This is a genomic window from Notoacmeibacter sp. MSK16QG-6, assembly GCF_024158145.1.
In the GTDB taxonomy this organism is placed as follows: Bacteria; Pseudomonadota; Alphaproteobacteria; order Rhizobiales; family Rhizobiaceae; genus Notoacmeibacter.
This window is the reverse complement of record NZ_JAMYXM010000001.1, coordinates 285,887-512,664: the sequence shown is the minus strand read 5'-3', so window position 1 is coordinate 512,664 and position 226,778 is coordinate 285,887. Positions and strand designations below refer to the sequence as shown.

The 226,778-nt window shown below is 59.3% G+C and carries 218 protein-coding genes, 2 tRNA genes, 2 pseudogenes and 1 riboswitch (2 of these 223 running past the window's edge); of the genes and pseudogenes, 151 read left to right on the top strand and 71 right to left on the bottom strand.

Going from position 1 to position 226,778, the window contains the following annotated elements; genetic code table 11:
- Positions 1–293 carry the 3' end of an MmgE/PrpD family protein gene (locus tag NIM86_RS02500; protein ID WP_253378827.1) on the top strand. 1,027 nt of this gene lie to the left of the window's left edge, so only the last 293 of its 1,320 coding nucleotides appear in the window; its start codon lies off the left edge, out of view; the stop codon is at positions 291–293.
- A gap of 39 nt (positions 294–332) precedes the next feature.
- On the opposite strand, the gene NIM86_RS02495 is transcribed toward NIM86_RS02500, so the two are convergent.
- The gene (locus NIM86_RS02495) at positions 333–1,235 is read right to left on the bottom strand and encodes a LysR family transcriptional regulator (RefSeq protein WP_253378826.1); all 903 of its coding nucleotides are present in this window, start codon (positions 1,233–1,235) and stop codon (positions 333–335) included.
- 97 nt (positions 1,236–1,332) lie between these two features.
- On the opposite strand from NIM86_RS02495, the gene NIM86_RS02490 reads away from it, so the two are divergent.
- The 15 genes and pseudogenes from NIM86_RS02490 to NIM86_RS02420 all read left to right on the top strand — a co-directional run bounded on the left by NIM86_RS02490 (position 1,333) and on the right by NIM86_RS02420 (position 15,842).
- Positions 1,333–2,832 carry a CoA-acylating methylmalonate-semialdehyde dehydrogenase gene (locus NIM86_RS02490; RefSeq protein ID WP_253378824.1) on the top strand — a complete coding sequence of 500 codons (1,500 nt, stop codon included), beginning with the start codon at positions 1,333–1,335 and terminating at the stop codon, positions 2,830–2,832.
- A gap of 25 nt (positions 2,833–2,857) precedes the next feature.
- Complete coding sequence (locus NIM86_RS02485; RefSeq protein ID WP_253378823.1) at positions 2,858–4,000, top strand: acyl-CoA dehydrogenase family protein; 1,143 nt, start codon at positions 2,858–2,860, stop codon at positions 3,998–4,000.
- A gap of 10 nt (positions 4,001–4,010) precedes the next feature.
- The gene (locus tag NIM86_RS02480; protein WP_253380674.1) at positions 4,011–5,060 is read left to right on the top strand and encodes a 3-hydroxyisobutyryl-CoA hydrolase; all 1,050 of its coding nucleotides are present in this window, start codon (positions 4,011–4,013) and stop codon (positions 5,058–5,060) included.
- Complete coding sequence (mmsB, locus tag NIM86_RS02475; protein ID WP_253378822.1) at positions 5,057–5,944, top strand: 3-hydroxyisobutyrate dehydrogenase; 888 nt, start codon at positions 5,057–5,059, stop codon at positions 5,942–5,944. Before NIM86_RS02480 ends, mmsB begins: the two co-directional genes overlap by 4 nt.
- A gap of 121 nt (positions 5,945–6,065) precedes the next feature.
- Entirely contained in the window at positions 6,066–7,286 is a 1,221-nt protein-coding gene (locus NIM86_RS02470; protein WP_253378821.1) for an acyl-CoA dehydrogenase, read from the top strand.
- Between the two features lie 3 nt (positions 7,287–7,289).
- A complete protein-coding gene (locus NIM86_RS02465) occupies positions 7,290–8,441 on the top strand; it encodes a CaiB/BaiF CoA-transferase family protein (RefSeq protein ID WP_253378820.1) in 1,152 nt (383 codons plus the stop codon).
- Positions 8,442–8,552: 111 nt separating this feature from the next.
- Positions 8,553–9,260 (top strand): NnrU family protein, encoded by a 708-nt coding sequence (locus tag NIM86_RS02460; RefSeq protein ID WP_253378819.1) that lies wholly within the window; start codon positions 8,553–8,555, stop codon positions 9,258–9,260.
- A 100-nt stretch (positions 9,261–9,360) separates the two neighbouring features.
- Positions 9,361–10,029, top strand: a pseudogene (locus tag NIM86_RS02455) (tetratricopeptide repeat protein); the annotation flags it as partial.
- 221 nt (positions 10,030–10,250) lie between these two features.
- Entirely contained in the window at positions 10,251–11,678 is a 1,428-nt protein-coding gene (der, locus tag NIM86_RS02450; protein ID WP_253378818.1) for a ribosome biogenesis GTPase Der, read from the top strand.
- Between the two features lie 80 nt (positions 11,679–11,758).
- Complete coding sequence (locus tag NIM86_RS17235; protein WP_253378816.1) at positions 11,759–12,904, top strand: cell wall hydrolase; 1,146 nt, start codon at positions 11,759–11,761, stop codon at positions 12,902–12,904.
- Between the two features lie 203 nt (positions 12,905–13,107).
- Positions 13,108–13,533 carry an AtpZ/AtpI family protein gene (locus tag NIM86_RS02440; protein ID WP_253378814.1) on the top strand — a complete coding sequence of 142 codons (426 nt, stop codon included), beginning with the start codon at positions 13,108–13,110 and terminating at the stop codon, positions 13,531–13,533.
- Between the two features lie 26 nt (positions 13,534–13,559).
- Complete coding sequence (locus NIM86_RS02435; RefSeq protein WP_253378813.1) at positions 13,560–14,324, top strand: F0F1 ATP synthase subunit A; 765 nt, start codon at positions 13,560–13,562, stop codon at positions 14,322–14,324.
- A 92-nt stretch (positions 14,325–14,416) separates the two neighbouring features.
- Positions 14,417–14,641: a F0F1 ATP synthase subunit C gene (locus NIM86_RS02430; protein WP_121644381.1), complete on the top strand. Its 225-nt coding sequence runs from the start codon at positions 14,417–14,419 to the stop codon at positions 14,639–14,641.
- A 113-nt stretch (positions 14,642–14,754) separates the two neighbouring features.
- On the top strand, positions 14,755–15,351 hold the full coding sequence (locus NIM86_RS02425) for a F0F1 ATP synthase subunit B (protein WP_253378811.1): 597 nt from the start codon (positions 14,755–14,757) through the stop codon (positions 15,349–15,351).
- Positions 15,351–15,842 (top strand): ATP F0F1 synthase subunit B, encoded by a 492-nt coding sequence (locus NIM86_RS02420; protein WP_253378809.1) that lies wholly within the window; start codon positions 15,351–15,353, stop codon positions 15,840–15,842. The genes NIM86_RS02425 and NIM86_RS02420 overlap by 1 nt, the downstream gene beginning before the upstream one ends.
- Before the next feature lie 63 nt (positions 15,843–15,905).
- Here NIM86_RS02420 and NIM86_RS02415 read toward each other — a convergent pair whose 3' ends face one another.
- Both NIM86_RS02415 and NIM86_RS02410 read right to left on the bottom strand, forming a co-directional pair.
- On the bottom strand, positions 15,906–16,601 hold the full coding sequence (locus tag NIM86_RS02415; protein ID WP_371872845.1) for a ribonuclease HII: 696 nt from the start codon (positions 16,599–16,601) through the stop codon (positions 15,906–15,908).
- A gap of 158 nt (positions 16,602–16,759) precedes the next feature.
- On the bottom strand, positions 16,760–17,914 hold the full coding sequence (locus tag NIM86_RS02410) for a PA0069 family radical SAM protein (RefSeq protein ID WP_253378806.1): 1,155 nt from the start codon (positions 17,912–17,914) through the stop codon (positions 16,760–16,762).
- Between the two features lie 136 nt (positions 17,915–18,050).
- Between NIM86_RS02410 and NIM86_RS02405 the strand changes: the two genes are divergently transcribed.
- Positions 18,051–18,560, top strand: a complete 510-nt coding sequence (locus NIM86_RS02405; protein WP_253378804.1) for a glycosyltransferase — start codon at positions 18,051–18,053, stop codon at positions 18,558–18,560.
- A gap of 13 nt (positions 18,561–18,573) precedes the next feature.
- On the opposite strand, the gene moaB is transcribed toward NIM86_RS02405, so the two are convergent.
- The 6 genes from moaB to NIM86_RS02375 are packed head-to-tail and all read right to left on the bottom strand — an operon-like array spanning position 18,574 to position 22,223.
- Positions 18,574–19,140 carry a molybdenum cofactor biosynthesis protein B gene (moaB, locus tag NIM86_RS02400; RefSeq protein ID WP_253378802.1) on the bottom strand — a complete coding sequence of 189 codons (567 nt, stop codon included), beginning with the start codon at positions 19,138–19,140 and terminating at the stop codon, positions 18,574–18,576.
- Positions 19,137–20,054, bottom strand: coding sequence for a 4-(cytidine 5'-diphospho)-2-C-methyl-D-erythritol kinase (locus tag NIM86_RS02395; protein WP_253378800.1), 918 nt, complete (start codon positions 20,052–20,054; stop codon positions 19,137–19,139). The genes moaB and NIM86_RS02395 overlap by 4 nt, the downstream gene beginning before the upstream one ends.
- 2 nt (positions 20,055–20,056) lie before the next feature.
- A complete protein-coding gene (locus NIM86_RS02390; protein WP_253378798.1) occupies positions 20,057–20,236 on the bottom strand; it encodes a hypothetical protein in 180 nt (59 codons plus the stop codon).
- Between the two features lie 57 nt (positions 20,237–20,293).
- A complete protein-coding gene (locus tag NIM86_RS02385; protein WP_253378796.1) occupies positions 20,294–21,154 on the bottom strand; it encodes a S49 family peptidase in 861 nt (286 codons plus the stop codon).
- Positions 21,155–21,208: 54 nt separating this feature from the next.
- On the bottom strand, positions 21,209–22,009 hold the full coding sequence (locus NIM86_RS02380) for a tRNA1(Val) (adenine(37)-N6)-methyltransferase (protein ID WP_253378794.1): 801 nt from the start codon (positions 22,007–22,009) through the stop codon (positions 21,209–21,211).
- Entirely contained in the window at positions 21,999–22,223 is a 225-nt protein-coding gene (locus tag NIM86_RS02375) for a DUF2007 domain-containing protein (protein ID WP_253378792.1), read from the bottom strand. The genes NIM86_RS02380 and NIM86_RS02375 overlap by 11 nt, the downstream gene beginning before the upstream one ends.
- A gap of 131 nt (positions 22,224–22,354) precedes the next feature.
- Between NIM86_RS02375 and NIM86_RS02370 the strand changes: the two genes are divergently transcribed.
- From NIM86_RS02370 to glyS, 5 genes are all read left to right on the top strand, one after another.
- A complete protein-coding gene (locus NIM86_RS02370; RefSeq protein WP_371872844.1) occupies positions 22,355–23,365 on the top strand; it encodes a polyprenyl synthetase family protein in 1,011 nt (336 codons plus the stop codon).
- 102 nt (positions 23,366–23,467) lie between these two features.
- Positions 23,468–25,288 (top strand): tetratricopeptide repeat protein, encoded by a 1,821-nt coding sequence (locus NIM86_RS02365; RefSeq protein ID WP_253378789.1) that lies wholly within the window; start codon positions 23,468–23,470, stop codon positions 25,286–25,288.
- A gap of 126 nt (positions 25,289–25,414) precedes the next feature.
- Complete coding sequence (locus NIM86_RS02360) at positions 25,415–26,353, top strand: glycine--tRNA ligase subunit alpha (protein WP_253378788.1); 939 nt, start codon at positions 25,415–25,417, stop codon at positions 26,351–26,353.
- Complete coding sequence (locus NIM86_RS02355) at positions 26,328–26,987, top strand: VOC family protein (protein ID WP_253378787.1); 660 nt, start codon at positions 26,328–26,330, stop codon at positions 26,985–26,987. Before NIM86_RS02360 ends, NIM86_RS02355 begins: the two co-directional genes overlap by 26 nt.
- 96 nt (positions 26,988–27,083) lie before the next feature.
- Positions 27,084–29,594 (top strand): glycine--tRNA ligase subunit beta, encoded by a 2,511-nt coding sequence (glyS, locus tag NIM86_RS02350; protein WP_253378786.1) that lies wholly within the window; start codon positions 27,084–27,086, stop codon positions 29,592–29,594.
- A gap of 9 nt (positions 29,595–29,603) precedes the next feature.
- Here the strand turns inward: glyS and NIM86_RS02345 are convergent, their stop codons facing one another.
- On the bottom strand, positions 29,604–30,263 hold the full coding sequence (locus NIM86_RS02345; protein WP_253378785.1) for a hypothetical protein: 660 nt from the start codon (positions 30,261–30,263) through the stop codon (positions 29,604–29,606).
- Between the two features lie 133 nt (positions 30,264–30,396).
- Between NIM86_RS02345 and NIM86_RS02340 the strand changes: the two genes are divergently transcribed.
- From NIM86_RS02340 to NIM86_RS02330, 3 genes are all read left to right on the top strand, one after another.
- The gene (locus NIM86_RS02340; RefSeq protein ID WP_253380671.1) at positions 30,397–31,395 is read left to right on the top strand and encodes an L-threonylcarbamoyladenylate synthase; all 999 of its coding nucleotides are present in this window, start codon (positions 30,397–30,399) and stop codon (positions 31,393–31,395) included.
- A complete protein-coding gene (locus NIM86_RS02335; RefSeq protein ID WP_253378783.1) occupies positions 31,392–32,804 on the top strand; it encodes an FAD-binding oxidoreductase in 1,413 nt (470 codons plus the stop codon). Before NIM86_RS02340 ends, NIM86_RS02335 begins: the two co-directional genes overlap by 4 nt.
- Before the next feature lie 219 nt (positions 32,805–33,023).
- A complete protein-coding gene (locus NIM86_RS02330; RefSeq protein ID WP_253378781.1) occupies positions 33,024–33,599 on the top strand; it encodes a DUF6101 family protein in 576 nt (191 codons plus the stop codon).
- A 66-nt stretch (positions 33,600–33,665) separates the two neighbouring features.
- Here the strand turns inward: NIM86_RS02330 and ubiA are convergent, their stop codons facing one another.
- Entirely contained in the window at positions 33,666–34,745 is a 1,080-nt protein-coding gene (gene ubiA / locus NIM86_RS02325; RefSeq protein ID WP_253378779.1) for a 4-hydroxybenzoate octaprenyltransferase, read from the bottom strand.
- Between the two features lie 142 nt (positions 34,746–34,887).
- Between ubiA and purD the strand changes: the two genes are divergently transcribed.
- Positions 34,888–36,162, top strand: a complete 1,275-nt coding sequence (purD, locus tag NIM86_RS02320) for a phosphoribosylamine--glycine ligase (RefSeq protein ID WP_253380669.1) — start codon at positions 34,888–34,890, stop codon at positions 36,160–36,162.
- A 41-nt stretch (positions 36,163–36,203) separates the two neighbouring features.
- Here purD and NIM86_RS02315 read toward each other — a convergent pair whose 3' ends face one another.
- A complete protein-coding gene (locus NIM86_RS02315) occupies positions 36,204–37,748 on the bottom strand; it encodes a glycoside hydrolase family 25 protein (RefSeq protein WP_253378777.1) in 1,545 nt (514 codons plus the stop codon).
- A 290-nt stretch (positions 37,749–38,038) separates the two neighbouring features.
- Here NIM86_RS02315 and NIM86_RS02310 point away from each other — a divergent pair, with 290 nt between their 5' ends.
- Both NIM86_RS02310 and NIM86_RS02305 read left to right on the top strand, forming a co-directional pair.
- The gene (locus tag NIM86_RS02310) at positions 38,039–39,862 is read left to right on the top strand and encodes an acyl-CoA dehydrogenase (protein WP_253380667.1); all 1,824 of its coding nucleotides are present in this window, start codon (positions 38,039–38,041) and stop codon (positions 39,860–39,862) included.
- Positions 39,863–39,873: 11 nt separating this feature from the next.
- A complete protein-coding gene (locus tag NIM86_RS02305; protein WP_253378775.1) occupies positions 39,874–40,638 on the top strand; it encodes a crotonase/enoyl-CoA hydratase family protein in 765 nt (254 codons plus the stop codon).
- Here NIM86_RS02305 and pdxH read toward each other — a convergent pair.
- On the bottom strand, positions 40,635–41,249 hold the full coding sequence (pdxH, locus tag NIM86_RS02300) for a pyridoxamine 5'-phosphate oxidase (protein WP_253378773.1): 615 nt from the start codon (positions 41,247–41,249) through the stop codon (positions 40,635–40,637). The genes NIM86_RS02305 and pdxH overlap by 4 nt on opposite strands.
- A 97-nt stretch (positions 41,250–41,346) precedes the next feature.
- On the opposite strand from pdxH, the gene NIM86_RS02295 reads away from it, so the two are divergent.
- The 11 genes from NIM86_RS02295 to NIM86_RS02245 all read left to right on the top strand — a co-directional run bounded on the left by NIM86_RS02295 (position 41,347) and on the right by NIM86_RS02245 (position 50,405).
- Complete coding sequence (locus tag NIM86_RS02295) at positions 41,347–41,772, top strand: RT0821/Lpp0805 family surface protein (RefSeq protein WP_253378771.1); 426 nt, start codon at positions 41,347–41,349, stop codon at positions 41,770–41,772.
- Between the two features lie 95 nt (positions 41,773–41,867).
- Positions 41,868–42,827 carry a DnaJ C-terminal domain-containing protein gene (locus tag NIM86_RS02290; RefSeq protein ID WP_253378769.1) on the top strand — a complete coding sequence of 320 codons (960 nt, stop codon included), beginning with the start codon at positions 41,868–41,870 and terminating at the stop codon, positions 42,825–42,827.
- Between the two features lie 86 nt (positions 42,828–42,913).
- On the top strand, positions 42,914–43,738 hold the full coding sequence (fabI, locus tag NIM86_RS02285; RefSeq protein ID WP_253378768.1) for an enoyl-ACP reductase FabI: 825 nt from the start codon (positions 42,914–42,916) through the stop codon (positions 43,736–43,738).
- A 35-nt stretch (positions 43,739–43,773) separates the two neighbouring features.
- On the top strand, positions 43,774–44,379 hold the full coding sequence (locus NIM86_RS02280) for a histidine phosphatase family protein (RefSeq protein WP_253378767.1): 606 nt from the start codon (positions 43,774–43,776) through the stop codon (positions 44,377–44,379).
- Between the two features lie 80 nt (positions 44,380–44,459).
- A complete protein-coding gene (gene aroC, locus NIM86_RS02275; protein ID WP_253378766.1) occupies positions 44,460–45,566 on the top strand; it encodes a chorismate synthase in 1,107 nt (368 codons plus the stop codon).
- A 64-nt stretch (positions 45,567–45,630) separates the two neighbouring features.
- Positions 45,631–46,062 carry a pyridoxamine 5'-phosphate oxidase family protein gene (locus tag NIM86_RS02270; protein ID WP_253378765.1) on the top strand — a complete coding sequence of 144 codons (432 nt, stop codon included), beginning with the start codon at positions 45,631–45,633 and terminating at the stop codon, positions 46,060–46,062.
- On the top strand, positions 46,059–47,051 hold the full coding sequence (locus NIM86_RS02265; protein WP_253378764.1) for a PliI family lysozyme inhibitor of I-type lysozyme: 993 nt from the start codon (positions 46,059–46,061) through the stop codon (positions 47,049–47,051). Before NIM86_RS02270 ends, NIM86_RS02265 begins: the two co-directional genes overlap by 4 nt.
- A gap of 42 nt (positions 47,052–47,093) precedes the next feature.
- Positions 47,094–48,032 (top strand): histone deacetylase family protein, encoded by a 939-nt coding sequence (locus NIM86_RS02260; protein ID WP_253378763.1) that lies wholly within the window; start codon positions 47,094–47,096, stop codon positions 48,030–48,032.
- A gap of 4 nt (positions 48,033–48,036) precedes the next feature.
- On the top strand, positions 48,037–48,288 hold the full coding sequence (locus tag NIM86_RS02255) for an exodeoxyribonuclease VII small subunit (protein ID WP_253378762.1): 252 nt from the start codon (positions 48,037–48,039) through the stop codon (positions 48,286–48,288).
- 93 nt (positions 48,289–48,381) lie between these two features.
- Positions 48,382–49,137: a TlyA family RNA methyltransferase gene (locus NIM86_RS02250; RefSeq protein ID WP_253380665.1), complete on the top strand. Its 756-nt coding sequence runs from the start codon at positions 48,382–48,384 to the stop codon at positions 49,135–49,137.
- Between the two features lie 35 nt (positions 49,138–49,172).
- Positions 49,173–50,405, top strand: a complete 1,233-nt coding sequence (locus tag NIM86_RS02245) for a class I SAM-dependent RNA methyltransferase (RefSeq protein ID WP_253380663.1) — start codon at positions 49,173–49,175, stop codon at positions 50,403–50,405.
- On the opposite strand, the gene NIM86_RS02240 is transcribed toward NIM86_RS02245, so the two are convergent.
- The 3 genes from NIM86_RS02240 to NIM86_RS02230 all read right to left on the bottom strand — a co-directional run bounded on the left by NIM86_RS02240 (position 50,402) and on the right by NIM86_RS02230 (position 53,251).
- On the bottom strand, positions 50,402–51,118 hold the full coding sequence (locus NIM86_RS02240; protein WP_253378760.1) for an NAD-dependent deacylase: 717 nt from the start codon (positions 51,116–51,118) through the stop codon (positions 50,402–50,404). The genes NIM86_RS02245 and NIM86_RS02240 overlap by 4 nt on opposite strands.
- 91 nt (positions 51,119–51,209) lie before the next feature.
- Positions 51,210–52,634: a metalloprotease TldD gene (gene tldD / locus NIM86_RS02235; protein WP_253378759.1), complete on the bottom strand. Its 1,425-nt coding sequence runs from the start codon at positions 52,632–52,634 to the stop codon at positions 51,210–51,212.
- Between the two features lie 92 nt (positions 52,635–52,726).
- A complete protein-coding gene (locus NIM86_RS02230) occupies positions 52,727–53,251 on the bottom strand; it encodes an invasion associated locus B family protein (RefSeq protein WP_253378757.1) in 525 nt (174 codons plus the stop codon).
- A 320-nt stretch (positions 53,252–53,571) separates the two neighbouring features.
- Here NIM86_RS02230 and coxB point away from each other — a divergent pair, with 320 nt between their 5' ends.
- The 10 genes from coxB to rnhA all read left to right on the top strand — a co-directional run bounded on the left by coxB (position 53,572) and on the right by rnhA (position 62,199).
- Positions 53,572–54,483, top strand: coding sequence for a cytochrome c oxidase subunit II (gene coxB, locus NIM86_RS02225; RefSeq protein WP_253378755.1), 912 nt, complete (start codon positions 53,572–53,574; stop codon positions 54,481–54,483).
- A gap of 6 nt (positions 54,484–54,489) precedes the next feature.
- Positions 54,490–56,142 (top strand): cytochrome c oxidase subunit I, encoded by a 1,653-nt coding sequence (gene ctaD / locus NIM86_RS02220; RefSeq protein WP_253378753.1) that lies wholly within the window; start codon positions 54,490–54,492, stop codon positions 56,140–56,142.
- A 128-nt stretch (positions 56,143–56,270) separates the two neighbouring features.
- Positions 56,271–57,212, top strand: coding sequence for a heme o synthase (cyoE, locus tag NIM86_RS02215; RefSeq protein WP_253378751.1), 942 nt, complete (start codon positions 56,271–56,273; stop codon positions 57,210–57,212).
- Between the two features lie 2 nt (positions 57,213–57,214).
- Complete coding sequence (locus NIM86_RS02210; RefSeq protein WP_253378750.1) at positions 57,215–57,373, top strand: CoxF protein; 159 nt, start codon at positions 57,215–57,217, stop codon at positions 57,371–57,373.
- The gene (locus tag NIM86_RS02205) at positions 57,370–57,993 is read left to right on the top strand and encodes a cytochrome c oxidase assembly protein (RefSeq protein WP_253378749.1); all 624 of its coding nucleotides are present in this window, start codon (positions 57,370–57,372) and stop codon (positions 57,991–57,993) included. The genes NIM86_RS02210 and NIM86_RS02205 overlap by 4 nt, the downstream gene beginning before the upstream one ends.
- Before the next feature lies 1 nt (position 57,994).
- The gene (locus NIM86_RS02200) at positions 57,995–58,873 is read left to right on the top strand and encodes a cytochrome c oxidase subunit 3 (RefSeq protein ID WP_253378748.1); all 879 of its coding nucleotides are present in this window, start codon (positions 57,995–57,997) and stop codon (positions 58,871–58,873) included.
- Positions 58,874–58,952: 79 nt separating this feature from the next.
- Positions 58,953–59,717 carry an SURF1 family protein gene (locus NIM86_RS02195; RefSeq protein ID WP_253378746.1) on the top strand — a complete coding sequence of 255 codons (765 nt, stop codon included), beginning with the start codon at positions 58,953–58,955 and terminating at the stop codon, positions 59,715–59,717.
- Positions 59,718–59,778: 61 nt separating this feature from the next.
- Entirely contained in the window at positions 59,779–60,783 is a 1,005-nt protein-coding gene (ispH, locus tag NIM86_RS02190) for a 4-hydroxy-3-methylbut-2-enyl diphosphate reductase (protein ID WP_253378744.1), read from the top strand.
- A gap of 7 nt (positions 60,784–60,790) precedes the next feature.
- Positions 60,791–61,756, top strand: a complete 966-nt coding sequence (locus NIM86_RS02185; protein ID WP_253378743.1) for a homoserine kinase — start codon at positions 60,791–60,793, stop codon at positions 61,754–61,756.
- Complete coding sequence (gene rnhA, locus NIM86_RS02180; protein WP_253378742.1) at positions 61,753–62,199, top strand: ribonuclease HI; 447 nt, start codon at positions 61,753–61,755, stop codon at positions 62,197–62,199. The genes NIM86_RS02185 and rnhA overlap by 4 nt, the downstream gene beginning before the upstream one ends.
- Positions 62,200–62,211: 12 nt before the next feature.
- Here rnhA and NIM86_RS02175 read toward each other — a convergent pair whose 3' ends face one another.
- Positions 62,212–62,694 carry a peroxiredoxin gene (locus NIM86_RS02175; protein ID WP_253378741.1) on the bottom strand — a complete coding sequence of 161 codons (483 nt, stop codon included), beginning with the start codon at positions 62,692–62,694 and terminating at the stop codon, positions 62,212–62,214.
- 77 nt (positions 62,695–62,771) lie between these two features.
- Positions 62,772–63,596 carry a protein-disulfide reductase DsbD domain-containing protein gene (locus NIM86_RS02170; RefSeq protein WP_253378739.1) on the bottom strand — a complete coding sequence of 275 codons (825 nt, stop codon included), beginning with the start codon at positions 63,594–63,596 and terminating at the stop codon, positions 62,772–62,774.
- A 143-nt stretch (positions 63,597–63,739) separates the two neighbouring features.
- Here NIM86_RS02170 and NIM86_RS02165 point away from each other — a divergent pair, with 143 nt between their 5' ends.
- Positions 63,740–64,315 (top strand): YqgE/AlgH family protein, encoded by a 576-nt coding sequence (locus tag NIM86_RS02165; RefSeq protein ID WP_253378737.1) that lies wholly within the window; start codon positions 63,740–63,742, stop codon positions 64,313–64,315.
- 17 nt (positions 64,316–64,332) lie between these two features.
- Here NIM86_RS02165 and NIM86_RS02160 read toward each other — a convergent pair whose 3' ends face one another.
- The 4 genes from NIM86_RS02160 to thrC are packed head-to-tail and all read right to left on the bottom strand — an operon-like array spanning position 64,333 to position 70,596.
- Complete coding sequence (locus NIM86_RS02160) at positions 64,333–67,239, bottom strand: putative bifunctional diguanylate cyclase/phosphodiesterase (RefSeq protein WP_371872824.1); 2,907 nt, start codon at positions 67,237–67,239, stop codon at positions 64,333–64,335.
- 11 nt (positions 67,240–67,250) lie between these two features.
- A complete protein-coding gene (locus NIM86_RS02155) occupies positions 67,251–67,835 on the bottom strand; it encodes a GNAT family N-acetyltransferase (protein WP_253378735.1) in 585 nt (194 codons plus the stop codon).
- Between the two features lie 15 nt (positions 67,836–67,850).
- The gene (locus NIM86_RS02150; RefSeq protein WP_253378733.1) at positions 67,851–69,146 is read right to left on the bottom strand and encodes a pitrilysin family protein; all 1,296 of its coding nucleotides are present in this window, start codon (positions 69,144–69,146) and stop codon (positions 67,851–67,853) included.
- A gap of 55 nt (positions 69,147–69,201) precedes the next feature.
- Positions 69,202–70,596 (bottom strand): threonine synthase, encoded by a 1,395-nt coding sequence (thrC, locus tag NIM86_RS02145; RefSeq protein WP_253380661.1) that lies wholly within the window; start codon positions 70,594–70,596, stop codon positions 69,202–69,204.
- Positions 70,597–70,779: 183 nt separating this feature from the next.
- Between thrC and NIM86_RS02140 the strand changes: the two genes are divergently transcribed.
- Positions 70,780–71,382, top strand: coding sequence for a hypothetical protein (locus NIM86_RS02140; RefSeq protein ID WP_253378732.1), 603 nt, complete (start codon positions 70,780–70,782; stop codon positions 71,380–71,382).
- Between the two features lie 4 nt (positions 71,383–71,386).
- On the opposite strand, the gene NIM86_RS02135 is transcribed toward NIM86_RS02140, so the two are convergent.
- Positions 71,387–71,719, bottom strand: a complete 333-nt coding sequence (locus NIM86_RS02135; RefSeq protein ID WP_253378730.1) for a DUF1801 domain-containing protein — start codon at positions 71,717–71,719, stop codon at positions 71,387–71,389.
- 70 nt (positions 71,720–71,789) lie between these two features.
- Complete coding sequence (locus tag NIM86_RS02130) at positions 71,790–72,476, bottom strand: HAD family phosphatase (RefSeq protein WP_253378729.1); 687 nt, start codon at positions 72,474–72,476, stop codon at positions 71,790–71,792.
- Between the two features lie 161 nt (positions 72,477–72,637).
- Here NIM86_RS02130 and NIM86_RS02125 point away from each other — a divergent pair, with 161 nt between their 5' ends.
- Positions 72,638–73,795 carry a site-specific DNA-methyltransferase gene (locus NIM86_RS02125; protein ID WP_253378728.1) on the top strand — a complete coding sequence of 386 codons (1,158 nt, stop codon included), beginning with the start codon at positions 72,638–72,640 and terminating at the stop codon, positions 73,793–73,795.
- A 9-nt stretch (positions 73,796–73,804) separates the two neighbouring features.
- On the opposite strand, the gene NIM86_RS02120 is transcribed toward NIM86_RS02125, so the two are convergent.
- A complete protein-coding gene (locus NIM86_RS02120; RefSeq protein ID WP_253378727.1) occupies positions 73,805–74,413 on the bottom strand; it encodes an HAD family phosphatase in 609 nt (202 codons plus the stop codon).
- A 16-nt stretch (positions 74,414–74,429) separates the two neighbouring features.
- Positions 74,430–75,539 carry an A/G-specific adenine glycosylase gene (mutY, locus tag NIM86_RS02115; protein ID WP_253378726.1) on the bottom strand — a complete coding sequence of 370 codons (1,110 nt, stop codon included), beginning with the start codon at positions 75,537–75,539 and terminating at the stop codon, positions 74,430–74,432.
- Positions 75,540–75,609: 70 nt separating this feature from the next.
- Between mutY and NIM86_RS02110 the strand changes: the two genes are divergently transcribed.
- From NIM86_RS02110 to NIM86_RS02090, 5 genes are all read left to right on the top strand, one after another.
- Positions 75,610–76,113, top strand: a complete 504-nt coding sequence (locus tag NIM86_RS02110; RefSeq protein WP_253378725.1) for a DUF721 domain-containing protein — start codon at positions 75,610–75,612, stop codon at positions 76,111–76,113.
- Positions 76,114–76,259: 146 nt separating this feature from the next.
- Complete coding sequence (locus NIM86_RS02105) at positions 76,260–77,186, top strand: thioredoxin domain-containing protein (protein ID WP_253378723.1); 927 nt, start codon at positions 76,260–76,262, stop codon at positions 77,184–77,186.
- A gap of 107 nt (positions 77,187–77,293) precedes the next feature.
- On the top strand, positions 77,294–80,005 hold the full coding sequence (gene ppdK, locus NIM86_RS02100; RefSeq protein WP_256478315.1) for a pyruvate, phosphate dikinase: 2,712 nt from the start codon (positions 77,294–77,296) through the stop codon (positions 80,003–80,005).
- Positions 80,006–80,152: 147 nt separating this feature from the next.
- Positions 80,153–81,781, top strand: a complete 1,629-nt coding sequence (locus tag NIM86_RS02095) for a 3-(methylthio)propionyl-CoA ligase (protein ID WP_253378719.1) — start codon at positions 80,153–80,155, stop codon at positions 81,779–81,781.
- Positions 81,782–81,823: 42 nt separating this feature from the next.
- On the top strand, positions 81,824–82,594 hold the full coding sequence (locus NIM86_RS02090; protein WP_253378717.1) for a DUF1499 domain-containing protein: 771 nt from the start codon (positions 81,824–81,826) through the stop codon (positions 82,592–82,594).
- A 12-nt stretch (positions 82,595–82,606) separates the two neighbouring features.
- Here the strand turns inward: NIM86_RS02090 and NIM86_RS02085 are convergent, their stop codons facing one another.
- Complete coding sequence (locus NIM86_RS02085; protein ID WP_253378715.1) at positions 82,607–83,512, bottom strand: MBL fold metallo-hydrolase; 906 nt, start codon at positions 83,510–83,512, stop codon at positions 82,607–82,609.
- Between the two features lie 150 nt (positions 83,513–83,662).
- Between NIM86_RS02085 and NIM86_RS02080 the strand changes: the two genes are divergently transcribed.
- The 4 genes from NIM86_RS02080 (at position 83,663) to upp (ending at position 88,175) form a co-directional block, all read left to right on the top strand.
- A tRNA-Gln gene (locus tag NIM86_RS02080) sits at positions 83,663–83,737 on the top strand.
- 252 nt (positions 83,738–83,989) lie between these two features.
- Positions 83,990–86,407 carry a bifunctional diguanylate cyclase/phosphodiesterase gene (locus NIM86_RS02075; RefSeq protein ID WP_253378713.1) on the top strand — a complete coding sequence of 806 codons (2,418 nt, stop codon included), beginning with the start codon at positions 83,990–83,992 and terminating at the stop codon, positions 86,405–86,407.
- 119 nt (positions 86,408–86,526) lie between these two features.
- Positions 86,527–87,498: an adenosine deaminase gene (gene add / locus NIM86_RS02070; protein WP_253378712.1), complete on the top strand. Its 972-nt coding sequence runs from the start codon at positions 86,527–86,529 to the stop codon at positions 87,496–87,498.
- Between the two features lie 53 nt (positions 87,499–87,551).
- On the top strand, positions 87,552–88,175 hold the full coding sequence (gene upp / locus NIM86_RS02065) for a uracil phosphoribosyltransferase (protein ID WP_253380659.1): 624 nt from the start codon (positions 87,552–87,554) through the stop codon (positions 88,173–88,175).
- 137 nt (positions 88,176–88,312) lie between these two features.
- Here upp and deoA read toward each other — a convergent pair whose 3' ends face one another.
- From deoA to NIM86_RS02030, 7 genes and pseudogenes are all read right to left on the bottom strand, one after another.
- Positions 88,313–89,623 carry a thymidine phosphorylase gene (gene deoA / locus NIM86_RS02060; protein ID WP_253378711.1) on the bottom strand — a complete coding sequence of 437 codons (1,311 nt, stop codon included), beginning with the start codon at positions 89,621–89,623 and terminating at the stop codon, positions 88,313–88,315.
- Between the two features lie 2 nt (positions 89,624–89,625).
- Complete coding sequence (gene deoC / locus NIM86_RS02055) at positions 89,626–90,390, bottom strand: deoxyribose-phosphate aldolase (RefSeq protein WP_253378710.1); 765 nt, start codon at positions 90,388–90,390, stop codon at positions 89,626–89,628.
- A gap of 27 nt (positions 90,391–90,417) precedes the next feature.
- Positions 90,418–90,825, bottom strand: coding sequence for a cytidine deaminase (gene cdd, locus NIM86_RS02050; RefSeq protein WP_253378709.1), 408 nt, complete (start codon positions 90,823–90,825; stop codon positions 90,418–90,420).
- A 1-nt stretch (position 90,826) separates the two neighbouring features.
- Complete coding sequence (locus NIM86_RS02045; protein WP_253378708.1) at positions 90,827–91,795, bottom strand: ABC transporter permease; 969 nt, start codon at positions 91,793–91,795, stop codon at positions 90,827–90,829.
- Complete coding sequence (locus tag NIM86_RS02040; RefSeq protein WP_253378707.1) at positions 91,795–92,919, bottom strand: ABC transporter permease; 1,125 nt, start codon at positions 92,917–92,919, stop codon at positions 91,795–91,797. The genes NIM86_RS02045 and NIM86_RS02040 overlap by 1 nt, the downstream gene beginning before the upstream one ends.
- A 98-nt stretch (positions 92,920–93,017) precedes the next feature.
- Positions 93,018–94,550 (bottom strand): annotated as a pseudogene (locus tag NIM86_RS02035) (ABC transporter ATP-binding protein); the annotation flags it as partial.
- An 87-nt stretch (positions 94,551–94,637) separates the two neighbouring features.
- Positions 94,638–95,630, bottom strand: a complete 993-nt coding sequence (locus NIM86_RS02030) for a BMP family protein (protein ID WP_253378705.1) — start codon at positions 95,628–95,630, stop codon at positions 94,638–94,640.
- Between the two features lie 340 nt (positions 95,631–95,970).
- Between NIM86_RS02030 and NIM86_RS02025 the strand changes: the two genes are divergently transcribed.
- Together NIM86_RS02025 and NIM86_RS02020 are read left to right on the top strand one after the other, a co-directional pair.
- Positions 95,971–97,098 carry a DegT/DnrJ/EryC1/StrS aminotransferase family protein gene (locus NIM86_RS02025; protein ID WP_253378702.1) on the top strand — a complete coding sequence of 376 codons (1,128 nt, stop codon included), beginning with the start codon at positions 95,971–95,973 and terminating at the stop codon, positions 97,096–97,098.
- Positions 97,095–97,952: a methyltransferase domain-containing protein gene (locus NIM86_RS02020; RefSeq protein ID WP_253378701.1), complete on the top strand. Its 858-nt coding sequence runs from the start codon at positions 97,095–97,097 to the stop codon at positions 97,950–97,952. Before NIM86_RS02025 ends, NIM86_RS02020 begins: the two co-directional genes overlap by 4 nt.
- 63 nt (positions 97,953–98,015) lie before the next feature.
- Here the strand turns inward: NIM86_RS02020 and NIM86_RS02015 are convergent, their stop codons facing one another.
- Positions 98,016–98,996, bottom strand: coding sequence for a nitronate monooxygenase family protein (locus NIM86_RS02015; RefSeq protein WP_253378700.1), 981 nt, complete (start codon positions 98,994–98,996; stop codon positions 98,016–98,018).
- A gap of 174 nt (positions 98,997–99,170) precedes the next feature.
- Between NIM86_RS02015 and NIM86_RS02010 the strand changes: the two genes are divergently transcribed.
- Both NIM86_RS02010 and NIM86_RS02005 read left to right on the top strand, forming a co-directional pair.
- Positions 99,171–100,142 (top strand): D-2-hydroxyacid dehydrogenase, encoded by a 972-nt coding sequence (locus NIM86_RS02010; protein WP_253378699.1) that lies wholly within the window; start codon positions 99,171–99,173, stop codon positions 100,140–100,142.
- Between the two features lie 38 nt (positions 100,143–100,180).
- The gene (locus NIM86_RS02005) at positions 100,181–101,284 is read left to right on the top strand and encodes a cobalt-precorrin-5B (C(1))-methyltransferase (protein WP_253380656.1); all 1,104 of its coding nucleotides are present in this window, start codon (positions 100,181–100,183) and stop codon (positions 101,282–101,284) included.
- A 5-nt stretch (positions 101,285–101,289) separates the two neighbouring features.
- Here the strand turns inward: NIM86_RS02005 and NIM86_RS02000 are convergent, their stop codons facing one another.
- Both NIM86_RS02000 and NIM86_RS01995 read right to left on the bottom strand, forming a co-directional pair.
- Complete coding sequence (locus tag NIM86_RS02000; RefSeq protein WP_253378698.1) at positions 101,290–101,982, bottom strand: CbtA family protein; 693 nt, start codon at positions 101,980–101,982, stop codon at positions 101,290–101,292.
- Between the two features lie 15 nt (positions 101,983–101,997).
- Positions 101,998–102,180, bottom strand: coding sequence for a CbtB-domain containing protein (locus NIM86_RS01995; RefSeq protein ID WP_253378696.1), 183 nt, complete (start codon positions 102,178–102,180; stop codon positions 101,998–102,000).
- 32 nt (positions 102,181–102,212) lie between these two features.
- A riboswitch (cobalamin riboswitch) is annotated at positions 102,213–102,426 on the bottom strand.
- Between the two features lie 92 nt (positions 102,427–102,518).
- Here NIM86_RS01995 and NIM86_RS01990 point away from each other — a divergent pair.
- Entirely contained in the window at positions 102,519–103,799 is a 1,281-nt protein-coding gene (locus NIM86_RS01990) for an amidohydrolase family protein (protein WP_253378695.1), read from the top strand.
- A gap of 6 nt (positions 103,800–103,805) precedes the next feature.
- Here NIM86_RS01990 and NIM86_RS01985 read toward each other — a convergent pair whose 3' ends face one another.
- The 3 genes from NIM86_RS01985 to NIM86_RS01975 all read right to left on the bottom strand — a co-directional run bounded on the left by NIM86_RS01985 (position 103,806) and on the right by NIM86_RS01975 (position 106,867).
- Positions 103,806–104,567 (bottom strand): ABC transporter permease, encoded by a 762-nt coding sequence (locus NIM86_RS01985; protein WP_253378694.1) that lies wholly within the window; start codon positions 104,565–104,567, stop codon positions 103,806–103,808.
- Complete coding sequence (locus NIM86_RS01980; RefSeq protein ID WP_253380654.1) at positions 104,564–105,496, bottom strand: ABC transporter ATP-binding protein; 933 nt, start codon at positions 105,494–105,496, stop codon at positions 104,564–104,566. Before NIM86_RS01980 ends, NIM86_RS01985 begins: the two co-directional genes overlap by 4 nt.
- A gap of 150 nt (positions 105,497–105,646) precedes the next feature.
- On the bottom strand, positions 105,647–106,867 hold the full coding sequence (locus NIM86_RS01975) for an MFS transporter (protein WP_253378693.1): 1,221 nt from the start codon (positions 106,865–106,867) through the stop codon (positions 105,647–105,649).
- Between the two features lie 68 nt (positions 106,868–106,935).
- Here NIM86_RS01975 and NIM86_RS01970 point away from each other — a divergent pair, with 68 nt between their 5' ends.
- Complete coding sequence (locus NIM86_RS01970; RefSeq protein ID WP_253378692.1) at positions 106,936–107,349, top strand: helix-turn-helix domain-containing protein; 414 nt, start codon at positions 106,936–106,938, stop codon at positions 107,347–107,349.
- A gap of 68 nt (positions 107,350–107,417) precedes the next feature.
- Here NIM86_RS01970 and NIM86_RS01965 read toward each other — a convergent pair.
- Positions 107,418–107,494: transfer RNA gene (locus NIM86_RS01965), tRNA-Pro, on the bottom strand.
- 101 nt (positions 107,495–107,595) lie between these two features.
- A complete protein-coding gene (locus NIM86_RS01960) occupies positions 107,596–108,345 on the bottom strand; it encodes a DUF3750 domain-containing protein (protein WP_253380653.1) in 750 nt (249 codons plus the stop codon).
- Between the two features lie 102 nt (positions 108,346–108,447).
- Here NIM86_RS01960 and NIM86_RS01955 point away from each other — a divergent pair, with 102 nt between their 5' ends.
- Positions 108,448–109,452, top strand: a complete 1,005-nt coding sequence (locus tag NIM86_RS01955) for an asparaginase (RefSeq protein WP_253378691.1) — start codon at positions 108,448–108,450, stop codon at positions 109,450–109,452.
- Between the two features lie 14 nt (positions 109,453–109,466).
- On the opposite strand, the gene NIM86_RS01950 is transcribed toward NIM86_RS01955, so the two are convergent.
- The 5 genes from NIM86_RS01950 to NIM86_RS01930 form a co-directional block, all read right to left on the bottom strand.
- A complete protein-coding gene (locus NIM86_RS01950; RefSeq protein ID WP_253378689.1) occupies positions 109,467–110,861 on the bottom strand; it encodes a TIGR03808 family TAT-translocated repetitive protein in 1,395 nt (464 codons plus the stop codon).
- Positions 110,862–110,936: 75 nt separating this feature from the next.
- Positions 110,937–111,329: a type II toxin-antitoxin system death-on-curing family toxin gene (locus NIM86_RS01945; protein ID WP_253378688.1), complete on the bottom strand. Its 393-nt coding sequence runs from the start codon at positions 111,327–111,329 to the stop codon at positions 110,937–110,939.
- Positions 111,326–111,547, bottom strand: coding sequence for an AbrB/MazE/SpoVT family DNA-binding domain-containing protein (locus NIM86_RS01940; protein ID WP_253378687.1), 222 nt, complete (start codon positions 111,545–111,547; stop codon positions 111,326–111,328). The genes NIM86_RS01945 and NIM86_RS01940 overlap by 4 nt, the downstream gene beginning before the upstream one ends.
- Before the next feature lie 99 nt (positions 111,548–111,646).
- On the bottom strand, positions 111,647–113,782 hold the full coding sequence (gene scpA / locus NIM86_RS01935) for a methylmalonyl-CoA mutase (RefSeq protein WP_253378686.1): 2,136 nt from the start codon (positions 113,780–113,782) through the stop codon (positions 111,647–111,649).
- Positions 113,779–115,218 (bottom strand): methylmalonyl-CoA mutase family protein, encoded by a 1,440-nt coding sequence (locus NIM86_RS01930; RefSeq protein ID WP_253378685.1) that lies wholly within the window; start codon positions 115,216–115,218, stop codon positions 113,779–113,781. Before NIM86_RS01930 ends, scpA begins: the two co-directional genes overlap by 4 nt.
- Positions 115,219–115,470: 252 nt before the next feature.
- Here NIM86_RS01930 and NIM86_RS01925 point away from each other — a divergent pair, with 252 nt between their 5' ends.
- Complete coding sequence (locus NIM86_RS01925) at positions 115,471–117,048, top strand: helicase HerA-like C-terminal domain-containing protein (RefSeq protein ID WP_253378684.1); 1,578 nt, start codon at positions 115,471–115,473, stop codon at positions 117,046–117,048.
- Positions 117,049–117,143: 95 nt separating this feature from the next.
- Positions 117,144–117,386: an NINE protein gene (locus NIM86_RS01920; protein ID WP_253378682.1), complete on the top strand. Its 243-nt coding sequence runs from the start codon at positions 117,144–117,146 to the stop codon at positions 117,384–117,386.
- Between the two features lie 98 nt (positions 117,387–117,484).
- Here the strand turns inward: NIM86_RS01920 and NIM86_RS01915 are convergent, their stop codons facing one another.
- The gene (locus NIM86_RS01915; RefSeq protein ID WP_253378680.1) at positions 117,485–118,246 is read right to left on the bottom strand and encodes a L,D-transpeptidase; all 762 of its coding nucleotides are present in this window, start codon (positions 118,244–118,246) and stop codon (positions 117,485–117,487) included.
- A 276-nt stretch (positions 118,247–118,522) separates the two neighbouring features.
- Here NIM86_RS01915 and NIM86_RS01910 point away from each other — a divergent pair, with 276 nt between their 5' ends.
- Complete coding sequence (locus tag NIM86_RS01910) at positions 118,523–119,125, top strand: superoxide dismutase (protein WP_253378678.1); 603 nt, start codon at positions 118,523–118,525, stop codon at positions 119,123–119,125.
- A 57-nt stretch (positions 119,126–119,182) separates the two neighbouring features.
- Here the strand turns inward: NIM86_RS01910 and NIM86_RS01905 are convergent, their stop codons facing one another.
- Positions 119,183–120,304, bottom strand: coding sequence for a DUF1176 domain-containing protein (locus NIM86_RS01905; RefSeq protein WP_253378676.1), 1,122 nt, complete (start codon positions 120,302–120,304; stop codon positions 119,183–119,185).
- Between the two features lie 162 nt (positions 120,305–120,466).
- Here NIM86_RS01905 and NIM86_RS01900 point away from each other — a divergent pair, with 162 nt between their 5' ends.
- On the top strand, positions 120,467–121,786 hold the full coding sequence (locus tag NIM86_RS01900) for a cytochrome b/b6 domain-containing protein (protein ID WP_253378674.1): 1,320 nt from the start codon (positions 120,467–120,469) through the stop codon (positions 121,784–121,786).
- Positions 121,787–121,866: 80 nt separating this feature from the next.
- Here the strand turns inward: NIM86_RS01900 and NIM86_RS01895 are convergent, their stop codons facing one another.
- Positions 121,867–122,448 carry a YceI family protein gene (locus tag NIM86_RS01895; RefSeq protein ID WP_253378673.1) on the bottom strand — a complete coding sequence of 194 codons (582 nt, stop codon included), beginning with the start codon at positions 122,446–122,448 and terminating at the stop codon, positions 121,867–121,869.
- A gap of 276 nt (positions 122,449–122,724) precedes the next feature.
- Here NIM86_RS01895 and NIM86_RS01890 point away from each other — a divergent pair, with 276 nt between their 5' ends.
- Together NIM86_RS01890 and NIM86_RS01885 are read left to right on the top strand one after the other, a co-directional pair.
- Positions 122,725–123,480: a sulfite exporter TauE/SafE family protein gene (locus NIM86_RS01890; RefSeq protein ID WP_253378672.1), complete on the top strand. Its 756-nt coding sequence runs from the start codon at positions 122,725–122,727 to the stop codon at positions 123,478–123,480.
- Between the two features lie 5 nt (positions 123,481–123,485).
- Positions 123,486–123,956, top strand: coding sequence for a hypothetical protein (locus NIM86_RS01885; RefSeq protein ID WP_253378671.1), 471 nt, complete (start codon positions 123,486–123,488; stop codon positions 123,954–123,956).
- Here the strand turns inward: NIM86_RS01885 and NIM86_RS01880 are convergent.
- Entirely contained in the window at positions 123,953–126,073 is a 2,121-nt protein-coding gene (locus NIM86_RS01880) for a S9 family peptidase (protein WP_253378670.1), read from the bottom strand. The two genes, NIM86_RS01885 and NIM86_RS01880, sit on opposite strands and share 4 nt — an antisense overlap.
- Positions 126,074–126,284: 211 nt before the next feature.
- On the opposite strand from NIM86_RS01880, the gene NIM86_RS01875 reads away from it, so the two are divergent.
- Positions 126,285–126,890: a glutathione S-transferase family protein gene (locus NIM86_RS01875; protein ID WP_253378669.1), complete on the top strand. Its 606-nt coding sequence runs from the start codon at positions 126,285–126,287 to the stop codon at positions 126,888–126,890.
- 30 nt (positions 126,891–126,920) lie between these two features.
- Here NIM86_RS01875 and msrB read toward each other — a convergent pair whose 3' ends face one another.
- Complete coding sequence (gene msrB, locus NIM86_RS01870) at positions 126,921–127,331, bottom strand: peptide-methionine (R)-S-oxide reductase MsrB (protein WP_253378667.1); 411 nt, start codon at positions 127,329–127,331, stop codon at positions 126,921–126,923.
- A gap of 173 nt (positions 127,332–127,504) precedes the next feature.
- Here msrB and NIM86_RS01865 point away from each other — a divergent pair, with 173 nt between their 5' ends.
- From NIM86_RS01865 to NIM86_RS01825, 9 genes are all read left to right on the top strand, one after another.
- Positions 127,505–129,841 (top strand): putative monovalent cation/H+ antiporter subunit A, encoded by a 2,337-nt coding sequence (locus NIM86_RS01865; RefSeq protein WP_253378665.1) that lies wholly within the window; start codon positions 127,505–127,507, stop codon positions 129,839–129,841.
- Positions 129,841–130,260: a Na+/H+ antiporter subunit B gene (locus NIM86_RS01860; protein ID WP_253378664.1), complete on the top strand. Its 420-nt coding sequence runs from the start codon at positions 129,841–129,843 to the stop codon at positions 130,258–130,260. The genes NIM86_RS01865 and NIM86_RS01860 overlap by 1 nt, the downstream gene beginning before the upstream one ends.
- Complete coding sequence (locus NIM86_RS01855; RefSeq protein ID WP_253378663.1) at positions 130,260–130,637, top strand: Na+/H+ antiporter subunit C; 378 nt, start codon at positions 130,260–130,262, stop codon at positions 130,635–130,637. Before NIM86_RS01860 ends, NIM86_RS01855 begins: the two co-directional genes overlap by 1 nt.
- Before the next feature lie 3 nt (positions 130,638–130,640).
- Entirely contained in the window at positions 130,641–132,200 is a 1,560-nt protein-coding gene (locus NIM86_RS01850; RefSeq protein WP_253378662.1) for a Na+/H+ antiporter subunit D, read from the top strand.
- A 3-nt stretch (positions 132,201–132,203) separates the two neighbouring features.
- Entirely contained in the window at positions 132,204–132,677 is a 474-nt protein-coding gene (locus tag NIM86_RS01845) for a Na+/H+ antiporter subunit E (RefSeq protein WP_253378661.1), read from the top strand.
- Positions 132,674–133,006 (top strand): cation:proton antiporter, encoded by a 333-nt coding sequence (locus NIM86_RS01840; RefSeq protein WP_253378660.1) that lies wholly within the window; start codon positions 132,674–132,676, stop codon positions 133,004–133,006. The genes NIM86_RS01845 and NIM86_RS01840 overlap by 4 nt, the downstream gene beginning before the upstream one ends.
- Positions 133,003–133,365: a monovalent cation/H(+) antiporter subunit G gene (mnhG, locus tag NIM86_RS01835; RefSeq protein ID WP_253378659.1), complete on the top strand. Its 363-nt coding sequence runs from the start codon at positions 133,003–133,005 to the stop codon at positions 133,363–133,365. Before NIM86_RS01840 ends, mnhG begins: the two co-directional genes overlap by 4 nt.
- A 190-nt stretch (positions 133,366–133,555) precedes the next feature.
- On the top strand, positions 133,556–133,981 hold the full coding sequence (locus NIM86_RS01830) for a MucR family transcriptional regulator (RefSeq protein WP_253378658.1): 426 nt from the start codon (positions 133,556–133,558) through the stop codon (positions 133,979–133,981).
- A 159-nt stretch (positions 133,982–134,140) separates the two neighbouring features.
- Positions 134,141–134,563, top strand: a complete 423-nt coding sequence (locus NIM86_RS01825; RefSeq protein ID WP_253378656.1) for a helix-turn-helix domain-containing protein — start codon at positions 134,141–134,143, stop codon at positions 134,561–134,563.
- An 11-nt stretch (positions 134,564–134,574) separates the two neighbouring features.
- Here NIM86_RS01825 and NIM86_RS01820 read toward each other — a convergent pair whose 3' ends face one another.
- A complete protein-coding gene (locus NIM86_RS01820) occupies positions 134,575–135,006 on the bottom strand; it encodes a SufE family protein (protein WP_253378655.1) in 432 nt (143 codons plus the stop codon).
- A 409-nt stretch (positions 135,007–135,415) separates the two neighbouring features.
- Here NIM86_RS01820 and NIM86_RS01815 point away from each other — a divergent pair, with 409 nt between their 5' ends.
- The 3 genes from NIM86_RS01815 to NIM86_RS01805 are packed head-to-tail and all read left to right on the top strand — an operon-like array spanning position 135,416 to position 138,348.
- Positions 135,416–137,191 (top strand): HAMP domain-containing sensor histidine kinase, encoded by a 1,776-nt coding sequence (locus tag NIM86_RS01815; RefSeq protein WP_253378653.1) that lies wholly within the window; start codon positions 135,416–135,418, stop codon positions 137,189–137,191.
- A 22-nt stretch (positions 137,192–137,213) separates the two neighbouring features.
- Positions 137,214–137,948 carry a peptidoglycan-binding protein gene (locus NIM86_RS01810; protein WP_253378651.1) on the top strand — a complete coding sequence of 245 codons (735 nt, stop codon included), beginning with the start codon at positions 137,214–137,216 and terminating at the stop codon, positions 137,946–137,948.
- A 25-nt stretch (positions 137,949–137,973) separates the two neighbouring features.
- Positions 137,974–138,348: a DUF1491 family protein gene (locus tag NIM86_RS01805; RefSeq protein WP_253378650.1), complete on the top strand. Its 375-nt coding sequence runs from the start codon at positions 137,974–137,976 to the stop codon at positions 138,346–138,348.
- On the opposite strand, the gene NIM86_RS01800 is transcribed toward NIM86_RS01805, so the two are convergent.
- The 4 genes from NIM86_RS01800 to NIM86_RS01785 all read right to left on the bottom strand — a co-directional run bounded on the left by NIM86_RS01800 (position 138,345) and on the right by NIM86_RS01785 (position 143,124).
- Positions 138,345–139,403, bottom strand: coding sequence for a hypothetical protein (locus NIM86_RS01800; RefSeq protein WP_253378649.1), 1,059 nt, complete (start codon positions 139,401–139,403; stop codon positions 138,345–138,347). The genes NIM86_RS01805 and NIM86_RS01800 overlap by 4 nt on opposite strands.
- Before the next feature lie 358 nt (positions 139,404–139,761).
- A complete protein-coding gene (locus tag NIM86_RS01795; RefSeq protein ID WP_253378648.1) occupies positions 139,762–140,292 on the bottom strand; it encodes a DUF1254 domain-containing protein in 531 nt (176 codons plus the stop codon).
- Positions 140,285–140,872 (bottom strand): DUF1214 domain-containing protein, encoded by a 588-nt coding sequence (locus NIM86_RS01790; protein ID WP_253378647.1) that lies wholly within the window; start codon positions 140,870–140,872, stop codon positions 140,285–140,287. The genes NIM86_RS01795 and NIM86_RS01790 overlap by 8 nt, the downstream gene beginning before the upstream one ends.
- 101 nt (positions 140,873–140,973) lie before the next feature.
- Positions 140,974–143,124 (bottom strand): transglycosylase domain-containing protein, encoded by a 2,151-nt coding sequence (locus tag NIM86_RS01785; RefSeq protein WP_253378646.1) that lies wholly within the window; start codon positions 143,122–143,124, stop codon positions 140,974–140,976.
- Positions 143,125–143,211: 87 nt separating this feature from the next.
- On the opposite strand from NIM86_RS01785, the gene NIM86_RS01780 reads away from it, so the two are divergent.
- From NIM86_RS01780 to NIM86_RS01630, 31 genes are all read left to right on the top strand, one after another.
- Positions 143,212–143,823, top strand: a complete 612-nt coding sequence (locus NIM86_RS01780; protein WP_253378645.1) for a hypothetical protein — start codon at positions 143,212–143,214, stop codon at positions 143,821–143,823.
- A gap of 101 nt (positions 143,824–143,924) precedes the next feature.
- Entirely contained in the window at positions 143,925–145,145 is a 1,221-nt protein-coding gene (locus NIM86_RS01775) for a DNA-packaging protein (RefSeq protein ID WP_253380652.1), read from the top strand.
- Between the two features lie 158 nt (positions 145,146–145,303).
- Entirely contained in the window at positions 145,304–146,533 is a 1,230-nt protein-coding gene (locus NIM86_RS01770; RefSeq protein ID WP_371872823.1) for a phage portal protein, read from the top strand.
- A complete protein-coding gene (locus NIM86_RS01765) occupies positions 146,533–146,880 on the top strand; it encodes a DUF6107 family protein (RefSeq protein WP_253378644.1) in 348 nt (115 codons plus the stop codon). The genes NIM86_RS01770 and NIM86_RS01765 overlap by 1 nt, the downstream gene beginning before the upstream one ends.
- Positions 146,877–147,542: an HK97 family phage prohead protease gene (locus NIM86_RS01760; RefSeq protein ID WP_253378643.1), complete on the top strand. Its 666-nt coding sequence runs from the start codon at positions 146,877–146,879 to the stop codon at positions 147,540–147,542. Before NIM86_RS01765 ends, NIM86_RS01760 begins: the two co-directional genes overlap by 4 nt.
- Positions 147,543–147,555: 13 nt before the next feature.
- Positions 147,556–148,803, top strand: a complete 1,248-nt coding sequence (locus NIM86_RS01755; RefSeq protein ID WP_253378642.1) for a phage major capsid protein — start codon at positions 147,556–147,558, stop codon at positions 148,801–148,803.
- Between the two features lie 110 nt (positions 148,804–148,913).
- Positions 148,914–149,477, top strand: coding sequence for a head-tail connector protein (locus NIM86_RS01750; RefSeq protein ID WP_253378641.1), 564 nt, complete (start codon positions 148,914–148,916; stop codon positions 149,475–149,477).
- A gap of 5 nt (positions 149,478–149,482) precedes the next feature.
- Positions 149,483–149,824: a phage head closure protein gene (locus tag NIM86_RS01745; protein ID WP_253378640.1), complete on the top strand. Its 342-nt coding sequence runs from the start codon at positions 149,483–149,485 to the stop codon at positions 149,822–149,824.
- 169 nt (positions 149,825–149,993) lie between these two features.
- The gene (locus tag NIM86_RS01740) at positions 149,994–150,410 is read left to right on the top strand and encodes a DUF3168 domain-containing protein (RefSeq protein ID WP_253378639.1); all 417 of its coding nucleotides are present in this window, start codon (positions 149,994–149,996) and stop codon (positions 150,408–150,410) included.
- 89 nt (positions 150,411–150,499) lie between these two features.
- Positions 150,500–150,910: a phage major tail protein, TP901-1 family gene (locus NIM86_RS01735; protein WP_253378638.1), complete on the top strand. Its 411-nt coding sequence runs from the start codon at positions 150,500–150,502 to the stop codon at positions 150,908–150,910.
- Positions 150,910–151,281 carry a gene transfer agent family protein gene (locus tag NIM86_RS01730; protein WP_253380648.1) on the top strand — a complete coding sequence of 124 codons (372 nt, stop codon included), beginning with the start codon at positions 150,910–150,912 and terminating at the stop codon, positions 151,279–151,281. Before NIM86_RS01735 ends, NIM86_RS01730 begins: the two co-directional genes overlap by 1 nt.
- Before the next feature lie 59 nt (positions 151,282–151,340).
- Positions 151,341–151,544 (top strand): phage tail assembly chaperone, encoded by a 204-nt coding sequence (locus NIM86_RS01725; RefSeq protein WP_256478361.1) that lies wholly within the window; start codon positions 151,341–151,343, stop codon positions 151,542–151,544.
- Complete coding sequence (locus tag NIM86_RS01720; RefSeq protein ID WP_253378636.1) at positions 151,541–152,086, top strand: phage tail tape measure protein; 546 nt, start codon at positions 151,541–151,543, stop codon at positions 152,084–152,086. The genes NIM86_RS01725 and NIM86_RS01720 overlap by 4 nt, the downstream gene beginning before the upstream one ends.
- Positions 152,079–152,732, top strand: coding sequence for a DUF2460 domain-containing protein (locus NIM86_RS01715; protein WP_253378635.1), 654 nt, complete (start codon positions 152,079–152,081; stop codon positions 152,730–152,732). Before NIM86_RS01720 ends, NIM86_RS01715 begins: the two co-directional genes overlap by 8 nt.
- Positions 152,729–153,613, top strand: a complete 885-nt coding sequence (locus NIM86_RS01710; protein WP_253378633.1) for a DUF2163 domain-containing protein — start codon at positions 152,729–152,731, stop codon at positions 153,611–153,613. The genes NIM86_RS01715 and NIM86_RS01710 overlap by 4 nt, the downstream gene beginning before the upstream one ends.
- Positions 153,610–154,074 carry a peptidase P60 gene (locus NIM86_RS01705; RefSeq protein WP_253378632.1) on the top strand — a complete coding sequence of 155 codons (465 nt, stop codon included), beginning with the start codon at positions 153,610–153,612 and terminating at the stop codon, positions 154,072–154,074. The genes NIM86_RS01710 and NIM86_RS01705 overlap by 4 nt, the downstream gene beginning before the upstream one ends.
- A 15-nt stretch (positions 154,075–154,089) precedes the next feature.
- Positions 154,090–157,887: a glycoside hydrolase/phage tail family protein gene (locus NIM86_RS01700; protein ID WP_253378630.1), complete on the top strand. Its 3,798-nt coding sequence runs from the start codon at positions 154,090–154,092 to the stop codon at positions 157,885–157,887.
- A 2-nt stretch (positions 157,888–157,889) separates the two neighbouring features.
- Positions 157,890–158,096: a hypothetical protein gene (locus NIM86_RS01695; protein WP_253378628.1), complete on the top strand. Its 207-nt coding sequence runs from the start codon at positions 157,890–157,892 to the stop codon at positions 158,094–158,096.
- A gap of 105 nt (positions 158,097–158,201) precedes the next feature.
- On the top strand, positions 158,202–158,486 hold the full coding sequence (locus NIM86_RS01690; RefSeq protein ID WP_253378626.1) for a hypothetical protein: 285 nt from the start codon (positions 158,202–158,204) through the stop codon (positions 158,484–158,486).
- Between the two features lie 110 nt (positions 158,487–158,596).
- Entirely contained in the window at positions 158,597–159,265 is a 669-nt protein-coding gene (locus tag NIM86_RS01685; RefSeq protein WP_253378625.1) for a response regulator transcription factor, read from the top strand.
- A gap of 11 nt (positions 159,266–159,276) precedes the next feature.
- Positions 159,277–160,695, top strand: coding sequence for a sensor histidine kinase (locus NIM86_RS01680; RefSeq protein WP_253378624.1), 1,419 nt, complete (start codon positions 159,277–159,279; stop codon positions 160,693–160,695).
- A 31-nt stretch (positions 160,696–160,726) separates the two neighbouring features.
- Positions 160,727–161,185: an RT0821/Lpp0805 family surface protein gene (locus tag NIM86_RS01675; RefSeq protein ID WP_253378623.1), complete on the top strand. Its 459-nt coding sequence runs from the start codon at positions 160,727–160,729 to the stop codon at positions 161,183–161,185.
- Between the two features lie 19 nt (positions 161,186–161,204).
- Complete coding sequence (ccmI, locus tag NIM86_RS01670; RefSeq protein WP_253378622.1) at positions 161,205–162,359, top strand: c-type cytochrome biogenesis protein CcmI; 1,155 nt, start codon at positions 161,205–161,207, stop codon at positions 162,357–162,359.
- Complete coding sequence (gene ccmE / locus NIM86_RS01665) at positions 162,356–162,871, top strand: cytochrome c maturation protein CcmE (RefSeq protein WP_253378621.1); 516 nt, start codon at positions 162,356–162,358, stop codon at positions 162,869–162,871. The genes ccmI and ccmE overlap by 4 nt, the downstream gene beginning before the upstream one ends.
- A 21-nt stretch (positions 162,872–162,892) precedes the next feature.
- Complete coding sequence (locus NIM86_RS01660; RefSeq protein ID WP_253378620.1) at positions 162,893–164,887, top strand: heme lyase CcmF/NrfE family subunit; 1,995 nt, start codon at positions 162,893–162,895, stop codon at positions 164,885–164,887.
- Positions 164,884–165,375: a cytochrome c-type biogenesis protein CcmH gene (locus tag NIM86_RS01655; RefSeq protein WP_253378619.1), complete on the top strand. Its 492-nt coding sequence runs from the start codon at positions 164,884–164,886 to the stop codon at positions 165,373–165,375. The genes NIM86_RS01660 and NIM86_RS01655 overlap by 4 nt, the downstream gene beginning before the upstream one ends.
- A 129-nt stretch (positions 165,376–165,504) precedes the next feature.
- On the top strand, positions 165,505–167,082 hold the full coding sequence (locus tag NIM86_RS01650) for a Do family serine endopeptidase (RefSeq protein WP_253378618.1): 1,578 nt from the start codon (positions 165,505–165,507) through the stop codon (positions 167,080–167,082).
- A gap of 193 nt (positions 167,083–167,275) precedes the next feature.
- Positions 167,276–167,947: a response regulator transcription factor gene (locus tag NIM86_RS01645; RefSeq protein WP_253378617.1), complete on the top strand. Its 672-nt coding sequence runs from the start codon at positions 167,276–167,278 to the stop codon at positions 167,945–167,947.
- A gap of 5 nt (positions 167,948–167,952) precedes the next feature.
- Complete coding sequence (locus tag NIM86_RS01640; RefSeq protein ID WP_253378616.1) at positions 167,953–169,422, top strand: cell wall metabolism sensor histidine kinase WalK; 1,470 nt, start codon at positions 167,953–167,955, stop codon at positions 169,420–169,422.
- A 58-nt stretch (positions 169,423–169,480) separates the two neighbouring features.
- Positions 169,481–172,489: a bifunctional [glutamine synthetase] adenylyltransferase/[glutamine synthetase]-adenylyl-L-tyrosine phosphorylase gene (locus NIM86_RS01635; protein ID WP_253378615.1), complete on the top strand. Its 3,009-nt coding sequence runs from the start codon at positions 169,481–169,483 to the stop codon at positions 172,487–172,489.
- Between the two features lie 31 nt (positions 172,490–172,520).
- On the top strand, positions 172,521–173,120 hold the full coding sequence (locus NIM86_RS01630; protein WP_253378614.1) for an EF-hand domain-containing protein: 600 nt from the start codon (positions 172,521–172,523) through the stop codon (positions 173,118–173,120).
- Between the two features lie 127 nt (positions 173,121–173,247).
- Here the strand turns inward: NIM86_RS01630 and NIM86_RS01625 are convergent, their stop codons facing one another.
- Together NIM86_RS01625 and pepN are read right to left on the bottom strand one after the other, a co-directional pair.
- Entirely contained in the window at positions 173,248–175,572 is a 2,325-nt protein-coding gene (locus NIM86_RS01625) for a PAS domain-containing sensor histidine kinase (RefSeq protein ID WP_371872843.1), read from the bottom strand.
- Between the two features lie 172 nt (positions 175,573–175,744).
- On the bottom strand, positions 175,745–178,375 hold the full coding sequence (gene pepN / locus NIM86_RS01620; RefSeq protein WP_253378612.1) for an aminopeptidase N: 2,631 nt from the start codon (positions 178,373–178,375) through the stop codon (positions 175,745–175,747).
- Positions 178,376–178,540: 165 nt separating this feature from the next.
- Between pepN and NIM86_RS01615 the strand changes: the two genes are divergently transcribed.
- Both NIM86_RS01615 and NIM86_RS01610 read left to right on the top strand, forming a co-directional pair.
- Positions 178,541–180,832, top strand: coding sequence for a xanthine dehydrogenase family protein molybdopterin-binding subunit (locus NIM86_RS01615; RefSeq protein ID WP_253378611.1), 2,292 nt, complete (start codon positions 178,541–178,543; stop codon positions 180,830–180,832).
- 80 nt (positions 180,833–180,912) lie between these two features.
- The gene (locus NIM86_RS01610; protein WP_253380647.1) at positions 180,913–181,845 is read left to right on the top strand and encodes a DMT family transporter; all 933 of its coding nucleotides are present in this window, start codon (positions 180,913–180,915) and stop codon (positions 181,843–181,845) included.
- Positions 181,846–181,854: 9 nt separating this feature from the next.
- Here NIM86_RS01610 and NIM86_RS01605 read toward each other — a convergent pair whose 3' ends face one another.
- Positions 181,855–183,147, bottom strand: a complete 1,293-nt coding sequence (locus NIM86_RS01605; RefSeq protein WP_253378610.1) for an MFS transporter — start codon at positions 183,145–183,147, stop codon at positions 181,855–181,857.
- 51 nt (positions 183,148–183,198) lie between these two features.
- Positions 183,199–184,035, bottom strand: coding sequence for a uracil-DNA glycosylase (locus NIM86_RS01600; RefSeq protein WP_253378609.1), 837 nt, complete (start codon positions 184,033–184,035; stop codon positions 183,199–183,201).
- A 282-nt stretch (positions 184,036–184,317) separates the two neighbouring features.
- Between NIM86_RS01600 and NIM86_RS01595 the strand changes: the two genes are divergently transcribed.
- Positions 184,318–186,006: an electron transfer flavoprotein-ubiquinone oxidoreductase gene (locus NIM86_RS01595; protein ID WP_253378608.1), complete on the top strand. Its 1,689-nt coding sequence runs from the start codon at positions 184,318–184,320 to the stop codon at positions 186,004–186,006.
- Between the two features lie 127 nt (positions 186,007–186,133).
- Positions 186,134–186,736, top strand: coding sequence for a DUF922 domain-containing protein (locus NIM86_RS01590; RefSeq protein WP_253378606.1), 603 nt, complete (start codon positions 186,134–186,136; stop codon positions 186,734–186,736).
- A 396-nt stretch (positions 186,737–187,132) separates the two neighbouring features.
- On the opposite strand, the gene NIM86_RS01585 is transcribed toward NIM86_RS01590, so the two are convergent.
- The gene (locus tag NIM86_RS01585) at positions 187,133–187,972 is read right to left on the bottom strand and encodes a universal stress protein (protein ID WP_253378604.1); all 840 of its coding nucleotides are present in this window, start codon (positions 187,970–187,972) and stop codon (positions 187,133–187,135) included.
- A gap of 193 nt (positions 187,973–188,165) precedes the next feature.
- Positions 188,166–188,516, bottom strand: a complete 351-nt coding sequence (locus NIM86_RS01580) for a DUF2147 domain-containing protein (RefSeq protein WP_253380645.1) — start codon at positions 188,514–188,516, stop codon at positions 188,166–188,168.
- Between the two features lie 297 nt (positions 188,517–188,813).
- Here NIM86_RS01580 and NIM86_RS01575 point away from each other — a divergent pair, with 297 nt between their 5' ends.
- On the top strand, positions 188,814–189,080 hold the full coding sequence (locus tag NIM86_RS01575) for a sel1 repeat family protein (RefSeq protein WP_253378602.1): 267 nt from the start codon (positions 188,814–188,816) through the stop codon (positions 189,078–189,080).
- 6 nt (positions 189,081–189,086) lie between these two features.
- Here NIM86_RS01575 and NIM86_RS01570 read toward each other — a convergent pair whose 3' ends face one another.
- Positions 189,087–189,617 (bottom strand): O-acetyl-ADP-ribose deacetylase, encoded by a 531-nt coding sequence (locus tag NIM86_RS01570; RefSeq protein ID WP_253378601.1) that lies wholly within the window; start codon positions 189,615–189,617, stop codon positions 189,087–189,089.
- Between the two features lie 109 nt (positions 189,618–189,726).
- Positions 189,727–190,854 (bottom strand): porin, encoded by a 1,128-nt coding sequence (locus NIM86_RS01565; protein WP_253378599.1) that lies wholly within the window; start codon positions 190,852–190,854, stop codon positions 189,727–189,729.
- Between the two features lie 672 nt (positions 190,855–191,526).
- On the opposite strand from NIM86_RS01565, the gene NIM86_RS01560 reads away from it, so the two are divergent.
- The 5 genes from NIM86_RS01560 (at position 191,527) to maiA (ending at position 196,977) form a co-directional block, all read left to right on the top strand.
- Positions 191,527–192,579: an amino acid ABC transporter substrate-binding protein gene (locus NIM86_RS01560; RefSeq protein WP_253378597.1), complete on the top strand. Its 1,053-nt coding sequence runs from the start codon at positions 191,527–191,529 to the stop codon at positions 192,577–192,579.
- 96 nt (positions 192,580–192,675) lie between these two features.
- A complete protein-coding gene (locus NIM86_RS01555) occupies positions 192,676–193,875 on the top strand; it encodes an amino acid ABC transporter permease (protein WP_371872822.1) in 1,200 nt (399 codons plus the stop codon).
- A gap of 10 nt (positions 193,876–193,885) precedes the next feature.
- The gene (locus NIM86_RS01550) at positions 193,886–195,376 is read left to right on the top strand and encodes an amino acid ABC transporter permease (RefSeq protein WP_253378595.1); all 1,491 of its coding nucleotides are present in this window, start codon (positions 193,886–193,888) and stop codon (positions 195,374–195,376) included.
- A 28-nt stretch (positions 195,377–195,404) separates the two neighbouring features.
- Positions 195,405–196,220: an amino acid ABC transporter ATP-binding protein gene (locus NIM86_RS01545; RefSeq protein ID WP_305884454.1), complete on the top strand. Its 816-nt coding sequence runs from the start codon at positions 195,405–195,407 to the stop codon at positions 196,218–196,220.
- A gap of 94 nt (positions 196,221–196,314) precedes the next feature.
- Positions 196,315–196,977, top strand: coding sequence for a maleylacetoacetate isomerase (maiA, locus tag NIM86_RS01540; protein WP_253378593.1), 663 nt, complete (start codon positions 196,315–196,317; stop codon positions 196,975–196,977).
- 13 nt (positions 196,978–196,990) lie between these two features.
- On the opposite strand, the gene NIM86_RS01535 is transcribed toward maiA, so the two are convergent.
- Positions 196,991–197,629, bottom strand: a complete 639-nt coding sequence (locus tag NIM86_RS01535; protein ID WP_253378591.1) for an NrsF family protein — start codon at positions 197,627–197,629, stop codon at positions 196,991–196,993.
- Positions 197,626–198,177, bottom strand: coding sequence for a sigma-70 family RNA polymerase sigma factor (locus tag NIM86_RS01530; RefSeq protein ID WP_253378589.1), 552 nt, complete (start codon positions 198,175–198,177; stop codon positions 197,626–197,628). Before NIM86_RS01530 ends, NIM86_RS01535 begins: the two co-directional genes overlap by 4 nt.
- Positions 198,178–198,376: 199 nt before the next feature.
- On the opposite strand from NIM86_RS01530, the gene NIM86_RS01525 reads away from it, so the two are divergent.
- The 5 genes from NIM86_RS01525 to NIM86_RS01505 all read left to right on the top strand — a co-directional run bounded on the left by NIM86_RS01525 (position 198,377) and on the right by NIM86_RS01505 (position 202,254).
- Positions 198,377–198,682, top strand: coding sequence for a DUF2282 domain-containing protein (locus NIM86_RS01525; protein WP_253378587.1), 306 nt, complete (start codon positions 198,377–198,379; stop codon positions 198,680–198,682).
- Between the two features lie 85 nt (positions 198,683–198,767).
- On the top strand, positions 198,768–199,652 hold the full coding sequence (locus tag NIM86_RS01520) for a DUF692 family multinuclear iron-containing protein (protein ID WP_253378585.1): 885 nt from the start codon (positions 198,768–198,770) through the stop codon (positions 199,650–199,652).
- The gene (locus NIM86_RS01515; RefSeq protein ID WP_256478314.1) at positions 199,649–200,419 is read left to right on the top strand and encodes a DNA-binding domain-containing protein; all 771 of its coding nucleotides are present in this window, start codon (positions 199,649–199,651) and stop codon (positions 200,417–200,419) included. Before NIM86_RS01520 ends, NIM86_RS01515 begins: the two co-directional genes overlap by 4 nt.
- A 16-nt stretch (positions 200,420–200,435) precedes the next feature.
- Entirely contained in the window at positions 200,436–200,924 is a 489-nt protein-coding gene (locus tag NIM86_RS01510) for a DoxX family protein (protein WP_253378583.1), read from the top strand.
- Between the two features lie 82 nt (positions 200,925–201,006).
- Positions 201,007–202,254, top strand: a complete 1,248-nt coding sequence (locus tag NIM86_RS01505; RefSeq protein WP_253378581.1) for an NAD(P)/FAD-dependent oxidoreductase — start codon at positions 201,007–201,009, stop codon at positions 202,252–202,254.
- 10 nt (positions 202,255–202,264) lie between these two features.
- Here NIM86_RS01505 and folD read toward each other — a convergent pair whose 3' ends face one another.
- Entirely contained in the window at positions 202,265–203,158 is an 894-nt protein-coding gene (gene folD / locus NIM86_RS01500; protein ID WP_253378579.1) for a bifunctional methylenetetrahydrofolate dehydrogenase/methenyltetrahydrofolate cyclohydrolase FolD, read from the bottom strand.
- A gap of 141 nt (positions 203,159–203,299) precedes the next feature.
- Between folD and NIM86_RS01495 the strand changes: the two genes are divergently transcribed.
- The 3 genes from NIM86_RS01495 to NIM86_RS01485 all read left to right on the top strand — a co-directional run bounded on the left by NIM86_RS01495 (position 203,300) and on the right by NIM86_RS01485 (position 207,748).
- Positions 203,300–204,574, top strand: a complete 1,275-nt coding sequence (locus NIM86_RS01495) for a glycerate kinase (protein ID WP_253378577.1) — start codon at positions 203,300–203,302, stop codon at positions 204,572–204,574.
- A gap of 213 nt (positions 204,575–204,787) precedes the next feature.
- Positions 204,788–205,258 carry a hypothetical protein gene (locus NIM86_RS01490; RefSeq protein WP_253378575.1) on the top strand — a complete coding sequence of 157 codons (471 nt, stop codon included), beginning with the start codon at positions 204,788–204,790 and terminating at the stop codon, positions 205,256–205,258.
- 249 nt (positions 205,259–205,507) lie between these two features.
- Positions 205,508–207,748 (top strand): AGE family epimerase/isomerase, encoded by a 2,241-nt coding sequence (locus tag NIM86_RS01485; RefSeq protein ID WP_253378573.1) that lies wholly within the window; start codon positions 205,508–205,510, stop codon positions 207,746–207,748.
- Positions 207,749–207,759: 11 nt separating this feature from the next.
- Here the strand turns inward: NIM86_RS01485 and NIM86_RS01480 are convergent, their stop codons facing one another.
- Positions 207,760–209,010, bottom strand: a complete 1,251-nt coding sequence (locus NIM86_RS01480; RefSeq protein ID WP_253378572.1) for an O-antigen ligase — start codon at positions 209,008–209,010, stop codon at positions 207,760–207,762.
- Positions 209,011–209,248: 238 nt separating this feature from the next.
- Between NIM86_RS01480 and NIM86_RS01475 the strand changes: the two genes are divergently transcribed.
- The 7 genes from NIM86_RS01475 to NIM86_RS01445 all read left to right on the top strand — a co-directional run bounded on the left by NIM86_RS01475 (position 209,249) and on the right by NIM86_RS01445 (position 216,797).
- Positions 209,249–210,271 carry an NAD-dependent epimerase gene (locus tag NIM86_RS01475; protein WP_256478313.1) on the top strand — a complete coding sequence of 341 codons (1,023 nt, stop codon included), beginning with the start codon at positions 209,249–209,251 and terminating at the stop codon, positions 210,269–210,271.
- 144 nt (positions 210,272–210,415) lie between these two features.
- Positions 210,416–211,720, top strand: coding sequence for a UDP-glucose/GDP-mannose dehydrogenase family protein (locus tag NIM86_RS01470; RefSeq protein ID WP_253378571.1), 1,305 nt, complete (start codon positions 210,416–210,418; stop codon positions 211,718–211,720).
- Between the two features lie 88 nt (positions 211,721–211,808).
- On the top strand, positions 211,809–213,158 hold the full coding sequence (locus NIM86_RS01465) for a DUF2793 domain-containing protein (RefSeq protein WP_253378570.1): 1,350 nt from the start codon (positions 211,809–211,811) through the stop codon (positions 213,156–213,158).
- Positions 213,159–213,548: 390 nt separating this feature from the next.
- The gene (locus tag NIM86_RS01460) at positions 213,549–214,019 is read left to right on the top strand and encodes a hypothetical protein (protein ID WP_253378569.1); all 471 of its coding nucleotides are present in this window, start codon (positions 213,549–213,551) and stop codon (positions 214,017–214,019) included.
- Between the two features lie 84 nt (positions 214,020–214,103).
- Complete coding sequence (locus tag NIM86_RS01455) at positions 214,104–214,919, top strand: tyrosine-protein phosphatase (protein ID WP_253378568.1); 816 nt, start codon at positions 214,104–214,106, stop codon at positions 214,917–214,919.
- Between the two features lie 11 nt (positions 214,920–214,930).
- Positions 214,931–215,692, top strand: a complete 762-nt coding sequence (locus NIM86_RS01450) for a polysaccharide biosynthesis/export family protein (RefSeq protein WP_253378567.1) — start codon at positions 214,931–214,933, stop codon at positions 215,690–215,692.
- 82 nt (positions 215,693–215,774) lie between these two features.
- On the top strand, positions 215,775–216,797 hold the full coding sequence (locus tag NIM86_RS01445) for an SIS domain-containing protein (protein WP_253378565.1): 1,023 nt from the start codon (positions 215,775–215,777) through the stop codon (positions 216,795–216,797).
- Positions 216,798–216,969: 172 nt separating this feature from the next.
- On the opposite strand, the gene NIM86_RS01440 is transcribed toward NIM86_RS01445, so the two are convergent.
- Together NIM86_RS01440 and NIM86_RS01435 are read right to left on the bottom strand one after the other, a co-directional pair.
- The gene (locus tag NIM86_RS01440; protein ID WP_253378563.1) at positions 216,970–217,458 is read right to left on the bottom strand and encodes an NUDIX domain-containing protein; all 489 of its coding nucleotides are present in this window, start codon (positions 217,456–217,458) and stop codon (positions 216,970–216,972) included.
- The gene (locus NIM86_RS01435; RefSeq protein ID WP_253378561.1) at positions 217,455–219,413 is read right to left on the bottom strand and encodes a nucleoside-diphosphate sugar epimerase/dehydratase; all 1,959 of its coding nucleotides are present in this window, start codon (positions 219,411–219,413) and stop codon (positions 217,455–217,457) included. The genes NIM86_RS01440 and NIM86_RS01435 overlap by 4 nt, the downstream gene beginning before the upstream one ends.
- Positions 219,414–219,996: 583 nt before the next feature.
- Between NIM86_RS01435 and NIM86_RS01430 the strand changes: the two genes are divergently transcribed.
- The 8 genes from NIM86_RS01430 to NIM86_RS01395 all read left to right on the top strand — a co-directional run.
- On the top strand, positions 219,997–220,320 hold the full coding sequence (locus NIM86_RS01430) for a hypothetical protein (protein WP_253378559.1): 324 nt from the start codon (positions 219,997–219,999) through the stop codon (positions 220,318–220,320).
- A 53-nt stretch (positions 220,321–220,373) separates the two neighbouring features.
- Complete coding sequence (locus NIM86_RS01425) at positions 220,374–221,408, top strand: NAD-dependent epimerase/dehydratase family protein (protein ID WP_253378557.1); 1,035 nt, start codon at positions 220,374–220,376, stop codon at positions 221,406–221,408.
- Complete coding sequence (gene tviB, locus NIM86_RS01420; RefSeq protein WP_371872821.1) at positions 221,401–222,699, top strand: Vi polysaccharide biosynthesis UDP-N-acetylglucosamine C-6 dehydrogenase TviB; 1,299 nt, start codon at positions 221,401–221,403, stop codon at positions 222,697–222,699. The genes NIM86_RS01425 and tviB overlap by 8 nt, the downstream gene beginning before the upstream one ends.
- Positions 222,700–222,713: 14 nt before the next feature.
- A complete protein-coding gene (locus NIM86_RS01415; protein ID WP_253378555.1) occupies positions 222,714–223,658 on the top strand; it encodes a Gfo/Idh/MocA family protein in 945 nt (314 codons plus the stop codon).
- Entirely contained in the window at positions 223,655–224,242 is a 588-nt protein-coding gene (locus tag NIM86_RS01410) for an acyltransferase (protein WP_253378553.1), read from the top strand. The genes NIM86_RS01415 and NIM86_RS01410 overlap by 4 nt, the downstream gene beginning before the upstream one ends.
- Positions 224,243–224,405: 163 nt before the next feature.
- A complete protein-coding gene (locus NIM86_RS01405) occupies positions 224,406–225,635 on the top strand; it encodes an oligosaccharide flippase family protein (protein ID WP_253378551.1) in 1,230 nt (409 codons plus the stop codon).
- A 192-nt stretch (positions 225,636–225,827) separates the two neighbouring features.
- The gene (locus tag NIM86_RS01400) at positions 225,828–226,367 is read left to right on the top strand and encodes a DapH/DapD/GlmU-related protein (protein WP_253378549.1); all 540 of its coding nucleotides are present in this window, start codon (positions 225,828–225,830) and stop codon (positions 226,365–226,367) included.
- Positions 226,364–226,778, top strand: the start of a protein-coding gene (locus NIM86_RS01395) for a sulfotransferase (RefSeq protein WP_253378547.1). It continues 476 nt past the right edge of the window; the window shows 415 of its 891 coding nt (coding positions 1–415); it begins with the start codon at positions 226,364–226,366; the stop codon falls past the right edge of the window. The genes NIM86_RS01400 and NIM86_RS01395 overlap by 4 nt, the downstream gene beginning before the upstream one ends.

Here is a 226,778-nt window from a genome sequence, read left to right as displayed (position 1 = left end):
CACGCGCCGATCTTGTTGCGTTACGCGATCGCGTGACGGTCATCCCTGACGACGCGCTGTCCGACACCGAAGCGCATTTGACGGTAACAATGAAAGCCGGAGAACAACAAACAGCTCATCACGATATTCTGTCGAAGACGGAACCCGACGCAATCGAGCGGCGACTTAGGCACAAATCCTCGGCGCTGCTTGGCGACAGAGACGCTTCGGATTTATGGGAAACGGTCGCTAAGATTGACGGGCCGAACGGATTGTCAGCGCTTATCGGTCAAATCGGAATGAGCGCCTCGTAGCGCTGACACGCCGGATTTTTCGTCAGGCGGTGCGTTTGCTTATGAACCGGGCCTGAACAGTTCGCGTTGCGCTTTCACCAGATCGGAGATGAAACCGATCACTGTCTGAATCCGAGCGGATTCGCGCGCATCCAGATGGGCGACGATCCAGAAGGTGCGAACGATCTCAATGTCCTCGGCAAGAACGGGCGCGAGGTCAGGCGAGGAACGCGCCATGAAATCTGGCAGGATGCAGAGGCCGGCGCCGCTTCGCGTGGCGGCCAATTGAGCAAAGAGGTTCGAACTGGATAGGCGCGGCGTAAGGCTTTCGCCCACCTCTTTAAGATAGTCCAGATGAGGCGTGAACAGCAATTCGGGGATATAGCCGATGAGCGGATGGGCGCCGAGATCGTCGCGGTCCCGGATTGGCGGGTTTTCGGCCAGATAGGAGCGTGCTGCGTAGATATGCAGCCTGTAATCGGTCAGTTTTCGTGAGAAGAGCCGGCCTTTATCCGGTCGCTCCAGACCGATGGCGATATCGGCCTCGCGCTTGGAGAGGCTGAAGATCCGCGGCATCGCGACAATTTGCAATTCGAGTTGCGGGTGGCGGCGGCTGAGTTCTCCAAGATGCGGCGCCAGAAAAAACGCGCCGAACCCGTCTGGCGCGCCGATACGCACCGCGCCACTGAGAGCGTATTTTTCACCTGACAGATCATTGTGGATCGCCGCGGCGGCGCTTTCCATCGTCTCGGTCTGTGTCAGGAGCCGCTCGCCTGCGTCCGTCAGCGAATAACCGCGCGGGGATCGGTTGAAGAGATCCGCGCCCAATGCTGTTTCCAGTGCCCGCACACGTCGGCTGACCGTGGCGTGGTCGGTACCGATCCTTTGAGCGGCCACCGTTAGCCGCCCCGTGCGCGCCACTGCAAGAAAATAACGTAGATCGTTCCAGTCGAAGCCCTTCATGCATGAGCATTATTGCACAATGGAAGGGTGCTCAAGACCATGGCATTGCGCGATCAATCGCATAAATTTGCCGCGAGGACTTTGAGAGGAGGGTTATATGTACGAGATCGGTCATTTCATCGGTGGCGAGGCCGTCGCGGGAAAAAGCGGCCGGATGGCCGACATCTTCAACCCGGCGACGGGGGAGGTCCAAGGCAAGGTGGCGCTGGCTTCCGCCGATGAGTTGAACGCCGCAGTCGAGAACGCCAAGGCCGCGCAGCCACAGTGGGCGGCGACCAATCCGCAGAAGCGCGCGCGGGTCCTGATGGCATTCGTTCAACTCCTGCATCGCGACATGGACAAGCTTGCCGAGGCGCTGTCGCGCGAGCATGGCAAGACCCTGCCGGACGCCAAGGGCGATGTTATCCGTGGTCTCGAAGTCGCCGAATTCTGCATCGGCGCGCCGCATCTTCTCAAGGGCGAGTTCAGCGAAGGAGCCGGCCCCGGCATCGACATTCATTCGATGCGCCAGCCGCTCGGCGTGGTTGCAGGCATCACCCCGTTCAACTTCCCGGCCATGATACCGATGTGGAAGTTCTGCCCGGCCATCGCGGCAGGCAACGCCTTCATCCTGAAGCCGTCCGAGCGCGACCCGTCCGTGCCGATGATGCTCGCCGAGCTTATGATGGAAGCGGGCCTTCCCGCCGGTATCCTCAACGTCGTCAATGGCGACAAGGGCGCGGTCGACGGTATCCTGGATCACCCGGACATTCAGGCGGTCGGCTTCGTCGGTTCCACACCCATCGCTGAATATGTTTATACGCGTGGCTGCGCCAACGGAAAGCGTGTCCAGTGCTTCGGCGGCGCGAAAAATCATATGCTCATCATGCCGGACGCCGATATGGACCAGGCGGTCGATGCGCTGGTCGGCGCGGGCTATGGGGCTGCCGGCGAGCGCTGCATGGCGGTCTCCGTCGCCGTGCCGGTCGGTGAGGACACCGCGAACCGGCTGATGGAGAAGCTGACGCCGCGGGTCGAAAACCTGAAGATTGCGCCCTACACGGCCGGTGACGATGCCGATTTCGGCCCGCTCGTGACGAAAGAAGCCCATGCGCGCGTCAAGGCCTATGTAGACAAGGGCGTCGAGGAAGGCGCCAAGCTGGTCGTCGATGGCCGCAATTTCTCCATGCAGGGCTATGACGACGGCTACTTCATCGGCGGTTGCCTGTTCGACAATGTCACCAAGGACATGACAATCTACAGGGAAGAGATATTCGGGCCGGTGCTGTCGGTCGTCCGCGCGAAGACCTATGACGAGGCGCTCGATCTGACGATGAGCCATGAATATGGCAATGGCGTCGCGATCTACACCCGCGATGGCGATGCCGCCCGCGATTTCGCTTCGCGCATCAATGTCGGCATGGTCGGCATCAATGTGCCGATCCCTGTGCCGCTCGCCTATTACACCTTTGGCGGCTGGAAGCGCTCCGGCTTCGGCGATCTCAACCAGCATGGGCCGGATGCCTTCCGCTTCTACACCAAGACCAAGACGATCACCTCGCGCTGGCCTTCGGGTATCAAGGACGGTGCGGAGTTTGTCATTCCGACGATGAACTGACGTCATACGGCGGAGGAGAGCGGCCATGGATTTCGAACTGAACGACGAGCAGCGCGCCATTCAGGAGATGGCGTTGTCCTTCGCAGCGGAGCAGCTTGCGCCGAACGCGCTGGAATGGGACCAGACGGGCACCTTTCCCGATGAGGTCGTCAGATCCGTCGGTGAATTGGGGCTCGGCGGCATGTATGTTCGCGAGGATGTAGGCGGGTCCGGCCTTGGCCGGCTCGATGCTGCGCTGGTCTTCGAGGCGCTGGCGACCGGTTGCCCGACCATTGGTTCGTTTATCTCGATCCACAATATGTGCGCCTGGATGATCGACCGGTTCGGCACCGAGGAGCAGCGCCAGACATGGGTGCCGAAGCTCTGTTCAATGGACCTGGTTGCCTCTTACTGCCTCACGGAGCCGGGCTCCGGTTCGGACGCCGCCGCGCTCAAGACGCGCGCGCAGACGAGTGGCAATGGCTGGAAGCTGAATGGCGCGAAATCCTTCATCTCCGGCGGTGATTATTCAGACCTCTACATCGCCATGGTCCGGACCGGCGAAGACGGGCCGAAGGGCATCTCCGCCGTGCTGGTCGAGAAGGGCGCGGAGGGTCTTTCCTTTGGCGCGCAGGAAAAGAAGATGGGCTGGCGGGCGCAGCCCACCTCCGAGGTGCGCTTCGACGATTGCGCCATTCCGGGCGACCATCTGCTCGGCGAGGAGGGCAACGGCTTCCGCTATGCGATGGCCGGCCTCGACGGCGGCCGGATCAATATCGCGGCAGGCGCGCTGGGCGGCGCGCAGTGCGCGCTCGACAAGGCGGTCGCATACGCCAAGGAGCGCAGCGCTTTCGGCCAGCCGATTGCGAACTTCCAGTCACTCCAGTTCAAACTGGCCGATATGGAAACGGAATTGCAGGCTGCGCGCATCTTCCTCTATCAGGCGGCGTCCAAGCTGGATGCCGGCGCGCCGGATGCCAGCAAATATTGCGCCATGGCCAAACGCTTCGTGACCGATGTCTCCTTCCGCGTCGCCAATGAGGCGCTGCAGATTCATGGCGGCTATGGCTACCTCGCCGATTACGGGGTGGAGAAGATCGTTCGCGACTTGCGGGTGCATCAAATCCTCGAAGGCACCAACGAGATCATGCGGATGATCGTCGCGCGTCATCTGTTGGCGGAGCACTGAATTGTCGGACGTGCAGAAGATTTTCATCCGCGAGGCCGGCCGGACTGGACGCATCACGCTGCAGCGGCCGAAAGCGCTGAATGCGCTGACCTACGAGATGGCCATCGCGATAGAGGGTGCCCTTGATCGCTGGGAGGCCGAAGGTAGCGTCGACCGTATTGTGATCGATGCGGAGGGCGAGAAGGCCTTCTGCGCTGGCGGGGACTTGTCCGAACTTTACAGGCGCGGCCTGAGTGGCGATTTCGCCTATGGCCGGCAGTTCTGGTCCGACGAATACCGGCTGAACGCGAAGATCGCCAATGCGCCCGTGCCCTATATCTCCGTGATGGACGGCATCACAATGGGCGGCGGAGTCGGCATTTCGGCCCATGGCTCGCACCGCATCGTCACCGAGCGCTCGATGATCGCGATGCCGGAATGCGGCATCGGCCTCGTTCCTGATGTCGGCGGCAGCCTCCTGCTGGCACGAGCGCCGGGTCATCTCGGCGAATTTCTTGCCATGACCGGATGGCGCATGAATGGTGCGGACGCGATTTTCGCCGGTTTCGCCGACCTCTATTGCGAGGCGTCGGGCGTCCCGGCCCTGATCGGCGAACTGGAAAGCGGTGCAGATATCTCCATTCTTGCCGACCGGACTATCGATCCACCGGACGCGCCGCTGAAGGCGCAACTGAGCACGATAGACAGACATTTCCGTCATGAAACGGCGCTGGAATGCCTTCGCTCGCTCGAAGCGGATTCGTCCGACTTCGCCCAGAAGGCGGCGGCGATGGCAAGGAAGGCCTGCCCGCTATCGGTCGCCTGTGCCTTTTCGATGATCCGGGCCGCGCGTAACTTTTCTACCATCGAGGAAGCGCTCGCCCAGGAGTACCGCTTCACATATCGGTCGCAGTCGGATGGCCAGTTCATCGAGGGTGTACGGGCGCTCATCATCGAAAAGGACCGCAATCCCAGATGGCGGCCGGAACGGTTGGAAGACATCGATCCGGTGCAGGTGGAGCAGATGCTGTCGCCGCTCGGCGACGATGAATGGACGAAAACGGGAGGAGAAGACCGATGAGCAGGATCGCCTTTATCGGCCTGGGCAATATGGGTTTGCCGATGGCCATCAATCTGGTGAAGGCCGGCCACGAGCTGACCGTCTTCGACAGGGTCGAGACCGCCATGCAGAGGGCGGCGGACGAGGGCATGAAGCGCGCCGCCAGCGGTGCCGAAGCGGTGGCCGATGCCGAGTTCATCGTGACGATGCTGCCCAATGGCGACATCGTGCAGAAGGTCTTCGAGGAAATCGTGCCGGCGGCGAAGAAAGGGGCGGTCGTTATCGACTGTTCGACCATCGATGTCGCCAGCGCGCGCAAGGCGCACGATATGGCGTCCGACGCCGGCCTCCTGCCGCTCGACGCACCGGTCTCTGGCGGCACGGGCGGTGCGGCGGCGGGCACGCTCACCTTCATGGTGGGCGGTTCGAAGGAGGCGTTCAAAAAGGCGTCGCCCATTCTCGACATCATGGGGGGCAAGCTTGTGCATTGCGGAGAGGGCGGCGCCGGTCAGGCGGCCAAGATCTGCAACAACATGCTGCTCGGCATTTCGATGATCGGCGCGTGCGAAGCTTTTGCACTGGCCGAGAAGCTGGGTCTTTCGGCGCAATCCGCTTTCGATGTGATTTCGACGTCTTCGGGTTTCTGTTGGTCGGTCAACAATTACTGCCCGGTGCCGGGCATCGGCCCGCAGAGCCCGGCCGATAATGATTACAAGCCCGGTTTCGCGGCGGAACTGATGGCCAAGGACCTCGGCCTTTCCCAGCAGGCAGCGGAAAATGCCGGTCAGGCGACGCCGATGGGCCAGCATGCGCTGAACCTTTACCGGGCCTTCCTCGCGGAAGGTGGAGAGGGAAAGGATTTCTCCGGCATCATCGAGCATCTGAAAGCCGCCGGGCGAAAATGAGCGCTACCATGCGCGAGAGGCATTGAAGGGCATCGCGACGTTATTTCCGTTGCGGCGCTTGCTCGCTTCCGGCTCGCATGGTGAAACATCGCATAACACGCCGGGTGGAGAGGAGAGCGTCATGTCTCAGGAGCAGGTCAGAGCGGAAAAGAACGTCAAGGACGACGGCTCCTTTGTCTGGAACGATCCGTTTCTTCTCGACGACCAACTCACAGAAGAAGAGCGGATGATCCGCGACACGGCGGCCGCCTTCGCCGAGGACAAGCTTCTGCCGCGCGTGAACGACGCCTACCTTCAGGAAACCACCGATCCTGCGATTTTCGCCGAGATGGGCGAAGCGGGTTTGTTGGGCGTTACCGTGCCGGAAGAATATGGCGGAGTCGGCGCCGGCTATGTCTCCTACGGCCTTGTGGCTCGCGAAGTGGAGCGCATCGATTCAGGTTACCGCTCCATGATGAGCGTGCAGTCCTCGCTTGTCATGCATCCGATCCACGCATACGGCTCCGAAGAGCAGCGCAGGAAATATCTGCCGAAGCTGGCTTCCGGCGAATGGATCGGCTGTTTCGGGTTGACCGAACCGGATGCGGGCTCCGATCCCGGCGGCATGAAGACCACGGCGAAGAAGACCGATGGCGGTTACGTGCTGAACGGGTCGAAGATGTGGATATCAAATGCGCCGATCGCCGATGTCTTCGTGGTTTGGGCGAAGTCCGAAGCGCATGGCGGCAAGGTGCGCGGCTTTGTTCTTGAGAAGGGCATGAAGGGGCTTACCGCCCCGAAGATCGAGGGCAAGCTGAGCCTTCGTGCATCCGTGACCGGCGAGATCGCGATGGCCGATGTGGAGGTTGGCGAAGACGCGCTTCTTCCGAACACGCAAGGGATGAGCGGACCGTTCGGATGCCTAAACCGGGCGCGCTACGGTATCTCTTGGGGCGCGATGGGCGCGGCGGAGGATTGCTGGTTCCGGGCGCGCCAATATGGGCTCGACAGGAAGCAGTTCGGCCGGCCGCTCGCCGCCACCCAGCTGTTTCAGAAAAAGCTCGCCGACATGCAGACCGAGATCGCGCTCGGCCTTCAGGCCTCGCTCCGGGTCGGCCGGCTGATGGACGAGAGGGCGTTTGCGCCGGAGATGATCTCCATCGTCAAACGCAACAATTGCGGCAAGGCGCTCGATATCGCACGCATGGCGCGCGACATGCACGGGGGCAACGGTATCCAGGCTGAGTATCATGTCATGCGCCACGCGCAGAACCTGGAGACGGTCAACACCTATGAGGGCACGCACGACGTTCATGCATTGATTTTGGGCCGCGCCCAGACTGACATTCAGGCCTTCTTCTGATCGATGAGCAGCGCGCCGCCGCTTAAAGGGCTGAAGGTTGTCGAACTGGCGCGTATCCTCGCTGGTCCGTGGGTTGGTCAGACGCTCGCCGATCTCGGCGCGGAAGTAATCAAGGTCGAAGCGCCCGGCGGCGACGACACGCGCAACTGGGGTCCGCCCTTTATCGAACGAAAGCGGGCTGACGGCACGACAGAGCGCGTTGCGGCGTATTTTCAGTCCGCCAATCGCGGCAAGTCTTCCGTCATCTGCAATTTTAGCGATGCTGACGATCTCGAAAGGCTTATGGCGCTGATTGCCGAGGCCGATGTTCTGATCGAGAATTTCAAGGTTGGCGGATTGCGCAAATACGGGCTCGACTATGATAGCGTCCGCGCCGTCAATCCACGCCTTGTCTATCTTTCCATTACCGGCTTCGGCCAAAACGGTCCGCGCGCCAGCCAGCCCGGCTACGATTTCTTGATTCAGGGCATGTGCGGCATCATGGATCTGACCGGGGAGCCGGATGGCGAGCCACAGAAGGTCGGCGTCGCTTGGATCGATATTTTCACCGGCCTCTATGGTGTGATCGCGGTGCAGGCGGCGCTGGCTAAGCGTGACCGATCCGGCGAAGGCCAGCATATCGATCTTTCGCTTCTGGATTGCGGGGTCGCTGTCCTCGCCAATCAGGCGGCAAACCATTTGCTTGGCGGCATTGTTCCGCGCCGGCTCGGCAATGCGCATCCCAATATCGTGCCCTATCAAGTCTTTCCCGCCTCGGATGGCCACATCATCGTCGCCTGCGGCAATGACAGGCAATTCGCCGCTCTGTGCCGAGCTCTCGGTCTGGATCGGCTGAGCACTGACCCAGCCTATGAGACCAACCCGGCTCGGGTGGAGAATCGCGATGCGCTGACCGCGATCATCGAAGAGCGGACGGCCGCGCGGTCACGTCACGATCTGATCGAGGCTTTAAAGGCGGCTGGCGTTCCGGCCGGGCCGATCAATACGGTGGCTGATGCGCTGGACGACCCGCAGATCGAAGCGCGTGGCCTGAAGGTCGATCCGGAAGGGATTGCCGGGCTCGGCTCGCCGATCCGCTTCTCGAGCAGCCAAACCGTGAGCGACCGTGCGGCGCCGACCCTCGATGAAGGCAAATGGCGGTTCTCAGCAAGATAAGGGCAAATGCGCATTTGGTTTATCGCGCAACCTCTCGATAAACCCTCGCTAAAGCGGCAAGAATCGGTGGAGCGCGGATGCCTTCGTTTGACTCTATTCAGGATCGGAGCATTGTCAGGGGATGGTCAGGGGCGTGATCGCTCGCTGATCCGCAGCGATTTCGGACGACCAGGCAACGATGAAGCCTATGCCGGCCGGCTGCAACGTTTGAGCAAGGGGGGGGCGATTGGAATGCTGGTTCTGATCTTGGGGCTTATTCTTTTTCTAGGCATTCACTCTGTCCGCATTTTTGCGCCGGCGACCGTCGACCAGCGCGAAAGCCAGATGGGCGAGGGGGTTTATAAAGGCATCTACTCTGTCGTCTCGCTCGTCGGCTTCGTTCTGATCGTCTGGGGTTACGGGATGACCCAAAATGCGCCTGTGCCCGTGTGGGAGCCACCACTGGCGTTCAGGCACATCGCGACAGGCCTGATGCTGTTCTCGTTTCTGGCGCTTGGCATCTATGCCCTGCCGGCAGGCCGGCTGAAACCGATGTTCAAACATCCCATGCTGATTGCGATCAAGATCTGGGCGCTGGCGCATCTGCTCGCCAATGGTGAGTTGGGATCGATCGTCCTGTTCGGTGCTTTTCTCATATGGGCGGTGGCGGATCGCATCTCGGTCAAGCGCCGTGCCGGGACTGGCGGTGGAGCGGGCATCGCCCAATCGGGACCGGTGACCTGGGACATCGCTGCTCTCCTTGTCGGAATCGCGCTTTATATCGTGATGGCGCTATGGTTGCATGAATGGCTGATCGGCGTCGCGCCGATTGCTGTTTGAGCGTAGTTTGGAGCGCCCCCTTACATTGCAGGCGATTTGAGGTAGAAGCGCCCGCGAGACGCGCCGCATGCTGGCGTATTGTCATTGAGGCAGGACGAATATGAGCGACGACAGCTTTATCCGCGAGGTAGACGAGGAACTACGCCAGGACAAAGCCCGCGCGCTCTGGGATCGCTATGGGAAGATTCTGATCGGCGCTATCGTCCTCGCCGTCATCGTGACGGCGGCGGTCGTGTTCTGGCGCGATTATCAGGAAAAGCAGGCGGCCGCATCCGGTGATCGTTTTCTCGCGGCTATCGAAAAAGCCGATGATGGCGACCGCGATGCAGCTCTTGTCGAACTCGAGGCGCTCCAGAAAGATGGCTCCGGCGACTACGGCGAATTGGCCCGCTTCAAACGGGCATCGCTTTTGGCAGGCGAAGGATCGATAAACGAAGCGGTGGAACTGTTCGACGAGATCACCGCTGACGGTGAAGCTCCGCAAACGCTTCGTGATTTTGCAGCTCTTCGGGCCGGCTATCTGCTGGTGGATGGCGATGACTACGACGCCGTGGCGCAGCGGGTCGAACCTTTGGCAACGGAAACCAATGCGCTTCGGTTTTCCGCGCGCGAAGCACTCGGTCTGGCGGCCTGGAAATCCGGGCGCGACGACGAAGCGAAGAAGCAGTTCGATGCCATCGTCAACGATATCGGCACGCCTGCCAATCTGCGTCGGCGCGCAACTCTTATGAATGATCTTCTGGCGTCCGGGGCGACGGCGGAGGGTGGCCCCGCATCTCAGAAAAATGATGCGCAGCAGAACCCGCCTTCGGATGATCCGGTTCCGACCGATGGGCAATCGCAAGCGACGCCCGCTGAGGAAAGCGCCGATGGTCAGTCTGACGCTGAGGCGCCGGATGCGATCACTGCGGCCGACGAGCCTGCCGATCAGCCGCCGGCAGAAACCGAAGCGCCGTCCGATGACGGTTCAGGCTGAGACGGGTTCGCAAGATGCGATTTACGGCAGCTATTATCGGTCGGCCTAATGTCGGCAAATCCACCCTGTTCAACAGGCTGGTCGGGCAGAAGCTGGCGCTGGTCGACGACACGCCCGGCGTGACGCGCGACCGACGGATGCATGACGCCAAGCTTTACGATCTCTATTTTTCTGTCATCGATACAGCCGGTCTGGAAGAAGCGTCGGAAGCCTCGCTCGAAGGACGAATGCGCGGCCAGACCGAGCTTGCTATGGATGAGGCCGATCTCATCCTCTTCCTCTACGATGCCAAGGCGGGGGTGACGCCAACTGATCGCAGCTTCGCCAATCTGGCGCGGCGAACCGGCAAGACTGTGGTTCTCGTGGCCAACAAGGCGGAGTCGCGCCTGGCCGAAGCAGGGATGGCGGAAGCCTGGGAACTTGGAATAGGCGATCCGGTGCCGATTTCGGCCGAGCATGGGCTTGGACTTCCCGATCTGCGCGAGGCGATGATAGCGGCGCTTGGCGAAGATGTGGCTTTTGCCGAGCGCGACGCTCGCGAAACCGTCAGTGACGTCCCCGATCTCTCGGTGACAATAGATGATCCCGACGCCGAAGAGCAGCCGGCCTACGATTCGACGAAGCCGATCCGCATGGCGATTGTCGGGCGTCCCAATGCGGGCAAATCGACACTCATCAATGCCTGGCTCGGCGAGGAGCGGCTTTTGACTGGGCCAGAGGCCGGTATCACCCGCGATTCGATATCGGTGGAATTCGAAGTCGATGGCCGGACCTTACGGGTCTACGACACGGCGGGTATGCGGCGTCGGTCCCGTGTACAGGAAAAACTGGAAAAGCTCTCTGTTTCCGATGGGCTACGTTCAATGCGGTTCGCCGAGGTGGTGGTGATCGTTCTTGACGCCACCATCGCTCTGGAAAAGCAGGATCTGCATATCGTCGATTTGATCGCGCGGGAGGGCCGCGCGCCTGTCATTGCGTTCAACAAATGGGATCTGATCGAGAACAAGCAGGAGAAGCTCGCCGAACTGCGCGAGAAAACCGAACGACTACTGCCCCAACTGCGTGGCATCCGCGCCGTTCCGGTCAGTGCGGAAACCGAGCGAGGACTTGATAAGCTCTTCGATGCGATCTTCCTCACGCACCGCATCTGGAACATGCGCATCTCGACCGGAAGGCTCAATCGCTGGCTGGAAGGCATCATCGCTCACCACCCACCGCCCGCTGTCTCCGGGCGTCGTTTGAAAATCCGTTATATCACTCAGGCCAAAACCCGGCCGCCCGGTTTCGTGCTGTCCGTGTCGCGCCCCGATGCGTTGCCGGAAAGCTATCAGCGGTACCTGATCAACAACCTGCGCGAGACATTCGGTATCGAAGGGGTTCCGATTCGTCTCAATTTGCGGACGAGCGACAATCCCTTTGCCAATCGCGCACGCAAACGTTGAAACCGGGCCGGCGTTAACTCCCGATTTAGGTTAATCGATCATCATTTCCTCAGTTGCTAAAGCGTTGCGGGGAATGAGTTGTGTCGAATGTAAACACCGGGCATCGCCTCAACCCCATCTCATTAACGCTGGTTGGCCTTACGGCAGGCGTGATCTTTTTCTCTTTGGCAGACGAGATCGCGATTCAGGATACGCGTGCCATCATGGCTTCGATGACCGAGCACCGTTGGTCGACGGCGCTGGAACATCGCCAGCCCGATTCTGTCGCACGGGCAAGCTACGCCTTTTCGGGTGATGAAAGCCTGACCACCGGTTCGATCGCTTCGAGCACGGGTTCAACGCGAATCGAATTGCCGGTTAAAAAGACGATCACTGCGGTCACGCCGGATGAAGACCGGATCAACCGCGCCGACAAACGCGGTCGGCTCGTTCACGTCGCGCCGCGTTCGCTGCCTGACCGTTTCAAGGCGGGGTCGCTTTACGGCGAACGTTCCATGATGCTCCGGCCGGCGATAGACGGCACGAATGTCGCCCTTCGTGCGCCAATGGCGGCCAAAGAAGCTATGGAATTGGCCGAAGCGTTCCGTTTCTCTACCGCCGTCGCGCCTGATGGCGGCAATGATCGAACGATGCTCGCTTCCGCTACTCAGAATGGCGTAGGCGCGCAGCCGGTCGCGGCGATGGCTTTCGCTCCGAACGCGGCCAAGGCTTCGCCCTTCGACGCCGTCCTCGGCAAGGCGGGGAAGGGGTTCATCCCTCATCTCGGCAAAAAAGACCATAAATGGGCTGCGCGGCGTCTTCCGGATTCATCTTACGAGGCAACACAGCAGCGCTGCCTGGCCATAGGTATCTACTTCGAGGCAAGAGGCGAGCCGCAAGAGGGACAGGCAGCCGTCGCGCAGGTCATTCTCAACCGCGTAAAGAACCCGACCTTCCCGGACACGATTTGCGGCGTGGTCTATCAGAACAAGAACTGGCGTAACCGCTGCCAATTCTCCTTTGCCTGCGATGGCAAGCGCGACCGCGTACGAAGCAGCAAATCCTGGACAATGGCTCAGAGCGTCGCCCGGAAAGTGACCTATGGCGAAATCTGGCTGCCGCAGGTTGGCTCATCCACTCATTATCACGCAACCTACGTGAAACCGCGCTGGGCGCGCCATATGGATCGGCTTCAGAAGATCGGCCGCCACATCTTCTACCGCACGAAGGACGGTGGTTGGGGCTGAAAGCGCCGACTCTGGCCCGATAGAGGCACTCGACCAATTGATAAGAGTCGCCACTTAAATGCACTTAAATTTCTGATTTATAAGAAAAAATCGACGTCGTTCACACGCAGTTTCTCTGTCTTGACGGGGTAGTGCGCCGAAACTATGGTGCGCGCGAAATCGGGGGCGGGCAGTCTCCGGTCATCCCTTGTCATGGAGACATCATGTCCGACCCGCAGGAAACTGCTGGAAAGGCAGGTTTACCAGACAGGCAAAAGCTGAAAACCGGGGAGGGTGCTCTTGACGATCGCCTTGCCCGGCTGAATGAGAAGCTCGACGCCAAAACGGTGCGCGACACCGCCGACGGCGATAACATTCGCGGTAAATCTGGCATGGGCCAGGCGCTGCGTCTGTCGAGCGAGTTCGTGGCAGCCATTCTGGTTGGCGCGGGACTAGGCTGGGCGTTCGATTACGCGTTCGGCACCGGTCCATTCGGGATGATCGGATTTCTGATGCTGGGCTTTGCAGCCGGCATTTTGAACATTATGCGTGCGACCGGCCGGGTGAGTGATTTCGGCGCGCCTGTGCAAGGCGAGCATGTGAAGTCGGATTTCACCGTCGGCAGCGACGATGAAGGCAAGTCCGCCTGAGGGCGGAAAACGGGAAAGAGAGCAGCGTGGCTACCGAGTCAACGACGGTCGATCCGATCCACCAATTCGCAATTCAGCCGATCATTCCGATTCGTGTCGGCGATTACGATCTTTCTTTCACCAATGCCTCTTTGTTCATGCTGGCCACTGTCGTGGTTGCCAGCGTCTTCCTTTATCTGACGACGGCTTCGCGCGGTCTCTTGCCAAGCCGCATGCAGTCCGTGACCGAGATGACCTACGAATTCGTCGCTTCGATGCTTCGCGACGCTGCGGGGACGGGCGGTATGCGGTTCTTCCCGTTCGTTTTCTCTCTCTTCGTTTTCGTGCTCGTCGCCAATCTGCTCGGCATGATCCCCTTCTTCTTCACGGTCACCGCGCAGATCATCGTGACCTTCGCGCTGTCGATGATGGTGATCCTGACGGTCGTGGTCTACGGCTTCATGAAGCACGGCGCGGGCTTTCTTAAGCTGTTCGTGCCGGAAGGCGTGCCAATGATCCTGGTGCCTCTTGTGGTCGCTATCGAGATCATTTCCTTCCTCTCCCGCCCGGTCAGCCTCTCTGTTCGTCTCTTTGCCAACATGCTGGCCGGACACATCACGCTGAAGGTCTTCGCCGGCTTCATCATCTCGCTCGGCTCGCTTGGCGCAGTCGGCATTGCTGGCGCTGTCCTGCCGCTTCTCATGGTGGTGGCGCTGACGGGCCTGGAATTTCTTGTGGCCTTCCTTCAGGCCTACGTCTTCGCGGTTTTGACCTGCATGTATCTCAACGACGCGCTGCATCCGAGCCATTGATCCGCTAGCGCGACCACACCAAACCGGTGGCGCCATCCGGCGTCTCCAAACTTCCAGTAAGACGCATACGTCCATTTAAGGAGCTAAAGAAAATGGAAGCAGAAGCTGCACGTTACATCGGCGCTGGTATCGCATGTCTCGGCATGGGTGGCGCAGGCATTGGTCTGGGCACGATCTTCGGCCAGTACCTGGCAGGCGCTCTTCGCAATCCGTCGGCAGCCGACGGCCAGTTCGGTCGTCTGATTTTCGGCTTCGCCGTGACCGAAGCGCTCGGCATCTTCTCGCTGCTGATCGCGCTTCTGGCCCTTTTCGGCTAAGCTTGAACGCAGGCTCCTTGCGCCGTATGGCCTAAGCGGCCATACGGCCAGGCGCCCTCCGGTCCGCAGCCCTGCGGATCATCTGAGACCTCCCAACAGGACGGGATGGAGCAATGTTCGTAACACCGGCCTTTGCGCAGTCAGACGGCGAAAGCCATGCGGTGACGGAAGCCGAAACACACTCGGAAGTCGGCCATGATGGCGGTCATTCCGATGTCTTTCCGCCTTTCGATCCGACTTATTACCCGTCGCAGCTTCTCTGGCTGGCAATTACGTTCGGGCTTTTCTACCTGATCCTCAAAAGCGTTATTCTGCCGCGCATTGCCGGTACCCTGGAAACCCGGCGCGACCGAATCGCTCAGGATCTCGACCAGGCGGCTCGTATGCGCGAAGAGGCCAATGAGGCCACCGCTGCCTACGAGCAGGAACTGGCTGAGGCCCGCGCCAAGGCAAATAAACTCTCCAACGATGCGCAGGAGAAAGCCAAGGCGGAAGCCGATTCCGAAAGAGCGCGTGTCGAACAGGAACTCGATGCCAAGCTGGCGGAAGCGGAAACCCGCATCGCGGCCATTCGCGCGGAAGCCATGCAGGATGTTGGCGAGATCGCCAGAGAGACGGCCACTGCAATCGTTGGCGCTATCCTTGGTTCTGCCGATGAGGCCAAGGTCGCCAACGCTGTTGAAAATGTGCGCAAAGAGGAGACCGTCTGATGGATGCGACCACGCAAGCCACATGGTGGGTTTTCGCCGCGCTGATCATGTTTCTGGCGCTGCTTGGTTATCTCGGCGTGCACAAGACGCTGGCTAAAGTTCTCGACGGTCGGGCCGAGCGTATTCGCAACGAACTCGACGAAGCGCGAGAATTGCGTGAAGAGGCTCAGGGCGTGCTGGCCGAATTGCAGCGCAAGCGCCGTGAGGCCGAGGAAGAGGCCGAGCAGATCGTCGCTTCCGCCAAGCGTGAGGCCGAATCGATCCGCAAAGAAGCTGCGGAGAAGTCGCAGGAATATCTGGAGCGTCGCACCGCAAGTGCCGAGCAGAAGATCGCACAGGCCGAAACCGACGCGATCAGCGCCGTCCGCAACCGGGCGATTGAAATCGCTACTGCCGCAGCGCGGCGCGTGATTTCGGATTCCGTTGGACCGGAGAAGCAGCAGCAGATTATCGATGAGAGCCTGTCGACGATCCGCACCAAGCTTCACTAAAACGTTTGCCGGACATGAGATTTTAAAGAAGGCGTCCATATGGGCGCCTTTTTTGTCTGGTGGCTAGAGTTCGCCGCTGGAGATGGCCTCAGACCGGGTCGAGCGGAGCATTCCAAAACTCAACCGGTGTAGACGTCGTACGGGACCGTGTACCGTGATGGCGTCACGATGAACCGCTGTACCGTAGCCCGCATGCTGCGAGAAGCCGTAGTCGGGAAAGCGCTCGCAGCATCGCGCCAGCATACGGTCCCGCGTTACCTTCGCGATAATCGACGCGGCGGCAATGGAAAGGCTTCGCTGATCGCCCTTGATCATGATCCGCGTTTCGCAAGGGGCTTTCGGCGGATGCTTGTCACCGTCGATCAGGGCGACGCACGGCGTCGTGATATGGCCGGCAATCGCCCGGCGCATGGCCGTCAGGCTTGCTTGCAGGATGTTTATACGGTCGATCGTCTCCGCCCCCATCGCGCAGACGGAAACGGAAACGGCACTGTCCATGATCAGCGTATAGAGCGCTTCGCGTTGAACAGCCGTCAACTTCTTGGAGTCGTTCAACCCTGGGGGAACATGCTTTGGGTCGAGAATAACGGAGGCGGCGACAACAGGGCCGGCCAGCGGCCCTCTGCCAGCTTCGTCGACACCTGAAACGAGCCGCGCGCCACTGCGATAACACGCTTTTTCCGTGCCAAAATCCGGAGAGGATCGCGGCATCGTAAGCGGCAGAACCGCCGTTTGAGAATCGGGACGCGGACGAGGCATTAGGCGGGCGACCATCGCACCGGTCCCGATTCTCTGCAAGTCCCGCCTGAAAAGGGCGGCAAGGCGGGACCGGGCGCTCCGGCGGGTGATTCGGGGAACCGCCAGAGAGGCGGGCGACGACGAGGGGAGGCCATCGCAACGCCTGTTGAATACTTCGTTCAAAGCAGCATCAGTTGCTCGTTCTCCAGCGGCGGCGCTTGGAACAGATCGGTCCGCAGCACTTTCTTTTCCGTATTCAGCCCAAGCCGGCGGGCGGCCATCTCGAAGCGGCGTCCGATCTGCCAGGCGTAAGGGCCAGAACCTTTCATTCGCTTGCCCCACTCGGCGTCGTAATCGCGCCCGCCACGCATGGAACGAATAAGCGAAAGAACATGCCGGTAACGATCAGGGTATTCACGCAGCAGCCAATCCTTGAAAATCGGCGCAACTTCGAGCGGAAGCCGCAGAATGATGTAACTCGCCTCCTTCGCCCCCGCAGCCGCGCCGGCGTCGAGAATCCGTTCGATCTCGTGATCGGTCAGCCCAGGCACCACAGGGGCGGCGATGACCGAGGTTGGAATGCCCGCATCGGATAAGGCGCGTATCGCTTCCAGCCGCTTTGTCGGCGTCGATGCGCGAGGCTCCATCGAACGGGCGACTTTTCGATCCAGCGTCGTGACGGAAATGGCGACTTTGGCCAAGCCTTTTTCAGCCATACGCGAAAGGATATCGATGTCTCGCACGACCATGGCGTTTTTCGTCACGATGCCGACCGGATGATTGGCGGCTTCCAGCACTTCGAGGACATGGCGCATGATGCGCCAATCCTTTTCGATGGGCTGATAGGGGTCGGTATTGGTCCCGATAGCGATGGTCCGGGGCTCATAGTTCTTGGCCGCCAGTTCGGCCGCCAGCAGACGCGCTGCGTCCGGTTTGGCAAAGAGTCGGCTTTCGAACTCCAGGCCCGGTGACAGGCCCATATAGGCGTGTGTCGGACGCGCAAAGCAATAAACGCAACCATGCTCGCATCCCCGATAGGGATTGACCGACCTGTCAAAGGCGATGTCTGGCGAACTATTGCGTGCAATAATCTTCTTGGGCTTCTCCACCTGCACATCGGTTCTGAAGGGAGGCAGTTCCTCGATCGACTGCCAGCCATCGTCGAATCCTTCGCGTGTCAGGGGCTCAAACCGGCCGGTCGTATTGAGCGCGGTTCCCCGCCCGCGTCTGCGCGAATGATCGATCCGAAGGCCCGCGCCATCGACAATACTATTAGCGAGCGCAGCTCGCCCGATACCAAATGCGGCTCGGTCTGCCCGTTCAATCTGCTCCATGCGAATCTCCGTTCGCTAACTGTTCTGCGAAATTAGTCCTAGCAGATATTTAGAACATAGCAAGAACAAAACTCTGCTTGGCGCTTAGACGCCTTTGCGCTCTTGCGCTTCTCCTCGGCATTGGTAGAGGATGGGTATGCTCACGGTTATTTTGGAAACGCACAATGACGAGGAAGCGCTGGCGCGCACCCTCGCGTCTCTCGTGTCCGCGGCTGTCGACGGCACGGTTAGAGAGGTGATCGTCTGTGATACCGGCTCGACAGATCACACCCGCAAGGTGGCTGAGATGACGGGATGCATCTTTTTGGCCGGCGGCGACACGCTTGCCGCCATACGCCGCGCGAAAGCCGAGTGGCTCCTTCTTCTGGAACCGGGCAGTCGTCCAACCGGATTCTGGCGCGAGGGATTGGGCGAACATATGGCCGCAAGCACGAAGGCTGCGCGCTTCCGTCTGTCAAAGGCGTCGCGCCCGCCTTTTCTGCGCCGTCTAAGACGCAACGGGGCGCTTTATTACGGTCTCCTGATCACAAAGCGACAGGCGCTTGCGCTCTGCAAACCGCATCGTTCTCTCGAAAGCGTAGGAACCGGCCTTGCGACACGGCCTCTCGACGTTGAGTTGCACCCGGCAACGGCAAGAATGCGCTGACGCCGAAGTTTCGTCAGAGGCTTTTGGCGCCGCCGCCGCGTTTTAAATGCTCGTCAAGGCGCGGCATGATTTCCACAAAATTGCAGGGCATATGCCGATAGTCGAACTGCGGCTGAAAGATGCCGTCCCAGGCGTCCTTGCATGCCCCCGTTGAGCCGGGAATGGAAAAAACGAAGGTTTGGTTGATGAGACCGGCGCTGGCTCGCGACTGAATGGTCGACGTTCCGATTTTTTCAAAAGAGATGCGGTGAAAGATGGCCGAGAATCCGTCCATCGCTTTGTCATAGAGCGGTTCGATCGCATCCGGCGTTACGTCGCGCCCGGTAAAACCTGTCCCACCTGTGAGTATGATGGCGTCGATATCGTCCCGGCGGCTCCATTCACGCACCAGTGTCTGAATGGCGCCAATCTCGTCGCGGACAATATCGCGGACGCGCAATTCGTGGCCGGCTCCGGCGATGCGGCTGGCAAGCACGTCGCCGGATCGATCCTCCTCCAATGTCCGCGTGTCGGAGACGGTGATGACACCGAAACCAACGGCGATAAAGGCGCGGTTTTCGTCGATACGGTTATGGCTCATGTCGCTTCTTCTCTGCTCTCAACGGTGTGCACCGCCTCGACGTACCAGCCGGGCTGACGACCGCGAATGCTCTTCGCGGCGTTGTTGGCATCCGACAGCGACCTGAAAATCCCGAAGCAGGTCGCGCCGGAACCGGTCATCCTCATGAAAAGCGGACGCTCCTGGTCCAACGCCGTCAGCGCATCGGATATGGAAGGGGCAATCGCCATGGCCGGTGGCTGCAAATCGTTCCGGGTCGATCGAAGGAAGGAGACGAGGGTCTCCAAATCCGGTGTTGTCGGCAGCGCGGCGAGAGACGGGTTATGATGATCCTCCAACTCGCTGAACACCGCGGCCGTCGCAACCTTTTCTCCAGTATTCACCAGCACCATCGCCAATGTCGGCCAGTTATCGATCAGCTTGAGGCCTTCACCGACGCCCGAGGCCACAAGCGTGGACGAGGCAAGACACATCGGAACGTCTGCGCCTAGAGAAAGTGCCAGCCGGATCAATTCCGGACTATTGGTGGTCAACGGAAGTTCCCATAGACGGCAAAGCGCCAGAAGCGTCGCAGCCGCGTCCGCCGAGCCGCCTCCAACACCGGCCGCCACGGGCAAATGCTTTTCCAGGCGAATCGCGACGGGCGGACAATTCGGCGTGCCAAATTCCGCGCGCAACAGATCGCGCGCCTTCAGCTCCAGATTGTCGTTATGGGTTGGTAGGCTTCCGCTATTGGGGCCAACGATCTCGTAGCGATCGGCCGTCGCGAGCGATGCTGTGAGACGATCGCCGGCGGATACGAACACCGCCAGCGTTTCAAGTGTGTGATAGCCGTCTTCTCGTCGGCCTGTCACATGTAACGCCAGATTGACTTTAGCCGGCGCGAAAACGCTGACGGTTTCTGTGTTGGCTACGGTTTCCGCAGTATCGCGCAAAATCACTGTTTCAGACGATACTCGCCTGTTTCGGGATCACGCACCAAAGTGCCGCGCGGCGTTTCCGTCTCGTCTTCCGCTTCGCGGACAGTACGGTTCACCCGCTCGCTCTCGGTTTGATACATGCGATAGGCGGCAGCGGCTGCAACACCTGCCAAGGCAGCTATAATGAGTTGCGGCATCCCACATCTCCCGCAAATTGGGTCATGGTCCTATCTTACGGTCGGATCGCGACGAAATCAAAGTCCGAATCGCTGCCATATCAGCCGTTCTTCAATTGTTTGGACCAATCCGCCTGCAACGCCCGCGCCGGCCTCGGCAAGATCGTTCCGAAAGGGGGAAATTCGCCGGCCTAGCAAACCACCGGAGGGGGCAATCGGCTTGAGGCGAACCTTGTCACCGTATTTTTCACGCAGGACGGAGCGGACATCGCCGAGACCGTCGATGAGGCCGCGCGACAAAGCACCCTGACCGGTCCAGAAAGCGCCGGTAAAAAGCTCCGGATCGTCGGAAAGCTTACCCGCCCGCCGCTCTCTGACCATATCCTTGAAAACGTCGTGGATTTCGAGTTGCAACGACTTCAGCCGCTCGACGTCGTCCTCTTTGATCGGCTGGAACGGATCGAGTGTCGCCTTGTTTTCGCCCGCCGTGTAAACCCGCCTTTCGATGCCAAGCTTTTCAATGGCTTCAGTAAAGCCGAATCCGGCATAGAGAACGCCGATGGAGCCGACGATCGAACTGGGGTCGGCATAGATTTCGTCGCCGGCAATGGCGATCATATAACCACCGGACGCTGCCACATCTTCGCAGAATACGAAGACCGCCTTTTCCTTCTCTTCGGCGAGCGCTCTGATCCGCTGAAAGATCTGCCGCGATTGGACCGGGGAGCCCCCTGGTGAGTTGATGGCGATGGCGACAGCCGGCGCGCTCTTGATCGAGAATGCTCTATGAAGAAGTGGGGCGGCCGTGGCGAAGGAAAGTCCCTGACGAAGCGGCGATCCGGCTGCTGCTGAAATCGCGCCCTGCAGTCGAACGACGGGAATGACGGTCTTTTCCGAGCGAAAGCGAGCGGGAACAAGTGATTTAAGAAAATTGGCCAAGGGAACTCCGTGGATTCGGATGATGTTGACCATGTAGGAAGACGATCGGCCCTCTCAAAGCATTCTGTCGGGTTGAGCCGGGAAAAAATCCGCTTCGCCGTTGATTAGCGCGTCGGCTTCTGGGGCGAACGCGCTGCCGGATTCACCATGCAGGACAAGAGGCGGGTGGACTGTAAGCGGAGCGCGATCATTTCGCCTTCCCCGAATTATGAGACGGATGGCAGGCGCCATCGGTCGCGCCTGAACGAACCTCAGTCCAAGGCCGCCAAACCGGCCGCTCATTGCGCTGAGCGCTTCGGTCAGATGGCGTGGCCGGAAGATCATCGCGCACCACGCGCCGGCTTTCGACATGGCGGCAGCTGTTCTGAGCCAGTCTTCCAAAAGCGTCTGGGTCATGACATGGGCTTCGCGCCGCAACGGATCGGTCGTGGAACGGTCACGTGGATCGTTGAAGGGTGGGTTGAGTATCACTGCATGGGCGGAGTGGTCGGCAAGTCCGGCCGCCCGCCGACTTTGGGCGGCGGCGCCTGCATCGGCGGAAACGAGGCTGGCGCGAGACGCCAGTCCGGCATTTTGCGGATGCATAAGCGTTTTCGCCGCACAATCGATCATGACCGGCGCGTTTTCGACGAGTACTGCTTTAGCCTGTGGGCAGCGGGACAAAACTCCGAGACCGGCTGCGCCACTGCCGGCGCCAAGATCGACCACCGTACCGGTGAATGTGCGTGGCAGAGCGCTGGCCAGCAACATCGCATCGAGCCCGGCGCGGTGCCCCTGCTTCTTCGGCTGTACCAGATAGAACCGTCCACGATGGAAGGCGTCGAGCGTGGTATCGCTCTCGGTCTCAGTCGTCATAAACGCCGCGTTCGATATCCGCGTCGGCAAGAAGACGCGCGGCCCTGTCTATGTCCTGCGTTTCGACAAGCACACGACGTGGCAGGATCCCCAGCGATCCTTCCATGATCGACATGTTTTGATCGGCAACAACGTAACGTATTCCGGCATCGCGAAGCAGCGCCTCGACGAAGGACAGCTCAACGGCATTGTTGGATCGATAAAGAATATCCATGGACGCACCTTTCGCAGACCGCAGGGTCGTCGGCAAGCGGCTGTGGATTGCCTTGCGCTCCGAAGGGGCGCTGGCTATGGAACGGGCCGAGGCCAAGTGCGGTTCATTTCAATGGAGTGTCACGTTTGAGGATTGAAAGGGTGCAGGACGGAGAGACAGTGGTGGCCGCGTCCGTGGAACCCCTGCTGAAGCTGACTGCCGACGCAATGGGCGCTGTCAACGAACTGATCCTGTCGAAGGCAGGTTCAGACGTCGAACTCATCCCCGAAATTTCGAACTATCTCGTCAATGCGGGCGGCAAGCGCCTCCGTCCCATGCTCACCATCGCCAGCGCCGAAATGTTCGGCTATCGAGGCGATGCCCACATCAGATTGGCGACCGCGGTCGAGTTCATGCATACCGCTACCCTGCTGCATGACGATGTCGTCGATGAGAGCGACATGCGGCGCGCTCGCGCCACCGCTCGCCGTATCTGGGGCAATCAGGCGTCTGTACTCGTCGGCGATTTCCTTCTGGGACAAGCGTTCCGGCTGATGGTCGATGTCGGCTCGCTGGGTGCGCTCGACGTTTTGTCTACCGCAGCATCCGTTATCGCCGAAGGTGAGGTCTGGCAGCTTTCCGCATCGCGTTCGATGGAGACCACGAAAGCGGACTATGAGGCCGTGATCCGGGCCAAGACGGCCGCGCTCTTCTCCGCCGCTGCGGAAATGGGGCCGATCATCGTCGGCGCGACCGACAGGGAACGGCAGGCTCTTCGCACATATGGCGATACGCTCGGCATGGCTTTCCAGCTCGTCGACGATGCCTTGGACTATGGCGGATCGGCGGCGTCGCTGGGAAAGAATGTCGGTGACGATTTCCGCGAGGGCAAGGTAACATTGCCGGTAATTTTCGCTTATCGCGACGGCGATGAGCAGGATCGGGCCTTCTGGAAATCGGCTATCGAGGACGGACAGAACGATGATGTCGCCCTTGCATCGGCCATCGAACGTCTCGACCGGACTGCGGCCGTGGAGAAGACGGTCAGCGAAGCACGGCGCTATGGAGAGCAGGCAAGGGCCGCTCTTGAGGAATTGCCGTCAGGACCGTGGCGTGACGCGCTGGATCAGGTGGTCGGCTTTTGCATCAGCCGCGTCGTCTGACGCGCTGTGTTGCTAGTCGTACGATTTTCGAACCGACACACCGCAAAATGGCCATGCTTGAACAGCAGGATAGCGCAGGTGATTTGAAAGATGGGACGTTCGATGACACCAAGGAAATTGCTCGGCCGGAAGGCTGTTCCTCTGGCTCTGGCGGCACTGGTCGGCATCGGGTGGCCTGTTATCGATCGAACCCCCGTCCATGCGGCCACTGAAAGCGTTGATGAACGCCCCGTTGAAATCCGCTCGCGCGCCGGCGCTTTTCTGGCGGCGCAACTCGCGACGGAGGAAGGCGATCTCGACAGATCGATTACATATCTTCGCCGTGCGCTGAGCTTCGATCCGACCGAAACCAAGCTGCGCGTCAACCTCATGATGACTCTTCTTGGGCGCGGCAAGTTCAACGAGGCGTTGGAAGAGGCCGAGCGTCTCAAGGCTGTGCCTGAGGCGGAACGTTTTGCCCGGCTGACCCTCTCCGTCGACGCGATGCGGGGCAAGAATTTCAAACGCGTGGCGTCGATGCTGGAGGACCGGCCCGGACAGGACGATCTGCAAAGACTGACCAATGGTGTAATGGCGGCCTGGGCGAAGGCTGGCAATGGCGACGTCAAGGGCGCGATGGCCGATCTCAAGGCGCTCGACAGCCAGCCCTGGTATGCACCGTTCACGGCGCTGCAATCGGCTTTTATGGCCGATCTTTACAATCTTCCCGAAGCAGACGGTCTCTACCGCTCGCTTCTCGATGATGAAGAAGCGTCGGCCGGAGCTCCTGATCTTTGGGTCCAGGGTGTCGCCGCCTATGCAAGCTGGCTTATCCGCGATGGCCGCGCAGATTTCGCCCGATCGGTTCTGTCGAGCGGCGAAGCCGTCGCGCCTCAATTCATCGAATTCGGCGAACTGCGCGATAAACTGAAATCCGGCAAGCGGCCGGAGCGTTTTGTAAAATCCGCCCGTGAAGGCGCGGCTATCTATCTCTATGATCTCGGCCTAGTTTTAAATCGTCCCGGTAGTGAAGCGCTGACGCGGATTTACCTGCAGATGGCTCGGGCGCTGACGCCGCAAAACGGCACGATTCTGGTTCAAATCGGTCTTGCGGAAGAGCGGCTCGGCTTTCCTCTGCGCGCTTTGGAATATTACAAGGATGTGCCCGAAAAATCGCCGCTGCGACGCGTTGCAGACCTGCAATCCGGTCTCGCGCTTGCCGACGCCGAGGACTACGACGCCGCCGAAAAATCCTTGAGGGATGCGATAAAGCGTGATCCTCTTGAAGAACGAGCCTATCTCGCGCTCGGCGATATCTTCGCCCGCAACGAACAATTCTCCGAGGCGGCGGAACTCTACGAAGAGGCGGTCGAGGCGCTGGAGACCGGTGGCAGCAAGCCGGACTGGAATTTTTATTACCGTCGCGGCATGGCCTATGAGCGGCTTAAGCAGTGGGAGAAAGCGGAGCCCGATTTCCGCCGCGCCTTGAGCCTTGAGCCGAACCGGCCAGAGGTTCTCAACTATCTTGGCTATTCCCTTGTCGACCGGAACGAGAAGCTGGATGAAGGGCTGGACCTGATTCGAAAAGCCGTCGATGCGCGACCCGATGCCGGTTTCATCGTCGATTCGCTGGGTTGGGCGTTCTATCGTCTCGGCCGGTATGACGAGGCGGTGCGTGAACTGGAGCGCGCCATCGCCCTGATGCCGGAAGATCCGACGGTTAATGACCATTTGGGTGACGCTTACTGGCAAGTCGGGCGCAAGCTGGAAGCGGAATATCAGTGGAATGCGGCACTGGCTGCGGTGAAGGCGATGAAGAAGCCCGATGCCAAGCTGATGGCGGCGATCATGAGCAAGCAGGCGCGCGGCATTCCGGAAGACGAACCGGCGCGCAATGCCGATGCGGCTTCTGCAGTCGACCCGGCGCCGTCAGCGGCAAACTGACGCCTAAATTGTCCTCTGCCTTGGTGGCATTGGCGTTCGCCATCGTCCTTCCATAGTGGACGCTTGATTCCGAAAGGCGGCCCCACTAGGGTCCGCGGCGATTTTCCGATCTTGACGGACCATCCCGTGACCGCATTACACCTCGATCCAACGCGCTCCTTTCAGGGGCTCATCCTGACGCTGCACGACTATTGGGCGAGACAGGGCTGCGCCATTTTGCAGCCCTATGACATGGAAGTCGGCGCGGGCACGTTTCATCCCGCGACTACGCTTCGTGCGCTCGGCCCGAAGCGTTGGAATGCGGCCTACGTGCAGCCGTCACGTCGCCCTAAGGATGGCCGCTACGGCGAGAACCCTAACCGACTTCAGCACTATTACCAGTATCAGGTGATTCTGAAGCCGAACCCGACCAATCTGCAGGAACTCTATCTCGGTAGCCTGGAGGCCATCGGTATCGATCCGCTGCTGCACGATATCCGTTTCGTCGAAGACGACTGGGAAAGCCCGACGCTCGGCGCCTGGGGACTTGGCTGGGAATGCTGGTGCGACGGCATGGAGGTCAGCCAGTTCACCTATTTCCAACAGGTCTGTGGCATCGAATGCGCGCCGGTCGCCGGCGAGCTGACCTACGGGCTGGAACGCATCGCCATGTATGTTCAGAACGTCGACAATGTCTACGATCTGAACTTCAACGGCGGCGAAGGCGACGACAAGGTGACCTACGGCGACGTCTTTTTGCAGGCCGAGCAGGAATACTCACGCTACAATTTCGAGATTGCCGATACGGACGTGCTGCGCCGTCATTTCGAGGATGCAGAGACCGCATGCGCAGCAATCCTCACGGCTGGCGAACCAGAGGGCGAGGGCGGTCTTCACGCCTGCGTCCTGCCGGCCTATGACCAGTGCATCAAAGCCAGTCACGTTTTCAACTTGCTGGACGCGCGCGGCGTCATATCCGTCACCGACCGGCAGAGCTACATTCTGCGCGTCCGCAACCTCGCCCGCCAATGCGGCGAAGCGTTTCTGAAGACGGAAGCGGGTGGGGCCGGCAAAGTGGCTGCCTGATCGCATGGCGCTGGCTTTCCAACTCGACCATCTCGCCATCGCCGCGCCCGATCTCACATCGGGCGCTGATTTCGTTCGGCAATGCCTCGGCGTCGAAATTCCTGCCGGCGGCAGCCACCCGAAGATGGGCACGCACAACCATTTCATGCGGCTCGGCGAGACCGAGTTTCTCGAAGTCATCGCCATCGATCCCAGCGCGCCGCCACCTTCGCAGCCACGCTGGTACGCGCTCGACCGCCATGGCGAGCGGGCGCCCTTTCTCTCCACCTGGATTCTTCGCACCAACGATCTCGATGCCGCCTGCACTGTCTTGCCGCCCTCGCTCGGCAAGCCTGTCACGGTCAGCCGCGGCGATCTGACATGGCGCATCACCGTGCCGGACGATGGCTCGATGCCGTTTGAAGGCGCGTTCCCGACGATCATGCAATGGCCGGACGGAAAGACACCCGGCGCGACCATGGCCGAGCGCGGCTGCCGCCTGTCGAAGTTGACCGTCAATCACCCGCAGGCCCATGAGATCGAAAAGACGCTGCTTCCACTTTTCACCGATAGACGCGTGGTTTTTCGAAACAGCTCAGTCGTCGGCATAAAAGCCGAAATCGAAACGCCCCACGGCCTGCGTGAGCTTGGCTAATCCCGGATGCAGCCACTCTCGCGGAGATCACTGACGCCTTGCATTTAATCCACGAGCGTGGTGCAAGGCGCGCAACACAACATATTGTAAAAGACAATGCCTGACCTTCTTCTCGAACTGCGCTCCGAAGAGATCCCCGCCCGCATGCAGCGGAAGGCCGCTGGCGATCTGAGGAAGATGGTGACCGACGCGCTGGTCGATGCCGGCCTCACCTATGAAGGCGCTGCCGAGCACTGGACCCCACGCCGCCTGACGCTCGATATTCGCGGCCTGACGTCCCGCTCCGCCGATGTGCGCGAAGAGCGGAAAGGTCCACGCACCGATGCGCCGGAAAAGGCGATCGCCGGCTTTTTGCGCGGCGCGGGCCTCGACAGCATCGAGCAGGCAGAAGTGAAGAGCGATCCGAAGAAGGGCGATTTCTACATCGCCGTCATCGAGAAGCCGGGCCGCGCCGCAGAAGAGATCATCGCCGAGGCGATGCCCGGTATCATCCGTTCGTTTCCCTGGCCGAAATCCATGCGCTGGGGGCCGGCCTCCGGCCCGAAGGGCTCGACTTACAACGGAATCGAGGGGCAGGGTGGCGAAACGATGCGCTGGGTGCGCCCGCTACAATCGGTTCTCTGCACATTCGGCCCGGAAACCGAAGATCCGGTCGTTGTCGATTTCGAGGTCGATGCCATCCGCTCTGGCAACATGACCGTCGGCCATCGCTTCCATGCGGGCGGTGAAATCACCGTGCGTCGTTTCGATGATTATGTCGGCAAGCTGGAAAAGGCCAATGTCGTGCTCTCCGCCGAGCGGCGGAAAGACATCATCCTGCACGATGCGAAAGATCTGGCCTTCGCCAACGGCCTCGAACTGGTCGAGGACGAGGCGCTGCTGGAAGAGGTGTCCGGCCTGGTGGAATGGCCGGTTGTGCTGCTGGGCGAATTCGAGGAAGAGTTTCTCGAAATCCCGGACGAGGTGATCCGCCTGACGATCAAGACGAACCAGAAATGCTTCGTGACGCGGCAGAGAATCTCCTCTCCCCTGGACGGAGAGGGTGGCTCGCATGGCGAGCCGGGTGAGGGGGGAAGCCTTTCCAACAAATTCATCCTCGTTTCGAACATCGAAGCGAAGGATGGCGGCAAGGAGATCGCGCGCGGCAACGGCAAGGTGGTGCGCGCGCGCCTCGCCGATGCGCTCTATTTCTGGCGCACCGACCAGCAGGATCTGCCGGACCTCGACGATTTGAAAGCAAGCGCCGACGAACTTGGCCTGGACCTGTCCAAACCGCTCGATCAGCGCATGGCGCGGCTCGACCATTTGATTGTGACCTTCCATGCGAAATTGGGCACGCAGGGCGAGCGCGTCCGCCGCATCGCGGCGCTCGCGGAAGAATTGGCCCCGATTGTCGGTGCGGACCCGGCAAAGGCCCGCCGCGCGGCGCTGCTCGCCAAGGCCGATCTGCAGACCGAGGTGGTGCAGGAATTTCCGGAAGTGCAGGGCGCGATGGGCAAGACCTATGCGCTGCTGCAGGGCGAGGATGAGAGCGTCGCGACCGCCATCGAGGATCATTACCGCCCGCAGGGGCCGAGTGATGCGGTGCCGACCGATCCGGTCGCGATTGCCGCGGCGCTGGCCGACAAGCTCGACACGCTGACCGGCTTCTGGGCCATCGACGAAAAGCCGACCGGTAGCAAGGACCCCTATGCTCTGCGAAGGGCCGCGCTGGGCGTGATCCGGATTGTAGCGGAGAATGGTGTTCGGTTGGGGCTATTACCCAAGATCCGCTTCTATATGTCGTTTCATCTCATGCGAGATAAAGACATAGAAAACAAACTTCGCAATTGGCACGAGCTGTTTGATATTAATGAAATGCCTGAAGAAGAATGGCTTCAGTCCTATCGCCGGGTATTGGGACCACATGCGAAAGAGATGGAAGAAAGATTTCCTCTTGAGTTGGTAAGCAAATCGGCCGACCTCCTCTCCTTCTTCCATGATCGCCTCAAGGTTTACCTCCGCGATCAGGGTGCGCGGCATGATCTGATCGACGCCGTGCTGGCGAGTGGCGGCGAAGCTTCGCTCTCCCCCCGCGCGGGGGAGATGCCCGGCAGGGCAGAGAGGGGAGAAGACCGCAACGGAGAACCCCTCTCTGTCGGCTCCGCCGACATCTCTCCCGCAAGGGGAGAGAACCAGCAGCAGAACGACGATCTCCTCCTGATCATTCGCCGGGTGCAGGCGCTTGGCAATTTCCTCGACACCGAGGAAGGCCAGAACCTTCTCGCCGGTACGAAGCGCGCAACGAATATTCTCGCCAAAGAGGAACAGCAGGGCTTATCGTTCGACCAGCCGGTCGATCCGGCGCTCTTTGAGCAGGACGAGGAGCGGGCGCTGTTCGAGGCGCTGGAAGCGCAGGAGAAGGCGGCTGCGGAGGCTATCGAAGCGGAGGATTATGGGAAGGCGCTCGCCGCGCTCTCCAAGCTGCGCGGGCCTGTCGATGCGTTTTTCGATGCGGTGATGGTCAATGCGGAGATCGCGTCTGTGCGCGCCAACCGCCTGGCGCTGCTCCACCGCATTCGCAATGCGATTGGGCAGGTGGCCGATTTTTCGAAGATCAGCGGCTAGGAAAAGTGCCTAGAAGCGCATTTCCATCCCGGAGAATTCGGGCTCGGAACGCGCGGCCTGTTCGTCCGGCTCCTCCGTCTTCTCCACCTCGACGATTGCAGGTTCAGCCTGCTTGTCGATGAGCTCGGACATTGATGGCTTTTCGGAAGCCATCGGCGATGCAGCGCTGTCGCCGCGAATGACGTCGACACCGTTCTCAACAGCAACGCCGTCCTGCGCTGCTTCATCTTCATCTGGAAGGGCCGCGGTCGTCTGTCGGTCAACGCCTTCTTCGGGCAAAGGCGTCGTCGTTTCAGCTAGCCGATTGGCGTCATCGCCCGATTGCTGCTGCGAAGCAATTCTGCGCTGGCGCTCCTCGGCGCGCTGCGCCGCCAGAACCGGGCCAAGCGCGTTTTCGTTTGGCCGTCCGATAACATCGTCGAGCGAACCCACCTGCGCCAGATCCTCGTCTTCATATAGATCTGTCGGCATGATCGGCCGCAACAGCGCCGGTTCGGGCACTTCCGCCTCGGGCGGCTGCCAGCCCTCCGGCTTGACCAGCATTATCGATGGCGACTTGTACTCATAAACATAGCCGCCCGGGCCGGTCTCCGTCTGCGCGTGAGATGCGGCGGCACCGAGCGCAAGAGCGGCGGCGCATGTGAAAGCGGCGATAGGGCGATATGTCATGACAGTCTTCCTCATGCTGGCCAAATTGGCATGATGACCTTTCAGCGAGGTTGGCAAACCGGGTTAATGCCGGGTTAATGGCAAGCGCCGGGAGCGGATTGCGCAAGGTTCGTCTTGACGCTAGTCCATGAGCATGAAGACCGTATCCGCTAGCAATGTGCCACTCATCCGATTGGCGGACGAGCCAGACAGCGTCGCATCGGCGGTTGCGGCGCTCGAAAACGGCGAACTCGTCGTTCTGCCGACAGAGACGGTTTACGGTCTTGCAGCCGATGCCGCCAATGGCGAGGCGGTCGCCGCGATCTTTGCGGCGAAGGGACGCCCACGTTTCAATCCGCTGATCGCCCATGTGGATGGAATAGCCATGGCCGAACGGCTCTGCCGTTTCGATCCGCTGTCGCGTGACCTGGCCGCCGCGTTTTGGCCTGGCCCGCTCACCCTCGTATTGACCAAAAGGGATGATGCGCCCGTCCACGATCTTGTGACTGCCGGCCAACCCACACTGGCGATTCGTCATCCTCTCGGTTTTGCGTCCCGCATTATCGCCGAACTTGGCCGACCGCTTGCCGCGCCGAGCGCGAACCGGTCCGGGCGGATCAGCGGAACGGATGCACAGGCCGTGGCGAACGATCTCGGCGGATCGGTTGCGATGATCGTCGATGGCGGCGCCCCGCCGGTCGGTGTCGAGTCTACGATCGCGAAGGTGGAAGACGGTATCATTACCGTCTTGCGACCCGGAGGAGTTACGGCGGAGGAACTGACCAATTTCGGCGAAGTTCGCCGCGCCGGGCACGGAGCAGCCATTGAAGCACCCGGCATGATGACCTCGCACTATGCGCCGAATACGACTCTGCGCCTCGATGTCGAGAAGGTTCGGGAAGGCGAAGCGCTTCTGGCGTTCGGCCCGGATCGCGTTGGCGGTTTCGAACGGGCCGTCGCGGTCGAAAATCTGAGCGAATCCGGCGATCTGCGACAGGCGGCCGCGCGGCTCTTCGCCGCCATGAGAGCGCTGGATGGCTGCGGCGCGGCAGGCATTGCCGTTGAACCCATCCCGACCGAAGGGCTGGGCGAGGCAATACGCGACCGCTTGATCCGTGCCGCTGCTCCCAGAAGCGAGAGCGATAAAAGATGACGATGGCGCCAGATCTGATCGACCGCTTTACCGCCATTGTCGGCGACAAATACGCGCTTCGGGATGATGCTGATACCGCGCCATATCGGCACGAATTGCGCAAACTCTTTCACGGCGAGACGCCTCTGGTGCTGCGCCCGGCATCGACTGACGAAGTGGCGGCAATTTTACGCCTGGCGAGCGAGACCGGCACGGCTATCGTTCCGCAGGGCGGTAACACCGGTCTCGTCGGCGGCCAGACGCCGGATGACACGGGCAGCCAGATTATTCTTTCATTGTCTCGGCTGTGCGCCATACGCGAAATCGATACCGACGCCGGCACGATGACGGTCGAAGCCGGCGTTCCGCTTCAAACTGTCAGGCAGGCCGCAGCGGACCGCGATCTAATGTTTCCGCTATCCATCGCCAGCCAGGGCACGGCGCAGATCGGCGGTATTCTGGCAACGAATGCGGGTGGCGTGAATGTTCTTGCCAATGGCAATGCCCGCGATCTCTGCCTTGGTCTGGAAGTGGTCTTACCTTCCGGTGAGGTACTGGACGATCTTCGCAAGCTGCGGAAGGACAATTCCGGCTACGATCTGAAAAACCTGTTTGTCGGCGCTGAGGGCACGCTCGGTGTCATTACAGCGGCGGTTCTGAAGCTGGCGCCGCAGCCGAAAGGGCGGCAGATCGCTTGGGCGACCGTAGGCAAGCCGGCAGATGCGCTTAAGCTGTTCCGTCATGCTGCCTCCGCCGCCGGAGGCGCTTTGACGGCGTTCGAACTGATGGCCGACCGCGCCGTCCGTCTTGCACAGGATCATATATCCGATGTGCGCGTGCCGATTCAGGACGAGGCTGCATGGCACGTGCTGATCGAAATCTCGTCTGGCCGCAGTGAAGAAGAGGCGCGCGGACTAGCCGAAGAAATATTGAGCGCTGCGCTGGATAAAGGAACCGTGATCGACGCGGTTCTTGCCAGTTCCATCGCGCAAGGCGCCGATTTCTGGAAGGTGCGCGAATCGATCCCGGACGCTCAAAGGGTCGAGGGTGCTTCCATCAAACACGACATTTCCGTGCCGGTTTCTTCTATTCCAGCCTTCATCGCCGAGGCTGGTGCTGCCGTGGAAAAGACGACGCCGGAAGGGCGGCTTGTCTGTTTCGGTCATATGGGCGACGGCAATCTTCACTTTAACGTGCAGGGGCCGTCTGGCGCTGGCGACGAGTTTCTTTCCAAATGGAAACCGCTGAACGCTGCCGTGCACGAGGTCGTTCGACGCTTCGGCGGCTCTTTTGCCGCAGAACACGGTGTTGGCGCACTGAAACGCGACGAATTGATCGCGACGAAGTCTGCCGTGGCTCTCGATCTCATGCGGCGTATCAAGCAGACGCTCGATCCTGCCTGCATCATGAACCCGGGCAAAGTGATCTGACCGCCCCTGCTATCGTTAAGACGGTGTTTCCAGAACCTGTTTCGTTCGCTTTTCCGTAACCCTCGGAATCGCTTAGGTTTCGTTCACCCTGCCTCTTAAGGCGTTTTCGGCTTCCCCTCGCATAATGTGGCTTCATCGACGCCGCAAAAGACGGCGCGGACGAACTTCCGGGCAATTGCCCAGCGATTTGGATCGGAAGTCTTACAGGGAACGCCAGATATGAAGAACATTGCCGATCGGATGATCGCACACAGGGAAGAGATCACCAGCCTCCGGCTCGACCCTTTCAACCTGCCGCAGACCGTCAGCTGCGGCTATGATGAGAACGGAGAGCCGGTCAGCTTCACCGTTCACGAAAAGGGCGTCGTCGCTCGCCGCGTTCTGGAAAAGAGCGGCTTGCCGCTTTCCATGATGCTCGGCCTGACCGCCTATCGCGGCGTCGCAGCCGAAGCCAAGGAACTTGAGGGCGGTCGGATCGACGTGACCCTTTCGCTTCTGCACGAAGACCCCAACCTCACAGTGCCTTTGCTGGTCGCCGACAATCTCGACGATATCGCGGCGGACTGGCACCTCTGGTCGGAAAAGCTGGGCCTTCAAATGCTGCTGATCGAATCTGATGGCGTGGCTCGCACGCTGGAAGAAAGCCTTGGCGCGGTGAAAAAATCGCAGCCGAGCGAGCGCCGCGCGGGACGTCCCACCCGCGCCCGCCGGCCACGTTTCCTCGCTCGTCGCCGGACGGGATCGATGGGAATGCGGCTGATCGTCGATGGCCAGGAAATCATCGCACGTCAGTAAGGCTACCACCTTGAGAAGCAGGAAGAGGCGGTTCGGCGACGAGCCGCCTTTTCTTTCGCAGCCATACTAGATCTGCGGCGAAAGCACGGCCCATCCTGCGCCGCCGACGAGGCCGAGGAAGATGAGCCAGCCTAGTCTTTTATTGCTCTTGAAGAGCGCCAGGCACTGGTCGGCATCGTCGATATCGAGCGAGCGTATCTGGCCGGCCATATGAAGCCCGGCGGCAATCAGCCCGGCAAAGGCGGGCAGCGGAACCTCGGCCAGCGCAAAAGCCAGCGCCATGAAGACCAGCGCGGCGGCATAGATCCAGATCAGCGCCCGCCCGGTTTTTTCACCGAAAAGGCGCGCGGTGGAGCGAACGCCGACAAGCGCATCGTCCTCCTTGTCCTGATGGGCGTAGATCGTGTCATAGCCGATGGTCCAGAGGATCGCGCCGGCATAGAGGGCAAGAGGGGGCCAGCCGAGCGTGCCGAACCAGACCTGCCATCCCATCAGCGCGCCCCATGAAAAGGCAAGGCCGAGAACGCTTTGCGGCCAGTCGGTAAAGCGTTTTGCAAAAGGATAAACCGCGACGATGGCAAGCGATGCGACGCCGAGGCCGAATGTGCCGATCCCGCTTTCGAACGGGTGAACTCCGATCATAACGGGGAGGACCGAAAGCGTAACGAGAACCACAAAACCGATCAGCACTTGCGCGGCCAGAAAACCGGCCGCCTGTTTCGTACTGACCTGTCCGGAGGGTAGCGGCCTGGAACGGGTGCGGGCAACCTGGGCGTCGATCTTTCGGTCGACCACATCGTTCCATGTGCATCCGGCCCCGCGCATGGCGATGGCGCCGATCATGAAGAGGGTCATATCCGCGACGAAAAGAACGAACAGCCAGAGTGGATCGACCGCGGCGGACAATTGGCCGGCCTCGCGTCCGCCCGCCGTACCGCTGCCGGCGATGGACTGCGCCGTCAGGCTCGCCGCCATGGCGAGACTCCACCAGCAAGGCCACAAAAGCAGCCACCATCCGATGGGCCGATCCCAACGGGCCAGTTGCGCGTAAGGCCAGGCAGAGCGCGGTAAAAGCCGATAGACCCAGTGACCCGAGGGGGCATCGGCTACGCGGCCCTGATGGCCGAAATCCTGAACCTTGTCCATGAGCGGCAGATTGCAGCGCGAAGCGGAACGGTCAAGTCATCGGCTAGGGAAAGCGTCCGATCGAACTTGATTCGTCCCCGCTGCCGCCATAGGCAGTCGGCGAAGATCCGCACGAGCGCCGGAAGAGACGATAATGAATGCCATCAACACACTTCTAATAGGGTCGGGCGGGCGCGAGCACGCGTTGGCATGGAAGATCGCTCAATCGGACCGGCTGGGACATCTCTACGCCGCGCCGGGCAATCCCGGTATCGCGACGTGTGCCGAATGTGTCGCTTTGGACCTTTCGGATCACAATTTGATCATCGAGTTCTGTCGCGATAAAGCCATCGATCTAGTGGTGGTCGGGCCTGAAGCGCCGCTCGTTGCCGGCCTTGCCGACGATTTGCGAGACGCGGATATCGCCTGTTTCGGTGCTTCGAGAGAAGCGGCGCAGCTGGAAGGCTCCAAGGCCTTCACGAAAGAAATCTGTGATCTGAAGGATATCCCGACTGCGGGTTGGGCGCGCTTCAACAATGCGCCGAAGGCGAAAGCGTACATACGTCAGGTCGGTGCGCCAATCGTCGTCAAGGCGGATGGTCTCGCGGCGGGCAAGGGCGTCACGGTGGCAGAGACGGTCGAGCAGGCGTCCGCAGCAATTGACGATTGCTTCGAAGGCGTATTCGGCGAAGCGGGCGCGGAAGTCGTCATCGAGGAATTTCTCACAGGCGAGGAGGCGTCCTTCTTCTGCATTTGCGACGGCAAATCTGCCATGCCACTGGCCGGCGCTCAGGACCACAAGCGTGTCGGAGAGGGCGATACCGGGCCGAACACCGGCGGAATGGGAGCATATTCCCCAGCGCCTGTTCTGACCGATGAGCACATTGACGTCGTCATGTCTCGGATAGTGCAGCCGACGCTCGAAGGCATGGCGGAGCGCGGCACACCCTTCATGGGCGTTCTCTATGCCGGTCTGATGATCGGCGACGAAGGACCGAAGCTGATCGAGTACAATGTCCGCTTCGGCGATCCCGAATGCCAGGTGCTGATGATGCGGCTTAAGAGCGACCTGTTGCCGGTTCTTTTAGCAGCGGCGCAGGGCCAGCTGGCCGAGTGTGAGCCGCTGCAATGGTCGGACGACCCGGCATTGACGGTCGTCATGGCGGCAGAGGGCTATCCTGGTGCGCCCAAAAAGGGCGGCGAGATCGCCGGTCTCGAAACCCTCTCTGACGATAGCGTTATGGTTTTCCACGCGGGGACCACTGAAAAGGGAGGCAGAATCCTCGCCAATGGCGGACGGGTTCTGAATGTCACTGCGATAGCGGAAAGTGTCGGCGCCGCGCGCGAAAAAGCTTACTCCGCGATCGATCGGATCGAATGGGATGACGGCTTCTTCCGCAAAGACATTGCCTGGCGCGCGTTAAAACGCGGGGAATGATTCCCGCGTTTTGGTCCGTCTAGCGTTAGCTCACGCCAGATTCACTGCGCGTCGGTGCTCTGGCCCAAAAGCGGTAGCTCATCGGGAGTGTTCTCCACGATGGACTGGATTCGCTCCAGGAAGCTTAGGCCCCTTGTCTCGTCCTTGACGGCTTTTGTTTTGAGAGCAGCCTTTACAATCGGAGTTTTCGGCGCAGCCGGCTTTTTGGCCTTCGCAACCTTCGTGCTCTTCACGATTGTCGCTTTCTCGGTAGGGCTGCTCGTTTTCGATCCGACCTTCTTCAGAGAAGCTTTATGCGACGAACTGCTTTTCGCTTCATCCGTCTTGACGGCGGCAATCGCCTCTTTCTCGGGACGGGCCGCTGATGTTTTGTATTCGGCTCCCTCGACCTTCTTTGCGAAGGCAGGACTAATCGCTTTGCCTGCAGCGAAGTTTGCCAGAGCTTGAGTCGCAGTCCGCTTCGCTATCGGTTGGGCGGCGAAGGCCAGTGCCGGCGAACCGTCCTGTTCGACGGGTGTCGTCACCGTGGCAAGCTCGATAGGGGCAGTCTCACCGGCTTCCGACTCATCGGTAGAAGCGACGGCGACGGCGTCGTCAGCCGGCTTCGGATCGCGGGGCGAACGCATTGGCGTCGGGATAGCGACAAGGTCTTCGTCGACCGATGCCACTTCGATCATCTCGCCAGCATCGTCGGAATTCGTCTCGGCAGCCACGGTTTTCTCGTCTTCCGCATCATCGGTCTTCGCGACCAGAACTTCATCGGGAACGAGTTTCGGCGTCAGTTCGCCGAAGGGCCAGGCCTTCTTCAGAGCGACTTTACTCATCGGCGCAACATTGACGTCGATGTCTTCGGCGGTGCCGAGCGGCCGATAAGGACAGGTTGACTTGCCCTTACAATTAATGTGGCTGGCAAACTGCCAGAGCGCATAATTTTCCCAATTGCCAAGGGGGAAGACACCTTCGATCTCGTTCCGATAACGGGCGTACCAGATCTGAAGACGCGAAAGGATCGGATACTGATTGGCCCGCTGCGCAATGAATTTCGAGGTGCTGCCATTGGTGTAAAGCACCGGCCAGCGGCCCGTCCGCGATTTGATGCGACGTGCAAAAATCTCCGCGTCTTCGAGGCTCATGAATTTTTCGGGATCGTTATCCTCGATGTCGATGGCGATCAGCTCGTCATCCTGCGGATCGGCGAACTGGAGAAAATGGTCCGCCTGCTCTTCGGGATTGCCGGGACGACCGAGGTGGTAGGCGCCCCACACCAAGCCGAGCTCCTTCGCCATCATCTTGCGGGTGTGGTAAAGTTCCTTGGTCACGGAATACCGCTTCCAGGCCAACCGGCAATGATCGTATTCGATGCCATCGCCCTTGCAGCGATATTTCGGCGGCAGGCCATCCGAAGCCTTGTTGATGAAGCCGGCAACCCGCTCATCGGAGGACAGACCCTCCCAATCGATAGGATTGTACTCGTAAGCGTCGATCACCAGAGCGAGCTCATCTCGCTTCCATGGCTCGTTCGCCGTATCGGCTACCGCCGCAGGTATGGAAATAAGGGCAGCCAGCGCAGCGCCCGTGAATCGCACAGTGAGTCTCTTTATGCCGTCCCGCACGCAGTATCCCCTCTTTGTGAATTCGAGTCTTTAACGTTCGCCATCCCGCCGACGAAGCACCCATGTCACGCCTTGTGACTGACCAATGGGGCCGGGTTTTGACGGAAATTGGCCCACAACTGCCACATTTGATCGCGCGCAAGAATCATACGTCCGGTTGTGGATGGCGCAGCGAACTGGACAGGCTGCCCATGGCTGACGCAGTTACGCAGCCCATATGGACAGGCAGACGGCCTGCAAGACAGAAAATGGGAGGCTTCGGCATGTATCGCGCCCCGGTTTCAGATATCGCTCACACGCTCAAGTACACGGTAGGCTTTGGCGCCGCTCTGGAAGACGGTCGGTTCGGCGACGAGATCTCCGACGATCTGGTCGATGCGATCCTCGACGAGGCGGCCCGCTTTGCCAATGAGGAAATGGTGCCGATCGGCTGGCATGGCGATCGCGACGGCGTCACGGTCAAGGATGGCGAAGTCACCACGGCGGAAGGATGGGCCGATCTTTATCGCCGATGGACCGAGGGCGGCTGGAATGCGATCACCGGGCCGGAAGAATTTGGCGGCCAGGGCCTGCCTCTCTCGCTGGGCCTTGCCGTCTCTGAGATGTGGAACAGCGCTTCCATCGGCTTCTCGCTTTGCCCGACACTGACAATGGGCGCGGTCGAAGCGCTTGAAATTCATGGTTCAGACGAACTCAAGGCGACCTATCTGGCAAAGCTCGTTTCCGGCGAGTGGACCGGCACGATGAATCTGACCGAACCGCAGGCCGGCTCCGACCTCGCGGCGCTGAAGGCCAAGGCCGAGCCGGTCGGTGACGGCACTTATCGTATCTTCGGTCAGAAGATATTCATCACTTTCGGCGAGCACGATTTCACGGACAATATCGTTCATCTCGTTCTGGCGCGGCTGCCGGACGCACCGGCTGGCACGCGCGGCATCTCCCTCTTCCTCGTGCCGAAATTCATCCCGAACGAAGACGGCGCGCCCGGCGCGCGCAATGACGTGATCTGCCACAGCGTCGAGCATAAGCTCGGCATTCACGGCTCGCCGACCTGCACGATGATCTATGGCGACGGCAAATTCGGCGACCAGCCGGGCGCTATCGGCTGGCTGATCGGCGAGGAAAATCGTGGCCTCAACTGCATGTTCACGATGATGAACAATGCGCGGCTCCTGGTCGGTCTCGAAGGCGTCGCCGTTGCCGAAGCGGCTTACCAGAAGGCGCTTGAATATGCTGAGGAGCGGCGGCAGGGGAAAGCAGCCGGCTGGCAGGGCGAGGGCATGGCACCGATCGTCTTCCATCCCGATGTCCGGCGCAGCCTGCTCACCATGAAGGCCATGACAGCGGCTGCCCGCGCCATCTGCTACGCCTGCGCCTTCGCTATCGACATGAGCCACGATGCGCATGGTGTATCTGCGCGCGGGGCGGCGTCCGGCGCCGATGGACAGGCTGACGAGACGAGCAAATGGGCCGCACGAGCCAACCTCCTGACGCCTATCGCCAAAGCCTTCTCCACCGATATCGGAGTCGATGTCGCCAATACCGGCATTCAGGTGCACGGCGGTATGGGTTACGTGGAAGAGACAGGCGCCGCCCGGCTTCTGCGCGATGCACGGATAGCGCCGATCTATGAGGGGACGAACGGCATTCAGGCCATCGACCTCGTCATGCGCAAGCTGCCGCTTGCCAATGGTCGGGCAGTGCATGACTACATCGCCGATTTGCGTCAAATGGCCGATGAGGCAGGAAAGTCCAACGCAGAGGCTTTCGGCACGACGGGCGAGCGGCTCGGTCGGGCGCTCGACGATCTGACGGAAGCCACCGAATGGCTGCAGGAACGCTTGCAAGCGGGTGAAACGGAAAGCGCGCTCGCCGCGGCAACGCCTTACCTTCGCCAGTTCGGCCTGACCGCCGGCGGCTGTTACCTCGCGCGCAGCGCTGAAACCGGCGAGAACCAAGGACGTACGGCGCTGGCGCGGTTTTTTGCCGAGAATTTGCTGGGCGAGACATCCGCGCTCAAGGACCGGGTTCTATCCGGAGCGGACAGCTTGAAGGCGGCGGCGGAACACGCTCTGGCAAGCGCGTGAGAGGAACAGCGATGAGCGAGCACGTTAAAGTTAGCCGTGACGGTGCGGTCAATGTCGTTCGCATGCACCGTCTGGAGAAGAAAAATGCTCTGACGCGTGCGATGTATGCCGCCATGGCCGAGGCCATTCGCTCCGCCGACGCCGACGATGCGGTCCGGGTGCATCTTTTGCTGGGCAGCGAAGGCGTTTTCTCTGCCGGCAACGATCTCGGCGACTTCATGACCATCGCGATGGGCGGTGAGCACGGCGGCGAAGTATTCGAATTCATGGATGTGATGATCCGCGCCAGAAAGCCGGTCGTTTCGGGCGTCGACGGCATCGCAGTGGGGATCGGCACGACGATTCACTTCAACTGCGACCTCACGATTGCGACCGCGCGCTCGAGCTTCAGTACGCCGTTTCTCGATCTCGGCCTGACGCCGGAATTTGCTTCCTCTGGCATGGCGCCCACAGTGATGGGGCATCAGCGGGCTTTCGCTCTTTTGGCGCTCGGTGATTCTTTGAATGGCGAAGAAGCCCGTGACGCCGGGCTTGTCTGGAAGATTGTCGAGCCTGAGAACATGGAAAGCGAGGCGATGTCTACGGCGAAGCGTTTGGCGCAGAAGCCGCCCGAGGCTCTTGCCATTGCCCGCGATCTTCTGATGGGGGATCGCGACGCGCGGCTGGCTCTTTGCAAGAAAGAGGGCGAGCTATTCGGTGAACGCCTGAAAAGCGACGAAGCGCGTCAGGCTTTTCAATCCTTCATGAGCCGCAAAGTATCAAAGGCAAGCGCTTAGGGGTAAAGCCGCGTCTTTTTCCAGCCATCGCTTTCTTGATCGAAACGAACCCGGTCATGCAGGCGGAAGGGCCGGTCGTGCCAGAACTCCATCTGCACCGGCGTGACACGAAATCCTGACCAGTGCGGCGGCCGCGGCGGTTCCTCTCCCTCGAATTTCGCTTCAAAATCCGCGACGGCCTTTTCCAGCGTTGCACGGTCGGGCAGCGGCCGGGATTGCTGGCTGGCCCAGGCGCCGATCCTGCTGCCGCGCGGTCGGGTGGCGTAATAGTCGTCTGCCTCGCTATCGGAGACCAGTTCGACCGTGCCGCGAATACGGACCTGACGGCGGAGCGATTTCCAGTGAAAACAGAGCGCCACTCGTGGTTGCCCGAGAAGTTGTCTGCCCTTCTGGCTTTCGAAATTGGTGTAAAAAACGAAGCCGTCGCTATCGAATCCCTTTAGGAGAAGAACCCGCACATCGGGCATTCCGTTAGCGTCGACGCTGGCCACCGACATGGCGTTCGGATCGTTAATTTCGCTGGCTTCCGCATCGGCGAGCCACAGGCCGAACAGTGCGTATGGATCGGAATGCTCGGTAAAGTCACCAGCCGTTAACTCTGTCGGTTTCAAAATGGCACGTCCTATGGTTGCGTTTGGAGACGCGGAATTGGCCGCTAGCCATCAGTTAAGGCAGCACATACGAAAGCGCCAGTCGCCGTTTGTCCCGGTGACAGCGCTTCTTTTTCAGGCCTTTGTGGTGGCTGGGTGCGGCGGCGGCGTCAATCTGGCCGCTATTGACGACGACCCGTCCCTCATCACCGGATCGATTGATGCGGGCCCCGCCAAGTCATCGCCGCCAAGCGCGTTCGGCAACGCCGTCGAAGATGAATTGAAGAGTGACCGCGATACTGTGATCGGCATGGTGATAGCCACCGACCTCCAAGCTTATACTGGCGAAGCGGTTTCTTGGCGAAACGCGACCACCGGCGCATCGGGAACCGTGCAGGGCGTTCGCGAAACGACCGATATCGGCGTAACCTGCCGCCAGTTCACGATCCACCGCCAGACCTATCAGGGTGCCGCACTCTGGACTGCGGAAATATGCCGCAGGATAGACGAGGATTGGAAAGTCACGAGCTTCCAGAAGGTTTGATCGGTTCAGCAACGAAGTCTGGAAATCCAGTGTGTTGCACCCCATATTTCCGGTGACAGATACCGTTTTCTGAGCGATGGACACAGTCGAACACGATGGCACGCGACCCTTACACCGTTCTCGGCGTCAGCAAGACGGCGTCCGAAAAAGAGATCAAAAGTGCTTTTCGCAAACTCGCCAAGAAATATCATCCCGACGCCAATCAGGATGATCCGAAGGCGCGCGACCGCTTTTCTGAGATCAGCCAGGCGTATGACGTGGTTGGCGATGCCGCCAAACGTAAGCAGTACGACGCTGGTGAGATCGATGCAGAGGGCAAGCCGGCCTTCGCTGGCTTTGCTGGCGGAGACGATCCCTTTGGAGGGTTTCGCAGGGGCCAAAGCGATCCGGGTGCAAGTCATTTCGAGTTCCGCAGCGGCGGTCCCGGGGGCATGGGCGGCGGTTTTACCGACGATATTTTTTCCGAATTGTTCGGCCGTGCCGCTCGCAGTGGAGCCGGCGGCCGCGCCGGTGCGCGCCGCCAGTCGGCATCTGGTTTTTCCGGCAAGGGTCCAGACGTAAAGGCGACCCTCGATGTCACGCTCGAACAGGTTATGGGAGCCGATAAGGTAACAGCGGTCTTCTCGGATGGCCGGAAACTGGCCGTCAAGCTGCCCGATAATGTCGAGGATGGCCAGACGATCCGGTTGCGGGGGCAGGGCGGCGCATCCCCCATGGGCGGTGAGCCCGGTGATGCGTTGATCACGATTCGCTTTGCGCATCACTCGAGGTTCCGCGTTGATGGCGCCAATCTGCATGTCGATTTGCCGATCGATCTGCAGCGAGCCGTCTTCGGCGGCAAAGTAGCTGTGGATTTGCCGAAGGGCGGACGTGTGGCGGTCACCGTTCCAAAATGGTCGTCCTCCGACAAGGTGCTTCGCATTCCCGGTAAAGGCCTTCCCCGCAAGAGCGGTGGCGCAGGCGATCTGCTGGTTCATTTGCGCATCATGCTGCCAGAGGGTGGTGATGCGGCTCTGGAACAGTTTCTGCGTCATGAAACCGCCGATCAGGGCTGAGCGCTGAACTTGAACGCCTCCTAGGCATGTGCAATAGCGACTAAAGATTAGTCCCGCGCTGCGCATGCATTTGGAGATTCTGAAAAATGGCCGACACATCCGGGCTGATGGCTGGCAAGAAGGGCCTGATCATGGGCCTCGCCAACAAGAAATCCATTGCCTGGGGCATTGCCAAATCGCTGCGTGACGCCGGCGCGGAAATCGCGCTGACATGGCAGGGCGAGGCGCTGAAAAAGCGTGTCGGACCGCTCGGTGAGGAACTGGACGCGCTTCTTGTCAGCGATTGCGACGTCACCGACCCCGATTCCATCGATGCTGCCTTTGACAAGCTGGAAAAGGAGTGGGGCAAGATCGACTTCGTCGTCCACGCCATCGCCTTTTCCGACAAGAGCGAACTGGACGGAAAATACCTGCAGACCAGCCGCGACAATTTTCTGCGCACCATGGATGTCTCGGTCTATTCATTCACGGCGGTGGCCCGCCGGGCCGAGGCCATCATGAATGATGGCGGCTCCATGCTCACGCTCACCTATTACGGCGCGGAAAAGGTGATGCCGCACTACAATGTGATGGGCGTCGCCAAGGCCGCGCTGGAAGCGTCGGTGCGCTATCTGGCGGTCGATCTTGGCAATCGCGGCATTCGCTGCAACGCCATCTCCGCCGGTCCCATTCGTACGCTCGCCGCGTCGGGCATTGGCGACTTTCGCTATATTCTGAAGTGGAACGAGTTGAACTCGCCGATGAAACGCAACACCACGATTGAAGAGGTTGGCGATTCGGCGCTCTATTTGCTGTCCGACCTCGGTCGCGGGATGACGGGAGAAATCCTGCATGTCGATAGCGGCTATCATGTCGTGGGCATGAAAGCCGTCGATGCTCCCGATATCGCAGTCGTCACCGGCAATAGCTGACGGGCGAAATCTCTCCAGCGGAAAAAGACGAGAACGTGCCGCACACACCGCCGATCTACCTCATCCGCCATGGCCAGACGGACTGGAACGCCGAAAACCGCCTGCAGGGTCAGACAGACCGTCCGCTCAATCAAAAGGGCAAAACGCAAGCCTTGGAGAACGGCGAATTTCTTCGAGAGCACCTGTCGCGCCCGGTTACCGACTTCCTCTTCGTTTCCTCGCCCATGCTGCGGACGAGGCAGACCATGCGCCGCGTGCGCCGCAGCCTTCACGTGCCTGAGGACGATTTTGCGACCGATGATCGGTTAAGAGAACTCAGCTTCGGCGAGTGGGAGACATATACATTTGCCGAACTTGAACAGCGGGATCCCGGCATTTCGGCCCGCCGGGAAGCCGATAAATGGAACTTCGTGCCGCCCGGCGAAGGCGCTGAGAGCTACGAAATTCTGCTCAAGCGCTTGAAGCCGTGGTTCGACGAAACTCTGCAAGCCGAAAAGCCCGCCATCTGTGTCAGCCATGGCGGCATCCTTCGATGCGCGTTTCGGCTCTTCGGTGATCTTTCAGAGGACGAAGCTGCCGAGATGATCGTCCCGCAAAACCGCATCGCCCTTCTTGAGAATGGTAAAGTCCGCTGGCTTTAGCCTGCTCCGTCTTGCCGCATTGCGCGCTTTGCGTTTAGGAGAGGCCCTTCCGCCACGGTTCTGCGAGAGGGCGTTTCGCCATGAGCTACAACAGTTTCGGCCATCTTTTCCGGGTTACAACCTGGGGTGAAAGCCACGGACCGGCTCTTGGCTGTGTGATCGATGGCTGCCCGCCCGGCATCCGTTTCACGCGAGACGATATTCAGCACGAACTCGACCGCCGCAAACCGGGGCAGAGCCGTTTTGTTACGCAACGGCGCGAGCCCGATGAGGTGAAAATTCTCTCAGGCGTCATGGATGAGCCGAGCGCCGGTAAAGATGTTCTGGTAACCACCGGTACTCCTATCGCGATGATGATCGAGAATACCGATCAGCGTTCGAAAGACTACGGCAAGATCGCCGATCAGTATCGGCCCGGTCATGCCGACTACACCTACGACGTCAAATATGGTCTGCGCGATCATCGTGGCGGGGGCCGCTCTTCCGCCCGTGAGACCGCCGCCCGTGTCGCCGCCGGAGCGATCGCTCGCAGAATCGTTCCCGGATTGAAAGTGCGTGGCGCGCTGGTCGCGATGGGAGAAAAGGACATTGACCGGGCCAGTTGGGATTGGTCGGTCGTCGAGCGGGATGATAATCCGTTTTTCACGCCGGACGCCGCCTCCATTCCGGTCTTCGAAGCCTATCTGGACGAAGTGCGCAAGGCGCATGACAGCGTCGGTGCGATCATAGAAATCGTCGCCGAGGGCGTGCCCGCCGGTCTCGGTGCTCCGATATACGCCAAGCTCGATACCGAAATCGCCGCGGGCCTTATGAGCATCAATGCCGTTAAGGGTGTTGAAATAGGGGAGGGGTTCAACGCGGCCCGCCTGACCGGCGTTGAAAACGCCGACGAAATGCGGATGGATCGGAACGGAAGACCGGAATTTCTGTCCAATAAGGCTGGCGGCATTCTCGGCGGAATCGCCACGGGCGAACCGGTCGTCGCACGCTTTGCCGTCAAGCCGACATCGTCCATTCTGACGCCACGCCGCAGCGTCGACCGGCAGGGGCAGGATGTCGACGTGGTGACGAAAGGCCGGCACGACCCCTGCGTTGGCATCCGCGCCGTACCCATCGGTGAAGCCATGGTGGCCTGCGCGATCGCTGACGCCTACCTGATGCACCGTGGGCAGACCGGACGGATCTGATTTTTAGGCGAACTCCCGCCCGTTCCAGACGTTATGGACTGAAATGATAATGGAGCGGCTCACTATGACGGAAATGACCTTAAGCGACCTCGCCGAACGGATGGCGAAGATCGATATCTGCATGTTGTGCAGCAAAACCGCCGGCAATCGCATCGGCGCCCGTCCGATGAGCAACAATTCCGACGTCGAGTACGATGGCACATCCTATTTCTTCACGCTGGACGATGCCCGAATGGTTGCCGACATCGAAAAGGACCCGCAGGTCTGCCTGACCTTTCAAGGTGAAAACTGGTTATCATTGGCGCTGGAAGGCAAGGCTCGGGTCATTCAGGACAAAGCAGCGTTTCGCGACCATTGGGTCAGCGATCTCGACGCATGGTTCAAGGACGGTGTGGATACCGAAGGGCTCGTGCTTTTGGAAGTAACCGCTGAGCGCATCGCCTACTGGGATGGCGAAGACAATGGCGAACTCGTCCTGGACGGATCGAAAGGGTGAGACCACCAGGTGTTGCCGGTATGGCGCTGATCGCTGCGATTGCCGCGCCGATCTACCTTGGCGAAGCGGTTGCTCAAGAGCCCGGTGGCGGACCGGACGATAGAAAAGTTGTCGAGATTTCGACGCCGCAGCCGGTCAAGGACGTCATTCTTCTGAAGTCGGGCGTGTTTATTCGCTCAGACGAGGGCTATGCCAAGCTTGAGCCTTGCGCCGTGACGCTCGTATGCGCTCAAAAAGCCGGCCGCGCAGAGCAGGCTCGTCCGACACCCGCCGGTGGACTGCCGGATGGGACGGTGGCCGAGCATGCGGAGGGCGATATTCGCGAGGCCTGGTATGCGGGTCCGACACGACGTTACGCCCACGGCGTTTTGGGCGATGAGTTCGAGGCCGGAAGCCTTGTTGTCCGAACAGCCGATGGCGAAACGTTCAACGCTGATCTGCCGACTAACTCAGTCTTTGAGGATTTGACGCCGAGATTGGCCGATTTGGATGGCGATGGGCTCACGGAAGTCATCGCCGTCGTGAGCGACGCCGCCACAGGGTCCAGGCTATCGATCTGGGGGCTTGTCGATGGTGTGTTAACGGAGCGTGCCGCAAGCGAACCCATCGGGCGGCCCAACCGTTGGCTCAACCCCTTGCCGGTGTACGACAAAGCGCCGGTCATGGCCGTCATCACACCTCACCTCGGCGGCCCGCTGCTTCAATGGCGGTTCGAAGATGGCGCGTTGTCGAAATCAACCAGGCTAGGCGGCGAAACTCTTTTCTCCAACCACGCCATTGGCAGCCGTGATCTGTCGACGGCGGTGAGGCAGGACGAAGACTGGGCGGTGCCGGAGCGCGAGAGACGCGCACTAATCTTCGGAAGGGGCGATGAAGTGGTCCATCGCCTGACGCTAGATTTCACCATTGCCGATGACATGGCGATTATTGGCGACGCGGTCGTGATGCGCTCGGCTGCTGGTAAACTCTACGCCACCGCCTTTCGCTGACGCGCGCATTGCCGTTTTTGCCGAAGGCGTTACAACACCATCATGACGACACATCTCTACCACCATCCGATCTTTCTGGAGCATTTGACCGGGCCGGGACATCCGGAGCGGCCCGACCGTCTTGCAGCGGTCGATCAGGCGCTTACGCATGAAGCGTTCCAGAACCTTATTCGGGTCGAAGCGCCTATCGGATCGGAAGATGCAATTCTCCTCGCCCATCCCGAAGGGCACCTGGAGGCCGTACGCGCCGGAATACCGCGAGACGGTACCGACACGCTTTATCGGTTCGATGAAGATACGGTCGCAAGCCCGAAAAGCTGGGAGGCCGCCTTGCGGGCTATCGGAGCGGGTATTTCTGCTGTGGATGCGGTAATGTCTGGCGAGATGGACAATGCGTTCATCGCCGCCCGGCCGCCGGGTCATCACGCCGAGAAGACCAGAGCGATGGGCTTTTGCTTCTTCAATACGGCGGCAATCGCTGCTCTTCACGCACTGGAAAAGCATAGCGCCGATCGCGTCGCGGTGATTGATTTCGACGTTCATCATGGCAACGGCACCCAGGACATCGCTTGGGACAACCCGAACTTTCTCTACTGCTCCACCCATCAGATGCCGCTTTATCCCGGCACCGGCGCGAAGGATGAGACGGGCGCACACGGCAATATCGTCAATGCGCCGCTTTCCGCGGGCGATGATGGCGATGCGTTTCGAGCTGCATTCAACGAGCGGGTTCTGCCGGCACTGGTCGATTTCAAGCCGGATCTGATGATTATCTCCGCCGGTTTTGACGCCCACCATCGCGACCCGCTTTCGTCGATTAATCTGGTGGAGGACGACTTTGACTGGGCGACGGGAAAACTGCTCGACGTTTCCGGCGCACTCTGCAACCACCGCGTGGTGAGCTTTCTTGAAGGCGGTTACGACCTGATTGGGTTGGCAGCCAGTTCGGCCACTCATATCCGCCGCATGATGGAGGGCTAGCACTATGGCAGAGGCCGAAAGTAGCCCTGTTGAAAGCCTCTCCTTCGAGGCGGCGATGGCGGAGCTGGAAAAAATCTTCACGGCTCTGGAAGAGGGCAATGTTCCTCTGGAACGCTCCATCAGTCTTTATGAACGCGGCGAAGCTTTGAAAGCGCGTTGCGACAAGCTTCTCAAAAGCGCTGAGGACAAGGTGGAGAAGATTCGCCTTTCCAGGGATGGTCAGCCGACAGGCGCCGAGCCCCTCGACCCCGAATAGAATAGTCGTCTGCCGTTCTGGATTTTCCCACGAAATCCGTTGAAGCGCGATCTGCTACTTGATCGGCGCGTCTGTTCGGTGCACCCATCCATCATGGGATTGGTGGAACAACGCAAGAGACTGGATCAACTGCTTGTCGAGCGCGGGGTGTTCGACACTCGGTCACGCGCCCGAGACGCGATCCTTCGCGGCACGGTCCGGGTCGATGGACGTCACACGGAAAAGCCGGGGCAGACATTTTCCACTGCCTGCGAAATCATGGTGGACGATCCGGCACTTCGCTTCGTATCGCGGGCAGCGCTGAAGCTGGATCACGCCATCGAATCCTTTGGCCTAAATGTGAAGGGGGCTAAAGCGCTGGATGTCGGTGCCTCGACGGGCGGTTTTACGCAAATCTTGCTCAATGAGGGCGCCGAACACGTCGTCGCGCTCGATGTCGGCCATGAACAGTTGCATGAAAGCCTGCGCACCGATCCCCGGGTGACGGTCATGGAAGGGTTCAATGCGCGGAACCTCACCTCGGACGCCTTGCCATACCGTCCCGATCTTATTGTTTCCGATGTTTCTTTCATATCCTTGCGACTGGCGTTGCAGCCAGCTCTCGAGATCGCGCCGTTCGGCGCGCGCTGTGTTCTGCTGGTGAAGCCGCAATTCGAACTCTCGCCAGCCCAGATCGGCAAAGGCGGCATCGTCAAATCGGTAGCGGTCGCCGAGGCGGTGGCCCATGACATACGCATGTGGCTGGATCGCCAGCGCGGCTGGCGTTCGCTTGGCGTTGTGCCGAGCCCGATACTCGGCGGAGAAGGCAATCGCGAATTTCTTCTGGCGGGCGTGAGGAATACCGAGTGAAACCGACAACCGCAGCGCGTTGGTCGGTTCATAAAATGGGTGACCAGGGCGACGGCGTCGCCAGCGACTTGTCGGGCGATAGCGCCTTCATCCCCTTCACCCTTCCTGGCGAGACGGTAAGCGCCGCCGTATCCAAGGGACGCGGCGAGCCGATCGCCATCCTCGAAGCATCACATGAGCGCGTCGATCCGCCATGTCCCCATTTTACAGATTGCGGGGGTTGCTCCCTGCAACATTGGGAGCGTGCCGCTTATGAAACCTGGAAACGGCAGAAACTGGTCGATGCGCTGCAAGCACGCGGTATTGGGTGCGACATCGCCGAGATCGTGCCATGCGCGGAGCATGCACGTCGCCGCGTGAGCCTGAGCGCCCGGCAAACGGAGAGTGGTCTTCTGCTCGGCTATCATGCAGCCCTGTCGAATCGGATCGTTCCTATCGAAACATGCATTGTCGCCGACCGAAAAATCGTCGATGCGCTGCCGCGGCTTCGACAGATGGCAGTTCTGGCGGCGCAGGATAGCAAACCGTTTTCCATTACGATCACGGCGGCGCGCACCGGTCTCGATATTGCTCTCGCTGGATTGTCCGCCTTGAGCGATATCGACCGCCGCGCGGTAACGGATTTTGCTCTGAAGGCGCGTTTTTCTCGTCTGTCGCTCAACGGTGAAATCCTGGTCGAGGCTCAAAAGCCGGTCGTCGCCTTCGGTCAGGTCGATGTCGTCCCGCCGCCGGGTGGATTTTTGCAGGCGACAGAGGATGCGGAAGAGGCGATGGCGAAGCTCGTCACCGATCATCTGAGAAGCGCAAAAAACGTCGCCGACCTGTTTGCAGGCTGTGGCACATTCGCCCTCCGTCTTGCCCGGTCATCGACGGTCCACGCCGTCGAAGGCGATGCGGCCTCTATCGCCGCACTGGATCGTGGCTTCCGCCACGGCGAGAAACTACGGCGTGTAACGACCGAAAAGCGCGATCTCTTCGACCGGCCGCTCACGTGGAAGGAACTGAAGTCCTTTGAAGGGCTGGTCTTCGATCCACCGCGCGCCGGTGCGGAAGCGCAGTGCTGGCAACTGGCGAAAAGCGATGTTCAGAAAGTTGCGGCGGTATCCTGTAATCCGACCACGCTGGCACGCGATCTTTCCCTCCTGATCGAGGGTGGCTACCGCCTGAAGTCGGTGACGCCAATCGACCAGTTTCTCTGGTCGCATCACCTTGAAGCTGTTGCTCTGCTAGAGAAGCCGGGCAAACCGCGCCGACGGTCTTTGCGCTAGAACCGGTACTGGCCGGTCAGGACCTCGTCCACGAAGAGAGGCAGCAGCGCGCCTGCTTTCCCGTGTCGGGTCTCCGCAAAATCGGAGACGCCGAGCGATGGCTCCAGATTGATTTCGAGCGTATGAGCGCCACCATGGCTCGCTTCCTGCACGAACTGCGCGGCGGGATAGACATTCCCGCTCGTGCCGATGGAAATGAAGAGATCGCAGTCGCGCAGAAGTTCGTAGATGCGGTCCATCTGGTAGGGCATTTCGCCGAACCAGACGACGTCGGGACGTAATCGTCCGATTGCGCCGCAATGGCCGCATTCGCTATCGATGGAGAGATCGCCTTTGTGCGGAATGGAAGTGCCGCAGGCCGCGCACAGCGATTTGTTCAGTTCACCATGCATATGGATGACCGAGTCGGAGCCAGCCCGCTCGTGCAGATCGTCGACGTTCTGCGTGATAATGGTAACCAGGCCGTCATAGGTTTTTTCGAGACGGGCAAGAGCGTGATGGGCGGCATTGGGCTGAACGCTTGGCAGCATCGCCCGACGCTTGTTGTAGAACTTTTGAACGCGGGCAGGGTGAGCGGCAAAAGCCTCCGGTGTCGCGACGTCCTCCAACCTGACGCGATTCCAGATTCCGTTTTTGTCCCGAAACGTGTGGAGGCCGCTTTCAGCCGAAATGCCCGCCCCGGTCAGAATAACGATGCTGGGGCTTCTAGCCATAAAACGTCCTTCTGCAACGCTGCTTTTGCGATCCTTTCACGGCGTGATTGCAAGGAGAGCCTGGCGCTGAACCCCATGGAAAAGGGATTGTTCAAGCCGCCTTGGCTTCGGTGCCGCCAATTGTCATGTCGCGCATCAGAAGATGCGGTTGGCCGACGCCGACAGGTACGCCTTGACCGGCTTTGCCGCACATGCCGATGCCACGGTCGAGTTTTGAATCGTTGCCGATCATATCGATTCGACGCATCGCTTCCGGTCCGTTGCCGATCAACATGGCGCCTCGCACAGGGTGCGTGACCTTACCGTCTTCGATGCGATAGGCCTCCGTACAGCCGAAGACGAATTTGCCCGATGTGATATCCACCTGCCCGCCGCCGAAGGAGACGGCGTAAATACCGTTTTTGACCGAAGCGATAATTTCGGCTGGGTCGTGCTCTCCGCTTTCCATGATCGTGTTGGTCATGCGCGGCATGGGGGAATGCGCGTAGCTCTCGCGCCGGCCGTTGCCCGTGGAGGCGCCGCTCATGAGCCGTCCATTCAACCTGTCCTGCATATAGCCGACAAGTATGCCGTCTTCGATCAGCACTGTCCGCTGCGTAGGCGTGCCTTCATCATCGATGGTAAGCGAACCGCGCCGCTCCGAAATCGAGCCGTCATCGACCACCGTCACGCCGGGCGCCGCGACGCGCTTGCCCATCAAATCCGAAAAGGCGCTGGTTTTCTTGCGGTTGAAATCGCCTTCGAGGCCATGGCCGACGGCCTCATGCAGCATGACGCCAGGCCACCCCGCGCCGAGAACGACATCGAAGCTTCCGGCCGGAGCGGGTCTTGCGTCCAGATTGACGAGCGCCTGCCGCAATGCATCGTCCGCCGCATCCTGCCAGCTTTGTTCAGCGATGAAGTCGCCAAAGCCGGAGCGTCCGCCCATTCCGGCGCTACCTGTCTCCTGTCTATCGCCTTCGCCGACGATCACGGAAATATTCACACGCACCAACGGGCGGATATCGCGCACAAGCCGGCCATCGGCCCGCAAGATTTCGACCTGCTGCCAGGAGCCGACGAGCGAGGCGCTGACCTGTCGGACGCGCGGATCGCGGTCCCGCAAATAGGCGTCGATGGTCTGCAGAAGCTGCGCTTTTTCATCGAAGCCAGGCGAAAGGATTGGATTGACGTCGCCATACAACTTTTTGTTGGTTCCAGCCGGTGCGTCGGCCACCGTGCCGGAATGGCCGGCTGTGACGGCCTTCACGGCGGACGCAGCCTGCCGAAGGCTCCGGGCCGAAAGATCGGATGAATGGGCGTATCCGGTCGCTTCGCCAGCCACCGCGCGCAGGCCGAAACCGCGATCTGTGGAAAAACTGCCGGTCTTCAGCTTGCCGTCATCGAAGGCGAGGGCTTCGCTTTCGGTATATTCGACGTAGAGTTCGCCATCATCGCCCTGGCCAACGGCATCGGCAACAATGGAGCGGACTTCTTCCGGCGAGACATCGAACTGTTCGACAAGGCTGTCGGTCATGCGGCTTGTCCTTTATGAATTCATCGGGCGCGTGCCGATGCATATAGGAATGCGTGCGCATTCCGTCACCGCCGCTTGAGAGCCGCTCTCGATCAGTTGGATTTACCGAGAGCCTCATAGGCTTCGGCGAAATTGCCGAGTTCAATCGGAACGCCGATTCCCTCTTCCGGCGTCTTGAAGACGACGAAGGTAGCGCTCTTGCCGTTTTTCATGGTCTCGAGAAGCTGCTCGTTGAGAACGACCTGCGCGTAGCAGCCATCGGCAAGGCAAGAAGTGAACTGTGCGTTGCCGATATTCTGCTCGTCGACAAGAAGCCCGAGGCCGTTCGGCAACACAACACCGAGGGGCACCACCACGCGAAGCAGTTCGGCCTTACCGTCGGCGGTCCGCAGGACGATGGCCGAAAGTCCGATATCGGCCTCTTCGTCCAGAACCAGCTGAATGATCGCGCATTGCTCCGACGACGCGCCAGCCGGCGTGTCGCATACCAGCTTCCACTCGCCATATGTTTCTTTGACCACACCGTCCTGCGCATGGGCAGGTGAGGCAATCGCGAGAGTAAAAAGGCCGAGAAGGGTCAGCAAAATGGTCTGCAACCGGCAGCGGGAAAGCTTCACTGATCGATCTCCAAGCGATTCGTCATTGCGCCAACATGGCGCGTTCGTTGCCATTTTGCCAGTCGAAGAGCGACGGCGGCATTTCCCTGACACTGCAATACGTCCAAAAGGAGGATACGGTTTTGTGCCATCGGCTCTTTTCGAACGGCGCATAACACATTAGAAGAAGCCTATTCATACTGCCCTGGAGAGCGGGCCATACGACCCAACTGCATGTTGCACAGTTGCTTGGAGTGTGGTTTGAGAGCGCGGATCACGGGCGGCTCAGACGCAAGGCGCGAGCTGCCGAGGGGCATTCCGATCGAGGAGACGGTACGGCAATGAAGAGAATCTCTGCCAGCCTTTTGACTGTAATGCTTGGCGGCGGTGTAGCCCATGCTGCAAAACCAGAGCCATGGCAGTTTACCCTGCAACCGGCGGCGACGCCTATCATGGAACAGATCGTCTGGTTCGAGACCTATACCTTCTGGTTCATCATCCCGATCGTTCTGTTTGTTCTGGCGCTGCTTCTCTATGTCGCATTCCGTTTTCGCGAAAGCGCCAACCCGGTGCCGTCGCGCACGAGTCATAACACGGTGATCGAAGTCATCTGGACCGCGGCGCCGATTCTGATCCTTCTGCTTCTGGCGATCCCGTCCTTCAATCTTCTGACCGCACAATACACGCCCGATGAAGAACCCGAGCTGACCGTGAAGGCGACGGGCTACCAGTGGTATTGGGGATATGAATATCAGCCGCCTGCGGATGCTGAAGAGGGCGCAGAAGCGATTTCTTACGACTCGATCCTTCTGGCCAATGATAACCGGGAAGCTTCCGGTAAAACGGATCTGGAAGAATATCCGCGCCTACTGGCTGTCGATAACGAACTGGTCGTCCCCGTCGACACGACCATTCGCCTTCTCGTCACCGGCGCCGACGTGATCCATGCCTTCGCCATGCCGGCGTTCGGCTTGAAGCACGACGCCGTTCCCGGCCGCATCAACGAGGCTTGGTTCCGCGCCGAGAAAGAAGGCATCTATTACGGCCAGTGTTCTGAAATCTGCGGCAAGGACCACGCCTATATGCCGATTGCGGTGCGTGTGGTCAGCAGGGATCAGTACAACACGTTCATTCAGTCGGCGGGTTCGGACCTTCAGGGCGCGTTCGGCGCTCTGGCGGCTTCCATCGAAGCCGACAAGAACAAAAAACTCGCGGACGCCACCGCTGGCGCCAACAAGACGATGACGGAGTAAACGACGATGGCGACCGTAGCGGCGCACGATGCGCATCACGACCACAAGCCGTCCTTTTTCAAGCGTTGGTTCTTCTCGACCAACCATAAGGATATCGGCATCCTCTATCTCATGTTCGCGCTGACCTCCGGCTTCATCGCGGTGACGTTGTCGATCTTTATGCGCATGGAGTTGCAGGAGCCGGGGATTCAGATCTTCGACGGCCTGGCGTCGATCATTTACGGCTTCACCGGCGATGCGGCTATCGACGGCGGCAAGCAGATGTACAACGTGTTCGTCACCATGCACGCCGTGCTGATGATGTTTCTCGTGGTCATCCCGGCGCTTTTCGGCGGCTTCGGCAACTACATGATGCCGATCATGATCGGTGCGCCGGACATGGCGTTTCCGCGCATGAACAACATTTCGTTCTGGCTGCTGCCGGTGGCGCTTATTCTCGGTCTGATCGGCATGTTCATGCCCGGCAATGCGGGCGGTTACGGTCCGGGGCAGGGGTGGACGGTCTATCCGCCGCTTTCCACATCCGCGGCCCCTGGGCCGGCGATGGATTTCGTGATTCTGTCGCTTCACCTTTCAGGAGCCTCGTCGATCCTCGGCTCGATCAACTTCATAACCACCATCTTCAACATGCGTGCACCCGGCATGACCATGCACAAGATGCCGCTTTTCGCCTGGAGCCTTCTGGTAACGGCGTTCCTGCTGCTGCTATCGCTGCCTGTTCTGGCGGGCGCTATCACCATGTTGTTGACCGACCGCAATTTCGGAACCGCTTTCTTCGCCCCGGAATATGGCGGCGACCCCATCCTGTTCCAGCATCTGTTCTGGTTCTTCGGTCATCCGGAAGTGTACATCCTGATCCTGCCGGCCTTCGGCGTGGTCAGCCATGTGATCTCGACCTTCAGCCGCAAGCCGATTTTCGGCTATCTCGGCATGGCCTATGCCATGGTCGCCATCGGCGCGGTCGGCTTCATCGTGTGGGCTCACCACATGTACACGACCGGTATCTCGCTCAACACGCAGCGCTACTTCGTGTTTGCAACGATGGTCATCGCGGTGCCGACCGGCATCAAGATCTTCTCCTGGATTGCGACCATGTGGGGTGGCTCGATCCGGTTCACCACGCCAATGCTTTGGTCGATCGGCTTCGTCTTCCTGTTCACCGTGGGTGGCGTGACCGGCGTGCAACTGGCCAATGCCGGCCTCGACCGCGCCTATCACGACACCTACTACGTGGTGGCGCACTTCCATTATGTGCTTAGCCTCGGAGCCGTCTTCGGTATTTTCGCCGGCTGGTACTACTGGTGGCCCAAGATCACCGGCACGATGTACAATGAACTCTACGGCAAGCTGCATTTCTGGATCATGTTCATCGGCGTGAACGTGACCTTCTTCCCGCAGCATTTCCTCGGCCTCGCCGGAATGCCGCGCCGTTACATCGACTACCCGGACGCATTTGCCGGCTGGAACTTCGTCTCTTCGATCGGCTCCTACATCTCTGTTGTCGCAATGGTCGTCTTTGCGGTCGGCGCGATCGAGGCTCTGATCAAGAAACGTCCGGCAGCGGCAAATCCCTGGGGTGTCGGCGCAACCACGCTGGAATGGCAGCTTTCTTCACCGCCGCCTTTCCACCAGTGGGAAGAACTGCCGCGCATCCGCTAACCACGCGGAAGCCGAAAGACAGAAAAAGCCGTCGGCCTGTGGCCGGCGGTTTGCACCGTGAAGAAAAGGTGCTGGCCTCGGTCGTAACGATTTCCCAACGGCCGGATTGAACGGAGCGAAGCCTCGAAATGAGCATCGTGCAGGATCAGGACATCACCGAGAGCGTGCATCTGTCTGAAGCCACGCCCGGCGATTTTCTTGCGCTGCTGAAGCCGCGCGTAATGAGCCTTGTGGTCTTCACCGCATTGGTGGGGCTGGTGGTGGCGCCAGGGACCGTCGATCCCTTCACTGGGTTCATTTCCATTCTCTGTATCGCAATAGGCGCAGGCGCTTCAGGCGCGCTGAACATGTGGTTCGACGCCGATATCGACGCCATAATGCGTCGGACAGCCAAGCGACCGATCCCCGCCGGACGCATTCAGCCGGGCGAAGCGCTCGCTTTCGGTCTCATCCTTTCGGGATTTTCGGTCGCCACGCTTGGTATCATGGTGAACTGGCTGTCGGCTGGTATTCTGGCGTTCACGATCTTTTTCTATGCCGTCATCTACTCGATGTATCTCAAGCGCACGACGCCGCAGAACATTGTAATTGGCGGTGCTGCCGGCTCCTTTCCGCCGCTGCTGGGTTGGGCCTGCGCTACGGGCGCGATCAGCATCGAGCCGATTGTCCTTTTCCTCATCATTTTCATCTGGACGCCGCCGCATTTCTGGGCGCTCGCGCTGTTCGCATGCAAGGATTACGGCGCGGCCGGTATTCCGATGATGCCGAATGTCGCGGGCGAAGCGTCTACAAAACGGCAAATCTTCGGTTATTCGCTTCTCCTTGCGCCGCTTGGAGTGGCGCCCGCTCTGCTCGGCTTTGCCAGCCCGATCTTTGGGATTGTAGCCGCACTTCTCGGCCTCAATTTTCTGCGTCACGCCTGGCAGACGCTTCGCATGGCAGACGGTGATGAGAAGATGACGCCGGCCAAACGCCTGTTCGGTTTCTCGATCCTGTATCTATTCGCGATCTTCGCCGGTCTGCTGGTCGACCATATCGTCTCGCCGTTCTATCCGGTAATCGGAGGCTGAGAATGGTCGAGCCAGACAAGCAGCAGGAGCGCGTTCAACTGACGCCGCAGCAGCAGAAGGCGCGGCGAATGCGTTCCATAGCGATCGCGTTGGTGCTGGGCGCGCTGGTGATACTCTTCTACGCCTATACGATCCGTTATTTCGGGAATATCGGCCAATGACCGCGGACCCGGCTGACAAAAGGAAGAGCCGCCGCAACGTCGCCACGGCGGGCATGGCTCTTGGCTTGGTCGTCGGTATGGGTGCGCTCTCCTTCGCAGCGGTGCCGCTCTACAAGATTTTCTGCCAGGTGACGGGCTATGGCGGCACCACGCAGAGGGCGGACGCTGGGTCTGACCAGATCGTCGATCGTAAGATAACCATCCGCTTCGATGCCAATGCGCCTGACGTGCCGTGGGACTTCAGGCCCGCGGCGCCGGTAACGGTGCGGCTGGGTGAATCCGCCGTGGTCAACTACACGGCGAAGAACCTGATCGATAGGCCGAGTTCGGGCCAGGCAAGCTTCAATGTGACGCCGGAAATGGCGGGCGCATATTTCAACAAGATCGACTGTTTCTGTTTTACCGAACAGACGCTTCAGCCGGGCGAAAAGGTCGATATGGGGATCACCTTCTATGTCGATCCCGACATTCTGGATGTGCCGGAACTGGCCGATCTGAAGACCATAACCCTGTCCTACACCATGTTCCCACTTGACCGGGACAGCGATGCAGTGGCATCCGCTGGGAGGACGGATAATGTGACCACGCGCTCGATCGCGCGGAAGACAACCGGGGATTGATATGGCGGACGCCCACGCAAAGAAGCATGATTATCACATCATCGATCCGAGCCCATGGCCGGTGCTCTCGGCTATTGGCGCATTGGTGATGGCGCTCGGCGCGATCGCATGGATGCGCTATGCGATGGGTTCGCCGCTGCCGTTCCTTGGCCTCGATCTGGCTAATCCCTGGCTGTTCTTCATCGGCCTTGTGCTGGTGCTCTACTGCATGTTCGGCTGGTGGTCGGACACGATCAAGGAAAGCCATGAGGGCTTCCACACACGCGTGGTCTCACTTCATCTCCGCTACGGCATGATTATGTTCATCGCCTCCGAAGTGATGTTCTTCGTGGCATGGTTCTGGGCGTTCTTCGACGCTAGCCTCTTTGCCGGTGAAGCGGTTCAGGTCACACGCTCCGATTATACGGGTGGTCAATGGCCGCCCCAGGGCATTGAGGTCGTCGACCCCCTGCATCTGCCTCTTTACAACACGGTGATCCTGCTTTTGTCCGGCACCACCGTCACTTGGGCACACCATTCGCTGATTCACGGCGATCGAAAGGGACTTATCTGGGGATTGGCGCTGACCGTTGCGCTCGGCATTCTTTTCTCGTGCGTTCAGTTCTACGAGTACGCAGTGGCGCCCTTCGCGTTCAAGAACAGCATTTACGGCGCGACGTTCTTCATGGCGACCGGCTTCCACGGCTTTCATGTGCTCGTCGGTACGATCTTCCTTCTGATATGCCTTTTCCGCGCCATGCGTGGACACTTCACGCCAGAAAAGCACTTCGGTTTCGAAGCTGCCGCATGGTACTGGCACTTCGTGGACGTGGTCTGGCTGTTTCTCTTCTTCTGTATCTACGTCTGGGCCAGCTGGGGCGCGCCCATCGCCCATCACTAGGATTGGCGCGAAAGCAACCTATCTTCATCTTTGAAAGGCGGGCTTGTCCCGCCTTTTCCTTTTCGAAACGGCGGAAGATATGAGATCGAATCTGCGCTTCGTCGCCGCCACCGTCTTGATCGTAGGGGCGTTTGTCGTCCTGATGAGCCTTGGCACGTGGCAGGTGAATCGCCTGGCATGGAAAGAGAACCTGCTGGCGACAATCGATGCGCGCATTCACCAGAAGGTTATTGATCTCAATGAGATCGCGAAAAGTGCCGGGGATTCAGGCGGCGTGGAGTTCACGCCCGTACAAGCGACCGGACGCTTCGTCGCTGGCAAGGCGGTCTTCTTTCTGGCCACCTTCGATGGCCAGTCCGGCTGGTACGTATATCAGCCATTCAAGCTGCAGCCCGGCCAGTGGCCTGAGTCCGGACGGGACATCTTGCTCGTCAATCGCGGCTTCGTTCCCTACGACCAGCGGGGCAATTTCGAGGCGGGTGAAGGTGTGGCTTCAGATATCCAGAATATCGAAGGCATTGCCCGTGAAATGCCGACGAAAAAGCCATCCTCTCTTCTGCCCGACAATGAGCCCGAAAATTCTTCCTTTTTCTGGAAAGACGGGTCGACCATGGCCGCCGCGCTAAACATCGACATCAACCATATCGTGCCGATCTTCGTCGATCTCGGACGGCCCGGCGAGGCCGTTCCTCCTGGCACTGCGCCCCGGCCAGGTGTGACGCAGGTCAACCTGCCGAACAATCACCTATCCTACGCTCTGACCTGGTACGGCCTTGCTCTGGTTCTTGTGGGCGTGGTGGCATACGCAATCTGGCAATCGCGGCGTCGGCCGGGCAGCGCTTGACAGGGTAGGGCGTCAGACCCCAGTTGAGGCCCAGCGCATTGCAGCGAAATCGAGGATGTTCATGACCGCACGACCGAAGCTGACGCTCCGCCTTTGCGAGCCGCGCGGCTTTTGCGCCGGCGTTGATCGCGCCATCCAGATCGTCGTGCTGGCCATTAAGAAACACGGCGCGCCCGTCTATGTTCGCCACGAAATCGTGCATAATCGCTACGTGGTAGAGGGACTAAGGGCCAAGGGGGCGATCTTCATCGAAGAATTGTCCGAAATTCCGCCGGAACACCGCGACCGCCCGGTCGTTTTTTCGGCTCACGGCGTGCCGAAGAGCGTGCCGGAGGATGCGGAAGAACGTAGTCTTTTCTATCTCGACGCAACCTGTCCGCTCGTCTCCAAGGTTCATAAGCAAGCCATGCGCCACCGCCGGCTTGGCCGTCATGTTCTGCTGATCGGCCACGCAGGCCACCCCGAAGTCATCGGCACCATGGGGCAACTGCCCGAAGGCGAAGTGACGCTGGTGGAAACCGAAAACGACGCCGACAAACTCGCCTTCTCCGACGATGTGTCACTCGGCTTCGTCACGCAGACCACCCTTTCGGTTGACGACACGGCTGGCATCATTGCTCGTCTGAAGCAGCGGTTCCCGCACATGGAAGCGCCGGCTGCGGAGAGCATCTGCTATGCCACCACCAACCGTCAGGATGCGGTCAAGCAGGCGGCGGAGGGCTGCGATCTTTTCCTGATTGTCGGCGCGCCCAATTCCTCCAACTCGCGGCGACTGGTCGAGGTTGCCGAGCGGAGCGGCGCAAAGCTGGCCAAGCTTGTACAGCAGGCCGATGAGATCGAATGGTGGGACCGGCTTGGCGACGGCGCTCTCGTCGGGCTTTCGGCGGGCGCTTCGGCACCGGAAATTATCGTCGATGCGATCATCGAATCGTTCCGCGAGCGGTTCGATGTAACGGTGGATATCGCGCTCGCCATGGAGGAAAACGAAACCTTCCCTGTCATGCGGGCGCTGCGCGACGTCGAATTGACGCCCGCCGACATGGCCTTCGTCAACGGAGCGGCCTGAGCGTTTCATGGCGGTTTACACGGACATTACCGAAGGCCAACTGCGCGATTTCCTTGCACAGTACGACCTTGGCGAATTGCTGTCCTATCGCGGCATTGCGGAGGGAGTGGAGAACTCCAATTTCATTGTCCATCTTGAGGGCGGCGAATTCATTCTCACGCTTTACGAGAAGCGAGTGAATGAAGAGGAATTGCCGTTTTTTGTAGGCCTGATGGATCACCTTGCCGGCAAAGGTTTTGCATGTCCGCAACCGGTCCAGCGGAGCGACGGCGGGGTAATCGGTCATCTGGCCGACCGTCCGGCTGCAATGGTGACTTTTCTGGAGGGCGTGTGGCCGCGCGAGCCGCTGAATATTCACTGTGAAGGCGTCGGAGAAGCTCTCGCCCGGATGCACGTCGATGTGGCCGATTTTGAAGGCACGCGCCGGAACGGGCTATCGCTGTCCGACTGGCGGCCGCTTTTCGAACAGGTTGGTGACAAGGCCTACGCGGTGATCGAGGGCCTGGCCGCGGAAAGCCGCGCGATGCTGGATCGCCTGGAGGCAGAATGGCCGCATGATTTGCCCGCGGGGGTCATCCATGCTGACGCCTTTCCCGACAACGTCTTTTTTCTGGGCGACCGCTTTTCCGGGCTTATCGATTTCTACTTCGCCTGTAGCGACCTTTTCGCCTACGACGTCGCCATCGTACTGAATGCTTGGTGCTTCGATGCCGATCACCGCTTCGACCGGCAAAAGGGCGAGGCTCTGTTAAGGGGTTATCAGAGCGTGCGTCGTCTGTCGGATGCCGAGAAGGCTGCACTGCCGACGCTCTGCAGGGGCGCAGCCACACGCTTCATGCTTACGCGTCTCTATGACTGGATACACACGCCCGAAGGCGCGACTGTCACGAAGAAGGACCCGCGCCAACCCCTTTCGTGGATGCGCTATCATGCGCAGGTTGAGGATCCTGAAGCATATGGTCTTGCCGAATGAAGCACGTGGAAATTTTTACCGACGGCGCGTGTTCGGGCAATCCCGGGCCTGGCGGCTGGGGCGCATTGCTTCGCCATGGCGCGCAGGAAAAAGAACTCTCCGGCGGCGAGGCATTGACCACCAATAACCGCATGGAGCTGACGGCTGCGATCGAAGCATTGAACGCCTTGAAGGGGTCGTGCCGTGTCGATCTGCATACCGACAGCGTTTATGTGCGTGATGGCATTCGCGGCTGGATCGAGGGCTGGAAACGCAATGGCTGGAAGACAGCCGCCAAGAAGCCTGTCAAAAACGAAGAGCTTTGGAAGGCGTTGGATGAGGCCCGCTCGCGCCATGACGTGACATGGCACTGGGTAAAGGGCCATGCCGGTCATCCGGAGAACGAGCGCGCCGATGAACTGGCGCGCAATGGCATGGAACCCTTCAAACCCAGAAAAGACTAGATACCGAAGCCTTCAGAGTTTGGCGAGCAGCGCGTCGGCGTCGGTCTTCCCGCTCTCACCGGGACTGTCCTCGACCATCAGTTCCTGGACAACATTGTCTTTGACCAGCATGCAGAACCGCTTGGAACGAAGACCGCCCAGGCCGGGAATATCCATGTCGAGGCCGAGTGATTGGATATATTCGCCTTTAGGGTCTGCCAGATAGGTCACTTTGCCTTCGCCCCCGGTGGAATCACGCCATGCCTTCACCACAAAAGGGTCGTTCACCGAGATGACCGCAATCTCTTCCACGCCCTTTGATCGAAGCGCATCGTTCTTGTCGATGAAGGTCGGCAGATGGTTCAGTGAGCAAGTGGGCGTGAAAGCGCCCGGTACGCCGATCAGGACGGCAGTTTTTCCCTGAAAGAGCGCATCAGTGGCGATTTTTTCCGGCCCGTCGGCACCTGGCGTCATAAATGACCCGAATGGCAGTCTCTGGCCCTTGGCGATTGTCATTGCTTGTCCCTCTTCGTCGACGGTCGATCCGCCATCCGGCGTGAATTAGAGCGTTGAATGGGAAAGCAAGGCTCTTCTCATTTTGATTGCGGGAGCAGCGCGGTACCATGATAGCTGTCGCCACCCAGGCTGAGCAACAGGCTGACTTCGCCGCTTTCTATCGCCGCCTTCTCTCGAAGAATTGGAATTTCGAACTGCAACACGCCATCGCCATTATCGGAAACGGCTAACGGTGTGGCGAGGCGCAGTCCTTTAGGTGCGGATGCGACGAAGAGTTCGGCGTCCTTCGCACCTCGCAGCGCCGTTCCTTCGAATGTGACGGTGAAGGTTTCGTCCTGCTTTTCGATAAGTGGAAGCAGCCCCTCCGACGCGAACGGTTCAGGGAGCTTGGCCGACCGATAGAGCTCATCTGTTGCCGCCGATAGCTTTTCGCCGTCTTCGAGCGGCGCTGTGAGATCGATCTCGACCGGAATGCAAATTTCGCGACAGATGCCAAGAAAGGCAGAAGCGTGAAGAGGCGTCGAAAGCAGCGTCTCCGCCTGCGGATAGGTCATCGAAATGTACGTTCGGTCCTTATAGCCGGCCCAAATCGTGTTGGGCTCGCGAAATCGGGAGGGCGCTGGCATGGCCAGCTCGGGCTTTATCGTTTCCCCACCTTTTCGGAGAGTGACGGATGGCGGTACGCCGCCATCGCCCGGCTCCAGCCAGTAGGTTTTCCAGCCGGCTTCCAACTCTATCTCAAGCCAGGCTTGCCCAGTCCTTGCAGATGGATCGCCACCGGCCAGAAGACGCGCTCGGCCACCCTCAAATTCGGTCCACGAGCCAACGCCGGCCATAGTAGCCGCAGTCATCAAAAGCGTGAGGATCGGAGTAAGGATCAAGCCGAAAAAAGTTGCCCGCATTCAACGCTCCGCTGCCGCTCATAAACGCTTTCTGTCGTTAGCATACCGCGAATATGGGCTGCTTCGGGGCATGGTTCGAAGAAGATGTTTCCCTTTACAGCGGTCAATCTCTCGTTAGGCTGGGCTGTTCAAAGGACAAAAAGATGCGCGGTTCTCTTGAAGGCAAATTTCTGATCGCCATGCCGGATATGCCGGACGAACGCTTTGCACGCGCGGTGATCGTGCTCTGCGCCCATTCGGACGAGGGTGCAATGGGGATCGTTATCAACCGTGGGCAGGAGCTGGGTTTCGCTGATCTTCTGATGCAGATCGGCCTGATCGATGAGGATGAGCCAATCCATTTGCCCCGTGGCGCGCGGGAAATGATCGTGCGCGATGGCGGACCCGTCGATCGCAGTCGCGGCTTTGTACTACACAGCGACGATTATTCCCTTTCCTCCTCGCTGGATGTGTCCGATGGGCTCCGTCTGACCGCGACCGTCGATATTCTTCGCGCCATCAGCGATGGCTCCGGGCCTCAGAAAGCGATCATGGCGCTCGGCTACGCCGGCTGGGATGCCGGCCAGCTTGAAGAGGAAATTGCACAGAACGGATGGCTTGTCGCAGACGCACCGTCCGATCTGATCTTCGATAGCCCGCTCGATGAGATCTGGCCCGGCGCTCTCGGCCTTCTAGGCATCAATCCGGTCAATCTCAGTACGGTGGCGGGAAACGCTTGAGCGGCTGAGATGTAACGCTATTGCGCTGCGGCCGAGGTCTCTCTGGCGCAGTATTCCTGCGCGGTGTGAATGTCGACCGGCTTGCCGAACATGAAACTTTGAATGTAGTCGCAGCCTGTTTCCTGCAGTAGGGCGAGCGTTTCGTCGTCGTCGACTCCCTCGACTACGATGCTCATCCCCACCTCATGTCCAAGGCTTATCAATGACCGTAGAAGAGCCTGCGAGCGCTCTGACCGATCGATGACGAATGACCGGTCGATTTTGATGCAGTCGAACGGAAAGCGCGTCAGATAGGATAGCGCCGAATAACCTGTACCGAAATCATCGATGGAAAGCCCGATTCCCAAGGCGTCTAGCCGCTCAAGAACACGCGCATTCTGCTCCGGATTGCTCATCACCATCGATTCGGTCAGTTCCAGACGAAAGGTCTCCGGCTTCACCCCTGTCCGCGTCAGGACGGATTTCACGTCGGAGACGAGATCCTGACGAAGGAACTGGCTCGATGACAAATTGACGGCAACATATATGTCGTCGCGCCCGCTATTGCGTGAAATCGTGGCGATATCGTCGGCAGCTCGCTGCATGACGAACAGGCCGAGACGGGCGATCAGCCCCGAATTCTCGGCAATAGGTACGAAATCGGACGGCGCGATAGGCCCGCGTTTGGGATGGTTCCAGCGTATGAGCGCCTCGAAACCCGCCACGCTCATCGTTCGGACGCTGATGATCGGCTGATAGAGAACGTGTAATTCGCCATTGTCGAGCGCACGATGCAGATCGGCCTCAATGTGCAGATGATCGGAGCCGAGCGTTCGGAATGCCGGTCGGAAAGGCTCAATCCGGTCGCCGCCGAAACGCTTGGCCTGATGCAGCGCAAGCTCCGCATCCTTCACCAAGTCCTGAGCGCTACCATGTTGCTGCGTCCAGCCGGCCACGCCAATGGATGGTGTCAGCACGATTTCCTGATTGGCGAAATTGATGGGTGCGGAAATCGTCTTTTTCACTTGGGCGGTGAAGGCTTTCACCTCGGATGGGTCGGGCCGCCCTGCCAGCGAAATCATGAAGTGATCGCCAGAGAAACGCGACAGCGTGTCTTCGCTGCGGCAAATGCGGGCGAGACGCCGCGCCACGGTCAGAAGGATGGTATCGCCCACCGAGATGCCGAGCGATTCGTTGACCGTTTTGAAGCGGTCGATGTCGATCGCCAGCACTGTCGGGCGGATACGGTCGTCCTCTCTGGCCGTCGCGATCAGCGACGTCAGCCGATCCATGAAAAGCTCGCGGTTGGGCAGACCGGTCATGTGATCGTGGACCGAGTCGTAGAGCAGCCGCTCTTCCGCCTTCTTCTGCTCGGTAATCTCGCTCATCGTGCCGACGCAGCGGACGACCTCGCCATCGGCGCCGACGACAGGCCGCGCTTTGAGGCTATACCAATGGTAATGGCCGTCTTCGCCCCGCAAACGAAAATCCTGGCGAATGCGCCCCCGCCGATGCTCCAGAATCATATCCAGCGTCGTGCGGAAGTGGTCGCGATCGTCGATATGCATGGCTTCGACCCAGTTGCGGGCCGGCCCGCGAAGGGCGTTGCGATGCAATCCGATCATCGGCGCGACGTCGGGCCGCGTCACGATACGGTCGCTCAGCACATCCCAGTCGAAAACGACATCGCCCGATCCCGTCATCGCCAGGGCCTGGCGCTCGACATCGGAAAACAGTCCCTGGCGAACCGCGCCGCCCGAGAAGGCATGCTGCATGACGGTGAAGCCGATCAGAAGAACGATAAGCACCAGTCCGCCGCCAAGGGCCGGTTGCACGACATCATTGTCGATGGAGCCAGCCACGGTCATTCCCATGGCGACGATCCATGCAACGACGGCCACCCAGCTTGGCACCAGCATGATCGCCCTGTCGTATCGGTGAGTGGCCTGCCAAACGATCACGCCGAGCCCGACAGCCGCTGTCAGCGCCAGCGAGATGCGCGCTACACCTGCGGAGAAATTGGGGTAGAAAATCGCGAGCGCGACAAGGCAGCCGAGAGCTGTGAGCCAGACGAGCGCTGCGTGGCTGAAATGTTTGTGCCAGCGCGAAAGATTCAAATAGGCGAACAGAAAGATGACGAGTGTTCCCGCCAGCCCGATCTCCGCTGTTGCTCGCCAAACCGGTTCGCTACCCACTGCTATGCCGACAAGCCGGTCCAGAAATCCGAAATCGACCGATATGTAGAAGAGAACGGCCCAGGCCAGCGCCGCGGCAGCCGGAAACATGACCGTTCCGCGCACCACGAACAGAATGGTCAGGAAAAGAGCCAGCAGTCCCGAAATGCCGATGACGATACCGCGAAACAGCGTGTAGGCGTTGATCGTGTCCTTATAGGCTTCCGGCTCCCAGATATAGAGCTGTGGCAGATCGGGCGTCGACAGTTCGAGGACAAGCGTGACGACGCTGTTGGGGTTGAGCGTCAGATTGAAGATATCAGCGTCGTCGCTCTGTTGGCGGTCCAGCGCGAACCCCTCTGATGGGGTGATATTGACGATGCGCTGCGCACCGAGATCGGGTTTCCAGAGCCCGGAACCAACCAGCCGGTAGTGAGGCGCGACGATCAGCCGGTCGATCTGTTGCTCGCTGGCATTAGCGAGCGATAACACGGCCCAGTGGCCTGAAGGCGGGCTGCCAAGTGCCTCGACCTCGATCCTGCGAACGATTCCGTCTTCGCCCGGCGCTGCCGAAACCTGAAACGTTCGTGAGCCGTTGGACGTGATCGCCACCGCGCGGGACAGGTCGAGCGCGAGATCGTCGGCTTCGACGCGAATCGTATTGTCCTGCGCATGAAGAAGGCCGGATGCGGGCGTGAGAAGCCCGGCAAGCAGCACGAAAAACGCCGCTAGCCAATGCCAATAGTCAGTCTGCGCTTCGTTGCGCGTCACTTCCCGCTCCCTCAAATTGGCCCCAGCCTGCCATCCTCGCCGCTGAGCCGGGCGTAAAGATGGTGATCCCGCCACGCGCCGCCGATCAGCAGATAGGATCGCAATAGCCCTTCGCGCTCAAATCCGGCTTTTTTGAGCAGACGTTCGGAACGTTCGTTGCCGGGGATACAGGCTGCCTGAATGCGATGCAAACGCAGTTGCCGGAAACCAAACTCGCACAGCGTGTCGATTGCATCGTGCATATAGCCGTTGCCGGCAAAGGGTTCGCCCATCCAATATCCGATTTCGCCATTCTGGCAGACGCCGTATCGGATGTTGGAAAGTGTAATTCCGCCCATCAAAGTGCCATCGTCCGAAACGATGAAAAAGCTGTAGGCCTTCTTGGCGCGCGCTTCGCCGGTCTGCCGGCGGACCGTTTGGATGAACTCCCGCCGCGAGAAGGGTGGCTCGGGCCACTTGGGCTCCCACGGCTCCAGGAAAGACCGGCTTCTCATCCGCAAATTCGCCCAGTCGCTGAAGTCGGCGGGCTGTGGCAGACGTAAGGTGACCTCACGTCCCTTGAGACGGATTTGAGGTTTCAGAAGGCGGTCGAGCATGGCGGGCCGACACCATCATGACGCGGCGGCGCGCCGTATCTCTGTCGGCATATGCAGACTGCTGTGGAAATCGTCGTATGAAAGCAGCGGGTTGAGCGGACCGATCGCCGCCACCGTGGGTGCGCTGCCGCTAAAGGTGCGATAGGCGAGATCGCCCACCCGGTCCACGGAGATGTCGGAGAGACGGTCCATAATCTCCTGACGCGGTAGAACCCGCCCATGGATCAGCAACTGGCGCGCGATCTGACTGGCGCGGCTCATCGAACTTTCGCCGCTCATAAAGAGGCTGGCGCGCAATTGGGCGCGGGCGCGGTCCACTTCATCCTTGCGGACGCTGTTGGGCAACTCCATCATTTCTTCGAGGATAACCGGCACCAGATCGGCGATGTCCTCTTCGCCTGTCGCGGCGTGAATGCCGAACAGGCCCGTATCTGAAAAACTCCAATGAAAGGCGGAAACGGAATAACAAAGACCGCGCCGCTCACGCACTTCCTGGAATAGCCGCGAACTCATACCGCCGCCAAGGACGGTAGCCAGAAGCTGGCTGGCATAGAAATCGCGGGCCAAGAAAGGTTTGCCTTCGAAACCGATCAGGATTTGCGCATCCAGCAGACTGCGTGTCTCGCGGAAATCGCCGCCTGTATAGACAGCTTCGGGCGACGTGTCGTCACCACTGTGAAAACCGAGATCGCCAAGGCGGCTTTCGATCTCACGCAGGAAATCCTCATGCTCGACCGCGCCGACGGCGACCGCGATCATTCGATCGGCGCCATATTCCCGGTCCAGATAGGATCGAAGCTGCTCAGATGAAAATTCCTCGATCGTCTCGCGCGTGCCTAGCACGGAGCGGCCGACCGGCTGGCCTTGAAAGGCAGTCTCGGCAAAACGGTCGAAGACGATGTCGTCCGGCGTGTCCATGGCTGCGCCGATTTCCTGCACAATGACGTGCTTCTCGCGCTGCAGTTCGTCTTCGTCAAAAACGGAGTCACGTAGAATGTCACAAAGGATATCTGTCGCGAGGCCGACATCCTCCTTCAGAACGCGCGCGAAGAATGAGGTGGTTTCCACCGAGGTCGAGGCATTGATTTCGCCACCGACATTTTCGATTTCGAAAGCGATATCTTCTGCGCTGCGACGTCTGGTGCCCTTAAACGCCATATGTTCCAGCAAATGGGCGATACCGTGCTCGTCCGGACGCTCATGACGCGAGCCGCTATTGTTCCAGAGCCCAAGGGCAACGCTTTCAACATGCGACCGGGTTTCCGTCGCGACGATTAGGCCGTTCGCAAGTGTTGTCGTCTGAACCCTCAATGTCGTTCCTCCCAACTCACTCTCTACTGAACTCCGAACGGAGGTTTCGGCTTCCTCAACCGGCCCGGCTCCGTTCCCTGATATGATCCTCCACCATTTCAAGCTCTGGGGAAAGGACTTCGTAACGTTCGCGCCGCTCCATCAGATCCGAAAGGTGATTGGGCAGGTCTGGCGATACCCCACTGGCGGCTTTGACTGCATCTGGAAATTTTGCGGGATGAGCCGTCGCCAGGACGACCATGGGCACTGCCGGTTCTGCGAACCGTCGCGCCACCGCATGGGCGGCCGCCGAATGAGGATCGAGCAGATAGCCGTTCGCTTTCCAGGTCTGAGAGATTTCCGCCGCGATTTCTTCCTCGCTTGCCCTGTCGGCATCGAATTCGCTGCGAATCGCGGACAAGACTGTCTCATCCAGCATGAAGCGCCGGCTCTGCAAAAGCAGATCCATGGAGCGGCGTACCTGTGCCGCATCGCGTTCTCCGGCTTCAAAGAGAAGGCGCTCGAAATTGGAAGAGATTTGAATGTCCATTGAGGGTGAGGTGGTTGCGACAACGCCCTCCATGGAATAGGCGCCGCTCTCCAGGGTGCGCGCCAGAATGTCATTGGCATTGGTCGCGACCACCAGACGGTCGATCGGCAGGCCCATCCGCTTGGCGCAGTAACCTGCGAAGACGTCGCCGAAATTGCCCGTCGGCACGGTGAAGGAGACCGGGCGATCCGGTGCGCCAAGGCTGATCGCGCTGGAGAAATAATAGACGATCTGCGCCATGATGCGCGCCCAGTTGATCGAGTTGACCCCGGATAAACGCACCGAATCGCGGAAAGCATGGTGGTTGAACATCGCTTTGACGAGGTTCTGGCAATCGTCGAAATTGCCCTCGACGGCGAGCGCATGAACATTGCCATGCGGTGATGTGGTCATCTGGCGTTGCTGAACCGGCGATACGCGACCATGCGGAAAGAGGATGAAGATGTCAGTTCGGTCTCGCCCGCCAAAGCCGTCGATAGCCGCGCCTCCCGTATCGCCCGACGTAGCGCCGACGATGGTCGCCCGCTCGTCGCGCTCGGCGAGGACGTGATCCATCATACGCGCCAGAAGCTGCATGGCGACGTCCTTGAAGGCGAGCGTCGGCCCGTGGAAGAGTTCCAGAACGAAGCGGTTATGGCCCGTCTGGGTCAACGGACAGATGGCCTCATGGGAGAATGTCGCGTAGGCGTCGCGAACGATCTCCTCGAACGCATCCCGTTCGATCTCGCCTTCGACAAAGGGCCACAGCACGCGCACCGCGAGTTCCGCATAGGGAAGTTCCGCCATTGCGCGAATTTCGTCAGCACTGAATTGCGGCCATTGCCGCGGCAGATATAGGCCGCCATCACGCGCCAGTCCGGTTAGAAGGGCGTCTCGGAATGGAAGGGACGGGGCCTCGCCCCGCGTTGAAACATAATCCATCGTCATGTCCGGGCAGAACCGCCGGAGCGATCCGTCGGTCATTGGTGAGTTTTCCGCGCCGGTATAGGCCATGCAGGTGGCGATGCAAACGGCTGTCTTTTTCCGCCATCTTGCGCTTGCCTTGCTTTGGCCCAATCGAAACGGTTTTCATCCTGGGCCATAAACGATAGGACAGGCCGGCAAATGAATTGGCGTATGGGGTTGCGGGTGATGATTTTCAAAAGCGATGGCGCGACGATGCTGCGCGCAGCGGCTGTAATACTGATCGGCGCCACTCTTGCGGCGTGCCAGAGTTCGACGGACGGTCTCGACGTATCGCAGTCTGAAAAGGACAATAGCGATCTGGAGCGGGTTTCTTTCGAGGAACTGCGGGGCTACTGCCCGAGAGTGCAACTGCGCGACGGCACCGCCTATTTCAACACCTATGACGGTGAGGAGAGTTCGCAGAATGTGCGCTATCAGGCGTCGATCACGGATGTTTCGCGCCAATGCAAATATGAGAACGGTCGCCTTGCCATGACGGTGGCGGTTGCCGGGCGGGTCTTGCTCGGTCCGAAAGGCAGCAGCGGTACCGTGCAGTTGCCGATCCGTGTAGCGGCGCTGAAGGGTGATGAAGTTCTCTATTCGGAAATCAAGCCGTTCTCTGTTGATGCGAACACCAGTGGCGCGACGCAATTCATCTACACCGATACAGGCGTCAGCATCGATCAGCCAGATGCGCGCAATATTCTCATCTATGCCGGTTTTGACGAAGGTCCGAAGAAAGGTCGCGCGGCAACGAACTGAGGCCTCAAAGGCTCTCGTAGCTGCGGCGGATCAGATCTTGCAGTTCATCGCGGGGAATTTGCTCCCCGCTTGTGAAATTGAAGCAGGATTTGCCCTGCATTCGTTTTCGTAACTGTTCGCTCATTCCGTCGAGCAGGCCGGGGTGGCAGTAGATCGGCATGAGATGAAAGCTGGTATATCGCTTTCCGATATGCACCCGCGCGAACATTTGCGGCTTTTCGCCCGATCTCTCCTCTTCCAGAAGAAAGGTGTTTTCGGTATCGGCCTGAACCGTCATGTCTGAAGAATAGGGGCGCAGCAGGTCGCATAGTATCGTGAATGGGCTGTCATCGCTCATGCCGGCCTCGCACTGTCTGATCGCGTCAAACAATTATCGCTCGCCAGTGCCGCAATGGCCAGATCGCCGGTCAGCCAAGTCGGCCGAAGCTGCCTAGCGCCTCCACGGTAGCAGGAAAATCGCGCAGTTTGGCGATGACCGTTTCGGCGCCTGCTTCCAATAGCTTGTCGGCATGACCGAGATAGGTGTGGCTGCCGCCGGTGAATCCGATCACACGCATCCCGGCGCGGCTGGCGCCGTGAACGCCATGCGTGGAATCCTCGAGCACAAAGGTTCGGCCCGGACTGGCGCCGGCTTTCTCTGCGGCCATCAGGTAGATGTCGGGCGCTGGCTTTTCCATCACGCCATCTTCGTCCTTGGCGCTGTAGAGCGCTGGCACCAGCGGTTTCAGGCCGGTCGCCGTGAGAGTGATGTCGAGACGCTCGTAGCCGGAGTTGGAGCATATCGCGAAGGGTAGTCCGACCGACTGCAGCAACCAAGCCGCGCCTTCTATGCTTTTGACCTCGCGGCGCAGGCGGCGGTCGATCTCCTTGTCGGCGTCGCCGAGCAATGAAGCCGGGATGGGGATATTCGCTTCGGCTTCCACCGCCAGCAGAATATCCTTGAAGGTCAGTCCGGCAAACCGCTCCGACATCTCTTCGGGTGTAATGTCATAGCCGATGGACGAAAGCAGCTTGGCATCGACGCGCGAGGCGATCACCTCGGAGTCGACGAGAACGCCGTCGCAGTCGAAGATGACGAATTCGGGAGAGGACATGGTTTGGAGCTTTCTGCTGGAGGCTGTCGAACGCAGCGGCCTATATCGTCTAGGGCTTCGTCGCTTCAACCCGCATGAACCGTTTCGGCACACCATTCACGCAATCTTCATCCTGTTCGATAACCATGGGCGCGTCTGTTGCGTATCCGAGTATTGAGTTCATGGCTTCCAAACTGTCTGCCGCTAAGGCCAATCTGTCCGCCGCCGCACCTTCTGCGCATGAGCCGGAGCTCGCGCGTCACCTTGACACGATCATCAAAGGCGACTGCGTTGCGGCGCTGGACAAGCTGCCCGATGCCTCTGTTGATCTGATCTTCGCCGATCCGCCCTACAATCTGCAGCTCGGCGGCGATCTGCATCGGCCGGACCAGTCCCGTGTCGATGCCTGCGACGACCATTGGGATCAGTTCGAAAGTTTCGCCGCCTACGACGCTTTCACGCGCGCCTGGATGCTCGCCGCGAGGCGCGTGCTGAAGCCGACCGGCACGATCTGGGTGATCGGCAGCTATCACAATATCTTCCGCGTGGGCGCGACGATGCAGGATCTCGGCTACTGGATCCTCAACGATGTGGTCTGGCGCAAGACCAATCCGATGCCGAACTTTCGCGGCCGCCGATTCCAGAATGCCCATGAAACCATGATCTGGGCCTCGAAGAACGAGAAGGCCAAGAGCTACACCTTCAACTACGAAGCGATGAAGGCCGCCAATGACGACACGCAGATGCGGTCCGACTGGCTTTTCCCGATTTGCCAGGGTGGCGAACGGCTGAAAAACGATGACGGGCAGAAAGTCCATCCGACACAAAAGCCCGAAGCGCTCCTGGCCCGTATCATGATGGCGTCCAGCAAGCCCGGCGATGTGGTTCTCGATCCCTTCTTCGGTACCGGAACGACCGGAGCAGTCGCCAAAAAGCTCGGCCGCCACTTCGTCGGCATCGAAAGAGAGCAGGAATATATCGACGCGGCCCAAGCCCGCATAGATTGCATCGAACCGCTGCATTCGGTCGATCTGCGTCAACTGATGCCGAAGCGGGCCGAACCGCGCGTCGCCTTTCTCTCATTGCTGGAAGCCGGTTTGCTGCAGCCGGGCGCGGTGCTGACCGATGCCAAAAGCCGTCATTCGGCGACTGTGCGGGCTGACGGCACGCTGGTCGCTGGCGAGCATGAAGGCTCGATCCACCGTGTCGGCGCGCGTGTGCAGGGGTTTGAAGCCTGCAACGGATGGACGTTTTGGCATTATGACAATGGCGATGGCCGTGAGTCGATCGATGCGCTGCGCGCCATTATCCGCAGGCAGATAGCACGAAACGGCGGATGAACGTCTGCCTTAAGTCGAAATGCCGTGATCGCGAAGATCGGCGCGAAGCTGGCCGGGCGAAACGAACAGAACGGCCTGCCAGCCAAAAGCGCGGGCGGCTTTCACATTGCGTTCGGAATCGTCGATAAAAAGCGTTCTCTCCGGATCGAGTTCGAAAGTCCGCTGATGGTGATCGTAGATGGCCGGATCGGGCTTCACCATTCGGATTTCTCCGGAAACGGTCACGCCGCGCGGCTCTGCGAGAAAGCCGTAACGCTCGGTCGCGATGGGGTATGTATCGGCTGACCAGTTGGTCAGAAGCGTCACGTCATAGCCGCAATCGATGAGGTCGCGCATGATCGCCACGCTCTCGTCGATGGCGTGCGGCACGGTCAGGTGCCAATTCTTGCGGAACAGGCGGATAAGCTCTTCATAGTGCGGAAACTGTGCAGCAAGGTCTCTCTCCCCCTCCGCCCAGCTCCGACCCGCATCCTGCTGAAGGTTCCATCCCTGAAAATCCACGTCCTCAAAAAAGCGCAGTCGTGCCTCTTCGTCGGGCAGGGCCTCAAGATAGGCGGCGTGATGATCCCAGTGGATCAGCACCCGGCCAATATCGAAAACAATGTGATGAATGCTCATCGGTTCGGCTTCCCTTTCAACGGAATGCGTCGGGTATAGCGGCGACGATTGCTTTCTTCATGACTGTCGGAAGTGCGGCGTCGGAAAGCTTGTCCCGCGGGCACCAGAAGGCACCATCCGGCAGGGCGGATTTGCCATCTATGCGCGCCCACATCACTTCCAGCGTCAACTGAAAATGAGTGAACCCGTGTTCGGCCAAGCCGCAATCGATCCAGTCCCCTTCGAATGGCGCGGCAATCTCTCCGGTCTCACCATCGTGCTTGGAGGAGAAGTCGGTCAGATACGGCCCCGCCATACCACCGAGAAGGCCTGAGGATGGTCGCCGCACCAGCATGATCGCGCCGTCCGACGATCGTTCGGCGATATAGGCGCCGGCGAGCCGGGCAGGGCGCGCCTTTTTGGGAAGCTTGATAGGCAGGCTCGCAGGGTCCGGCCCTTCCCTGAACGCGATGCAATGCGCGTTGATCGGGCAAAGCGCACATGCCGGCCGCTTCGGCGTGCAGATCGTCGCTCCAAGATCCATCATGGCTTGTGCGAAGTCGCCGGGCCGTTGCGAAGGGGTGATGTCCGAAACGAACCGATGGACCAGCTTTTTCGCTGTCTTTACCGGCTCGTCCAAAGCAACGAGCCGGCTGGCAACGCGCTCAACATTGCCATCGATGACGGCGATAGATTGGTCGAAAGCGATGGCGGCGATGGCGGCTGACGTATAATCGCCGACGCCCGGTAGCGTCTTTAGCCCGGCAGCATCGGTCGGAAAGCCGCCGCCCGCTTTGCTGACTTGCCGGGCCGCGGCCAGCAGATTGCGCGCCCGCGAATAATAGCCAAGCCCGGCCCACGCCGCCATGACGCTGTCATCCGATGCACCGGCGAGGTCGTCGACCGTCGGCCATGTCGCGACGAACTTTTCGAAATAGGCCTTCACCGCCGCAACGGTGGTCTGCTGCAGCATGATCTCCGACAGCCAGACGCGATAGGGGTCGGGCCGAACTCCCTTAGCGATATCGGATGGCGACACCCGCCAGGGCAGCACCCGAGCATGGCTGTCGTACCAGCCCAGCAAAAGAGGGGATATAGCATCAGATTGGACAGGACCCTTGCGGCCTCTCTCTGAGGTAGATGCCATATCGCAGGTTCAGGCCTTGTGCTAGGAAATGCAACGGACGGGACGCCGCAGGGAGTGCAGCAGAAACGATATGGCCAAACACTATCGCAAACGCAATGCGCAGGCCGTCTCAGACCTTGTCTCGCGACTGGTAGATCCGGTTCTGCGCAAGAAGACAGGCGTTTCGCTGGAATTGATAGAGGGTTGGGAGGAAATCGCGGGCCGGCGGCTGGCGCGCCTATCACGACCCGAAAAGATCGTTTGGCCGCGCCGCTCCTCCGAAGACGATCCGTTCAAGCCGGCAACGCTTGTCATCGCTGCCGAAGGTTATGCGGCGCTCGCCATTCAGCACGAGACGGGCGAGCTGATCTCGCGGGTCAACACTTTCCTCGGTTATGGAGCAATTGAGCGGATCAAGCTTGTCCAGCGCCCGGTCACGGTGCCGGAGCGCAGAAAGGCACGACCCACGCTACGCTCGTTACGGTGTGACGAAGAAGAAGAACTGACTGAAAGCCTTGCCGAGATCGAGAGTGACAAGCTTCGCCAGGCGCTTGAAAGGCTCGGCCGCGCGGTCAAGAGCGAAAGCAAGCCTTGAAACGGTCGAGAACGTCTGTCTTGGCTGGATTTGATAGAGTCTGGACATATTTCCACGTCATGCTCTCGCCGCCTTTTGCGGCAAGGCATGAGACAATTGAAAGACGCGGCCTGCCGGTCCGCGCTGCGACCTATGAAAGGCCTGTAATGGATTTCCGTTTCTTCCGCTCTTCAAGCTTGATTGCTCTTTCCGCCGCCGGTTTTCTTGCCGTGGGTGTTGCCGGGTGCTCCGACAGTTCGGACGAGACTGCCGCTTCGACCGCCACCGACAACGAAATCACGGCATCGACGGCCGCGCAGCCTGCCGAGACCGCCTCGCCAGAAAGTGAGAGCGTTGAATTGGCGCAGGCCGATAGCGCAGCCGAGGAAAAGCCGAGTTCGGACGCTTCTGCGACCCCCGATGCATCGGAATCCGAATCCACCAGTGAGCCAGCCGAAGACACAGCCAAAGCCGACGCGTCTGACGCCTCCCCTGCCGCCGAGGAAATCGAACGCGCTGAACTGCCGGAGCCGGAAGGCACGGTGGATATGGAAAAGCTGCTTCAGAATACCAGCCTGCCGGACATGGTGCTCGGAAGTGAGGATGCGCCGGTGACAATCGTGGAATATGCGTCGATGACCTGCGGTCATTGCCGGGCTTTTCACGAGGAGACATTTCCGAAGATAAACGAGGCGTTCATTCAGACGGGAAAAGTACGGTTTATCCTTCGGGAGTTTCCGCTCGATCCTCGCGCCACGGCCGCCTTTATGCTCGCTCGCTGTTCAGAGGATAAATACTTCCCTGTCGTGGATGTTCTGTTCGACCGTCAGGATGTCTGGGCGCGTGCCGAACCGGAAAATGCGGCCAAATCTCTTTTTGACACCGTTAAGATCGCGGGCTTCACAGAGGAGTCCTTCGACGCCTGCCTGAAAGATCAGGCGCTGCTCGATAATATCAACGCGGTCCGTAAACAGGCCAGCGAGGAATTCGAGGTTCAGGCGACGCCGACCTTTTTCATTGACGGTAAGAAATATGCCGGTGCGCTGACCGCCGGGCAGATGGCGGCACTGATCGATCAGGTTGCCGCCAAGTAACCAATTGTACGAATATCCAGCCGTTTCGCATCGCGAAACGGCTTTTCGCATTTGCGAAAACTGTAATAATCGTGTTGGTTGCTGCAAGGGAGGCCAACACAGGATCGATGGTGGCGGGCGAAAAACGACAAGCGCCTGAGCGTTACGTTTTCTCCTTTGGAGCGGGCGCTGCGGACGGATCGGCTGATATGGCGGATTTCCTTGGCGGGAAAGGCGCCAATCTCGCCGAGATGTCGTCGCTTGGCCTGTCGGTGCCGCCTGGGTTCACTCTGACCACCGAAGTCTGCCGCTATTTCAGCCAGCATCGCGTGGTGCCTGACGGGGTAGAGGATCAAGTGCGTCAGGCCATGGAGCGTCTGGAAAAGACGACCGGCCGACGTTTCGGGGCAGGGCGGAACAGTCTTTTGCTGGCGGTTCGGTCGGGCGCGCGTGCATCGATGCCTGGGATGATGGATACGATCCTCAACCTCGGCCTCAATGACAGCGCCGTGGAAGCTCTGGCGGAAGAGACAGGCGATGGCCGTTTCGCCTGGGACAGCTATCGCCGCTTTATTCAAATGTATGCGGACACGGTCCTGCGTCTCGATCTTGAGTTCTTCGAAGAGATTATCGAGGAGGAGCGCGAACGGCTGGGTCGGGACAGTGACGCGGAAATGACCGCTGAGGACTGGAAGGCGGTGGTCGCTCGCTATCTGGCTTTCATCGATGAGGAGCTGGGTGAGCCCTTTCCGCAGAATGTCGAAACGCAATTGCGCGGCGCGATCCGCGCCGTTCTCGGTTCCTGGATGAACCCGCGGGCAATCGCTTTTCGCGCCTTGCACGGCTTGCACGATCGGGACGGCACGGCTGTCACGATCCAGTCAATGGTTTTTGGCAATCGCGATGATCGGTCGGCGACGGGCGTCTGCTTCACGCGTGAGCCGAACACGGGTGTAAAGATGCTCTACGGCGAGTATCTGCCCCGTTCTCAAGGCGAAGATGTCGTGTCGGGCATGCGGACACCGCTGCCCCTATCCAGCGGGCAGGCGACCGGTCATTGCGAGCAAGGCGACGACCGTTCGATGCAGACGATGTTCCCGAAAGCGTATGAAGAACTGAAGGCTGTCGCCGAACGGCTCGAAGCTCACTATGGCGACATGCAGGATATCGAGTTCACTGTGGAAAGCGGTACGCTCTATATATTGCAGACGCGCGCCGCCAAGCGTTCGGCTGGCGCTGCGCTGCGCATTGCTGTCGAGATGGCCGAAGCCGGTCTCATTACACGTAACGACGCGCTTGTGCGGATTGATCCGCTATCGCTCGTCAGCCTGCTTCATGCGTCGATCGATCCGGATGCGCAGCGCGATCATATTGCCAGCGGTCTACCGGCTGCGCCCGGCGCCGCTTCCGGCCAGATTGTCTTTTCGCCCGACGAGGCGGCCGAACTCGCCGAGCGCGGCAAGAAGATCATACTCGTACGCACCGAAACCAGTCCGGAAGACATTCACGGAATGAGCGCGGCCGAGGGCATTTTGACCACGCGCGGAGGAACCACGAGCCATGCGGCGGTCGTGGCGCGTGGTATGGGCAAACCTTGCGTTTCAGGTGCTGGAACGCTTCGCGTCGATTACGGCGCGAAGACGCTGTCGACGATGGGCCGGACCTTCAACGAAGGGGATATCATCACTATCGACGGCACCAATGGCGAGGTGTTTGCCGGCAGCATCGCCATGCGCAAGCCGCAGCTTTCGGATGATTTTCGCACCATTCTGGAATGGGCGGACACGACGCGGCGCATGAAGGTGCGCACAAATATCGATGTGGCGAGCGATGCGGAACTGGCTCGCGATTTCGGCGCCGAAGGAATCGGCCTTTGCCGGACAGAGCATATGTTCTTCGGCGATGAACGTATTCTGGCTATGCGGCATCTCATTCTCGCCGAAACCGACGACGATCGCGAGTCGGCTCTTCTGACGCTTTTGCCGAGCCAGAGGCGGGACTTCGTCGAACTTTTCGAACAGATGGCGGGCTTTCCCGTCACAATCCGTCTGCTTGACCCGCCTTTTCACGAATTTCTGCCGCACACCGACGATGAACTGCGCGAGACGGCGGAGGCGTTGGGAGTGTCGGTGGAAAAAATAGAATTCCGCGCCGAAACGCTGCGCGAGACCAACCCTATGCTGGGCCATAGGGGCGTGCGGGTTGCCATCTCCTATCCAGCGATCCCTGAAATGCAGGTCCGTGCGATATTCGAGGCGGCGGTCGAAGCAGGCCAACGGACAGGCCGTCCCGTAAAGCCGGAGATCATGCTGCCGCTTGTCGGCTTGCAACGCGAGGTCGAGTTTCTGCGGGAAATCATCGACCGGGTGGCGCGCGATGTCATGAAGGAAACCGGGCAGAGCGTGCAATATACGGTCGGCATTCTGATCGAGTTGCCGCGCGCGGCGGTTCGCGCCAGCCTGATTGCTCAGTCCTGCGATTTTTTTTCCTTCGGCACGAACGACCTGACACAGACTGTCTTCGGCATCAGCCGAGACGATGCGGCGCAGTTTTTGGAAACATATCGGCAGGCTGGCATCGTCGAAGCAAATCCGTTCATCACGCTGGACGTTGAAGGCGTGGGCGAATTGATCCGGATGGCCTGCATCAAAGGCAGAGAGGTCAGGCCGACCCTGCTGACAGGCATTTGCGGCGAACATGCCGGCGATCCAAAATCTATAGAGTTCTGCGAAGAAACCGGGCTTGATTACGTTTCCTGCTCGCCCTTCCGGGTGCCGATTGCTCGTCTGGCGGCAGCTCAGGCCGCGCTGCGGCTAAAGGAAGCGTCCACCTCTTCTTGATCTGGCGCAGCAATGACTGCCCCGGTTCCCACGGCATCCTCCCTGTCTAATTGCCGATCTCGTAAGCGGTGCATTTGCAATCGATGCTTTACGCCGCCTCCCGCCCGCGCCAGATTGAATGTCGTGGAGACAGGGAGAGAGAGATCAATGCTTGGTTTGATGCAGGAATGGCCGCTCACATGCGACAGGATAATCGACCACGCCGCGCGGCAATTCGGTGACCAGCAGATTGTTTCTCGGTCCGTCGAAGGCCCGATCGTACGCACGACTTATCGCGCAATCCATAAACGCGCGCGCCAGGTGGCTCAGAGGCTCATGGCCGACGGATTCGGAAGCGGGGATCGGATCGGCACGCTTGCCTGGAACACGGCCCGACATCTCGAGGTCTGGTATGGCGCCATGGGTATGGGCGGTGTCTATCACACGCTCAATCCTCGCCTTTTTCCCGATCAGATCGCCTGGATCATCAACCACGCCGAGGATCAGATACTTTTCGTCGATCTGACATTCGTACCGATCGTGGAAAAGATCGCCGGCCAGCTTGAGACGGTGAAAAAAATCGTCGTGCTGACGGACGCCGGGCATATGCCGGACAGCGCACTCGACCTGATTTGCTATGAAGACTGGGTGGAGGAGGCCGATGGCGATTTCGAATGGGTTCGCCTCGATGAGGATGCTGCCGCCGGCATGTGTTACACCTCCGGTACGACAGGCGATCCGAAAGGCGTGGTCTATTCCCATCGCTCGAACGTCCTGCATGCGATGATGGCGGCAATGCCCGATGCGATGGGTCTAAGCTCCAGTTCCGTCATTCTTCCCGTTGTTCCAATGTTTCACGCTAATGCATGGGGCCTGGGACAGGCTGCGCCCATGACTGGCAGCAAACTGGTTATGCCCGGCGCGAAAATGGATGGCGAAAGCATCTACGAATTGCTGGACAGCGAGAAAGTGACCTTTTCCGCTGCTGTGCCGACGGTCTGGCTGATGCTTCTCCAATATCTCGACGAGACCGGAAAGAAACTGCCGCATCTTACCAATGTGGTGATCGGCGGATCGGCCTGCCCGCCTTCCATGATCGAGAAATTCCGCGATCTTTACGATGTCGACGTTATCCATGCCTGGGGCATGACGGAGATGAGTCCGCTCGGCTCGCTTGGTCCTCTCAAGCCGAAATTCAAAGGACTTTCTCCTAACGACCAGCTTGCCGTAAAGCAGAAACAGGGGTTTGCGCCCTTTGGCGTGGAGATGAAGATCACCGGCGACGACAATGAAGAAAAGCCTTGGGACGGCCAGACGTTCGGCCGGCTGAAGGTTAGGGGGCCTGCTGTCGCAAGAGGTTATTACGGCGGCGCTGGCGCCGAACAATTCGATGAGGATGGCTGGTTCGATACCGGCGATGTCGCTCATATCGACCCTGACGGTTACATGCAGATCACCGACCGGTCTAAGGACGTCATCAAGTCTGGTGGCGAATGGATTTCGACAATCGACCTTGAAAATCTTGCTGTGGGCCATCCCGCGGTCGCAGAGGCGGCCGTTATCGGGATATCTCATCCCAAATGGGACGAAAGACCGCTTCTTGTCGTGGTCAAGAAGAATGGCCAGTCTGTAGAGCGCGAAGACATACTGGGCTTCATGGACGGCAAGATCGCCAAATGGTGGATGCCGAACGACGTTGTGTTCGTCGACGAAATTCCTCATACGGCGACAGGCAAAATTCAGAAGATGACGCTCCGTGACCAATTTTCCGATTATAGTTTCCCTGAAGAAGACTGACCGAATGCGCGGGCGCGTTCATTCGGCCACCAGGGATTGCGCATGACGGTAATCGGTCGCTCAACTCCGGCAATCACGTTGCCGTCGCATCCTGCGGCGGCGTTCAGCCACTTTCTGGCGCGACTGACCGCGATCGTCGCCATTGTGGCGGGCGCGTCTCATTTCTTCGGCCTGATGGCGCCACTATCGCTATTTTGGGTGATCGGCGCGATCGTGCTGATGCTCATCGGTGCGTTCGTGGCCGGCATGGTCGCTCTTCGGGACATCTGGCGGGAGGGCGGCACCGGACTTGGCCATCTGGCGCGTGGTCTGATCTGGGCGTTGCCGGTGATCATGGTGCTGATCGTAGGCGCTGTGCATATCGTCACCAATCCACCCTTGACCGAAATATCCACCGATCCGGTGGAGCCGCCGCGCTTTCTGCCGCAACAGGATGAACCGCTTTCGCTGCCCGCTCTCCAGGCCCAGATTGCCGCTTGGCCGGACCTGACCGGCAGGCGGTACGCCTCGTCGCCTGAGGAGGTCGAGGCGGCCTTGCGAGAAGTTATCGCCGATAGTGGGTGGCTGTTTCGCGGCCAGTTCGGCACTCTCGCGACGAATGGAGAGTTGACGCTGCTTGTCGAGGGACGGGCCGGGATTTTGCTGCTGCCGACCCGTATAGCGGTACGTATCACCGAAGAGGGCGAGACGAGCTATGTCGATATGCGCAGCCGCACATTGGCTGGTGCTCACGATATGGGCGGCAACGGAGCGGTAATCACCAAGCTGTTCGATGCTCTCACCGAAAAGCTGCAGATCACCATTCAAAATTGACGGCCTGTGTGGCTAGGCGGTGAAGTAATGGCTGTCGAGACGGGGCGCGTCCTCATCGCAGCGGACGGCGCCCCGCTCGTTCAAAGCCTCCAGATGCGCGAACACGTTGAGCGCAGCCGCGCCATGGAGGCGCGGATCGATATCGCGGTAAATCACGCCGACCATCTCGGAAATGGTCCTGTCGCCTGCCACCAGACGCTTCAGGATCGCACCCTCGCGCATGCGTCGGTGTGTCCTCAGCCCACGCAAAAACAGCGACGGTTTGACGACCGGTCCTCCATGGCCCGGCAGGTAGATTCGGTCGTCAGCCCGTTCTATCAATCGGTCGAGTGAAGCCATATAGTCGTTCATGTTGCCGTCGGGCGGAGCGACGATGGTGGTTGACCACGCCATCACGTGATCGGCCGAGAAGACGATTCCAGTATCATCCATGGAGAAACACAGATGGTTCGCCGTATGACCCGGCGTATGGAGAGCTGTCAGGCTGAACTCGTCAGTCTCGATCATCTCGCCATCGCCGATTTCGCGATCCGGAGCGAAGTCATAATCGCCAGATGCATCCAGCCGGTTCTCTTCGTTCACTGCAAGCGCGCGCGCTGCCCTGTGGGGGCCTTCAGCCACGATCTCGCCGCCGACGCGGGCCTGCAACGGCCGCGCAAGGGGGGAGTGATCCCGGTGGGTATGACTGACGAGAATGTGGCTGACAGGCCGCCCGTCAATAGCAGCAACAAGCGTTTCCAGATGATCTTCGTCCATGGGGCCTGGATCGATCACAACCAGTGATCTGTCGCCGATTACATAAGAATTGGTGCCCTGAAACGTAAAGGGCGATGCATTGGCGCACGTAACCCGCAAAACGTTGTCCGCAACACGCACGCTGCTACCGTGGCGCGGCTCGAAATCCCGGTCGAAATCCATAAACTTTCTTAAAGTCCCTCTTCGGCGCCGATCGATCCCGCGCAGACGTAAAACAAATGTGGCTTCGTCGCCAATATAGCAAATCGGCGTTGCCCGATGGGATCGGCTTTGCTAATGCAGCGCGCCAAGGGTGAAAGTCCACCCGGTCATTGGGGCGTCGCCAAGTGGTAAGGCAGCGGCTTTTGGTGCCGCCATTCGCAGGTTCGAATCCTGCCGCCCCAGCCAGCCTGTTTCCTGCATCAAGCTGTGTTTCCTAATATTTTCTGCAACTTGCACCCAGGATCTCGCCACGCGGGTGAAATCGCAAAGTCACGCAACACATGCCGAAAATCAAAGGTCTCGAAAGAAAATGAGGCGATAAGCCATAAGCATAATCATTTGTTCACGAAATAAATTCGAATATTCATGGGTTTGGCGGACATTAAGCCGCGTTTAACATGCCTCTGCGATCCTTCCAATATTGCAGAGGGCTCGATAATGCTCGGACGTTTCCGTCGGATTTCAACGCGACAAAGAGCGCAGCTGCGCGGCATTTTCAGCCGCCTTCGCGCCGATCAGTTCGACGAACTGACCGCACGCCAGCTTCGAAGCGAGCGTGTGACGGCGTTGATGAACAATCTGACGCCGTTCACCTTGTTCAATGCGGTTTCAGCCGTGTTCCTGGCCGTCTGGTTTTTCGATCACGGTGTCGACTCTCTGCTGACGGCCTGGGTAAGCGTCCTCATATCTCTTTCGATCATCGCTCTGGTCACGCGACTGCGGCGCGACCGGGCGCGACCCTATTCCGGGTCCGAGCGAACGACCTCCCGTATCGTCCACCAGACGATCTTCACAGCCTGTTGCTGGTCGATCAGTTTCTTCTTCCTGCTTCCGGTTTCCGTTGGGCACGATTTTCTGATCCTGAATGGTTTGGCGGTTGGCGGGGTCATCCTCGGCCCCACGGTCCTGCATCCGGTTCCCAAGGCGGCGCTGGCCTGGCTGGTGACGACCACCTCCCTCAACACGGTCGCATTTGTAATGTTCGGCGATATTCATCTTGTTGCAGCGGCAATAATGAATATCGCTTTCACGCTCGTCGCCGGCGTGAACTGCATCAAGCAGTCCGATTATATGACCCGGCAGTTCGTTATCCGGCAGTCTCTTCAGGAAAAGCAGGACATGATCGCCCTGCTTTTGAAGGAGTACGAAGATGGCGTTCGTACATGGCCGTGGGAATGCGACAGCTTCGGTCACATCACGCGTATGCCAAAGGCGGTCGAGAATTTGCTGGGGCGTGCGCGAGGCGGTCTATGCTGGAACATTAGCGATCTGGCGCGGGTCGGAGGAGAAGCAGACCAGAACAAGGCCGCCAACGAACTGATCGGCGTGCTGTCGCGGCCGCGAAAATTCCACGATTATCTCGTGCCCTTCAAGCGTGAGGGCGAGGAGAGCTTGTGGTTCTCTGTCAGCGGCAAGCCGGTTTACAGCCAGGACGGCGAATTTCTTGGATATCGCGGCCTCATCACCGATGTGACAGAGACCAAACTGGCGGAAGAGAAGGTCAAATTTCTCGCCACTCACGATTCACTGACCGAAATGCCGAACCGTACTCTTTACGCAGATACGGTCGGCCCGTGGATTGAACGCGAGCGTACCTTCGTCTGCCTGCATATCGATCTCGACCGCTTCAAGTTGGTCAACGACTCGCTGGGTCACGCCGCCGGCGACGATCTGCTGGTTGCAGTGGCGGAGCGTTTGAGAGGCTGTGCCGCAAACGTGGGACCGGAAGCCATTTGCGCGAGAGTCGGGGGTGACGAATTTCTGGCTGCTCTGCCCGCGCCAAAAGACGAAGATTGGGCTGCTGACGATACACCAGTCGCCCGCGCCGTCGGAGAGATCGTCGATTGCCTCTCCCAGCCATTCGAACTCGATGCTGGTACGGTGACCATCGGCGGGTCTGTCGGCTATGCGTTGTATCCCGATGATGCGTCAAATCTCTCCGATCTGACAAATCGCGCCGATCTGGCTCTCTACCGCGCCAAGAACGAGGGCCGCAACCAGTACCGGCGCTATATTGCCGGCATGGATCGACGAGCGCAGAACCGCAAGAAGCTGGAGGTCGGCCTTCGCAACGCCATCGCCCATGACGAGCTTCGGCTGGTCTATCAACCAATCGTGGAACTGCAAAGCGGCGTGGTATCCAGCGTAGAAGTCCTGTTGCGATGGAACAGCGCCCAGCACGGCTTTATCTCGCCTCAAATATTTATTCCTATCGCTGAAGAAAGCGGACTGATCTACGAGATCGGCGAGTGGGTATTGTTACAGGCCTGCCAGGAGGCGGTCTCCTGGAAAGACACGATTTCTCTTTCTGTGAACGTATCGGCCAAGCAGATCCTTCGTGCCGGTTTCGACCGGACCGTTCTTGCGGCTCTGAAAAAGACAGGGTTTCCGGCAGAGCGGCTGGAGCTCGAATTGACCGAAACGGTTTTTCTCGAGGAAGGCCATCTGGCGCTCGAAACTATAGACAGCCTGCGGGAGCACGGCATTCGCATTATTCTCGACGATTTTGGTACGGGATATTCGTCGCTCAGCTACCTGCAATCCTTCTCCTTCGACAAGATCAAGGTCGACCGATCCTTCGTATCCAGCCTGCAGCAGGCTCCAATCGCCGGCGGTAGCACATCCGATACGCTAATCCGGGCCATGATCGGTCTTGCCCAAATGCTCGATGTCCCCGTGACAGCGGAGGGCATTGAAGAAGACTGGCAGGCCGAAGAACTTCGCAAGCTCGGTTGCAATTACGGGCAGGGCTATCTTTTCTCCCGCCCCGTCTCCAGCAGCGACTTGCGCGAATTGATAGGATCGGCCGCAAAGATGAAGGGTGAGGGAGGATCGCTCCCTCGCGACGTCGCCTGAACGGTATGATAGCCGCGTTGGCAGCGTCGCCCTGAGTAAAGTCTTCAGGGACACTCCGCAGCTATCCTCCAGACGCTTTGGCCGATAGAATTTCACCCTTCACAGGTTTGGAGTAATGCATGATTCCCAAAGCGGAATTGCACTGTCATATCGAAGGCGCCGTCAGCCCGGCCCTGGCGCGTGAAATGGCCCGCCGTCATAATGCCGATCTCGACTCGGTCCTGGACGGCGACCGGTATCGGCGACAGAATTTTTCGGTCTTCCTCACGAGCTACGACATCGTCGCCAATCTCTTTCGCGAGCGCGATGACTTTGTCCAACTCGCCTACGATCATTATTGCGCGCTTGCCCGCGACGGATGTCTCTATGCCGAAATCTTCGCATCGCCCGCCCATGCCGAAGCTGTCGGTCTTGCGCCGCAATCCTATCTTGAGGGGCTTGATGAAGGCATAGCGCGCGCACGACGCGACTGCGGGATCGAGGGGCGCATCATCGTGACGGGTGTACGACACCTGGGGCCGGATGCGGTCCGCAAGGCAGCGGAGATCGCGATTGGCTGTGGCCTTGAAGCGGTCACCGGTTTCGGAATGGCAGGCAACGAACGAACTGGCCGCCCGCGAGACTATGCCACCGCCTTTGACATCGCTCGCGAGGGCGGACTTCGCCTGACCTGTCATGCTGGCGAATGGGTCGGTCCCGAGGGTATTGAGGAGACCATGGATGTTCTGAAGGTCGAACGGCTCGGCCATGGCGTCCGTGCTGCTGAGAGCGAAACGCTGACACGACGGATTGCCGATGAAGGGATTGTACTGGAGGTCTGTCCCGGCTCGAACCTCTCATTGGGAGTCTATGAACGGTTCGAAGATCATCCGTTTCGCCGCCTGATGGAAGCTGGTTGCCGGGTCACGCTTAATTCGGACGACCCGCCCCATTTTCAAACCAGCCTGGCCGATGAATATCGGATCGGGCGCGATGTCTTCGGCCTTTCCGATGGCGATCTGCATCGAATTACCCGCACAGCCCTCGAAGCTGCCTTTGTCGATGGGGATACACGCGCTCAGCTTCTTGAGCGGCTGGACAAGTCGGCCTAGCGTTGCGCCAAAGCCAAGCGGAGAGAATTATGAGCCAGGAAAAAGGATCGGGGATGGTCACCGTAGTGGACCATCCGCTGGTTCAGCACAAGCTGACGATCATGCGGAAGAAGGAAACCTCGACGGCCGGGTTTCGACGCCTGCTCCGCGAAATCTCGCTTTTGCTCTGCTATGAGGTGACGCGCGGGCTGGAGATCACCTACGAACCTATCGAAACACCGTTGGAGCCGATGGACGCGCCGATGCTGGAAGGCAAGAAGCTTGTCTTCGCTTCTGTGCTCCGCGCGGGCAACGGTCTTCTGGAGGGAATGCTCGATCTGGTGCCGGCCGCGCGCGTGGCGCATATCGGTCTCTACCGGGACCACGAAACCCTCCAGCCCGTCCATTATTTCTTCAAGGCGCCGAGTGACCTCGGCAACCGGCTCGTCATTGTTGTCGACCCAATGTTGGCGACGGCAAACTCGGCCGTCGCCGCCATCGACAAGTTGAAAGAGGAAGGCGCGACGAACATTCGCTTCCTCTGCCTTCTTGCTGCGCCGGAGGGTATCGAGCGCTTCACCAAGGCGCATCCTGATGTGCCGGTATTCACCGCTTCGATCGATGATCGGCTGAATGACAAGGGCTACATCTTGCCGGGCCTCGGCGACGCCGGCGACCGCATGTACGGTACGAAGTAGCCCGGCTAAGCCTACGAAATGAATCGCAAATTCCGATCATCCTGAATCGGAATCTCAAGGCGCTGAATCATCGCTTCAGCACCTTGAATCAATTTGTGAGGCTGAGAACCCGGCCCAGACAATAAGGGCTCTTCCTATTAAGCCGTGATCCGTTCCGAGACCGAGGATGGCGTCTGGCCGCCACCTTGTCGAACCGCGCGACGCACACGGTCGGCCGCTTTCTGGAACGTCGCCTCGTCACGCGCATGGATGCGGCAAAGCGGCGAAGACCCGTCCCAAGTCCGGGAGGCCAGATCGCTCAGACCGACCGCATGATCGATATTGTCCTCAGATCGTGTTCGCCCGCCGCCCAGTTCGATAACGGCCAGGCCGAGCTGCCGGGTATCGAAAGAAAGGCGGCCGGCATATTCGGCGCCATTCTCCAACGTCAGATCACGAACGATCGGGGCGACCGGCAGGTGCTCGTCCATCTGCTCGATGAAATCGCTCGGCCCGCCCAGCGCACTGACCATCTGCCCGAAGCGCTCGGCTGCCGCGCCAGATGACAGCGCCTCTTGCGATTTTCGCAGGCCCTCTTCCGCGCTGTCGGCAATGCCAACGATTGCGAGCATCTCCGCAGCGAGGGCCAGCGTGATCTCCCGAAGGCGCGGCTCGCTTCCATTGCCACGAAGCACATTGACCGCGCTTCGCACTTCAACGGCATTGCCCGCCGCATTCGCGAGGGGATGGTCCATGTCTGTCAGCAGCGCGACGGTTGGCATGCCGGCGCCATTCGCGACCTCCACCAGGCTTGTCGCCAGTTCGCGTGCGGCGGCTTCGTCGGCCATGAAGGCGCCCGAACCGACCTTAACGTCCAGCACCAGCCCCTTAAGTCCCGCGGCAAGTTTTTTCGACAGGATCGAGGCGGTGATGAGCGGTACGCTCTCCACCGTCGCTGTCACGTCCCGAATGCCGTAGATAACCTTGTCCGCCGGGGCGAGCGAGCCGGTCTGGCCGATGATCGCGCAGCCCACTTCCTTGACGACGCGCCGAAAGACTTCGTCATCCGGTGTCACATTGTAGCCGGGTATCGACTCGAATTTGTCGAGAGTCCCGCCCGTATGACCGAGGCCTCGCCCGGAGATCATAGGGACGTACCCGCCACATGCTGCAACAATTGGCGCAAGAATGAGGCTGACATTGTCGCCGACGCCGCCGGTCGAGTGCTTATCGACGACCGCTGGACCGAGATCGGACCAATCGAGAACCGTACCGGAATCGCGCATGGCCGTCGTCAGCGCCACGGCCTCGTCGCGGCTCATTCCGTTGAGGTAGACGGCCATGGCGAGCGCGGCGATCTGCTCCTTCGTTACGCTCTTGTCCATAACGCCTGCGATAAAGTCGCCGATGTCTCGCGCCTCGAGTGGCTGGCGGTCGCGCTTGGCGCGGACGATCTCCTGCGGCAGCATATTCAGTATCCCGATCCGCTTGCAGCGGTACCGTGCTCGCCGCGGGCCACAGCGATGAGGTCGGTCAAAAGGCTCGATGCGCCGATGCGGAACGTCCTCGGGCTGACCCATTCATCACCCATCTTCTTTGCCGCAAGGTCTGCATAGGCTTTCGCCTCGGCAAAGCTGCGAACGCCGCCAGACACCTTCAGCCCGCCTCTTCCCGCTGCTGCGATGGCATCGAGCAGCGCATCTGCGGCTTCCATCGTCGCACCGGTCTCCACCTTGCCGGTCGACGTCTTGACGAAATCCGCGCCGCCCGTCAGCGCTGCACCGGCCAGAAGCTGCATCTCATCGGTATCGGCCAGCATCCCGGTTTCGAGAATGGCCTTAACCGGTAGGCCACCAGCGGCGTCCTTTACCTGACGAACAGCAAAGGTCACGGCATGAGGATCTTCAACACCGCGCCGATAATCGACCACCATGTCGATCTCTGTTGCGCCATTGGCCAGCGCCAGACGGATATCGTGCTGGGTTCGAGCCCATGGCTCTTGCCCGCCCGGGAAATTGACCACGGTCGCGATCTGAATCGGGGTGCCTTTGACAGCCATCGCCGCCCGCTTGACGTGATCGGGCCACACGCAGACCGCCGCCACGGGGCCGAAAGGCGTGCGCGCTTTATCCAGAAGTTGATCGACCTTGTCGGCAGGCCGGTCATCAGACAGCTCCGTCAGATCGAGACAGCCGATCAGGCGTTCCGCAAAAGTCGCGTCGGTTAGGTCGGTCATGAACCAATTCACTTTCGAAGTAAGAACTCAAATACTCGGCAGGTCGGAAAACGCCATCGGCAGCAGGTCGCCGAGACGTACCGTTTCGACGATGCCGGTCTGATCGCACAGGTGGATCTTGGTCCTTGCCGTGCCGAATTCAGCAAGCCGCTGGCGGCAACCGCCGCAGGGCGTGATGCGATCTTTTTTTGGCGCGACGACCGCCACTTCCGCAAGGCATCCCGGCTCTGAATAACCGGCCATCACCATATGGGCGAGGGCCGACGTTTCAGCGCACCAGCCTTCGGGAAAAGCGACATTCTCCATATTGGCGCCGGAAAAGGTTGCGCCGTCTTTCGTCCGAAGCGCCGCGCCGACCGAAAAACCGGAATAAGGTGCGTGGGCGCGTTCGAGGGCCTTCCGCGCAAGATGAAAAAGTTTGTCGCCTTCGGCCATATCAACGCTCCTTGGTATAGGGAACGCCGCCAGCACGGGGCGGTTCGGCGCGGCCGATAAAGCCTGCCAGAAGGACGACTGTCAGAATGTACGGTAAAGCCTGGATGAATTGTACCGGCACGCGCCCGATCAATGGCAGTTCTGCGCCTTGAAGGCGTATGGCGGATGCGTCGAGGAAACCGAACAGCAAACATGCGAACATCACCGGGACCGGCTTCCATTTTGCGAAAATGAGCGCGGCCAGCGCAATATAGCCCTTGCCGGCCGTCATATTGTTGTTGAACCCGCCGGATTGGCTGATCGCCAGATAGGTGCCCGCCACGCCACACAGCGCGCCGCAGATGATGACGGCTTCATAGCGCAGTGCCGTGACGGATATGCCGGCGGTATCGACCGCAGCCGGGTTTTCGCCCACTGCACGCAGACGCAGCCCGAACCGGGTCCGAAACAGGATCCACCAGGTGAGCGGCACCATGATGAAAGCAATGTAGACCAGCAGGGAATGGCCGAGAACCAGTTCTGAGAAGATCGGACCGAGGATCGGTATGTCACGCAGTTCCGCGGCAAATCCGGGCTCGCTGCCGAGAAATCTCTGATCGGTCGAAAGTTGTGGCGTGCGCCCGCCTTGTCCGAACCAGGCCTGGCCGAGGAGAACCGTGGCGCCGGCGGCGACAAAATTCAGCGCGACGCCCGATACGATCTGGTTGCCGCGCGCCGTGATCGAGGCGAAGCCGTGAACGAGCCCGAAAATGATGGATACGAGGACGCCGAGAAGAAGGCCGGCATAGGCTGAGCCGGTGACGGACGCGCCTGCGCCTGCGGCAAAGGCTGCCGCAAGCATTTTCCCTTCAAGGCCGATGTCGAAAATGCCGGCGCGTTCGGAGTACAGGCCGGCGAGGGCCGCGAGCAAAAGCGGCGTCGAAAGCCGCAGCGTGGAATCCAGGATCAGCAGGGTGGAGTTGAAATCCATCAAGCCGCTCCTTCCGCTTCCGGGGAAACGCCCCGCCTGTGCATGGCCAGAAAGAAGCGCGTCAGCTGCGGTCGGAACATATGCTCCAGCGCGCCGGCAAACAGGATGACGAGACCTTGAATGACGACAATCATGTCACGCGTGATCGTCGGCATGTCGAAGGCCAGTTCCGCGCCACCCTGATAGAGCATACCGAACAGGATGGCCGCCAGCACAATGCCAACCGGATGATTGCGACCCATAAGGGCCACTGCGATGCCGACAAAACCTGCGCCCTGAACGATGTCGAGAGTCAGTCTATGAAGATCGCCCATGACCGGGTTCAGGGACATTAGACCGGCAAGTCCCCCCGATATCATCATGGCGATAATGACCGTGCGGGCTGGACGGATGCCGGCATATTTCGCAGCGGATGGCGACAAGCCCATCGTGCGGATGCTGTAACCGAACCGGGTGCGCCAGATCAGGACCCAAACGAGCAGGCAACAGATCAGCGCGACGAAGAAAGACAGATTCAGCGGCGTGTTTCGAATGTCTGCGCCGAAGAGGTTCAATAGGCCGGTAAGCTTCGGCAGCCAGCCGCCATCGGCAAAAACGGCGGTTTCCGGTCCCATTTGTCCGGCCGGACGCAGCCAGTCTACCAGCAGCCAGTTCATCAGCGACGCTGCGATGAAGTTGAACATGATGGTGGTGATGACGACATGGCTGCCGCGGACAGCCTGGAGATAGCCCGGCAGGAATCCCCACGCCGCGCCGAAGCCTGCCCCCATGACGATGGCGACCGGCAGCACCAGCCACCATGGCACATAAGCGCCCAGCCACAGGCATGCGAGTGCGACGCCGAGCCCGCCAATCAAAGCCTGGCCCTCCGAGCCGATATTGAAGAGTCCGCAATGAATGGCGACTGCGACCGACAGGCCGGTGAAAATGAAGTTGGTCGCGTAAAACAGCGTGAATCCGATACCGCGTCCGGACCCGAAGGCGCCATCGATCATCAGCCAGGCAGCTTTGAACGGGTTCTCTCCGACGGCAACGACAACGAGACCGGAGACGATAAATGCGACGAGCAGATTGATTGCCGGCAGAAGCACATAATTGACCCAGGGCGGCAGCGTGTTGGTCATGGCCGCTCTCCCGGTATCTGGGTCTCGGCGGGCGCCTGCCCCGGCGCGATATCGACCATGGCGGGGTCGGGCACCGCGTGAACTTCACTATCGGATTGCGCGATCCCGGCCATCAGGAGGCCAAGTTCGCCTTCGGTCGCTTCGGCGCCTCTTTCTCCGACGATCTTACCGTCGAACATCACCAGAATACGATCTGACAGCGCCCGGATTTCGTCCAGTTCGACCGAGACCAGAAGGATAGCCTTGCCAGCGTCCCGCATTTCGACAATGCGGCGATGGATGAATTCGATTGCACCGACATCGACGCCGCGGGTCGGTTGACCGATCAGCAGCACATCGGGATCGCGTTCCATCTCACGGGCAAGAACAATCTTCTGCTGATTGCCGCCGGAAAAATTGGCGGTTTTCAGACGGCAGTCCGGCGGGCGAATATCGTACTGTTCGATCCTCTCGCGTGCATGATCCCGAATAGCGGATATGGAGAGAAACGGGCCATTTCCGAAAGCGGGATTGTTATGATAGCCGAGAATGGCGTTTTCGTTTTCCTCGAACGGCAGAACCAGACCCATATGATGACGATCCTCCGGCACGTGGGCGAGCCCTTCGTCGCGTAGCGACGCCGGATCGAGCGTTTTGTAATCTAGCTTTTCGCCATTCAGTTCGACGCTGCCGAGCGTCGGTTGGCGGATGCCGGCAATCGTCTCGATCAGATGCGACTGCCCGTTCCCGGCGACCCCGGCGATCCCGACGATTTCTCCGGCCCGGATATCGAGGCCGACATTCTTGACCATCGGTACATTACGGCTGTCCACGACCGTCAGATCACGCACCGAAAGCTTTACCGGTCCTGGCTTGGATGGCTTCTTGTCGACGCGGAGCAGCACCCGTCTGCCGACCATCTTTTCTGCAATCGCCTCGACCGACGTCTGGGCGGTCGGCACCGTATCGACGATCTGGCCCTGGCGCATGACCGAAACCATGTCCGTCACCGCCATGATCTCACGCAACTTGTGCGTGATGAGAATGACGGTTTTGCCTTCCTCCCGGAGGCGCTGGAGAATGCGGAAGAGGTGGTCGGCCTCCGCCGGCGTCAATACGCCTGTCGGCTCGTCGAGGATCAGAATGTCCGCGCCGCGATAGAGCGCTTTCAGAATTTCGACACGCTGCTGCAGTCCCACCGGCAGATCTTCGATCAATGCGTCGGGATCGACCTCGAGTTGATAGTCTTTCTCGATCTGCTTGAGTTCGGCGCGAGCCCGCGCGATGCCGCCAGAGAGAAGGGCCGCACCCTCCGCGCCTAGCATGATGTTTTCCAGAACGGTGAAATTGTGAACCAGCATGAAATGCTGGTGAACCATGCCGATGCCAAGATCGATTGCCGCCTGGCTGTGCGGGATGGAGACCTTGTCGCCGCCTACTTCGATAGTTCCGCTATCGGCCTGATAGAAGCCGTAAAGGATACTCATCAGCGTCGATTTGCCGGCGCCGTTCTCGCCGACGATTCCATGAATCGAGGCTTTGCGGACGGTCAGGTCGATATCGCGATTGGCGCGGACAGACCCGAAGCTTTTTGAGATGCCGGACAGACGAATGGCAGGAGGAGCGCTTGGTTTTGCGGCGGTATCGGCCATGGTCGGATCAGCCCTGACAGAAGACAACGCGGTGCGGCTGGGAAGGAGCCGGAACGGACGGCAATCCGTTCCGGCCTGGGAACCGCATCAATATGTGCAGTTATTGTCCGCCATGTAATCGTGGACTTCCAGTTCGCCGGAAGCAATCTTGGCCTTGGCCTCGTCCACGGCGGCTGTCATCTCGTCGCTGACGAGATCCTTGTTGTTGTCATCCATCGCGACGCCGACGCCGTCTTCCTTGACGCCAAGCGCAACCGTTCCCGTCTCGAACTCACCGCTCTCGGCATCCTTGAAGGCATCGTAGATCGCGTTGTCGACCCGCTTGATCATGGACGTCAGAACGCTTCCGGGCTGCAATCCGTTCTGGTTGGAGTCGACACCGATGGCCAGCTTGCCGGCATCGGCTGCCGTCTGCATCACGCCGATGCCCGTGCCGCCCGCCGCATGGAAAATCACATCGGCGCCGCTTTCGATCTGGCTCTTGGCCAGTTCGCCGCCCTTGACCGGATCGTTCCAGGCTGTCGGCGTTGAACCTGTCATGTTTTCCATGACCTCGGCTTCCGGCTTGACGCTTTTGACGCCGCCCTTATAGCCGCAGGCGAATTTGCGGATGAGTGGAATATCCATGCCGCCGACGAAACCGACCTTGTCGCTCTCGGAAGCCATCGCCGCCATGATGCCGACCAGATACGAGCCCTCGTGTTCCTTGAAGAGAACCGAGCGGACGTTCGGCAGATCGACAACAGAGTCGATGATCACGAATTTGGTATCCGGGAATTCCTTGGCCACTTCTTCGACCGCGGCCTGCTGGCTGAAGCCGATAGCGGCGATCGGATTGTTGCCGTCTTCAGCGAAACGGCGAAGCGCCTGGGCGCGCTGCTGCTCGTTCTGCACCTCGAAATCGCGATAATCCGAGCCGGTTTCTTCCTTGTATTTTTCCGCGCCATTATGGGCGGCTTCGTTGAAGGATTTATCGAATTTGCCGCCCATATCGTAGACAACCGCCGGGGTGGACTCGGCGGCGACTGCAAATGCGGTGGTCGCCATCAGCGTGGCGAGAGCGAGGATGGTACGTTTCATGGACGTTTCCCTGTGCATCGATCGTCTTTTAATTACGGGAAGGGCACACCTTCCATTGGCCGGTCCAAACCGCTTCTGATTGCAGCCGGTCGGGCCGTCATAGAGGCACTTTTGCATAGTGGATTAAGCTTGACCATGGCCAAAACCCCTTGCCGCAAGGGCAATTGAGAAAACCGCCCCTGGCTCCGCCGCTATGCCTTATTCAACTCACGCTTCACCCAATTTCGATACGTGAAGTGAAAGGAGGACGCTTCGCCTGACGCGACTGATCGTTTATGGAGGCGGGAAGAAGACCGGAATCGGTCGGCATTCACTGATTTTCAAGAGGAAATAGACCCACATGCTGCCTTTCATCGATCTCGCTGCCCAGCAGGCCCGCCTACGTGACCGGATCGATGCGGCGATTGGCGAGGTTCTCGACGGTGGCGCTTACATTCTCGGCCCGGCCGTCGGTCGGTTCGAGGACGAGCTTTCCGCTTTTTGCGGAGCGCGGCATTCGATCTCCTGTGCAAACGGCACGGATGCGCTGCTGCTGGCGTTGATGGCGCTGGAGGTCACGGCGGGAGATGCGGTCTTCGTGCCGTCATTCACTTTTGCGGCTACGGCGGAGATCGTGCCCTGCCTGGGCGCGGTTCCCTATTTCGTCGACATCGATCCGCAGACCTACAATATGGACCCCGAAAGCCTGAAGCGCTGCATCGAGAAGGCAGCGCGCGACGGTATGCCGCTTAAGGCGGTCATCCCTGTCGATCTGTTCGGTCTGCCGGCGGATATCGATGCGATAGAGCCGATCGCACGGGAAAGCGGAATGGCCATTGTTTGCGACACCGCGCAGGGGTTCGGCGGGAAGTATAAAGGCCGCGTAGCCGGTGCGATGGGGGATCTGGCGACGACCTCGTTCTTTCCTGCCAAGCCGCTAGGCTGCTACGGCGATGGCGGAGCGATCACGACCAATGACGAAAAGCTGGCCGACAGCCTTCGATCCCTGCGCAATCATGGGGCAGGCGCGGACAAATATGACAACATCCACATCGGCATGAACAGTCGTTTGGACTCCATCCAGGCCGCGATCCTCTCCGTCAAACTGTCGATATTCGAAGAGGAAATCACGATGCGGCAGGATGTCGCGGCCAGATATGTAGAACGTTTGGCCGATGTCGTGGCCGTGCCTACCGTACCGGAAGGGCTGACCTCGACCTGGGCGCAATATACCGTGCGCTTGCCCGTCGGCGCGGACCGATCGGCGGTTCAGGCCAAACTGCGCGATGCTGGCGTACCGACAGCGATTTACTACCCGATCCCGCTGCACCGGCAGACGGCATATCGCCATTGGCCGCACGATCCGTCTGGCATGGTGGCGACAGACGAGGCGGCGGAGAGCGTGCTTGCTCTGCCGATGCACCCATATCTGGAAGCTGGCGACCAGGACCGGATCGCCGAGGCGCTCAAGGGAGCGCTTGCCGCGTGAGCGATGACTCGCATGGTGCGCCGGACGATATCGAAGCCGCACGCACAATCGACAATGAAGCGCTGGCGAGCGCCTACGATCGCGCCCTGGCGCTGGAGAAACAGGGCGCGCGAGACGAGGCGGTCGCCGCGTGGCGCGCGGTCCTCGCTCTGGACCCTGCCGATCATGGCGGCGCGGCGATCCGCCTTGCCGCGCTCGGGGCGGAGACTGCGCCGCGCCGGATGCCGGACGCTTATGTCGAGACGCTGTTCGACCAGCATGCTTCGGCCTTTGACGACATTCTTGTCGAGCAACTCGGTTATACCGTGCCCGTGCTGCTTGCCGAGGCGCTCCGTAAAGCCGCGCCAGGCCCATACAATCGGGCGCTCGATCTCGGTTGCGGGACGGGCCTGACGGGCAGCGCACTCGGCGAATTCGTCGAGACGTTTATCGGTCTCGACATTTCCGAAGCGATGGTTGCCGAAGCCGACGACCGGGACGTCTATGACGGCCTCTACGTCGCCGAGGCCGAGGACTTTCTGGAAAATATCGGCGACGCCGAGGATGATTTCGATCTGATCGTCGCAACGGACGTCCTGCCTTATATCGGCGATCCGTCACGGCTTTTCGCCGCCATGGCCGGCAAGGCTTCGCCCGGCGCAGTGATAGGCTTTTCGACGGAGAGTTTCGACGCCAGCGAGGGTGAGTCGGGATACCGCGTTTTACCGACCCATCGCTACGCGCACGATCCGAACTACATCGCCGAATTGCTGGAAACGAGCGGCTTCGAACTGCTTTACAATCCGGTCATCACGGTGCGGATGGAACAGGGCAATCCCGCACCCGGCTATCTGTTCCTGGCACGAAAGAAGTAAGGCTCATCGAGCTCAAAATATTTGCCTTGAAGCTTTGTATGCGGGACACAATCGAGGAGCGCTTCACCGCCAGCGCTTCGGCCTTCCTGCATCAAGCTTATCCAGTGTGGCATGATATTCGGCTTCCAACTGCTCCACATAGGCGGCGACCGAGCCACGCGACTTGACCGCGCCGATCCCCTGGCCGGACCCCCATATGTCCTTCCAGGCCTTGGCTTTGCTGCCGCCGCCAGCCGCGAAGTTCATGGTTGACGGATCGCTCTGCGGCAAATCGTCCGGGTTCATGCCGGCCTTTTCGATGGAGCCGCGCAGATAGTTGCCGTGAACGCCGGTGAAAAGGTTGGTGTAGACGATCTGTTCGCCGGTGCTGCCGACAATCATGTCCTTGTAATCGTCCACCGCATTGGCCTCGTCGGTGGCGATGAAGGCGCTGCCGATATAGCCGAAATCAGCGCCCATGGCCTGCGCTGCAGCCACCGCGCCGCCGGTCGCGATAGCGCCGGAAAGCGCCAGCGGCCCGTCGAAAAATTCACGGATTTCCTGAATGAGCGCGAGGGGTGAAAGCGTACCGGCATGGCCGCCCGCGCCGGATGCGACTGCGACCAGCCCGTCCGCGCCTTTTTCCAGCGCCTTCCGCGCAAAGCGGGTGTTAATGACGTCATGCAAAACGATGCCGCCATAGGAATGAACCGCGTCGTTCACTTCCGGCACGGCGCCGAGCGAGGTAATGACGATGGGCGCTTTGTGCTTCACGCACATCTGGACATCGGCCATCAACCGGTCATTACTCTTGTGCACGATCTGGTTGACGGCAAAGGGAGCGGAAGGACGATCCGGGTTCTTCTGGTCATGCTCGGCCAGTTCTGTCGTGATCCGGTCCAGCCACTCATCGAGCACTTCGGCGGGGCGGGCGTTCAGTGCCGGAAACGAACCGACGATTCCGGCCTTGCACTGCGCGATCACCATCTCAGGGCCGGAAACGATGAACATCGGTGAGCCGATAATCGGCAGGCGCAGATTCTGCAAAACAGGTGGCAGGGCCATGAAACGTCCTCTTCCCGAAAATCTCTTGAGACGACCTGATCAATTTTGACGTAAACGTCAATAGATCGATATATAATCTCGAAGGTGAAGTTTGCAGCCGAGACAGTCAATTGCTTGTCGTGGCGCAGAAATTGCCGTACCGCCGCTTGTGGAGAACGAAAGAGGTCGATGCGAATGACTGACCGGAAAAGCGCGAAGATCGTCTTCCTGGACAGCGACACATTCGCGCCGTCCACCGTGTTCGCAAAACCGGCCGTTTCGCACGAATGGGCAGAATACGCCGCCACCGACGAGCCGGAACTCGTCGAGCGATTGGCAGGCGCTACGGTGGCGATCACCAACAAGGTGCCCATCCGGCGCGATGCGATCCTGAACCTGCCCGATCTTCAAATGATCGCTGTTGCGGCGACAGGCTATAATGTCATCGATCTGAAAGCCTGCCGCGAGGCGAATATAACGGTTTCCAACGTCCAGGGCTACGCGAAAGATACCCTTCCGGAACATGTGTTCGCGCTGATACTGGCGCTGCGGCGCAACCTCATTCCCTATCGCCAGGACGTGATCGACGGCAGATGGCGGGATGCCGGGCAATTCTGCTTTTTCGATCACCCGATCCACGATCTGGCTGGTTCGACGCTCGGTATCGTAGGTTCCGGCACGCTCGGCCGGTCAGTCGGCCGGCTTGGTGAAGCCTTCGGAATGGATGTCATCTATGCGGGTCGAAAGGGTGACGACACGCCGGGTGACGGACGAGTGCCGTTTAACGAAATGCTTCGTCGGGCGGACGTTATCAGCCTGCATTGTCCACTGACGGACGAAACGAACGGCCTGATCCGCGACGCCGAATTTGCTGCAATGGATCGCAAGCCCGTCCTGATTAACACGGCGCGTGGCGGTGTCGTCGATGAAGAAGCCGCGGTTCGGGCGATAAAGGAAGAGCGGATAGCAGGGCTCGGTTTCGATGTGTTGAGTGAAGAGCCGCCAAAGAATGGTAATCCGCTTCTCGACATCGCCGATCGGCCGAATGTGATTATCACCCCGCATGTGGCATGGGCGTCGGAAAACGCGCAGAATGAAGTCTGGCGGCAGACCGTCGAGAATGTGGAAGCCTTTCTGGATGGGTCGCCGCTTCGCATCGTAACCTGAAATTCGGGAGGCCTGTCATCGGGTCGCAGCCTGACGAAATTCCGGAAAAGACATCCGGTCTGCGGCGCGGCTGGACAACCGGCGCTTGCGCCACCGCTGCAGCAAAAGCAGCGGCGACCGCTTTGCTCGGCGGTGGTTTTCCCGATCCAGTAACGATTACTCTGCCGGGCGGGCAGACACCCTCCTTTGCATTGGCGGATGAGCGGTGCGGCGATGGTTCGGCGGAAGTCGCTATCGTCAAGGATGCCGGTGACGATCCCGATGTGACGCATGGTGCTTTGGTGCGCGTGGCTGTGCGCCGTGGCGTGGCGGGAGCAGGTATTCGCTTTCAAGCCGGGCCGGGCGTCGGCACGGTCACTCTGGCCGGCCTGCCTGTGCCGCCCGGCGAACCGGCCATCAATCCCGTACCCCGCAAAATGATCGCCAGCACGCTGGAAGAGGTTGCAGCGGCCTACAGTGTATCGGCAGATTTCGATGTCACCATCGGAATCGATGGCGGTGAGGCGCTGGCGGCGAAGACAATGAACCCGCGCCTCGGCATCGTCGGCGGGCTTTCGGTACTCGGCACAACCGGCATCGTCGTTCCCTATAGCTGCGCGGCGTGGATACATTCCATCCATCGCGGTATCGACGTGGCGCGCGCCGCCGGCTTCGACCATGTGGGCGGGGCGACGGGCGATGCGTCCGAAAAGGCCATGGCGTCCCACTGCGGATTTGCAGAGCAGCAGCTCATCGACATGGGCGATTTCGTTGGCGGCATGCTGAAATATCTGCGCGTTCACCCCGTGCCCATGGTGACGGTGGCGGGAGGCATCGCGAAGATGACGAAGCTGGCCCAAGGCCGCCGCGACCTGCATTCCAAACATGGCCGCGCCGATATGGAGGCATTGGCGCTCGCGGTGCGAGAACTCGGCGGCGATGATCGACTACAGGCGCGCATCGTGCGGGCAAACACCGTCGCCGAAGCCTTCGCTCACGCCACGGACGCGGCGTTGCCGCTCGGCGATTATCTAGCGGGCCAGGCTTGGCGAACCGCTGCGCAGATTTTGCGGCAGGGGCGGTTGCAGCTTCTGATCTTCGATAGGGAAGGGCAGTTGCGCGGCAAGGCGAACATGGCCGAGATCGACCCGGCCATGTCTTGAATGTCTCAGGCCTTGCTAGGTTGCGGCGCTGAAACGGTGACGCCGCTCGTTCGCCAGAAATAGGCCGCGAAGGCGCCAAGCAGCGACCAGCCTACAAGAGCGACGCCGAAGGCTCGCGCTGCAAAGAGGGCCGCGATTTCCGGCGGGACCGTACCGGCAAAGGTATCCGGCTCGGGCGCACCGATCAAATGCGGCGCAAGCAGCAATACGGCCGCGCCGACCCATGTGGCCCAGCTTCGCGTGAACGCGATTAGGGCGGCGGCGATGCCGGCCGAGGCGACCGTGCCGAACCACCAGAGCTGCCGCGCACCGACATCGGCCGCAGCGACTCCCGGTACTTCAGGGGCGAGCGAAAAGCCAGCCGCGAACTGAATCACGAGAAAGCCGATAGCGCCCCAAATGAGGCCATTTCTGCCGTCGAGCGACTGGCCGCGCTGTTCGGCAAAACTCATCAGCGGAAGCAGAATCAGCGCGTATCCGGTGTAGAGCAGCATGCTGAAAACCACGCTGAGGCCGTCACGCATCAGATCCAGGCCGCCGAGTTCCGGATGAGCACTGACGCTATCTGCGCCGAAATGGATGAGTTGGCCCGATTCGTAGAGTTCCGCGTGGAGAAGAACGGGTTGCACGAAGACGAGCTGCAACAGGGCCGCGATCAGACCGGCTGCAGCACCAGCGAACAGAGCGCTGGTGATCAAACGTGAAATCATCTCTTAGTGGCAGGGAAAGCCGTTGGCGTGGCGAACGTCGTGCGCCGCATCGTGCAGTGCGTCGGCTTGCGCCAGACCCACCGCGAAAATCACGCCGAAGCCGAAAACGACCGAGAGCAAAAGTGCTGCGACGCCGTTCGTCTGGCTCGTGATTGCCGGTTCGGCGAGGGTATGGTTCTGATTCATCTCGTCTCCTTTCCCGTCCACCCGACGGGTTCTTGGTTGCAATCGTGTCCGGCAGGTCTCCTGGCTTACGGATCGAAGCTCCGGCCCACCTTCCCCGATTGAAATAAACCGAGTGGTATTCTGGGCTTTCGCTCACCGCATACAGTCGCGGGGGCGGCTGCATTCGAAGGTCTCGCCTTCGCTGCATTCCCTCTTCGCTCTCTGGCCCGTCCAGGCGCAAAGAGAACCGAACGCCATCTGTCTAGAGGAATGGTGCGTCCAGCGCAAGAAATACTGGTGGCCGAATCCATCGGCCGATGCTTACCTTGGCCCATCTTCGATAGACGGGCGGTAAGCCGATGAACTTCGATATTCTCTTGAAAGGCGGCGTTCTGCCGGATGGCCGCACCGTCGATATCGCACTCAGTGACGACCGGATTGCCGCGATCGAGCCCTCCATCGATGCCGAGGCGGGCGAAGTGTTCGACATTGCCGGCGATCTGGTGTCACCGCCCTTTATCGATCCGCATTTTCATATGGATGCGACGCTGTCTTACGGCCGCCCGCGTATCAATGCGTCCGGCACCTTATTGGAGGGCATCGCGCTATGGGGCGAATTGAAGAAGGAGCAGACAGAAGACGACATTGCCGAGAGGGCGTTGCGCTATTGTGACTGGGCCGTCTCGATGGGCCTCCTGGCGATCCGATCTCATGTCGATACCAGCGACGACGATGCGATGAAGGGTGTTCGCGCATTACTGGCGGTGCGCGAGACTGTGAAGCCCTATCTCGACCTGCAACTTGTCGCCTTTCCGCAGGACGGTTTCTATCGCGCCCCAAAGGCTCGGGAGAATACGCTGGCTGCGCTTGATATGGGTGTCGATGTGGTTGGCGGCATCCCGCACTTCGAACGGACCATGGCGGAGGGCCGCGCCAGCGTAACAGAGCTCTGCGAAATAGCCGCCGATCGCGGTCTAATGGTCGATATGCATTGCGATGAAACGGACGATCCGATGTCACGCCATATCGAGCAACTGGCCTATGAAACGCAGCGGCTCGGATTGCGGGGCAGGGTGGTCGGGTCGCATCTCACCTCGATGCATTCGATGGACAATTATTATGTTTCCAAACTGCTGCCATTGATGGCGGAGGCGCAGGTTGCGGCCATCCCCAATCCGCTCATCAACATTACGCTGCAGGGCCGCCACGACACCTATCCGAAACGGCGCGGCCTGACCCGTGTGCCGGAGATGCTGACGCAGGGCATTCGGGTCGCCTGGGGTCAGGACTGCGTGCTCGATCCGTGGTATTCGCTCGGCACGGGCGATATGTTGGATGTCGCATTCATGGGCTTGCACGTGGCGCAGATGACGAGTCCGGCGGACATGCGCCGCTGCTTCGACATGGTGACGAGCGAAAGCGCCGCGATCATGGAACTCACGGATCTCGGCCTTGAGAAAGGAAAGCGCGCCAGCCTTGTCGTGCTCGATGCCGGCGATTCGGTGGAAGCAATCCGTCTGCGCCCGGACAGGCTCCTGGTCATCTCAAATGGACGTGTGGTTGCCCGCCATCAAAAATCGGAAAGCGCGCTCTCCCTGCCGGGCCGTCCATCGAGCGTCAGTCGGCGGCACAAGAACTAAGTCAGCCTAATTGCGCACTTTCCAGCCGGTGCGGAAGATCAGGGCGATGGCGCCGAGACAGAGCAGCATGAATGCCGCAACGGCCAGCAGGCTCGCAAAGACCGGAACGTCTGCTTGGTCGAAGAAAGCCCAGCGAAACCCGGAAATGAGGTAAACCACGGGATTGAAGAGGCTGATCGTCTGCCAGATCGGCGGCAACATGGACAATGAATAAAATGCTCCGCCCAGGAAGGCGAGCGGCGTGATGACCAGAAGCGGCACGAGTTGCAGCTGCTCGAAGCTCTCCGCCCAGATGCCGATAATGAAGCCGAACAGGGCGAAACTGATGCAGGTCAGAAACATGAAGGCCAGCATCCAGCCGGGATGGTTGACCGGCAGATCGACGAAGAAATTGGCGGTGATGTAAATAATCAGGCCGATCAGGAAGGATTTTGTCGCCGCAGCGCCGACATAGCCGATGACGATCTCGATGAAGGAGATGGGCGCTGAGAGCACCTCATAGATCGTCCCGATGAACTTTGGAAAATAGATCCCGAAGGCCGCATTGGAGACGCTCTGCGTCAGAATGGTCAGCATGATCAGGCCGGGAACGATGAACGCGCCGTAATCCAGCCCGTCGACCTCTTCGATCCGGCTGCCTATCGCTGCGCCGAAAACCACGAAGTAAAGCGATGTCGATAAGACCGGCGAGACGATGGATTGTCCGATAGTCCGAAAGAACCGGCTCATTTCGAAACGGTAGATCGACGCAATGGCGTGAAAATTCATTGGGCGCCATCCTCATTGACGAGATCGACGAAAATATCCTCAAGCGACGACTGGCGGGTGCGAACGTCCTTGACCATCAGCCCTTCCGACGAAACAGCGCTCAGCAGTGAAGCGATCCCGGAGCGGTCCGCGGATATGTCGTAATCGTAAATCAGTTCGTGCCCGTCCTCGCTCTTGCGGAGACTGAATCTTTGCAGACTATCGGGAATCGCTGCGATCGGCTCGACGAGTTCGATGGTCATCTGTTTGCCGCCAAGACGCGTCATCAACTCTTTTTTGTTCTCCACCAGAAGAATGCGCCCTTTGGAAATGATGCCGATCCGGTCGGCCATCGCTTCGGCTTCCTCGATATAGTGGGTCGTCAGAATAATGGTGACGCCGCGTTCGCGCAGGCGGTTCACGGTCTCCCACATCGCTTTGCGCAACTCGACATCGACCCCGGCCGTTGGCTCGTCAAGGAAGAGGATTTCCGGCTCGTGGGCGAGAGCTTTCGCGATCAGGACGCGGCGTTGCATGCCGCCGGACAGCTGGCTGGTCGGCGATTTGCGCTTGTCCCACAGCGACAGCTCGCGAAGAATTTCTTCCAGATGTTTTTCATTGCCCGGCTTGCCGAAGAGACCTCGTGTGAAGCGAATGGTGTTCAGCACCTTTTCGAAGGGCTCCAGCGAGACTTCCTGCGGCACGAGACCGACAATGCTTCTCGCCTTGCGGAAATCGTCGACGGTATCGTGACCGTCAATGCTGATAGTGCCCCTGGTCTGACGGACCAGACCACAAATAGCGGAAATCAATGTGGTTTTGCCGGCGCCATTCGGACCGAGCAGCGCGAAAATTTCGCCACGTTCGATTTCCAGATTGACGTCGGTCAGAGCAGTGAAACCGGAATCGTAGACCTTATGAAGGCCTTGGATGGAAATGATGGGGGACAGAACACGCTCCGTCGGTACGATTATTCTGAGGGTCGGTACCTGTTTTGAGGGGCGATATGTATGGTGCGCCGCGTTGAGCGCAAGCATGGCGCAGAAACGGATATTGTCACCCGGACATTTTCGGGCAGTGAGATCAATACGTTCTTCGCTCTAGCCCGTGTCGGATTCGAGCCGCCCGACATACCTGGCCAATACCAAAATGGCAGCAAGTGATGCAGAGGCCAGCACCGTAGCGGTTCCGATAAACAGTGCGTCGAACCCGAACGTCTCAATGACGGGCGTACTTAGAAAAGGTGAGGCGATCTGCCCAAGAAAAACGGAACTGGTCAGAATGCTGCCCGCTAGGCCCCGGCGGTTCGGGGAAACGATCCCGAGGGCTATCGCCACGAAGTTCGGCATCGCCATCGCAAAGCCGATGCCGATAAGGGTGGTGCCGGCGAAAGGGATAATCGGCGCGCCGTCAAATGTCAGGAATGCAAAGCCGAACGCCATCGCTCCATACCCGCTGGCGAATGCGCCGGCATGGCCGATCTCCTGCTGCAATCGGCGATAAAACAGAGCGGTGCAGCCACCGGCGAGCGTCAGCGCTCCGAGGCCAATGCCCGTCATGCCTGCGCCATCGAATCCCGACGTTTCGAAAAAGAAGGGTAGTTGAGTGGGCATGATGAAGAAGATTGCGCTCGTTGCCATTTGGAGGAGAGCGAGGCCGGCCAAAACCGGTTTCCAGTGGGCCATTCCGTCCTCAGTGTCGAGGCGTCTGGAAGACGTGTCGCTCAGCGCCAGCTTCGGCTCGGTGATCGATAACCAGATGACGGGAAGAAAGATGCCTGCCAGACCATATATCGCAAATGGCAGTCGGGACGAAAAGCCTGCCAGTAGGCCGGCGAGCGAGATGAAAGCAAACCCGCCGAAATTACGTGCCGATATCTGCAGCCCCATAAGATCGCTGCGCTCTCTTCCCGCAAAATAGTCGCCGATAAGCGCCGTCTGTGCGGTCATGATGAGTGCGACTGCGACGCCTAGCGCCAGCCGGCTGACGAAGATGGCGTTCAGACTGGGCAGAATGCCGCCAGCAACGCCCGCCAGGACAAAAAGAAAGACGCCAAAAAGCAGAACCGGCCGTCGCCCGATCCGGTCGACGACCAACCCCGCGAGTGGTGCGACGAGAACCACACTGATGGACGGTGCTGGCACCAAGAGTCGGGTCAGATAAAGCGCGTTAGGGTTGCTTGAGAATTCTTCCGCGAGGCCGGGGAGTGCGGGGCTGATCGTTGCATTGGCCATGGTTGTCAGGCTTGCCGCCAGCAGAAGCGCAACAGCGCGCGGGTCGGCGATCACTGATCGCGGACGCTTCGTCTCAATTCTCTTCATCTTGTTGGGCCTTGCGTAAACTGTCGAACGCAGGCAGCCTACGAATTCAAGTCAACTTGAGGTCAAGCATGAAACTGCTGGATATTGGCGACCTCTCTCGCCGCAGCGGCGTGCCGCCTTCCACATTGCGGTATTACGACGATATCGGCCTGATAAAATCAGTCGCGCGCCATGGTCTGCGCCGCCAGTTCGAACCCTTGGCGTTGACCCAGCTTTCGCTCGTGGTACTCGGCAAATCGGCCGGTTTCTCCCTCGACGAGATCGCAGGCATGTTCGGAGCGGACGGACAGCCGAATCTACCACGCGGCGATCTCAAGATACGCGCCGATGCAATCGATCGACAGATCGGCAATTTGACCGTCCTGCGCGATGCCCTCCGGCATGTCGCGGACTGCCCAGCGCCGTCTCATATGGAATGCCCGTCATTCCAGAAGCTGTTGCGTGTCGCCACGCGTCGGCGGGACGGAAAACAGCGGGCCTAACGGTGGAGGATCAGTCGTATGAGAGACCAATTGTAGGGGGGACAGACCAAATAAACTGTCTGGCTGACTGGTCGGAGTGGCAGGATTCGAACCTGCGACCCCCTCGTCCCGAACGAGGTGCGCTACCAGGCTGCGCTACACTCCGTGGACCAGTTCGGGCGGCTGTATAGCTCTGCGGCTAGAGGGCCGCAAGAGGCGTGAGAGGCTTTTCTATACGGTCGATCAGAGCTTTCAGGCGCCGGCTCTTCACCCGACGCCAGGCAGTGCAAATCGTCCCCAGCCCGGAACCTTGATGGCGGGGCGCGCAAAGTCGAAGCCGGCCACGAGGCCGAGAAATTGTATTTCCAGACCATACCGAGCGCCTGCCGCAAATCCGATAAGGCCACCCAGGGTGATATGTATATCGCGGTGGTCCGACGCCATATCGAATGCAATAATTCCGGGTCGGAAGTCTCGCCCGACGGCGGTTGGGGGCAGGGCCGTCTGAAGCTCCGGCACTTCATCCAGAATGTGGGCGATGAAAGAGTTGGAGTTCGGCCCGGGCCAGATGCGATAATCACCGCTATTGCGAAACGGGTAGGAGCTGATTGCGGCGTCGATCTCAGGCAGGAGGCGAGTTGCGGCTTCGCCGTGAATGGCGGTAACGACGAAGGGATCGTTGGAATACCAGCGGCCATCGGCAGGGTAGCTATTGCGCCGCACCGGCTGTCCCCAGCCAACCTTGTCGTACCGGTCATAGCGCGTGCCTTCGGCGGCCTTGACGACCAGCCAGCTATGCACGGCCAATGCGCCTTTGAGGCCACCCGTGCGCGCGGCGAGAATATAGATTGCGGCATTTTCGTCATCGCTTGCGCTTGGCAGGAGGCCGGAACTGCCCCAGTCGGCCTGTCGCCAACTGAGAGGTCGTTCGCTGAACTGCCAGTGGAGGAGGGATGCCCCAGCCGGCAGCGCGAAGACGACGATGACAAAGATCAGAAAATATCGGATGAAACGCATGGCCCGAACGATGTGAGAGAATAGCATTTAGCGCATGTCTTTCCGGCAAAATTGCGGATATGGGGGGCTGCACCGAACGCGATAATGACAATGGAAAATGAAATGGCGGACAATCCGGTTCTGGTCGAGGTGACGCGCGGCTCACGCGTGGAGAGTTTTCATCGGGGCGCTTTTGTCGCGATCGATGCAGATGGTGCGGTCGTGATGACTGAAGGCGACGTCGACGTGCCGATTTTCCCACGTTCCGCGGTCAAGCTGATCCAGGCGCTGCCCTTGATCGAGAGTGGCGCAGCGGACGATTGTGGACTGACCGATAGTGAGCTGGCGCTGGCGGGGGCATCTCATTCGGGCGAGCCCGGCCATGTCGAGGGAGCGGCGGCGATCTTGTCCAAGGCAGGTCTCGAACCCGGAGCGCTCGAATGCGGCTCCCACTGGCCGATGAACGAGGACGCAGCGCGTCGCCTTTTTTGTCAGGGTGTCGAGCCTTATAGCCTGCACAACAATTGTTCCGGCAAGCATGCCGGTTTCGTATGCACCTGCCGCAAGGAAGGTTGGGAGACCAGAAATTACGTTCAGCCGGATCACCCGATGCAGGTCGCCATTCGTGATGCGATGGTCGATGTGACCGGTGTGGCGCATGATCCGGATAATATGGCGATCGATGGCTGCTCGATCCCGACATACGCGATCGCGTTGAAAGCGATGGCGACAGGCATGGCCAAAATGGCAAGCGGTCGCGGGCTGGACACTCGCCGCGCGAAAGCCGCCTCCCGTTTGATGAAGGCGGCGATGAATGAACCCTGGCATGTGGCTGGAACCGGCCGTGCCTGTACTTTGATGATGCAGGCCGGTGGCGGCCGCCTTTATACGAAGACAGGCGCGGAGGGCGTCTATTGCGGCGCCATACCGGAACTGGGCATCGGCTTCGCTCTGAAATGCGATGACGGCAAAACGAGAGCGTCGGAAGCCATGGTTGCAGCCTTGGTCACGAAGCTACTGCCGGACGATGCTCTGGCGGATGAGATGGCGGCTATGGCGCGCACGCCGATAAAGACCCGCATCGGCGCGGTCGTCGGCGAAATACGGCCGTCCGGCCCGCTTAGCTGAAAGCGCCGGAATAGCTAACCGACATGGTTGCGGGCGACGTTAAGATGCGCATAGCGGGACTGGATCTCGTTCTCGTCCAGCAGTGCGAGATCCTCCGTCGCCCTTTCCAGCCAGCGATAGCCCACAATCGCGCCTTCTGAGATTTGATCGAACATATTGCCGGTGATAAGCGCATTCTTTGCGCCGTCGGCCACGCTGACCGCCAACCCCACGGGAGCTTGACGGATGACATTGTCACTAACCGTGACAGCCCGAAGGTAGGGCCCCCAGCCCGCAAGAATACCGAAGCGCGCTGCCCCTTCCACGATATTGCCCGTAACGGCCGTGTCGGCTTCCACGCTGATGCCGAGGCCGAAACCCACGCTATCATGTTCATAAGGCCCATTGGCTGAAAGATTACGCACAATGTTGGCGGAGATCGTCGATAGCCGTCCGCCGGAATCGAAATTGACCGACGAAATGCCGTTGGCCGCGCCGTCGACCAGATTGCCGGTAATAATCGAACCCGTCGTGGCAAATTCGGCGTAGAGCGCCGTCTCTCCGGATCGCAGGCACTGATTGCCGCGCGCAATCATGCCCGAAGCGCCATTGCCGCGGATTGCCGAAAAGGCGCAGTCGGCGATGAAATTATCCGCGATTGTCACGTTTTGCGCACGGAAAACATTGATGCCATTGCCGTTTTGGCCTGTCCCGCCGGACGCTGCGCCGATCCGGGAAATTCTGTTGCCAAGGATTTGGGTACCGTCTTCTCCATCTTGCCAGCGATGCACAAGAATACCGCCATCTGCACATCGCTCGACAATGTTGGCGTGGATGGAAAGGCCGTTTGACTGGCGGGCAAACAATCCGATGGCTCCGGCGCCGGAGATTTTGTTGTCTCGTATCAGCCCCGTTGCGCCCTCCATCTCAAGGGCGGTTTTACGGGCGCCGGCGATATCGCAATCCGTGATAGAGACGCTGCCCGGTATACGCAGCTCGATAAGCGCGTCGCTATCTTCAGAAAGCCAGCGATTTTCACCGTCGATGGATATGCCGTCCAGCTCGACACGCTGCGTTTTTTCGGCCCGCATTAAAAAGCCGCGTCCGGTGTAGCGTAGCCGGGTGGCGCCGGGCACACCGGATAAGCGTACACGCTCTGGCAGGCGTATATTGGAGAGCGGGTAGTGACCAGGCGGCAGGGAAATCGGAAGGTCGCGGCGGCTCGCCTCGTCGATCATACGCTGGAAGACGGCGCTTTGATCGTCGGTGGCGTTGGGTCGCACACCGAATTCGGCGGCGTCCACACCACCGCGCAACCGTGCGGATGCGAGGAGCGGCTCGGCTGGGCGCGCCGCCGCTGCAGCGGATAGGTCGGTCAATCCAAAAGCCGCGCCGCCGAGGCCCGAAATGAAACGCCGTCTGTCCAGCATTGGCACAGTCTCCGTTGCAGTATCGCAATCGAAGAATGGCGGTGCAGGAATTATGCCGGTCGACCGCGGAAGGGATCAGGCTTCGACCGGCACCGAATGATCCCGGAGGAAGCGGGCTGCGCCATCTTCATCGATCTCACCAGCGGCGACACCGAGCACAAGGGCTATGATGACCGCTTGGCTGGCTTCAACCCGATAACCATGCAATCGTAAGAAAACATAGGCTGCCAGAAATGCGATGCGCTTATTGCCGTCCGAAAACGGATGATTCCGCGCAAAGCCATAAAGATAGGAAGCAGCCAGTTCAAAGGCATCCGGTTCACCATAGACGGCCTTGTGGATTGGCCTAGCCAAGGATGCTTCGAGCGCATTTTCGTCTTTCAGTCCGGGCAGCCCACCGTGCTCGCGAAGCTGTTCATCGTGGATGATTTCGACGGCCTGTCTTGAAAGCCATTGCCAATCGGTCATTTCGCGAGTTCGCGTAGCGCGACACGGTATTTCGCCATCGCTTCACGAGCCGCCTCAAGTTGTTTGTCGAGGTCAGCCTTGACCGGCTCAAGTCTGACACCTTCGCCCTGGCGAACCAGACTAAGCTGGTCTCCGGCATTGAGCCCAAGTTCGGCAAGAACCTCCTTCGGAATGATGATGCCTTCGGAATTGCCGATCTTGCGAATGGTAACGTTCATGGTGCGCTCCTGATGTTATAACGGCCGGTATAACATTAGGAAATGAAAGTTACAACAGACGTGGTAACATTAGTCCGTCCGTTCGACGTTGGTGCGGGTTCAGGCGGCCTCGTCACGTTTTTCCAGCATATCGATCAAATCGGTCGCAGCAGCTGAAATCTTCGTACCCGGTCCAAAAATGGCGGACGCACCAGCCTTTCTCACGGCTTCGTAATCGCCGGGCGGAATGACGCCACCGGCAATGATCAGAATATCGCTGCGCCCGGCGCGGTCCAATGCCTTTCGCAGTTCCGGGACCATGGTCAGGTGGCCGGCGGCAAGCGATGAAGCACCGATGATGTGCACATCGTGACTGATAGCGAGTTCGGCGACTTCTTCCGGCGTCTGGAACATCGCGCCGACCACGACTTCGAAGCCTAGATCGCCGAAGGCGGTCGCCACGACCTTTTGACCACGGTCATGACCGTCCTGTCCCATCTTGGCGACGAGGATGCGCGGCTTGCCTCCATTATGCTCCGTGAAGGCAAGAACGCGGTCGGCAGCTTTATCAAAGGCCGGATCGGCCTCGGCTTCCTTGCGATAAACGCCCGATATGGTCTGGATGTCGGCCATATGGCGACCGAAGACCTTTTCCAGCGCCATCGAAATTTCGCCAACGGTCGCCCGCGCCCGCGCAGCCTTGATGGCGTATTCCAGCAGATTGGCGTCGCCCTCGGCGGCTTTGGTCAACGCGTCCAAGGCGCCCTCCACCGCCGCGACGTTCCGCGTGCCCTTCAACTCCTGAAGCTTCGAAAGCTGGCGGGCGCGCACTTCCGCATTGTCGACCTTCAGCACATCCACTTCGATGTCGTTTTCCGGCGCGTGGACATTGACGCCGACGACCGCTTGCTGTCCGGAATCGATCCGGGCCTGGGTGCGGGCCGCAGCTTCTTCGATCCGCATCTTCGGAATGCCCTTTTCGTTGGCGGCGGCCATGCCGCCCAACTGCTCGACTTCCTCGATATGGGCAAGCGCCCGGGCGGCCAGATCGTGCGTCAGGTTCTCGACATAGGTCGAGCCGCCCCATGGATCGATCATGGCGGTGGTCCGACTTTCCTCTGCGAGCAGAAGCTGGGTATTTCGAGCAATCCGCGCGGAGTGATCTGTCGGCAGGGCGAGCGCCTCGTCGAAGCTGTTGGTGTGCAGACTCTGTGTATGGCCCTGCGTCGCCGCCATCGCCTCGATCATCGTGCGCATGATGTTGTTGTAGGGGTCCTGGGCGGTTAGCGACCAGCCGGAGGTCTGGCAGTGGGTGCGCAGGCTCAGCGATTTGTCGCTCTTCGGTGAGAAGTTCTTCTTCATTAGCGTCGCCCACAGCAGACGCGCGGCGCGCATCTTGGCGACTTCCATGAAGAAGTTCATGCCGACCGCCCAGAAGAAGGAGAGTCGCGGAGCGAACTTGTCAATGTCGAGCCCGGCGGCGACGCCCGCGCGAGCATATTCGATCCCGTCGGCGATGGTGTAGGCCAGCTCCAGATCGGCCGTCGCGCCGGCTTCCTGCATATGATAGCCGGAAATGGAGATTGAGTTGTAGCGCGGCATGTTCTCCGCCGTATAGGCAAAGATGTCCGAGACGATCCGCATGGAGGGTTTGGGCGGATAAATGTAAGTGTTGCGGACCATGAACTCCTTCAGGATGTCGTTCTGAATTGTCCCGGCCAGCTTATCCTGGCTGACACCCTGTTCTTCCGCCGCGACGATGTAGAGCGCCATGATCGGTAGCACGGCTCCGTTCATGGTCATCGAAACGGTCATCTCGTCGAGAGGGATACCGTCGAAGAGCGTCTGCATGTCGAGGATGGAGTCGATGGCGACGCCCGCCATGCCGACATCGCCAGCCGCGCGGGGACTGTCGGAATCGTAGCCCCGATGGGTCGCCAGATCGAATGCGACGGAAAGGCCTTTCTGACCGGCAGCGAGGTTGCGGCGGTAAAAGGCGTTGGATTCTTCCGCGGTCGAGAAGCCCGCATATTGGCGGACTGTCCAGGGCCGCTGAACATACATTGTAGGGTAAGGCCCCCGGATGAACGGCGCAGTCCCAGGCATCGTATTCTGAAATGACAAAGAGTCACGCTCGTCCGCGCCGTAGGCACGCTCTACGTCGATACCTTCGGGGGTTGTCCATTTGCCTTCGAGTTCGCGCTCCGGCAGAGCCGAGGGCTTGGACCAGGCGATCTTCGAGAAATCGGGCTTCATGCTGCGTCCCCCTCCAGCGTTTCGGCGATAAGAAGCGGCACCAGCCGTTCGCAGAAGACACTGCCATCCTCCGGCACCGGTCGCTGCGCGGCGGGCGTGGTTTGCACGGCGCGTTCCTCCTCAAGGGGGTGAAGGGTCGTACCGACGATCGTTCGCTTACCCTCACGATAAGCTTTTGCTCTCTCATTGCGTGACGCGACGACCCGCTTTTGAAAAGCGCCATCTCTCAGAGATAGCAATAACCCGCCCTCCGTTTGCAACTTGCGCATTTCCTCCCATCCGGCCTCCGCAAGCTCATCGGTGAGCTGCTCCATGCCGCCAGACCCGGCTGCAGGGTCGGAAACGAAGCCGAGATTGCTTTCGTCTCGCAGGAGAAGCTGCGTGTTTCGGGCCAGCCGTCGCGCGAACGGGTCGGGCAGGCCATGTGTGATCGTATGCGGCAGGATCGAAACGCTGTCGGCACCGCCAACGGCTGCCGAAAAGGCCGCGACCGTGTTGCGCAGGATATTCGTTTCCGGATCTTTCGTCGCCAGCGTCCGGAACGATGTTTCGGCGTGGATATGTGCCGGAATAGGGGAGACTTCGCATTCTTCCAGAAGGCGCGCCCAGATCATGCGCAAAGCGCGGATCTTTGCGATGGTCAGATATTGATCGTGCGTCGCTGACAGCGCGAAACCGATATGGGGTGCGGCGTGCGCGACGGGCTGACGCGCTTCTTCGAAAAGGCTGAGATGCGCAATGGCCGTCGCTGCCATCGCACCCAGCTCCTGAGCTTCGGTTGCACCGGCATTGTGATAGACGCGACCGTCGGCCTCCAGAAGGACGCCCGGAACCTGCATGGCGAAAAAATGGGCCAGAGACTGCGGCAGACTGGCGGCCAACGCCTCCAGGCTCATGCGCAGCCTGCCCGTTCCGCCGAAGACGGCGGCAGAATCGATGCCGAAGGAAAGATCGAGCTTTGAAGGATCGATTGGGCGGTTGCTCAAATTCTCGACCAGCCAGTCCATCGATTTGCGCGAGGCGGGATGAACGTCGATCCGAAGCGATATGTCGTTGACCGGCAGGCCCTCCAGCAGTGTTGAGAGCGTGTCTTCTTGCGCAGGCAGGCCGTAACCGAAAGCGTTCGGTGCGCCTTCGAATACAAGCGCCAATCCGCTCGCGCCGCCCTGGAGGTCTGTTTCGATCTGCTCGCGGGCACGCGCAACGTCCGGGTCGTCGATACGCTGCACGATCGACCAGTTACGGTTCGGCTTCCCGCGGGTGAGAAGTCGGGGCTCGGCCGGTTCGAATAGCGGGCCGAGCGCGATTCCGTCATCGCTGTGGTCAACAAGCTCTTCTTCGAACGATCCGCCACGAAGGGCTTTTTCGGCCAAGGCGCGCCAGCCATCCATGTCGACCGACGAAAATTCGGCATTCTGAAGAAGAGCGGCGTCCATTTTTCTCCCACCATGCTGGAACGGCGTCGTCGCGATTTGTTCGGTGCGCCGTTGTCGCGTGCCTTACCACACCCGGCAAGCTAATATTTGGTCGCAGACGATGAAATTGAAAGCGTATCGCCGATAGGATTGCTGGATCAACGTCTTGAATCCGTTCACATCGGCTTTTCGTTGAGGGCGTTTGGGCGGAATGCTATAGCGTTCGGTCATTCGCCAGGGGTCGGCGCCAAACGAGTATGGGACCAAGATTTAATGATCGCACCGGACGAAATCTTTCTCGGCGCCAGCCGGACTGTTAACGACGCATACCAGAAGCCGGAAGTGCTCAAGCTCGGTTACGCCAATAGACACGGGCTCATTACCGGCGCCACCGGCACCGGCAAGACGGTGTCCTTACAGGTTTTGGCAGAAGGTTTCTCACGAGCCGGCGTGCCGGTGTTTGCCGCCGACATAAAGGGAGATCTGTCCGGCGTTGCAGCGCCCGGCGAGGCGAAAGCGTTTATCGACAAGCGCGTCGAAGACATTCGAATGGACCAGCAGGGCGGTCTCTCCTTCGAGCGTTCACCGACCGTGTTCTGGGATTTGTTCGGAGAGCAGGGACACCCGATCCGCGCGACGGTGTCCGAAATGGGGCCGCTCCTGCTGTCCAGACTCATGAATCTGACGGATGCGCAGGAGGGCGTTCTCAATATCGCTTTCGAACTGGCTGACGAGGAAGGCTTATTGCTGCTGGACCTGAAGGACTTGCAATCGCTTTTGACAATGGTTTCAGAGCGGCGCAAGGAATTGTCGGGCAAATACGGTAACGTCGCGGCCCAAAGCGTCGGTGCGATCCAGCGCTCTCTGCTTGTTCTCGAAAGACAGGGCGCGGAGCATTTCTTTGGTGAGCCGGCCCTCAAGATCGCCGATCTGATGCGCACCGACCGTGATGGTCGCGGCATGATCAACATCCTGGCGGCCGACCGGTTGATGATGAACCCCCGCCTCTACGGCACCTTCCTGCTTTGGCTGCTGTCTGAACTGTTTGAGGAGCTACCCGAGGTCGGCGATCCGGAGAGGCCAAAACTGGTTTTCTTTTTCGATGAAGCGCATCTGCTGTTCGATGATGCGCCGGACATTCTGATCGAACGAATCGAACAGGTCGTCCGACTGATACGGTCCAAGGGCGTCGGTGTGTATTTCGTCACGCAGAACCCATTGGATGTACCCGATACCGTGCTGGCACAGCTTGGCAACCGCATTCAGCATGCTCTCCGTGCATATACCCCACGCGAGCAGAAGGCGGTGAAAACCGCGGCCGAAACATTCCGCCCCAATCCCGATTTCGACTGTTACGAGGCTATTACGCAGCTGGGCGTCGGCGAGGCTTTGGTCTCGACGCTCGAAAGCAAAGGTGTGCCCTCGGTCGTTCAAAGAACGCTGATCCGCCCACCATCTTCTCGCATCGGGCCCTTGAGCGACCAGGAGCGCGCTATGATAATGGGCGGCAGCCCGGTTGCCGGCCTCTACGACCAACCGGCAGACCGCGAAAGCGCCTATGAGACGCTCAAAAAACGAGCGAAAAAGGCGGCGCTGGATGAAGCCGAGGCTGCCCGCCGCGAGAATGCAGAAGAAAAGCGCGACGATGAGTTGCGTGAGGAACAGCGTGAAGAAAAGGCCGGATGGTTCGAAAACGTTTTCGGCACAAGGTCATCGAAACGAAGCGGATATAAGCGGCAGGGCTATGTGGAAGCGGCCACCAAGAGCGTTATCCGCTCCGTATCGAGTCAGGTGGGACGCCAGATCGGCAGGGCGGTCGTCCGGGGCATTCTGGGCGGCTTGCGCCGCTAGCAGGTATCGCCGCCAGAAGAAAACCGGCCACTGAATTTGCGAGGCGTCCCGAGCCTCCCCATATGCAGATCGATGGAAATGACCGGGAGTTACCGATGAAAACCAAGGGGATCGCATATCTGCTTTGGGCGCTGTGCCTTTTCGGCGTGTGCGGCATTCACCGCTTCTATACGGGCAGGTGGGTTACTGGCATCATCTGGTTTTTCACCGTCGGTTTGCTCGGAATAGGTCAGATCATCGATCTGTTCCTGATTCCAGGGCAGGTTCGCTCGGCCAATCTGGACGACCAGATGGAAGCGATCATGACCGAGAAGCGCGTACGGGAACGGCTGGATTGATCTCCCCGCTGGCGGTCTTCGTCTGACAAAGAGAAAGGGCTCTCATCCATATGGACGAGAGCCCTGATTATGTTTGGCAATAAATGTTGCTGTTGCTCTTAGGCGACCGGAGCGCGAAGGCCCGAGGTCACGAGAATAGGCGTGCCGTTCGGAACCTGATCATAGAGGTGAATGATATCCTGGTTCATAAGGCGAACGCAGCCTGAGGACACGTTGCGTCCGATGGAGTTCCATTCGGGCGATCCATGCAGGCGATAGAGCGTATCTTCTCCGTTCTGGAAGATGTACAGAGCACGCGCGCCGAGAGGATTGGTAAGCCCGGGTGGCATGCCGCCATTGTCGGCGCTGTATTTTTCCAGTTCGGGCTGGCGGGCGATCATCTCGTCCGGCGGTGTCCAGGTCGGCCATTTACGCTTCCAGCGCATCTCGGCGCGGCCGGCCCAGGCGAAACCTTCCCGGCCGAGACCGACGCCGTAGCGCCATGCCATTCCATCGGGACGGGTGAAATAAACGAAATGATTGTCGGTATCGACGATCAGGTTGTTGGGACCTTCGCCCGTCGTGTTTTTCACATAGCTGCGAAGGTAGCGGCGGTCGATCTTCTGCCACGGAATGGCCGGCAGAACATAACCCTCGTCGACCTGGGAACTATACGCAGCGGCATAATCGACACGATTGCTTCCGCTGAATGCTCCGGCTCGGCCGATCAGACGGTCACGGAAAGACGTACGGGCCGACGCGGTGTTTTCGCGGCTTGTGGAACAGCCGGCAAGACCGAGAGCAGCGCCTGTCGCAATCAGCCCGCCAAGAACGGCGCGGCGCGACCGCATCTCCGCTTTATTTTCACTAGTGGTCAGCATGATTCCCCACGCATTTTACTGGATTGCCCCTGCTTACTCGCAAATGCCAACGCGCGAATAGCCAGTGTGTTCCAACCGCTTCAAACATCTCGTTCGTTGTGGCCCTTTTGTTACAGCGTCTCGCACCTTGCAGGAGCCGCATCAGACGCTAGGTCGAGGGAGACAGCGCGGCAATCGGCCGATCAAGTTGAACGAACGATCTTCTTATCCGTTGTGTTCATTGAACGTTCGACCTGTCGCCATGCGACATTCATTGCCAATGAAGGAGACACTTATATGGCCTTTTCACTTCCCGATCTTCCCTATGCCTATGACGCTCTTGCGCCGCACATGAGCGCGGAAACGCTCGAGTATCACCACGACAAGCACCACAATGCATACCTCGAGACGATGAATGGCATCATCGAGGGGACGGAATACGAGTCGATGGAACTGGAGGAAATCGTCAAGAAGAGCCACAAAGACAATCCGAAGCTCTTCAACCAGTCGGCGCAGTTCTACAACCACGTCCATTTCTGGAAGTGGATGAAGCCCGATGGCGGCGGCAAGACCCTGCCGGAAAAGCTGTCGAAAGCGTTCGAAAGCGATCTGGGCGGCTATGACAAGTTCCGCGAAGATTTCATCAATGCGGGCAAGACGCAGTTCGGCTCCGGCTGGGCATGGGTCTTTGTCAAGGATGGCAAGCTGCAGATCGATAATGGCCTGAATGGCGAGAACCCGCTGATCATGGGCGGCACGCCGATCCTCGGTGTCGATGTATGGGAGCATTCCTATTATATCGATTACCGCAATGCGCGGCCGAAATATCTGGAAGCGTTCGTCGATAATCTGATCAACTGGGACTACGTTCTGGAGCGCTACGAAGTCGCCACCAGCTAGGCGCGATCACACGCGTACTTTTCGATGCCCCGCCCGGTTTGTCCTGGCGGGGCGCTTTCATTTCTGCCCAGCTTCGTTCTGCGGCGTGTCACGAGAGAAGATGGTGATGGCATCCTGCTTTTGGTCGAAGCTGGGATCGACGGCAAATGAAGTCAGAACGAACTCGCTTCCGTTCCATTCGTAGGTTGCGGTCGAATAAGCATCGCCGATGCCGCGCCATTTGGCATAAGTGGTAAGAGAATGGCTGTCGCTGTCCCATCCCGCATTGATCAATTGATCGGTGGTCTTCCAGCCGACGATGTCGATCGTTTCGACAGGACCATCGACGCCTTCTTCGGTAGATGCACCCAGTTCGTAATCGATCTCCGGTTCCGCAAAATCGTGGCTGACCGCATAGGCCGGGTCGGAAGCGGTCATCCAGACCGTCATCTGATTATATGCTCCGAACCCGCAGATAAAGCCGACCAAAACCGTCGTCGGTTCGGAAGGCGAGCCGTCATCCTTGCGCGGAGGCAAAGCTATCGTCTCGGTGGGCGCGGTACCGCGGCTATCGTCGCAAATCATGCCGTAGCGCTGGAGAAAGGCCTGTTGCACGCCGATCACGGTTGCGAGCAGCGATGGGTCCGCCTCGGAGACGGGTATCGTATAGTCCTGGGGAACAGGGCGCCCCTGGGCATCGCAGTCGGGAATGGCCCTTGCGAAAGGTTCGTCGCTCGGACGGATCGTTGTCCGCTCGATATGCCAGGGACGGAAGTCGCTCGCCTGGATCGACGGGTTGGCAAGCCGCGCCGTGAGGCAACCAGCAAAAACGGTTTCTCCACCCCCTTTGGCGATTGACCGGATAGCGATGGGCAGCGTCTGGTAGGACGAGCCCGCGGCGCCTTCCGCCATCGATGAGCCGGTAACGATCTGAACCAGTTCGGTGTCATCGAAACCGCGCGCATAGATTTCGACAGATGCGGCAGGTGGCGTCCCGAAATAACTGTATGCACGAGCGAATTCACGTCGGTTGATCGCGTTATAGAGAGAATGAACGAGCGTCTGGGGCGAGGACCGGTCGTCGTAATAGGGTAGGGTGCGGATATTCGGTTCGCTGGCCGAGGCAAGGTCGGGCTGGATATTGAATGCCAGGACGAAGACAGCTTGTACCGCGAAAAACCACCCAGTCAGAAGCCGCATTTGCATGATCCTCCAGCATTGTTCGGGCAGTGCAGAATGCGCTCGCTGATTGGCTAGCGCAACGGTTCGCATTGGGGCACGAAATCATGACAGCCTGTTCACTGTCTTTTGCGTATCAGAGCGCCATAATGGCCAGGAAATTGAACGGTCAGGAATTTATCGATGCGGGTTTTCAATACTATAGAACGCTACGGCGTCGTTGCGGCGCTGTTGCACTGGGCCATTGCCTTTCTCATTCTGACCTTGCTGCCGCTCGGCATCTATATGCATGAATTGCCACAGGTCAGTGGCGAGGAAGTGGCGCAGAAAATCTGGCTCTACAGCCTGCATAAGACGCTAGGCGTAATGGTCCTGGCTCTTGCCATTCTGCGTGTGATCTGGGCGATCTTAAACCGTCGTCCTGCTCCGCTTCATCCCGAAAGGCGCGCCGAGACGTTCCTGGCGGAGACAGTCCACTGGGCTCTCTATGCGGCTATTTTGGCAACGCCACTGGCTGGCTGGTTCTATCATGCGGCCACCGAGGGTTTCGCACCGATCTGGTGGCCATTCGGACAGAACCTGCCTTTCATTCCAAGCGACGACGCTGAATTGTCGAAAATCTTCAAGTCGGTTCATGCCGGCTTGGCGATCACCATGATCGGCCTTGTCGGTCTCCATATCGTTGGCGCCCTGAAGCATCTGGTAATCGACCGCGACGGCACGCTGGCGCGCATGGTGCCAGGCTGGCGGATGGGCAGCGAAAGCGAGGCGCGTGCGCGCCTTTCTGCTGAGAGGGGGCATAATCATGCCCCCGCTTTTCTGGCGGGCTTGGCCGTTCTGGCTGTGGCAGCTGGCTTGATATATGGCATTGAGAGTAGTGAAGATCATCGCGACACAGCCGCTGCTGTCAGCGAAAAGGTTCCCGTAGCTCCATCGGCATCGACAGCTGGCGAGAACGCTGTCGACGCCGCCCATGGTGCGGAGGAAGGGACCATTGCAGCGGATGCCGCGCCGCTCTGGGTGGTTGACCAGGACGCAAGCAAACTCGCCATTGCCGTGGATCAGAACGGTTCGCCAACAGAAGGCGTTTTTGAGGATTGGGCCGCGACGATCCGGTTCGATCCGGAGGCGCTCGACAAATCGTCGGTGCGTGTCGAAGTCGCGGTAGGCAGCCTTTCCATGGGCGATGTGAGTTCGACCGCGACCGGCCTTTTGAAGGCCGGCGAGCAGCCGACGGCAATCTGGACTGCGGATTCCTTTTCGAAGACGTCCGATAACACTTATGAGGCTGCCGGCACACTGGAACTGGCGGGCCAGACGGCTCCACTGATGCTGCCTTTCACGCTCGACATCGACGGCGACACGGCGCGTATGAGTGCCCAAACGGTGATGCAGCGTTTGGACTGGAGCGTCGGCGCTGGCGATTATCCCGATGGCGGAACGGTTGGCCTGGACGTGACCTTGCAGATCGAAGTGGTTGCGACCCGCGAGACTGGAAATTGACGCGCCTATAGCAAACCGAAAAGAAAACCCGCCAGTACAATCACTGGCGGGTTTTTTTCCGATAAGAATTTGCAGAGCCGTTAGCTGTCGGCCTTCTGGGCTTCGACAGAAATATTTAGCTCGACTTCGTCGGATACATTGGGCGCAAACTTGCCCATATCCCACTCGCTGCGCTTGATCGTGGCCGTTGCATCGAAACCGGCCCACGGCTTGTTCGCCATCGGGTGATCGCCGCTCTTGTTGAGCTTCGCGTCGAGCGTGACCGGCTTGGTGACGCCGTTCATGGTCAGGTCGCCGGTGATTTCCGCGGTGTCGTCTCCGGTCTTCTTAATATCGGTCGAGGCAAAAGTGACGACCGGGTTCGCTTCGGCGCTGAGAAAATCATCGCTGCTGAAATGCTCGTTGCGCTTGTCCCAACCCGTGATGATGGAGGAAGCAGGAATCTCGACATTGACCGACGAGGCTTCCGGGTCTTCCTCATCGAACATGATCTCGCCTTCGAAACCGCTGAACATGCCGGTCGTATTGGAAAAGCCGAGATGACTATAGGTGAAAACGACCTGGCTGTGACTGGGATCGAGCGTATATTTGACCGGCTCGGCATAGGCGCTGGTGGCCAGTAGGGCAGAAGCGGCTGCGGCAAGGGTAAGCGAACGTATCATTGAAATCTCCTTCAAGTTGAGATCGGGGCTAAAGATATCGAACCGGCTGGGCCAGAACGAAATAAGGGCCGCTAACCGAGTTCGGGGGACCTCGATCTGCGGCTGGCATTTACACGATGCACAAACTAAGGCCCTCACCGTTCACCACAAGCGCCCATTCGATGACAATCCGTTCACAATCCCGCGCTGCTATCGTTCGACTTTTGCAGCAGATCGCCTTGCCATGCGGCTGACGGCACCGCTAATGGCAACTTTTCAAAGGGTGAGGCGGTGGAAATGGGCGCGATGGAAATTGGCCTGCTGTTCCTTGCGGGGTTCGTATCGGGCGCCATCAATGCGGTTGCCGGCGGAGGCACATTCATCGCGTTCGGGGCACTGTCGCTGCTCGGCGTTCCGCCCATCTCAGCCAACGCGACCTCGTCGATCGCTCAACTGCCGGGCTATTTCACGTCGACATTGGCCTACTGGTCTTCGATCCGGCAGGTCGTGCGGAGTGCAGTGTTTCTCGCCATTGCCTCTATGGTCGGCTCGCTATGCGGCGCGCTCTTTCTGCTCTGGCTTTCGAATGACCGTTTCGCTGCGCTTGTCCCATGGCTGCTGCTGGCGGCCACGGCGCTATTCGCTGCCGGACCTTGGCTGAAGCCGAAACCGACGGAAGCCGACGACGAAACGCAGCGAAGCACGCTGGCAAGCATAGCCGTCCAGTCCATCGCCTCCATTTATGGAGGCTTCTTCGGCGCCGGTATGGGTATCATGATGCTGGCGACGCTGGGCCTGACGGAAGGCGGCGACTACCATCGCCTCAACGCGCTGAAGAACCTGCTCTCAAACGTCATCGCCATCGTCGCCATCGTGGTTTTCATTTCTGGCGGCGTGATCTCATGGCCGGGCGCGCTGGCTATGATTCCCGGCGTCGCGCTTGGCGGCTATGGAGGCGTCTGGGCAGCAAAGCGTGTGCCGCAGACGGCCGTCCGCATGTTCGTCATCGCGGTGGGACTATTTCTGGCCGGCTATTACTTCTGGCGGGGGTAAGGGCAGTGTACTTTCTGGACCCAGCCAAAAAGCACGACCCGGAACGGCGCTGGGCCCTGCCGGATCGCATATTCTTTGGCCATGGGGCATGCCATATCCTGGCCGGCGCGTATCTGCGAAACCCTCCGCTGCCGGGATTTTACGCAGAGCGGATCATTCCCGCCGAGGGGTATTGGGGCAACCATATCTACGCGACGAACGGAAAATTGGCCTTTGACTATCACGGCTATTCAACGCGTTCGCGTCTGCTGGCGCACCATCGCAAAGGCTGGTCAGGCGCTTACGAGGGATGGGATTGTGTGATCGAGATCGTCGACTTCGATCTCTTTAGCACAAGCGAGCTCAACAGCCGGAAGATGCTCGGTCCCGATCAGTATCGCTACGATCCCATCTCGCGTGCCCGGCAGTTCATCGATCGTGTCGACCACGCCAAGGCTTCGGCAAAGGCGGCGCGTTTGCTTGCGAGCACTGGCTAACCCACCGCCTCCGCATCCATCTTCTTCGCTACCTTCAGCGCAAACGCATAGGAGAAGGCGACTTCTTCCAACCGCGAAAAGCGGCCCGATGCGCCGGCGTGGCCTGCATCCATATTGATCTTGAACAGCACTGGCGCATCCGAGGTCGAATATTCGCGCAGTTTCGCGACCCATTTGGCCGGCTCCCAGTAGGTGACGCGCGGGTCGGTGAGGCCGGCCAGTGCCAGGATCGGCGGGTAGGGGAGGGCCGCGACATTGTCGACCGGGGAATAGGCGGCAATCGTTGCATAGTCGTCGGCGTTTTCGATGGGATTTCCCCATTCGGGCCATTCCGGCGGGGTCAGCGGCAGCGTATCGTCCAGCATGGTGGTAAGCACGTCGACAAAGGGCACTTCGGCGATGATGCCGCCGAAGCTTTCGGGGGCCATGTTGGCGACCGCTCCCATCAACATGCCGCCTGCCGAACCGCCCTGTGCGACGATCCGGTCGTGTGACGTGAACTCATGGCTGACGAGGTGGGCCGCCGCAGCGATGAAGTCATGGAAAGTATTGGCTTTCTGCGCCCGCTTGCCGGTTTCGTACCAGTTCCAACCCTTGTCTTTTCCGCCGCGAATATGGGCGATGGCATAGATGAAGCCGCGATTGACCAGGCTGAAAGCGTTGGTGTTGAAGCTCGCCGGTATCGAGATGCCGTAAGAACCGTAGCCGTAGAGGAGGCATGGCGCTGTGCCGTCCAGCGGCGTGTCGCGGTGATAGAGGACCGATACCGGCACCATCTCGCCATCATGACTTCGCGCATGAACCCGCCGCGTGACGTAATGCGAGGCATCGTGGCCCGAAGGGACTTCCTGCTCTTTGAGCAGGCGTCGTTCGCGCGTTCTCAGATCGTATTCATAGATCTGACTCGGCGTCGTCATCGACGAATAGGAAAAGCGGATTTTGGTCGTGTCGTATTCGTAGGAATTGCCAAGACCGAGCGAATAGGCCTCTTCCTCGAAAGCGATGGCGTGTTCTTCGCCGGTCTGGCGGTCGCGGATGACGATACGCGGCAGGCCATCCTTCCGTTCCAGACGGACGAGGTGGTCGGCGAATGACGCGATGGACAGGATCAGCCGCCCGGCTTCATGCGGCACGACCTCACGCCAGTTCGCTTTCGACGGATCGCCAACCGGCGTTTCCATGACCTTGAAGTCTTTCGCACCATCGGCATTGGTCAGGATGAAGAAAACGTCGCCGCCTTCCTCCAACTCGTATTGCAGCCCCTCCTCGCGGGGATGAACGACCTTCGGCGTCAGATCGGACAAATCCGCCGGCACCAGACGATATTCGGTGGTCTCGTGGTCGTGGACCGAAATCATGATCCAGTCGTTGAGGCGCATGCCACCGACGCCCATGAACATGCCGTCATCGTCTTCGGTGTAGATGGAAACGTCTTCGGAGGCCGGATCGCCAAGCCGGTGCAGCAAAATCTCCTTCGGTCGATGATTGTCGTCGAGCCGGGTATAGAAAAACGCGTCGGAATCGGCGGCCCAGGTGCCGGAGCCTCCGGTCTTCTCGATCCTGTCGGTATCGCCGGTGCGGCCGATGCTGCGCACAGCAAGCGTGTAGAACTCCGAGCCCTTGCTGTCATGGCCCCAGAGTGCGCGCCGGTGGTTCGGCGAGTGATCGACTCCGCCAAGCCGGAAATAGGCCTTGCCCTCCGCCTCCGCGTCGCCATCCAGAACGACCGTTTCTTCGCCGCCATCGCGGGGCGTACGAATGAATTTCGGGTGCTCGCCGCCAATCTCATACTTCGTGCCGTAAGCGTAGGGCCCATCGGGGAGAGGGACCGAACTGTCATCTTCCTTGATGCGGCCCTTCATTTCGGCGAACAGCGCTTTGCGCAGCTCGTCCGTATCCGTCATCAACGCTTTCGCATAATCGTTTTCCGCCTCAAGATGGGCGCGGATTGCCGGGTCCAGCAGGCTCGGATCGTGAAACATTTCCTGCCAGTTCTCGGCCCGTAGCCAGGCGTAATCGTCGCCGCGCGAAATGCCGTGGCGGGTCTCTTCGGCAGGAATTTTCCCGGCTGTCGGCGCTTTTACGGTTTGCGGGAAAGACGCGCTGGAACGGCTCATGAGATCATTTCTTTTTTGTTCGGTCATGTCAGTCATGTGCGGTGTTTCGCCGCCTGCGGCAAGGGCGGCGGTCGAGTAAGATGGTGCCGGGTGATAGATCGCGGTCGCGTGAGGTGAGAAAAGCTTGACCCCGATAGGTCAAGACAATTATTGTTCTGGAAATGTTCCGGGAGGGTCACATGGCGGCCGAGATTGTTTTTATACGAACCCGATGAGCCGGGGACAGATCGCACGCTGGATGCTGGAGGAGGTGGCCGTCGATTACGACGAGCATATTCTGGCATATGGGCCGACGGGAATGGCCGCCGACGATTACCGCCGCATCAACCCGATGGCCAAGGTTCCGGCTATCGCTCATGGCGAAAAAATCGTGACGGAGGCCGCGGCAATCGGGCTTTATCTTGCTGACGTTTTTCAGGATCGGCGACTTGGACCGATGGATGATGAGCGCGCTGCCTACTACAGATGGGTTCTCTTTTGCGCCGGTCCGCTCGAACAGGCGGTGACGAGCCGCGCCATGGGCTGGGAAGTACCGGACGATCCACAGAAGCAGGGCATGCTTGGCTTTGGAAATTTCGAGCGGACGATCGACGCGCTCGAGGACCATCTGAGTGGCCGTCACTATGTCTGCGGTGATCGCTTTACAATGGCCGACTGTTATGTCGGCAGCCATGTCGATTGGGGTCTTTCATTCGGCACTATCCCCGAACGCGCGGCCTTCAAGACCTACATTGAGCGCATCCGCGAGCGCGAGGCTTATAAGAACGCCAAGGCGCGCGATCAGGCATTGATCGAGCAGATGAAGACCGGGGAATAGAGCGGCACACTGGAAGCTGCCGGCACTCGCTCACTCGTCCTTCGGCTCGAAATTCATGGCGACGCCGTTCATGCAGTAACGCAGCCCGGTCGGCTGCGGACCGTCTGGAAAAACATGGCCGAGATGGCCGTCGCACTCGGCGCATCTGACTTCCGTGCGAACCATGAAAAGCGAACGATCCTTGTGGGTTGTGACGGCATCGTCTCCAACCGGCTGATAGAAACTCGGCCAGCCGGTGCCACTTTCATATTTGGCGTCGGAAGAGAAAAGCGGCTTGCCGCAACCGGCACACGCGAAGGTGCCCTGGCGCTTTTCATGATTGAGAGGCGAGGTGCCAGCGCGTTCGGTGCCATGTTTCCGAAGGACTCGAAACTCTTCCGGGCTCAGCAGTTCCTGCCATTCTTTTTCGCTTCGTTCGGAAGGCGGTTTCGTCGGGTTCATCGTGTTCTCCTCATGCTCTGCGCAGATATAGTTCAACAGTGCTAAAATTTTAGAGGATGGGGAAAAGCGGGCTGTGTGGCGATTGACCCGGCCCGGTCCGATCTTATACGGAAACGCAGAAATGCGCGAAAAACTGGGCAGGGTTTGATGGATGGACTGAGAGGAACAGAGCTTTGATCGCGCTTGCCGCGCTCGCGGTTCCCTTTCTGGCGGCTATCCTCGCTCCTCTTCTGGGACGTTTTCTGTCGCGCTGGCTCGCCATTGTGCTGGCCCTATTCCCGCTTCTGCTCTTCCTGTTCTGGCTGCGTCTTTTGCCACACTTTTTCGGTGACAGAAGCGAAGCGATCGCCGTGCCCTGGATACCAAGTTTCGGTGCGGAATTTTCTGTTCTTCTCGACGGGCTTTCGCTGACATTTGCCATTCTGGTCAGCGGGATAGGCACACTCATCGTTCTTTTCGCGGGAGCTTATTTGAAGGGCGATGCGCGGCTGCCGCGTTTTCTCTGCTATCTCTTCCTGTTCATGGGCGCAATGCAGGGTCTGGTCTTGGCCGACGACCTCATCATGCTGTTCGTGTTCTGGGAATTGACGTCAATCAGCTCGTTCCTCCTTATCGGGTTCGAGCGCGAGAGAATGTCGTCGCGTCGCGCAGCGATCCAGGCGCTGGTCGTCACCGGGATGGGCGGGCTATCGTTGTTGGCGGGCTTTCTGCTGATACGTTACGCAAGCGGCGCGTCCAGCATGTCCGAAATCATGGCCCTGGAAAACGGTTTGCGAGATCTTCCCGTCTATCTGGCCTGCTTCATCCTCGTTCTGGGCGGCGCGTTCACCAAGAGCGCGCAGTTTCCATTTCACTTCTGGCTGCCCAATGCAATGGAAGCGCCGACGCCCGTCTCGGCCTATCTGCATTCGGCCACCATGGTCAAAGCCGGCGTCTATCTCCTCATGCGCCTCCAGCCAGCCATGGGAGATACGGTCGTTTGGGAGACGGTGCTGCCGGTCTTCGGCGCTGTAACCCTACTGACAGGCACGATTCTCGGCCTACGACAGACCGATTTGAAACTGGTCCTTGCCTACACGACCGTCGCGTCGCTCGGCCTCCTCGTCATGCTGACCGGCTTTGGGACCGAAGGCGCAATCGCAGGCGCGGTGCTCTATCTGATTGCCCATTCGCTGTTCAAAGGCGGCCTCTTTATGGTTGCTGGCGGTATCGATCACGAGGCGGGCTCGCGCGATCTGCGGCAGCTCTCTGGCTTGCGTCATGGCATGCCGTTGACCTTCGCAATCGCATTGCTCTGCGCGCTGTCGATGGGCGGCCTGCCGCCTTTTGTCGGGTTCTTGGCCAAGGAGGAAATGTATTACGGCCTTCTCGGAGACGATCCCTGGTCGATCGTGCTGCTGGCTGCGGCTATTGTCGGCAACGGGCTCATGCTGGCGCTCGGCTTTATCGTCGGTCTCCGGCCTTTCCTCGGCAAGGAGATGAAAGCGCCGAAGCACGCTCATGAGGGGCCGCCCGATCTCTGGGTCGGTCCTGCCATTCTGGCGCTATGTGGGATCGGCGCAGGACTTTTCTACCACGTCTTTCATGAGACGATTTCGATACCGATGGCCTCTGCCGTCGCGGGCGAAGTGGTGCCGGTCGAAATCGGACCTATCCCGCACCTTTCCACCGCGTTCTATCTAACGGTGCTGACCATCGCGCTCGGAGTCGGTATCTACCTGCTGCAGGATCGTCTGCGCGCCGGCGTGGATAGGGCGCTGGTCGCCTTCGGCTGGGGGCCGGACCGTGGGTTCGATCAGGTGATAGCCGGGCTTACGACTGCCGCGCATCGGATCACATATTTCTTTCAGAGCGGTAGGCTCGATCTTTACATGACCACGGTTTTTTGCGCCCTGGCCTTCACAATCCTGTTCTCGCTCAGCTTTTTCTCGGAAGTTCCGGCGCTACCGGAGTGGCCGGATCTAGCCATTCACGAATGGACGATCCTGCTCATTATCGTTGTCGGCATGGGCACGGTCATCATGGCGCATAACCGTCTGACCGCCATTGTCTCACTGGGGATACAAGGGTTTGGCGTTGCCGTGCTGTTCATGCTGGAGGGTGCGCCGGATCTCTCATTCACCCAGTTCATGGTCGAAACGCTCTCCGTTGTGATTCTTGCTCTCGTCATGACCCGCATTCCGCTGGCCAAAACCGACCACAGGTCCGATCCCGAAAAGCTGATCGATGGCGGCATTGCGGGTTTGTGCGGCATTGGCATTGGCGCGCTCCTTCTGGCGGTCACGCAGACGCCATTCGATAGCCGGCTAAGCGAGTTTTACGAACAGTATTCCCGAACCATCGCCCATGGCCGCAACATCGTGAACGTCATCATCGTCGATTTCCGTGGTCTCGATACGCTTGGTGAGATCGCGGTCGTGATGATCGCAGGCTTGGCCGTTCTCGGTCTCATCCGCATCCGCCGCCCGAGGATAGAGGATATCGCCACCGAAACCGGAGACCGCTCCTGATGCGCACTGTCATTTTCCGCACGGTTGCGCCTTTTCTCACGGCGCTGATGATCATCTTTTCGATTTTCATTCTTCTTCGTGGGCACAACGAGCCGGGCGGCGGTTTTATCGGTGGCCTGATAGCCGCATCGGCCAACGCGGTTTACGGTATTGCCTGCGGGGTTTCGCCGGTACGGCGCTCGCTGCGGTTTCACCCGATGACGATCGCTGGCGCGGGTCTTTTCATCGCGACACTGGCCGGGCTGGCGAGCATCTTTGCCAAGGCCGGATTTCTTACCGGTCTATGGACGACGGTCCATCTTTTTGGACAGAGCATCGATCTGTCGACGCCACTCTTTTTCGATATTGGCGTCTATCTGGTGGTTCTCGGCACCTTCTCATCGATCGGGCTTGCGCTCGAAGAAAGAGAGGTCGAGTAGTGGAAACCGTTCTTAGCGTGGTTGTCGGGCTGCTGTTCGCTTCCGCGGTCTATCTGATGCTCTCCCTTCATACGATCCGCATGCTGCTGGGCGTCGTTCTGCTCGGAAACGCGGTCAATTTGTTGATTTTCACGGTTGGCCGCTTTCGCTCCGATGTGCCGCCTATCATTCCGGTCGATTCCTATGTGCCGACGACCGATGTCGCCAATCCACTACCGCAGGCGCTCATCCTCACCGCGATCGTAATTTCCTTTTCATTTTTCGTTTTCCTCCTCGTGCTCGCATATCGCGCCTATCAGGATCTTGGCACCGATGATTCCGACAAGATGCGACTGGCGGAGCCGGTGGAAGATGACAGCCCACCGCGGGGATACTGACCTATGGCCGCTGCTGGCGTAACGAAAATCGATCGTTCCCTCGCGATGGTCACCGAGGCTTTGAGCGCCTGGGACTGGCTGGTCATCGCACCGGTCGCGTTGCCGTTTCTGGGTGCTGCGGCCCTTCTCATTCTGCGCAAGCGGATCGCCTGGCATGCGCCAGCTTCCATCGGCGTCATGCTTTTGATGCTCGCCGCCAATATCGGTCTATTGATCCGGGTCTGGAACGAAGGCCCCATCCATATGGCTATGGGAAGCTGGCTGCCGCCTTTTGGCATCGTTTTCGCCGTAGATACGCTGGGAGCGATTTTCGCGACGATCACTGCTTTCACCGGCCTGGTTTGCGCCATCTTCGCCACGGCGGAGGTCGAAGCCACAGAGTATCGCTACGGCTATTTCACCTTCTACCTGCTTATGCTTGCCGGCGTAACGGGCGCCTTCCTGACGGGGGATATTTTCAACCTATACGTCTGGTTCGAGGTTCTCCTGATCTCCAGCTTCGGCCTGCTGGCGCTTGGCTCCAACCCGATCCAACTCGATGGCACCTTCAAATACGCCATTCTGAATCTGGTCGCGACAACGCTTTTTCTTATCAGTGTCGGCCTGATTTACGGCATTGCGGGCACGCTCAACATGGCCGATCTGGCCGTAAAGGCGCGGAGCGGCGAACTGGCAGCGCCCGTGATGAGCTTTGGCGCGCTGCTGACCTTCGCATTTCTGATGAAGGCTGCAGCCTTTCCACTCAATGCCTGGCTGCCAGCCTCCTATCACGTAACGCGTTCCACCTCGGCAGCCCTTTTTGCTGCGTTGCTGACCAAGGTCGGCGTCTATGCGCTTCTGCGGACCTTGGTTCTGCTCTTTCCGGAACTCGGTCAGACCTTCGCGCCCATCTTCCTGATCGCAGCCAATGCGACGATGCTGATCGGTGCACTAGGCTTGCTTGCCTCCAGCGATATTCGCCGAATGGTGGGCTGGGCGGTCATATCCGGCATTGGCGTTATTCTGGTAGGGCTCGGCATCGGCGAGATGGCGGCGCTGAGCGGCGCGATCGCCTACGCAGTCCACTCAATGGTCGTGATGGCCGGCCTCTATCTTCTCGCAGGGGCAATGGGCTGGCTGTCGGGCAGCGACTCGCTCTTCAAGATGGGTGGGCTCGCCGTTCAGTCGCCGGGCCTTCTTCTCTGTGGTCTTGGAATAGTCTTGGCGACATCTGGCCTGCCGCCCTTTTCGGGCTTATGGCCAAAAGCTATTCTGGTCGAAGCGGCTCTTTCCAAAAACGCCTATCTGACGGTCGTCGTCATTCTGGTGAACGGTTTACTGACGACCATCGCCCTTGGCCGACTATTCGCGTTCGGGTTCTGGCGCGAAGCTCAATTGGAGCGGACGGAAATTGGCGCGACGCCGGTTCTTTCCATGAGCCGTATGGCGCCGATAGCGATCATCGTCATGGTGTCGCTCGCATTCGGCCTTTATCCAGAGCCATGGCTTGCCGCATCGCGTCAGGCCGCTGCCGGGCTGCTGGATGGGGCGGCATACATCAACACCGTACTGCCGGAGGGATAGCGCATGAACCTGCAGCTCATGAACATTCTGCTAGCCTTGGCGTGGGCCGCGGTGACAGGGTCGTTCACCCTGCCAAACCTTATCTTCGGCTTTGTTCTCGGCGCCCTCGGCATGTATTTCATCCGTGAGCAGGTCGGTTCTCTTGGCTATTTTCGACGCCTCTGGCGGATCAGCATTCTCGTGCTGATCTTCCTGCGGGAGTTGATCTTCAGCGCATGGCGCGTCGCAATACTTGTCCTCACCCCCAAGATGAATGTGCAGCCCGGCATCTTCGCATACCCGTTACGGGTGCGTGGCGACATGCAGATCACGCTTTTAGCCAATATGATAACCCTGACGCCCGGCACCTTGTCCGTCGATGTAGCGGAGGATCACAGCACCTTGTGGGTGCACGCACTGGACTGTTCCGACCCGGAAGCGGCCAAGCAGGATATCGCGCGCATGTTCGAACGGCGGATCATGGAGGCCTTCGAATGACAGAGTTCGGTGCAGTTTTTCTCGATCGGGCAGAACTAATTGCCCTTTATCTGCTTAGCGCCTCGTTTCTGTTGACGGTGTTGCGCGTTATTCTGGGGCCGACCTTGCCGGATAGAATCCTGTCGCTGGATATGTTGGTCTCCATCGTAATCGGTTTCATCGCCGTCATCGGTATCCGGTCGGGATTTACACTCTATATCGACATCGCGATCGCGCTGGGGCTTGTCGGATTTCTGGCGACTGTCGCATTCGCCAGGTTTATCATGATGCGTGGCCATGTTGGCGATGACGATAACGCAGAGGAACAACCTCAGGAGGGCGCGTCGTGATTGACGCTCTGCTCAATATTGTGGTCGGCCTGCTTCTTCTTGCAGGGGCGCTGTTTTCGCTGGCTGCGTCGATTGGCTTGTTGCGGCTGCCGGACCTCTACACCCGCATGCATTCAGCCTCTAAGGCCGGGACGGTCGGCTCTGGTTTTGCTTTGATTGCGATGGCAATCCATTCGGCTGATCTTGGCGACTCGACGAGAGCTATCGCGGGCGTTGTATTTTTTCTCCTAACCGCGCCGATCTCCGCCCATCTTCTGGCCAAAGCCGCACATGATATGGGCTACCCTCTTTGGTCGAAATCGCTCGCAGATGAGAAAAAAGCCGAAGAATCCAGCGGGAAAAGCAACTCGGTTTATTGAACTTTTCGTAAGGTGCAGATTTCGTTTCGACGATAACTTCCGAGTTAATTAACGTAACAGGACGCGAGTACTTGTTACGAAGAATTTATTCTTATACATATAGCTTGACATCTCGCAGCCTGCATGTGACATGCGCTGCCAAGACCGACCAAGGTTTATTCCCAAGAACAAAACTTATTGAGGCACTGTTATGGAATTGTCCGAAAACAAAAACGCTCAGGATGCTCAGCTCATTGATTTGACCGCAGAAGTTGTGACCGCTTACGTTGGTAACAATCCGGTTCCCGCAACTGATCTTCCGAGCCTGATATCTGAAATTCACAATGCGTTTAGCCGTATTCGTGGAACGGGTCAGGCCGTGGCAGAAACCGAAAAGCCCAAGCCGGCAGTCAATCCCAAGCGCTCGGTCAGCGACGATTACATCGTTTGTCTTGAAGACGGAAAGAAGTTCAAGTCCCTGAAGCGTCATCTTTCGGCCCATTACAATATGACGCCGGAACAGTATCGCGAGAAATGGGGCCTGCCGGCCGATTATCCGATGGTCGCACCTAACTATTCGGCCGCACGTTCCAAGCTCGCGAAGAAAACCGGATTGGGCCGCAAAGCCAAGTCTTAGTCCGTGACGATGGTTTGTTGATTTAAGGGGCTGCTTCGGCAGCCCTTTTTGCGTTTGGAGCCGAGGGCTCCGTGATCGATCTGTCATTAAATGTTCTTTTTTTGTTCCACTCTGTTCCGCGAGTTGATATAAGAAAACATTCCTCAGAGGAGTGTTTTCATGACCGTTGCGCAGCTTCGTTTGCACCAGATCGACGAGCAGATCGTAGAGAGGGTTCGCGGTCGCGGAATCCGGTGTCATCCGAGCGATCGGAAGGCATGGGCGATGCAGCAGGGCGACGCCGCTATCGACCTGATCGCTGCGATTTTCGCCGTCGATGGTCGTGATATCCGCAAGCCGACCCGTTGTGGCATGGAGGTGGGCCGCGTACGGCATGTGGCGATGTATGTCTGCCATGTGACGCTACAATTGACGCTGACGGAGGTCGGTATGGTTTTCGGTCGGGACCGAACCACTGCGACCCACGCATGTCACAGAGTGGAAGACTTACGAGACGATGCCGATTTCGATGCGCTCATGGATGCCGTGGAGCGTACGGTGGCCTACACATTGCGGATCGACCGTGGCGAAATCTTTATTTGACGCTCCAGAATTCAGGCGTCCTGAACGGACGACGCTTCCATCCTGATCCGCTCGATCATGGCGCGAATCCCATTGGCGCGCTGCGGAGAGATATTGTCGGCCAGTCCCAATTTGTCGAGCATCGAAGCGGCATCTGTCTGAAGAATGACCTCGGGTGTCTTGCCAGAGAAGATCGCCAGTATAATCGCGACGAGGCCCCGGACGATATGAGCGTCCGAATCGCCTCGAAAGTGAAGAACGCGCCCTTCGGGTGTTTCGACTTCGTCTGTATGCAGCCAAACCTGTGAGACGCAGCCTTTCACACGGTGGGCATCCGTTCGCCACTCATCTGGGAAGTCCGGCAGATCGCGACCGAGATCGATGACATATCGGTAGCGGTCCTCCCAGTCGTCCAGGTAAGCGAAGTCCTCTTTGATCGAAGCGAAATCGGGTGCGGTGTCCATGGCCGGGATATAGGCAATAAGAAGCCAGCCGTCATCGCTCTAAGTCGACGAATTTATCATTAGCCTTTGCGAAGAAGAATCGCGAATAGCGAAGCGCGACTTCGCCGCCATGTGTTGTCCATGGCGCGGCCATGCCGATACGACGCTGTCGTTGATCGTGGTGAGCGAAGGGTTAACGCTATTTGTTAGCCCTGTACAATGTTGAAAGAAAAGGCTTTTTCAAGAGACGATATGCCGTGGCCATGCCGCGGTTCGGATGATTGGTAAGCGATATCAGAGTCCATCGGCTATCAAGGATGCGAAACGAACCTTTCCTTAAAACGCCACGGCCATTGTGGAAGAAGTTTCCAGCGGCTCATGACGACCGTTTCGAAGTCGGCCTTGCTGGTGTTGGTGATTGGGTTGCGTCTTGGTTCTGTCTGTTGAAAATGCAAGCGACGATTGGCGGAGCCGCATCGCGGCGGCGTTCGACCGCTTCGTCAACCGCGATGTGACGGAACCTGTCCGTCGGCAACGTCAGGCCCGGCTTTTCGGCTCGATTCTTTCTGTCACCATTCTTCTTATCGTTTTGTCCATGCCGCTTTCGGCTTCGGATCCATCCTACTTAGCTTTTCCGTTTCTGGCTGGCGCAGCTGGGTGCGTGCTGTCTGCAATGCTCTCCGCCAGTGGCCGCGAGACGCTTTGCGCAATTCTGACCGGTGTCTTCGCGCTCGGCTTTGCCGCCCTGACGCTGGTGAAGGATGGCAACGCAACCGGCATCGCCTTTCTGATCATGGCGGTCCCAGTGGTGGAAGGATGGTGGGCGCTGCGCCGGCCATTGCTGACTGGATTTGCCACCACCTTGGCCGCCGGCACTGCCATCGGCGTGCTCCTGACCGGATGGAGCGCTACGAGCCCGACCTTATGGAATGTTGCTGCATCGGTCGCGCTTGTTTTGTGGATCGGCAGTTTGCTTCTGCGTATGAAGCAACCGGCCCGCGACGATATGGAGACTGCCGCGGACGACAACGCGCTTTTGACTCATCCCTTGGCGAACGATCTGCCTGGAGCAATCGCGATTTTTGCGCCGGATGGCGACCTGCTTGCCGCGAGCGACAGGCTCGAAAGCCTGCTGGGCGTGGAAGTTGCGCATCTCCTTGGGTCGTCTTTCTTCGAGCGCATCCATGTTGGCGACCGGGTAGGGTGGTTGAATGCTGTCGCCGATGCACGGGAAGGCAAGGAAGCGCAAGCCATCATGCGCATGCGGCTCGCATATGAAGGCGAAGTGGCGTTCGCCGATCTGTCGGCACGTCTTTCGTCGGAGCGCGACGGGCGGCTGGTCGGAATGCTGGCGATCGATTCGGAAGCAGCGGCGCGTCAATGCGAATTGGATAAGCTACGCGAAGAGGCGGGCGCCCTCGCAAGTGCTCGCAACCATTTTCTGGCAACGGTTAGCCATGAAATGCGTACGCCGCTCAACGCCATTATCGGCTTTGCCGATATGATATGCAGCGACGCAATGCCCGATCACAGTCTGGAGAGGCATCGCGAATATGCGGAATTGATCTCCGCATCGGGCGGGCACCTCTTAAAGGTCGTGAACGCGATTCTCGACCTCTCAAAAATGGAGGCTGGCGCTTACACCATTCAGCGTGAACTTTTCGACCCGGCTGAGGCGCTCGATATGCCGCTCTCGATTGCCGCCCAACAGGGTGAAATCGAAAACGTCTCTGTCAGCCGACTCGACTGCGAGAATTTGCGGCCGGTAAACGCCGACCGCCGCTCTGTTCAGCAGATTCTCATCAACCTGCTGTCCAATGCCGTCAAATTCACGCCGGCTGGTGGTAAGGTCGAGGTGGCTATGCGGGACGATGGCAGGAATTTCTCTATCGCCGTCCGCGACACGGGCGTCGGCATTGCAGAGGACGACCTGCCGAGGCTCGGCAAGCCCTTCATTCAGCTGGGAGATAACGGCCTCGCACGCCAGCATGACGGCGCTGGCCTCGGCCTGTCCCTCGTTCACGGCCTCGCCGAATTGCAGGGCGGCCATGTGCGGATCGAAAGCCGTCTCGGCGAAGGTACGGAAGTCATCGTCACCATACCAAATCTCGGTGCGTCCGAGGCCATAAACATGCCAACACAGACCGGAGCCAATGAAAGTCTCATCGAACCGAACCGTGATATTCAACAGCGCCGAACGGCATGAGTATGGGAGATCAGGACGGACGATGCGTTTTTTGAGCCGCGCGGGGCGTTACGGCGCTGCCTTCTTCATGGCAAATCCTCTTCTTGTCGCGATGAGCCTTGCCGTCGGTGCGGTTGGCATTATCGTCACGGGTAATAGTCTGGAGCAGACTGGCCGCCACCCCTCGCCATTTTTCCGGACGCTTAGCCCTCCCGCGTCAACGGCTCCTGCTCTGGCCAAGGCACCTTCAGCAGTGGGCGGGCAAGGACGTACCGATCCAGCCGCGGGCGATCGCAGTGTTGGCGACCCGGAACTGGCGCGCATTCAGTCGGTTCTGACGGACCTCAACCTGTACGAGGGTTTGATCGATGGATTGGAGGGGCCGCGCACCAGCGCGGCGATCCGCCGCTATCAGGAAATTCTCGGATTGCCGCAGACCGGTCAGATCGATAACGCCATGCGCCGAAGCTTGATCGATCCCGCGACGGGCCAGATGGCAAGGTCTGCGCCGCCTCTGCCGAAACCGGCTCCCGGATTTTACGGGGGCGATGAGACTGATGACGCCTTGGCCACCGGTAGTATCGGGGATGAGGATGTTCACGCGATTCAGCAGGCGCTCGTCAATTTCGGCTTTCACGAACTGACCGTTGACGGAGTTATGGGAAACCAGACATCCGAAGCGCTTGCGACTTTCCAGAGGATCGAAGGACTCGCGGAATCGGGACAGCCCGACGAAGCAACTCGCGGCCGCTTGAAAAAACGCGGTTTTCTGCGCTGAACTTTATTAATCGGATGCTTTACGAGTGACACGCCTGACCAGCGCTCTTGTCGTGGCTGCCATCACCCGCCGTGTTTTTGCGGAGGGTGGTTTCGCAGCGGTGCTAAAGAAGGGTGCGGAAGAGGCGGGCGCGATCTTTGTGCTGGTGCGTGCAGGGCACGACGGCCAGGCTCTTTATGGACCGGCTCCGCAGACGTCCTATGAGGAAGACAGGCCACACGATCGCCGGTTTCGCCGTCTCGTCGAGATCGAGACTTCATTCGACGAAGCGATCGAGCTACGGATCGAAAAGGAGCGCCGCTTCGATCCGGATCTCTGGTTAGTCGAACTGGAGGGCGGTCCGCCAATAGACGACCTTGTCATTGTTGAAGCTGAAGACGCGGACGGGTCGGCTTCTTAGCCGACTGCCCGTAGGGATGGATAGGCGTCGTTGCCTCCTTCCAATTCGTCGAAGTCGATAGCTTTCCGCATATCCCATGCGTCGTCGGTAGAAGATTTTATGGGATTTTCCGGCGTCGACGAATATGTCGAAATCCATGACGACTGCACGCGCCAATCGCGCAGCCGGTCATCGGCCTGCACTGCAGAGAGCGCGTCGAAGCGTTCGATAAAGAGGCGAATGCTTGCGGTTGTCGAAAGGGTGTCTGGCCGCGCCGCCCGCACGATCAGATGGGCTTCGGCAGAAGGAATGCTTAGCGCGCGGAGCGCCATGACGAGATCCTGGGTGCCCTTTGAATGAATGATGTCGTGAGCGACCGCATATTTTATTCCGAGCGCATCGGCCAAGGCTGTCCCGAACAACTCGATATCACCAGAAAGCGCACTCGCGCGTAGGCGGGCAAGACGGGTGGAGGGCTTCTTGCGGGTTATGGCCGCAGTCGCCGACTGTCCGACATCGTTGCCCGCCATGGCGGCCCGCAATTGCAACTGCACCTCCTTCAAGCTCGTCGGCGGGGCGCTGCCTTTTTCGATATGCGATGGAGTGAGGGACTCGGGCGATTTCGGCGACGTTTGTTCTGCACTCGAAACGCCCTGTTTGCGTTGGAGATGGGTAAGAATGGCGCGTACGGCGGTCGGCAGATCGGAACGGCGCGCAATGACGCGGCCGTGTTCGATATCCGTTTGCTTGATGATGTGAAGCCAGTCTCGGGTCGAAAGAGCATGGGTCCGCGAGAGGAGCGGTGCGGAAATCGAAACCGGCTCCAGCGCTAATTTCAGTAACAGCCCGCGCGGAACCCGTGATCGCTCAGACAGCACGGCCGCCGCATAGCGGCGAGCCTCCGTTCCCGTTCGTTCATAAAGCGCTAGCGCCAGCGTCTCGAGTTGCCGGATTTCATGGCCGGACGGGCGCGACAATGCCGCGAAGGTGCCAACCGCCTGGCGAAAAAGTTCGTCGATGCGCGCTTCGCTGTTACGGTCGGAAACTAGGCGCTTGCGAAGGGCGGTATGCGGCACGGTACACCTTTAAAAGAGAACGGTTTTGTTACTGCACACCAGCCTATTGGTAAATCGTTGGTAATCCGTTAGCGCCTCGTTAACCGACAAGCAGTCATTCTTTCTTCGGGTACGAGGATGTGAAGACCACGGAGAAGCCGGATGGCAACGATAATTCCGATGGCTGCATTCATTGAGAAGAGGGACCGGCAGCCGTCCCGAAAGCGCTTAGACGGGCAGTGTACGATTCTGCTTTTCGACGGCATTCGCTACGAAGAGATACCAGATCGGTCGGGCCGGGGCGAAGGCCGCCGGGTCGGCAAAGGCAAACGTCGTCGCGCCTAAGCTACCGCGTCGATTCCGGGACGGATGCCGCGCGTCAGAACGGTTCGCAACTGACGGAATCCAGAAAGCTGTCGCTGACCGGTTCGTAGCTGTCGTCAGGGTGGAAAATTCTTAGCACCGCGATGCCTTCATCATTGTTGAAGAGCGCGAAGGCGGTGCTTGCCAGTCCCGGCGGCATTTCCCGCTTGATTTCGATTTCCTGCAAACGCGTGACCACCATGAGATCCAGATCGTCATCGGTCCCGTTGCGATCGTTGATGGACCACGAGGTGCGTCCGCGCGAATCCATTATCGCCACCGACCAGAACGGCACATTGCCGGAAGCCCGGATGCGAAGAGGCCCACGTGTCAGATCGAAACGGCAGGCAGCGACAGTGAAAAGGGGGTCGGCATCGTAGATGATGTCCGTATCGTCGAGACGGCGTAGCTGAAACGGCTCCGTGATATCGTATATCCGGCTCCAGGCGCTGGCTGGCGCGGCCGTCGGCAGTAGAAAAACCACCGCAATGTGGACGAGCCCGGCCCCGACAAGGCCAATCATGAGCGCAAGCGACAGTCTACGCATTACACGACTCTTCCGGCGTTACAGTGGGCATGCCGAGCGGAGAGATCGATGTGCCGCTACCAAGCGGTGTATCGTAGAGCGAAAGGATGAGCCGGAACGGTCCGTTACCGGCGACGGGCAGCCAGTTGCCCGGTCGAATAGTCGGGCCGATAGCGATACGGATCGAGCCGTCCGGCTGCCGCAGCAATGCCCGTGAATGAAGCGCGACGCGCCGGTCCTCGTCGGCAATGGAGGCATCGGATGAGAGCGGCGCCGCATGCAGTGTCCAGAAACGCGCGGAAGGCAGACGCCCTTCCAGAATATACTGGCAACCGGCCCTTAGCGGGCGGTCGGACTCATCCGATCGACGGGAGAAAACGAGTCCCTCCGCCGGTGCAAGCGGAAGCGCCGCGTTTCGTGCGATGCGGGCGCGTGTATAGGGGTCGGCCCGGTCGGTCCCCGCTTCAGGATAAGCTACCCATTTGCCGATATTCAGCGCGCCGAGCGCATCGGCGCGGTCCAGGGCGAACCAGGCGCTGCCGCCGCCCAAACCGAGCGCGAGGATGCAGGACAGAGCGGTGAGCAAGATCGTGCGAAGCATGGTTTCCTGTAGCGCCGAGACCTTGTCGGTTTAGCGAAGAGTGATGGCGAACTGCAAGCCGTGTAAGACCAGACATCCTTCGGGCTGACGTGCCCAGCGCGCTAGCGGGAGGCGCGCAACTGGTTGTCGGCTATGGGAGGATCAAGAGGCTGGGCGTTGTCGAACAGAATGCCCAGCGCCGTCACGGCGTCCTGCAGTTCGGGCAACAGGCCGCGCGGTGTATTGGAGACGGGCGAAACCTCCTCTCCTTCCGCTGCTGCAATATCCACCATTTCGGGAACGGGGCGATTGGCTCCGGGAATGGGCTTCAGCCGCGCTCCCTGGTGGGCGACACGCATCAAACGGTTCCAGACGAGAGCGGGAAGCGATCCACCGGTCATCCGGTTTGTCGGCTTGTAATCGTCATTGCCCAGCCAGACGGCAGCGACGTAGTTGCCGGTAAAGCCGACATACCAGCCGTCGCGATAGGACTGGGTGGTTCCCGTCTTACCAGCGGAAGGAATGCCTTCCAGCGCCGCGCGCCGCGCGGTCCCCCATTCCGGAATCTGGACAAGTATCTTGTTCATTTCTGCGGCTGCATGTTCCGACAGAACGCGCTTCGGTTTTTCGGTCTGCCGGTTCAGCCGCCAGATGACCTCGCCATCCTGATCGAGAATCTGCGTGAAGGCATGGTGGCCGTGCCGGATACCGCCCGCCGCGAAAACCGAATAGCCCGTTGCCTGGTCGAGCACGGTAATGCTGCCCGCTCCGAGAACCATCGTTTTATGACGCAGAACCGGCGTCTCCACACCCATGCTCTCGGCCAGATCGGCAACTGTGTCCACACCGCCCTTGATGTAGCGGCGCGCCAGATGCGCCGGAACGGTGTTGATGGATTTAATCAGAGCGGTCTGGAGGTCGGTTCGCCCACGAAAGCTCAGATTATAGTTGTTCGGGCTCCAGCCATTCCAGTTGACGGGACCGTCCACAACACGCGTGCTGGCGCTCATGCCGCCTTCAATGGCTGCTGCATAAACGTAGGGCTTGAAGGACGAACCGGGCTGCCGCTCGGCATTGACCGCGCGGTTGAACTGGCTCTTACCGTAGTCGCGGCCTCCGACCATCGCTCGAACCAGACCGTTCGGCTCCATCATGACCAACGCGCATTCCTGAACGCGATAGGATTTGCCGAACTGCCGGAGATGAAATTCGCAGCTTTCTTCGGCCGCCTTTTGCAGGGTCGGGTCGAACGCTGTGCGGACGATAAGATTGCGGGATGGCAGATCATCCGCAATTTTTTTCACCTCATCGAAAGCCCAATCCAGGTAGTAGTCAGGCGAGTCGGTCACGTCGCGCTCGATGGCGGAGGCCGGCTGCAGCCGTGCGGAACTGACCTGCCCTTCGGTCATGAAACCGGCCTGCACCAGATTGGTAAGCACCTCATTCGCTCGCGCGCGGGCCGCTGGCAGATTCACATGCGGCGCGTAACCGGATGGCGCCTTGAAGAGGCCTGCCAGCATCGCTGCCTCGGCAAGATTGATCTCACGCACATCCTTGCCGAAATAGAACTCGGCCGCCGCCGCGACACCATGCACGCCGCCGCCCATGTAGGCGCGGTCGATATAAAGCTGCAGGATTTCCTTCTTCGTCAGATTCTGCTCCAGCCAAAGCGACAGATAGGCTTCCTTGATCTTGCGCTGGAGAGTGCGTTCATTGCTCAGGAAGAGGTTCTTGGCGAGCTGTTGGGTCAGCGTGGAGCCGCCCTGCACGACCCCGCCAGAACGGGCGTTTTCCATCATCGCGCGCGAAAGCCCGAGCACGTCGATACCGAAATGCTCGAAGAAACGCCGATCCTCGGTCGCCATAACTGCTTTGATAAGATGATCGGGCAGTTGGTCCACCGGCACGGAGTCACGTTGGAACGCTCCCCGCTGGCCGATATTGCGGCCGTACCGGTCCAGAAAAGTGACGGCCAGGCCGTCCTGCTGCCGCCAGTCGCCCTCCGTCGATTTGAAGGCTGGGATAGCAAGCACGTAAAACAGCACGATGCCTACTGTGCCAAGTGTCGCAGCTTCCGACATGAGTTCGACAGCGCCGCGCTTCCAGCCATATACGCGGAATTTGCGGGAGAAGATGGTAATCCGCTCCCATGCTTCGCCCAGTGTGGAGCGCAGTTTATAGAGACTGGAATCCAGCCAGGCATCGACGCCGATCAGCCGCGATACCCTGAAGCGGGGCCGCGCCCCCTTTGGCCGTTTGTCTTTCACCTGCATTTCCAATCCATGATGCCGTGTTCAGGCGTCGTCAGGCTTATGGCCCGCAAATGCGGCACCATCGCGCTCTCGCAATGATAGCCGATCTTGGCGCGTTCGAAACCCTTTCCCCACCTCCTCATGCCTTTGAACGACTTCTTCACGGTCGGCAAGTCGGCCGTATGCTTCGGCATTGACGCGCCCGGCGGCGCGGCTTTTTCAGATTGTCATTGGAGCAGCCTCATGTTGGCGATTGCGCATTGGTCCATCCTGCGGGCATGGGCAGAGCATCTGCCTTTCGACTTTGCGGCGGCCTCTCAGATGAGTGGCCTTGGAGAATTGTCGATTCGGCAGAAAGCGAAAAAGCAGGGGTGGATTATCCGGCGCGGCCATCGCGGCCGGGCGGGGGAGGCGGAGTTGAGCCGCCTGCGCGATCGTCTCTGGGCGCGCCTCGATGTTGCGACGGATCGACCCGTTGGCACGCCCCTGCCGAAGGCCGACATCGATGCGATCCACGTCTTGCTGCGGGCGGTCGATAAGCTGGAGGCAGCTTGTGAGCGTCAGGGGGACGCCCGCGCTGGCGAGCCGGAACAGCTTGGCTCTGTTCTGGAGCGGATCAATGGCCGCATCCTCGAACTGGCCGGCGAGATGGCCGAGACAGGCGTCGTCGGCGATCGAGCAGATGGCGCTATGGTCGCGCCGGCAGAACCAGCCGAATGACGGGTAGCGAGGGCGATCCGGATTTCGAGGCGGAACAGGACGCCTGGGCCGAGCTATCGCTGGACGAGGACGAAGCCAGGCTGGCTGGCCGGGAATGGTTCATGACGGCGCGGGCCAAGCAATATCCATTGCCAGATGCGCCAGAACGCTGGATGGTGGTCGGCGGCCGGGGCAGCGGGAAAACGCGCCTTGGCGCCGAGTGGGTGCGAGCGCTCGTATTGGGCCTGCCGCCCTTCACCACGAGCGGTTTGAAATATGGTCGAATCGCGCTCGTCGCCGAGACACTTGGCGATGCGCGAGAGGTGATGGTGGCGGGCGCAAGTGGTATTCTCGGCACGGCGCGGGGGGATGAGCGACCGCGTTTCGAAACCAGCCGCCGCCGCGTGCTGTTCGACAATGGCGCGACAGCGCAGATTTTCTCGTCAGAAGACCCCGATGCATTGCGTGGCCCCCAATTCGATGCGGCTTGGTGCGATGAGTTGGCCAAATGGAACAATGCTGACGAAGTCTGGGACATGTTGCAATTCGGCCTGCGGCTGGGCGACGAACCACGCCAACTGGTAACGACGACGCCCCGTGCAACCGCTCTGGTCAAGCGCCTTATGCGCCAGGACGGCTTTATCGTGACCCGGATGCGTACCCATGAGAATGCGGACAATCTGGCTCCGAGCTTCCTGCAGACCGTGACGGATCGGTATGCCGGCACGCGACTGGGCCGTCAGGAACTCGAGGGCGAATTAATTGAGGACCGTTCCGACGCCCTTTGGACCCGGAGTCAGCTGGAATCGATTGTGGGACCGGTCGCGGCAGAACGTCTCGCGCGCATTGTCATAGCTGTCGATCCGCCGGCAAGCGCCGGTGCGCGCTCCGATGCTTGCGGGATCGTGGCAGCGGGCGCGGAAGCAGATGGCGGAATTGTTGTTTTGGCTGACGCCAGCGCGCAGGGTCTGCAACCGGACGGATGGGCGGCGCGAGCCACCACGCTGTTCCATGCATTGGAAGCCGATCTCATTGTCGCCGAGGTCAATCAGGGCGGCGCGATGGTCGAAAGCGTGATACGCACTGTCGACCCGGCTGTGCCCGTCAAGGCTGTCCGTGCAAGCCGAGGCAAATGGCTGCGGGCTGAGCCGGTTGCAGCGCTTTATGCCCAGGGCCGCGTCCGCCACGCCGCGCACTTTCCCGAACTTGTCGACGAGATGTGCGATTTCGGCCCCTCTGGCCTGACGGGCAGTCGCTCGCCCGACCGCGTCGATGCGCTTGTCTGGGCCATCGCTGAATTGATGGGCGGCCTCGGTCGCGCACCGCGTGTGAGAGGCGTATGACGAGAACAATTCAGAAACATTTTTGCAATTTCTTTTTCACCCCCTTCCGGCCAATGGCATGATGGCTTCAACGAAAAGCGCCAATCGCCGGCACAGTATTCACGGCTCATCGGTGCGCCGACGCCTCGTCCAGGCGTAAGAAAAAGAGGAAACGGTCCATGGTATGGAACTGGTTGCGAGGCGATGCCTCGGCCGGACCGGCGGAGCTTTCATCGAGCCCGACGGCGAGGCTGGAAGGCAAGGCAGGCTTTCTTGGCGAGGGCTTTGTCGCGCTGCAGCTTGCCGGTCAGGCGAACTGGACGCCTCGCGACTATGCCTCACTCGCTCGCCACGGCTATCTTGGCAATGCCGTAGTCCACGCCGCTGTGCGCCTGATCGCGCAGACCGCGGCAGCTGTTCCGTGGCTGCTTTATGAGGGCGCGACAGAGCACAGTGAACACCCGCTTCTCAGCCTGCTCGAACGCCCCAATACGCGGCAGGCGGGCGTCACCTTTCTGGAAGCACTTTACGGCGAACTTCTTCTTTCCGGCAACGCCTATGTCGAACGGCTCAGCGGCGCCACGAACATCGCCGAACTGCATCTGCTGCGGCCGGATCGTGTTGCCGTTGTCGCAGACGACGATGGCTGGCCGATAGCGTTGGAACATCGTGGCGCGAAAGGCGGCGCGCGGCGCATCGCTTTGACCGAGGACGCAGGGCCGGAAGGCAGTGCAGCGGCGCTTCATCTGGCGTTGTTCCATCCGCTCGACGATCATTATGGCCTTGCGCCGCTGCAGGCTGCGCTCAGTGCGCTCGACATTCACAATGCCGCAAGCCGCTGGAACAAGGCGTTGCTCGACAATGCAGCGCGCCCATCTGGCGCGCTGGTCTATGCGCCAAAGGAGGGCGGCAATCTTTCCGACGAGCAGTTCGACCGGCTGAAAACCGAACTGGAAGACGGCTATTCCGGCCCAAGCCGGGCGGGGCGGCCGCTGCTGCTGGAAGGCGGGCTCGACTGGAAAGCGATGGGCCTGACGCCGCAGGAAATGGATTTCGTGGAGGCGCGCAACGGCGCGGCGCGAGACATCGCGCTGGCCTTCGGCGTGCCGCCCATGCTGCTCGGCATTCCGGGCGACAACACTTACGCAAACTATAAGGAGGCGAACCGCGCCTTTTACCGGCTGACGATTTTGCCGTTGGTGACGCGGATCGCGACTGAATTCTCCGCCTGGCTGGCGCCGGCCTTCGGAGCAAATCTGCGGCTCTGGTTCGATGCCGACGCCGTGGAAGGGCTCTCCGGCGAGCGCGACGCACTGTGGCAGCGCATCGGTCAGGCTGATTTTCTGACGGACGATGAGAAGCGAGAGGCGGTTGGCTATCAGCCGCTGCCGACAATGGAGCAACGCTGATGGGCGAGAGTGAATCCATGTGGATGGCGAAGGGCGCTGGCGCGGTAATCGGCTCGGGCATTTCGCTCGCCTATGTGCTGCCGCGCGGCAGACGAGAGGCAGCGCTCCGCTTCGCGGTGGGTGTCACGAGCGGCATTGCATTTGGCGGGGTGGCCGGTCTGCGCCTGGCGCGTGAACTCGGCATCGATACGGTGGCGAACGGCCTGGAGATCGCGCTGTCCGGTGCGGCGCTGGCTTCGCTCTGCGCCTGGTGGGCGATCGGCGTTCTCATGCGGACCTTCGGAGCCGCGCAGGATCAGATGGACCGCGCCAATGGTCCCCGCCGCGACCGGGAAGCGCGCCGATGACGAAACATATCGATCTGCGCGGCGCGCCGGAACGCAAGGAGGCGGCGGTCGAAATCGCAGAAATCGGTCACGACGGACGCTTCGAGGGATACGCCAGCGTGTTCGGCCAGGCCGATCTGTCCGGCGACGTGGTCATGGCAGGAGCTTTTGCGCGCAGTCTAAGGCAGCGCGGTGCACGTGGCGTGCGGATGCTGTTCCAGCACGATCCTGCCCAGCCCATCGGGCGATGGGACGCAATCGCAGAAGACCATCGCGGACTCTATGTGCGCGGGCGGCTGAGCCTGATGACGGCCAAGGGGCGGGAGGTCCACGCCCTGATGCGTGACGGCGCGCTCGACGGCCTGTCCATCGGTTTCCGAACAGTGCGGGCGCGTGCCGAAAAGCAGGCGGGACTTCGCCGCATCCTGGAGGCCGACCTCTGGGAGATATCGGTTGTCACCTTTCCCATGCTGCCGACAGCGCGCATCGCGGAAGTGAAGGGCGAGCTGCCGACCACGCGACAATTTGAGCGCTGGCTGACGCGGGACGCGCGGCTGACGCGAAAGCAGGCCCGGCAGGTGATCGCCAAAGGGTTTGCCAGCCTGACGGGCGGGCGGGACGCGCGACCGCAGGATGAGGGACTGGCCGGCACGATCCGCCGGGCGGCGACAATCTTTCTCTGAAAGGAACAATGGAATGCAGTTTGAAACGAGCCAGAGCGCGCCGGAGATCAAGGCGGCCAGCGGCAGTGCGGTCGAAGTAGCGGAAGCCTTCGATGAATTTATGGGTGCGTTCGAGGCATTCAAATCAGCCAATGATGAGCGTCTGAACGAAATCGAGCGCCGCGTGACCGCCGATGTCGTCACCAACGACAAGGTCGAGCGCATCAATAACGCGCTGACCGAGCAGAAGCAGGCATTGGACAGACTTATGGTCAAAGGTGCGCGGCCGGGCATGGGTGGTGCGCCCTACAGCACGGAAACGAAAAGCGCCTTTCATAGCTGGATGCGAAGCGGTGACGAAAGCGCCATCCGCGCCATGGAAACGAAGGCGATGAATATCGGCGCCGGAGCTGAGGGCGGCTATCTCGTACCGCCGGAGACCGAAACAGAGATCGGCAAACGGCTCGCCGAACTTTCGCCGATCCGGTCCATCGCCTCGGTACGGCAGGTCTCGTCCTCGGTGTTGAAGAAGCCGTTCAGCGTGGCCGGTCCCGCGACGGGCTGGGTAGCCGAGACCGATGTGCGGCCGGAGACCAGCGCCGGCACGCTCGCCGAACTGAACTTTCCGACGATGGAGCTCTACGCCATGCCCGCGGCGACCACCGCGCTTCTTGACGACGCGGCTGTCGATCTGGACGCGTGGATCGCAGCCGAGGTTGAGGCGGCGTTCGCCGAGCAGGAGGGCGAAGCCTTCGTCAAGGGCGATGGCGTCAACAAGCCGCGCGGTTTCCTCTCCTATGGCTCGGTCGCCGAAGAGAATTGGAATTGGGGCGCGCTCGGTCATATCGCGACCGGGGTCGACGGCGATCTGCCGGCAGCCGACGCGTCCGACGTTCTGATCGACACGGTCTATGCGTTGAAAGCTGGCTATCGGCAGAACGCGCACTGGGTGATGAACCGGCGCACGCAGGCCGCCATCCGCAAGCTGAAGGATTCCGACGGAAACTACCTCTGGACGCCCCCGGCGACGGTTGGCGCGAAGGCTATGCTGATGGGGTTCCCCGTCGTCGAAGCCGAAGACATGCCGGATGCCGACAGCGCCGCGACACCCATCGCCTTCGGTGATTTCCAACGCGGTTATCTGATCGTGGACCGCGTGGGTGTCCGTGTGCTGCGCGATCCATACTCCGCCAAGCCTTACGTGCTGTTTTACACGACCAAGCGCGTCGGCGGCGGCGTACAGGATTTCGATGCGATCAAGCTGGTGAAATACGCCGCCTGACGCATCGGATCGGGGCGCGGCGGTTTTCCTCCCCGCCGCCGCGCCCTCGCCAATTCATTCGGCGCTCTTTGGCCCGATAGATAACCAACCATTCGAACCTGGAGTGCGTCATGGCGCTGTTCCGGACCGCCGGCCCTGAGCCGGAGCCCATTATGCTGGCCGAGGCCAAGGCCCATTTGCGGGTCGATCATGACGCTGAGGACGAGCTGATCACCGCGCTGATCAAGATGGCGCGCGAAGTGACCGAAAAGCACTGCGGCCTTGTTCTGGGCCGGCAAAACTGGCGGCTCACAATGGACACTGTCTCCGCACGGCAGCCGACACCGCTGGCCCTTCACCCTGTTCACGCCATCAGTGCCGTGACGGTTTATGACCAATTCGGCGTTGCTCGTGCACTGAACGAAGAAAGCTATGGGCTACGCACGACACGCCGCCCCGCGTCGGTGGCATTCAAGGATTTACCGAATGCGGCGGAAATGGAGAATGGCGTCGAGATAGACCTCGATGCGGGTTTCGACACCGAAGATATCCCCGCGCCGCTGCGCCAGGCGATGATGCTGCTGATCGGCCAGGGTTATGAAACGCGTGGTGGCTTTTCGGTCAGCGACCAACCGGTTGCGGTGCCGCAGGGCTACGACGTTCTGATCCAGCCATTCCGACTGCTGAGGATATGAGCCTCATGACGGTGGAGTTCATGGATGCTGGCAAGCTGCGGACGCGCCTCGTTCTCGAAGCGCCGGTGCGGACGCCGGACGGCGCGGGAGGCCATGAAGTCGAATGGCAAACGGTCGGAGAATTCTTCGCCCATGTCGAGCCGACCGGCGTTAGCGCCACCGTGGCTGGCGGTGCGGTCCGGCAGGAGCTGACGCATCGCGTTACGTTGCGCCAGCGCAGCGACATTGCCCCGGCCATGCGGCTGCTGCGCAACGGTCACGCCATGCGGATCGAAACGGTGAGCGATCTGGACGGAACCGGTCGCTACCTCGTCTGTGGATGCACGGAATTGGAGGGTTGGACATGAAGGTCAGTGTGGGACTGCGTTTCGATGGCCTTTTCTCTGGTCTGCGAGCTCTCGATCACGACGGACGCAAGGCGCTGACCGCAAACGATCTGCAAGGGCGACAGCCGTCTGACAGAAACGCGGCGACCGTCCGGCAGCCGCAAACTGAGCCAGTCAAGGGAGCAGGGACATGACGACACCGGCCTTCACGCTGCAAAAAGCGATTTATCTATGGCTGAGTGACGATGCGTCGCTGACGGCAATGTTAAGCGATCAGGGTCTTCGTGATGCGCCGACTCCTGCTGCGCGCTTTCCCTATGTCACCTTTGGGCGCGCAAGCGGTTTCGACTGGTCCAGTGCGACGGAGAGGGGCCAGGAAATCTTTCTGACATTCCATATCTGGTCAAACAGTCGGGGCCGCCAGGAGACGGCTGCGATCATGCAGCAGATCGATGAACGATTGCGGAGCTTCGACCCGCAGATGGCGGAGCTCCGACTTGTTCTGCTCGACTGTGATTTGCAGGAAATCCGCCACGACAGCGAAGCGGCGCTTTACCGCGGCACGTCCCGTTACCGCGCTCTTGTAGAAGAGGTTGAGGCAGCCTGACTGACTGAAAAGCAAGCACAATAAAGCGGCGTGTAGCGACGCGCCACCGGCGAAGCTTTGCGGCGGGCCGGCCATGACAGGAGAGAAACATGAGCGCGCAAAGAGGACGAGACATGCTGATTCGCATGGCGGATGGCAATGGCGGATGGTCGACGCTTGCGGGACTGAAGACGCGGCGCCTGGCCCTCGGCAATGGGGCGGTGGATATCACCGATAGCGACAGTGCGGGGCGCTGGCGGCATCTGCTCTCCGATGCCGGCGTCCGTCAGGCGTCCATTTCCGGCCTGGGGATTTTTCGCGATGCGCAATCCGATGGGCTGGTGCGCGAGGCCTTTTTTGACGGCGCTGCCATGAATCTTCAATTCGCGATGCCAGACTTCGGAGCACTCGAAGGACCGTTCCAGATCACTTCGCTGGAATATTCCGGCAATCATGATGGCGAAGTGACGTTCGAGATCGCATTCGAAAGCGCCGGCGCGCTGACCTTCGAGGTCGAATGATGGTGGCTGCAAACGCACAGCGCGGCGAGATCGTCGCCATTCTCGACGGCAGGCCTCACAGGCTTTGCCTGACGCTCGGCGGGTTGGCCGAACTGGAAACGGCTTTCGGAGCCGACGGTCTGTCCGAATTGGCGGCACGGTTTTCGGAAGGTCGCTTCTCTGCGTCCGATCTGACAACGATTCTCGCGGCCGGTCTACGAGGCGGTGGCGCCCCTGATGTCGATGAACAAGCGGTGTCGAAGATGCGCTGCGACGATGGAATTGCCGGCTTCGCCAGCATCGTCGTCCGCTTGCTGTTGGCGACATTCGGTCAGGATGCGACGGCAAACGATGAAATGGAGGACAGTGATGAAATTGGCCCTTTCGACTAAGCCGCCGTCGCTCGCCCCGCGATTTCAGCGCCTGCGGATATTTAGAGCATTCTTCCTCGCTGAAATTCCCGTGGGGCCAGGCGATGCGGGTTGGGCTGGGCGTCCTTCATCTGCCGCCAAGTGAATTCTGGGCGATGACGCCTCGCGAACTGGCCGCTGCAATGGGGCGGACCGGACCAGGCGACGCGGAGCCGACGCGTCAGTGGCTGCTCGCACTGGAAAAAGAACTTCTTGGCGCCTGCAGTGAAATGGAGAAGCGATGATGGAAAAAAGGGTCGAGGTCAGCATCGACGCCGATACAACGGGCGTCGCCAAGGCACTGTCGGAATTGCAGGGTTTGGCCGACCGGTTCGGTCAGCGGATGACGGCGGCTTTTGCCGGTGCGGTCGTGGAGGGAAAATCGTTCGAGGATGTGCTTCGAAGTCTTGCGATGAGCATGGCCCGAACGTCTCTGCAAAAGGGGCTGCAGCCGCTTCAAGGATTGGTGGGCAACCTGTTCGCGCAGATCGCTGGCGGCGCTGGCGGTTCGGTGAAGGCATTCGCCAATGGCGGGGTGGTCAATGGCGCGACGCTTTTTCCGATGGGCGGCGGTGCTGGGCTGATGGGCGAAGCCGGACCGGAAGCGATCATGCCGCTGCGTCGCGGTAGCGACGGTAAGCTCGGAGTGGCGGGCGGCGAAGGAGGCCGCGCCGTCAATATTACCTTCAACGTGCAAGCGAGCGATGCCGCATCGTTTCGCAAGTCGGAAGCGCAGGTGACAGCAATGCTGTCGCGGGCGGTTCGGAAAGGCGCGCGTCATGCCTGATATCGGTTCGCTACCGCTTCCTGGCTTTCACGATGTTCTTTTTCCAATCGCCATCGGTCTTGGCGCGACTGGCGGACCGGAGCGACAGGTCGAGATCCTGCCGTTGCGCAGCGGCCGCGAGGCGCGCAATCAGCGCCGCCGTCACAGCCTTCGCCGTTTCGATGTCGGAACCGGGTTACGCGATGTCGCCGATCTGGAAACTCTGATTTCCTTTTTCGAGGCGCGCGGCGGCGCGATGCACCCGTTCCGTTTTCGCGATCCGCTGGACTACCGCAGCAGCGTTCAAGGGCTGCCGACAGGCGCGTTTGATCAGACGCTGGGCACGGGCGATGGCTCGACTACGCGATTTCCGCTCACGAAAACCTATGGGGAAGCGGATGGATATGTCCGCCCCGTCCGGTTGCCGCGGCACGGCACGCTAAACGCCGCAATCGACGGCAATCCTTTGGAAGAGACGGCTTTCAGTTTCGATAATGAAACCGGCGAGGTGGTTTTCGACGCCGCTCCGGCGAATGGCGCTCAGATATCCGCCGGTTTCGCGTTCGACATCGCAGTTCGTTTCGACATTGAGCATCTGGCGACGAGCCTCACCGGTTTTCGGGCCGGCGAAGTGCCGAGCGTTCCGCTGGTGGAGGTTCTCATATGAGTGATGGGACGATTGAGCTGGGCGGCGCCCAAGCAACAAGACTTTGCAATTGCTGGCGGTTGATATGTCTGGACGGCATGGTCATTGGCTTCACCGATACCGATCAATCCCTCTCATTCGACGGTACAGTTTTCGAACCGGGCAGCGGATTGAACGCGAGCGAAGTGCGCGAAAGTTCCGGTCTTGCTGTGGATAGCTCCGATGTGGAAGGCGTTCTGAGCGCAGCATCGATCACGTCGGACGATGTTCGATCCGGCCGGTTCGACGGCGCTGTCGTGGAGACGTGGTTGGTCGACTGGTCCGAGCCGGCTGCAAGGCGGCTTCTGCGCCGGGCAACCATCGGTGAAATCTCTCTTCAGGGCGGCCGGTTCGTCGCCAGTCTGGAAAGCGCTGCCGCGCCGCTGGACAAGCCGCAGGGCCGCTTTGTGCGCAGAAGTTGCGACGCCGAACTCGGCGATCGGGCTTGCAAAGTCGATCTGGACGATCCGCGTTGGCACGAGACCGTCGACATAACCGGCGTCGGACCGGAACGCTGCATCAGCATCGATGGCGGCGACGACTTTCCCGGCGGCTGGTTCGAAGGTGGATTGGTGTTGTGGACGGAGGGCAATGGCCGTCATCGCTCTGCGCGCATACGTCATGAAACCGCAGATGCGGACCAGCGCGTCCTCGAATTGGACGGCAATGGCTCCGGCCCCGCCGAGGGGACGCGATGCACTCTTGTCGCGGGTTGCGACAAGATGTTCCGCACCTGCCGTGAGAAATTCGCCAACCATTTGAACTATCGGGGCTTTCCGCATCTTCCGGGCAACGATGTCGCCTACACCTATGTGGTGCGGGGCGTCATGCCGCTCGATGGCAAGCCGGTGGTGACTTCATGAACGATCCGCTCACAAGTGCAGTGGTCGATGAGGCGCGCCGTTGGATCGGCACGCCCTACCGCCATCAACAATCGCGTCTCGGCGTCGGCTGTGACTGTCTTGGCCTTGTACGTGGAATCTGGAGGGCGATTTACGGCTGCGAGCCCGAGCAGGCAGGCCCATACGCGCCTTTCGAGGATTCGTTGAACGCCGGCGGCGCATCCGGGGAACGGTTGTTGGAAGCGGCAGCGCGCAATCTGGAGCCCGTGGAGACAGATAGGGCGGTCGAAGCGGGACAGGTTCTCGTCTTCCGCTGGCGGCCCGTGCTGCCGGCTCGCCACCTGGGAATTGCAACCGAACCGCATCGTTTCATCCACGCCTATAGCGGGATCGGTGTTGTCGAGAGCGCGCTGGTGCCGTCGTGGCGGCGCAGAATAGCGGGCCGTTTTCGCTTTCCTGGCCCGGCTGCAACCGGCAACTGAGGCAAGAGCAATCAGATGGCAACCATCATTCTTCGAACGGCCGGCGCGGCGATCGGCAGCATCTTTGGGCCTGTTGGCACGGCAATAGGCGGCGCGCTCGGCGCTGTGGCTGGCTATACGCTGGATCAGCAGCTGTTCGGGCAAAAGAGTGAACAGGAAGGTCCGCGCCTCGCTGGCTTCCAGCCTCAGACTGCGGAGGAAGGCGTCTCCCTGCCGCAGATTTTCGGTACGGTTCGGGTCGGCGGCACACTGATATGGATGACGCGGCATGAGGAAGCGCGCCATACGGAAGAGCGCAGCGGCGGAAAGGGAAGCCGCCGTTCCAGTACGACCAAGACGACCACCTACAGCTATTACGCCAATTTCGCGCTGGCCATTTGCGAGGGCGAAATTGCTGGGATCCGCCGTGTCTGGATGGACGGCCGCGAGGTTGATCTGACCGGGATCGAAATGCGTGTCTATCGCGGGACGGACGATCAGGCACCCGATCCATTGATCGAAGCCAAGCAGGGCAGCGGCCAGACACCCGCCTATCGAGGCACCGCTTATGCGGTCTTTGAACGGATGCCGTTAAAGGACTATGGCAACCGGCTGCCGCAGGTGCATTTCGAAGTCATGCGCCCGGTCGGCGGTATAGCGGAAGACATCCGCGCCGTTTGCCTTATTCCCGGCTCGACTGGCTTCGGCCTGTTTCCGACCAGGCTTGTCTCCAATAGTGGGCCGGGGCGTGAAAAATGGGTCAACCGGCATGTTCTCTTTGGAGAAAGCGATCTCGCTGCGTCCATCGACGAGCTGATGGCGCTTTGCCCGCACCTGCGACATATCGCGCTCGTCGTCAGTTGGTTCGGCGACGACCTTCGCGCCGGCAACTGCGCCATCCGGCCCGGTGTCACGAGCCCGTCGATTGGTGCGAAGAAGCTTGTCTGGTCGGTGGACGGTCTTACTCCTGCGGCCGCACATCGGATATCCACGCTCGATGGTGGCCCTGCATTCGGCTCGACGCCGGCTGATATATCCGTCATCGAAGCGATCAGGAGTCTGAAGGCGCGTGGCCTTTCCGTAACGCTCTATCCCTTTGTGATGATGGATATTCCGGCTGGCAACACGCTAGACGATCTGGACGGCGAAGACCGGCAGCCCGCCTATCCGTGGCGCGGTCGTATCGCACCGATCGGCTCGGCGGAGTCGACCGATGCGCAGATCGCTGCCTTCCTGGGGAATGGCGCTTCGTTCGGCTATCGTCGTTTCATCCTGCATTATGCAGACATCGCCCGGATAGCAGGTGGGGTGGATGCGTTTCTGATCGGTTCGGAACTGCGTGGACTGACAACCGCGAGAAATGACAGCGGGGAATTTCCCTTTGTCCAGGGCCTGTGCGATCTCGCGGCGGATGTCCGCCAGGCGCTCGGCGCCGGGACCAAGCTCACCTACGGCGCTGACTGGAGCGAATGGTTCGGCTTCCATCCCAAAGACGACTCGGGAGACGTTTATTTCCATCTCGATCCGCTCTGGGCCGATCCGAATATCGACGCCATCGGCATCGACAACTATCTGCCGCTGTCGGACTGGCGGCCAGACGACATATACGGCGGCAACCCCGATTGCGCTGCGAGCCCTTACGATGCTGACGCCCTGCAGACTGCCATTGACGGCGGCGAATACGGCACCTGGCACTACGCCAGCGAAGAGGATCGCGATGGCCGTATACGCACGCCAATCGAGGACGGCGCGTATGCAAAGAATTGGGTCTTCCAGCCCAAAGCTCTTCGCGATTGGTGGTCCAATCAGCATTTCGAACGCCGAAGCGGCATCGAACTCGCCGAGCCGACCGAGTGGACGCCAATGGCAAAACCCGTCTGGTTTACCGAACTCGGTGCGCCGGCAATCGATGGCGGCGCCACGCAGCCAAATCTTTTCGTCGACGGTAAATCGTCGGAAAGCGCGGCTCCGGCCGATTCAAACGGAGGTCGTGACGATCTCATCCAGCGTCGGTTTCTGAAGGCGCATCTGACCCATTGGAAAGATGAGGCCGGTTCGCCGGTCGATTGGGAGCGACTCTATCTCTGGGCATGGGATACCCGGCCTTTTCCCGCTTTCCCGCTCCTCGACAATATCTGGTCGGATGGCGATGCCTGGTCACGCGGTCACTGGCTGAATGGACGGCTCGATCAGATCGAAATCGGCGATTTTCTGGCAGACCTCCTCACTCGTGCCGGCATCAAGGATTTCGACACATCCGGTGTCGATGCCATGGTCGAAGGAATTATTGTCGATGCCGGTGTGTCGACGCGCCAATTCATCACACCGATTCTCGATCTGCACGATATCGAAACGGTCGAAAAAGACGGGCGACTAACGTTTCGATCACGGGCCAGACAGGGTTCCATTTCGACAATTATCGATGCGGTGGAGCAGCCAGACAACGGCCCGGCTACCGAAACCTACGCTTCGCCGATCGAGACCCATGGCGAGATCCTCGCCGCAGCGCGCGATCCCTTTATGGAGTACCAGTCTGCGGTTGCCCGCCAGTTCGAGAACGGAGCCGATCAGAAGCGTTCGCGGCAGATCGCCTTTCCTGGGGCCATGCATCGCGGAGCGCTGGATGCTCGCATTGCCGACCGGCTTCGGCGCTCTCAGGAGGAGCGGGTTTCTCTGGCATTGTCGCTTCCGCCATCGCTGGCGGTGCCGCAGCCAGCCTCGCGCTTTCGGCTGGAAGACAGGCCTGACGTCGTTTGGAAGGTCGAGGAGGTGGAGACGGGGCTGGACATTCGCATCCGTGCCCGACGTGACGAGGCTTTTGCGCCGCACCCGGATCGCTCGCTCTTTTCGGAAGGTTTGACGGCACAATCGGTCGCCGAACAGGGCGGCGCGCCGGCAGTCGCCTTCCTTGATCTGCCATTGATCGATGGCGACGATGCGGCCGACCGCTTTCGCATCGCCGCCTGGTCGCGCTTCTGGAAGCCCTTTGCGGCGCTGGCAGCGCCGGGAGGCGTCTTCGAGCAGCGCGCTCTCATTGATGAGCCTGCGATCATTGGCGAGACCGTCGACGACCTGCCGCCGGCAAGGCCCGGGCGGGTTTCCGCAGCGACACTTCACGTGCAGCTTTTCAGCGGCAGTTTGGCATCGGTCGAGCGGTCGGCGCTTCTGGCTGGTGCCAACGCCGCCGCCATTCAAGGCCCGTCTGGGTGGGAAGTGCTTCAGTTCGAGCATGCGGAAGAGGTGGCGACGGATTTATGGCGCTTGAGCGGTCTGCTGCGCGGCCAGCTTGGCACCGATGATATCGCCGCCGGACGGCTACCCATCGGATCGACGTTTGTTCTGCTGGACAGCGCGGTGGAGGCGGCCGGTATCCGTCGTAGCGAAATGGGTACGGAGATGGCTTGGCGAATCGAGCCGGCGGGTCGGGAATCGATCGAAACGGAAAGGGTGGAAGCCCTCGAGACGGGTGGTTTGCGCGCTTTGATGCCGCTTGCCCCTGTCCATCCGACCGCCCGAACCGTGGACGATGCGGTCGACTTCCGCTGGATACGTCGGGGGCGGATCGATGCGGATCGATGGGAAGGGCTCGACATTCCGCTCGGCGAAGAGGGCGAAAATTACGAAGCGACTTTGCGCGGCCCCGCCGGTGAGACCCTGATATCGGAGATATTGGAGACCACGAACTGGACGGTCCCGCAAAGCGCATTCGCCGCCCAGAACGACGTGCATTCTTTGGAGGTGCGTCAACTCAGCCAGACAGTGGGCGCTGGAATAGCGATGGTTCGCGATTTCGTTCCCGCCGACATTTCACCCACCCAGCAAAGGATACTGTGATCATGACAGACGCTAAACCCTGGTATCTCTCCAAGACAATCTGGGCATCGCTTTGTACGGTGCTACTGGCCACGGCGTCTTTCGCCGGGGTGCCGACAGGCGGTCTGGAAGGTGGGGCCGTGGCCGAGGGCATCCTGCAGATTTTGACCGCAATGACCGGTCTCGTCGCCCTTTGGGGTCGGGTTACGGCAAGTCGGGCGATTGCCTGAACAGGGGGAACTTCGGAGAGGGTCGCCATATTGGCTTCGGCTCTTGATAAGCCGGGGCCAATTTGTTCATGTGCCATTCAGCGAGAATGCCTTACAAACGGCTCTATGAAAAACCTGTTCGCCCTTCTTTCGGTTCTAGCAATGGTCGGTGCCGCCCCAGGTGCTGCCGAGGCTTGGCCTGTCCAGCATCAGCAGCAATCGGCGGAAAGCCCCATTCTTCGTGTCGCTGACACCTGCTACGCCGTTGGCCAGAGGCTGGCAGAACGGCGCGGTGCAAGATTGCTACGGGCCGATGCGGTAGGCGGCAACCAGTGCCGTGTCGTTATGCTCGTTCCCGATGGGAAGGGTGGCCGTCCGCGACGCGAAGAAACTGTGGTGCCGATGCGCTGAAACGCTGGTTATCGGCTGATGGAATGCTCTGAAACGATGCGCTGGGCTTGATTGCCGACCGGAACTGCGGGCAAACAGTCAGCATAGTGATCGTCGGGAGTAATCAGCCAATGCGTGTTCTCGTTGTCGAAGACGATGCCGATCTCAATCGCCAGCTTTGCGATGCCTTGAAAGACGCGGGTTACGCGGTCGATAGCGCCACCGACGGTGAGGAAGGCCATTTTCTCGGCGATACCGAGCCCTACGACGCTGTCGTACTCGATCTCGGTCTCCCACAAATTGACGGTCTGTCTGTCCTTGAGCGATGGCGCCGCGAAGACCGCAACATGCCTGTTCTCATTCTGACGGCCCGCGACCGCTGGAGCGACAAGGTGGCCGGTATCGATGCGGGCGCCGACGATTACGTCGCCAAGCCATTCCATGTCGAAGAGGTGCTTGCTCGGCTTCGCGCCCTGATCCGGCGGGCTGCCGGCCATGCCAGTTCCGAACTGGTCTGCGGCCCCCTCCGGCTCGATATGCGTGCTTCAAGGGCTGACATTGACGGTGTGTCGCTCAAACTCACATCGCTGGAGTTCCGGCTTCTGGCCTATCTCATGCACCATCAGGATGAGGTGGTATCGCGGACGGAACTGGTCGAACACCTTTATGACCAGGACTTTGACCGCGACTCCAATACGATTGAAGTGTTTGTCGGGCGTTTGCGCAAGAAGATTTCCGCAGATCTGATCGAGACAGTCCGGGGCATGGGCTATCGTATCCGCGCGCCGCGCGAAACATAGAGACGGTAGCGATGGCTTGGCCGAAGGCAGAGCGGCTTCCCCTCCCGCGCTCCATGACGGCGCGGGTTGTGATCCTGTCATCGCTTCTCGCCATTCTGGCTCTCCTGGCCATCGGCTCGCTTGTCACGGCGATCTATCAGCGCGAATCGCGCGACAGCTTCGACCAGTTGCTTATCGCCCATCGCTACAACCTCATCGCCGCGGTCGGCCTCGACGGACAGGGATCGCTGACCGGCGAGCCCCAATTCGGCGACCTTCGCTACGAGGATACGGAGTCCGGCTGGTATTGGGAGGTAAGCCCGGTCGGCGGTGAGCCGGTCGCGGACCGATCTCAACTTCGCTCGGTTCAGCTGGACGATAAGGTCGCAGTTCCAAGTGCCCAGTCGACCCCGTTCAACGATCTGTTCGAGCGCACCTATACGGAAGACGCGCCGGATGGGCGGCTGGTTCGTGTAGCGGAGGCGGAGCTTCAACTGGGCGATCAGCGGGCGCCATACCGTTTCCGGATCATGGGCAATGAATCGGCGTTCCGTGAGAGCGTCACCGCTTTTCAACGTCAGCTTTTCGGCTGGCTCGCGCTTCTCGGTATTGTTCTGGTGATCATCAATGCGGCGGCCATCCGTTTCGGCCTGCGACCGCTCGACCGCGTTCGCCTCGCTCTGCAGTCGGTCCGTTCCGGTGAGACGCGCCGTCTCGTCGGCGAATTTCCTCCTGAGATCGGACCCTTGACGGCTGAAGTGAACGCGCTGATCGACGCCAATCACGATATCGTCGAGCGGGCTCGCACGCAGGTCGGCAATCTGGCTCACTCGCTTAAAACGCCGCTCTCGGTGCTGACCAACGAGGCCGACGCGATCGATGAGCCGCATGGCCGGCTGATCGCCGAACAGGCCGCCGCCATGCGACACCAGATCGATCACTATCTTCAGCGCGCGAGGATAGCTGCACAGCGCGCGGCCCTCGGCCAGCGGACCGAGTTGAAGCCGGTGACGGACAGGCTCGTCCGGGTCATGCGTAAAATCGCCTCTGACAAAACCATTTTGTCCGAGGTGAATGACGATCTGGTCTTTGCCGGCGATCGGCACGACGTTGAGGAGATGTTGGGCAACCTTCTTGAAAACGCTGCCAAATGGTCGCGCTCGACATTTCGCCTTTCCGGCCATCTGGCGGAGCGCAATGGCCGCGCTGTCGTCATATTGACGGTGGATGATGATGGGCCGGGGATACCTCAGGATCAGGCCGAACGGGCGATGAAGCGTGGCCAAAGGCTGGACGAAACGGTGCCGGGCACGGGTCTCGGCCTTTCGATCGTTTCGGATACGGCGACCGAATATGGCGGCGAGCTGCAATTGTCGCGCGCTGATCTGGGAGGGTTGAGGGCGAAACTGTTTCTACCGGCGGTGCCCTTTTCCGCATCGCGGCAAAGGTGATAGAACGGTCTGAGTGAAGGGGATAAGTGCGTTGACGCGATTGCAGCCATTTCAGATGTCGAAGAACCCCAGCCGTTTGTTCGTTTTGCGGGGACTTGCGATTCTTTTGGGCGGGATCGGATTGGCCGGCTGCACGACATTGACTGGCGGTGCGCCTTCATCGGCTTTCGCGCCATCGTCCGCAACGGGTGGTTCCGTTGGCATGGTGAACGGGCTAGCGGCCCGCCCGGCCTCGGGGCTTTCGGTAGGATCGTCGCAGACACTCGCTCTTGCAGCCGAATATCGCGCCTTGGAGTACAAGGGGCAGGGCGAAACCGTCTCCTGGCAGTCCGACAACGGAGAAAGCGGTCGCGTGGTGGCTTATCAGCCTTACCGCGTAGGTCGTCAGGATTGCCGGCAGTTCACCCATACCCTGACGATTGAGGGCGACATTCGCGCGCTGAAGGGCGCTGCATGCCGGACCGAGGACGGAAGTTGGACGGTGATTTGAGCCGCGGGGGGCGCTCGTGATGCCGTTTTGGTTGATTGCCGCGGCTCTGACGCTGGCCGCTATAGGCGCTATCCTTCTATTTCTGCCCAAGCCGACGCCCGATGAGAGCATAGCCGAACATGCAGCTGACGAGGCCGTCTATCGCGATCAGCTAGCATCGCTTGACCGGGAGATTGAGCGTGGTTCGCTGGATGAACCATCCGCTGCCGAAGCGCGTGCCGAGATTGCGCGTCGCCTGCTTCAGGCGCGCGATCGTCAGGAAGACAACGATCACGGTCGGTTGCCGAACGCCTTTCTGATGGCTGCCGTTCTCGCGGTGCCTATTGTCGCGTGGGGCTTCTATGGCGTCATCGGCGAGCCGGACATGCCCTCGCAGCCGCTGGAAGCGCGGCTTAAAGCCGATCCGAGCACCGATAGCATCGAAAACCTTATCGCTCGCGCCGAACGGGCCTTGGCTTCGAACCCATCCGATTCACGCGGCTGGGGGGCGCTGGCTCCCATCTATATGCGCGTTGGCCGATACGACGACGCAGCGAATGCCTTCCGCGCATTGATCCGGCTGAGGGGAGAGAGCGGATCGCTTCTGGCCGCGCTTGGCGAGGCGGAAATCGCAGCCGGTGGCGGCATTGTCTCAGCAGGTGCGAAGCAGCGGCTCGAACGTGCCGTGGAACTTGAGCCGAAAGAGCCTCGTGCACGCTATTTCCTGGCTCTGGCCAAAAAACAGGAGGGCGACAGTGCCGCTGCCGTCCAACTCTGGAACAAGCTGGCCGATAGCCAGAAAGAGGGTTCGCCATGGTTCTCCGCCGCCCGTCAGGCAGCGCAACTTGCAGCGGCCGAACCGGCTGAGGAGGCCGCGCGCGGCCCGGATCGCGAGGCTGTCGCTGCGGCCGCCGATATGTCGGCTGACGAGAGACAGGCCATGATCGGACAGATGGTTGCCGGTCTCGATCGGCGGCTGGAGGAAAACGGCGGTTCGATTGATGAATGGTTGCGCTTGATCAATGCGTATCGTGTTCTTGGCGATATGGAGAAGGGTAAGGATGCGGCGCGACGCGCTCTAGAGGCCTTTGAGGATGACGAGTCTGCTCAGACCAAAATCCGTTCGGCGGCGGAGGCGTTGTCGCGATTTGACGATGCCCCGCAGCCTGAGAAAGAATCGGAGACCCGCTCGTGACACGCAAACAAAAGCGTCTCGGCTTGATAGGCGGCGCCGCCATCTTTTTGGGTTTGGCGCTGACACTCGTTTTGACTGCGCTCAATCAGCAGATCGTCTTCTTCGTCGACCCTTCCGCCATTGCGGCCGAGCCGTTGGAGCCCGGACAGAAAGTCCGCTTGGGTGGATTGGTCGTTGACGGTTCGGTGGAGCGAGGCGAAAGCGAGGTCGTACGCTTCGCCGTGACCGATGGCGCAGCCTCCGTTCCGGTACGCTATCAGGGCATTCTGCCCGATCTCTTTCGCGAGGGGCAGGGCGTCGTGGCCGAAGGTGAAATGGCGTCGGACGGCGTCTTTGTGGCCAGTACGGTCCTGGCCAAGCATGACGAGCAGTATATGCCGCGTGAAGTTGCCGACAGCCTGAAGGAGAAGGGCATGTGGCAGGAGGGCGGCCAAGACGGCGGCGCATATAGAACGCCGGCCAAAAATACTGCTGCCGATGAGCCGACCGCATCGGCCCCGCTGACCCAATAGGGCGAGGAGGAGCTTGGAAACATGCTGATCGAGACCGGCCATTTCGCGCTCGTCCTTGCCTTGGCCCTATCGTTCTTTCAGGCGATAATGCCGCTGGCCGGCGCGCTGCGAAACGATGAACGCGTGATGGCGACGGCAGCGCCGACGGCGTTGTCGGTCTTTGCACTGATCGCGCTATCCTTTGGCGTTCTGGCTTCCGCCTATTATCAGTCTGACTTCTCGGTAGTGAACGTCTTTGAAAACTCTCATTCGCAGCAGCCAGCCCTTTACCGTATCACCGGAACGTGGGGTAACCACGAGGGCTCGATGCTGCTTTGGGTTGCCATTCTGGCGCTGTTCACCGCGCTCGTGGCGGCTTTCGGACGGAGCCTGCCTCTGCGTCTGAAGACGCTGGTCCTTGCGGTTCAAGGGTGGATCTCCAGCGCGTTTCTGTTGTTCATTCTGCTGACATCCAATCCCTTCGCCCGCCTGTCGCCAGCGCCTATGGAAGGCCGCGATCTCAATCCGATTCTTCAGGATATCGGTTTGGCTATCCATCCGCCGCTTCTCTATCTTGGCTATGTCGGCTTTTCGGTGGCTTTCTCCTTCGCAATCGCGGCGCTGATCGACGGGCGAATGGAAGCGGCCTGGGCTCGCTGGGTTCGGCCCTGGACACTTCTGGCTTGGACGTTCCTGACGGCCGGCATCGCGATGGGCTCTTACTGGGCCTATTACGAGCTGGGCTGGGGCGGCTGGTGGTTCTGGGATCCGGTTGAGAACGCTTCCTTCATGCCATGGTTGTCCGGCACAGCGCTTTTGCACTCCGCAATCGTCATGGAAAAACGAGACGCGCTGAAAATATGGACACTTCTTCTGGCGATTATAACCTTCTCGCTCTCATTGCTCGGCACTTTCCTCGTCCGTTCTGGCATTCTCACCTCGGTTCATTCCTTCGCCTCGGACCCGACGCGCGGCCTTTTCATTCTGGCTATTCTGGTTTTCTTCATTGGCGGAGCGCTTCTGCTATTCGCACTGCGCGCCACCAGTCTGAAAACGGGTGGTCTCTTCGCGCCAATCAGCCGCGAAGGCGCGCTGGTGTTGAACAATCTCTTTCTGGCGTCAGCCACCGCGACCGTTCTTGTCGGCACCCTCTATCCTCTGGTGGTCGAGGCGATTGGAGGGCAGAAAATTTCTGTCGGTGCGCCCTTCTTCAACCTGACATTCGGTCCTCTGATGATACCGCTTCTGGTCGCTGTTCCGTTCGGCCCGCTTCTGGCGTGGAAGCGAGGCGATTGGTCCGCCGTTGCGATGCGGCTGGTTTGGGCTTTTGGCTTTTCAATTCTCGCAGTGGCCGTCAGTCTAATCCTTGTCGATCCAACCGCTGTTTTCGCGGCGCTCGGAATCGGTCTCGCCGCATGGCTCGTGGCTGGCGCATTGACCGATCTCGCCACCAAGTCTGGCGTGGGGCGTGTCGCGCTGCCTGTTGCGGCTCGGCGACTCGTCGGTCTGCCGCGCAGCATGTTCGGCACGGCCCTCGGTCATAGCGGATTGGGGTTGACGGTCCTTGGCATCGTCGCCGTCAGCGCATTTGCAGATGAGCGTATCGTGACCATGAAACCCGGCGACAGCCTCGACATCGCCGGTTACAGGGTGACATTCGACACGATAATTCCCGAACGCGGCCCGAATTTCGTTGCCGATCGCGCGCAGTTCGATCTTGCGACGGTCGAAGGAAAATCGCTCGGCAATATAAGTTCGGCCAAGCGCATATACACCGCCCGTCAGATGCCCACCACGGAAGCGGGCATCCGTACCTTTGCCTTCTCGCAAGTCTATCTGTCGCTTGGTGACCTCTCGGAAGGTGGCGGCGCGGTGGTTCGCGTCTGGCATAAACCGCTTGTAACGTTGATCTGGCTGGGCGCGCTGGTGATGATGATCGGCGGTTTTGTTTCACTTTCCGACCGTCGATTGCGTGTCGGGGCGCCGCAGGCGCCGAAATCCCGCCTGCGCCGGCCTGCAACGGAGGCGGTTGGGTGAGAGCTGCCTTCGTCTTCCTACTTCTGACCCTGGGGCTCACTTTTGCGTGGCTCCCGGCTCATGCGGTGCAGCCCGATGAGATGCTGGACGATCCAGCGCTGGAGGAGCGGGCGCGCGATATTTCGGCAGGGCTGCGATGTCTTGTCTGCCAAAATCAGTCGATCGACGATTCCGACGCCTCTATCGCCCGTGACCTGCGAATACTTGTTCGTGAACGGATCGAGGCGGGTGAGACAGACGAACAGGTCGTTGATTATATCGTCTCGCGATACGGACAGTTCGTTCTGCTGAAGCCGGTCTTCTCACCGACCACACTTCTTCTTTGGGCAACGCCGCTTTTGGTTCTCCTCGGCGGAGGAGCTTATCTCTTTCTTCGCCGTCGCGGCGACAGCAGCCGAACGGTTGCAACGCCCGGCGCCCAGAAATTATCGGCGGAAGAAGAGGACCGTTTGAGCGAGGCTCTCGCCGACGACTGGTTCGAACGATAGCGTCTGGGCGACGACCTCGCCTTACGAAGTTTTCACCTCATGGAAAGTGCCTTGTAAGGCGAAGCGCTTTAGATCGTTGCTCTATCAACGCGGCGAGTCTCATCGCCATAGCGAAGAGGAAAACGATACATGGCGCATCAGCCTAATAATTCTATCCGCCGCCGGCTTATGGCCGCAGCTGGCGCGATTGCCATTCTCGGCGGTGGAGCCGCCGGCCTTTCGACCTACCAGTCTGCGCCGGCGCTTGCCGAGCAGGTCACAGTGCCGCGCACCGAACAGTCGACCGCGATCAACGGCTTTGCCGATGTTGTCGAGCGTGTCTCGCCAGCCGTGGTGTCGGTGCGGGTGAAATCGAATCGTCAGATGACCTCAGGCGGTCCGGATGGCGGGTTCAACTTCCAGTTCCGTGGCATGCCCGGCTTCGAACAACTTCCGGAAGATCATCCTTTCCGCCGCTTCTTCCGTGAATTCGGCGGCGAAGGCGACAATGCGCGCCCTGACCGCCAGCGACGCGCGGAGCGCAATCGCCCGCGTCGCGAGCGTCCGAGCGGCCAGGGCTCGGGCTTCTTCATCTCCGAGGACGGTTATGTGGTGACCAACAATCATGTGGTCGAAAACGCTTCGTCCTACACGGTGGTGCTGAACGATGGCACCGAAATGGATGGCCAGCTTGTCGGCACCGATCCGCGCACCGATCTGGCGGTTCTGAAGGTCGATACCGAAGGCCGCAAGGTGAAATACGCCACCTTCGCCGACGATTCGGCCGTTCGTGTCGGCGACTGGGTTCTGGCGATTGGCAACCCGTTCGGTCTCGGTGGGTCCGTTACGGCTGGCATCGTCTCGGCGCGTGGACGCGATATCGGCGCCGGGCCTTACGATGATTTCATTCAGATCGATGCGCCGGTCAATCGCGGCAACTCCGGTGGTCCGGCCTTCAACACGGCCGGTCAGGTGATCGGCATCAACACCGCGATCTTTTCGCCTTCGGGCGGCAATGTCGGTATCGCGTTCGCGATCCCTTCTTCCTCGGCTGAGCGGATCGTCAATGATCTGATCGATGACGGTTCGATCGAACGCGGCTGGTTGGGCGTACAGATCGCGCCGGTCTCGGACGATATCGCAGAAGCTGTCGGCCTTGAGGTTGCCGAGGGCGCACTTGTTCAGCAGCCGACGGATAACAGCCCCGGTGCGAAAGCCGGCATCGAAGCAGGCGACATCATCGTTGCGGTGAATGGCGAGAAGGTCGAAGGTCCGCGCGAATTGTCACGGACAATCGCCGGTTTCGAGCCCGAAAGCGAGATCGATGTTTCGGTCTTCCGTAATGGCGATACCAAGGACGTGAAGGTCAAGCTTGGCCTTATGCCCAAGCCGGATCGCATGGCGATGGCGCCAGGCGACGATAGCGGCGAAGAGAGCGCAGTTGAGCCGGAGACCTCTTCACTCGACGATCTCGGCTTGACGGTCACGCCATCGGAAGACGGCGAAGGCGTCGTCATCACCGATGTCGAGCCGGGATCGGATGCGGAAGAGAAAGGTCTGTCTGCTGGCGACATCATCATGAAGGTCAACGGCCAGACAGTTAGCAAAGCCGATGACGTCGCCGAGGCGACCGACAAGGCCATGAAGGACGGTCGCAAGGCTGTGCTGATGCAGATCAGGACAAACGACGCACAGCGCTTCGTGGCGATCCCGGTCTCGCGCGGCTAGACGAAAGAACGCCCAATCGCTCATCGATCCGTTTCCAGTCCCCTGAACTGGATCGAGTGGGCGAGCGGGGTGGGGGCGCTTTCCATTTTCCTCTTGCGGAACAGCGTTCTTATGGCGGCGGTGGGTTGAAAGACCTGCCGCCGCTGCATCATCTGCCCTACGTTCAGGGTGACGAATCGACGGATTGAGACGAATGAAGCTGCTTATCATCGAAGACGACCGGGAATCAGCCGACTATCTTGAGAAGGCCTTTTCCGAATCTGGCCATACCGCCCATGTCGCACGCGACGGCGAAAGCGGTTTTGCTTTGGCCGAGACGAGCGACTACGACGTTCTGGTTGTCGATCGGATGCTGCCTCGACGCGACGGTCTTTCGGTGGTTTCCGGACTGCGGGCGAAAGGCATTCACACGCCGGTCCTGATCCTCTCCGCACTGGGTGAAGTCGACGACCGTGTGACAGGCTTGCGCGCCGGCGGCGACGATTATCTGACCAAGCCCTATGCGTTCTCCGAACTTCTTGCTCGTGTTGAAGTGTTGTCGCGACGCCCGCGCGGACCTGAGGTGGAGACGATGCTACGGGTCGGCGATCTGGAACTCGACCGGCTGTCTCATACCGTCAAGCGCGCCGGCCAGACCATCCTGCTGCAGCCGCGTGAATACAAGCTGCTGGATTATCTCGTTCGTCATGCCGGTCAGGTCGTGACCCGAACGATGCTTCTGGAGAATGTCTGGGAATATCACTTCGATCCCCAGACCAACGTGATCGACGTGCATATTTCGCGCCTGCGCAGTAAGATCGAGCGCGATTTCGATACGCCCATCCTGCATACCGTGCGCGGCGTCGGTTACATGCTGAAAGGATAATCGTCATGGCGGTGCGCCTTCCCGCCATGTTGCGATCGACGGCGACACGGCTTTCGGCTCTCTTCGTTCTGCTTTTCATGGCTTGCGCTATGGTGCTGGTCTTTTACATGACCGCCCTGTCGGCGCGAATGATGGCGAGCCAGACCCGCGCGACCATCGACGAGGAAGTGGCCGAACTCGCCGATGTCTATCGGCGCGGCGGTCTGCCGCGACTTATCCGGACGCTCGATCGCCGGTCACGTCAGCCTGGCGCCTATCTTTATCTGGTGGCGGGACAGGATGGCCGAATCCTGACCGGAAACGTAGAGGCGCTCGATCCCGATTTGCTGGACCGTGAAGGCTGGACCAGGAAGCCCTTCGCTTATTTGCGTTACGGCGACAGCCAGGCGATCCGCTCGGGCGAACTCAATCTGCGTGCCTTGTTGGAAGGCGATGATGCCCATCACGCCATGGCGCAGGTCTTCATGCTGCCGAACGGTATGGCCATGCTGGTCGGGCGCGATCTCGGAGAGCCGGAACGACTGCGCGACATTACGCGTCAGGCCATCGTCATGGCCCTCGCCATTATGGGACTGGGCTCCCTCCTGATCTGGTACTTCGTTGGACGCCGTGGGTTGCGACGGGTCGAAAAGGTCTCGGTCGCCACCGACAGGATCATGGCTGGCGATCTATCGCAACGGCTGCCGGTCACATCGGCGGGAGATGAGTTTGACCAGCTTTCCAGCGGTATCAACATCATGCTGGGCCGCATTGGCGAGCTGAATGAAGGGCTGAAACATGTCGCCGACAACATCGCGCATGATCTGAAGACGCCGCTGACGCGGATTCGCAACCGCGCCGAGGCGGCCCTCGCAAACCATGACGATCCTGAAGCGACCCGTCTGGCGCTGGAGCAGACCATTGCTGAATCCGACCAACTGATCCGCACGTTTGCTGCCATCTTGCGCATCAGCCGGCTGGAAGCGGGTAATTCCATCGATGATCGTACGGCCGTCAATCTGACGGAAATCGCTGCCGATGTCTGCGAACTTTACGAACCTGCGGCGGACGAGGCTGGCGGGACGCTGAGTTGCGATGTCGGCCAGGAACCTTTGATGGTTCGCGCCAATCGTGAGCTGATCGGCCAGGCCATCGCCAATCTGGTCGAGAACGCGCTTCGCCATGGCGTACCTGAAGAAGGACCTATCGCCATCGACATCCGGCTTGAGAAGGAAGAAGGCAAGGCGGTGCTGACCGTTGCCGATAACGGGCCTGGCGTCCCCGCCGCCGAACGCAATCGCGTGACCGAACGCTTTGTGCGGCTGGAGGAAAGCCGCACGCGACCGGGCTCAGGATTGGGCCTTTCTCTCGTCAAGGCGGTGGCGCAGTTTCACGAGGGTCGGCTGGTTCTGGAGGATAACGCTCCGGGCCTCGCTGCCCGGTTGTGTCTGCCGATCCAGGCCGAGATGAAGAAACCTGTCAATAAATCCGGCTAGACCCAGACGCTTCAGGTCTCTATCGCCGGGCGCTATGCTGGATTGAGGGAGGATCGGTATGGCGGGACAGAACACCAAGGGGACGCAAGGGCAGCAGATCGATTCGCTCTTTGTGTCATCCATTCCGCCAGTGCTGGACGAAAAGCGTTCCGACGAGTGGCTGAACGATCTGTCGAAGGCGGCCACCGCTGACGATTTGAGGAAATTCTGCTCTCTGATTGCCGACGATGATGCCGCTGGCGACTTTTTTCGTGGGGTAATGGATCTGTCGCCCTTTTTGCGCTCTGCGCTTCTTCGGTGTCCGGCGATCGCGGCTCGGCTCTTCGAAAATGGGCTGGATGCCACGGTAACCGAAGAGATCCTTGCGATTGAGACGTTTGGCGATAATGACGAGCTTACCGAAAAAGCGTTTGGCGCAGCGCTTCGCCGCCACAAGCTGAATGCCCATATCGCCATCGCAATAGCTGACATCGCAGCGGGCGGCGCTGCGGAGGTTTCGGTTGAGCATCTGACCCGTCTGGCGGAGACGGTTTTGCAAGTGACGGCGCGTTATCTGTGTCGCGATCTGGCGGGACAGGGTTTCCTGTCTCCTGCGGACCCAGAAAAACCAGAAGCCGATAGCGGACTCATCATTCTTGGTATGGGCAAGCTAGGCGGCCGCGAGCTCAATTTCTCATCGGATATCGATCTGATCATTTTCTTCGAGCCGGAAGCCCGTGGCGTGACGCGACGCGAGGGGCTGGCTGAAGCGGTGGTCAAGCAGGTCAGGCGGATGGTGCGCCTCCTTTCCGACCGGACGGCCGATGGCTATGTCTTCCGCACCGATCTGCGGCTTCGGCCCGATCCGGGAGCCACGCCGCTGGCGATCCCGGTTGCAGCGGGTCTGCAATATTATGAATCGCGCGGCCAGAACTGGGAGCGCGCCGCGATGATCAAGGCGCGCGCCGTGGCAGGCGATATCGATGCCGGACTTGCTTTTCTAAAAGAGTTGCGACCGTTCGTTTGGCGCCGCTATCTCGATTTTGCGGCCATTGCCGATATCCGCGCCATCAAGCGCCAGATCGCCTCGCACAAAGGTGGCACGGAGATTGTCGTTGCCGGCCATAACGTGAAGTTGGGACGGGGCGGCATCCGCGAAGTCGAGTTTTTTGTCCAGACCCAGCAATTGATCGCCGGTGGGCGGGTGGAAGATTTGCGCGGGCGTTCCACGACCGCCATGCTTCGAGAATTGGCTTCGCATGGATGGATCGCTGAACAGATCCGCGACGAACTGATCGCGGATTACTGGTTTCTCCGCGATGTCGAACACGCCATCCAGATGATCGCGGACGAGCAAACGCACAGCCTGCCGCGTGATGATGAAGAATTGGCGAGAGTGGTCCACCTTCTCGGTTTCGATAGCCGGGAAAGCTTTTCGGAGCGCTTTCTGGCGACGCTCGGAAGGGTCGATACGCATTTCGCCGCGCTCTTTGCCGAGGACAGCGATGAGGAAGGCGACCTTGCAGACCATCTTGTTTTCACCGGCGATCAGGACGATCCGGGCACGCTTGAGCGTCTGAGCGAACTCGGCTTCAAGCGACCCGCTGACATCTCGCGCATCGTGCGCGCTTGGCACACGGGACGCTACCGCGCGCTCCGCGCGACATCTGCCCGTCAGATGCTGACGACGATCCAGCCCAACCTGTTTCGTGCGCTCGCTGCGAGCGGACGGCCCGATGAAACCCTCATGTATCTGGATGAAATGCTGGCCGGACTTCCGGCAGGATTGCCGCTCTTCTCCGTTCTTTCAGGCAATCCGCAGATTTTGTCGCTATTGACCACCATTCTGGCGACCGCGCCGCGCATGGCGACGACCATTGCAAAGCGGCCACATGTGTTCGATGGCCTGGTCGACCGTGACCGCCTGGCGCTCGTGCCCAATCGCGAAAGTCTTGCCGAGCGCCTCGATCCCTTCTTGGCGCAGTCACGCGATCACGAAGATAGGTTGGACCGATTGCGGATATTCGCGGTCGAGCAACGCTTCATGATCTCGGCGCGCCTTCTGACAGGTGCGATCGATGCGACCGAAGCCGGTGAGTGCTTCACCACGCTTGCCGACCTTTTGATGGCCCGTACTCTCGATGCTGTCCGCGATGTGTTCGTCGAAAAACACGGCGAGGTGCCCGGTGGTCGCGTGGCTATCCTCGGCATGGGCCGCCTTGGCAGCCATGAGATGAGCGCTGGCTCCGATCTCGACATCATTTTTCTGTACGATCACGCCGAAGGGGCGGCGCAGTCAGACGGTCAGCGGCCCCTCGACGCGCCAACATGGTTCACCCGCCTTTCTCAGCGTCTCGTCGCCGCCGTCTCTGCACCGACGGCGGAGGGCGTATTGTACGAAATGGATCTGCGCCTGCGTCCGTCCGGCAATCAGGGGCCGCTCGCAACGTCTCTCAAGGCCTTTCGGTCCTACCAGCAGACTGGCGCAGCCATTTGGGAAAAGATGGCATTGTCACGCGGACGCGTCGTCTATGGCGATAATGGAATGGCTGACGAGATCGATGCGATCATAAAGCACAGTCTGGACGGGGTCGGCGAGCCGTCCACTGTTCGCGAGGAAGCGGGCAGGATGCGGCTTCGCATCAGTGAAGCCAAGCCGCCGCAAAGCCCTTTCGACGTGAAGCTGGCCTCTGGCGGCCTGATCGATCTCGAATTCATAGCTCAGATTGCCAAACTTACTAAATCGTTGGATTCTTATAGTTTCTCCATAGTAGGCACTCGCCCTATTCTCGCCGCGCTATCCCCCACCTATGTGAGCAATGCAGAACGCGACGCACTCGTCGGCGCCTATGATCTGATGACGATGCTTCTTCAGATCCTTCGGATTTGTCTCGACCGGGACTTCGATCCGCAGACGGCGCCGCAAGGGTTCGTCGAACTGCTCTGCAGGCGGACGGATGCTCCGGACCTTGGGGTCCTCGGTTCGCAACTGCAGGAGGCCCGGACGGCGGTGCGGATGATCTTCGACCGCCTGACGGGAATTCACCGCGAGGACGAGACGGGAGGCTCCGTTTCGTCCCCGTCATAAAGGAAGGGGACGAAATGACTGGAGAAACGAAATGTCGAAGAAACTGAAACTCGCCGCTGGCTTCATCGGTCTCGCTACTATCGCCACGACGCTAAGCCCCGCTCTGGCCGAATCCGGCTATCACGGCAAACGCCACGGCATGCGTGACGGCGGCCCTCGCGCCAACCTCGAAGAACGTTTCAAAGCTGCGGATACCGACGACGACGGCAGTGTGACGTTTGAGGAGTTCGCCGCCGCGATGGAAGGCCCTCTTGCCAATGCGGATGGGGACAGCGACGGAACCATCACAGTTGAAGAAGCGGTCGCAGCCATTCAGAAGCGGCAGGAAGAGCGGATGCGTCAGCGTGCCGAACGCATCATCAACCGTTTCGACTCCGACAATGATGGCACTTTGACCGTTGAAGAGTTGAATGCCAGCCGTGAGCGCCTTTTCGCGCGTCTCGATCGCGACAATGACGGCAAGCTCGAAGCCGGTGAGATGCCGCGTCGTGGTCATCATCGCGGTGAACGCGGCGGCCGTCGCGGAGACCATGGTATGCGAGGGGGTGAACAAATGAAGCGCCCGCCGATGGGCGAGAACGGCCCGGCTGATCGGCCCGAGCAGCCGCCCGCGCCCAAGCCGGCAGAATAAGCTTCACCGAACGATATGAAGAAGAGGCCCGTGCGAAAGCGCGGGCCTTATTGTCGAAAGTGAAAACCCTCGAGCAAATGCATCGCGCAGGCTGGAAACAGGCGCGGTTAAGAGAACAGCTCGAAACTCAGTGAACCGTCCTGGCCTGTCCGGGCAACCGGACCCCGACTGCGGTGCCGATGCCTGGCCGCGATAACATACGCAGTGAACCGCCATGCATTTCGGCAAGGGAGCGCGAAATCGCAAGCCCAAGTCCCGAGCCGATATGGCTCTTGCTGAACTGGTTCTGTACCTGTTCGAATGGCCTTCCAAGACGCCGCATCGCTTCCCGTTCGATACCGCAGCCATTATCGATGATCGTCAACAGCACTTCATCCGCCACCTGCCTTGCGTGCAGAACGATCCGCCCGCCTTCATCGGTGAATTTCACCGCGTTGCTGAGCAGGTTCAGTACGATCTGCTTAACCGCGCGACGGTCGACTTCGACGGTTATATCATCGGCGATGCGTAATTCGATCCCAATCGATTTGCCCTCTGCCTGGACGGCGATCATCTGGTAGGTCTCGTCGATGACCGGGCTGAGATCGACGCTTTCTTTTTCGAGTTCGAAGCGGCCAGCCTCGATCTTGCTCATATCCAGAATGTCGTTGATGACATTGAGTAAGTGCGTACCGGAGCGGTGAATGTCGTCGGCATATTCGACATAGCGATCCGATCCGAGCGGGCCGAACATGCGTGCCGTCATGATTTCGGAGAAGCCGATAATCGCATTCAGCGGCGTACGCAGTTCGTGGCTCATATTGGCGAGGAATTCGCTTTTGGCCTGGTTGGCCTGCTCCGCGCGCTCTTTCTCGACGACATAGCGCTGGTTCAATTCGGTGAGCTCGCGGGACCGTTCCTCTTCAGCGCGCCGCGCCTGCGACAACTCGGCAATCGTTGCCATTAGCCGGTGTTCGGAGCGGACGAGCCGTTCCTGCTGCGTTTTGAGCTGGGTGATGTCGGTGCCCACTGACACCGTTCCGCCATCGGCGGTGCGCATTTCGTTGACCTGCACCCAGCGGCCATCGGCCAGTTCGCGTTCGTAATTGATCGCGCCGCCCGTGCCGGCCTTCCGGGTTTGGGACGTGACTGACGTCATGGCGGCCTCGATTTCGGCGCGGGGCGTGCCTTCCTTTAGAAGATCGACCGGCAGACCGGTGTGGTCGCGATAGCGTGTGTTGTTCAGGACCAGGCGGTCCGAACCGTCCCAGAGCACAAAGCTTTCTGTAATGGTTTCGATGGCCGTGCGAAGATAACGGTCGGTTTCGGCATGGAGTTCTTCCAACTCGTGCTGTTCGGTGCTGTCGACAGCGATACCGATCAGGTGGACACCGCCATCCTCGCAGCCGGGAAGCGCTTGCGCACGGGCGCGCATCCGAATCCAGTAGCCTTTGGCGTGGCGCATCCGGAAAATTTCGTCGATCTGACGCGTTTCGCCGGCGACAATGCGCTGAGCCAGCGCGAAAAGGTCGATGTCGGCCGGATGGATGATGGATTGCACATCGCCGAAGGAGAGCATTCGATCAGCGCTTTCATAGCCGAGCAGTTCGAACATGGAGCGCGACCAGTACATCAGGCCCCGCGCCACATCCCAGTCCCACAGACCGCACCGCCCGCGCTTCAGGGCTAGGTCGACGCGCTGATGCGTTTCCACATAAAGACGGTCCGCTTCCTTGGCGCGGGTGGCCTGTCCGAAATAGGCGTAGAGGATGAACAGCAACAGGCCGGCGGTACATACGAACAATGTGGCGTTGGTCGAGACCGTCCGCTTGAAATTGGCCATGAGGACATCGCGCTCGATGAGCGCCAGAACTGAGCCCTCGGCAGGTGTGTCGCCAATGAAGGATAGGGCTGCCAGTGCATCGCGGCCACGATACGTAACGGGCTGAATGCCGGCGCTCTTGCCGAATAGCCGAAGCGGTTGTGCACCAGTAACGAGGTCTTCGAGGGGACGGCCATCGAACGATTCCGGGATCGAAGGCTGACCGGAGACGATCCTTGCATCGCCGTCCAGATGGATAACGCGCCCTCCGCGTGTGGAGAGGATATTTCCTATGGCGGAAGCGGCATCTGTCTCGTAGGTGGCCAGCGCGCGGTCGGGGCCATCTCGCCGAAGGTCCAGCGCCGTCAAATCGGCCGATAGCCGCAGCGTCGTGCCCGCGTTGTCTTCCAGGTTCTGGTACTGGTCGTAGAGGTTATAGCCTCGTATCGAGGCGACGATCGCCAGAAAAACGATGCAGAGTACGGGAATGATGCGACGGAAAAAGACTTCCAACTTAAGAAGTCGGTCATAGTCCGGCGGGGTAGCGAAGAGCCTCGCATCGCCCCTCGTTCGCGACCCGGTTTTTTCTTTCCCGCCGCGGGGCGTGAATCCCCATAAGCCAGTCGCGCGCAGCGCGTCCGCCATCGCCATCATACGGCTCCGCCTTGCCGTTCAGTCCCTCGTCGATCCGGCTCCGCCTGAGTGCCGAATCACCCCATTAGAATCACCGGCGACTCAGCTGTCCAGTGCAAAAATTCTGTTTTTATTGCCGAGTTGAAGTCTATTTGAGAACAAAAGGGGTTCATGCAGATTAGAGAGCGGCCTACGAAAGTGTTCGGTCTATAATGTCACGGACATCCAGTGGAAGGTCCGGTTTATTCCGTAGGCTTTGAAGCACTTCATATGCTGCTGCGCGTCTCGTTGTCTCCAAACCTTTCCAGGAGCGAAAATGTGTGGCCAAACGCGCGCCCAATTGCGGGTTTTGAGGCGCGACACGGGCAATGACATCGGCCAGAATACGGTAGCCCGAGCCGTCGGGGCGATGGAAACCAGAGGGGTTGGCGCCGGCAAAGCTGGCGATAAGGGCGCGCACCCGGTTCGGATTGGTCTCCACATAGTTGGGATGCTCCATCGCCTCGAGGATTCTCGTCGGGGCATCACCTCCCGGCACGCGCGCGATCATGCCGAGCAGCTTGTCCATAACCAGAGGATCGTCTCCATGACGCGCCTCGAACGCGGCGCGCGCGGCTTTGGCTTCTGTGCTCTGCGGCCTGCGCAGGATAAGATTTTCCAGTGCGCCGGCCTCTTCCGTCATATTGTCGGCTCGGTCGAATAGGTCTTTTCCGCGGGCGGCGCCTCCTTCGGCAACCGTCAGATAGTCCAGAAGGACGAGTTTGAGGGCGCGCCGACCAGCCGACAGGGCATCGGGCGAATAAGGCTCATTGGTCCCGAGCGCGCCGTAAATTTCGGCAAAATCGCTCGCATGGCTCTCAGCGATGGCGGACAATAGCGCCTCACGCGCATCGTGAATGGCGTCCGGGTCGACGTTCAGCCCCGCCTCCCGCCCAAGGGTAGCCTCGCCGGGCAGCGTCAATGTCAGAGCGCGCCACGCAGCGTCCTGCCCCTCATCGCACGCCACTTCGCCATAAAGGGCGATGAGGGCGTCGGCTGAACCGGCCAGTTCCCTGCCGCCCGACTGGCGATAGGACGCCAGTATCGTATCTGTTGCCAGCCGGTCCAGCGCCTGCCAGCGCGTGTAGAGATCGTCTTCATGCCGGGCCAGAAAAATTCGATCCGCTTCCGGCTGCCCGATATCCAGCGTAACGGGTGCCGAGAAGCCGCGCAGCAAGGAGACGACAGGCTGTTCGTCGATCCCATCGAAGACGACCTCGCTACGCTGTTCCGTCAGATGGATGATGCCGTCCTGCACGAGGTCGCTCTGTTTAGAGACGGAAAAGTGAGCGCCATCGGGCCGAAAGAGAGCGAAGGCGATGGGAATATGCATCGGCTTCTTATCGGTTTGATCGGGCGTTGGCGGCACGAACTGGTCGAGCGTCAGAACCAGGCGCTCATTGTCCTTGTCGTATTGAGTTTCCGCCGTAATTTGAGGCGTCCCCGCCTGATGATACCAGAGGGCGAACTGAGCAAGGGAGCGGCCTGAAGCTTCCTCGAAACAGGCGAGAAAATCTTCGATGGTGGCTGCGTCGCCATCGTGCCGGCCAAAGTAACGGTCCATCCCGACGCGAAAGGCGCTATCGCCGATCACCATGCGGAGCATGCGAATGACCTCGGAGCCTTTTTCGTAAACGGTCGCCGTGTAGAAATTGTTGATTTCACGATAGGCGGTCGGCCGCACGGGATGAGCCAGCGGCCCTCCGTCTTCAGGGAATTGCGCCGATTTCAGAGTGCGGACTTCCGCAATGCGCCGGACCGCCCGGCTGCGCATATCCGCCGAAAATTCATGGTCGCGATAAACCGTCAAACCTTCTTTCAGGCAAAGCTGAAACCAGTCGCGGCAGGTGATGCGATTGCCTGTCCAGTTGTGGAAATATTCGTGCGCGATGATGGTCTCGATATTGGCGTAGTCGGTGTCCGTCGCGGTTCGGAAATCGGCCAGAATGTATTTGTCGTTGAAGATGTTGAGGCCCTTGTTCTCCATCGCGCCCATATTGAAGTCGGAGACGGCGACAATGTTGAAGACGTCCAGATCGTATTCGCGTCCAAAGACCTCTTCGTCCCATTTCATTGAGCGTTTAAGGCTTTCGATGGCCCAGCCCGTTCGGCTTTCCTTTCCACGTTCGACATAGACCCCGAGTTCGACCTCGCGCCCGCTCATGGTGGTGAAGCGATCGAATGCGCCGACAATGTCGCCGGCGACGAGCGCGAACAGATAGGAGGGTTTGGGCCAGGGATCGTGCCATTCGGCGAAATGCCAGCCATCGGGAAGTTCGCCCGCTTCACCCGGATTGCCATTCGATAGCAGAACCGGCGCCTCCGAGCTCAGTGCTTCGATCCGCACAGTATAGACACTCAGAACGTCAGGTCGGTCGGGGAAATAGGTGATTCGCCGAAAGCCTTCCGCTTCGCATTGCGTGCAATAAACTCCATTTGAGCGATAAAGTCCCGACAGCGCCAGATTGGCTTCCGGGTCGATGGCGGTCTCGATCTCGAGTGTGAACGGCTCATGCGGGACACCGGCGATCCGCAACTCCTCCGGTGTCGTGGTGGCGTCCACCGGCAAGCCGTTCAGCGTCAGGCTCAGAAGCTCGATCCCGTCGCCATCGAAGACCAGTTCGGTACCTGGGACAGTGCCGAGATTGAGTTGAACGCTAAGAGCGGCTTTCACAATCGTCCGGCGGGGATAAAGCCGAAATGTCAGCGAAACCGCGGACACGAGATAGGATGGCGGCGCATATTCCGACAGTCTGATCGTTGTGCCGACTTCGCTTCTCATTTTCGTCCCCTATCTGTCCTGCGGGTTGCGGTTTTCGCATGTCGAAAGCGCGGGTGGCGATTTGCAGGCTTCGATTTGGATCGTCTAGCGCAAGAGCCAAAACGATCCAACGGGTTATGTCCGTGTTGTCTGTCGGGGGCAATGGCAAGTGATAAAGGGTGATAGATGAGCGTAGCACCACCGAAATTCGGTCTCGGTCAGTCGGTGAAGCGGGTCGAAGACGATCTGCTTTTGACAGGGCAGGGCAGATATACCGATGATGAGAAGCGGCCCGGACTTCTCCACGCCGTTATGTTGCGCTCACCCGTAGCCTGCGGATCGTTCTCGCTGGGCGATCTGTCGGAAGCGCGGGCGGCGCCGGGTGTCAAGCTGATCCTGACCGCGGACGATATTGGTCATCTCAAGCCCTTGAAGACCGGGTTTCGCCCAAGACAACCGGACGGGAGCAAACCGGAAGGCCGCTCGATTCCGATCCTCGCCAGGGATGAGACCGGCTATATGGGCGATGCGCTCGCCTTCATCGTCGCCGAGACGCGCGATCAGGCCGCGGATGCTCTGGAACTGATCCCCCTCACTTTCGAGGGTGGCGAAGCCGTCGTCGATATCGAAACTGTCGCCGATGGCAACGGTCCTCTCGTCGGCCGCGACCTTTCAAGCAATATCGCTTACCGGCAAGAGATCGGTGACGAGGATGCGACCGCGAAAGCTTTCGATGGTGCGCACCACGTCACGACTGTGAGCTTCTGGAACAACAGGCTGGTCGCAAATTACATGGAGGCGCGCAGCGCACTCGGCGAATATGTCGACGGTCGCTACCATCTGACCGCCGGTACGCAGGGCGTTCACAATAGCCGTTCGCAAGTCTCGACCAGCCTTGGTGTCGATGAAAGTGAAGTACAGGTCCGCACCTATGATGTCGGCGGCGGCTTCGGGCCGAAGGCCTTTGCCTATCGCGAGGACGTTCTGGTTTGTGAAGCGGCCAGGCGCTTGGGCGCGCCTGTCAAATGGACCGCTGACCGTACCGATCACTTCCTGACGGATGCGCAGGGCCGCGACAATTTCGTCACCGCCTCCATGGCAATGGACGAGAATGGCCGGTTTATCGGCCTGAAAATCGACCTGATCGCCAATATGGGCGCATATACATCACGCAATGCTATGCTTGTGCCGTATCTTGGCGCTTCGATGGCGACCGGCCTTTATGACATCGGCGCGCTGCACATGGCGATTACGGGCGTTTACACCCATACCGCGCCGGTCGATGCCTATCGCGGCGCCGGACGTCCGGAGGCGGCGTTGCTCATCGAAAAGTTAGTCGATGTCTGCGCCAGGGAACTGGGTCTGACGCAGGATGATATACGCCGACGGAACTTCATTCAGGAATTCCCCTACACGACACTGACCGGCCGAAATTACGACGTGGGCGAGCCGGAGGGGCATATGGATGCCGCTATGACGGCAGCCGATTGGAGAGGTTTCGATGATCGTCTGAAAGAGAGCGGAAATGCCGGTCGGCTGCGGGGTATCGGCATGGCGACCTATATCGAGGCGTGCGCCTTTGCCGGCTCCGAACCAGCAGATCTGCGATTGAAGCCCAATGGCCGGCTCCTGCTGAAAATCGGTACACAGAGCAACGGGCAGGGTCATAAGACCGCCTATGCACAATTCATCGCCGATCTGTTCAGCCTGCCGGTCGACCGCATTGACGTGGAGCAGGGCGATAGCGATGCGCTGCCGTCGGGTGGCGGCACTGGCGGCTCTCGTTCGATTCCCATCGGCGGTGTATCTGTTCGGCGCGCCGGCGAGGTGCTGGAGAAGAACCTGCGCCAGATCGCATCGGACGAACTGGAGGCCGACGCCGCCGATCTGGAATTTTTCGATGGAGGCATCCGCGTTGCCGGCACCGACCGGATGCTGAGCCTTGCCCATCTGGCGGCGAAGGCCACGGACGACAAACAGTTGGCGGTCATTGAGGAGGTCAAGCAGGACGAGGCGACCTATCCGAACGGTACGCATATTTGCGAGGTCGAAATCGATCCGGAGACCGGCAAAACCGTTATCATGAACTATGTCGTGACTGACGATTTCGGGGTGGCCGTCAATCCACTCCTGCTGGAAGGGCAGGTTATGGGCGGGATTGCCCAGGGTATCGGTCAGGCTCTTCTGGAGGCATCGGTCTATTCGCCGGAAGGCCAGCTTATCTCGGCCAGCTTCATGGACTATGCGATGCCGCGCGCCGACAACATTCCCGGAATCGACTTCAATCTGCGGAACGTTCCATCGACGACCAACGCACTCGGCATCAAGGGCGCGGGCGAGGCTGGATCGATCGGTGCGACGCCCGCCGTTCTCAACGCCGTGGTCGATGCGCTCCACCGCGCTTACGGCATCACTCACATCGAAATGCCGACAACACCGCTGCGGGTGTGGGAAACAATCCGGGCAGCAAGCCATTGAAGACATCCGCATCACAAAACGACAGACCGACCGTCGCCGCGGACGGCACCGGTGGCGGCGGTGCCGGCGGGCGTTCGGAACTGGCGCCCTTCTCTCCAGAACCGCAGCCGCTTAAGGGGATCGGGCTCAAGCTTCTGTCCGTCAGCACACTGTTCGGCATGATCAGTTGCATAAAGGCGGCAGGAGATATGCCGACGGGCCAGCTCGTCTTCTTCCGCTCGTTCTTCGCTGTACCATTCGTATTGGGTTGGCTGGCAACGCGCGGTCATCTGCGCGGCGCATGGCGTACGGGCCGGCCCATCGGCCATATCGTACGAGGTCTCTTCGGCGTCGCCGCGATGGCCTGCAATTTCTACGCGCTGACCCTTCTTCCACTGCCGGACGCGACGGCGCTGTTTTATGCAAATCCGCTATTCGTCACCATCATATCGGCAGTCTTTCTTGGCGAGATGGTTCGGCTATTTCGCTGGGGGGCAGTCATCGTCGGGCTGATCGGCGTGGTCATCATATCCTGGCCACAGATTACACTGACGGAAGGCTTTGGCGGCGCGCAGGGAACAGGTGTCATGTTCGCGTTGCTGGGCGCTTTCTTCGCCGCATGGGCGATGGTCATGGTCCGCAAGCTCGTGAACACCGAGGACTCCGCGACCATCGTGCTTTGGTTCAGCATGGTGGCAAGTGCCGCGGCCCTCGCTACCCTGCCTTTCGGCTGGCGGGCGCCAACGATGCAGGAGTGGATTTTGCTTCTCAGTAGCGGTGCGTTGGGCGGCCTCGGCCAAATCCTGCTCACACAGAGCTATCGCTACGCAAGTCTCGCCACTATCGCCCCGTTCGAATACACATCCATGCTGCTGGCAATCGTGATCGGATTTGCGATCTTCAATGAAATCCCGACGATCTACACGATAGCAGGCAGCGCGGTTATCATAGCCGCCGGCCTTCTGATCATTTGGCGTGAGCATAAGCTCGGTCTCGAGAGGCGTCGCGCCAAGAAATTGAGTCCGCCAAGCTGACAGTAAAGGTCAGGCCGTAAAGCCGTTGCCGACGGATCTTTCAGCGGTATCGCCTGCCTGAACGGCGTCGTCCTGGCGAGGATCGAGTTCGTAAACCTGCTGCGTCTGAAACGGCGTAACCGGCACGGCCTGGAAGTCGTCGCGCTCGTCCGGTGCGATGGCCTGGCGTTGCGTGGTGCGCCAATACGCGTAGGCGCCGTAGATCAGAAAGATCATGCCCAGGGAAACGAACAGGCCGACCGGGCCGATGATCCCGAACAACTGCCCGCCAATGACCGGCCCGACCATCGTTCCGATGCCGTAAGTGATTAGCAGGCTACCGGAGACCTGAACAAATTCGTCGGGATTGGCGTAGTCGTTCGTATGAGCGACGGCGATTGAATAGCTTGGAAAAAGCGCCATGCCGATCATCAGTGTCCCGATCGTGTTGAAAAGCGCCGTTTCTGGAGCGCTCAGCGACAGGACAAGACACACGCATGCGCCGACGCCGCCTATCATCGCCATGACATAGCGACGGTCGATTTTGTCGGACAGACGGCCAAAGGGGAACTGCGCCAACATACCGCCGACCATGGCTGCCGAGACCAGTGTTGCCGTAGCGATGGAGGAAAGGCCGATTTTCTGGCCGTAAAGCGGAGCGAAATAATTCCAGACGCCGAAAAGAAAGCCGGAAAGGAAAGCGCCGATAAAGCCGACCGGCGAGCGGGCGAAAAGCCCCTTGAGATCCAGATGAACGGTCTCCGGCGGCGCGGGGGAAGGGGAGATCGAAAGGGTCATCGGCAAAAGCGCGGCGCCAAACAACAGCGCCGTAAGCTGGAAGAGACGACCGTCACCGAGTTCGAACAGCGTATAGGCGTATTGGCCGGCCGTCAGGCCGGTCATCGTGACCATCAGATAGGCGGACAGGACGAAGCCGCGATTTGCTGCATCCGCTTTCTCATTGAGCCAGCTTTCCAGCACCATGTAACTGCCAGCAGCGGCGAGGCCTGCGATAATGCGAAAGAGCGCCCACGCCCATGGCGTCACGATCAGGCCGTGAAGCATGATGGAAGCCGCCAGAAGAGTCTGGATCGCTGCAAAGGTGCGGATATGGCCGACGCGTCGGATTTGAAGCGGCATGAGAAAACATGCTGCCGTGAAGGCGATGGCCTGCGTCATGCCGATAAGGCCGATTGTGCCCGCACCCCAGCCTTCCGCGCCTGCTCTCAGCGGGATGATGAGGTTGGTCAGACCGATGGCCGCGAACATGAGGAACGCGCTGAGAAAAAGAGACAGAAAGGGTACAAGCAGTCGGATCGTCATGGCGCGCCTTTCCATCGGCAGAACGGCGGAATTTAGGCGGGGAATCGTCTCTCAGCTATTTTCCGCAAGCCGCGCTTTAACGGCCAGAAGATCGCTCCAAGTCAATCTCTTTTGCGCAGGGTTCTTCATCAGATAATGCGGGTGGAAGGTCGGGCGGATCGCGGTGGACCCGATCGCGCCGTCATTGCTGGGCAGGTCGAGATTATGCCACCGGCCGCGTTCTTTCAGAAAATTGCTCTGTTGGCCGGTAACACTCTTGAGCGCCGTCTGACCGAACGTCAAAACGACCTCTGGCTGGCAGAGCGCGATCTGGCGAAGAAGAAACGGACGCAACAGCGACTGCTGTTCTTCGGTGGGGATGTCGCCTGGAGGGCGCCACGGACAGCTTGCCGCAATGCGCGTATCCGAGCGGCTGCGGCCGATCGCCGCCAGCATCATGTCGACCATCCTTCCGCCCGGCCCGCTCCATAGCTGCTCACCGGAAACATCCTGCCGCTCCGGGCAATCGGCCAGAATGAAGAGCTCAGACCTGGCGGGGCCCGACCCGAAAACCATCGTCGGAATGGTGTTAGCCAGATCAATGCCGTTCCAGCGGATGAGCGCTTCCTGCAGCGTTTCGATACTGTCGGCCTGCCGCGCAATCTCTGTGGCTTCGGCGATAAGTGCGGGAAGGTTGTCACCGTTCAAAGAATGAGATGAGAGATCGCGCTGCTCGAAAGGCGTCGCGCTGGAGCCCGGCCTCTGTTCCGGGGGCCGGCCAACCTTCGCAGCGGAAGACTCAAGAGCTGCAGGTTCCGGTAATGCCAACCTGTTGACAGGGTGATCGTCGAGCGGAGTGTCGACGCCCGCATCGCGATAGAATTCCAGAATGCCTGCCAGATCGTTCATGCCCTATCTAGAAAGCCAGACGGCTTCTGCGCAAGTCGCTTGCGAGCACGAAGAAAAGGACCGCTGACGGCCAAGCGCGACGTGGCGATCCATCCCAACTTGAAAATGCTGAAATGATACGGTTCAGCGCACACAGCAATGCGGTTGAAAAGGCATTTATTTACTTTTACGTAAACGTTATTATTAATCGGAAGGTTGACTGGATTGCACCGTCCGGTGTCATACCTTGGTAGAAGATAATTCGAAGACCATGCGTCTGCGTGGCAGCAAGGGGAGAGGTCATTGAGCGAAGTTGAGCGCGAGAGTATGGAGTTCGACGTGGTGGTCGTCGGAGCGGGGCCGGCAGGACTGGCAGCGGCCATACGGTTGAAGCAAAGAGATGAAAATCTCTCCGTCGTCGTTCTGGAAAAAGGATCGGAAGTCGGCGCGCATATTCTGTCCGGCGCCGTTATGGATCCTTCCGGACTGGATGAACTTATTCCAGACTGGCGCGACGATCCCGACTGTCCGATCAAAACCGAAGTGACGGCCGATCATTTTCTCGTGCTCGGTCATTCCGGCTCCATCCGACTGCCGAATTTCATGATGCCGCCTCTGATGAACAATCATGGCAACTACATCGTATCGCTTGGCGATGTCTGCCGATGGCTTGGCGCGCGTGCGGAGGCGCTAGGCGTCGAAATCTATCCCGGCTTCGCCGCCGCCAATCTCGTCTATGGCGAAAACGGCGAGGTGAGGGGCGTTGTTACCGGCGATATGGGTGTAACCCGCGAGGGTGAAGAGGGCGCGAACTTCATGCCCGGCATGGAACTCCTCGGCAAATACACGCTCATCGGTGAAGGGGTGCGTGGTAATCTCGCCAAGCAGCTGATCGATAAATTCGCGCTTTCCGACAATCGCGAGCCGCAAAAATTCGGCATCGGGCTGAAGGAGGTCTGGGAGGTCAAACCGGAAAACTTCAAGAGCGGACTCGTGCAGCACTCCTTCGGCTGGCCGCTCGACATGAAAACCGGAGGCGGATCGTTTCTCTATCATTTCGATGACAACAAGGTGGCTGTCGGTTTCGTGGTCCACCTTAACTATGAAAACCCCTACATCGCGCCGTTTCAGGAATTTCAGCGCTTCAAGACGCATCCCAGCGTCGCTCCGGTTTTCGATGGCGCCAAGCGCCTTTCCTATGGCGCGCGTGCGATCACCGAGGGCGGCTATCAGTCGGTTCCCAAACTGACGTTTCCGGGTGGCGCGTTGATTGGCTGCTCGGCTGGTTTCGTAAATGTGCCGCGCATCAAGGGCATTCATAACGCGATGTATTCCGGTCTGCTTTCGGCGAATGCCGCCGCCGACGCGCTTGCCGAAGGCCGGGCGTATGACGAGTTGAGCACCGTGGAAGCTGCCTGGCGGGACGGACCGATCGGTAAGGATCTGAAAAGGGTGCGCAACGTCAAGCCGCTCTGGAGCCGGTTCGGCACTGTGCTGGGCGTCGGGCTCGGAGGGCTGGATATGTGGCTTAATCAGATCTTCGGCCTTTCGCTTTTCGGCACGATGAGCCACGAGAAAACCGATGCGAATGCGACGAAGAAAGCAAAGAACTTCAAACCGATTGCTTATCCGAAACCCGATGGGACATTGACCTTCGATCGTCTGTCCTCGGTTTTTCTGTCCAACACCAATCACGAAGAGGATCAGCCGATCCATCTGCAGGTGAAGGATATGAGCCTTCAGGAGCGCAGCGAATTGCATGAATATGCGGGACCGTCGACACGCTACTGTCCCGCTGGCGTCTATGAATGGGTCGACAGCGAAGGCAACGCCATCCCGCCGGAGAAGATGCTGGAGGTCGAGGACGCGACTTACGTTATCAACGCGCAGAACTGCGTGCACTGCAAGACCTGCGACATCAAAGACCCGAACCAGAACATCAACTGGGTGCCACCACAGGGGGGTGAAGGGCCAGTCTATCAGAGCACGTGAATGTGTTGCACGAGAAGAGCCGGCTTTCAGAAAGCGTAACCATGGTGGGCCACACGGGCCTTTAGCGCTGGACGGCAAGCAGTCGGCATGATTCAATGGCGGGCGTCATCGGAAGATCGGGTCCGTCATGCCGTTCTGGAAATCTGCCGCTGCGATCGCTCTTATGTCAGCCGCGTTGGTGCTGCCAAGGCCGGCCAGCGCCGATGTGCATCTATCCGAGACCACGCGATACTACATTGTGAAGGGCGAGACCGGTCGCGACGTCGTGCGTGACATGGCGCGGCGCGGCCCGCGTAGCGGGTTTCTCGCCCGCGATATTGCGCAGACCTGGTATAGCCCCAGAAATGAAGGCGACCTCGTTATGCAGGACGGCATTTGCCGGGTACGCGATCCAGGTGTTCGCCTCCATATACGCTATACCTATCCGCGTTTGAGCGAACGGGCCGACCCGCAGCTTCAACATCGCTGGACGGCGTTCATCGCCGGTGTACAGAAGCATGAAGGGCAGCACGCCGCGCTTGCCGTGGACATGGCCCGTAAAATGGACGACCTGCTCAGCCGGTTTGCGATGCGAACGCGGGATCGCCATTGCGGCAAGGCGAAGCGCGAATTGGCTCGCCGCATGGACGCGATCTGGAAAGAGTACGATGTCCGCCAGAACGCCTTCGATAAGGTCGAGCACCGGCGCGGCGGCGAAGTCGATAAGCTGGTCAGGGCGTTGACGCGATAGATTTCTCGCGCAGACGTTTGTTATCGCTCAGGCCCGAGGCAGATGGTGGGCTGGATTTCATATACGCACGGAAGGTAGGCGCCGGCTCCGAGGCTGTAGGCTGGGCGAACGCTTTCGGCCGCCAGGATGGATAGTCCCATGCCGAACCCTGCGGATATGAGACATATGGCGATGAAGCGGCGGACGATCATGACATTGCCCAAGGATTGTCTGTTTAACATGGGCCAATCATCGCATTTCGGCACTGAACTTATGCTGATATTGCCGTTCAGCTACGGTTCAAAATCATTGACAAGATATTGATGCACGCACCGGCGGCGCAGGCATGTCAAAACGAAGAGGGCGGTGACGAGAGGCCACCGCCTTTGAATTTCGTGAACGTCAGAGCCAAGGGCGTCAGTGCGCCATCAGCACCGGAACGGTAATCTGGTCGATGATGGAGCGCGTCGCGCCACCGAACACCATCTCCCGCCATCTCGTATGCCCGTAAGCGCCCATAGCAATCATATCTGCCCCGATATCGGCAGCAGTGTTCAACAGCTCATTGCCGATGGTCTTCGAGGTCAGCTTGCGTGACATGGCTTCGACCTTGAGACCGTCTCGTGCGAGCGTCCGCGCGAGCGTGTCGCCCGGCACGAAGCCATGCGTGGCGTCCTCTTGGCCCGCATCGATCGCGACAACCGTTATGCGGCCCTCCGGCTTGATCAGCGGCAACACATCGAAGGCGGCGCGTGCGGCTTCCCGAGTGCCGTTCCACGCGATCATCACATGCGATCCGACGTCGGTCGCCGACGTCGCCTCCGGCACCACGAGAACCGGCCGGCCGGCATCGAGGGCAAGAACCTCTGGCGGAATAGCGACGTTCACCTTGCCCTTCTGAAGAGCGATGACCAGATCGTAATTGCGGGCCAGTCGGGCGAGCTTGGCGCCGATACCGTTGGGACCGGCCGTGGCATGGGTGAGATTTCCCCGCAAGGCTTCTGAAGAGAGGGCTTTGGAAAGGTCCTGATCGACCTGTTTCGTCCGCTTCTCGATGTCGCTTTCGTAGCGGGCGCGCACTTCGTCGTAATACGCATCGCTCAAGGCAAACGGTTCGATTGGCGCAACGCCCTCGAATGCTGGCGAGACATGAGCGCCTATGATGCGGCCGGGCAGGCGCTTGGCCAGAGGCGCGGCAACTTTCATCAGTGGGCCGAGGGCCTCCGGGCATGTAAGATCAAGCATCATCGTTGTCATAAGGGACATCCTCCTTGGGTTTCTTCCCGAGGATGGACTGTCAAAGAGGCCAGCACCTTGATCCGCGTCAACACTGGTCTGGATTGATGTAATCCTTTGGACGCATACGGCCGGACCATCGCTGGCCCGGCCGTATATTATTATCGATCGGTTTTGGTGACAGCACCTGAAGTGCAGCAGGGAGCTGCGAAGCTTATTTTACGCGCTTGAGCGTCTCGCTCTTGCAGATGACTCCACCCAAGACGCAACCGGAAAGCTTTAACGAATTGCCCGAGACACTAGCCTTGCCGGAATAGGTTTTGCCTTCGTCCAGCTTGTTGACCTTGCCTTTGTAACTGCCGCCCGATCCGTTCATGCAGCCGATGGATTTGCCCTTATACTCACCGGTCTGAACCTGGCCGCAATAGGGGCCGGAGCCGGAATATGCGATGACTGTGCCGTTCGGGCGCTGCCATTTGCCGACAATCGGTTCAGCCGCGGACGCTGGACCTGCGGCGAACAGGCCGAGTGCAAAAGCTATCAAAGCGATCGTGTGAAATTTCATCATGTTCCTCCCATTGCGTGGCGATAAGCGAACGCATCGCTTATTCTTACGCTAACGTAAACGTACGTCAATATGTTGCAGATCGATGGCTTGTGACGCAATTCGAGCCATGCTTTCCCATAGGTAAAATCGCAGAAACCGTAATAAGGACAAAGCGATGCGCTGCTTTGGCCTAGCAAGTTCAGAAAATTTTCCGAAATTTCTATGAGAAAGAAAACGATTAAGCCTGTCCGTTCATATCTCGGCAGCAGGTTGGGCCTCATCCTTCCCACATGAAAAAGGGAAGGACTTGGGATCATGGCACGTTTGGATATCGAGCAGTATGACGCAACGACCATCGGGATAGTGGGGCAGGCCGACCGCCTTTTCGATCTTGGTCTGGCTTGCGCCACGGGCCGCGACGGCGCAATCGACATGGTGTCGGCGCACAAATGGTTCAATATCGCTGCATCGAAAGGCTCAGCGGCGGCCGCAGAGCGGCGAACGGAAATTGCTTCGATGCTGACGAAAGATGAACTTGCGGCCGCTCTTCGTGACGCGCGTAAGTGGATGACGCTTCACTAAGAGCGGCTATTCGTCGCTTTGCAGGAGATCTCTGTAAAGCTGCGCCGTTGTCTCGTCGAAGGCGCAGAAGATGACAGTTTCCGGAATCGCTTGGTTTTGCAGATAAGCGATGGTTTCCGAGACGGCCACACGAGCGGCCTGCGCTTTCGGATAGCTATAGACACCAGTCGATATGGCTGGGAACGCGACCGTGCGGCACTGATGAGCCGAGGCCATGATAAGACTTTCGCGATAGGCGCTGCGTAGCAACGTCTCTTCGCCGGCATTTCCCCCTCGCCAGATGGGGCCGACTGTATGGATAATAAATCGCGCCGGTAGATTATATCCCTTTGTGATCCGCGCTTCCCCGGTGGGGCATCCGCCGACTGAGCGGCACTCTTCCAACAATTTCGGACCAGCTGCGCGATGAATGGCGCCGTCCACACCGCCGCCGCCCAGAAGGCTTTCATTGGCGGCGTTCACAATGGCGTCCACGTCGAGCTTGGTAATATCCTCTACAATGACTTGGATACGCCGGCCTACGTCGTGTTCAACCATCTGACGCTCTCCGTGACATCTCGGACCACCGAAATCTGCGGCGTTAAATGAAAATTGCCGACGCCCGAAATGGACGCCGGCAATCTCATGTCGATAGTTCTAAGTGAACTTAGAAGGAACGCGTGAAGCGGATAACACCTTCGAGTTCGCCGTCGTCAGCACCATCCGGCTCGTCGACGAGGTCACGGTAAGCAACACCGGTCAGGATGGAGAGGTTCTCAACCGGCTCCCAAACAGCAATCGCTTCGACCTGGAAACCGTCAACATCGGTTTCATCGAACGGATCACCCGTCTCGTAGAAGTTCCAGAAGTACTGGCCACCAAGACCGAAGGTCAGGTTGTCGGTCGCAGCGAACTGCATGGAAGCGATGACGCTCCACTCAGAACCGTTACCGAAAGCGGTACCGCCGAGGTCGCCGAGGTCGCCGTCACCCGTACCAGGTGCATGGGCATTGCCGCTGTCGGCATAGAGACCGACCAGCTTGAAGCCAAAGCGATCACTTGCGTAGGTCGCGCCAATTTTGGCCGCCCAGCCATCGTCGTTGGTGACGGTAACTTCTTCATCATAAGCAACAGCACCGAAGATGCCGTAAGCGTCCCATTCGTAGGCAACGTAACCGACGACGTCCGGAGCGAAGTCGTTGGTGTCGTCGTCTTCAACGGAGATACCGATAGCGAGGCCGTTAGCTGCGTAGGTGTAACCGACGAGGATCGTGTCGGAGCCGCTACCGTCGTTCAGGTTGTCGTCGCCGTAAAGATCGCTGCGGCCACCGACGCTGTAGAACGAGCCGGTGTAACCCATGGTCAGGCCGCCGAGCTGAATGAAAGCGGATTCCATGTCGACATTGCCGTCTTCACCGATCGTCTCGTCCAGGTCAGGCTGCAGGTCGCCCTGGAAACGAAGGTACGAACGAAGTGTGCCGAATTCGGTTTCCGAACGAGCGTCGAAGTTGACGCGGCCACGAACGCTTGCGTTGTAGGTGTCGTCTTCGAAGCCGAAGAGGCCGTTATTGGCAGCGTCGTCGTCGCTCGAGAAGCCGAGCTGGAAGCGAACGTAACCGTTGATCGACAGGCAGGTTTCGGTGCCCGGGATGTAGTAGTAGCCGGCGCCGTAAGCGTCGCAGACGCGAACGTATTCAACGGGCTCCGGTTCGATGATGATGGCGTCGGCAGCCTGAGCGCCAGAAACCGCAACCAGGGAAGCGGCTGAGCCGAGAAGCAGGCTCTTGATTGTCATAATGACCTCCAGTTTCTTTTAACCCGGGTCGTTCGGCTCGGAGAGTTATCTCCAAATGTCCCTGCCTCGGACCCCTCAATCGACCACGCCAAAACGCGTCGTCTGAAAGTCATAAACACGATCAGGCTGATTCTGCGCAAACGCAAAAGCCCCCTTCAATGACCTGAGAAGATGCATGTGGGTGCAGCCGTGGCAGAAAGGTCACATCTGCGAGGGTGCCCCGTCCTTTCCGGGGCTGTATATTAAGTAGTCATTAAGGAATGAAGCGTTGCGGAGCCGTCACTAACCGGTCGAGGCTTGGCATAAGCGACCGACGGATCGTAGGGGCGAAGAGAAGTGGCTCATGCATTATATAAAGGATGCTTTGCTCGCCTCGCCCGGCCGTCCTTTTCCATGCACGCAAAATAGGCAGCCTCATTTCAGGCGAAAGACCTTTCGCAACGGAAGGAAGGTGACTTCTATAAGTATCTGCGAATGCTGGCGAAAATTGTGGTCGATCACGAAATTGTGAATGGGCTGGACGTTTGTATCCGTGACAAACGCTTGACGTGGCGTTTCAGTCTGCTTGGTATAGCGGCAAGCGTTGGCTCTGACCGCATTGGCGGGTGAAGGCAAGCGTGGCCATAATCCAAAGATTGGTCCAAACCACATCACCTTGGGAGAGGTTTTAATATGAAGAAATATCTAATCGCCGGCCTGGCAGGCGTCGCTTCACTCACGATAGCGGGAACGTCCGCAGTCGCGCAGGAAGAAGAGAAGAACATGGCTGCCTCGTCGAGCACGCTCGGCTCGGTCCAGAGCGCGGGTGAACTTCGCTGCGGCGTCAATACGGGTCTGCCGGGTTTTGCCTCTCAGAACGATGCCGGTGAATGGCAGGGCCTCGACGTCGATTACTGCAAGGCGATCGCGGCCGCAATCTTGGGCGATGCCACCAAGGTTTCGTATACGCCGCTCTCCGCCGTTCAGCGTTTTCCCGCCCTACAGAACAATGAAGTCGATGTTCTGGCGCGTAATACCACCTGGACCATGGACCGCGACACCAAGCTCGGCCTGACCTTCGGCGGCGTCAACTATTATGACGGCCAGGGCTTCATGGTTCGCAAGGAAATCGACGTTTCCAGCGCAAAGGAACTGGATGGCGCAACGGTGTGCGTTCAGTCCGGCACGACGACCGAGCTGAATCTGACGGACTACTTCAATAAGGAAGGCATGTCCTACAACCCAGTCGTTATCGAGAGCCAGGACAATGTGAACCAGGCCTATGAGAGCGGCCGTTGCGACGTTCTGACGACCGATGCCTCCGGCCTTTACGGCACGCGCCTCGAACTGGCCGATCCGGACGCGCACGTGGTTCTTCCGGAAATCATCTCCAAAGAACCGCTTGGGCCGGCTGTTCGTCAGGGTGACGACACCTGGGCCAACATCGTTCAGTGGGTTCACTTCGCGCTGCTCAACGCCGAAGAGCTTGGCGTGACCCAGGACAATGTCGAGGAAATGAAGGGTTCTGAAGATCCGTCGATCCGTCGCCTTCTCGGCGCGGAAGGCAATTTTGGCCAGACCCTCGGTCTTGAAAACGACTGGGCGGCGAAAGCCATTGCGGCCGTCGGCAATTACGGCGAAATCTTCGACCGCAATGTTGGCGCCGGTTCGCCGCTGGGCATCGACCGCGGTCTGAACAAGCTTTGGACCGACGGGGGTGTGCAGTACGCACCGCCGATCCGCTAAACCGGTAACAAAGGCCCGTCCGAAGACAATTCGGGCGGGCTTCTCACTTGATCGCCTGGCAATGTGCCACGGCGCGGCCGGTAAAGAGGGAACGGTATGGCGGTAAATACGGAAATGGCAGGCGCGCACGGGAGCGCCGGCGGCGCACTCGCCCTTCTGAACGATACCCGCTACCGGGGCATCATCGCGCAGATCGCCCTGATCATCGCTCTGGTGGCTCTAGGCTGGTGGCTGGTTCACAACACCATCGAAAATCTGCGGTCCGCCAATATCGCTTCGGGATTCGATTTCCTGGAGCGCCGTTCCGGTTTTGAGATTTCGCAGTTGCCGATTCCGTTCTCGTCGGATGCCAGCTATGGCCGCGCGCTGATAATCGGCATCCTGAACACGCTGATCGTCTCGGCCGCCGGCATTGTGATGGCGACGGTCCTTGGGTTTTTGGTCGGTATCGGCCGGCTTTCCACAAACTACATCATTCGCGGCCTCTCCACGGTTTACGTGGAGACTTTCCGCAACATCCCGCCTCTTCTGGTCATCATGTTCTGGTATTTCGGTGTGCTTGCGGTTCTGCCACGCCCGGCCGGAGCCATATCGCTGCCCTTTGGATCGTTTCTGTCCAATCGCGGCCTGCAGACGCCGACGGCGCTTTTTCAGGCAGGCGCGTGGGCGACCGGCGCGGCGCTTCTGGCGGGAATCGGCGCTGCGATCGCTCTGGTCTGGTATTCCAGAAAGCGGCAGTTGCAGACAGGCCATCGCATGCCGGTCCTATGGCCCGCCATTGGTCTGATTGTCGGGCTGCCAATCGTGGTCTTTATTCTGACGGGCCTGCCGGTCGAGTTCGAATATCCGACGGCAACGCGCTTCAACCTGCAGGGCGGCTTCCAGATCAAGCCGGAATTTCTGGCTCTCTTCCTCGCGCTCTCGGTCTACACCGGCGCTTTCATCGCCGAGATCGTGCGGGCGGGCATCCTGTCGGTCAGCCATGGCCAGACCGAAGCGGCTTCGGCGCTCGGTCTGCGGCGCGGGCAGATATTGCGTCACGTGGTCGTGCCGCAGGCGTTCCGCGTCATCATCCCGCCGCTGACGAGCCAATATCTGAATCTCACCAAGAACTCTTCGCTCGGCCTGGCGGTCGGATATCCCGATCTTGTGGCGGTTGGCTCGACCGTTCTCAATCAGACGGGACAGAGCGTCGAGGTCGTGGCGATCTGGATGGTGGTTTATCTGACCATTTCGCTGGCCGTCTCGACATTCATGAACTGGTTCAACCGCCGCGTGAAGCTGGTCGAGCGGTAAGGAGGGAAAGATGGAAGAGCAGGTTGCCGGCTATGTTGCCGATCAGCAAATTCCCTCCCGCCCGGCGCCGGCCGGTGAAAAGGGTATCGTCCAGGTCGTACGCAAAAATCTTTTTGCGACTCCGACGGACACCGTTCTCAGTGTTGTTTTTGGCGTTTTCGCAGCCTGGCTGATCTGGTCGATTCTAAGCTGGGCGGTCTTCGACGCGACCTTCTTTGGCGGGGACCGGGAAGCTTGCCTCACTCCCGGGGAAGGGGAGAGCGAAGGCGCGTGCTGGGCCTTTGTCGGCGCCAAGTTCAGCCAGTTCATGTATGGCAGCTATCCTATCGATCTTCGCTGGCGGCCCAATCTCGTCGCGATCGTTTTCGCGCTTCTCGTTGCCGGAGCCGCGATTCCCAGCATACCGTTCAAGAGCCTCAACACCTGGCTGCTGTTCGGCGTTTTTCCGATCTTCGCACTTGTCATGCTGACCGGCGCGGGTTTCGATGTGTCTGGCGGCTTCACTGCGTTTCTGATGCTCGTCGCGGCGATCACCGCCTATCTATTGTATGGTGACGATGCAGGGGGCCTCGCGGCCTGGCCCGCCAAGATCGCTTTGATCGGCCTGATCGCCTGCTTCGCTCTTATCGTGATGTCGTCGCTCGATACGGGCACCATTCGATTCGCTGGAATCACCTTCACGATCTGGAGCGTGCTTGCATGCCTCTCCGCTCTGGTGTCCGCCGTCGCAATCGCCGTCGGCATGGCGCAGCGCGCAGGCGTACAGATATGGCGCCCGGTGGTTCCGGTTGTGGTAGCGGCTTTCATCGCGGTTCTGCTCGCCGAGGATTACGGCCTTCGGCCGGTCTCGACGAATCTTTGGGGCGGTCTGATGCTGACCCTCATCGTCGCGGTTACCGGTATCGCCGCATCGTTGCCGCTCGGCATTCTGTTGGCCCTGGGCCGCCAGTCGGACATGCCGGCAATCCGAACGGTCTGCATCATCTTCATCGAGTTCTGGCGCGGCGTGCCGCTTATCACCGTTCTCTTCATGGCTGCCTTTATGCTGCCGCTTCTGATGCCCTCTGGCGTGAGCTTCAATCAGTTGCTGCGCGCACTTGTCGGCGTGGCGCTGTTCTCCGCCGCCTATATGGCGGAAGTGATTCGCGGTGGTCTGCAGGCCATTCCGAAAGGGCAGTATGAGGGAGCGGCATCGCTCGGCCTGTCATATTGGCAGTCCATGCGGATGATCATCCTCCCGCAGGCGCTGAAACTGGTGATTCCTGGCATCGTGAACACCTTCATCGGGCTCTTCAAGGATACCTCGCTCGTCTACATTATCGGCCTGGCCGATCTGCTGGGCACCGTGCGGCGCGGATTTTCCGATCCAAACTGGATCACGCCTTCCACCGCCGCCACCGGCCTGGTCTTTGCCGGTTTCGTCTTCTGGCTCTTCTGCTTTGGCATGAGCCGCTACAGTCAATTCGTCGAACGCCGGCTCGATACCGGTTACAAGCGCTAAAAAGGGGCTTCTCATGACCGACCAGACAATGGCCATCGGCAACACGCCCGACCCCGCCGTCGTCGCGTCCTCTGGCGCAGATCGCAGCAAGATGCAGGTCAGCAAGACCGACGTTGCGGTCGAGATGATCAAGGTCAACAAATGGTACGGCGATTTTCACGTGCTGCGCGATATCGACCTGAAGGTCATGCGCGGTGAGCGAATCGTCATTGCCGGCCCGTCGGGCTCCGGCAAGTCCACCATGATTCGCTGCATCAACCGCCTGGAAGAACATCAGGAAGGCAAGATCATCGTCGATGGCACCGAACTGACGCACGATCTGAAAAAGATCGATGAGGTGCGTCGCGAGGTCGGCATGGTGTTCCAGCACTTCAACCTCTTCCCGCATCTGACGATTCTTCAGAATTGTACGCTGGCCCCGATTGAGGTGCGCAAGATGCCGAAGAAGGAAGCCGAAGAGATCGCGATGCACTATCTTGAGCGGGTCAAGATTCCTGAACAGGCGAACAAATATCCCGGTCAGCTATCCGGCGGCCAGCAGCAGCGTGTGGCCATCGCCCGCTCGCTCTGCATGAACCCGCGCATCATGCTTTTCGATGAGCCGACTTCGGCGCTCGACCCGGAAATGATCAAGGAAGTGCTCGACACCATGGTTGGCCTCGCCGAGGAGGGGATGACCATGCTGTGCGTGACGCACGAGATGGGGTTTGCCCGTCAGGTCGCCAACCGCGTAATCTTCATGGATGCAGGACAGATCGTCGAACAGAACAATCCGCAGGACTTCTTCGACAATCCGCAGCACGAGCGCACAAAGCTTTTCCTGAGCCAGATCCTTCACGGCTGATTGGCAGATCGGCAGCCGTTCGCTGCCGGTGGCCGAGGCGGCACAGACAGGATAGCATGTCCTTTGGATCGTCACGGCAGGGGAGGGCCGCGAGATGGCAGGACGCAACGCCGCCTACGCACTACATGGCTATTTCCGCTCTTCGACAAGCTTTCGGACGCGCATCGCGCTTAATCTGAAAGACGTCGGCTACGATCAGATGACCTATAATTTGCGCTCCGGTGAGCAGCGCTCGGAAGGTTATCTCCAGCGCAACGTCCAAGGGTTCGTGCCCACACTTCAATTGCCCGATGGTAGCCATCTCGGCCAGTCGCTGGCGATCATCGAATGGCTGGACGAGACGCATCCGGAGCCGCCTTTATTGCCAGCGGAGCCTGTCGGTCGGGCACGGGTCCGTGCTCTGTCTTATGCCGTTGCCCTGGACATCCATCCGCTAAACAATTTGCGTGTTTTAAAACGCTTGCGCAGTCAGTTCGAGGCAGATCAAGAGGCAATAGGCGAATGGTTTCGCCATTGGGTCACGCTGGAATTTGCCGGCCTGGAGAAGCGATTGGCTGGCGAGCCGGAGACGGGACGCTTCTGCCATGGCGATCGAATAACCATGGCTGACATCTGCCTCGTCGCGCAGTCGATCAACAATCGCCGCTTCGATGTTGACGAGACTCCATATCCAACCATTCGCCGGATCGTTGAGACCTGCCTGGAAAAAGAAGCGTTTGAACGAGCCTTGCCGGCGAACCAGCCGGACGCCGAATAGGCGCTAGTACTTCTCACCAGCGCAGAAAAAACCGGCCCGCCAGCGCGCCAATGCCCATCAGCAAGAGGATGGCCAGGCCGTACCAAACGGCGAGGAAAAATGGGGAATCGTCTGGGCAGTGTACGGCGTAGAGAAAGGTTGCCACCGCCCCGCCGAATAGGCCTGCCAGCGAACCAGCGAGTACAGGTCGGACCGTGGCGCGCTGGCGGATAGCGAAAATCATGATAGCGACGATGGGAATGGCCAGCAGAAAGACGGATGTTGCGCAGGCAGCGGGATTATAACCGATCAGCCGAGCCGACCATTGGACTGGCGGAATGAGCATCATTTCAGTGGCTACGCCAAGAACCAGGACGACAAGGCCGACCGCCAGCCAAGGCAGATGACGCATCGGCTCGCCGGTCGGATGGGAAATATCGACGATCAGCCGCAAGGCGGGAATGGCAACAAGGGCGGCAACGCCGGGCTTGAGCAAAAATCCGTACGTCATGGCCACCCTGGACAGATCCGGCCTGATGCTGAAAAGGCTGAACATCAGCAACGCGCCGGCCAGCAACGCGCCCGTTATAACCAAAGCCCAGGGCAGGGGGCGCTTTGGCGGGTGTGTCGCGGCGTCTTCGCCGAGCTGATCGATAAGCTGGCTGGTTCTCATTTGTCATTGTCCTTGAAACGCTCGCTGAGCGCCGACAGACCTCGGTGAAAGGCGACGCGGACGGCCCCTTCGCTCATGCCGAGATGCTTGGCTGTATCGGAAATGCTCTGCCCTTTCAGCGAGATTTGCGAGACGACGTCGCGAGAGCGGCCCGAAAGCGCGCCAACAGCGCGTTCGAGTTCGTAGTTCAGTATGACCGGCTCGGCCTGATTGTCGCTCAGAACGCTTTCGAAATCGGCGATGTCGAGATGCGAATGGCGCGAATGCGAGCGCCAGTGGTCGATTGCCTTGTAGCGCGCAATGGCGAATAGCCACGCGGCAACCGGCTTCTCCGGTCGCCAGCTATGGCGTTTGGTATGAACGGCGATCAGCACGTCCTGCACGACATCCTCGACATCCGCTGTCTTATCAGAGCCCATCTTCTTGTGAAGAAACGCGCGCATTGTCCGCGCGACTTCATCGAGAAAACGCTGATAGGCGATCCGGTCGCCATCGAGCCCTGCGGCGAAAAGTCCATCCAGATCGGGCGTTGAAGGCGGCGCGGTCATCTGCATGACCTCCTATTCGAGGCGTCCTATGCCAATGTTACAGAACAGCGGCAGAGTTTTGGAAATGTATCGCGTCCGCGATCACGTTTCGATCACGAAATCGTGAGCCCCGTAACGACCCTTCGACCGGTCCCGATGTTTGGCCATGGATGGCGTGGTGCCATTCAAAATCCAATCGGACTTTTTGGAGGTCATTAAAATGGATCGTCGCACTTTCAGCATTGCACTCGCCGGCTCCCTCGCAACCGCTCTTTCCGCCGCGGCGGTGGCCACGCCCGCTCAGGCGCAGGAAAAGGTTAAGTGCTACGGCGTTTCACTCGCTGGCCAGAATGATTGCGCCGCCGGCCCCGGCACCAGCTGTGCCGGCACGTCAACCGTCGATTATCAGGGCAATGCCTGGAAATATGTGCCTGCTGGCACCTGCGAGACAATGGAATTGCCTGATGACCGGACCGGTTCGCTCACGGCTCTCGAGCGCGACGTGCCGGGCATGAACAAGGGCTAAACGCTCGGTTCCGGGCCGGCGACGTTGCGTTCTCGTCTTCCTCGCCGGTCCACCAATTCTCAACTTATCCAACCGGAGCGGATCCATGCACGACACATCGCCGTCATTTCAGTGTAGCCAGCTTCCTGCTCGATCCGGCATTGGTCTGAAGGTCGAGCACCGCAAGGATATTATCGACCAAAAGCCCGATCTCGGCTTCGTCGAAATTCACGCCGAGAACTATATGGGCGAGGGCGGAGCGCCGCACCGTTTTCTGGAAGAGATGGCCGCGCGTTATCCGCTTTCGATCCATGGCGTTGGCTTGTCCATAGGTGGCGCTGGCCCGCTCGACAAAGAGCACCTGGCTCGTCTGAAACGTCTGCTTGAACGATACCGGCCAGCAAGTTTCTCCGAGCATCTCGCCTGGTCCACCCATCAGGAGCAATTCCTGAACGATCTGCTGCCGCTTCCTTACACCGAGGCCACGCTCGACCGCGTCGCTTCTCATGTGGACGAGGTGCAACAGACTCTTGGCCGTCAGATGCTGCTCGAAAACCCTTCGACCTACCTGCTGTTCGAGGAATCGACGATCGAGGAGACCGATTTTCTCGGTCGTATTGCAGAGCGCACCGGCTGCGGACTTCTTTTCGATGTCAACAACGTCATGGTGACCTGTACCAATCACGGCCTCGATCCCATGGCCTATATCGACCGATTTCCCGTGCAGTTCGTCGGCGAGATTCATCTGGCCGGGCATGAGGAAATCGAAGACGACGCCGGCCAGCGCGTTCTGGTGGACACACACGACCGCCACGTATCGCCAGATGTTTTCGGTCTTTATCGCCATGCTTTGAGCCGGCTGGGGCCGGTCGCCACGCTCATCGAATGGGACAATGATGTACCGCCCTTCGAAACGTTGTTCGCTGAAGCACGGATGGCCGATGCAATCATGGCTGATTTCGCTGGTATGGAAGCTGAGGCGGCGCAATGACGCAAGCCGCTCAAACAACATGCGCTGAAACAGAATTTCTGGCCTGCCTGCCAGCCGAATCGCAAGTGATTCCGGCCGATATGAAGACCGCCGATGGACGGGCGGACGGACGGCGCTTCGCCATATATCGTAACAATTTGCGAAGCAGTCTCAGCCGGGCGTTGGAGCAACGCTATCCGGTCACGCGCCGGCTGGTCGGCGATGAATTCTTCGCCTTCGTTACGGCGCAGTTTACTGTTCAGCACCGGCCGACTTCACCACTGATGTTCCGCTATGGCGAAGCGTTTCCATCTTTTCTCGGCCGCATCGAATCCGCCGGTCATCTGGCTTATCTGCCTGAGGTTGCGCGGCTGGAATGGCTCCTCGGCGAATCTTATCACGCGGCCGATGCGAGTGTTCTGCAGATCGCCGATCTGCAGTCGCTCGATTTGTCCGATGTTGACGCGATCTCGAAAATCGCAATGCACCCAGCCGGTCGGCTGCTTTCATCCTCCCATCCGGTCGGGTCGATCTGGGTCGCGCACCAATCGGAGAACGTGAAGCCATTGACAAAAGGTGGCGCGGAGCAGGTGCTCCTGACCCGCCCCGAAGAAACCGTTTTGCTGACGCTTCTGTCGGAGGCGGAAATGGTTTTTGCCAGTGCTATGTCCGGCGGCAAAACGCTTGAAGACGCTGCAATGCTCGCGTTCGACACAGATGCGTCTTTCGACTTCGGAGCCACGCTCCTTCGCCTCACCGAAGCTGGCGCATTGACCCAAAATTCCTGACCGGGAAGGACCGACCATGATTACTGTTTCCGAGCGATTGACCGCCGCCACACGCATGCTCGAGCCATTTGCCTTGCTTGCGTTGCGCTTTGCCCTGGCGGTGCCGTTCTTCAAATCCGGCCTGACAAAATGGGATGGCTTCGGACGATTATCCGACACGACCACATTGCTTTTCACCCACGAGTTTCGCTTGCATATTTTTGGAGCATCGTTGCCGTACCCATTTCCGACGCTGATGGCATGGATGTCCGGCGTATTCGAAATTCTGCTGCCGGTTCTTCTCGTGCTGGGGCTTATGACCCGCTTCTCGGCGCTCGGCCTCCTTGTCATGACCGCTATTATACAGCTTACCGTCCCATCTGCTTGGGCGAACTTCCATTTGCCTTGGGCCGCAATGGCATTGGCATTGGTGGTTTACGGCGCAGGACCGATCGGCATCGACCGCATTTTCGGCAGATGGCTCGGCAATCGCTCAACGGGTGAAGCCCACTCTTTCGCTCGCTAGGTCGGGCTATTCCGACGCCATTGTCGGTGTCCGTCAAAGACGTTAAGCCACCTCCGCCAGCAAATCGGAGGTGGCTTATTCTATGAGCGACGCTCAAATCATCGTGATCGTGGGTGCAGGGCAGGCGGGTGCGCAGGTCGCCGCCAGCCTCAGGCAGGAAGGGTTTTCAGGCAAGATCGTCATGTTTGGTGATGAGCCGGGCTTGCCGTATCAACGACCGCCGCTTTCCAAAACTTACATGAAAGAAGGCAATCCGGATCGTCTGCTGATCCGCAATCAGGCTTTTTTCGACGATAACGACATCGTCATACGCAGCGAAGTGCGGGTCGCTGCAATAGACCGTGATGCGAAGACGGTCATTCTCGCCGATGGCGAACGCCAACCCTACGATCATCTCGTGCTGGCGACCGGTGCGATCAACCGCACCTTGCCGATACCGGGTATTGACCTGGCTGGCGTATTGGAACTGCGTACACTCGCCCATGCGGAGGACATTCGAGGACGGATCGGCGCGGCGCGGCACATCGCCATCATCGGCGGCGGCTTTATCGGGCTGGAATTTGCAGCCATGGCGCGGGGTCTCGGCACCGATGTGACGGTGCTCGAACTAGCTGATCGGGTTATGGCTCGCGCCGTCGCGCCGGAGACGAGCGCGTATTTCGACGAATTTCATCGCTCCATCGGTGTCGACCTGCGACTTCAGACCGGTGTCAAAGAGATTATTGATCGCGGTGATGGCCATGCGGGTGGCGTTTTGCTGGACGATGGCGACCGCTTGGACGCCGATCTCGTGCTTGTCGCAGCGGGCGTCGCCGCGCGCGACGAACTGGCGCGCGAAGCGGGCCTGCCCGTCGATAACGGGATCGTTGTCGATCCGATGTTGCAGACCGCCGACCCGGCCATCAGTGCCATCGGCGACTGCGCTTCGTTTATCCATCCGCTCGCCGACGGGCGGATGCGCATCGAATCCGTCCAGAACGCGACCGATCAGGCGCGGGCCGTCGCAACTCGCCTTGCCGCAGAAGCAAGCGACAACGACCATCCACCATATTCAGGCTTTCCCTGGTTCTGGAGCGATCAGGGCGACCGCAAACTTCAGATTGCCGGCCTGACGGCCAAGGCCGACGAGCGCGTGGTCCGTCGCAACAATCGCGGCGGTATCCTGGTTCACTGCCTCAAGGATGGCCGCTACGTCGGTCTTGAGACGGTCAATGCATCTGGCGATCATCTGATGGCGCGTCGTCTGCTTTCCGCCGGAATAGAACTGGATCGATCGAGCCTGGAAGCAGCCGATTACGATCTGAAATCCTTCAAGGATCGCCTCACTTGAGAATTTGGCGCTAGGGGGTCAGATCGCCGGGCTCTGACAAGCCGTGTATCCGGCAGGCTGCGGTCAGCGTGTTGGCCAGAAGGCACGCGATGGTCATCGGCCCGACTCCGCCCGGAACGGGTGTGATCGCGCCGGCACGATCCCGAGCGCTTGCAAAGTCGACATCGCCTACCAGCTTGGCCTTGCCGTCTTCGGTGGTCAGGCGATTCATGCCGACGTCGATGACGACCGCACCTTCCTTGATGTGCTCACCTTTGATGAGCTCCGGTTGGCCCACGGCCACGACCAGAATATCCGCGGTGCGGCAAACCGCGCCGAGATCCTGTGTCCGGCTGTGAGCTATCGTGACCGTGCAACTGTCCCGGAGCAGAAGCTGCGCCATCGGCTTTCCGACAATGTTGGAGCGACCGACAACGACGGCATTCTTGCCCGAAAGAGACCCGAACATTTCGCGTAGCATCATGAGGCAACCGAGTGGGGTGCAGGGCACCATCGCCTTCTGTCCGGTCGCCAGCTTTCCCGCATTGCTGATGTGGAACCCGTCGACATCTTTTTGCGGGGCGATTGCATTGATAACGAGCGCTTCATCGAGATGAGCAGGTAAAGGCAATTGGACCAGAATGCCGTGGACATCGTTATCGGCATTCAGCCGGTCGATAAGCTCGAGCAATTGCGCCTGCGTCGTCTCCGCCGGCAGCCTGTGTTCGTAGGAGTTCATGCCCACCGCGACGGTCTGTTTGCCCTTGTTGCGAACATACACTTCGCTGGCGGGGTCCTCGCCGACAAGAACCACGGCCAGGCCGGGCGTAACCCCGTTCACCTCGTTCAAACGCGCGACATGCTCGGCGACCCGTGCGCGGACATTTGCCGCAAAGGCCTTGCCATCGATGATTTTCGCCGTCATCGCGCGTGGCATCCTTGATCTGTTGGCGATTGTGATGGCGCTATGACATGGCGCCCGCACGACGACAACCGTTTGATCCGTAGAAAGCGATAAGTCCTGCGCCATTTACAAAGGAAATCGGCTGCGGGGTGAAAAACGATTATGACAGGAAGTATCGAAGCTCTGAGGCAGGAAGCGGTCGATCTGTTTCGGATCGCGGTAGACGCGGCCGATCCCGGCCCGGTCACCGCGCGCGCTTTGGAGCAATACGCTTCAGAGATCGAAGCGGCGAAAACCGTTACGCTTCTGGCGTTCGGCAAGGGCGCTGTCGCAATGGCGAAGGCGGCTTTGCCGGCGGTAGAAGGCAAACTTCGGCGTGGCGTTATCGTGACGACAGACTTGGCGGCTGAACCGGTCGGCGATCTTGATGTCATTGCTGCTGGCCACCCGGTTCCCAATGACGGCAGTCTTGCCGGTGGCAAAGCGCTGGCGAGAGCGGCGTCTGAGGCGGAAGACGGCGATCTGGTGCTTGTCCTTATCAGCGGGGGTGGCTCGGCGCTCGCCGTATATCCCGTCGACGGTCTGGAACTCTCCGACAAGATCGCACTTAATCAGGCATTGCTTCGATCGGGCGCCGACATCGTCGAAATGAACGCACTTCGATCTGCGGCATCGCGTCTCAAGGGCGGCGGGCTTGCCCGTCTTGCCCATCCGGCGCGTGTGGTCGGTCTTATCCTCTCGGACGTGCCGGGCGACGATCCGTCCGTGGTGGCCAGCGGACCGACAGTTTCGGGAGCATCGAATTTGGCAGCGTTTAAGCGGGCCGCCGCCCGGGCGGGCGAGGCGGGATTTCCGCGAGCAAAGCTGGATCGGCTTATTGCGACCGATACGAAACAGACGGCTACCGGGTCGGTCGCCAACCGCATCGTAGGCAGCAACTCCATCAGCCTCTACGCAGCTGTAAATGCCGCCAGGGAAAGAGGCTGGAAGGTCATGATCCTCGACCGTTGGCTTGAGGGCGATGTTCAAGAAGCTGCAGAACGAATTCATGCAGCTGCATATAAGGAAGCCGCATTGGACGGAGCGCTGGCGATACTTTCGGGCGGCGAAACCTCAGTAACAGTGACCGGCGACGGATTGGGCGGGCGCAATCAGGAGCTCGCGCTTCGTTTTGCCGGCCTATGTCAAACCATGCCGATAGAACGTGATTGGTGCTTTCTAAGTGGCGGCACCGACGGCAGAGACGGACCGACGGACGCTGCGGGTGGCCTCGTCGATGCCGCAAGCCGGCAACGAATGCTGAACGCCGATGCCGCGCCCGATGCGTTGCTTGCCAATAATGATTCCTATAAGGCGCTGGCGGCATCGTCCGACCTTTTAATGACCGGACCGACCGGTACCAATGTCGCGGATATTCAGATTTTTCTGATGCGCTAATTGGCAAGGTGTTCGATTTTGTCTTTTAAGCTGGTTCCGCACGATCAATACATATCCCAACCAAAGAAACATCGCTGGACTGTGTTGAAGGTGTCACAATAATGATATTTGGCTATTTAAGGGCCAAGATAGACAGCATCTCGATATTGCAAAGTCGGAGACCTGTAGATAGGCTCTAGGAAAATTGTACTAGGTCTTTAGGGGGTCACAACCATGTTAGGCAGAAATCTCGTTCTTGGGCTCGCGCTCGCAGTCCTTCCGCTCAATGCCGCCTCCGCGGCGGACTGCTCCTGTGTTGCTTCTGGCAACGTCACCGTATCGAAAGTGACTGGCGATGTCCGTATCACGGGTGAGCAGGGCTTCACCAGTGCGGCTCCAGGCGCTGTTCTGGGCGCTGGTGCGCGTCTGTCGACGGGAACGAAGAGCACGGCAAAGCTTTCCGGCGCCGGCTGTGAACTATCGGTCGCACAAGATACCGACGTTGACATTTTGCCTGCTACCGGAAACGGTCTGTGCCTCGCAACGGCGTCCGTCACAAGCGTACCGCAGCTCGACAAGCAGGCGGCCTATGGCCAGACGCTCAGCAACACACCTCTTCCGATTATCGTAATCGGCGGCGCTGTGATTGTCGGTGGCGTGATCGCCGCAGTCGCGCTGTCTGACGACAACGACGCCAGCGACTGATTTTCGTTTCAGTCGAAACGATCAGATTTTCTGACGAGCAGCCGATCCAGTTCGGCTGCTCGTTTTTTTATCAAGCTTGGTTTGCTGCGGTCGTAAAATACGCAACCCTTTTGAAATGTTGCAGAGCAGGGCGGTACTCAGTTGCCATCGCCGTTAAGATAGACAGGCGACGACGATTCGGCGCTTGTGCCTGAGGCAGCTAGGCGACGCCATGCGTGAGATGCCTATATTGGAAGGATCTATCCCGACATGAATGAGCCTATCGCCTGTTTCGTGATGAGCGGAGGCATCGGCTCACGTTTGTGGCCGCTTTCGCGCGAGGATAATCCCAAACAGTTTCACGATCTGGCCGGCAACGGCTCAATGTTGATGAGCACCGTGCAACGCAGCCTGGCACGCACGGCAGGCCCATCGTCGGTCTATTTGATCGGCAGCGAACGCCACGCCTCGCGCATCAGGGACGAGTTCGCCGCCATCGATCTGAACGGTGGGCAGGCCATCTTCGAGCCCATAGGCCGAAACACCGCACCGGCGGTGGCGCTTTCGGCACAGATCGTGCTCGATCAGGCCGAAGATGGTCTTTGCCTTGTCATGCCGTCGGACCACGTCATCGAAACGACGGAACAGTTCTGGCAGACGGTGGAAACCGGCGTCGTCGCGGCGGAAAGCGGGAGGATCGTGGTCTTTGGGATCCGCCCGACAGCGCCTGAAACCGGGTTCGGCTATATCGAGGTGGGTGACGCGTCGGACGATGCCGCGCGCAGGGTGAAACGGTTTGTCGAAAAGCCAGACGAAGACACTGCGCGATCATATCTCGCCGATGGCAATTTTTTCTGGAATGCAGGCATATTCCTTTTTCGTGCATCGGTGATGCGTGAAGCCTTCGAAGCCCACCGTCCGAAAATGTGGAGTGATGTGGCTAGGGCTTTTACAAACCGCAAGGAGCATGGCGGCTCCATCTATCTGCCGGAAGACATCTACGAGTCGATCGAGGACGATTCGATCGACTACGCCATTATGGAGCGGTTTGATCGGATCGCTTTGGTGGAGGCCGATTTCCGTTGGAACGATCTTGGTTCATGGAGCGCGCTGCTCGATGTAGCCGCAACCGATGATCATGGCAATGTGGTAGCCGGCGATGTCATCGCCATCGATTGCAGTCACTGTTACTTGAGAAGCCAGGGACGTCTGGTTTCTGCGGTCGGCCTGAAGAATACGGCTGTCATCGCTACTGCCGACGCGATCTTCGTTGCACCCGTAAGCGAAAGTCAGAACGTCAAGACAGTCGTCGCCGAACTGGAACGCTCGGGCCGCCTTGAATCACGATTCACGCCCTCGCCCGACAAGGTAATAGAGGCAGGCGCGCATCGCCGGCGCGTTCGGCAGTGGCTTTTCGAGGAGGCCCTGCCGCTTTGGTCGGATCGGGGGATAGACCGTCGACATGGTGGTTTTCACGAGAGCCTGACCTTCTCGGGAGATCCGACGGGCAAGAACAAGCGCATGCGCACCATGGCGCGCCAGACTTACGCGTTCTGCGTGGCCCAAGCTGAGGGGTGGGCCGGACCTGCCACCGATCTCATCGATCACGGTATCGCCTTCATGAAAAAGGGCCGAAGCGAACGGGGCGGTTGGCACGCGGTTTTGTCTCCCGATGGTCAAGTGGTCGATCCGACGGAAGACTTCTACGATACCGCATTCGTCCTATTTGCACTCGCTCACGCTCATCGTTGCGGCCACCCGGAAGCGCTCGCGCTCGGTCAGAAGACCTTCGAGTTTATAGAATCACATCTGGAGGACACGACGCTTCGCGGTTTTCTGGAGGAGCCTGGTGGAAAGCGAGTGCGTCGCTCCAACCCGCACATGCATATGCTGGAGGCGTTGCTGGCCTGGCACGAGGTGACCGGGGAGCGCGCTTACTTACGTCAGGCGAGCCGTATCGTGGATTTGTTCCGCAGCGCCTTCTTCGATCGCGAAAGCTGGACCCTCGGAGAATATTTTGACGATGACTGGCGTCCGGCCGCTGGTGAGCAGGGTGAGTGGACCGAACCTGGCCACCATTTTGAATGGGGGTGGCTGCTGATCCAATTTGCCGACGTCTCTGGCCAGCACGATCTGCGCGAGATGGCGCGTCGGCTCTACGCGACCGGTGCTGCTTACGGTCTGAATCGTTGGACGGGGCTGGCATATAATGCCGTTAGCCGGCACGGCGTGCCCCTGGATCGCGATTCGCGTTCATGGCCGCAGACCGAGATCATCAAGGCCGCCATTGCGTTGAATGAATGCGGCGGACCCGATATGCGCCCCGAAATCGAAGCCCGCGTCTCACGCCTCTTCCGCTGGCATCTCGACCCGGCACCGCGGGGCATGTGGGTGGATACCATCAGCGAAAAGGGCGTCGCCGGCACACAGGATGTGCCGGCGTCGATTTTCTATCACCTGTTGTCTGCACTCATGCTTTATCTTGGGTCGACGACCAGACCAGACGATTGATCGTCTCGCGTTCAGGTGGCCGCCGCTGCTGAATTTTGCGTTGTCGGTCGATTGGCAAGAAACGCAGCGATCATCACTGCACAGAGCGCAAGTGGATAGGGCGCAAAAAGCGAACCGCCCAACATCGAGTTCGCAAAAATGCAGGAGATACCTGCGATAGTTGGTAAGCTCTGGTCATCTTCGTTTTGCAGGGCATGCAGTATCCGCCAGAACATAAGAGCGACGAGCGTCCAAATCGCAAAGCTGCCGATCAGCCCTACGCTAATCAAATTTTGGATCACGCTGTTGTGCGCTTGTGCGACGAAGCTGCCGACAATGGGTCCGATATCGATTTCGCCGAAACCTAGCAGCGGCGCTTTCATCCAATATTCCAAAAGTGTGAGCCACATGGCGATTCGACCGGAATCCATGCGATCGAGGCGGCCAGAAATCATATAACTTCCAGATTCTGGCGGCGGAGCGAGACCGGCAAGCACGTAGCCAGCCGCGAGGGAGATTAACAGCAGCAGAAGCGCCCGCCAGAGACGGAGTCCGGGCGAAAAGAGAGTAAGCATGATCGCTGTGACGGTAACGCTTGCTATCGTACCTCGTGTGCCAGTGTAGAATGCAAAGGTGCTGAGTATGATGGCGAGGCAACCCAAGACCGCGTATTTTCGGCTGAGAATGCTGTAGCATCCGCTCATGGCGATGAGAATAGCCATTGCCGGTGCAGTGAAATGGCTGGTATAGCGAATATTGATGAAGCCAATAACAACACGTTGCAGATGATCGCGCTCGGTTGCGTCAGAATATACAATCGCAAAGACGGTTATGTAGATCAGAGCTGCCACAATTACCGTCAAACCGGCCATTTGATTGGTGATTTCAATATGGCGGTTGCGGATTCCAATGTAGATAGCGGTGCCAAAGGCTACCAGAACACTCCAGCGGATTAGGCTCGAGATGGCGAGCATGTCCGCCTGTAAGAAGGTATGCCACGCCTGTATCGCAAGCGGAACAAGTGTCAGAAGCAGTATCGGATTTACGCCCCATTGCTTCACAGGGGTTCGCAGCACGCCCGAGAGCGTGATCAGACAAAGCTGAGCGAACAAAACAATCCGAAACTGCTCGCTGGCAGGATCGGCTATCGGGTCGTGTCCGGGCCAGAACCGATAGCTGAACAGCAAAGGTAAGAAAGACAGGCTGAAGCAGGTCAGCCAAGCGTGTACCTTGCTCGGAGCAAAAAAAGTTGGCCTCTCAAGGCTGTAACTTTGATCGGACATCAAACCTTGGCTTTTCGTTGCCTGAGCGAAAAATAGCAGTCGTCGGTTAAAGAAGGTTTGTCCGGCTTTACCACCTCGCGATGAAGGTTTTCCGCCTCGTGAGGCAGTCAGCCTGTGGCGTGATAGCGACTATGCTGTTACGGCGTTGCGAAATTCTGGATCGAAGCAAGGGTCGGGGACCGGCATAGACTGCCGGTTGGTCTGAAACGACATCGCCCCGCTGTTATGGAGCTCGGCATTGAAGATCCTCATAACGGGCACGGCAGGCTTTATCGGCTTTCACACGGCCATGCGGCTGCTGGAGCGCGGCGATAGCGTGATCGGCTTCGATGTCGTCAACGATTATTACGATGTCGAATTGAAAGAATGCCGACTGGCGGCGCTGGCCGAAAAGGCGCGCGGCACAAACACGGGCTATAGCTTCATTCGCGCCAACCTGGCCGACCTTGCGGCCGTGAACGACGCCTTCGAAACCCATCGACCCGATCGGGTGATCCATCTCGCGGCGCAGGCCGGCGTTCGCTACAGTATCGAGAACCCTCACGCCTATGTTGAAAGCAATCTCACAGGCTTTACCAATATTCTGGAGGCTTGCCGCCGGTTCGATGTCGAGCACCTGACCTATGCTTCCACCTCCTCGGTTTACGGCGCCAATCGGTCCATGCCGTTTTCTGAGGAGCATGGCGTCGATCACCCATTGCAGTTCTACGCGGCGACGAAGAGGGCCAACGAATTGATGGCCCACGCCTACAGCCACCTCTATCGTCTACCGACCACGGGACTGCGTTTCTTTACCGTCTATGGGCCATGGGGCAGGCCGGATATGGCGCTCTTCCTGTTTACGCAAAAAATCCTGAAGGGCGAATCGATCCCGGTTTTCAACAATGGTCAGCACACCCGCGACTTCACCTATATCGACGATATCGTCGAAGGCGTTGTCCGCGTGAATGACCGCCCAGCGCAGCCTGACCCTGACTGGGATGCGCACTATCCCGATCCGACCACGTCCGACGCGCCGTTCCGCACCTACAATATCGGCAACAGCACGCCCGTGAAGCTGCTCGACTATATTGAGGCGATCGAAGAAGCGCTCGGATGCAAGGCCAAACTGGAACTATTGCCGCTGCAGCCCGGCGACGTGCCGGATACCTATGCCGATGTCGCCCGTTTGTCGGAAGCTGTGGGCTATCGACCGGCAACGCCGGTCAAGGAAGGCGTTCGGCGCTTCGTGGAATGGTATCGCCGTTATTACGAGGTCTGATATGGCGGGCCGTGAGCGGTTTTCTGTTGCCTCTGCATTTTCGTTCCGCGGCCATGGGGACAAAGACGTGTCGCCCGGTTAAAAGGCGGCCGTGTCGGGATGCGGACGCGACGGTCCGCGAGTTGAAGCAATGAGGGAATTGGCATGCGCGTCGTGATGATCGGAGTGGGCTATGTCGGACTGGTGTCCGGAACCTGTTTCGCCGATTTTGGCCATGAAGTGATCTGTGTTGACAAGAACGCCGAGCGGATTGCCAAGCTGAAAAAAGGCATCATGCCAATCTACGAACCGGGCCTCGACAGTCTCGTGGAGAGCAACGTCAAGGCAGGTCGACTCTCTTTCACGACCGAACTGGCCGGTCCTGTGGCAGACGCCGATGTTGTCTTTATTGCGGTCGGGACACCGAGCCGGCGCGGCGATGGCTACGCCGACCTCACTTATGTCTACGCTGCTGCCGAAGAACTGGCCGGGCATTTAAGTGGGCCAACAGTCGTTGTGACCAAATCCACCGTTCCTGTCGGCACCGGCGACGAGGTGGAGGCAATCATCGCCAGAACCAACCCCGGCGCCGACTTCGATGTCGTATCGAATCCAGAATTTCTGCGCGAGGGTGCGGCGATTGAGGATTTCAAACGCCCGGATCGGGTCGTCGTCGGCGTGTCGTCGGAGCGGGCCGAAAAGATGATGCGCGAACTCTACCGCCCGCTCTATCTGAACGAGACACCGCTCGTCGTCACGGACCGCCGCACGTCGGAACTGATCAAATATGCGGCCAATGCCTTTCTGGCCACCAAGATCGGATTTATCAATCAGATGGCGGATCTTTGCGAGGCGGTGGGTGCTGACGTCCAACAGGTCTCAAGGGGTATCGGACTCGACAACCGGATCGGCGCGAAGTTCCTTCATGCCAGTCCCGGCTATGGCGGTTCGTGCTTTCCGAAAGATACGCTGGCCCTTTCCAGGACCGCCGGTGATGCCGGAACGCCCGTCACTATAGTCGACGCGGTGATTGCCTCCAACGATCAGCGCAAGGCATCGATGGCCGAGAGAATCGAGAAGGCGGCTGGCGGCACGCTTAAGGGCAAGGCGGTCGCCATTCTCGGCCTCGCTTTCAAACCGAATACGGACGATATGCGAGATGCGCCATCTCTGGTCATCATTCCGGCCTTGCAGGCGATGGGCGCAACAATCCGCGCTTTCGATCCGGAATCGATGAGGGAAGCCGAGGAGCACTTCGACAATGTGTTCTACGCGAATGACGCTTACGATGCGCTGAAAGGGGCCGATCTTGCCGTTATCCTCACCGAGTGGAACGAGTTTCGGGCGCTCGACCTGAAGCGCCTGAGCGAAAGCCTCACAGACAAACTTCTCATCGATTTGCGAAATATCTATCGCAGCGAAGAAGTGCGCAGCGCCGGATTAAAATATCATTCGATCGGCCGCCCCTGATCCGTTCGCCTCTTTTCCTTTCAATCCAATCCACCGGTGGGACCATGCCGTTAGAATGGCGGCATGATCGTGAAAGGATGAGGACGATATGTCGACCACAGCTACCCTTGCGCTGCCCTATCTTTATCCGCAGCAGGCGCAGAAGCATGTCACCGTCAATGAAGCGCTTCGGCTTATCGACATGCTCGTGCAGCTTGCTGTGCGCAACCGAGATGTCACCGATCCCCAGTCTCTTCAACCTGAGGATGGCGAGTGCTGGATTGTCGGACCTCAGGCCGTCGGCGATTGGGCAGGCCACGACGATGAACTGGCGGCCTGGCAGGATGATGGCTGGTCGTTCTCGGAGCCGAGATCAGGTTGGATCGCCTATTCGGTCGACGAGCAAAGTCTGCTCGCCTTCGACGGAACCGCATGGATCGATCTGCTTTCGCGGCTCCGCACGGTAACGCCTCAACTGGGCGTCAATACCGATCCCGATTCCTATAATCGTTTGGCTGTGAAGTCGGACGCCGTCCTCCTCAGCCATGACGATGTCACGCCCGGCAGCGGCAGCATCCGCGTTTCACTCAACAGGCAATCGCAGGACGATGCCGCCAGTCTTATTCTCCAGACCGGCTTTTCCGGACGCGCCGAGATCGGGTTGAACGAAGCGGACAACCTGCAAATCAAGGTATCGGGCAATGGCTCGGAATTCCACCCGGCCATCGTCGTGGATCGTTATTCGGGTAAGGTGGCGATGCCAGCGACGCCGGCCATTTCCGCGCCCTTTAATCTGCTGAAAGATGGCGGGCGGTTCGCGGGAGCGCCAGAGTCGACATCTGTTACCGTCGGCGCTTTTGTCGCACCGTCTTACGTGATCCCATATAATGGTGCGCAGATCGCGGCCGGCCCGCAATTCTATCATAACAACGCGACATTCGGGGGAACCGGCAGTCCGCTCGATAGCGAGATCGAAGCGCTGATGTCCCTGCTTCGAACCGGAACGCCGCCGCGCTACGGGGTTGAATTTTACACGCTTCGGATCACGGCCGGGGCGGATACCTCCGGATCGATATCCGTTCCCAATGCCGGTCTCCATTATTTGACGCTGGCTTCACCAAGTGCGCCAATTCCTGCGCAATTGACAGTGAATTATCATATAAAGGTGCTTTCCGGTTCTGCCGCCATCCGCGTAGATGCACTCGCCGAAACCTATCTCGATGGTTTCGCCGTTGAAGACACGGCGCCGATCGTGTCTTCGGACGGTTGGATCCAGGCGACGCGCCTTTATGATAGGGAGACTGACAGCTTTCCCGGTTACTATGCATCCCTTTTCGGCCTTTACACCACGCCTGGAACCGAGCTGCTCGTTGCCGCACCGACGATCACACCCGGACATATCGCGATGGGCAACGGGCAGACTGTCTTCATCACGCCCAGTCTGGAGACATGGCGGTAGAAGAAGCGTCCAACCGTAAATGGCACCACTGTTTTGATATGCGAAATACTAAAGCGTGTTCGTCTCCGCTGAAAGCGGGACATCTTAGTCGTCTCAACAACGAACGGTCATCTTTGTCCAGATATTATGGGCATAAAACGCCTATTTTAGAAGTGGTTGGTTCAACGGTTCTGGGTAGAATACTCGTATTCCGTCAGGTTTCATTGTAATAATTCTTTTACCAAAACTGGGTATCATAAGATGACGTCCACATTGCGATGTGTGGCTTGGTTACAACATTATCGACCGTGGGAACGTAAAATAAATTAGACACTCGCTAATGTGCCTTGCCATCCAACGATCGGTATGAATTAGATACCGTCGAGATCTATACGAACGAAGGAAATGTCCATGAAGTACCTATTTCTAGGCGTCGCACTTGCCGCCATGCCCGTCAGCGCAATGGCCGAGGACTGCTCCTGCGTTGCGTCGAGCGGGGTTGTTGTTTCTGCGGTGCAGGGCGACGTGCACATGACAGGGCAAGACGGCTTGGTGAGCGTCCGCCCGGGAACGACATTGGCGGCTGGCTCGCGCCTTACGACCGGGGAAAAGAGCACGGCTCAGCTTTCTGGCGCTGGCTGTGAGCTTTCGGTCACGCCGAATACCGATGTCGACGTTCTGCCTGCGACTGCCGGTGGCCTCTGCGTGGCGTCCGCCTCGGTTCTGAGCCTCCCGCAGGTCGAAAAGAATGCAGCTTACGGACAGACCCTCAATGGATCTTCGGCCGGTCCTATTCTGGCACTTGGCGGCGGCATCATCGTTGCCGGTATCATTGCAGCTGGCGCTTCTGCATTTGACGACGACGACGACGCAAGCGACTGATATCGAATTTCAGTCTTGATTTTCGTCTAGCTATCGGGGTGACAGGTTCTTCCTGTCACCCCTTTTTTACGCTCGATATGGTTTATGATCGATCTCCACAGTCATTTGCTGCCCGGTTTGGATGATGGTTCCCCGGACCTTCAGACCTCTTTGGCGATGGCCAAAATGGCGCTGGAGGATGGCACACGGCTCATCGCTTGCACGCCGCATCGAACACCTGGGCTCTACGATACGACTTCGGACCAGATTCGTGATGCGGTCGCAACTTTCCGCGAAGAACTGAAGAAAGCCGGTATACCGCTGACGATCTGCGGTGGGTCCGATATTCATGTCTGTCCCGAATTGCCTGAACTGCTGGCTGCCGAGCCGGATTATAGGCTGGCCAGATCCGACTACTTTCTTTTCGAGCCGCCTCACCAGTTTCTGCCGCCGAAATTGATCGATCTGGTTGAGAGAGTGAGGGCAGGGGGCTTCCGTCCTATCCTGACCCATCCGGAGCGTTTGCGCTGGGTGGGCGGGCACTATGATGTGTTCGAGGGAATGATTAGGGCCGGATGCCTCGTTCAGGTGACAGCAGGATCGCTCGAAGGCCGATTCGGCCGTGAGGCCAAGGGTCTGGCTTGGCGCATGGTCGATGAGGGTCTTGTCGATATCATCGCTTCAGATGCGCATAATCTGACTTCGCGTTCGCCGCGTTTATCCGCTGCGGCCGCACTGATCGGCGAGGCCATGGGCGAAACCGAACAGTGGCGTATGACGGTAGAACGACCGGCATCGATCTTGAAGAATGAGCCACTGGAACCGGTTGGCATAAAAGCCCTCGAGCAGATAAAAAGAGAACAGACGCCTCCCGCGCGTTCGCGTGCGCCGAGGCCCCTTTGGGAACGGTTTTTACGCTGAAGGAAGTAGCAGTGGTTCGAACATCTTTAGCCAGAATCATCGTTTTTGTACTGATCGGCGCCGGTTTGGCGGCATGCACGAGTACGGCTTTACCCGAGGCCAACTCCCTTGCTGCATCAGATGCGAAGGTTGGCGAGCGGAGCGGTGGCGTCCGCGTCGTTGCCGATCTGCCGGCGCCACCATCCTCGGCCAGCGGTGAACAGCCCCTCGCGCCTAACGATATTCTGGAGGTGGACGTCTTTCAGGTCGACGAGCTCGATCGAACCGTACAGGTCAGCGCCAACGGCGCCATTTCGCTGCCCCTGATCGGAAGCGTTCAGGCCGCCGGCAAGAGCGCCAGCGAGCTGGAGCGGGCGATCGCTGCCTCCTACAGCAAGTCTTACCTGCAAAATCCCCAAGTTAGCGTATTCGTTAAATCGTCGTCCGCGCAAAAAGTCACGGTCGATGGCGAGGTGCGCAAGCCTGGCGTGTTTGACGGCACTCTCCAGTCGACGCTGACGGGTCTCATCGCGCAAGCCGGCGGTCTCACGGATATTGCCGATTCCGACCGTGTCTATGTGTTCCGGGATATCGGCAGTGAGCGGGTCGTTGCGAATTATTCGCTGAAAGACATTCGGAAGGGCAAGCGGCGCGATCCACGGCTTTACGGCGGCGATGTCGTTGTAGTCTTCGCATCGGGCAGTCGAGTTGCGATGCGTAACCTTAAAGAGGCGCTCGGTGTCGCAACGAGCGGCGTAACGGGCATTGCTCGGGGCGTACCCTTGGTGCAGTAGGGTGTCGGATCAGAGTAGACATAGCTCCACATTCATCCTGCCGCCTGAAGCGGCGTGGGGTATCCCGACGGAGATTGACTGAATGAGTGCGAGCGCCCGACAAAGTGGTGCGGAACGGTCGGTGACATTGGCCCAACCCGATGAACTGGTTGAAATGGCCCGTTCCACGGTCAGCATCGAGATCGATGGCCTGCGGCAGTTGCATGACTCCCTGGGCGAGGATTTCGCCTGTGCCGTTGCGAAAATCCATCGTTGTGTGGGGCGCGTCATCATCGTGGGTATCGGCAAATCAGGCCATATCGGAAGCAAGATTGCGGCAACCCTTGCATCCACGGGCACCCCTTCCTTTTTCGTCCATGCGGCGGAAGCTGCCCATGGCGATCTCGGAATGATCGGTTCGGACGATATCGTCCTTTGCATTTCGAATTCCGGTGAAAGTGCTGAATTCAAACCGGTATTGCAATATTGCCGTCGCTTCTCGATTTTCCTCGTCGTGATGACCTCGGCGCCTGCTTCCACTCTTGGCCAATATGCCGATCTGCTGCTCCTGTTGCCTCAGGCGAAAGAGGCCTGCCCGATGGGGCTGGCGCCGATGACATCGACAACGTTGATGCTGGCAATGGGCGATGCGCTCGCAGCCGCGCTTATCCGAGCACGCGGCTTTCAGCGTGATGATTTTGCCAAGTTTCATCCGGCTGGCAAACTGGGCGCCCAGCTTTTACGTCTGCGTGAGATCCTCGAACTGCAGCCCGATCGCGTCGCCTTGCCGCGCGTGGCATTCGATGCGCCGATGGCCGATGTCATTACGACGATTACCGATGGTCGTCTTGGAATCACCGGAGTGGTCGGCGACGAGGGCAATATCGTCGGCATCGTCACGGACGGCGATCTGCGCCGCGCACTGACAGGACGCGAATGTTTCGACAAGACGGCGCAGGATATTATGTCGCGCGAGCCGGTGACGATCGGATCTGACTGTTTGGCCATCGATGCTCTGAATCTATGCCAAAGCCGGAAGATCGGCGCGGTACTAATTTGCGATGAGGACGGCCGGATCATCGGCGCCGCGCATTTGAAAGAACTGCTGCAGATGGGGCTGGTCTGATCCTAGTTAACCTGTTTGGCGCACCATGCCTTTCACCTTTGATCGAGGGCGCGCAAGCCTGCAGCTTGTCCATTCTCCTAAGGCAATCATCTGACCGCCAATGATCTCCGGAATTCAGCCTCGCTGATGGTGTGGGCAAAGCCGGAAGCTTGAATATCAGCCAGATCCTTCCTCACCAAGCGCCACTCTGAGCCACGCCCTCAACGAGCTCTTTCATTCGGCGAAGTGTTCCTGGCTCAACCCCATCCGGTAGGTTGGCGAAGCTAAAATAGCCGATTTCGGAAATTTCCATGCTGGGAGGCGTGTCTGGCAGTGTGCCATCAACCTCACAGAGGTAAACAAGAACGTGGTCACGTTTGCTGATGCCGCTATTGTGATACGCTCCATGCAATGTAGGTTTTGTCGTCAACCGCAGCCCGGTCTCCTGCAACAGCTCATTGGTTAAGGTGCGTTCCGCGGTTTCACCTTTCTCAACGCCGCCGCCGGGAAAATGCCAGCCAGGCGTATAGGTATGGCGCACCAATAAAAACTTTCCGTCCTCTGAACGCACAACCGCACGCACACCGAGCGTTAGTCCACGCTTCATTATAAAATAGGTGTGTAACAACTGCAGAAACAACTGACGATGCAGACCGCTTTTCTGATGAGTGAACGAAGTCATAGGCTCGTCTCGCCATTGGCGCTGGGGACGTTTGTGTCTCCATCATCAACGCGAACGCCCCAATGAGTGATCCCACCTCCAACCGGCCGGTATTCCAGTGGCAATTCGTGCAGAATGTCGAGGATGGCGGGTAAGTCAACACGTTCACATGCCTGAAAAAGACGGTCCAGGATGGGCTGTAGCTTGTCCATCGGTACCCAAACCTCCGACGCTGTCATTATCCGGGGATGTGATGTAGGCGACGGGTTATTTCCAATCAGTAGCTCTTCGTAAAGCTTTTCGCCTTTACGTAGCCCGGTAATACAAATTGGGATATCGCCTTGATCAGGCATGCTTTGATCTGAGTGATCGACCATGTACGGCGTTAGGCCGTGCAATTTTATCATGCCTTTGGCGACATCCAAGATTTTGACAGGTTCTCCCATATCTAGCACGAAGACGTCACCGCCCGTTCCCATTGCGCCAGCTTGGATGACCAACTGTGAGGCTTCAGGGATGGTCATAAAGTATCGCGTAATATCTTGATGAGTAACGGTTACAGGACCACCACTTTCGATCTGGGCACGAAACCGCGGGATGACGGAGCCTGACGAACCAAGCACGTTTCCAAAGCGTACCATCGAAAAGGTGGTGGCCAAAGAGCTTCTAGCATGGGCTTGGCAAATCAGCTCTGCGAGCCGCTTGGTTGCGCCCATGACATTGGTCGGCCTCACCGCCTTATCCGTAGAGATCATAATGAATTTCTCAACGCGACAATTTTTTGCCGCCGTTACTGCGGCCAGCGTTCCAAAGACGTTGTTACGAATGCCCTCTACGACATTTTCTTCGACTAGAGGGACATGCTTATAAGCTGCCGCGTGATAAAGCGTCTGCACCCCGAAGGCCTGAATTGCGTCTTGCAGTCGCTGCATTGACTGCACAGACCCGAGGATCGGCACGATATCGGTGGAATACGATAGCCGGGTCGCATGCTCCGATAACTCAGCCTCGATCTTGTAAAGTGCGAACTCAGAAACTTCGAAGAGCACGAGGGTCGAGGGCCTTTGGCTAAGGATTTGCCGAGACAGCTCACTGCCAATTGAGCCGCCGGCTCCCGTCACCATGACAACACGGTCAGTGATATCTTTTCCCAACAAATTTGTGTCCGGTGCTACAGGATCGCGCCCCAATAAATCTTCTGCTGTCACGACTCGCAGCTCTGATATTTTTGCTCGTCCGCTGATGATTTCGTTCAGGCCTGGGATGGTCTTGATTTCTACATGAAGATCCTCCAGTGACGAGACGATTGCGCGCCTACGCGCACGTTCTATGCTTGGAATCGCTAGTAGAATGACTTGTGCACCTGTCTCTTTAACCAAGCGCGGAATTCGGTTTGGTGCATAAACACGCAAGCCCCCAACGGATAGGGTTTGAAGGCTCGGATCATCATCAACCAGAGCAACAGGCGCATAATCTCGCCCGTGGAAGAGAGAATTGAGAAGCTGAAGGCCACCGTCACCGGCACCGTAAATAATCACCGGTTGTTTATACGGATGGATAGGAGCACGGAAAAATGTCCGAGCGATGAAACGTAACCCGCATACCGACAAAAAGACAAAAATTCCAAAAATGAATGGCACTGAGCGCGGGATATCTGCATCTAATACTAAACTTCCTAAGTAAAGTGCTGATGAGGTAAATAACGAGGCTTTGCCGACAGGGATTAGTATTTTCCCGGTGATAAAACGAACCATTGTACGGTAAAGACCGGAAAGCCAGAACGCGCTAAGACCTGCTGCTGTCGCAATTATGATCGTTGACCAAATTTCCGGTTTTGTCAGAAAAACGAAGCTCTCTAAACGAAATGCCATGGCGCCAATGAATGACAGCGCAATGAAAGTTGCGTCTATTGCTAGCTGAAGACCGACTTTTTTCCACCTGCGCAATAAAGAGAGGTGCTCAATAAATTTCTGCATTTACGACAATCCTACAAAATTTTTATCATAGCCGCTTACTTGACCCAATTAGCGCGGCGGGGATCAAAACTTGCATTTGTTTAGCATGTCAGCATTCTGGTACAGACTCGGTTTCTTCGATTGAAACTGAATATGGTTTGGGCCAAGGCTAACTGAATCTGTCCCGTGGCTCTACATACTTGATAATTTCAGGAAATTTCCTGACAGATTCGCTGTCAAAAAGTGGGTCGTTCAAAGTTATGACCGCCGGCCGCATGCGTACCATCGCTGACCAATATACGTTTCATGAGATTTGCCCTTTGGTATGTCTGCGGCCGATTTCAATTTGTCCACAGCTGCCACCGCTTATAGCCAAACCCCAGAGAAAAATTCTTTGCTCACCATGCCCAACACCTCCGCCATTTGCTAAGGTGTTGAGATGCACGGTAAATGTCGGTCGGCAATGCGATATAGCCAAGCAGCATATCTGCAAGCCCGAAAAGCCATATGAACTTCTTGATATCCCACGTATGCAACTCCTCTAACGACTCCCCTGCGAGAGTCGATAGACAAGGTATGCTGAGGGGATGCTTCCCATCCTGAAATGAACAGAAAGCGCACCAACCTTCAGAAAGACAAGCATTTTCCCGGGCTTCGTTTCTTGCAAGATATTTCCGAAATGTCACAGCGCGACCTGGCAGGAATGGCCATTATCACCGTCAGTGTGGGAGGCATTAATTGTGTGCTCAATTCACTCATCGAAAAAGTGCTTGTGGAGCTAGGAAATTTTATAGCGGCAGAAGACAAGCACCGATATGCGTATATCCTGACGCCCAAAGATATTGCTCAGAAGGCTGCTCTTACGCGTGGGTTTCTGGCGCAGAAGATTGAAGATTACGAGGCGCTCAAGAAGAGATCGAGGCGCTGATTTCGAAATTGGAAAATGATGGATTGGGGACCAGTTCGACACAGCCCTAGACAATGAGTGAGCCCAACGTGAATAAACGCAAAGTACTCATCACAGGAACCGCCGGTTTCATCGGCTTTCATTTAGCCAAGCTTCTTTTGGCCGAGGGGTTCCGAGTTCATGGCTATGACGGGATGACAAATTATTATGATGTCACCTTAAAGCATCGGCGCCAGGCGATGTTGTTTCAAAACCCAGGCTTCTCTGCCACAGAGGGCATGCTAGAAGATCAGGCCAAGTTCGACAAACTTGCCGACGAATTTGAACCTGACGTCATCATCCACCTCGCGGCTCAGGCCGGTGTGCGCTACAGCCTAGAAAACCCCCGCGTCTATATCGACAGCAACGTGGTTGGCACGTTCAATGTGATGGAGGCGGCGCGGCGGCTTGAGGTCGATCACCTACTTATGGCATCCACCTCGTCGGTTTACGGTGCGAATACCGAAATGCCATTCACCGAAACCGAAAAAGCCGACACTCAGCTTACAATCTATGCCGCGACGAAAAAAGCCAACGAAAGCATGGCGCATTCCTATGCGCACCTGTGGAACTTACCGACCACCATGTTCCGCTTCTTCACGGTCTATGGTACCTGGGGGCGCCCCGATCTTGCGCTCTACAAATTCGTTGGGGCGATGATTGAAGATCGCCCGATCGATATCTACAACCACGGTGACATGTATCGCGACTTCACCTATGTCGACGACCTCGTCCAGGGCATCCGGCTGCTGATCGATGCAGTGCCCGAGCGCCCGGCATCACGCGAAGACATCCCCGAATGGGACAGCCTGTCCCCTGTCGCCCCCTTCCGTATCGTGAACATCGGCAATTCCGACAAGGTGCGCCTGCTGGATTTCATCGACGCCATCGAAGAGGCCTTGGACAAAAAGGCGATCCGCAATTACATGCCGATGCAGATGGGCGACGTGCCCGCGACTTGGGCTGATTCTTCTCTTTTGCAAAACCTGACAGGGTATCGTCCGCAAACGAATTTTCGCGACGGTATTGCGCGCTTCGTTGAGTGGTACCGCGAATATTACAATGTCTGAGACTAATATGTGTTCTTTTTCCCTTGAATCTTCCAAGATTGCGGTGATTGGCCTTGGCTATGTCGGTCTTCCCCTTGCCGTGGAATTCGGCAAATACCGGACTGTGGTCGGCTTCGATATCAACACCAAACGTATCGAAGCCTTGCAGGCTAGGCATGACTCGACGCTCGAAGTTAGCGACGATGAGCTGACAGAGGCAGTCCATCTTCGATTTTCATCGGTCCTATCCGACCTAGAACGATGCAATACCTACATTGTCACGGTCCCGACTCCCATTGATGACCACAAGCGCCCCGATCTGACGCCTTTGATCAAGGCCTCGGAAACCATCGGCAAGGTACTCAAGCGGGGCGATGTGGTGATCTATGAATCGACCGTTTATCCCGGGGCGACCGAAGAGGACTGCGTACCAGTTCTGGAGCGCGTATCGGGGCTGAAGTTCAACTTGGATTTCTTTGCCGGATATAGCCCAGAGCGGATCAATCCGGGCGACAAGACCCGCCGCTTGACTACGATCACCAAGGTCACCTCTGGCTCGACGCCGGAGGTCGCGGATTTCGTCAACGATCTCTACGCCTCGATTGTCACTGCGGGAACGCACAAGGCGTCTTCGATACGCGTAGCCGAGGCGGCCAAGGTCATTGAGAACACCCAGCGCGACCTGAATATCTCGCTAATCAACGAGCTGGCCGTGATCTTCAACCGCTTGGGCATTGATACTGAGGCGGTACTGAAGGCAGCGGGGACCAAGTGGAACTTCCTGCCGTTCCGCCCCGGTCTGGTCGGGGGGCACTGTATCGGGGTTGATCCCTATTATCTGACGCACAAGGCGGAGGCGATCGGCTATCACCCCCAAATCATCCTAGCCGGTCGGCGTCTGAACGACGGGATGGGGGCCTATGTGGCGGGACAACTGGTCAAGGCACTGCTGAAAAAGCGCATTCATGTGCAGGGTGCGCGCGTCCTGGTCATGGGGCTAACGTTCAAAGAAAACTGTCCAGATTTGCGCAATACTCGCGTGATCGATGTGATCACCGAGTTGCGGGATTACGGGATCATCGTTGACGTACATGACCCTTGGGTAGACGTCGCTGAAGCACAGTATGAATACGGCATCACGCCAATCGCCCAGCCGCAACCGGGCGCGTATGATGGCATCATCCTGGCCGTGGCGCACACAGAATTCGCCGCGGTGGGTGTGCAGGGTCTCCGCAAGCTGGGGCGGGAGGACCATGTCCTCTATGATCTGAAATATATTCTCCCCGCCGATCAAAGTGATTTGCGGCTATGACACAGGAAACCGCCATGAAACGTTTCGCATTGATCGGCGCCGCCGGTTACATTGCCCCACGCCATATGGTCGCCATCCGCGAGACGTGCAATGACCTAGTCGCGGCGATTGATCCTAATGACTCGGTCGGAATCATCGACAGCCATTTCCCCGAAGCGGATTTCTTTACCGAGTTTGAGCGCTTCGACCGGCACATCGACAAGTTGCGCCGCTCGGGAAAAGGAGTGGATTACGTGGCTATCGCCTCACCGAACTATCTTCACGACAGCCACATGCGGTTTGCGCTGCGCTCGGGGGGCGACGCAATCTGCGAAAAGCCGCTGGTTCTAAACCCTTGGAATATCGACGGCCTCAAAGAGATAGAGGCCGACACCGGCGGCAAGATCAACACGATCCTGCAACTGCGTCTACACCCATCGATCATTGCGCTACGCGAGCAGGTGCAATCGGGCGACCCGAGTAAAAAATACGATGTGGACCTAACCTATATCACCTCGCGCGGCCACTGGTATCTGCAAAGCTGGAAAGGCAATACGGAGAAATCTGGCGGCATCGCCACCAATATTGGCGTGCATTTCTATGATATGCTGCATTTTGTTTTTGGCGCTGTTCAGCAAAGCGTCGTCCACCTTGCAACCCCTACTAAGGCCGCAGGGTATCTGGAATACGAACGTGCCCGCGTGCGCTGGTTCCTGTCGATTGACGTCAACGATATTCCCGACGCCGAACGCGCCAAGGGCAAACGCACCTTCCGCGCCATTACGGCAGATGGCGACAACATCGAGTTCTCGGATGGCTTCACTGACCTGCACACACGAAGCTATGAGGAAATCCTCGGAGGACGTGGTTTTGGCTTGGAGGAAAACCGCGTTGCGATCGAAACAGTCGCACGGATCCGCAACGCAACGACCGTGACAGGCGGTGAGCAACACCCATTTGTATCACGGGCGCGGACATGAGCTGTCAGATCCATTCAAGTGCCATCGTCGATGACGGTGCTCAGATTGGCGAGGGCAGCCGGGTTTGGCATTTCGTGCATGTCTGTGGAGGCGCCCGAATTGGCAAGGGCGTTTCGCTGGGCCAGAATGTCTTTGTCGGGAATAATGTCGTGATCGGCGATCTCTGCAAAGTACAGAACAATGTCTCGGTTTATGACAATGTGACACTAGAAGAGGGGGTGTTCTGCGGGCCATCAATGGTCTTCACCAATGTTTACAACCCCCGTGCCTTGATTGAGCGCAAGGATCAATACCGCGACACGCTGGTGCGGCGCGGCGCCACGTTGGGGGCCAACTGCACGGTTGTCTGCGGAGTCACCATCGGCGCGTTCGCTTTCGTCGGTGCTGGCGCTGTGGTGCAGCGCGATGTGCCGGACTTTGCCCTGATGGTCGGCGTCCCTGCCCGCCAGATCGGCTGGATGAGCGTCCATGGCGAACGTTTGGACTTGCCGCTTGAAGGCAATGCCGAAACCACCTGCCCGCACACGGGCGACACCTATGTCCTGAAAGGCAGTACGCTGAGTTGCGAGGAGTCGCACTCGTGATCACCGAGGTCGACCTTGCCGTCCAAGAAGACCGCATATGCATCCAAATCGATGTGGGGATTGTCAGGTTAGGCGAGGATATCGAGCGTATCGCAGGTGCGCTCGGTCAATTGCCGAGATGAAAATCAAAAGGTCTTCACCCTTTCGAAGCCTCTTCGTACTGATGTCTGGAACGACGTTTTCACAACTTATTCTCGTTGCTATCAGTCCAATTCTCACACGACTTTATACACCAGAGGATTTTGCTGTATTGGCTTTGTTTGGAGCCTTTGCTCAAATTGCCGCGGTCGTCGCCAATGGACGATACGAGATGGCAATTTACTTGCCTAAACATGAAGGTGAAGCCTACAATATCGCTGTTCTTGGCGGAATGGTCGCGGTTGCCGTCTCGACTGGGATTTTGCTGGGCGTTTTATTGCTTCAAAGCAAGGTCGCCGAATGGTGGAATATGCCCCAATTGGAAAGTTGGCTATGGTTCCTGCCGATCGCGGTCCTATTGAGCGGAATATTCTCTGTCGCACAATCGGCAAATATTCGATTGGGTGCCTACAAAGCGATCGCGACCGCTAATATTGTCAAGGCTTTGGTGCAGGCGGCACTGCAGGTGGCGCTGGGATTAGTCATCACAGGTCCAGGCGGATTGGTTCTGGGGCGCACCTTCACGAATGGCGCTGGCAATCTTCCGCTTATCCGAAATGGCTTGGCTCATGTTGGAGGCCATCGGCCCTGGCATTGGTCCGAACTTTGGGTTATGGCGAAAAAATACAGGCGGTTCCCGCTGTATTCAGTCCCAGCTGGATTGGTGAATGTTGGGAACGCCAATCTCCTCAACTTTGTCATACCAATGCTGTTAGGGCCAACTACTTTGGGATTCTATGCGCTGGCAATGCGGGTCTTGGGTGCCCCTCTCCAACAGGTTGCCATGCCAATAGGACAAGTTTTTATGCGTGAGGCATCGCACGAGATCCGCGAGACAGGATCGGCAAAGCGCAGCTTCGTGAAAGGTATGGCGGCGCTGATGGCCGTATCAGTCCTCTTGTTCGGCTCGCTCTATTTTGTCATCGAACCCATCTTTGGCTTCGTATTCGGGAGCGAATGGGCTGTCGCAGGCAGATACGCAGCTATCCTCATGCCTCTCTTTGCAGCGCGTTTTGTCGTTTCGCCCTTAAGTGGGACCGCTAGCCTGACCGACAACCGGCATGCTCTGGCAATCAATATCTTTTTACTGGTAGTCAGTGCGCTTGTGCTTGGCGTCGCCTATTTTAACAACTGGGACGCTGAAACGCTCCTGACCTGGTTCAACTGGTCATTGTTCTTCGTATATGTCTCATATTTACCAATCCTATACTGCTTGGCAGTTTCTGAAAGCAAAAACAATACCGAACATGCATGATTTCTTGGGAATAGAGCGCTTCGCATCGGTCGTTTTGTGCATTCGAAGAATATTGCGATGGGCGCTGGATCTCATGCGCCGAGGCACTCATGTTGCGCAGGTGAGTTTGATTAAGCCCGGCATCAAGGTCCAAAATGACTTAGGCACAAATGCTATGAAGACCCTTGTTCGCCAGTCGAAAGGTAGAATGTCATGAGACGGATGATCTTGCGTATGGGTCGCCGTTTTCTGCGGCTTCTTATGAGGCCGGTCTTTGGACTCGAACAACTCGGACCGATAGTTGCTCTAAGGACGCTGTTCTTTCAAAAATTCTTGCGGATAAATGGACATGTTCCTTGGCCTGTCCATCCCAGCACCCATATCAAAGCTCCAAAGAAAATCGTGCGCGGCACGCGGTTTCCAGGGCTCAGTGCCGGCTGTCATATCGATGGTCGGAACGGTATCGAGTTTGGTCGAAATGTCTGGGTGGGGCCTAACGTTGCGATCATCTCAATGAATCATGACATGCTGGATTTCCGCCGCTACGAAGCCGCCGATCCTATCCGGATCGGCGACAACAGTTGGTTAGGAATTCGAACTGTAATTTTGCCGGGGGTTGTGCTCGGGCCGCATACTGTCGTGGCCGCAGGAGCAGTGGTGACACAGTCGTTTCCTGAAGGTGATCAAGTCCTTGGTGGTGTTCCGGCACGGGTCATCCGCAAACTCGAACCGTATCATGGAGCGAGCGAATGACGCGGGTTTTGCGGAGCATCCTGAGATACGGTCGTGACGCCGCTGCGCCGGCGTCGCGAAGGGTCTTGGCCTGGATTAATGGGCTGATGGTACCATTCTTGCGGGACACACCCACGCCCGCTCCCGTATTCATTATTGGCGCACCGCGCAGCGGTTCCACTATTCTATACCAAGCTCTGACAAATGCGCTTGATCTTCTCTATATCGACAATTTGACCGCTCGGTTCCATTTCAACCTTTTCCTCGGGATGTGGCTTAGCAAGCGACGATATCGGAACATTCCGCATGGGAATTTTGAAGCTAACTATGGCGACACCCGAGCGCATGGTGGCCATGCACCTAGCGAATGCGGGACTTTCTGGTACCAGTGGTTGCCGCGAGATCGTCATTTCGTTGCAACAGGCGAGACCT

Excerpts from the sequence above, each read along its gene's own strand:
- NIM86_RS01425 (WP_253378557.1), top strand. The coding sequence starts at position 220,374 with ATGAGTGAGCCCAACGTGAATAAACGCAAAGTACTCATCACAGGAACC.
- NIM86_RS02495 (WP_253378826.1), bottom strand. The coding sequence starts at position 1,235 with ATGAAGGGCTTCGACTGGAACGATCTACGTTATTTTCTTGCAGTGGCG.
- NIM86_RS01585 (WP_253378604.1), bottom strand. The coding sequence starts at position 187,972 with ATGACAACGATGATGCTTGATCTTACATGCCCGGAGGCCCTCGGCCCA.
- NIM86_RS01435 (WP_253378561.1), bottom strand. The coding sequence starts at position 219,413 with ATGCAGAAATTTATTGAGCACCTCTCTTTATTGCGCAGGTGGAAAAAA.
- NIM86_RS01950 (WP_253378689.1), bottom strand. The coding sequence starts at position 110,861 with ATGCTGGACAGACGGCGTTTCATTTCGGGCCTCGGCGGCGCGGCTTTT.
- NIM86_RS01760 (WP_253378643.1), top strand. The coding sequence starts at position 146,877 with ATGACGAAACATATCGATCTGCGCGGCGCGCCGGAACGCAAGGAGGCG.
- NIM86_RS02140 (WP_253378732.1), top strand. The coding sequence starts at position 70,780 with ATGAATTGGCGTATGGGGTTGCGGGTGATGATTTTCAAAAGCGATGGC.
- msrB (WP_253378667.1), bottom strand. The coding sequence starts at position 127,331 with ATGAACCCGACGAAACCGCCTTCCGAACGAAGCGAAAAAGAATGGCAG.
- NIM86_RS02270 (WP_253378765.1), top strand. The coding sequence starts at position 45,631 with ATGACGGAAATGACCTTAAGCGACCTCGCCGAACGGATGGCGAAGATC.
- NIM86_RS02430 (WP_121644381.1), top strand. The coding sequence starts at position 14,417 with ATGGAAGCAGAAGCTGCACGTTACATCGGCGCTGGTATCGCATGTCTC.
- NIM86_RS02390 (WP_253378798.1), bottom strand. The coding sequence starts at position 20,236 with ATGCCGCAACTCATTATAGCTGCCTTGGCAGGTGTTGCAGCCGCTGCC.
- NIM86_RS01615 (WP_253378611.1), top strand. The coding sequence starts at position 178,541 with ATGAGCGTAGCACCACCGAAATTCGGTCTCGGTCAGTCGGTGAAGCGG.
- NIM86_RS02420 (WP_253378809.1), top strand. The coding sequence starts at position 15,351 with ATGGATGCGACCACGCAAGCCACATGGTGGGTTTTCGCCGCGCTGATC.
- NIM86_RS01975 (WP_253378693.1), bottom strand. The coding sequence starts at position 106,867 with ATGAAGAGAATTGAGACGAAGCGTCCGCGATCAGTGATCGCCGACCCG.
- NIM86_RS01995 (WP_253378696.1), bottom strand. The coding sequence starts at position 102,180 with ATGAATCAGAACCATACCCTCGCCGAACCGGCAATCACGAGCCAGACG.
- NIM86_RS01465 (WP_253378570.1), top strand. The coding sequence starts at position 211,809 with ATGTCGACCACAGCTACCCTTGCGCTGCCCTATCTTTATCCGCAGCAG.
- NIM86_RS02165 (WP_253378737.1), top strand. The coding sequence starts at position 63,740 with ATGCGCGGTTCTCTTGAAGGCAAATTTCTGATCGCCATGCCGGATATG.
- NIM86_RS02130 (WP_253378729.1), bottom strand. The coding sequence starts at position 72,476 with ATGTCCTCTCCCGAATTCGTCATCTTCGACTGCGACGGCGTTCTCGTC.
- NIM86_RS01430 (WP_253378559.1), top strand. The coding sequence starts at position 219,997 with ATGAACAGAAAGCGCACCAACCTTCAGAAAGACAAGCATTTTCCCGGG.
- NIM86_RS01580 (WP_253380645.1), bottom strand. The coding sequence starts at position 188,516 with ATGAAATTTCACACGATCGCTTTGATAGCTTTTGCACTCGGCCTGTTC.
- NIM86_RS01460 (WP_253378569.1), top strand. The coding sequence starts at position 213,549 with ATGAAGTACCTATTTCTAGGCGTCGCACTTGCCGCCATGCCCGTCAGC.
- NIM86_RS01525 (WP_253378587.1), top strand. The coding sequence starts at position 198,377 with ATGGATCGTCGCACTTTCAGCATTGCACTCGCCGGCTCCCTCGCAACC.
- NIM86_RS01520 (WP_253378585.1), top strand. The coding sequence starts at position 198,768 with ATGCACGACACATCGCCGTCATTTCAGTGTAGCCAGCTTCCTGCTCGA.
- NIM86_RS01400 (WP_253378549.1), top strand. The coding sequence starts at position 225,828 with ATGAGACGGATGATCTTGCGTATGGGTCGCCGTTTTCTGCGGCTTCTT.
- NIM86_RS01770 (WP_371872823.1), top strand. The coding sequence starts at position 145,304 with ATGGTATGGAACTGGTTGCGAGGCGATGCCTCGGCCGGACCGGCGGAG.
- NIM86_RS02375 (WP_253378792.1), bottom strand. The coding sequence starts at position 22,223 with ATGGATATTCTTTATCGATCCAACAATGCCGTTGAGCTGTCCTTCGTC.
- NIM86_RS02340 (WP_253380671.1), top strand. The coding sequence starts at position 30,397 with ATGAAGACCGTATCCGCTAGCAATGTGCCACTCATCCGATTGGCGGAC.
- NIM86_RS01860 (WP_253378664.1), top strand. The coding sequence starts at position 129,841 with ATGCGCACTGTCATTTTCCGCACGGTTGCGCCTTTTCTCACGGCGCTG.
- NIM86_RS01410 (WP_253378553.1), top strand. The coding sequence starts at position 223,655 with ATGAGCTGTCAGATCCATTCAAGTGCCATCGTCGATGACGGTGCTCAG.
- deoA (WP_253378711.1), bottom strand. The coding sequence starts at position 89,623 with ATGCTGCCGCAGGAGATCGTCCGCGCCAAGCGCGACCGCCAGCCACTC.
- NIM86_RS02415 (WP_371872845.1), bottom strand. The coding sequence starts at position 16,601 with ATGCCTCGTCCGCGTCCCGATTCTCAAACGGCGGTTCTGCCGCTTACG.
- NIM86_RS01910 (WP_253378678.1), top strand. The coding sequence starts at position 118,523 with ATGGCCTTTTCACTTCCCGATCTTCCCTATGCCTATGACGCTCTTGCG.
- NIM86_RS02410 (WP_253378806.1), bottom strand. The coding sequence starts at position 17,914 with ATGGAGCAGATTGAACGGGCAGACCGAGCCGCATTTGGTATCGGGCGA.
- NIM86_RS01925 (WP_253378684.1), top strand. The coding sequence starts at position 115,471 with ATGATCGCACCGGACGAAATCTTTCTCGGCGCCAGCCGGACTGTTAAC.
- NIM86_RS01880 (WP_253378670.1), bottom strand. The coding sequence starts at position 126,073 with ATGAGCCGTTCCAGCGCGTCTTTCCCGCAAACCGTAAAAGCGCCGACA.
- NIM86_RS02185 (WP_253378743.1), top strand. The coding sequence starts at position 60,791 with ATGGCGGTTTACACGGACATTACCGAAGGCCAACTGCGCGATTTCCTT.
- NIM86_RS02310 (WP_253380667.1), top strand. The coding sequence starts at position 38,039 with ATGTATCGCGCCCCGGTTTCAGATATCGCTCACACGCTCAAGTACACG.
- NIM86_RS01755 (WP_253378642.1), top strand. The coding sequence starts at position 147,556 with ATGCAGTTTGAAACGAGCCAGAGCGCGCCGGAGATCAAGGCGGCCAGC.
- NIM86_RS02175 (WP_253378741.1), bottom strand. The coding sequence starts at position 62,694 with ATGACAATCGCCAAGGGCCAGAGACTGCCATTCGGGTCATTTATGACG.
- NIM86_RS01650 (WP_253378618.1), top strand. The coding sequence starts at position 165,505 with ATGGCGCATCAGCCTAATAATTCTATCCGCCGCCGGCTTATGGCCGCA.
- deoC (WP_253378710.1), bottom strand. The coding sequence starts at position 90,390 with ATGACCGACCTAACCGACGCGACTTTTGCGGAACGCCTGATCGGCTGT.
- NIM86_RS02105 (WP_253378723.1), top strand. The coding sequence starts at position 76,260 with ATGGATTTCCGTTTCTTCCGCTCTTCAAGCTTGATTGCTCTTTCCGCC.
- NIM86_RS01700 (WP_253378630.1), top strand. The coding sequence starts at position 154,090 with ATGGCAACCATCATTCTTCGAACGGCCGGCGCGGCGATCGGCAGCATC.
- NIM86_RS01480 (WP_253378572.1), bottom strand. The coding sequence starts at position 209,010 with ATGTCCGATCAAAGTTACAGCCTTGAGAGGCCAACTTTTTTTGCTCCG.
- coxB (WP_253378755.1), top strand. The coding sequence starts at position 53,572 with ATGAAGAGAATCTCTGCCAGCCTTTTGACTGTAATGCTTGGCGGCGGT.
- NIM86_RS01565 (WP_253378599.1), bottom strand. The coding sequence starts at position 190,854 with ATGACAATCAAGAGCCTGCTTCTCGGCTCAGCCGCTTCCCTGGTTGCG.
- NIM86_RS01730 (WP_253380648.1), top strand. The coding sequence starts at position 150,910 with ATGGTGGCTGCAAACGCACAGCGCGGCGAGATCGTCGCCATTCTCGAC.
- NIM86_RS01570 (WP_253378601.1), bottom strand. The coding sequence starts at position 189,617 with ATGGTTGAACACGACGTAGGCCGGCGTATCCAAGTCATTGTAGAGGAT.
- NIM86_RS02200 (WP_253378748.1), top strand. The coding sequence starts at position 57,995 with ATGGCGGACGCCCACGCAAAGAAGCATGATTATCACATCATCGATCCG.
- NIM86_RS02425 (WP_253378811.1), top strand. The coding sequence starts at position 14,755 with ATGTTCGTAACACCGGCCTTTGCGCAGTCAGACGGCGAAAGCCATGCG.
- NIM86_RS02250 (WP_253380665.1), top strand. The coding sequence starts at position 48,382 with ATGGGATTGGTGGAACAACGCAAGAGACTGGATCAACTGCTTGTCGAG.
- NIM86_RS01560 (WP_253378597.1), top strand. The coding sequence starts at position 191,527 with ATGAAGAAATATCTAATCGCCGGCCTGGCAGGCGTCGCTTCACTCACG.
- NIM86_RS02335 (WP_253378783.1), top strand. The coding sequence starts at position 31,392 with ATGACGATGGCGCCAGATCTGATCGACCGCTTTACCGCCATTGTCGGC.
- NIM86_RS01895 (WP_253378673.1), bottom strand. The coding sequence starts at position 122,448 with ATGATACGTTCGCTTACCCTTGCCGCAGCCGCTTCTGCCCTACTGGCC.
- NIM86_RS01960 (WP_253380653.1), bottom strand. The coding sequence starts at position 108,345 with ATGCGTTTCATCCGATATTTTCTGATCTTTGTCATCGTCGTCTTCGCG.
- NIM86_RS01685 (WP_253378625.1), top strand. The coding sequence starts at position 158,597 with ATGCGTGTTCTCGTTGTCGAAGACGATGCCGATCTCAATCGCCAGCTT.
- ispH (WP_253378744.1), top strand. The coding sequence starts at position 59,779 with ATGACCGCACGACCGAAGCTGACGCTCCGCCTTTGCGAGCCGCGCGGC.
- scpA (WP_253378686.1), bottom strand. The coding sequence starts at position 113,782 with ATGAAGCCCGATTTCTCGAAGATCGCCTGGTCCAAGCCCTCGGCTCTG.
- NIM86_RS01750 (WP_253378641.1), top strand. The coding sequence starts at position 148,914 with ATGGCGCTGTTCCGGACCGCCGGCCCTGAGCCGGAGCCCATTATGCTG.
- fabI (WP_253378768.1), top strand. The coding sequence starts at position 42,914 with ATGGCCGACACATCCGGGCTGATGGCTGGCAAGAAGGGCCTGATCATG.
- NIM86_RS02095 (WP_253378719.1), top strand. The coding sequence starts at position 80,153 with ATGCTTGGTTTGATGCAGGAATGGCCGCTCACATGCGACAGGATAATC.
- NIM86_RS01830 (WP_253378658.1), top strand. The coding sequence starts at position 133,556 with ATGGAATTGTCCGAAAACAAAAACGCTCAGGATGCTCAGCTCATTGAT.
- NIM86_RS01825 (WP_253378656.1), top strand. The coding sequence starts at position 134,141 with ATGACCGTTGCGCAGCTTCGTTTGCACCAGATCGACGAGCAGATCGTA.
- NIM86_RS01415 (WP_253378555.1), top strand. The coding sequence starts at position 222,714 with ATGAAACGTTTCGCATTGATCGGCGCCGCCGGTTACATTGCCCCACGC.
- NIM86_RS01955 (WP_253378691.1), top strand. The coding sequence starts at position 108,448 with ATGGCGGACAATCCGGTTCTGGTCGAGGTGACGCGCGGCTCACGCGTG.
- NIM86_RS01605 (WP_253378610.1), bottom strand. The coding sequence starts at position 183,147 with ATGACGATCCGACTGCTTGTACCCTTTCTGTCTCTTTTTCTCAGCGCG.
- NIM86_RS02030 (WP_253378705.1), bottom strand. The coding sequence starts at position 95,630 with ATGAAACGTACCATCCTCGCTCTCGCCACGCTGATGGCGACCACCGCA.
- NIM86_RS01775 (WP_253380652.1), top strand. The coding sequence starts at position 143,925 with ATGACGGCGCGGGCCAAGCAATATCCATTGCCAGATGCGCCAGAACGC.
- ccmI (WP_253378622.1), top strand. The coding sequence starts at position 161,205 with ATGCCGTTTTGGTTGATTGCCGCGGCTCTGACGCTGGCCGCTATAGGC.
- NIM86_RS01635 (WP_253378615.1), top strand. The coding sequence starts at position 169,481 with ATGGCGGGACAGAACACCAAGGGGACGCAAGGGCAGCAGATCGATTCG.
- NIM86_RS01515 (WP_256478314.1), top strand. The coding sequence starts at position 199,649 with ATGACGCAAGCCGCTCAAACAACATGCGCTGAAACAGAATTTCTGGCC.
- NIM86_RS01575 (WP_253378602.1), top strand. The coding sequence starts at position 188,814 with ATGGCACGTTTGGATATCGAGCAGTATGACGCAACGACCATCGGGATA.
- NIM86_RS01875 (WP_253378669.1), top strand. The coding sequence starts at position 126,285 with ATGAGCCGGGGACAGATCGCACGCTGGATGCTGGAGGAGGTGGCCGTC.
- NIM86_RS02155 (WP_253378735.1), bottom strand. The coding sequence starts at position 67,835 with ATGCTCGACCGCCTTCTGAAACCTCAAATCCGTCTCAAGGGACGTGAG.
- NIM86_RS01505 (WP_253378581.1), top strand. The coding sequence starts at position 201,007 with ATGAGCGACGCTCAAATCATCGTGATCGTGGGTGCAGGGCAGGCGGGT.
- NIM86_RS01890 (WP_253378672.1), top strand. The coding sequence starts at position 122,725 with ATGGGCGCGATGGAAATTGGCCTGCTGTTCCTTGCGGGGTTCGTATCG.
- NIM86_RS01905 (WP_253378676.1), bottom strand. The coding sequence starts at position 120,304 with ATGCGGCTTCTGACTGGGTGGTTTTTCGCGGTACAAGCTGTCTTCGTC.
- moaB (WP_253378802.1), bottom strand. The coding sequence starts at position 19,140 with ATGAGCCATAACCGTATCGACGAAAACCGCGCCTTTATCGCCGTTGGT.
- NIM86_RS01915 (WP_253378680.1), bottom strand. The coding sequence starts at position 118,246 with ATGCTGACCACTAGTGAAAATAAAGCGGAGATGCGGTCGCGCCGCGCC.
- NIM86_RS01530 (WP_253378589.1), bottom strand. The coding sequence starts at position 198,177 with ATGACCGCGCCGCCTTCAACGCCCGATCTGGATGGACTTTTCGCCGCA.
- NIM86_RS01715 (WP_253378635.1), top strand. The coding sequence starts at position 152,079 with ATGCCTGATATCGGTTCGCTACCGCTTCCTGGCTTTCACGATGTTCTT.
- NIM86_RS01735 (WP_253378638.1), top strand. The coding sequence starts at position 150,500 with ATGAGCGCGCAAAGAGGACGAGACATGCTGATTCGCATGGCGGATGGC.
- NIM86_RS02380 (WP_253378794.1), bottom strand. The coding sequence starts at position 22,009 with ATGACGACTGAGACCGAGAGCGATACCACGCTCGACGCCTTCCATCGT.
- NIM86_RS02045 (WP_253378708.1), bottom strand. The coding sequence starts at position 91,795 with ATGGATTTCAACTCCACCCTGCTGATCCTGGATTCCACGCTGCGGCTT.
- NIM86_RS01720 (WP_253378636.1), top strand. The coding sequence starts at position 151,541 with ATGATGGAAAAAAGGGTCGAGGTCAGCATCGACGCCGATACAACGGGC.
- NIM86_RS01900 (WP_253378674.1), top strand. The coding sequence starts at position 120,467 with ATGCGGGTTTTCAATACTATAGAACGCTACGGCGTCGTTGCGGCGCTG.
- NIM86_RS02110 (WP_253378725.1), top strand. The coding sequence starts at position 75,610 with ATGGCCAAACACTATCGCAAACGCAATGCGCAGGCCGTCTCAGACCTT.
- folD (WP_253378579.1), bottom strand. The coding sequence starts at position 203,158 with ATGACGGCGAAAATCATCGATGGCAAGGCCTTTGCGGCAAATGTCCGC.
- NIM86_RS01845 (WP_253378661.1), top strand. The coding sequence starts at position 132,204 with ATGAACCTGCAGCTCATGAACATTCTGCTAGCCTTGGCGTGGGCCGCG.
- NIM86_RS01510 (WP_253378583.1), top strand. The coding sequence starts at position 200,436 with ATGATTACTGTTTCCGAGCGATTGACCGCCGCCACACGCATGCTCGAG.
- NIM86_RS01790 (WP_253378647.1), bottom strand. The coding sequence starts at position 140,872 with ATGCTTCGCACGATCTTGCTCACCGCTCTGTCCTGCATCCTCGCGCTC.
- NIM86_RS01470 (WP_253378571.1), top strand. The coding sequence starts at position 210,416 with ATGCGCGTCGTGATGATCGGAGTGGGCTATGTCGGACTGGTGTCCGGA.
- NIM86_RS01590 (WP_253378606.1), top strand. The coding sequence starts at position 186,134 with ATGCCGTTCTGGAAATCTGCCGCTGCGATCGCTCTTATGTCAGCCGCG.
- NIM86_RS01920 (WP_253378682.1), top strand. The coding sequence starts at position 117,144 with ATGAAAACCAAGGGGATCGCATATCTGCTTTGGGCGCTGTGCCTTTTC.
- NIM86_RS02365 (WP_253378789.1), top strand. The coding sequence starts at position 23,468 with ATGACACCAAGGAAATTGCTCGGCCGGAAGGCTGTTCCTCTGGCTCTG.
- NIM86_RS02470 (WP_253378821.1), top strand. The coding sequence starts at position 6,066 with ATGTCTCAGGAGCAGGTCAGAGCGGAAAAGAACGTCAAGGACGACGGC.
- NIM86_RS01940 (WP_253378687.1), bottom strand. The coding sequence starts at position 111,547 with ATGAACGTTACCATTCGCAAGATCGGCAATTCCGAAGGCATCATCATT.
- NIM86_RS01545 (WP_305884454.1), top strand. The coding sequence starts at position 195,405 with ATGGCCATCGGCAACACGCCCGACCCCGCCGTCGTCGCGTCCTCTGGC.
- thrC (WP_253380661.1), bottom strand. The coding sequence starts at position 70,596 with ATGGATTATGTTTCAACGCGGGGCGAGGCCCCGTCCCTTCCATTCCGA.
- NIM86_RS01440 (WP_253378563.1), bottom strand. The coding sequence starts at position 217,458 with ATGACTTCGTTCACTCATCAGAAAAGCGGTCTGCATCGTCAGTTGTTT.
- NIM86_RS01625 (WP_371872843.1), bottom strand. The coding sequence starts at position 175,572 with ATGGCGATGGCGGACGCGCTGCGCGCGACTGGCTTATGGGGATTCACG.
- NIM86_RS01455 (WP_253378568.1), top strand. The coding sequence starts at position 214,104 with ATGATCGATCTCCACAGTCATTTGCTGCCCGGTTTGGATGATGGTTCC.
- maiA (WP_253378593.1), top strand. The coding sequence starts at position 196,315 with ATGGCAGGACGCAACGCCGCCTACGCACTACATGGCTATTTCCGCTCT.
- mutY (WP_253378726.1), bottom strand. The coding sequence starts at position 75,539 with ATGGCATCTACCTCAGAGAGAGGCCGCAAGGGTCCTGTCCAATCTGAT.
- NIM86_RS01745 (WP_253378640.1), top strand. The coding sequence starts at position 149,483 with ATGACGGTGGAGTTCATGGATGCTGGCAAGCTGCGGACGCGCCTCGTT.
- NIM86_RS01490 (WP_253378575.1), top strand. The coding sequence starts at position 204,788 with ATGTTAGGCAGAAATCTCGTTCTTGGGCTCGCGCTCGCAGTCCTTCCG.
- NIM86_RS01485 (WP_253378573.1), top strand. The coding sequence starts at position 205,508 with ATGAATGAGCCTATCGCCTGTTTCGTGATGAGCGGAGGCATCGGCTCA.
- NIM86_RS02465 (WP_253378820.1), top strand. The coding sequence starts at position 7,290 with ATGAGCAGCGCGCCGCCGCTTAAAGGGCTGAAGGTTGTCGAACTGGCG.
- NIM86_RS01930 (WP_253378685.1), bottom strand. The coding sequence starts at position 115,218 with ATGGACGCCGCTCTTCTTCAGAATGCCGAATTTTCGTCGGTCGACATG.
- cyoE (WP_253378751.1), top strand. The coding sequence starts at position 56,271 with ATGAGCATCGTGCAGGATCAGGACATCACCGAGAGCGTGCATCTGTCT.
- NIM86_RS01985 (WP_253378694.1), bottom strand. The coding sequence starts at position 104,567 with ATGAATTTTCACGCCATTGCGTCGATCTACCGTTTCGAAATGAGCCGG.
- NIM86_RS02330 (WP_253378781.1), top strand. The coding sequence starts at position 33,024 with ATGAAGAACATTGCCGATCGGATGATCGCACACAGGGAAGAGATCACC.
- add (WP_253378712.1), top strand. The coding sequence starts at position 86,527 with ATGATTCCCAAAGCGGAATTGCACTGTCATATCGAAGGCGCCGTCAGC.
- NIM86_RS02205 (WP_253378749.1), top strand. The coding sequence starts at position 57,370 with ATGACCGCGGACCCGGCTGACAAAAGGAAGAGCCGCCGCAACGTCGCC.
- NIM86_RS01405 (WP_253378551.1), top strand. The coding sequence starts at position 224,406 with ATGTCTGGAACGACGTTTTCACAACTTATTCTCGTTGCTATCAGTCCA.
- NIM86_RS02170 (WP_253378739.1), bottom strand. The coding sequence starts at position 63,596 with ATGCGGGCAACTTTTTTCGGCTTGATCCTTACTCCGATCCTCACGCTT.
- NIM86_RS01445 (WP_253378565.1), top strand. The coding sequence starts at position 215,775 with ATGAGTGCGAGCGCCCGACAAAGTGGTGCGGAACGGTCGGTGACATTG.
- NIM86_RS02290 (WP_253378769.1), top strand. The coding sequence starts at position 41,868 with ATGGCACGCGACCCTTACACCGTTCTCGGCGTCAGCAAGACGGCGTCC.
- upp (WP_253380659.1), top strand. The coding sequence starts at position 87,552 with ATGGTCACCGTAGTGGACCATCCGCTGGTTCAGCACAAGCTGACGATC.
- NIM86_RS01810 (WP_253378651.1), top strand. The coding sequence starts at position 137,214 with ATGCGTTTTTTGAGCCGCGCGGGGCGTTACGGCGCTGCCTTCTTCATG.
- NIM86_RS02485 (WP_253378823.1), top strand. The coding sequence starts at position 2,858 with ATGGATTTCGAACTGAACGACGAGCAGCGCGCCATTCAGGAGATGGCG.
- aroC (WP_253378766.1), top strand. The coding sequence starts at position 44,460 with ATGAGCTACAACAGTTTCGGCCATCTTTTCCGGGTTACAACCTGGGGT.
- ppdK (WP_256478315.1), top strand. The coding sequence starts at position 77,294 with ATGGTGGCGGGCGAAAAACGACAAGCGCCTGAGCGTTACGTTTTCTCC.
- NIM86_RS01495 (WP_253378577.1), top strand. The coding sequence starts at position 203,300 with ATGACAGGAAGTATCGAAGCTCTGAGGCAGGAAGCGGTCGATCTGTTT.
- NIM86_RS01630 (WP_253378614.1), top strand. The coding sequence starts at position 172,521 with ATGTCGAAGAAACTGAAACTCGCCGCTGGCTTCATCGGTCTCGCTACT.
- NIM86_RS01550 (WP_253378595.1), top strand. The coding sequence starts at position 193,886 with ATGGAAGAGCAGGTTGCCGGCTATGTTGCCGATCAGCAAATTCCCTCC.
- mmsB (WP_253378822.1), top strand. The coding sequence starts at position 5,057 with ATGAGCAGGATCGCCTTTATCGGCCTGGGCAATATGGGTTTGCCGATG.
- ubiA (WP_253378779.1), bottom strand. The coding sequence starts at position 34,745 with ATGGACAAGGTTCAGGATTTCGGCCATCAGGGCCGCGTAGCCGATGCC.
- NIM86_RS02025 (WP_253378702.1), top strand. The coding sequence starts at position 95,971 with ATGCTGCCTTTCATCGATCTCGCTGCCCAGCAGGCCCGCCTACGTGAC.
- NIM86_RS02040 (WP_253378707.1), bottom strand. The coding sequence starts at position 92,919 with ATGACCAACACGCTGCCGCCCTGGGTCAATTATGTGCTTCTGCCGGCA.
- NIM86_RS01840 (WP_253378660.1), top strand. The coding sequence starts at position 132,674 with ATGACAGAGTTCGGTGCAGTTTTTCTCGATCGGGCAGAACTAATTGCC.
- NIM86_RS02015 (WP_253378700.1), bottom strand. The coding sequence starts at position 98,996 with ATGGCCCTGCCACCTGTTTTGCAGAATCTGCGCCTGCCGATTATCGGC.
- NIM86_RS01705 (WP_253378632.1), top strand. The coding sequence starts at position 153,610 with ATGAACGATCCGCTCACAAGTGCAGTGGTCGATGAGGCGCGCCGTTGG.
- NIM86_RS01850 (WP_253378662.1), top strand. The coding sequence starts at position 130,641 with ATGGCCGCTGCTGGCGTAACGAAAATCGATCGTTCCCTCGCGATGGTC.
- NIM86_RS02195 (WP_253378746.1), top strand. The coding sequence starts at position 58,953 with ATGAGATCGAATCTGCGCTTCGTCGCCGCCACCGTCTTGATCGTAGGG.
- NIM86_RS02090 (WP_253378717.1), top strand. The coding sequence starts at position 81,824 with ATGACGGTAATCGGTCGCTCAACTCCGGCAATCACGTTGCCGTCGCAT.
- NIM86_RS01740 (WP_253378639.1), top strand. The coding sequence starts at position 149,994 with ATGACGACACCGGCCTTCACGCTGCAAAAAGCGATTTATCTATGGCTG.
- NIM86_RS01765 (WP_253378644.1), top strand. The coding sequence starts at position 146,533 with ATGGGCGAGAGTGAATCCATGTGGATGGCGAAGGGCGCTGGCGCGGTA.
- NIM86_RS01660 (WP_253378620.1), top strand. The coding sequence starts at position 162,893 with ATGCTGATCGAGACCGGCCATTTCGCGCTCGTCCTTGCCTTGGCCCTA.
- NIM86_RS01640 (WP_253378616.1), top strand. The coding sequence starts at position 167,953 with ATGGCGGTGCGCCTTCCCGCCATGTTGCGATCGACGGCGACACGGCTT.
- NIM86_RS02120 (WP_253378727.1), bottom strand. The coding sequence starts at position 74,413 with ATGAGCATTCATCACATTGTTTTCGATATTGGCCGGGTGCTGATCCAC.
- NIM86_RS02010 (WP_253378699.1), top strand. The coding sequence starts at position 99,171 with ATGACTGACCGGAAAAGCGCGAAGATCGTCTTCCTGGACAGCGACACA.
- NIM86_RS01795 (WP_253378648.1), bottom strand. The coding sequence starts at position 140,292 with ATGCGTAGACTGTCGCTTGCGCTCATGATTGGCCTTGTCGGGGCCGGG.
- NIM86_RS02405 (WP_253378804.1), top strand. The coding sequence starts at position 18,051 with ATGCTCACGGTTATTTTGGAAACGCACAATGACGAGGAAGCGCTGGCG.
- NIM86_RS02125 (WP_253378728.1), top strand. The coding sequence starts at position 72,638 with ATGGCTTCCAAACTGTCTGCCGCTAAGGCCAATCTGTCCGCCGCCGCA.
- NIM86_RS01990 (WP_253378695.1), top strand. The coding sequence starts at position 102,519 with ATGAACTTCGATATTCTCTTGAAAGGCGGCGTTCTGCCGGATGGCCGC.
- NIM86_RS01970 (WP_253378692.1), top strand. The coding sequence starts at position 106,936 with ATGAAACTGCTGGATATTGGCGACCTCTCTCGCCGCAGCGGCGTGCCG.
- NIM86_RS02075 (WP_253378713.1), top strand. The coding sequence starts at position 83,990 with ATGCTCGGACGTTTCCGTCGGATTTCAACGCGACAAAGAGCGCAGCTG.
- NIM86_RS01535 (WP_253378591.1), bottom strand. The coding sequence starts at position 197,629 with ATGAGAACCAGCCAGCTTATCGATCAGCTCGGCGAAGACGCCGCGACA.
- NIM86_RS01645 (WP_253378617.1), top strand. The coding sequence starts at position 167,276 with ATGAAGCTGCTTATCATCGAAGACGACCGGGAATCAGCCGACTATCTT.
- NIM86_RS01555 (WP_371872822.1), top strand. The coding sequence starts at position 192,676 with ATGGCGGTAAATACGGAAATGGCAGGCGCGCACGGGAGCGCCGGCGGC.
- pepN (WP_253378612.1), bottom strand. The coding sequence starts at position 178,375 with ATGAGAAGCGAAGTCGGCACAACGATCAGACTGTCGGAATATGCGCCG.
- NIM86_RS02305 (WP_253378775.1), top strand. The coding sequence starts at position 39,874 with ATGAGCGAGCACGTTAAAGTTAGCCGTGACGGTGCGGTCAATGTCGTT.
- NIM86_RS02255 (WP_253378762.1), top strand. The coding sequence starts at position 48,037 with ATGGCAGAGGCCGAAAGTAGCCCTGTTGAAAGCCTCTCCTTCGAGGCG.
- NIM86_RS01785 (WP_253378646.1), bottom strand. The coding sequence starts at position 143,124 with ATGCAGGTGAAAGACAAACGGCCAAAGGGGGCGCGGCCCCGCTTCAGG.
- tldD (WP_253378759.1), bottom strand. The coding sequence starts at position 52,634 with ATGACCGACAGCCTTGTCGAACAGTTCGATGTCTCGCCGGAAGAAGTC.
- NIM86_RS01695 (WP_253378628.1), top strand. The coding sequence starts at position 157,890 with ATGACAGACGCTAAACCCTGGTATCTCTCCAAGACAATCTGGGCATCG.
- NIM86_RS01600 (WP_253378609.1), bottom strand. The coding sequence starts at position 184,035 with ATGAACGATCTGGCAGGCATTCTGGAATTCTATCGCGATGCGGGCGTC.
- NIM86_RS02135 (WP_253378730.1), bottom strand. The coding sequence starts at position 71,719 with ATGAGCGATGACAGCCCATTCACGATACTATGCGACCTGCTGCGCCCC.
- NIM86_RS02210 (WP_253378750.1), top strand. The coding sequence starts at position 57,215 with ATGGTCGAGCCAGACAAGCAGCAGGAGCGCGTTCAACTGACGCCGCAG.
- NIM86_RS02245 (WP_253380663.1), top strand. The coding sequence starts at position 49,173 with ATGGGTGACCAGGGCGACGGCGTCGCCAGCGACTTGTCGGGCGATAGC.
- NIM86_RS01690 (WP_253378626.1), top strand. The coding sequence starts at position 158,202 with ATGAAAAACCTGTTCGCCCTTCTTTCGGTTCTAGCAATGGTCGGTGCC.
- NIM86_RS01945 (WP_253378688.1), bottom strand. The coding sequence starts at position 111,329 with ATGACCGATTGGCAATGGCTTTCAAGACAGGCCGTCGAAATCATCCAC.
- NIM86_RS02440 (WP_253378814.1), top strand. The coding sequence starts at position 13,108 with ATGTCCGACCCGCAGGAAACTGCTGGAAAGGCAGGTTTACCAGACAGG.
- NIM86_RS02085 (WP_253378715.1), bottom strand. The coding sequence starts at position 83,512 with ATGGATTTCGACCGGGATTTCGAGCCGCGCCACGGTAGCAGCGTGCGT.
- NIM86_RS02260 (WP_253378763.1), top strand. The coding sequence starts at position 47,094 with ATGACGACACATCTCTACCACCATCCGATCTTTCTGGAGCATTTGACC.
- ctaD (WP_253378753.1), top strand. The coding sequence starts at position 54,490 with ATGGCGACCGTAGCGGCGCACGATGCGCATCACGACCACAAGCCGTCC.
- rnhA (WP_253378742.1), top strand. The coding sequence starts at position 61,753 with ATGAAGCACGTGGAAATTTTTACCGACGGCGCGTGTTCGGGCAATCCC.
- der (WP_253378818.1), top strand. The coding sequence starts at position 10,251 with ATGCGATTTACGGCAGCTATTATCGGTCGGCCTAATGTCGGCAAATCC.
- NIM86_RS02490 (WP_253378824.1), top strand. The coding sequence starts at position 1,333 with ATGTACGAGATCGGTCATTTCATCGGTGGCGAGGCCGTCGCGGGAAAA.
- NIM86_RS01820 (WP_253378655.1), bottom strand. The coding sequence starts at position 135,006 with ATGGACACCGCACCCGATTTCGCTTCGATCAAAGAGGACTTCGCTTAC.
- NIM86_RS02240 (WP_253378760.1), bottom strand. The coding sequence starts at position 51,118 with ATGGCTAGAAGCCCCAGCATCGTTATTCTGACCGGGGCGGGCATTTCG.
- tviB (WP_371872821.1), top strand. The coding sequence starts at position 221,401 with ATGTCTGAGACTAATATGTGTTCTTTTTCCCTTGAATCTTCCAAGATT.
- cdd (WP_253378709.1), bottom strand. The coding sequence starts at position 90,825 with ATGGCCGAAGGCGACAAACTTTTTCATCTTGCGCGGAAGGCCCTCGAA.
- NIM86_RS01680 (WP_253378624.1), top strand. The coding sequence starts at position 159,277 with ATGGCTTGGCCGAAGGCAGAGCGGCTTCCCCTCCCGCGCTCCATGACG.
- glyS (WP_253378786.1), top strand. The coding sequence starts at position 27,084 with ATGCCTGACCTTCTTCTCGAACTGCGCTCCGAAGAGATCCCCGCCCGC.
- NIM86_RS02345 (WP_253378785.1), bottom strand. The coding sequence starts at position 30,263 with ATGACATATCGCCCTATCGCCGCTTTCACATGCGCCGCCGCTCTTGCG.
- NIM86_RS01710 (WP_253378633.1), top strand. The coding sequence starts at position 152,729 with ATGAGTGATGGGACGATTGAGCTGGGCGGCGCCCAAGCAACAAGACTT.